Here is a 197582-nt window from a genome sequence, read left to right as displayed (position 1 = left end):
GCGGAGTGGTTTGGCACCTCGATGTCGGCCCATCGCATCCTGGGGCTGGAGCAGGTCCCAAGGGTTCGGCTGTTCGCCGATTAAAGCGGTACGCGAGCTGGGTTTAAAACGTCGTGAGACAGTTTGGTCCCTATCTGCCGTGGGCGAAGGATACTTGAGAGGAGCTGACCATAGTACGAGAGGACCTGGTTGGACGCACCTCTAGTGAGCCAGTTGTCACGCCAGTGGCACAGCTGGGTAGCTATGTGCGGAACGGATAACCGCTGAAAGCATCTAAGCGGGAAGCCGGCCTCAAGACAAGGTATCCCAGGCGCAAGCCTCTAAAGACCCCTTGTAGACTACAAGGTTGATAGGCTGGGGATGGAAGTCATGTAAATGACGGAGTCGACCAGTACTAATAGGTCGTGCGGCTTGACCATGTCTCTAAGGCAAACACTTGAGTTCGCACCCAGGATTGGGTTTGCGAAGCTCGTTTTGCTAGCACCCGTTTCGAAAAGACGATCTTTTCACTGAGCAACAGACACGCTCGGAAACGTGGACACCCACAGTTTCCGGTGGTGATCTCGAAGAGGCCACACCCGATCCCATCCCGAACTCGGAAGTTAAGCTCTTCGGAGCCGATGGTACTGCACGGGAAGCCGTGTGGGAGAGTAGGACGCCGCCGGGATTTTCTTATGAGGGCTCGAGTCGATTACGACTCGGGCCTTTCTTTTTTTGTCTTCCAGCGGCATTGCCGGCACACGGGCTCGTTGCGGTCGTTCCGCGCAAGTTCGGACCGATGCACGCTGCGTTGGCACTTGGCGCACGGGACCAAGCCCCGAACCAGCGGCGGCGGCGGAGCCGTGGCTTTTTCGAGCTCGGCGTATTCGCGCTCGAGGACCTCCCGCCGAGACGTTTCGTCGCCCGGATCGTACGCTCGGAGGATCTGTTTTCGAGCGTCTTCGATGCCGCGGCATCGGCGGCACACGAGTGAGCCATCGTCCGAAAAGAGGATCTCGCTGGACGGCACCTTGGCGGAGCACGCGGAGCACGTCGGAAGTGGCGTGTAAGGATCCCGGTACGGCATGGTTCGGTGGATGGACGATACCAAGAGGCGTTCGGTGCCGAAGGGCCTGTTTTTCTCTCGTCCATGACGGAAGCTGCCTCGACGCCACAAGACACCTCCGAAACGAGGTGACGATGAAACGTACATGGCGTGTTCGTGCTGCTGGGATGATCGCCCTTGGCGTGATTGGCTGCTCGGCGACCCACGAAGTGGACCCCAGGGTCGATGAGGGCGACGTGCAAATTCCCAACGGCGCCGTTGGCGACGCGGGCGACGCCGGGGTGGACTCTGGGCCGTCATGCGGGCCCGATCCCGGAAGCACCGATGCGGGACCTGGAAGCACCGATGCGGGGGCGAACGTCGATGCGGGATCGAGCTCGGATGCCGGGCCCGCCGATTCAGGCGTTTTCTGCCATGGGCGGGCGTTTTCGCTCGCACTGACGATTCCCATGCCCTCGAACTACGTGCTCGCGGGCTTTGCCGCAGGGGCATACGAGCCAGGTCTCGTGTTCGTGACCAACGCGAGCCCGGCACTGGCGCTCGCGCATCCGATCTCGCGGCTCGTCGCCGGCGACATGAGTTTGCCGAACTACGGCTCCCCGAAGGAGACGCTGTACAAGCCGCAGGCGAAGACCATCGGCATCGTGGGGCCGGAGGGCGCAACGTGGCTCTTTCCGTGGCGCCTCATGGAAGGGGCCAGCACCGCATCGAGCCTCCCCTATTACATGGTGAGCGGTTCGGACGGCCCGAATGTGGAAAATCGCACGAACAACTTGCCCGCGCTCGGTCCGGGGACGGTGCTTTCCGCCAGCGATGGGCGAAACGACGAGTCGCAAGCCCTGCGAAACGGTGCAGAGGTCTACGTCTGGTCCGGCTCCAGCAACACATGGACGCGGGTGGCATTGCTCGGTGCCGATTCGTCGGGCTGGAAAGGGCTCGCCATCATTCAGCCGGCTTACGGCAACTCCATCACGGGGCGTTACATCTTCACGCAGGCCAAGGTCACCGCGGGTGGTGCGGGCATCGTGGAGCAATATTGGCCCAACGCACTTCCGAGCAGCGCCGGAGCTCCCACGGTCGTCTCGCCCGTGACCGATGCGGTCCCCGTCGGCGTGCGCGCCAACGGGTGCGAACTCTACGCCATTCGCGGAACGCCCGGCGCCTTCTCGGTGCTCGTGTTCCGTCGCTGAGTCCCACAGCGATCCCGCGAGGAGTTGGAACCGACCCCGCGCATTCGATGTAGGCGCGCTCGCCCCGCCACGCGTCATGTTATGCGAAGGTTAAGCCATGGTTGCCAAGCCCGTCATCGTCGGTCGTTCGAGCTCGCACTTCACGCGTGTGGCGCGCATCTTCGCGGCGGAATTGGGGGTCGCTTGTGACCTTCGTGTGGTGCACGACCTCATGTCCGCCGATGCGGCGGACTATGGCGGCAATCCCGCATTGAAAATGCCCACGCTCGTGACGTCGCATGGAACCTGGTTCGGTGCTCTCCCGATTTGCCGTGAGCTTGCGCGTCAATCGAGCCTGCGATTGCGCATCGTGTGGCCGGAGGATCTCGACACGCCGCTGCTCTCCAATGCGCAGGAGCTCACGGTGCACGCCATGGCCATGGGCGTCTCCCTGACCTTGGGCAAGGTTTCCGGTGTACCGGTGGACAATGCCCATCGTCTCAAGATGGAACGTAGCCTTCTCAGCACGCTGTCATGGCTCGATGCGAATGTGGCCGAGGCGCGCAGTGCGCTGCCTGCAGAACGCCATCTCTGTTTTCTGGAGGTGACACTCTTCTGCCTCACGACCCATTTGAAATTTCGCGACACCGTGCCCACTGCCTCGTATTCGTCGTTGAACGCTTTTTGTGAGTCGTTTGCGGCGCGTTCGTCCGCACGCGCCACCGAGTATCGGTTCGACGCGTGAGTAGCTATTTCGTATAACACTCGCCCCATGCCTCGCTGGTTTTCATTCGTCGACGAATCGGACCGCGTCGTTCGACGTCCTCGTGGCGACGTACGCACGTCTTCGTGCGGAACGACGGGCGCGGTGTCGAAGTACGACGTGCTGCGCTGATCAGAATCGAATCGACGAGATCCGATCGCCCCAGCCAAAGTCGTGCAGGTTGGGGACGTCGCAGGTGAATCGGCGGGAGTCGCCCCTGCAGTCCTCGTGCTCGTAGACCGTAATCTCGCCGTTGCACGCGATGGATGACACGCGGTCGTTCACGTTCTCGGGCACGTTCGCACACTTTCCATCGCGTTCGGTGCGCTGTTCGCGCGTCCCGCGGAAGCTGGCGTCCGTGTACAACGTGACGGTCGTATCATCGTTGTCATCCAGGTGGATGTTGCACGCCATGGTGACGAGGGAGGCTGCGGCCAAGAAGAGACCAAGGATGCTCTTAAGGGTGAGGTTCATTTGTGCTCGGTTCACGGTGTTCGCTCCGATTTTCAGCATGTGTGCCCACGTCATGGCCGTCCGTTCAAACATTCTCGACGGGACGTGAATTGACAGGCCCAGCGGACTCGGCGTAGTTAAACGAAAGATAACGAAAGTAATCGACGTTAAACGAAAGAGCTGAGGCCGAGGAGGTTCCGATGCGCACCAGGGATGCGGCACCGTTCGTGGTTATCGTGATGAGTTCGTTCGCCTGTCAATCGCCGCCGGCCGCGGAGTCGGCGCTGGCGCATGGTGATGCTTTGACGACGACGTTGGGGGATCTCACGGCGATCGCGCGGCAGGGAAGCGCGTTCATGCTGACCGCGGGCGCCCATAAGGTGCGCGTTCGGTTTCTGCAGCCGGACGTCTTTCGCCTGGAGCTCGCGCCCGGGGGCACGTTCTCCGATCCGGTCGCGGGCAAGGTGCTGACCCGCACCGACTTTGGGGCGGTGACCGCGTCGTATTCCGATGCCGGTGCCTACTACCGCATCGAATCGGACGCGCTCGTCCTTCGCGCGTACAAGAAGCCGCTGACCTTTGCGCTCTACGAAAAGGACAACAAGACGCTCGTCTGGAAGGAGCAATCGGGCCTGACGTGGGACGAGCAGGGGACGGAGCAGCGGCTCGTTCGCGCGGCCGACGAGCAATTTTACGGCGGCGGGCTTCGTCTCGGCGCGTGGGCGTTGCGCGACCAGGTCGTGCCCATTCGGGTGTTCAACAGCTGGAAGGAATTCGAGAACGCCAGCCCGGCGCCCTTTTACATGAGCACCGCGGGCTACGGGGTCGTGCGCAACACGTGGGCGCCCGGTCGCTACGATTTCGGCTCCACGGTGGCGACGCAGCACGGCGAGAAGCGATTCGACGCCGTGTACTTCGCCGGCGGCGGCCTCAAAGAGGTTCTCGATCGGTATACCGACGTCACGGGGAAACCGTTTCTCGCCCCGATGTTCGGATTCGAGATGGGCAATGCGGATTGCTGGAGTACGTACAATACCGATCCGGAGCAAGGCCCGGTCAATCGGCCCGGGCACCTCAAGACGCCCGACGTTCTGGCCTATTCGAAGGCCGCCCGTGAGAGCGATATGCCGTCAGGCTGGTTCTTGCCCAACGACGGATACGGCTGTGGGTACGAAGATTTGGCACCCACCGTCGCGTCGCTCCACGAAAAGGGCTTTTACACGGGTCTTTGGACCAGCACGGGGCTCGCGAATGTCGACTGGGAGGTGGGCACGGTCGGCACGCGGGCCATCAAGACGGATGTCGCGTGGATCGGCGACGGGTACGAATTCGCCTTCAAGGGCGTGGAACAAGCCGTCGCGGGCATCGAAACGAACAGCGATGCGCGGCGCTTCGTCTGGACCGTGGACGGGTGGGCAGGCACGCAGCGCAACGCGGTCGTGTGGACCGGCGACACGTATGGCAATTGGAACGATATGCGCTTTCACGTGCCGGCCATCACCGGTGCCGGGTTGTCGGCACTCAATTACGCGAGCGGTGACGTCGATGGGATTTACGCGGGCAGCCCCGACACGTACAGCCGCGATCTGCAGTGGAAGGCGTTTCTTCCGGTTCTCATGAGCATGTCGGGATGGGGCGCGGTGAATCCGGAAACGGGATACCGCGACAAGCAACCGTGGCGTTTCGACGAAGCGCACAAGGCGATTCATCGCAAATACCTGAAACTGCGCGAGCGTCTGCTGCCGTACCTCTACACGATGAGCCGCGTGGCCCACGAGACCGGCGTTCCCAGCACGCGCGCGCTGGTGCTCGAGTATCCCAAGGATGCCAAGGTGCGCGACAACACGACGAGCCAGGAGTTCATGGCGGGCGACGCGTTTTTGGTCGCGCCGGTCACCGAAAATGCGACCACGCGGAGCGGGATTTACCTGCCGGCGGATACGTGGGTCGACTACTGGACGGGCGCGGTTCGCAAGGGGCCGGTGACCGTGGACAATTACCCGGCGCCGCTCGATACGTTGCCGCTCTTCGTGCGCGCTGGTTCGATCGTGCCCATGTGGCCGCAGAAACTGCACTTCCGCGAGGTGTCGACCGGGCCGTTCGCCTTCGACATTTACCCGCCCGCCCCGGGCCAGCGTTCGTCGTTCACCCTTTACGAGGACGACGGTCTGACCCGCCAATACATCGACGGCAAGTTTGCCAAGCAGCGCATCGCCGTCGACGTTTCGTCGAACGGAGGCCTCGTCGTTTCCCTGGGCGCGAGCCAAGGCGACTACACGGGAAAGCCGGAAAGCCGCCACTACGAGCTGACCCTCCACACCGCATCGCCGGCCACCCGCATCGACATGGCCGGCACGCCGCTCCCGCGCCACCGTACGAAGGCCGCCTACGACGCGGCCCCCGACGGTTGGTACTTCGACCCCGCCGATCGCGGTGGCCTCCTATCCATCAAGACCCCCGACCTGCGCCTGGACACCGCCTCGACGGTGTCCATCTCGCGCCGGTGATCACTCTTCGGACATGGACGGGTAGGGAACGGTCGTGGGGGGGACGAAGGTTTCTTTGATGGTCCGGGGGCTGGCCCAGCGCAGGAGGTTGTAGGCGCTGCCGGCTTTGTCGTTGGTGCCCGAGGCGCGGGAGCCGCCGAAGGGCTGCTGGCCGACGACGGCGCCGGTGGGCTTGTCGTTGATGTAGAAATTGCCGGCAGCCTGGCGGAGGCGGGTGGTTGCCTTGGCAACGGCGGAGCGGTCGCGGGAGAAGATGGCGCCGGTGAGGGCGTAGGGGCTCGTGCGATCGACCAGATCGAGGGCGGCCTCGAAGCCGTCGCCGGCGTCGTCGTAGACGTGGACACCGAGCACGGGGCCGAAGAGCTCCTCGGCCAAGAGGGCGTGGCCCGGATCGGAAACTTCGACCAAGGTGGGGCCGCAGAACCAGCCCTTTTCACGCGACCAGCCGTCGCCGGCGAGGATCTTCGCCTTAGGATCGCTGGCCAGGCGATCGCGCCAGCCGGAGAGGCGCGTCCACGCGCGCTCGTTGATGACCGCGCCCATCAAGTTGCGGAAGTCGGTCACGTCGCCCATGCGGATTTGCTTGATGTGATCGATGGCCAAGTCCCGCACCTTCGGCCAGATCGAACGCGGGATGTACGCGCGGGATGCGGCCGAGCACTTCTGCCCCTGGAACTCGAAGGCGCCGCGCACCAGGCCGACGGCCAGCGCTTCGACCTCGGCCGAAGGGTGCGCGAGCACGAAGTCCTTGCCGCCGGTTTCGCCGACGAGGCGCGGGTACGTGCGGTAGCGCGCCACGCTTTCTCCGACGGTGCGCCAGATGGATTGGAACACCGTGGTCGAACCGGTGAAGTGCACGCCCGCGAGCTCGGGCCGCGCGAGGCAGGTGCCGGCGATGGTGGCGCCGTTGCCGTAGACGACGTTGATGACGCCGGGCGGCAAACCGGCGGCTTCGAAAAGACGCATCGTGTGGTACGCGGCGAGGCTCTGGTTCTCGGCCGGCTTCCACACCACGACGTTGCCCATCAGCGCGCACGCGGAGGGAAGGTTCCCCGCGATGGCGCTGAAGTTGAACGGCGTGATGGCGAGCACGAAGCCCTCGAGCGGACGAAGCTCGAGCGCGTTGGAAATGCCGGGCGGCGAGATGGGCTGCTCTGCCAACCGCGAGGCGTACGCCACGTTGAAGCGCAGAAAATCGATGAGCTCGCACGCGGCGTCGATCTCGGCCTGGTACGCGGTCTTGCTCTGGCCGAGCATGGTGGCCGCGTTGAGGACCGAACGCCACGGGCCCGCGAGCAACTCGGCGGCGCGCGTGAAGATGCGGGCGCGCTCCTCGAACGAGGTGGCGGCCCATGCGGGCGCGGCGGCGAGCGCTGCGTCAATCGCCTTGGTCGCCACCGCGGCCCCGCCATCGTGGCACGTGGCGACGAGAAGGCTGTGGTCGTGCGGCGCACGAACCTCGTACACCTCGCCGTCCCGCAGCGCTTTGCCTGCGACGACATGCGGCACATCGGGGCGCTCGCTGGCCATGCTGGCCAGCCGTGCCTTCAAGGCGGCACGTTCGGCCGAGCCTGGCGCGTAGTTGAGCACCGGTTCGTTGGCGGGGAGGGGCCTCGGTAAAGACGCGTCGAACATGGTGGGACGGTAATCCGAACTTCGCCCATTGGCTACCGGAGCAAGTGCCTTCCGAGCCGGCCGCGAGCAAAACGGTAGCATTGCTCCAATAGATTGGCAGACGATCCATCGAACGAGACAGCTCCGGGCTATGCTGGGCGCACATGATGATTCCTCCGGCGCTGCGAGAGCTGCGGTTTGCGGCATATTGGTGCGGAATCGTCATCTCGCTTTCCGGCCACATGATGGGCATCGTCGTGCGCGGCTGGCTCGTCAACGAATTGACACATTCGTCCGTGTGGCTCGGCGGCGTCTACGCCATGGTCGGCCTTCCGGGGCTGGTCCTCGGGCCATTCGCGGGGGCGCTGGTCGACCGTGTGGATCGCGGCAAGGTGTTGCTCGTCACCCAAGCGCTGCACGGGCTCAACGCGTTGCTCTTGGCGATCACCATTCTCACCGGCAGCATCTCGCCGCCGCTGCTTCTCGTCTTTGCCCTGGCGGCGGGCTCCATCGGGAGCTTCGACTGGACGGTGCGCCTGGCCATCGTCCCCAAGTTGGTCCGTCCGGAATCCCTGGACAGCGCCGTTGCGCTTTCGTCGGGCGCGTGGATCCTCGCCGGCGTGCTCGGGCCGGCGGTTGCGGGCGTGCTCTTACCGCGCATCGGCGCGGCGGGGTGCTTCTTCGTCACGGCGGCGGCCTTTCTTCCCTCGGTGCTCACCGCGTTTCGCCGAACCGCGATTCCTCCCGAGCCATCGAAGCCCGGGGACTCGTGGCTGCAGAGCACCCTCCAGGGATACCGCTACATCCTCGGTCGCCGGCTTCTGCGCACCCTTCTCGTGTTGGAGGGTATTCCCGTCGTGTTCGGGTTGCCGTTCACCACGTTGTTCCCCATCCTTGCCGAACGTGCGGCCGTAGGTTCGAACGAGGAGACCCTCGGTCTTCTGCATAGCGCCGTCGGAGTCGGAGCGATCCTCGGCGCCATCTTCTCGTCCATGAGCCTGCGAACGGCGAGGCGCGGTCGAGCGCTCCTCGTTTCGGCGGGGGCCTTTGGTGCGGGGCTGATGACCTTTGCCGTCTCGAAGCCTTTTCTCGTATTGGTCGCCCTGCTCGTGGCCATTGGCGCTGTTGAATCGATCTTCTCGACGCTCAACGCCACGTTGGTTCAACGCATCACCGACGAGGCGTACCGCGGGCGCGTCATGAGCGTCTACAACTTGCCCTGGGGCATCACCCCGGTGGGCGGCCTCTCCCTCGGGTTGCTCGCCAAGGCCTTCGACCCGGGTGTTGCGATCGCCCTTCATGGGAGCTTCATCGCCCTCCTGGTGGTGGGCATCGCGGCGGCAAACCCCGAGCTGCGCCGCACACCGTAAGGCGGGAAACCCTCGTTCCCGCGATCACGGCGTCACGGTGGTCCGCCGTGAACGGCGCGCGTTTGCCGCGAGAGAATAGCGGTCCAAATCCTGCTGATGCGGCGCGCATGCGAACCTCGTTGGCGGCGTTTGTCTGCGTCATGGCACTCGGGTGTGGGGATTCGAACTCGAACCCTCCGAACGGATCCGATGCCGGCCAAGATCCATGTGTGGCCCACACCAACGATGGCCCCACCATCCAAGAGGTGATCGTCATGGGCGAGACGCCCGCGGCGCGCGGCGGCACGATCCACGAGGGCATTTACCACCTCACGGCGTACACCACGTACATCACGCGGCCGCAAAATGGCTCGCCGGACACGCTCAGCCAGACGCTGGTGATCCAGGCAGGGACGATGCGCGTCGTCGGGCGGCGGGATGGGCGGGACCAATTCTCTTCGTACGCCTACACCCTGCCGAGCGAGACGAAGCTTTCGCGCACCGATCGATGCGGAGATGCCTTCTCGGGCGACATCCGGGCCGAGTTCACCGCGACGGACGGGCAGTTTTTGCTCATCACTGGCGACCACGTCTATACGTACGATCGTCGCTGAGATCTCCTTTTGACATGCTGTCGTGGACGGCTGCCCTTATAACGGCGGAACATGCCTTCCGCATCGGCCGCTCGCCCTCAGGATGAATTTTTAGGCCACCCCAAGGGGCTCTTCGTCTGCTTCTTCACCGAGATGTGGGAGCGCTTTTCGTTCTACGGAATGAAGGCGCTGTTGCTGCTGTACCTCCTCAAGTTCCACCTTTTCGGGGACGACGCGGGGTACGACGTCCTCGGGGCTTACGGCGGCTTGGTCTACGCGGTGCCGGTGTTGGGCGGCCTCCTCGCCGACCGCTACCTGGGAATGCGCAAGGCGGTGGTCTTCGGCGGCGTCCTCCTGGTGCTCGGCCATCTGGGGATGGCCTACGAAGGTGAGCCAGCGCGCCTGGTGAACGGCGTCGTCCACCGCGATGATACGGCGCTGCAGGTGTTTTACCTGTCGCTGGCGCTCATCATCATGGGCGTCGGGTTTCTCAAACCGAACATCTCCACCATCGTTGGAAAGCTCTATTCCGACGGCGATCCGCGGCGCGATTCCGGGTTTACCGTCTTTTATGCGGGCATCAACGTCGGGGCCATGCTCTCGGCGCTCATTTGTGCCTTTCTCGGCGAGACCTACGGCTGGAAATACGGCTTTGGCGCCGCCGGCGTCGGCATGCTCGCGGGTCTATGCATGTTCCTCTGGGGGCAGAAATACCTCGAAGGCCACGCCGAACCGCGGGATCCTGCAAAGCTTCGCGAGCGCGTCGGACCGGTGAGCCGCGAATGGGCCATTTACCTTGGCGCCGGCCTGGGCGTGCTCCTCGTCTGGCAATTGATCCAGCGCACGTGGACCGTGCACGGCACGATGCACATCATCGGGGCTTTTCTCGTCGTTTGGTTCGTATGGTTCATCGCCACGAAGTGCACCAAGGTCGAACGCGAGCAAATGCTTGCACTCGCCGCGCTGCTCGTCGGCGTGTTGATCTTCTTCGTCCTGTACGAGCAGACCTACAGCTCGTGGCTCACGTTCTCCGATCGGCTCATGACGAAGGACTTCTTCACGGTGACGCGGGGCACGCCGTCCTTGCCGTGGGCCATCTTTTCGTTGGGCGCGAGCCCGCCCTTGATGGTGGCGGCCCTCGTGGCGAGCGATCGCGGTCGGCGGGGCGTGGCGAAGGGGTTGGGCGCGTTGATGGCCGTGGGCCTGGTCGTGGCGACCATGCATGACATCGTTCTCGTGGCGCAGACGGCGGGATCGCTCACCTTTTTGGGCGCGTTTTGGCTCGTGTTCTTCTCGCCGATCTTCTCCTGGCTGTGGCCGTGGCTGGAGCGTCGCGGCCTCAATCCGAGCAAGCCGGCCAAGATGGCCATCGGACTCGCGCTCGCGGGGGCCTCGTTCGTCCCGATGATGGCCGCCGTCCGCGCGGCGCAGCCCGGCCAGCCGGCCAGCGTGTGGTGGCTCGCGCTTGCGTACGCAGTGCTCGAAGTGGGCGAGCTGGCGGTCATGCCCATTGGCCTCTCCGCCGTGACGCAATTGTCCGTCGGCCGGGTGGTGGGCCTCATGATGGGGGCGTTCTGGCTCGCCACCGCGTACTCGGAGGTGCTGGCGGCACAGTTCGCGAGGCTCGCCTCCATCGAGGTACCGGCGGGCGAGGCGATGGATTGGGCGGCCGCGGCCGCGAAATACGGCGATCTGTTTCGGCTCATGGCTTGCGCGGGGGTGGCGGCCGGCGTGTTCTACCTCGTACTGACACCTTGGATTCGACGGGCCATGCACGGCGTGAAATAGGAATACCGCCTACGGAGTCTTTGCGACGAGGAGCCACGCGGCGACGACGAGCGGAACGACGAGCCAGTAGGCGGTGGCGATTCCGAGGGCATCGGCGGCGGCACCGAGGGCCAGGGGGGCGCTGAAGGCACCGACGCCCGCGGCGAGCGATGCACGCGAGGCGGCGGCATCGCTCGCACCGCGCGCGGCACCCAATGCGAGCGACAGGGCGAGCGGCCATAGGTTGGCGACGCCCACGCCGGTGAGCAGCAGCCCCGCGAGCGTGAGCGATGGGGTGGGGCCCAAGCGAAACAGGAGAAAGGCGGCGATGGTGGTGAGGAGCGCGAGCTTCTGGAGTGCGCGCGGCTTGGCGCCCACGAGCAGCAGGCGGGTGCCTGCGGCGCGCCCGACGAGCATCCCGATGAGAAAGAGGCTGGCGGCGGTCGCGGCGGAGGCTGCGGAAAAGCCGCCGGCATCGCGAAGGTAGCTCGACGCCCACGCGGCCATCGAAAATTCGATGCAGTCGACGAGGACGAGGACGGACCAGAACGTCCAGTAGGCGAGCCCGAGTGCACGCGCGTGCGGTGCACGCTCGGCATCGTTCGGCCGCGGTTCGGGAAGCTGCATGCGGCGAAGTGCGACGAACGCGACGGGGGCGATCGCGCCCACCGCCGCGGGGAGAACGAACGCGGCGCGCCAGCTCGTTGCGGTGGCGAGCCACCCCACGAGCAACGGTGCGAACGCACCCGCGGCGCTGGCCACGACGTTGGCTTCGGCGAGTGCCGCGGCTTGGTGCGCGCCGTGAACTTCGCTGAGGACCGTCGAGGTCATCGAGAGCGTGGTGCCGCCGAAGATGCCCATGGCCAGCCCACCGCCGATGGTGACGGCGGCGTGCGTGCCCGATGCAATGATCAGACCTGCGCCCGCCAGCCCGGCGATGCCCAGCCAAAATGTGACCCGGCGCCCGAGCTTCCCCATGGCGCGATCGGCCAGGCTGCCCGAGAGGATGAGACCCACCGCGAGCGCCGTGAAGTGAAGGCTGCTGACGGTGTACGAAATGGCCAGCTCGCCGCGGAGCAACGGTAGGGCAGGGCCCATCGCGCACGTCAGGTAATTGAAATAGCCGAGGCCTGCGTACATCAGCCACGTGACGGGGCCGCGTGTCACGAGCGGGGGATCCATTCGAGGACGCACGCTTCGTGGGCGCGGAGCGGCAACGTCGTGCAGGTGCCCGTGCGATCCATCGCGCTGGAGATCCGCACGATGCCAGAGGTGCCGGCTGGCAACGGCACCTCGACGGGGGCCGCCGTGGTGTTGATCGCGACCAGAAAGCGCTCGTCGTCGTGAACGCGCGAGAAGACGACGGCGCCCGGCGGGCCTTGGAGGCAGCGCAGGTTTCCGCCGCGCAGGGCAGGGCACGCACGACGAAGTGCGAGCAGGGCCTTCGTGAGGGCGAGCATCGAGCCGGGATCGTGCCGCTGGTCTTCCACGTTGATGGCCTCGAGCTCGTCTCCAACGGGAAGCCACGGCATGGCGTGCTCCGGGCAGAAGCCTGCGTTGGGGCCGCGCGTCCACCGCATCGGTGTCCGCGCCGGATCGCGACCGCCGCCCGGCAGCGCGGCCGACCATGGATCCTGGATCCGCTCGGGCGGGATGGGCACGTTGGGCATGCCGAGTTCGTCGCCGTAGTAGACGACGGGCGCGCCGCGCAACGTGAGCAGGAGCACCATGGCGGCCCGTGCTTGCGCGGCACCGAGCCGGGTGGCCGGCCTCGGCACATCGTGGTTACCGAGGACCCAATTGGGCGCGGCGCCTTCGGGGACGGCGCCGTCGTAGTCGGTGATGAAGCGCTCGAGCGCCGCCGACTGCCACGGCAGGAAGAGGAGCCAAAAGTTGAACGGCAGGTGCAGCACGTCGAGCTGCCCCGCGGTGCCGTAATATCGAACCAGCACGTCGATGGGCAAACGCGACTCCACCTCGCCGAGCAGGATGCGGGCCCCGGCGTAGCCGTCGACCACGCGGCGCAGACTGCGCATGATGTCGACCACGCCCCGCTGATTGAGTTGGTATTTGGCCAGGGGCTGGTCGTACCAGCCATTTTCGTCGAGCGGCTCGTCGCGGAGGGCTTCGTCTTTGAGCAGGTAATCGATCATGTCCACGCGGAACCCGTCGATGCCGCGGTCCAACCAAAAGCGCATGACGCCGGCCATGGCCTCGCGCACGTTGGGATTGCGCCAGTTCAGATCGGGCTGGGCCGCAAAAAAGGAGTGCAGATAGTACTGCCCGGTGCTCGCATCGAAGGTCCACGCCGAGCCACCGGTGACCGCGCGCCAGTTGTTCGGTGGGCCGCCGTCCTTGGCGGGATCGGCCCAAATGTACCAATTCCGCCTCGCCGCGCTGCGGGATGCGCGCGACGCGACGAACCACGGATGGTGCCGTGACGTGTGGTTGGGGACCAGGTCGAGGAGGACGCGCAAACCGATCTTTTTTGCGGCCGCGATGAGCGCGTCGACGTCGGCCAGGCTGCCGAAGATCGGGTCGACGCCGGTGAAGTCGGTGATGTCGTAGCCGCCGTCCTCGTGCGCGGAGGGGTAGAAGGGGGAAATCCATATGGCGTCCACGCCGAGGTCGGCCAAGTAGGGCAGGCGTGAGGTGATGCCCGGCAGGTCGCCGACGCCGTCGCCGTTCGCGTCGGCAAAGGAGCGCGGGTATACTTGGTAAATGACGGCCGAGCGCCACCAGTCATGTCCGGCGTCGAGGGGCATGGGATCTCCTTCTTGAACGTTTAAGACTTGAACGTTTAAGAGCTAGTGGGTAGTTTCGAGATCGTCAATGGACAAGAAACGCATTTCCGACAAGCGCCCCACCCTGAGGGACGTGGCCGCGGCACTGGGGGTGACCACCACCACGGTGTCCAACGCCTACAACCGGCCCGACCAGCTCTCGGCCTCGTTGCGGGAAAGCGTTCTCGCCGCCGCGGCGAAACTGGGCTACGCCGGGCCCGATCCCGCCGCCCGCAGTTTGCGGCGCGGGCGGAGTGTGGCCGTCGGCGTGGTGTACGCCGATCCCTTGTCGTACGCCTTCGCCGATCCGGCGTTCGTGCTGTTCTTGGAGGGGCTCGCCAGCGCGGTGGAGGAACTGGGCGTGAGCCTCACGTTGATGCCCGGCACCCCGCGCGACGATCCGACCACGTCGCCGGTGATGACCGCCATCGTCGATGCCTTCGTGGTCTACTCGATGGCCGACGACGATCCGCTCTTCGGCGCCGCGAAGGACCGACGTTTGCCCATGATTCGCGTGGACGCGCCCGTGCTGGACGGCCGCTTGCTCGTGTCCATCGACGATCGCGGGGGCGCCGAGGCAGCGGCCGCGCACGTGCTCGGCCTCGGGCACGAGTCCATCGGTGTGATCAGCTGCGAGTTGACCTCCCAGGTTCGTCCAGGCCCGGTCTCGGCCGCCGTGCAAGCGGAGGCCACGCACCATATTTCACGCGCGCGCCTCGCGGGCTACGCGGCCGCGTGCGGTGCACGCTGGTCCGAAGTGCCGGTGTTCGAGACCGCCCGCAACTCGGAGGCCGGCGGTGCCGAGGCCGCGCGATGGCTGCTCGATCGAAAGCCGCGCCCCACGGCCATTCTCGCCATGAGTGACCGCCTCGCCGCGGGCGCCATGGAGGTCGCCCGCGAGCGCGGCCTTCGCATTCCCGGGGATCTATCCATCGCGGGCTTCGACGACGTGCCGCTCGCATCGGCGTCCAATCCGGGGCTGACGAGCGTGCGCCAGCCTCACGCGGAGAAGGGGCGCTCGGCGGGGCAGCTCGTGATGGCGGTGCTGGCGGGGCGGCGTATCAAGCAGCCCGCGCCGCTGCCGACAGAGCTCGTGGTCCGCGGCAGCACGGCGCGGCCCCGCAAGGCGCGGTAGCGCGATTCATCGGGATGCGGCAGGTGCGCGCTCGCGCATCCACGCCTCCGACACCTGGCGTCCGCGTTCCATGTCGTCGACCACGAGGATCAGTTGATTCGCGTGATCGCTGTAGAGGATCTCGATGGTCACACCGGCGTCGGCCATACGGCGGGTGATGGCACCGAGTTGGCCGGGGACGTCTTGGGCGAGGCGTTGGACGAGGACCTCGCGATCCCACGTCACCTCGATCCCCGCCGCTTCCAACGCCGCCCGCGCTGCCGTTCCGTCCTCGACGAGGAAGTGGGCGATTCGCTGTCCATCCACGGTGAACATGCCACCGCCCTCGACGCTCACCCCGGCGCGACCAAGGGTCTCTCCGAAGAGGGCCAGGGCATCGATGCGGTTCGGAAGGCGAATGGCGAGGTCTCTCATGACTCCCAACGTAGCGTTTTTCGAGCGCGGACGCTTCGATGGCCATCGAAGCGAAACCTCACGGCGGGCACGCAGGAATACGAAATACGAACGTGTAGTTCACCGACACTGGTTTTTCCTGCAAGAAGACGGGCGTGTACCTGCGAGCCGTCAGATTCGACAGAATGCGATCCTTGAGTTCCGGCTCCCCCCGGACGAAGCGGCAATTCGACACGTGTCCGTTTTCGCCGATGGTGCATTTGGCGATCGCCAGTTGACGCTCGTCCGGCGCAGAAATGCAGATCTCGGGAGACAGATTGGCTTCCCCTTTGATCAGCTGCGGGCGAACCATGCCGAATCCCGACCATCTGCCCGGCCGACACCGTGTGCAGCCGCACGGCGATCGCGATTCGCGGATGCACGGGCTCTCCTGCGGCTCGAACACCATGGGCGTCCAGCCGTCGTGAGGGAGGCAATCGCGCCAATGGAAGTCGGCATGTTGCCCCTCGAGGCACTTCCACGTTCGGACGTCCGGCTCCTCGCCCACCGGAGCGACCGATGATGAGGACTCCTCGTCTGCGACAGAGGCGCTGACCGCGGCCTCTGGTTGGCTCGGCCTGGGGATCGACACGCGGATGCACGTGCCCCCGAGAGCGACGCCCGCAAGCAAGACGAAGAGCGCCGTCCCCGGAAGGAGCGAGCCTTTCGGCGGAGGCGCGTTCTCCTCCGGTCTCCACGGCGTGCGGTACGCGTCGCGCATGTCCGATGGACGCTCGGGGGGCCAGGCCCATTCACGGACCGCATCCGTTCGTGCCGGTGCCTCTCAGTACGGTCCCCCGCAGGGCAACCCGCCGCCCCAATCTCCAAACCCGGCCCACGCGCTCCACGTGCCGCCGGCGCGCAGCTCGTGGCGGTTGAACACGCCGCGTCCCTCGGGGCCGAGCGCGATCACTTCGAGCCGCCCGTCGGCATTTTGCCCAATGGCGGGAACGCATCCCGCCGCCGTCGGCCCGAATGCCGTATCCCAATCGCTCCAGGTGCCATTGGCGCGCTGGTAGCGTCGCGCGATATTTCCGCCGCCGGCGCCCAATACGAACACCTCGAGGCCGCCATTGGCGTTTCGGCCGGCGGCGGGGAGGCTCCCTGCGACGCCGCCGAAGTCGTGCCAATCGCTCCACGCACCGTTTGGCGCGACCTGCCACCGATGCTCCAGGTGACTCCCTCCCGGACCCAGAATGAAAAGCTCCAATCGTCCGTCGGCATTCTGCGCGACCGTTGGCGACGCGGCGGCCGGTCCCCCGAATGCCGGGTCCCATTCGCCCCATGCGCCGTTTGGAGTGACCTGCTGCCGATGCGCGATGTTCGTCCCATCGGGGCCCAAGGCGAACACGTCGAGCCGTCCGTCGGCGCTGCGGCCCACGGTGGGGGGCGCGCCTGCGGCGCCGCCGAAGATCGCCCAATCGCTCCATCCGCCGTTGGGCGCCACTTGCCATTTGTGCGCGATGGTCGATCCGCTTGGACCCAAGGCGAACACCTCGAGCCGCCCGTCGGCATTCCGTCCGATCACGGGTGCTGCGCCGGCGGGGCCGCCGAACGTCTCCCAGTCGCTCCAGCCTCCGCTCGGTTGGAGCTGCCATCGGTGCGCGATGTACGCGCCGTTGGGTCCCAGGGCGAACACTTCGAGCCGGCCGTCGGCACTTTGGCCCACGGTGGGAACCGCGCCCGCGCCGGTGCCAAAGGATTCCCAATTGCTCCAACCGCCGTTGGGCGATGTCTGCCATCGGTGGAAGATGGCATTGCCCGCCGGCTCCAGCGCGAACATCTCTTGCCGCCCATCGGCATTGCGCGCCATCGCCGGATTCTGCGCCGATTGCCAGAGATGCGGGGTCGAAGACCAATTCAGCGGGGCGAGGTAAACACCGCGCCCGTACCAGCCCGCGCCGCTGACCCAGGTCTGATCGCCATCTTGGACGATCTCGGCCGCGTGCGAGACGATGTGTCCTGCGTAATCGTCAATTTTGAAATGAAATGGATCGCGGCTTCGATAGATGTCCGTCCCTTCGTACTGGGCGCGCGGACCGATGAGCAGATACCACCAACCGTCTTTCTGAAAGACGAATGGCGACTCCGTATTCTCGAACACCGTTCCCGTCATCGGATCGCTGTAGGCAATCTGTCGATCGCTCCAATGCACGAGATCCGTGCTGGTGCGGTAGGCGACGGCGTAGTTGCCAAAGCCGCCCGTCGAGGTGGACGTGTAATAGAGCACCCAGCGATCGCCGATGCGCGCCACGAAGGGATCGCGTGACTCGGCGCCGTCGATGAAGGCGGTGCCCCGGCGCTGCCAATTGTAAAGATCCGTCGATGTTGCGTAATTGATGGCCGCCCGATCGCCGGAGCCGGCCGCGTAGAACATGTAATACGTTCCACCCGATTCGATGACGTGGGGCGCCCATACATGGGATTCGCCGTACGCGTGCGGATTCGTCAACACGTCGGCGCGTTTGGTCCAAGGCCCCGTCGGACTTGGTGCGGTGGCGTGCGCGAGCTGGTCCTCGTCGTCGGAATTGGGCCAGGGGAGCTGCTCCACACCCGTGATGCCGAAGAGGTGCCACGTGCCGTCGGGGCCGCGCACGAAGGTGTGGTCGTTGAGGTAAAGAGGGCCGGTCAACGGCCCGTAGGTCCCCACGCCCGGGTCGTACACCTTCTGGAGCGGTGGCGCGCTGGCCCAGAGAAGGTCGGGCTCCTCCTCCGGGAACGCCGCCACCGCAGGGTGCGCGGGAACGAGAACGGCAGCGAGGGGCGCCAGCATGCCCCCGAGAACCCAGGTCCATCGCGTGAGGTGGTGTTGGTTCATGGTATCGATACCATGGCCGATGGTATCGAGACCATTTGGGGAGTCAAGGCTCTTCGGTCCGCTTCGGCCGCCAAAGGTGGTGCATCGAAACCCCAGGTACGTTGCAACCGTAGGTTGACAGCATCGCCACCCGCGATGCGCGGCAACGCACGCATCTTTCCACATGGCGCGTGGGTTGCTCTTCTGGCGATGAGCAAATGGGAGGCAACCATCATGATGAATTTTCGTCATCGGCTCGCATGGCTCGTCGCATCCTCGATCTGCATCGCCGCGTGCTCCAGCGAGGCGCCGGATGCAGTCGACGAAGGTGACAGCAGCGCGACCGAGCAGGAAATCGAATCTGCGGCGGCGGCGTTCAGTTGCAGTGGTTCGGTGGGAACCAAAGTTCCCAAAGATGGCAATTACTACATTACCGCGTTCGGCTGCTGGGTCGACGCCAACGGAAAGGCGCACGGCGATTCGGGCGACAATTGCATTCCGGCGTGCCTATCCCAACTGCGAAGCAAAGGAATCTGTTCCAAAAATTGGAGCGGAAAGACCTGCGAGCAAAAGCTCACGTGGTTTACCGCCGATGCCGCCCGATACGGGTGCGGCGCCCGGGTCAAGATCACCAACAAGAAGAACGGCAAGGCGGCCGTCGCCGTGGTCATCGACCAGGGCCCCGCGTGCTGGGTCGAGCGGGGCGTCAAAAAGGCGGTTCTGGACGCCAGCGGCCGCGTGAATCGACATCTCTTCGGCGAGGACAAGGGTGCGGTGGACCGCGCGTTGGTGCACGTGGAGGTGGTGAGCAGCAAGGCCAAGCTCGGCCCCGTGAAGAAGTCGGGCCTCGTCGAAATGGAAGACGGCACCGAGGACAATCTGCGCGCCGACGAATCCGAAATGGACGCCGAGCAGGACGAAGCCATCGGGCAGCCGGTTCCGGCCGAGGCCTCTGCCCAATAGTCGTCACAGAGGTTATGAAAAATCGCTTTTCGAAATGTCGTTGGCGTAACGTTTGCGGTATTCCGCGGGGGTTACCCCGACACATCGTAAGAAGGCACGCCGCAGTCCGTTCACGTTGGTGAATCCGCACCGGTCGGCGACCTGCTTCGGGGCGCCGCTGCCGTCTTCGAGGAGGCGGCGTGCGGCGTCGACCCGCACCGAATCGACGTAGTCGGCGGGGGTGACGCCAAGCTCGGTGCGGAACATGCGCGCGAAGTGGCGAGGGCTCACCCCGGCGCGGCCGGCCAGCGAGGCCACGGAGAGATCGGCGCGGAGGTGGGAGGCGATCCATCGTTGTGACTCCTGCAATGCAGAGCGGCCGGACACTTCCGCCTGGCCGCGGCGGCTAAATGGCATTTGTCCGCCGGGGCGCTTGAAGAACATGACCAGTTCGCGGGCCACGTTCATGGCCACTTCGCGACCTACGTCCTCTTCCACGAGGGCGAGCGCGAGGTCCATTCCCGCGGTGACGCCGGCGGCCGTGCACACGCGCCCGTCGCGCACGTAGATGGCGTCGGGCTCGACCCGCAGCTTGGGAAAGGCCTCCTGCAGTGCGCTGGCCACGCTCCAATGCGTCGTTACTCGCCGCCCGTCGAGCCCCCCGGTCTGCGCCAGGAGGAATGCGCCGCTGCAGACGGAGCCATAACGGCGCGCCGTGCGAGCGCTCGCCGTGAGCCATGCCACGGTGGCCGCATCGAGAACGGTGTCCACGGCATGCGGACTGCCCGCGACGAGGAGCGTATCCACCTTCTCGCGGCGATCGTCGATGGTCGCGTCGGGCAGCAAGCGGGTGCCGGACGAGCACGTCAGGGGTCCCGCGACGTTGGCCACGATGCGAAATCGATACACCGGTTTGCGGCCCGCGCATTGCCGGTTGGCCTCGGCGAACACGTCGAGCGGCCCCGCGACGTCGAGCAACTGCACACCGGGTACGGTGAACATCGACACCAACCGTGTCTGCTTCTGGATCGATGTGTCCGTTTTTGACATAAAATATCAATAGCGGACATATGCCTCGGGGGCTAGCTTCCCCTTCGAGAGAAAAGGAGACCGAGTCCCATGAGCTCGTCGATAGCCGGTATTTCCATTCCCGATAGCAAAATTGCGCGCGCGGCGACCGAGTTGGTTCGCGATTGCGCGACCCAGCTATTGTTTCATCATTCGTCGCGTGTGTATTACTTCGGTGCGCTGACCGGGGTGAGCCAGCGACGAGCCTTCGATACGGAGTTGCTCTACGTCGGGGCGATGTTTCACGATCTGGGGCTCACCAAAACGTACTCCAGCGCGCACGATCGGTTCGAGGTCGACGGTGCCAATGCCGCGGCGAGTTTTCTGCGCGCCCACGGCATCGGGCAAGACGCCATCGACGTCGTTTGGGATGCCATTGCACTGCACACGACGCCGGGGATCCCCGAGCACAAAAAGTCCGAGGTGGCCCTGGTCTTGGCGGGCGTCGAGATGGATGTCGTGGGGCTGGGGTTCGCCAACGTGTCCGAGGATGCCCGCGCGCGGGTCGTTCAGGCCCACCCTCGTGGCCCATCCTTCAAAAAGGACATCATCGGCGCATTCTTCGAAGGCATTCGGCACAAGCCGGATACGACGTTTGGCAACATCAAGGCCGATGTTCTCGCGCGCATGGATCCCAATTACGTGCGCCGCGACTTTTGCAATGTCATCCTGGAATCGGCCTGGCCATCGTAGTTCAGTAACGGGAATCCTTCGTCGGATCGAACGTCGACTCCCGCTTCGTGTTGCGCGGTGTTCCTCCGCGGTAGGGACGCTCGACGGGCGCCGCGGCCGACGCCGATGCCGCGGGGACCGGCGCCGAGACGGCGGCCGGGGCCGGCGCGGGGGATGATGCCGCGGCGTCCGCAGCTTCGGCGCGAGGCAGCTCCGCACTCGGCGTGGGCGGTGGCGACGCGGCAGGTTCGGGCGGCGGTGAGTTTGCCGACAACGCCGAGGTGACCGCCTCCGTTTTCGTCTGCACCACGCGCGCGGCCACGATGATGGCGCCGGCGGCGAGGATGCCGACGAGGGGGACGGCTATCGCATAGGGCAGCAAAGAACGACTCGACGTGCGCGGTCGCGTGACCGCGGCCGCGTATTGCCCGGCCCAGGGCGAATCCATTTGAACCGGCGAGGGCGTGATGTTCGCCTGATTGGTATGCGCCCAAACGTGCTCGGGCGGCGGCATCGGTGCCGGAACGGCGAGCCTTTGTTCATTCGTCGCCGTCATGGTCCGTACGCCGCCGGGCCCCGAAACGAGTTGCGGTGCGGACGGCATGGCCAGTGGGGCGGCCGCCACGGTCGTCGGTTCCTCGTCGAAGGGGACTCGCCCGAATGGCGCGCGCGCACCCGAGCCAAACGGCGCGAGCAAGCGGGCCAGTTCGGCGGCATCTCCAATGCGCCGCTGCGGATCCCGCGTCATGCATCGATCGATGGCCATCTGCAGTCCGGCCGGCACGTCCCCCCGCAAGTGGGGAAGGGGGGCGGTCTGTTGATGCAGAATCGCCGAGAAGAGCTCGCGCAGGGTGGGGCCGCCGAAGGGCACGGTCCCGGCCAGCATTTCGTACAGAATGACCCCCAGCGACCAAATGTCCGTGCGATGATCCACGGACTTCGAATCCAGCAATTGCTCCGGGGACATGTAATTCGGTGTGCCGAGCAATGCTTGGGTCGCCGTCAGCCCTTGATCGCTCGTGGTCGACATGGGCTGGGTCAATTTCGAAATCCCGAAATCGAGAACTTTGACGACCTGCGATCCATTGCCCCGGCGATGAAGGAACAGATTCGACGGTTTGAGATCGCGGTGCACGATGCCGAGTCGGTGCGCCTCGGCGACGGCCTGGAGCGCGTCGATCATGATGTCGACGGCTTCCGCCACCCCGAGCCGCTTGTGCTTTTCGAGGAGGTCGGCGACGTCCGTCCCTTCGAGCAATTCCAAAATCATGAAGGGCAGGCCCTGTGGCGTGCGCCCCGCCGAATACACTCGCGCGACGTGTTCGCTCTCGATCCGCGCGGCCGCGCGACCCTCGTTGACGAATCGGGTGGCCGCCGTGCGCGAGCTCGCGATATGGGGAAGGAGAATTTTGATGGCCACCTTTCGCGCAAGGTCGCTATCGACGGCCGCATACACGGCGCCCATTCCTCCTTTGCCGACCAGCTTTTCGATTCGGTACTTGCCGAGGAAAAGCTGCCCTACCTTCAGAATGTCCTCCACGGTGTCAACCTACGTCCACTGGCGATGGACTCAAGAGCAGCAAGGTTCGAGAAGGGGTCGATTTCGATACGCCCATGTTTTGGTTCTCTCGCGCCAAAGAGATGAGGTGTGAAGCCTACATCCATCGGAAGCCATCCCTCTCCCTGCATACGGGAGGCCATCGCACATGGCTTGCCGTCCGTTGGCTCGGAGCTTGCGAAGCGCTGCGGAAAAAGGGCGAGGGAATGAGGGCGAGAAAGCATATCGGTGCGGCCGTGGTGTTGATGGGGGTGTTCTCGGCGGGCCCTGCGGGCGCGCAGCAGAGTTCAGCGTCGGCTGAAACGCTCTATCGGGAGGGACAGCGGCTTTTGGAGGCCGGCCAGACCCGCGAGGCGTGCATCAAGCTGGCGGAGAGTCAGCGCCTCGAGCCGGCGACGGGGACGTTGATCAACCTCGCGACGTGCCACGAGAAAGAGGGCAAAACGGCTTCGGCGTGGATGGAGTTCAACCAGGTCATCCAGGAGTCGGAGCGCACCAATCGAAAGGATCGGCTCAAGTTTGCGCGCGAGCATGCCTCCGCGCTCGAGCCGAGGCTTCGCCATGCGGTGATCACGCTTCGGGGGACGCAGCCCGGCCGGGTCATTTCGTTCGGGGGCAAGGAGTTTCAGCCTTCCCCAGGAACGCCGATCCCGGTGGACCCGGGCGAACATGAAATCGTGGTTTCTGCCCCAGGAAAGAAGACGTGGACGCGGAAGGTCACCTTGGCCGATGGCCCTGGCACGTCGGTCTTCGACGTCCCTCCCCTGGAGGACGCACGGGAGCAGCCGCTTGCCCCGTCGCCGATCGCGGTGGCGGTGGAAAGCCCCGCGTCGAGTCGCCAACCCGAGGCGGACCACGTCGCGGATTCGGGCGGCAATACGAAGCGAACCATCGGGTTCGTGGTGGCCGGTGCCGGAGTTCTCGCGCTGGGCGCAGGCGGCTTTTTCGGGCTGCGCGCGCTGAGCCAAAACGATGACTCGAACAAGGCGGCCGACGCCGCGCGTTCGGCATTTGCCGGCGGCGATAGGTCGGAGGCCAACCGGCAGGCCGACCAGAGCAAGAGCGATCACGATAGCGCCGCCTCGAGCCAAACCGTGGGGATCATTGCCGGTGCCACCGGCGCCGTCGCGCTCGGTGTTGGCATTTATCTCATTGTCACCGCGAAGAAGACGCCGACCACCGCCATCGTGCCAATGATTGGGCCGAACGTGGCTGGCGCCAGCGCTTCGCTTGCGTTCTAAACATGTACCGGTGCGCCGGTACGATGTACCGGTGCGCCCCCTGATTTCGGTACACTTGCCGGTACAGACGACGAGCTATTTCGCGCGCTCTGCCAGGTAGAGATCGTAGCTACCGGCTCCGCCTGCGCGGCCCGAGAAGTAATACATTCGGCAGCCATCCGGCGAGATCCAATTGGGGCCATCGTCGCCAACGTCATCGCTGAGCGCGGCGACGCGGGTGGGGGTTTGGAACTTCACCTTCACGTCCTGTCGTGTGGCCACGTAGATATCGGCGTTCGACAGGTGATCGCGCCCGGAGGCAAAGTAGACCTGAAGCCCGTCGGGGGTCAGCACGGGGAAGCTGTCGCCGGCGTCCGGAGCGTTGAGATCGTCCCTTGGGATGGCCGCCCCGAAGCCTCCACCGCCGTCCGTCGAGACGAGCTGGTAGATCTCGTCGCCGTCGCGAGAACCCATGGCCGCGGTGATGGAGCTCCAGAGTTCGATGCGGCCCTGGCTCTCGTACACGCGGGGAAACCATTTGAACTTGTCCTCTTGATGGAAGATGACCTCCGCCACGTTGCCGAAGGCTGCGCCCTTGTCGTTGCGCACCATCGAGCGGATCTGGGCTGTCGCCTCGCCGTCGTTGCTGCACTGGAAGAAGACTCGCTTTTCATCGCGGGTGACGGCCGGGAGGCCCAACGCCGCGCAGCCCGCGTCCCCCTCGATGGGCAGTGGGTGAGCGTTCTCGAAGGCCTTCGTGATCTCCGTTCGCGTCGCCGTGAAGAGCGTTCGGTTGTCGTCGTAGTAGACGGTGAGTTCGTCCGGCGAGAGGCTCGCCCCGACCTGAGCATTCGCGGTGTTCACTTTCTGAAACGGCTGGTTCGGGCTTCGTTGAAACGGCGCCTTCGGATTGCACGGAGGCGGCCCGGCGTCTGTGATCGGGGCATCCGTCCCCGTTTCGGAGCCCGCCTCGGTGGGGCCCGCCTCGTTGCCGGGTTGGCCGGGCCCGCCATCGCCAAAGTCGAAGGTCGGGGCGCTCGACACACATGCCGCCGTTCCTGTGAAAAGCACGAAGTAGAGGAACCTTCTCTTGCGCGCGGTCATCGTGGGAGGCGACCATGAGCAAGTCTCACGCCTGTGGCGGGCCGGAGTGTGCAGGAGCCGGGCGGCCGCGGGTCTGTCCCGCATTTGTGACGTTCCGCTCACACGGGACGGCTACAGGTTGGCCTCGCCTGGTTTTTTCCGACGAATGAGGTTTGCAGTGCTCGCCAGAACACGGCTGACGTGATAACAGCGCGTACCCGTTGGCGTTCCCCTAGCGAAGAGAGAGTGATTCCGTGGCTGCTCGCATCCCCCTGAACCGTATCCGTAACATTGGTATTTCGGCGCACATCGACTCCGGTAAGACGACGCTGACCGAACGCGTCCTCTTCTACACGGGTCGGATCCACAAAATCCACGAGGTGCGTGGAAAAGACGGCGTCGGCGCCAAGATGGACTCGATGGATCTCGAGCGCGAGAAGGGCATCACCATCCAGTCCGCGGCGACCTACTGTGTGTGGCCCGGATCGCAGCAGCAGCTGCAGCCGCACAACGTCAACATCATCGACACCCCCGGCCACGTCGACTTCACCATCGAGGTGGAGCGCGCGCTGCGTGTTCTCGACGGCGCCATCCTCGTGCTCGACTCGGGCAAGGGCGTCCAGAGCCAGTCGATCACCGTCGACAAGCAGATGAAGCGCTACCGCGTTCCGCGCATCGCCTTCGTCAACAAGATGGACAACCCGGGCGCCAACTACGAGCGCGTGGCCGACATGCTCAAGGAGAAGCTCGGACACCACCCGGTCAAGCTCCAGGTGCCGATCGGCGCCGAGTCGGACTTCCGCGGCATCATCGACCCGATCATCGGGAAGGCCGTCTTCTTCGACGGCCAAGACGGCGAAGTCATCCGCGAAGAAGAGATCCCGGCGGAGTTCAAGGAAGCCGCCGCGGCCGCCCGCGAGAAGATCATCCACGACGTCGCCGACGTCGACGACGAGTTGGCCGAGAAGTTCCTCTCCGAGGAGCCCATCTCGGTGGACGAGCTCCGCGCCGCCATCCGCCGCGCGACCTTGGCCCTCAAGATGACCCCGGTCATGTGCGGCTCGGCGATCAAGAACAAGGGCGTTCAGCTCCTGCTCGATGCCGTCGTGTACTACCTGCCCAACCCGACCGAGGTCCTCAACGAGGCGCACGACCAGGAAAAGGGCGAGGAGAAGGTCGTCGTGGAATCCGATTCCACGAAGCCGTTCGTCGGCCTGGCGTTCAAGCTCCAGCAGGACAAGTACGGACAGCTCACGTACTTCCGCGTCTACCAAGGCTCGGTCACGTCCGGCGACACCATCTTCAACGTGAGCAACGAGATGCGCAAGGTGCGCGTCCCCCGTATGTTCCGCATGCACTCCGACGACCGCGAGGAGATCACGACCGCCGAGGCGGGTGACATCGTCGCGTTCTACGGCGTCGAGGCCAGCTCCGGCGAGACGTTCACCGACGGCAAGGTCAATTGGACCCTCACGTCGATGCACGTGCCCGCGGCGGTCATCTCGCTGGCGGTCGCCCCGAAGGATCGCTCGTCCGAGGCGAACTTCTCCAAGGCGCTCAACCGGTTCACCAAGGAAGACCCGACCTTCCGCGTGCACCAGGACGAGGAGTCGCAGCAGACCATCATCAGCGGCATGGGCGAGCTCCACCTCGACATCTACATGGAGCGCATGAAGCGCGAGTACAACTGCGAGGTCGTTGCTGGCAAGCCGCAGGTTGCGTACCGCGAGGCGATCACCAAGCGCGCCGAGATCAACTACACCCACAAGAAGCAGACGGGTGGTTCGGGTCAGTACGCGAAGGTCATGGGCTACCTCGAGCCGCTCCCGGCGGACGCGATGGAGTCCTACGAGTTCGTCGATGACATCACCGGCGGTGCGATTCCGCGTGAGTTCATCGGCTCCTGCGACAAGGGTTTCCGCGAGGGCGTGAAGAAGGGCACCCTCATCGGCTTCCCCGTTGTCGGCGTCCGTGCGGTCATCAACGACGGTGCATCGCACGCGGTCGACTCGTCCGAAATGGCGTTCAAGACGGCCGCGCTCATGGGCTTCCGCGAGGCTTACGCGAAGTCCGGCCCGACCATCCTCGAGCCGATCATGAAGGTCGAAATCGACGCGCCCACGGAGTTCCAGGGCTCGGTCGTCGGCCAAGTCAACCAGCGCCGCGGCGTCATCCTGGAGACCGTCTCCGGCGACAGCGTCAGCGTCACCGCCGAGGTGCCGCTGAACGCGATGTTCGGTTACTCGACCGACCTTCGCTCCGCCACGCAGGGCAAGGGCACCTTCACCATGGAGTTCGCCAAGTACGCGGTCGTGCCGCGTCAGGAGCAGGACGAAATGGTCAAGAAGTACAAGGAGAAGCTCGCCGCGGAAGCGAAGAAGTAGTCGCCTCTTCTCCGTAGCGAACAAAGCACGAAACCTCGGAAGGGTTCCTCCCTTCCGGGGTTTTGTCATTCATGCTGTACGCTAAAATTCCGCTACAAGGAGATGTGGCCGCGGGCCATAAGGCGGACATGATGCGCGACGGGACCAATGCGGCGCCGTGGACGGCCCTCGAGGAGTTCACCGAGGAGCGTGTCTCGTTGTCCGTCCACGATGCCTCGCGGCTCGCGTGGAACGTCACCGTGCCCGTGCCGAAGAGCGGGCGGCTCGAGTACGAGCTCAACGTCGAGCTCGAGGTGCCCACGAACCTGGTGGGCTCGTTCGAGCCATGGGGCGCGCTGCAATCGTATGCTCGGTTGGATGGCGCGGACGAGCGCGGCACGCAGCAGCACGGAGGTCCGCTTGCGGCCGACTTTCAACGCAGCTCGCCCGAGGCTTTTCGCCGCGAAATCATGGGCGTCTCGTTCAAGCTTGCGCGGGCACGGAACGGCTTCGTTCGTCATTGCACCCTGGTTCGTTCCCGCGCGGAGGATGCCGACCATGTGCAGTCGCTCATTCTCTGGATCTCGGCCGCGTGCGGCGCCCTCGCGCAGGCGCGGGCGGGCATGCTCGCGTGCGGCTGCAAACGCGAGGAGCGCGACAACGAGCACGCCCTCGCCGACGAGTTTCTCAGCGTGCAACTCTGGAGCGTGCTGACGGACTGCGCGCGTGCGCTTTTCGACACGCAGCGCGCGCTCGTCGCCCGGTCCGAGGCGAGCGCTGCCGAACTCGACGCCGTCGAGGAGCGCCTTTCGGGGGCCCTGCAGGAGGAGATCGCGTACCGCAAGGAGGCGAAGTTCCCCCACGCGGAGCCGGCGGATGCTCTCGAGCTGGAGCGCCTCGTCTCGCGCTTGCGATGGTTGAAGAAGCACTTCGAGCGCGTGCTGTTCCTCGAGGTGGAGAGCTACCGCGTGGCCAATCGCCTGGGCAGCTGGTTCTCGGCGGCCGCGGCGATGCTCGCGTACCTCTGGTTCTTCTTTTGGCAGCTCGCGTTGGAGCGGCACCCGTTCCCGGGAGCCATTGGCTCCGGTGTGCTCGTGTTCGCGCTGCTCACGGCGGTCGTGTACGCCTCGCGCGAACGGCTCAAAGAAGCGGGCCGCAACTGGCTCGAAGGCCGCGCGCAGAGCATGTTTGCCCAGAGGGTCACCCGTTACCGCCTTCCGCCGCCGGCGGCCCGTCCGCGCGGCCCCATCGTGGGCGCGGCGCGCGAGTCGTTTTCCCAGAGCGCCGCGCGGCGCCCGGATCCGGTGAGCCCCGAGTCGGAGGCGGGGCTCGATGTCACCGTTCTGCGATTCTCGCACCGCGGCTTCGTTACGCGCCTCGAGGCGGCCGAGGGAGCCGCACAGGTGCGCCTCGTCTTTCGGCTGGATCTATCGCCGCTGTTGCCGCGGTTGCACGACGCCGTCCGCGGCTTCGCGTCCCCGAACGGCGGAACGGGGCGCATCGTCATCTTGGACGTGCCGCGCAACTACGAGCTTCCCGTGCGCGCGGACCTGCGCTTCGAGGATACCCACGAAGACATCGCGCGCTCCTTGGTGCTCAACAAGAATGGTCTCTGCCGAATCGAAGAAGCCGCTGCGTAGCGACTGATCGGTCCGTAAGGTGGAATGCGTCGAATTTGGGCCGCGAAGCTGTGCCGGTGAGGCATTCTCGCGGGATCCATGCTGGTCGACGTAGCTATTTTTCTCGCGGCTGCCGTGCTGGTGGTCCCCATTTCCAAACGGCTTGGTCTGGGCACCGTGCTCGGGTACCTGATCGCGGGCGTTCTGATCGGGCCATGCGGTCTGCGGCTGATCGCGAAGGTCGAAGCGACGCTGCATTTCGCGGAGTTCGGGGTGGTGCTGCTCCTCTTCCTCATTGGGTTGGAGCTGCAGCCGGCCCGGCTTTGGAAGATGCGCGGTACCGTGTTCGGGATCGGCGGCGCGCAGGTGTTCGCGACCGCGGCCGCCCTTGGTGCTGCGGGGCTGCTCTTTGGTCTGGGGTGGCGCACCTCACTGGTGGCGGCGCTGGCTTTGTCCATGTCCTCCACGGCCTTTGCGCTGCAGGTTCTCGGCGAGAAGAACGAGCTGGCGCGGCCCCATGGGCGGGTGGCGTTCGGCATTCTGCTCTTTCAAGACGTCGCGGCCATTCCCACGCTGGCCCTCGTTCCGATGCTCGCCGGTGGCGGGAACTCGCACAGCGCGAGCCCGGGCCTGCGCGCCCTGATGGTGGTCGGCGTGATGCTGGGCCTCGCCCTGGCCGGGCGCTACTTGCTCCGGCCGATGCTGCGCTTCATCGCTTCGGCGAAGAACCACGATCTCTCGGCGGCGGCCACGTTGCTGGTGGTCGTCGGCACCTCGTTGTTGATGCACGCCATCGATCTCTCGGAGGCGCTGGGGGCCTTCGTGGCCGGTGTGCTGTTGGCCGATTCGGAATACCGGCACGAATTGGAAGCGAACATCGAACCCTACAAAGGCCTCTTGTTGGGGTTGTTCTTCATGGCCGTGGGTATGTCGGCCGACATGAGGATTCTCCTCGGGCGCCCCATCACGGTGGCGGGGCTGGTCCTGGGCCTCACCGCGATCAAGTTCGGGGTTCTCTGGGGCGTGGGGCGGCTGGCGAAGCTGCCCCGGCGCGGGGCGACCAGTCTGGCGGTGGCCATTTCGCAGGGCGGTGAGTTCGCATTCGTCATTTTCGGAGTCGCCCAGGATGGGGCGGTGTTGGACAAGGCGATTGCCGATTTGCTGGTGGTGGTCGTCACGTTGTCGATGGCGGTGACACCGCTGTTGTTCATCGTGCGGGATCGGGTGCTCGCGCGAAAGGATGCCGGCGCGGCGCGCGATTTCGACGAGCCCGCGAACGATGGCAATCCGGTGATCATCGCCGGGTTCGGGCGGGTCGGGCAGATCATTGGCCGCGTTCTGCGTGCCAAAGGAGTTGCGTATACCGCGCTCGATGCGAGCGCGCAGCATACGGACTTCGTGAAGCGATTCGGCAACAAGATTTATTACGGCGACGCCTCGCGGCCGGATTTGCTTCGCGCGGCCGGGGCCGAGCAAGCGTCGCTGTTCGTCCTCGCGGTGGACGATATGGAGAGGTCACTGGCGGTGGCCAAGTCGGTGCTGCACCATTTCCCGCATTTGAAGATCATCGCGCGCGCCCGCAATCGCCAACACGCGTATGCGCTGCTCGGTCTGGGCATCGAGATCCTTTCCCGCGAGACGTTCGCCTCCAGCTTGGAGATGGCGTCATGGGCGCTCGAGTCGGTGGGCCTCACCACGAGCGAGGCTCGCAGCGCCGTGAAGCGATTTGCCGAATACGACGAAGCTCGAATGCGGGCGCTGTATCATCTTCGTGACGACGAGAAGGCGCTCATTGCGTCGTCGAAGGAGTATGCGGCCGAGCTGCAGCGCATTCTGGACGAAGATGCCAGCGCGGTGACGTAGGGCGGCGTTACCCTTTTTTTCGCAACCATTGCGTTCCCGTTGACGAAAGAAGAACGGTATTTCGTCGTTCGAAGGGAAAGGGAACGTACATGATCGGTTTGGGAAAAGTTTCGCTGATTGGTCTTGGTGTCGTGGCGGGCACCGTTTCGGTCATGGGGGGGCAACTCGCATCGGCGCAGTCTCGGTCGAATGCGGCCGCAGCGGCCACGCCCGTGCTAACGGCCGATACGGACATCGCGCAGCTCCAGAGCGGCTACGTCGCAGCCGGAGTATTTCAACCCATCGCCCACGGACCGTTCGTCATGACGGCCGTGGTCACGAAGCCGACGTATCGGGCTTCGGTTAGCATCGTGGTCGGGACCACGTGTCCTTCGTCCCCCGCGACGGGGAAGGTCTTGGAGGCGGAGCCCCAGGTTACGGGAATACGAATCCCCGTTCCCGCCGGTTCCGTCGCCTGCTTGTACGCGTACAACTACCCCGCCACGTGGGCCGGCTACGTTCCGTATTGAGCTCGGACAATCCCGCCGTCACGTGACGCATTCGCGTCACGTGACGGTGTCGATTTTGGCAAATAAGTATTCATTGGCTCGACAGCGTCACCTTTTCCTGGCAACTGCCGCCGCGGATGGTGGCGGTGTTTCCCGTGATGAGCACTTCCGGGGTGCCATCCCAGACGGTCACCTCGATGCGGCCTTTGCCGGACTTGTCGTAATAGCGTTGCACGGATGGTTCGAAGGCGACGACCGCTGGGGTGCCCGCCCCGCCGCAGCCAGACGTGGATGCCGTGTCCGGTTCGAGTTCTGGCGCGGCTTCGCCGGGTGGGCATTCGGCGCGCTCCTTTTCATCTTGCGGCCAATCTTGCGGCCACTCGCTCTGCGGGATGAACTCCGCCGCAGAGCTCGTAGCGTTGAACTTCCAGCCGGTGCTCGTGCGGGATCCCGAGAAATCATTGTCTTCGGTGACCAAGAATCGATTTCCGCCTAGCGGGTAGATCTCGGCCGAGAATACGCTGCAGTGCATATAACCATTGGAGATGTGCCACGGGCCCGCTCCCGCACAATTGTCTCCATCCTCGAGGGAGGCGCCCGCTCCAGAGCCGCATGGGCGGCACGCTTCCTTTCGGGCCTCCTTCTCCGTGGTCTTGGGCTCGCGTTTCTCGCCGCACATCGTCGCGGGCATGGCTTGAAGCACTTCGACCCAACCCTTATGGCCTCCCAAGGAGGGAATCCCGGTGGTCCACGTGGCGGTGCAACGCGATTGGGATCCAAGCTTGGTCGCGGCGGCTTGGTTGCCGAGGTTCGCGGCCACGGCGTAGTGGACGCGTGCCAACTCGGTTTTGCCTTCGCGCGCGTAGCCTTCGGCGTCGTTGAACCAAATCGCCGATAGGAGCGCGGGCTTCTTGGTACGGGTTTTGGCGAACGCTAGGGCCGGGTGAGCGTCGTATCCCCCGAGCAACTTGGCATAGCCTTGCTCTGCCCAGGCCGAGGCGTCGAAGGGACGACGGCGAACCGCGGATTGAAACGCGCGAATCGCGTCGTCGTAACGCTTTTCCCGAGTCGCTGCGCGCCCTTGGCCCATGGCCGCCGCGTAATCGATGCACGCCACGGGACCGGCCGGCCCTCTCCTGGGTTGATGTTGCGCGCCCGCATCGGCAACTGCGAGTGGCGCGGTGGGCGTCGGATTAGCGACGGGCGTAGAAGATGCATTGACCGGAGTGCCCTCTGCGGGCGGACGGCATGCGACCAAGGGCGCCAACGCGACAGCTGTCAGTGCGAAAACGCATTTTGTTAGCAACCATTGAGGAGGTGCGGTCGACGCGGGCGGCTTCATGGCGAATACCGTGATAGTCAGAAAATGCGGTGATTGCAATTCGTTGGGCGTAATCGCGTTTCAAGTCATAATTGGTTTGCGACGCCCTTCGCTCATTGGTCTTGGGGCCTTCCCGGCAGCCCGCGCGCCTGAAGGTTGCGCTGGTTCCCTCGACGTCAAAAAGACGACGGTGAGCGGCAACCGCGATTGTGGGGGCTGCACAACGCGAGCGACGCCAACGGGAGTACGGTCTGTCGCATTGGCCATTGCGTTCGCGTGGGCGATGAGAAGATTGGTGTCGTTGTCACGAGTGTTCGTGATACCGAAAGACGATTGTCTTTCGAATTCAAAAAAGGACAACGGACCATGATTGGTTTGGGGAAGGTTTCGCTCATTGGGTTGGGCGCGATCGCTGGCATCGTTTCGGTCATGGGCGTGCAACTCGCGTCGGCGCAGTCTCGATCAAGTGCGGTTGCAGCGGCCACGCCCGTGGTGACTGCGGACACGGATATCACGCGGCTCCGCCAAGGCCGCATTCGTGACGATAGTCTAAGGCCGCAGTTCGTCATCAACGGGCCTCTCGTCCTGACGGATCTCGATATGCCGTCGTCGGGGTTTGCGACCTTGTACATCGTATCGGCGGGCGCCAGTTGCTCGACCGTCCAGACTCCCATCCTCGACACGGACAGGAGCGCCCACGGCATGAAGCTTTCCATTCCGAGCGGCTCCGCCGCTTGCCTTACCACGTACAGCGCGACCTGGTCCGGCTACGTTCCCTACTGAGCAATGTGCCTTCTCACCCCCGCGTGGCGCGAATTGGCGTTACGTGGGGGTGTATTTTGGAACGAATATCGAAACCTCCTCCCGATCTCGCGGAAAAATCCCGCGGCGTATCGCGCCGATTCACGCACACTGTGTTGACGCATTTGATCCATGCGCTATGGCTTGGGGGCCAGCGCGGTTTGACGCGCGTGGAAGAATCTTCCGTCTCGGGAGGAGGGACCCCCTTTGTTCGTTCGTAGCAAGTGCCTCGCTTTTGGCGCGGCCGTCGTCGTGTCGGCGTTGGTTGCAGGTTGCAGCAGAGACAAGTCGGCCGGCGTGCCCCTCGTTCACAAGGGAAAGCTCGTCACCTGTACCCACGTTCCATTCGCGCCCTTCGAATTCGAGCGCGATGGAAAAATTACCGGCTTCGACATCGACGTCGTGGACTTGGTCGCCCAGAGGCTCGGCGTAAAGGTGCAGCTCGTCGACACGTCGGTCGAGAACCTCACCACGGGCTCGTTGCTCGACTCGAACCAGTGTGATCTCGAGGCGGCGGGGCTGACCATGACCGATGCGCGCCGCAAGAGCGTCGACTTCTCCGAGGGCTACTTGGACGCGTACCAAGCGCTCGTGGTCAAGCGCGGAACGGGCATGGCGAGCCTCGACGCCGTCAAGAACAGCGCGAAGCGGGTAGGGGTTCAATCCCAAACCGTCGGCGAAGATCTCGCCAAAACGAAAGAGCTCAACCTGCTTTCCTTCGAGAGCTCGGACGCCGTGTTGCTTGCCCTGCGCACGGGCCGCGTGGAGGCGGCCATCGTCGATCATCCCGCCGTGCAAACATGGATGAAGGACTCGGGCAACATCGCCTTTCAAATCGCCGCCTACGTGGATACGGGCGAGCAACTCGGTATGGCCGTCAAGAAAGGGAATACCAAACTACTCGCGATCATTAACGAAGTCATGGCGCAAGCACGTGCCGATGGCACGCACAAGCGCCTGCGCGATCAATGGTTCGGCGAATCCTTGGGCGCCGTGCCCGTGACGACGGTGGCGAGGCCTTAGCGCCCGTATTCCAACTTGGGATACCAGTTGGTGCCGCGGCCCTCGGGGGTGAAGTCGAGCATCGTCCAGAGCGGGTCCAGATCCGGTGCGCCGCGCGGATCTTGTCCGGGATCGGCCATGCCACCGCCCATCTCGCCGCTCCAGAAATGGCGAATGACCCCATCTTTGCGGGTGAAAACGCTGAAGCCGGGCATGTCCGCGTCTTCGGCGCTCACGTAGTCGCGCGTGTATTGGCCTTCGGCGTCGGAATACACCTTGAGCCTCGTCCACCCGCGGGCTCGCTTGGCGGCGCGCAATTTCTCGATGGGTGAACGTGCCACCATCGCCACGGCCACGCGCTGCTCGAGATCGGGAAGCTTGGTCTCCCAGGTGCTCATGAACGACGTGCACGAAGGACAGGGACGTTCGCGCTGCGGGCCGAACATGTAGCTGTACACGAGGAGCGTGTCCTTGTCGCCGAAGAGGCTGGCCAAGGTGACGGGGCCGTTTTCGCCTTCGAAGCGGTAGTCCGTGGTGACCTGACCGCCCGGAGGCAGCTGACGGCGCAATTCTGCGACGCGCTCGAGGTGGCGGCGCAATTCGATTTCCTCGACCAAGAGGGCGTTGCGGGCCCTTCGGTACTCTTCGCTTTCATTGGGAAAGTGGCTGCGGTTCTTCTTCACCAGCTCCGTTGCCGGGGTGAGCTCTCGATGGGCCATGCGGCGACCTCCTTGATATGTTGATATCAATGTATACATTCGACGTCAAGGATGGCCGACCTCCCGTTCGAAACCACGCTTCACGTTCGCGATCACTGCTTGTGCCTTCATGCACAGCGCGCAGCACGCGCCCTGGCCCGTCGCTTCGACGACGCGTTTCGTCCGCTCGGGCTCACCAACGGCCAATTTTCGCTGCTGATGTCCCTCAACCGCCCCGAGCCGCCGAGCCTCGGTGCCGTGGCCACGCTTCTCGCCATGGATCGAACGACGCTCACGGCCGCGCTCAAACCGCTGGCGCGGCGCGGACTCCTCGAGGTGACGGTGGACGAGGAAGACCGACGGGGCCGCCGTCTCGCGCTCACGCGGAAAGGGCGAACGCTTTTGGCGCGCGCGGTCCCCATCTGGCACGCGATGCACGCCGAGCTCGATGCGCAGCTCGACGATCCCGAGAACGTGCGCCAGGGGCTTCGCGCGTTGACGGCTACGTGAGATCGACCACGGTTCGAAACGAGATGGCCTCACTTCGATCCAGGCCGTCGCTCCGCAGAATGTACTTGGCGTGGTAATCGTTGGGCCGCGCCCCGCGGGCCACGATCCATTCCGTCTCGGCCGGCGGTAGATACACGCCGCCGCGGAGCATGACGAACCGCGTATGCCCATCGGAGAACTCGCTCTCCGTGAATTCCCAGGCATTGCCGGACAATCCCATGACGCCTTGCGGGGTGGCCGTCTCGGGAAGGGCGGCCGGCTGCAGCAAGCTCGGAAAGGTTCGCAGCTCGTTTCCCCAAGGATAGAGATGCCCAGCCCCTGCGCCCTCCGCCGTCCACTGCCATTCGGCCTCGCTCGGAAGCCGCTGGCCATGCCACGCGGCGTACGCCCTCGCATCGTCGAGGCTGACGAAGGTCACCGGCTCGTGGGCCCGATCGCCCGTGAGCGCCTCCGGCAGCGTGCCATGGTTCCGAAGGTGCTTCAGAAAATGCTCCTCGTCGTCCGGCCAGTAAAGCGCGGCATGCACGAAACCGAGAAACTCGGCATTGGTCACCGCGGTGGCGCGGATGCCGAATCGCTCGAGCGAACACGGTATCACGTGCTCCAGCATATCCTTGTAGAACCATCCCCACAGCGCATCCTCCGTTGCCCCCGCGGGATAACAGCCGCATTCGCGACGTTCGTGACGAATGCGCATGTGGAAATCGCCCGCCGGTATTTCGATGAAGTTCTCTACCTGCCGCGGCCGAGTTGCCACCGCAGGGCGAATGGGCCGCGGGGGAGGGCGGCGCTCGTCGTACCCCTCGAGGTCGACATCGGCATTTCGTGCGAGCTGCTCGAAGTGAGCGCGCGCCCGCCCGGCCTCGGCCGCGCCATCGCGCACGATGGCTTGAATGCCATTGGGTGCCACCGTGACGGTGTCTCCACCTCGGAGCTCGTGGTGTTCGCCCCAAAAAGCGAAATACGCCGCATCGCCCTCCTCGGGAAGATGGTAGGCGAGGGGCTCCTGTGTGCGATTGCGCAAGGTGAGAATGGCCCGAGCACCCAGATTCCACCGATTGGCGTCCAGCCCGGAGACGCCCGTCGGAATCAACGGCAGCCAATCCCCATGAACGAAGAGGGACCCATAATGATCCAAAATGGCGGCCGTCTCCGCGAGGAGCCGGCGGTCCTCCCGCGAATATGGATTCCACGCGCCAAAGACATTGTCCCAGAGCAAAAGACCCGTGCCGTTGAAGAAGCTGTAGGCAATATCCAACTTGCGCGACTCGTCCCATCGCCGAATCATGAATTGCCGGTGCTTCGGCAAAAGCCACGCGTGGCGGAGGACGGATGGCGTGTGTGCATCGCCGATGTCGCTCCATTGCGCCCAGGCTTGGCGGTAGCGGCCCAAGTGCGCCGTGTCCGGGCGCAGTTCGGGGGCGAACACCACCCCGCGTTTTCGCTGAGTGACCGCGCGTTCGAGGCTTTCCGGCGCGGAGGGGAGCGTGTCGAGCATGACACCGTCGGCATCTAGGCCCGCGACGATGTCCCCGAGCTCGTCGTACGTGCCCGGCGCCCAAGGATTGTAATCGAGGAAGACCCGCAGGCCGCTCCGATGAAAAACGTCGACCACGTCCGTGCGAAGTTTGGTGATGCCTCCGGGCATATCGCGATAAAAATCGAATTGATCGCGCGTGTCGAAGCCCAGCCTCGGATAGCCTTGCCACAAGAGCACGGAGTCGACGCGTCCAAATTGCCGCCGCCATCGCTCGACGAGCTCGCGCGTCCGGTAGCCGCGATCGTAAAACGACGCGTCGTACATGAAGAGGAACATTTGCCGAAACGTGGCGTCGCTCCAATCCGTCGCCGGATCGTACGCGACGTCGACCGCCTCGCGTTCGCGCAGCATGGCGCGGTACCAGGCGTTCCACGCGTCGGTGGAGGGGGCGTCCAGGCCGATGTATGCGTCGGGTGTCGTTCGAAGGTTCATGGGAGACCACACTCCGTTCGCCATTCGGGAAAGCGGTCGCGCACCGTTGCCGCCGTGGCCAGCGCCGAGCCGTTCCCCCACGTGAAAATCGTGAAGGTGCCAATGGGATCCGCGCCCGCGTGGGCCTGATTCTCCATCATGAAGCCGTATGTCTCCGGGCCGAAGAAGGGAAAGCGCTTCTCGTAGGCGCGGGCCAACGCGGCATTCTCCGGGCAATAGAGCATACTGAACGATGCGTGCAGCGCACTGATTCCGCGCTCGGTGAGCTCGCGATCGCCCGTGGCGCGTCCGAGCTCCAGGTAGAGCGGTGCGAAAAGGCTCTGGCGGGCGTCGTTCCACTCGCTGTCGGCATTCATCACGCCGAAGCCGCCATGGGCGGGGGCCGGCAAGAAGGGCGGATTCCATACCGCCTGGTACAGCGACAACTCATCGATGCAGCGGCGGGCCAGGTCGAGGTACCGCGCGTCGCGTGTGGTTTGCCAGGCCTCGAAAAATGCCGACGCACACCACGCGATGGAGAGCGTGTTCTGCTTGTACACGCCGTTGCGTGGCACGCGTTGCCCGAGGAGCTCGGGGGCGCCCCATGGGGCGCACGAGTAGTACGTCTCGAAGTCCTCCCAGCGCCCTTCGCGCGCCACCTCCTCGAGAAAGGGCAGGGTGGCCAGGGCGGCCTTTTCCCACGCGGCATCGCCCGTCGCGCGCGCGAGCTCGAGGAGCAACGCGACCGAGACGGCGGATTCGGGACCCTCCGCGAGCTCCGTGGGGCTGCGGCCGTCGGGCTCCACCCAGCCGGGAAACGCACCGCTTGGGCGCTGGAGTGCCACGAGCCTCTCGGCCAGACGAAGCACGCGGTCGCGTGCGCGCGCATCGCCCGTGAGCGCGTGCCACTCGAGAAGCATGCGGCCGGTGAACGCCGCATCCACGAGATGGCACGCCTCCTCCGACGCCGAGGGCGGCCGTCGATCGGAATGGGACCAACGCCAGGTGCCCGAGGCCTCGTCGGCGACGATCCGCGATGGAAAGAGGCCATCGCGCTGGGGCGCGGCCAGCGCGACCTCCGTCATACGCCGCGCGCGGTCTTCCAGATCGGCCGACCCGGTTTGGCGCGCGTAGCGCAAAAGGCCATTGGCGCATCGCTGCGTGGAGAACCACGCCTGGTTCCAAATGCTGCGTGGCTCCCTCCAGCGCCGCTGCTCGCGTGGGACGGAGGGATGGCGGCTCACGTCGACGATGAACACCGGTGCGGCGGTGGTGTCATCGATGCGCTGCCACACGCTTTCGGTCCAGCCATCCGGCGCGAATGCCCAGCGCACGATGTGGCGCAGCAGTGGCGTCAGGTCGGCTGGAGGCATCAGGCCCGACCGGCCCCACCGGTTCCACATCCAGCGTGCGACCATGCCATACGGGTTTGCACAATCCCGCGGATCGCAGCTGGCGAGCAGGTGCAAGCGCAGCGCAACGGTGCATCCGGCGGCGCGGGCTGGCTCGCGGACGTAAAAGACGTGCCCCTCTTCGCGGTAGGCGCCTGCGGCCATCGTCACCGTTCGCCGAGGGTGCTCGTAGTCGAGCCATACGCGGTACCCGGCGGCGCCGGCCACATCGTCCAGGTCGGGAACGAAGGCGAGTGCCAGCGCCCCGTCGGCGAGCACGATGGCCGGCGACCGAAAGATCGCGTCGCCCATGACGTAGCCTTCCGCGGGTGCGAGATGAGGGACCCACACGTGCCGGGGGTTGACGATGGGATGCTCGATCGCGAGCTCGATGGCCCCATCTTCGGCGCCGAACACGCCGAAGAGCTCGAACGCACCGTTGGCAAACGAGACCTGGCCGCACGGTGAAACCACGTCGAGCGCGCGACCATCGGGAAGTTCGAATCTCATGCACGCCTCCAGGAAAGCCACACCAATCCCCCGACCACGAGCGCGCATGCCCCGTAGGCCGATTCGAGCGGTGCGCGGAGCAGGCAGCCCAGCGCAATGCCCACTTGGATGAGAAGGAACGTCCACGCCGCGGCCGGCGGTGCATAGCGCGGCAGCCCCGCGGCCTTGGGCGCGCGCAGGCGAACCACGGCAATGGCGGCTTGAAAGGTCGCATCGGCGAAGGCGATCCCCGTGAGGAGCACATCGATGCGCGACGAGCCGACGACCACGGCGATGCAGGCGAGCGTGCCCTGCAACGCCACCGCCAAGGCCGGCCGTCCGGTGCGCGGATCGAGCCGGCCCGCGCGCTCGAAGAACACGCCGTCCTTGGCCATCGCGTAAATCACGAAGGGAAACCCCAGGCAGACCGTGTTCAAGAGGCCCGCCGCCGAGACCACGATGGTCAGCGCCAGCACTTTCCCTGCCGCAGGTCCGAGCGCTATGCCCACGGCATCCGCCGCCGGGCTCGTGCTGGCCGCCAGCCCCGCGTGCCCGAGCAGCGCCAGGTACGCGACGTTCACGCCCAGGTAGGCCACCAGCACCACCGAGATGGCCGCGATGATCCCGCGCGGGAGGGATCGCTCGGGATCGCGCACCGAGCCCGCGATGAATGTGCCGTGGTAGGCCCCGCCAAAGGTGAACAGCACGGGGATGATGCCGAACAGGAGCCACGAGGACATCGTGCCCGACGGAGGCGCCGTCTCCGGAGCCGCAAGGAAGATCCGCGACGCATGTCCCCAGCACGCCCCCACCAACGCGAGCGCCGCCAAGGCCGCAAGCTTGAGCGCGGCCATTCCGATCTGAATGCGCCCGCCCACCCGCAACCCGAGCAGGTTCGCTGCGGTGAACACGGCAATCGCCGCGCAAGCTCCTGCACTCCGCGCGATGGGGCCCACGGGGCCGGTCACGAAGGCGAGATGATCCACGAGCACGAGGGCGATGACCGCCATGGCCCCCGGCTGAACGACGAGCAGCTGCAGCCACCCGTACAGAAACGAAAGCGCTGATCCCGCAGGCTTGCCGAACCCCTCGCGCAGAAAGACATAGAGCCCCCCGGCCTGAGGCCAGCGCGCGCCGAGGTCTGCGAACACCAGGGCCCCGGCGATGGAGGCGACGCCGCCGAGCACCCAGATGCCCAGCACCCACTCCGCATTCGGCACCGCGCGCGCGAGCGTGGCGGGCGTGAAGAAGATGCCCACCCCCACCATCGCGCCAATGACCACTGCCGCCACATGCCAGGGGCCCAGCGGCCGCTCGTCTTCAGGCTCGGAACGATGCACCCGTCGACGATATACGCACTGTCCGCTTGACGGCATCATATGCATGATTATGTATATGTACCACGATGCAACTAGACGCGTTTCAGACCCTGGCCGACCCGACCCGCCGCTGCATCGTGGACGTGCTGAGCCGCGGCGAGCAGCAGGTGAACGACATCGTCGAGCAGGCAGGTATCCATCAATCGGGCGTATCCCGGCACCTGCGCATCCTTCACGAAGCCGGCTTCGTGGCGATGCGTCCGGACGGGCAGCGCCGCCTGTATTCGCTTCGACCGGAACCGTTCCGCGAGCTCGACGCGTGGCTCGCCAAGTACCGCGGCCTTTGGGAAGCGCGGCTCGACCGCTTCGGGGCGGCCCTCACGAAAGGAAAACGGACATGAGCACGCCGAAGATCGTTCTCGAACGCACCTACGAGGCCCGCATCGAGGAGCTCTGGGACCTATGGACCACGAAACAGGGTTTCGAGTCGTGGTGGGGCCCGGAGGGCTACCACGTCGAAGTGCACGCGCTGGAGGCTCGAGCGGGTGGCATGCTTCGCTACGAGATGATCGCCGATGCGCCCGAACATGTCGCGGTGCTTGCGAAGATGGGCCGCCCTCCTTCGCACGAGACCCGCGGCGCCTTCTCGGAGTTTCGGCCCTACGAGCGTCTGGCTCTCACGCACATGATCGACTTCTTTCCCGGCGTGCCCGCTTACGAAAGCACCATCACCGTGGAATTCTTCCCGCGGGGAGGTCATGTCCGCATGGTCGTCGCCTTGGACCCGATGCATGACGCGGAAATTACGAAGTTGTCCTCATTGGGCTTCACGAGCCAGCTGTCGAAGCTGGATAAGCGTTTCGGGAACCCGCAGATTTAGTGTGGATTGCAAGATCCAATTTTGACGTTCGCAGCTACCCGCTGGACAGGAGCCGCTCGTCGATTTCAATCTTGGAACCTTCGCGGAGTTGCGCGGCCCGTTCGGCGCGCACCTCTTCACGCACTGTGTCAAAGTAGTCGTTCTGGATCGATGCCTTTTCGGTCTCGAAGCTGATGACCTTCTGGACACCCTTATTGTCTTTGTACGTGTAACGGGACTTCAGATTGTCGTCATACCATTTGCGGAGGCGTACCTCCGTTTCTGGCGTCTTCATTCGCTGCGCGGCTTTGTCCGTCATGCGATCCTGGAGCCACATCCGCGTGAGCGAGGCTCGATTGGCGGCCACGGTTTCGCGGTATGCCTGGCGTTTGTCGATGCCTCGGGCCCGAGCCTCGGCCATTTTGAGGCCATCCATGAGAAGTTGCTTGAGCAGCTTCGAAACACCCTCTTGTGTCGCGGCGTTCGGGCGCTTTGCGGGCGGTAGTCCGACGTACGTTGCAAAGGCCTCCCCGACGGAGACCTTCATCTCGTTGCATTGTGCAAGCTGGTATGCCGCAATATCGGTCGGGAGGTCTTCCGATTTGCCCGAGCCATGTTGCGCAAGTGCATCTTTGAGGTGCGCATATCCCTCATTGGAGACGACCACTGTCGCTTTCTCGAACAATCGGTCCTCCAATGCAGATTGGAGCACTGCGTAATGATCTGCGGACTTGGCTTTGTCGCCCACCTCTTCCCGCGTCAAAAATTCGACGAGCAGCAGTCGGCGCGTGCTCTCCAGTGAACGAACCATGTTTTCGCGGGTATGGACGTTGCGGCGATAGGCATCTCGCAGGAAAATCAGTTCATCGACGAGCCGATCGAGCTTCTGCTTCTTGCCCGCCAGATCCAGGTTCTTGCGGTCTTCTTCGCTGACCTCGGCCTTCAGATAGGCTCGAAATTCGCTGACCGGGATCTCGATGGACGTGCCGTCCACCCGGGCCAGGACGGGATTGTCGTCCGAGACGGGGCTGAAATCGTGGAGGCGGACGAGCTCCTCGACGTCGCTGGCGGCAGCCTTTTCCCGCGGCGGGCCTGCAGCTGCCGCAGGCTGCGCGGAAACGGGACGTGGTGTGGATGCCGTGGCCGCAGGCCGATTCGGCTCGGCGGGTTGCTCGCGAGGGGCGCCGCCCGTCCCATCTGGATAGGGCAGGGCCACCGCGAAGGCTGCGCAGACAACGAGGACGTAAAGACGGCTCGCCATGAGCGCCATTGTCAGAGGCGGGGCGAGTCATGCAAGCGGAAATCGTATGACGCACCGTTTTTAAACTATGAAAAACGGAATGCGCTGAAAGCGAAAATTTGCTCGATGGAGCGAATGGATTGTGTGCGCACATGCGCACGTTCCATTGTTAGTAATCGCTGGCGCTTCGGCGGCGCGGAAACCGGTGTCAATATTTGATTGACGTCGCTCCTTCTTCGATTTACGACGTTGTGTCCCCCGCAATCGGAGCGACGACAATCGAGGAGGGTCAGATGACGCTTGTTAAGGGATTAGGCGCAGGTCTCGCCCTGGCGGCCTGCATGTTGTGTAGTCGCGAGAGTTTTGCCACAGTCATCTTCCACAATACGGGGACGACCTCGGGGTGGAGTGCCACACTTGCCGAGCACAATGGAAGCATCTCGCAAGTGACCAACATCGTGTACGACGGGACCACCGCCATCAAGGCGATGCAGGTGTACGACCCGAATTACAGCGGCCGATACCACTCGGAATTCGTACGCAACGACGTGTACAACCGCGGGGACATGGGCTTTTACGGGTTTGCCTTCCGCCTGCAGGGCGACTGGCAATTCACGAGCCAGAACTACAACATCGCGCAATTCATTGCCGACTTTTCCAACACCGGCTGCGACGACTGGATGCCCAGCACCATGGTCTGGCTCAACGGCTCCAGCCTCAATACGCGCGTGAAGACGGGTGGTATCTGCTCGCAGCGAACCACGAACTTCAACGGTGTGGCCAACGTCACCGCCGGCGTATGGCACCGCTTCGTCATGCAAGTGAATTGGCAGAGCGGCTCGAACGGCTACTTCAAGGTCTGGTACGACGGAAGCAAAGTCTTCGAGCGCCTGAACATCGCCACTACGATTTCCGACGACCGTGCATTCGACTTCCGCGTGGGCCTCTACGCCAACGGGTGGCACGACGAAGGCCGCCTGGTGGGCAACCAAGGCACGCGCCAGATTTGGTACGACAACATTGGTGCCGGCACGACGTACGCCGAGGCGGATCCCGACGGCTGGTGAGGATTACGGGGGTGGTGCCTCCCTCATCGAGGGGGGCGCCTCCTCCGGAAATTCAGCCGGGCAATGCGCATCTTTCGGAGGCATGACCCGCGTCGTTAGGTACGTTTCGATGGTTTGGCGTGCGCAGAGGCTCCGAACCGATGGAATGTGTCCGAAGTTGTCGTCTTGGAGCAGTACGGAGCCTTTCAACTGCCGGTGCACGGCCACGCCTCCATCGTGCGGTGCCAGAGGATCGTAGCGCGACGTGACCACCAGGGTGGGCGGCGCATCCGGCGCGGACAGTCGATGTTGCGGGTTGTTGACCTTGACCGGAAAGCCGAGGCAGTCGAGGATCTGAGTCCAAAATATGGTCATGCGTGTGTGGGGATACATCGCTTCGAGGATGCGGCGATAGGCATCGAACTCCTGGAAGCTGCGCATCTCGAACTTCCAATCTTGGCAGAGGATGGGTTGGTAGCCTGCCTCGAGGAGTCGCTCGTCGGCCATGCCTCGCGCAGACGCCGAGAGGGGCACACCGCTCTCCAAGCTTGCGATGCGCTCCGCGAGGCCCGGCCAGCGAGAGGGGGCGATGATCGCGACCTGAAGATTGAACCGCAGCCACGCTAGCTCGAGAGCGCCACCCGTTTTGGGGTCGATGAGCGTTCCGGCGGTGGCCTTTTCGTAGAGTTGGTCCCAGATGGCGGCGACGTCTCTCCCGTGGAGTTTGCACGTCGGCGTGCGCCCGCACCAATCGACGAATGCGAGAAAGCTCTTTTCGAGATCTTCCGTGTACATCTGCAGGTACCGGAAGGTGGACGTGACGCTGTGGTCCATATTGGATTCAATCGCCATGGCGCGAATCCGCGCCGGGAATTCCTCGGCGTACTGCTGACCGATCAGCGTGCCGTAGGAGATGCCTAGATAGTTGAGCTTCTCCTCCCCGAGCGCGTTGCGGATGGCATCCATATCGCGAACGGTGCTGAGGGTATCGACGTGGTCGAAAAGGGGCCCCGTGTGCGCCCGGCAGTTCTCCCCGAGCTTCGCGTTGAAGGCGATGCGCTCGCGGTAAGCGCGCTCCGTCGTTGGAAAGGCAAAGTCGTATTGGCCAAACAGGTCTGCGTCGCACACGACGGGGTGACTGCGGGCCACACCACGGGGATCCCAGCTCACGAGATCGAAGCGTTTTCGCAGAATGCTGGTATCGAGACTCGGTTGCCCCGTGATGTAGGCATCGATTCCCGAGCTGCCCGGTCCCCCGGGGTTGAGAAAGAGAACGCCAATGCGGTTCTCCGGTTCCAGCGCCAGCTTCCGGCCGATGGCCAACTCGAACGTCTCGCCCTCGGGGTGTGCCCAATCGATGGGGACTCGAATCGTCGCGCACTCGCCCCCCGCCGTGCCGCATGGCGTCCACGCGATATCCGACGCAGGACGCAAGACGCTGGTCGACGAGGCGTCGGTGCGTGCGCCGGACGGCCCATCGTCGGCTCCGTCCGATGCTGCGTGGGTGCACCCGACGATGGTGCATATTCCAGTCGTGAGAAAGCCGGTGAGAAGTCGTTGCGCGTTCATGCTTATCTCTGTGCTGTGAGGTCATGGGGCGCGAGGCGGCTCGACGTTGCGAGTGCCAAGCACGGGTGTTAGCGTGAATAACGATGTGGCTCTCGTGCCCTCCTCAGTACGCGGACCTGCACGTCGTGGGATCCCAGCGGTTCATACCCTCCTATTCGCCTGCCGATGGCGGCGCTCGTAGGTCACGCTCGAAAAATCGTGGAGGCTCGAATTGACCTCGTGGGAGCGGACGCCGTCTCCTGGCGCGATCCGTCCTTTGCGCAGCGGGGAGCGCGAGGATGGAGAGAACTTTCCCCATACGCCGCCATCCGCCGTTCTCGGCGTGCGCGATACCGATCCCGTCAAACGGGAGCGCTCGTTCGTGGTCCTCGCGCAGCGGTATTGGAAGCCCATCTACAAATACATCCGGCTTCGCTGGCGAACGACGGCCATCGACGCCGAGGAGTTCACACAGGAATTCTTTTTGCGTGCCATGGAGAAGAACGTCTTCGCGGGCTTCGACCCGCAGCGCGCCCGCTTTCGCACCTTCGTTCGTGTCTGCGCCGACCGTTTCGTGGCGAGCTACCAGCGGCATCGGCATGCCAAGAAGCGCGGTGGTGGCATGGCCTTCGTGTCGTTCGATTTCGGGGCGGCCGAGATCGAACTCGGTGCGGAGCGGGAGGATGCTCTCACCATCGATGCCGAAGCCCTTTTCGAAGCGGAATGGGTGAAGAGCCTCCTCCAGAGTGCGGTGGCGTGGCTGCGCGAAGATTGCGTGCGCAAAGGCAAGGGGGTGCACTTTCGCGCATTCGAGCTCTTTCACCTGACGGAGGAGTCCGAGCGGCCCTCGTACGAAGCCATTGCCGAGCAACTCGGTATTTCGCTCGGCGATGTGAACAATCGCCTGGTGTACGCACGCCGTCATTTCCGAGCAGCCATTCTCATGGCGCTTCGCGAGTGCACGGCGAGCGAGGAGGAAATGAACGACGAGGCGCGTATCGTATTGGGAGCAAGTTTTTGATGCGCGTTCCGAAAGACCTCGCACGGGTCCTTCCGTTGGACGAACAGCTGTTCGCCGGCCGATTCGTCATCGAGGCCGAGGCTGGGGTTGGTGGCATGGGCGTCGTTTACCGAGCCTTCGACCAGGTTCGCGGCGAACGGGTGGCGCTCAAGATCCTTCACCAGGCGGATCCGGCGGCGCTGCATCGGTTCGATGCCGAGGTACGCGCGCTGGCGAAGCTCCGGCACCCGGCCATCGTCGAATATGTCGCGCACGGGGTCGACGTCGAAGGGGACCCTTATTTGGCGATGGAATGGGTCGTTGGGGAAACGTTGCACGCACGGTTGCGAGAAGGCGTGTTGGCCATTGCGGATGCACTGATTCTCGGAGCTCGCCTCGCGGGGGCTTTGGAATCGGCGCATGCGGTGGGGGTTCTTCATCGGGACATCAAGCCGAGCAACGTTTTATTGCCCGCGAGGAACGTGCGCGAAGCCAAACTGGCCGATTTCGGATTGGCCCTGATTGGCGAGGGAGACGAGGCCGATTCAGGGGACGCCGTGTCGGGGGAATGCATCGTTGGGACGCCGGGCTACATGGCGCCCGAGCAAGCTCGAGGCTCGCCGGAGCTCGATGGTCGCGCCGATCTGTTCTCGTTGGGATGTCTGCTGTTTCGTTGCGTGACGGGGGTGGAGCCGTTTCCGGGGACCGCCGAGCTCTCGGCATCGGCGAAGGTGATGTTGCTCGAGCCACCGCCCCTGTCGGAGCTTCACCCGGAGGCTCCCGTTGCCCTGAGCCGGCTGGTGGCCAATCTCCTCGCGAAGAATCCCGACGAGCGTCCCGTGTCGGCTCGTGCCGTGCAGAAGGACCTGGAACGCATGGCGCGGGCGATTCGCGCCGATCTTTCGGCCCCGCCGAGCGAGGTTCGGACCCTGGAATCGGCGCCGGAGGCCTATTTCGGCAGGTATGTGCTGGAGAGCTCTCCGGCGGGGGCGGGCGATGTGTTTCTCGCCCGCGATCCGGCGCGAAATCGGCACGTTGCACTCCGAGTGTTCGGCATGGTGCGCAATCCGGAGGAGATCGCGCAGTTGCTTCGGGAGGCTCGTGTGGTCTCGGGCGTGAATCACCCGAACATCGCGCCGATTCTCGACGTGGGTGAACATGCCGGCGTTGCATTCGTGGTCAGGGAGCAGGTCACTGGCCAATGCCTTCGTCGATTCATGGGAGACGCCACGGTGACATTCGCTCAGCGTGCGCGTTGGCTTCTCCAAGTCGCGCAAGGACTCGCCGCCGCACATCGCGCGGGCGTGGCTCACGGCGACGTACGCCCGGACAACATCGTCGTTCGAGGTGGCGATATCAAACTTCTCGATTTTCGATTCGGGTTTGCCGCGGGCGACACGCGTGGTGATCAGTATGCATGGGGCGTGATCGCCTACGAGCTCCTCACGGGATGCTCTCTGGCGGACGGCATCGATTTGGATGGCATTGACCTGACCATCGCCCATGTCATCCGGAGGGCCGTTCACGAAAACCCCGAAGAGCGCTTTGCCACGATGGATGACGCGCACGATGCCTTCCAGGCCGCGATCGAACGTGATCCGGCTCGCCGCAAGGCCGGAAGAAGACACCGCGCGTGGGCGGTGGCCCTCATCGGCTTGGCGGCGCTACTTACCGGCATTTTCCTGCCCACGTGCAACCGCGAGATGGCTCCCGTTTCGAGCGCCGCGGATGCCTCCGAGGCCGTGAACGGCGAAGAATCGACTCGGAACCCCAAGGCGAGGGCTCACTTCGACGCGGCCATTCGGTATTGGCGGGGCGCATCGTCCAGGATTGCGCTGCTGACCCTCGGCGACGCGCTCGATGCCGACCCGGACTTCGCGGCGGCCCACCTGTATTCCGCCATCATGTTGGTCCAAGACGATGTCGAAGCGGTGCAACACTATCGGGCTGCTACGATTCACCGCAATCAGCTCTCGCCACGGGACCGCGCCTTGCTCGATGCGTTTGCGACGTCCGTGACCGTTCCTCGAGACTTGACGGCAACGCAGGAAGCCTTGACCGCCGCCCTGGTGCGATTTCCAGCGGATTGGCTGCTTTCGAGTGTGCTGGCAAGGGTGCATTTGGACAAGCATGAAAACCAGAAAGCCATCGATGTGAGCGACGCGGCTCTGCGGCACGACCCATCGCTGGCCTTGGCGCTGTATCAAAGAGCCGTGGCGGAGTCCGACCACGACCACGACCGCGCGAGCCGTTCGCTCGACGAATGCCTTCGCATATCGCCGCAGGCCGACAGCTGCCTCTCATGGCTCATGAAGTTCGCCAACCACGAGGGGCAATGCGTCGAGGCCGAGCAGTACGCGCGTACGCTCCTACGATTGACGAATCGGCCGGCCGGCTCCTGGCGGTGGTCCCTGGCCGGAGCGATCATCGCCCAGGGGGGCACGATCGAGAGCGCCCGAGACGCGTACGAGCGTGTTTCTTTTTCGAAGAATGACGTCGATCCGATGTTCGACGTGTTGAAAGGCTCGTTCGCCGAAGCCCAACGCACCCTGGACGACAAAGTGGCGTGGGACGAAGGAGAAACCGACGGCGGATGGCATGAATACATCGTGAGATATCAGTTCAATATGGCAAAAGAACTGAACGATGTGCCCCGCATCACGCGTTTGGCGGCGCAGCATCTGAAGAGGCTCGATGGCTGGTTGCTGGGCAATCATATGGAAGGCAACATCCTGCCGCGGCGCATGCAGTATTTCGTGGGAACGCTGTCGCGCGAAGCGTTCGAAGAACATCGGCAGCGCTGGATGAAGAACGAGATTCCGACGAAGGACTACTACGGTACGAAGGACGTGTGGTTCTATGGGTATGCGGATGCCGCGAAAACCAAAGAAGATTTCGTAGATGCCTATCGAGCCTATCGAGAATACGAGACGGCTCCCCATCGTTGGGGGATGGCCACCGTCCGCGATGATTTCGCCCTTGGTCACGTGAGTCTTCTTGCCGACGACGTGGACAGAGCCATTCCGCTTCTCCGGCGCGTGGCCAACGATTGCAACGTCGTGCAGTGGGCGATCGAACATACGTGGGCCCATCTGGACCTCGGCATGGCGCTGGAGCAAACCGGTGACGTGTCCGGGGCCTGTGCGGCCTACGACGTCGTCGTTCAGCGATGGGGGAAAGAGCCGCGTAGCGTGTCAGCAAGAACGGCGCGTGCGCGGCGGGCAGCGTTGCATTGCGCCGCTCAGAACACCCCGCGAGCCGTCAGGCCTGCCCCCGTCCCCGAGAACGACGGCACGAGCCGCACCGTCGTGCCGCGCGATTCGTAGGCTGGCCAATGAAACGCCGGTAAGGCGGCGGCCACCGTGGTGCCGAGCACGAGACCTCCGCCGATGGCGGCCCATTCGATGGGGTGCATCGAGACGGCGGAACGATCCCGCATGTGGGCGCGCGGGACGAGGATGCCGATGCCCGTTCCCACGGCGGCGCCGAGGAGAACGTCGGAGGGGAAGTGTTGACCTGCGCGAACGCGTTCGGTGGCCGTGGCACTGGCCAGGGTCATTTCGAGTCCCCAAACCACGGCACGCGCCTCCGAGTCCGAGTTGCCATAGGCAAAGAGAAGGCCGCCGCTAACCGCGGCCGCGAACGCATTCAGAGAATGACTCGAGAAGAACGAGAGGTACGCTTCGCCGCCGCGCGAGATGGCAAAGTCGCGGTTGGCCTGATCGCCGCAGTACGTGTACGGCCTCGGGCGCTGCACCGTGTACTTGGACACGGCATTGAGGAAGATGCCCAGGGAAAGGGCTTCGCCCGTGACGATGGCCTTTGGCAGCGCGTCGGGATCGCGGTTCACGAGGTTTGCGACGATGGGTGCCATGATGGTCGCCGCGAGTAGCGTGTCGCTGATGAACATGTGCGTCTTGGAGAAGGCTCCTCGCGTCGCTCCGTCGAAGGGGAGAAGCTCGCTCGTCCACCGCCGTCGTTCCACGGGGATCTGCGACACGAGCCAGTAGCCAAGGAGTGACCCTGCGATGATCGCCGTGTCGGGCCCAGGCGAAAGGTCGATCCGCGGCTCGGATTGCGCGGCGGCAGGTCGCGCAACGGCTTGCGCCAGCAGCATGACCGCCGCGGCGGCTACGCATCGTTTGCTCTGCCCGGACGGGGTCGTCATCGGCCTCCCACCTTAATGGGAAGCGCGCGATGGATGAAGCTGCTCGATGCGGTGGCCCACTTTTGGGCGAGCGGGGCGGTTTGCCGCCCGTTTACAGCATGGGCCTGCGGCGACCCAGGAGGGCGGTGAGCAGGGCGAGCGCAAGAAAGATGAAGAAGAGTGCCTTGGCGATGCCCACGGCCTCCGCCGGGCCGGCGCCGAACCCAAGAAAGGCGGCGACCGCCGCCAAGATGGAGAAGACAGCCGTCCAGTGAAGCATTGTCGTAACGACCTTTCTCCCCGACCCCGTCTGCTGCGCACGCGATTTCGCAATGCGTATGCCATTCGAGTGTTTCACACGCCATGGGAGAATGCGATGTGGCGGATTGCCTCGCGTGTGACGCGTGTTCGAGGTGCGGGCCAGGGAGGTTCCTCGGATGCGCGCACGAGCGCGGCGTGATGCGTGGGCACGGGCGTTGCTCGAGCGGCAAGCACGATGACGACGTGCGCATCTTTCTTCGAGCCGTTTTCGGGCGCCTTGATCAACGACAATCTCCGTTTGGTGCGTCCCATTGCGAAGGGTGGGATGGGCAGCGTATGGCTTGCGCGCCATACCGGGCTTGATTTGCCCGTGGCCTTGAAGTTCATGTCCCAATCCATCTTTCGGGACGAGCCGAATGCCGTGGAGCGTTTTACGCGCGAGGCGCGTGCGGCTGCGCAATTGCGCCATCCGAACGTGGTGCGCATCTTCGACTTTCGCTTTCCCACGCCCTCGGACGACCCGCCCTATATGGTGATGGAGCTGCTCGAAGGGGAAGACCTGGAGCGGTGTATCCGCCGGTGCGGCCCGCTCCACATTGGCGAGGTGGTCACGATTGTCCAGGCCATTGCCAGCGTGCTGGAGACGGCGCACGAGCGCGGTATCGTGCATCGCGATATCAAACCGGAAAATGTCTTCCTCGAGGGTCCCGAGCACACCGTGAAGGTGCTCGACTTCGGTGTGGCCATGTTGCAACAGGGGCGCGAGGACATCGCAGCCGAAGAGGAAGGGAAGATGTGCGGCACCCCTTGCTTCATGAGCCCCGAGCAATTCACCGACGCGGCGGACGTCGATCATCGGTGCGATCTCTGGGCGCTCGCCGTCGTTGCCTATGAAGCGTTGACCGGCCGTATGCCCTTCGCCGGCGCAACCGTGAGTGCGATCTTCCTCGCGGCGGCGCGCTCGAGGTACACGCCGCCCAGTCAGCTGCGCCCAGAGCTCGGGCCCGCCGTCGACGCGTGGTTCTGCAAAGCGTTCGCAACCCGAATCGAACACCGCTTCGCCTCCGCGCGCGAGCTCGCCCTCTCCTTTTCGCGGGCAGTGGCCGAGCCAACGGCCTCGCGCCCATCCCGCGGCCCCGCAGCGTGGAACCGGTGGGCCACCGTCGCCATAGGGCTCCTCGGCGGTGTGCTGGCCACCCTCGTGTTCACGGGCCATCTGCGCTTTGCCCCCGCGCCGGTTGCCGCCAGCCCCGCACCACCCCCGCCCGCGCTGGTTCCGCCCGCCGCGATGCCGCCTACCGCGCCCGCGCCGGCTGCATCGTGCGTCGCTTCGTCACCGTGGCCCTCGGCGAAGGTCGCCACACCGCCCCCCGCGCGCAGCGCGGCCAGGGCCCCCGTCGCAGCCGCGCGCCATCCCGTCACCACCGCCAACACCGTGGAGGAAGAAGAGAGCCCCACGGCCGAGGACGACGACACACTGTGACTTGGGGTGCGATCTGCGCCGCAATGGGCGGCTCACCGCACATTGGCCTCGAGCCAACGATGGATCCGCTCTTGAACGTCGTCCGAATTGTCGTCCATCATGAGCATGTGCGAATTGCCGTGAATCCCTAGTTCGGGCAAAGACAACCACGTGCTCTTTGCCCCCGCGGCCAGCAGCGCCTCGTGGTATCTCCGCGCGCCGTCGTACTGCTTCGCCCAGCTCCCCGAGGCTCGTTCCAAATCGAGGTGATCACCCCACACGAAAAGGTGCGGCACGCGCGCGGGCAGGTTGCCGCCGAGTGGTGCGCTGGACGGTTCGACGGAAATGAGCGCTTTGATGGCATCGGGATGATTCCGCGCCGCCTCCAACCCAAAGGAGCCCGCCGCACTATGCGTGAGAAGAATGCACGGGCACACTTTTGCAATCAGCGCGTCGTAAGCTTCACGTTCGGCGTCCGGGTTCATTCGAAATCGCGGCGCCGCTTGTTTGGCGAATTCGTCGAAGGCGGTCACCGGAAAGCGGCCTTGGTCGTACGATTTGCGTGCGGCATACGAGCCCTCTGGGCCGATGCGAAAGACCTCCCAGAGAAATGCCTTGGTGCGAAAGACCGGTTCGTCCGGGTTGACCTCGGGAAATCTGGCCCAGGGGGCGCGGCCGGCTTGCGACGTATCCACCGTGTAAACGGAATATCCGTCGCGCAAAAAGAGCAGCTGCCATCCGGGCCGCCCGTCGGGGGTCGTCTCGAAGGTGACCCCGGTCACCGAACCTCCCGGCCACAACAAAATGGGATATCGGCTTCGCGGCCGGGCGAGCCGCACGTATTGCACGTAAATCTGGCCCGATTCGAAATCGCCATTGGGGTCGACGGTCTCGGGCTGGGCGTCGGCGCGGCGGATGCGCGGGCGTTGGGGTAGGTCGGTCAGGTGGACCGAATGCCCACCGGCGTAGAAGCTTCCCACGTCACGGACGGCCATATCGTCGCCGGACGCGGATTCTCGTAGGGGGCGCGAATTCGCGGCGCACGAGACGCCGAGCGCGGAGAGGACGGCGAGGGGCAGCCAGGTTGCTCGTGGGATATCGAACATCAGCGCGGGACTCCCCATTCCACCTTGGGAAAGAGCGGTGTTCCGTCGGCCGAGGCTCGAAGGGCGTCCGCCACGCGCACGATGGACTGCCATGGGATGGACGGACCCGCGCCAAGGACCACGCGTGGATCCGATTCGGGGTAGCGCGCGCGGAGCTTGGCTGCACACGCGGCGAGTCCCTCGACGTCGAACACCCCTTTTCGTGATAATTCGACGGCATTGGGGCGTGGCAACTCGCAACCGGGGCCGACATAAGCACCGCGCACGCGAATCGAAGTGCCCGCGTCGCCCACCAGGACGAACAGCCCCAACGAGGCATCTTGCGCATTCGCGGCCGACGAAGGCTGCGAGACGAACTCCGTCGAGGCTCCATTTCGCCGGACGGCGAGGTGAAAGGAGGTGATCTCCGTCATGGCCGCCGTGTAGAGCGTCTCCGTGACCAGCTGGTACGGTGTTGCCGGATCGAAGGCGAAGGCGAGTTCGTGCCCATGGTCGATGGCCCTCAAAACGTCTCCCAGGGGTGCGATGTAGAAACCGTTGCGCGTTTCGCCGAAGGGAAGCGTGACGATGGGTGGCCCCGCATCGATGGAGATGGCCGACTTGGACACGACGACGATATGCCACTTCGACGACAGCGGCGTATCGGCCGAGGACGTCGCCAGCGCGCGGGTCGCATCGAGACGGGGTCCCGACGCCACGGACGACGACGCCACCGCCGTCCGCGCCTCGGGCGTGAGCGGGGGCGCGTCCGCACCCGAACGGCGACATCCGAGTAGGACGAGCGCGCAGAACGCGACGGGGGGAAGGCGGCGGATCATGAGCCTGCGATCTTTTCACGCGGACGACGAATTCGCGACGGAGAAAGCAACGATCCCATGCCGACCCTGGTAGAGTCCTCCTTTGCGATGGGAGAACGAACGGGCGACGACGAGCCGATTCTCTTCGCCCGCCCTCGACAATGGGACGCTTGGCTGGCAAAGCACCATGCGTCGTCGTCGGGCGTGTGGGTTCGATTGGCGAAAAAGGACAGCGGCATCGAATCGATCACGCGACTGCAGGCCGTGGAGGGCGCGCTCGTGTGGGGATGGATCGATGGGCAAGCCCGCCCGGAGGGCGAGACGTCGTGGTTGCAACGCTTCACACCGCGTCGTCCGCGCAGCCCGTGGTCCAAGATCAACCGCGGAAAGGCCGAAGAGCTCATCGCAAGCGGGAAAATGAAGGCCCCGGGCCTCGCCGAGGTGGAACGCGCCAAGGCCGACGGCCGTTGGGACGCCGCCTACGATTCGCCGCGCAACGCGACCGTGCCGGACGATCTCGCGCGCGCCTTGGCGGCGAATGCCCGCGCGTCGAAGTTTTTCGAGACCATCGATGCGGCGAATCGATATGCCATTTTGCACCGCATTCACGCGGCGAAGAAACCCGACACGCGCGCGGCGCGCATTGCCAAGTTCGTCGAGATGCTCGCCAAGCACGAGACGATTCATGCGCCCCGCGCCAAAAAGGCGACGAAGGCGAAGTCCCCGGGGCCCCGGACCAAACGTGGTCCCGCGTGAAATTTTGCCATAGGGTTCGGCGAAGCTCTCGGGATGCGCGCCATGGCCACGAGCTCGAGCTCAACCGTGCTGTTCGTTCTCGCGGCCTTGGCGGCGTGCACGGCGCCGCCCAGGGCCGCGCCTCGAGCGGCCGTTGCGGCGATGAATCGCAGGGCGCAGGTGACGGCCGCCGAGAAGGGCGCCTTCGCGGCGCGGATGGAGAAGAAGATCCGCCGCGCCGCCCCTCCGTGAGGCCATGCTGCACTAAAGCCGGGTGATGACGGTGATGCCGGTGCCTTGGAATCGGTCCATTTGCACGAGCGCGTCCACGGCGTCGTCCAGGCTGATTTCGCTTCCAATGAGCTTGCGCGGGGCGAGTTTGCCCACCTCGATCATGCTCAGCATGGCGTCGTAGCGGAAGGCTTGCATGCCGTGACTGCCCAGGATTTGCAATTCGTGGGCGAGGACCCGGTCCATCGGGATGCGCGGGTGCGCGTGGTCGTCGACCATGAGGCCGACTTGCAGGTGACGGCCGCGGCGGCGCAGGTTGGCGATGGAGTTGAAGCACGTGGCGGGGTGCCCGAGGGCGTCCATGGAGACGTGGGCCCCGCCGCGGGTGATCTCTTTGACGGCGCCGACGACGTCGGTGGTGGTGCGGGCGTTGACCGCGGCGTGTGCACCGATGCTGCGCGCGAACTCCAGCTTTTCGTCGGTCACATCGATGGCCACGACGTGCGCGCCCATCGCGGCGGCAATCATGATGGCCGACAGCCCGATGCCGCCGCAGCCGTGAATCGCGACCCACTCGCCGGGCAGAACGCGCGCTTGATCGACGATGGCTCGAAACGAGGTGACGAAGCGGCATCCGAGGGAGGCCGCCGTGCCGAAGTCCAGCCAATCGGGTAGGGCGACCACGTTCGTATCGGCGTAATCGATGGCGACGTACTCGGCGAAGGAGCCCCACCCGGTGAATCCGGGTTGAAATTGCTTTTCGCAAACCTGGTGGTTGCCGGTTCGGCATTCGAAGCAATCGCCGCATCCCCCGACGAAGGGCACCGTCACGCGATCGCCGACGCGCCACCGCCGCACGTCGCGTCCGACGGCCTGGATGGTGCCAGCCAGCTCGTGGCCGGGGACGTGGGGCAATACGATGTCGGCGTCGTGGCCCATCCAGCCGTGCCAATCGCTGCGGCATAGTCCCGTGGCCCCCACCTTCACGACGACGCCCCTGGGCGTCGGTGTGGGATCGGCAAGCGTCTCCAGGCGCGGCGGCTGACGGAACTGCTCGAAGTAGATGGCTCTCATGAGAGCATGGTATGCGAAGTGGTGTCCCGCAGGGCCCGCATTTGGCAGCGTATTTTCCCGTGTGCCGTGCGGGTTGGGAATGCGAACTTCAAATCTGAAGGATCCTTCGCATCTTCCTAGTCATGGTCATGGACAAGAACGACGATGAACGATGGTTGGCGGGTGCCGTGGAGATCGTGCACGGTGCCGGGGCGCGGTTGCTTTCTCATTTCGATGTTGCGCGCCGGGGTGCCTTGGACGTGCCCGGCGTTTCTTCGGCGGTGCACGCCATCGACGAGTTCGTGGCGGAGGATCTGCGTCGCGGGCTTTCCCGGCTGGTGCCAGAGGTTGGGTGGTTCGACGACCAAGAGGAGGGCGGTGATCTGCCGCCCGGCGCGTTCTGGGTCTGCGATCCCGTCAGCGGGGTCGTGAACTACGTGCAAGGCCTGATCGAATGGTGCACCAGCGCGACCTTGATCGTCGACAACGAGGCGATTCTCACGGTCGTCCATGCGCCGCTCACCAAGGAGACGTACACGGCCCAGCGCGGGCGGGGGGCGTGGTTGAATGGACGAACCATTCGTCCATCGACCCGTCGCGACCTTCGTGTGGCGATGGTCGCCACGAGCCAGGCGTATGCCGTGCAGGAAAATCCCGAGCTTGCGCAGCGCATCGGTCGCTCCCTGACCTCCGTGATGCGCAAGACGATGCTGGTGCGCTCCGGCGTTCCCGCGTCGATGCTCGTGGCGTACGTGGCCGATGGGCGGCTCGATGCCTTTTGGCTGCATGGCTCGAATCGCGCCGATCTCCTTGCCGGCGGCTTGCTCGCCCGAGAGGCCGGCGCCATCGTGAGCGACGCGGAGGGCAGCGCACCCTGGACGGGCGCGTCCAGCAGCTTCGTCGCCGCGGCGCCCGGCCTTCACGCGGCCTTCCTCGGCGCGCTCGGGGGGGCGAACGCATGAGCGCCTCTCCCGTCGTCACCATTCTCGGGGCCGGCCGCGTGGGGCGCGCCCTCGCCGAAAAGCTCGAGAAGGCCGGCCGCACCGTGATCCTCGGCTCGCGCCGCGGTCCCATCGACCCTGCGCGCGCATGCCGCGATGGGGACATCGTCATCAACGCCTTGCCCGGTGCCGTCTCCGTCGCGTCGCTCGTCCCGCTGGAAGACGTGCTCCGCGGCAAGGTCCTCGTCGACGTGGCCAACGCCAGCACGCGTGGCCCGGACGGCATGCCCAACGGGCTCGTCTACCCGGGCGGAAGCCTCGGCGAAGAGCTCCAGCGGGCGCTCCCGGAAACGCGCGTCGTCAAGACGCTCAACACGATGGTGTACACGGTCATGACCGAGCCCACCGCGCTGTCGATGCCGGTCTCCGCCTTCCTCTCGGGCGATGATGCCCCCGCCAAGGAACTCGTCGGTGCTCTCCTCGTCGATCTCGGCTGGCCGCGCGAGTGGATCCTCGACCTGGGCGGCATCGCCAGCGCCCGCGCCCCCGAGGCCTTCGTCGCGATGCTCGGCGCCGTCGCCGCGACCTTCGCGGGATCGGGACTCCCGCGTTTCGGTTTGGCCATCGCGCGCTAACATTCGCGGAATGCCACCGAATCGAAAGCCCGCGATCGCACCGCGCAAACGACCGACGCAATCGCGGGCCATCCAACTGGTGGCCGATGTGCTCGAAGCGGCCATCCGCGTCTTGAAGCGCGAGGGCGGGCACCGCTTCACCACCGTGCGCGTGGCCCAAGAGGCGGGCGTGAGCGTCGGCTCGCTCTACCAGTATTTTCCGAACAAGGAGTCGCTGCTTTTTCGCCTGCAGCAAGACGAGTGGGAGGCGACCTATGCGATGATGCACCAGCTGCTGCATGCGCCCGATCGGACGCCGGAGCAGCGACTGCGCTGCGCGGTGGTGGCCTTCTTCCGCACCGAATGGGACGAGGCGGATCTGCGCCGCGCGCTCGACGACGCGGGCGCCCTCTTTCGAAATGCGCCGCCCGCGAAGGCCTTTTACCGCAAGGCGATGCAGCGCCTCGCCCCGTTCTTCGCCGAGATGCTTCCCCGTGCATCGGCCGCCGAACGCGAGCACCTGGCCGACTTCACCTTGACCGTGCTGGCCTCCGTCGGGGAGAAGATCACGGAGCGCGGCCTGTCGCGAAAAGAAGTCGAGCGATGGGCCGAGGAGACGGCGGACATGTTGTGCGCGCATCTGGCTCGTGTGGCTCGTACGCCCGCTACCAACGTTCGCGCTTCAATTGGGCGGCGAGAAACTCCGTGAAGAGGCGCGTTTTGGCCGGTGGCGTCTGGCTCGCCGGCGACACGGCGTGGATGGGGATGGTCGGCAGCTCGTAGTCGACGAGCACCAGCTCGAGGGCACCCGCGTCGACCAACGTGCGGACCTGCCAAAGCGGGCCGAAGCCGAGACCGAGTCCGTGCACCACCGCCGCATGCGCGGCCGCGGATCCATCGACCCGAAAGCGGCCCTCGACCTTGACGGTGGTCGCCTTTCCACCGATGCGAAAACGCCATTGATGGGCATGGCGATCCACCGTGCGGATGACGCATTGATGGTGCGCGAGCTCCCGCGGATGCTTCGGCTTGCCATGTTTGGCGAAATAGCGCGGGGCACCGTAGACGACGGCGCGAAGGCTGCCGAGGCGTCGCGCCCGCAAATCCGAATCGGCCATCTCACCCATGCGGATGGCCACGTCGAAGCCTTCCTCCACCAGGTCGACGTACCTCTCGGAGAGCGCGAGCTCGACCTCGATCTTCGGGTGACGATCCATGAAGGCCGCAAGGGCGGGCACCAGGTAGATGGGGGCGAAGAGCACCGACGAGCTGACGCGCAGGACCCCGGATACTTCGTTCCGGCGGTGGATGGCGTCGATCTTGGCCGCCTGGATCTCGGCCAGGGCGGGTTTGACTCTGCGGTAGAAGGCAAGCCCCGCCTCCGTGGGATTCGATTGCCGCGTCGTGCGGTGCACCAATTCGATGCCGAGACGTCCCTCGAGGGCGGTGAGCGAGCGGCTGATCGATTGCAGCGAGCGACGCTCCGCGCGGGCGGCCGCCGTAAGGCTTCCCTTTTCCACCACCGCCAAGAAGGCTTCGAGGTCGTCGATGCGGTCCACGATGATTCTTCCGAAGTTCGGAAGACAATATCGCAAAATGCACTCATTGTATCGAAGATCGGAGAACACTAGAAAACCAGGGAACGGAACGAAGGAGAAAAACCATGTCGAATCCGATTGTCCTGGTCGTGGGGGCTGCTGGTCGATTTGCCGGGTTGTTGGTCCCCGAGCTCGTGCGCCGCGGCGCCACGGTGCGTGCGCTGGTGCGGAGCGAGGCGAATGCGGCCGTGGCACGAAAGGCCGGCGCTGCCGAGATTGCCCTCGGCGATCTGCGTGATGCCGCCAGCCTCGAGGCGGCGGCGCGCGGAGCTCGAGGCATTTTTCACATCGGTCCGGCGTTTGCGCCGGACGAATCGGAACTGGGGCTGCGCATGGTGGGCGCGGCCAAGCGGGCCGGCGTGCGAAGGTTCGTCTTCTCGAGTGTGATGCACCCGACCAATGCCCGGTTGGGCACCCATGCCATGAAGCAACCCGTCGAGGAGGCGCTCTTCGGATCGGGGCTCGCGTACACGATTTTGCAGCCGACGAACTTTTACCAGAATATCGAGCTTGCCTGGCCTGCCGTGCTCGCACACGGCGTGTTCGCCGAGCCCTTCGCGAAGACGGCCCCCGTGGCACGCGTCGACTACCGTGATGTCGCCGAGGTTGCCGCCAAAGCCCTCACCGAGGATCACCTTGCGTACGGCACGTTCGAGCTATGCGGCGAGGAGCAGCCCACCCGTGAGGACATCGTCGCCCTCATGGGCGAGGCGCTCGGCCGCCCCAAGAGCATTGCAGCCGCCGAGCCGAGCTTCGCCGAATGGCGGGCCATGGCCAATCCGCCATACGACGAACGCCAGCTCGGGTGGCTGGCAAGCATCTTTGCGTATTACAACGAGCACGGCATACGCGGAAACACCACGGTGCTGCGCACCCTCTTGGGACGCTCGCCGCGAACGCTCCGCGCGTACGTCGGCGAGCTTGCCCAGTCGAGCTAGTGCTCCGTTACTGCTTGGGCGTCAGCACGATCTCCGGCGCAGGCAGGCCTTTGAGGCTCGGCTGGGACTGGAGAAAGGCGGTGATCTGGGTAACGTTTCCGGGGGTGGCGGAAGACCAGTATTTACCGGTTTGGCCGAGCATACACGCGCTGGCTTTGTACTTGGGTGTGACCACGATGTACGGGAACGGCGGAACGCCCGCGGGCGGATCGACGCAGTGGCAGAAGACGCCGTTGGGGGTCACTTCGCATGGCTGCCCGAGGCACCAGGCCCACTTCGACGTATCCGCCTTTGCACTGGTGCATTCTTGGTAGCTGTCGACCGGGTGATATCGGGATTGCAGCGTGTTGCCGTTCTGCGGCTGGCACTGCGAACCGTATGCCGTGGCCGAAAAGCGAGAATCGAGAAAACATTTGCACAAATAGCCGCCCTTTTCCGCCTCGCACGACGCAATGGTGCAATTGGCAAAGTTCGAAGGAGGGCAATATACGAATTTGGTGCCAGCGTCGCCGGACGAGGTTGCGACTGACGATGTGCTCTCCGTCGTCGTTTGCGATGCGCCGCAAGCGACGGCCGTAACCGTGGCAACCCCTAGGAAGAGTGCTTTGCGAATCATATATCCCCTCCGGATGCTCGAGCGAAATCGCCCAGCGTAGGTTACGCGATTTCGAATCGTGCGTCCCACCGGGAAAGTCGCTTTCGAGCATCGAGGGTATTCCGCACATCCGAGCTGCTTGGCGCAGCTGCGTCGTCGCGGAATCCAGCGCAGGCCCACCAGCTGCTCAAATCCATCGCGAACGAACTGCTCGATTGCACATCGCTCGGTGCGTGCTCGCACCGAGCCGTGATCGTTGCTGCATTGCAAATGTCGGCGGGTGTCCGCGCAGGCATCCGGTTGCGCCGCATTCGGCTCAGTCTCAAGTTCAGGGCAGGATTGTACCTGGAGCGACCGACAAAATAAAAACCACGACGAATAAGAGCTATTCGTCGTGGTCGAAATTCGGGAGACGGGGACCGCCTCGCGTCACGTCAACCGGCTATCGCGCGAACCGGAACCAGTTCACGTTCACGAAGTCGCCGCCCGGGCCGGTGAAGGTGATGTACACCGCGTGCTTGCCCGTGGCGGAGGCCGAGAGATTCGCCGTCGCACTCGTCCAGCTTTGCCATCCGCCCGTGCCCGAGACCGCGGTGCTGGCGATGACCGGCCCCGTGGCGCTGTCGAGCCGGTATTGCAGCGTGCCGCTGCCGGCGCCCGACGCGAGCCTCGTGGTGACGGAGACGGCGCTCGTCGCCCCGAAGTCGACATTGGTATAAAACACGGAGTCGCCGGGGTTGATGTACCCGATGTTTTGCCCGCCGCCCGTGTCGGTCGTCGTCTCGGTCTGAATGCCGGACTGCCCGTCGAACGACTCGGCCTGAATCGTGTCGTACGCATTCCGTGCGGGCGGCGCGCCATAGGTGAGGCCGAATCCGAAGGGGTAGAGGGCGGGCTTGCCATCCCCGTCGTTGATCGGCTGTTGGCTGGCGGACTGCATCCAGGTTACCGGCAATTTGCCCGTCGGCGCGTAGTCGCCATAGAGCACGTCGGCCACGCCCGAACCCTCGGTGCCGGGCAGCCACGCGGCCACCAGGCCATTCCAATTCGGCACTTGCGATGCGATGTCCAGAGGCCGGCCCGAGACCAACACCACCACCACGGGCACTCCGCTGTTTCGCAACGTGGTGATCGTGTTCAGATCCGTGGAGTCCAGGCCCATGTCGTTGGGACGGTCGCCCGCGCCCTCGGCGTACGGCGTCTCGCCCACGACGGCAATGGCCACTTTGTACGAGTTGTCGATTCCCGAGCCGCTCTGATTGTACGTCACCGTCGTGCCGGCCCCTGCGCCGTTGCGGATCCCCTGCAGGATGGTCGTCCCGGTGGTGATGTTGCCGCTGCTGCCCTGCCAGGAGATGGTCCAACCGCCGCTCTGAAGGCCAATGTTGTCGGCGCTCTTGCCGGCGACGAAAATCTTGTTGTTCGCCTTGGCCAGCGGAAGAACGTTGCCCGCATTCTTGAGCAGCACCATCGATTCGCGCACCGCTTGGCGCGCGAGCGAACGATGCGCCGCATTGCCCACCGTGCCCGTGTAGCTGCGATCGGTCAGCGGCTTTTCGAAGAGGCCGAGCTCGAATTTTTTGGTCAGGATGCGGCGGTTCGCATCGTCGATGCGGGACATCGGAACGCGGCCGGCTTGCACCTCGCCGCGCAAGAGATTGATGAAGTCGCGCCAGGCCGTCGGCACCATGACCATGTCGATGCCGGCGTTGATGGACTGGCGCACCTCGGCGGCGGTGAAGCCAGGCTGTCCATCGATTTGATCGATGCCATTGTAGTCGGAGACGACGAATCCGCTGAATCCGAGTTCGTTCTTCAGGACGTTGGTAATCAAGTATTGCTGGCCATGCATCTTGGCCCCATTCCAGCTGCTGTAGCTGACCATGACCGAGCCCACGTTGCGCGCAATGGCTTCGCGGAAGGGCGGCAGGTGGATGGCCCGCAGATCGGCCTCACTGAGCTGCGTATTGCCCTGATCGGTGCCGTTGGTGGTGCCACCGTCGCCGACGTAATGCTTGGCCGTCGCGAGGACCGAGCCAGATGCGCTCAGCGAACTGCCTTGCAGGCCGGTGATGAGCGCGGCCAGTTGCGACGGCAATTCCGGCTTTTCGCCGAAGGATTCGTAGGTACGGCCCCAACGGTCGTTGCGCGCGACGCAGAGGCAGGGCGCGAAGTCCCAGTCGATGCCGGTGCCGGAGACTTCCTCGGCCACCGCCCGGCCGATCTGCTGCGCCAACGTCGCATTGCGCGTGGCCCCGAGGCCGATGTTGTGCGGGAAGATCGTCGCGCCAAATACGTTGTTGTGCCCGTGCACGGCGTCGACGCCGTAGATCAATGGGATGCCCAGGCGGGTCGCGACGGCGGCGTTCTGGTAGGCGTCGTACATGTTCGCCCAGCTCGAGGCCGTATTGGGCGAGGGCGCAGAGCCTCCGCCCGAGAGGACGGAACCAATGAAGAAATTGGTGACGTCTGCGTTGCTCACCGAGACGCGCTCGGGTTGGGTCATCTGACCGAGTTTCTCGTCCAGGGTCATCTTCGCGAGAATCTGATTGACCCGGGTGGCCACTGGCAGCGACGGATCCGGATAAGGGTCGTGGACGAGCAATTCCTGCGGGCCGGGCGCCGAATCTTCCGGAGCCTCGGATGGATCGTGCGCGTCCGTACTCACCGCGCAGGCCGAAGCCAACATGGTCATCCACCCTGCGAAAACGACGTTCGGTGCCGTCAGCCTCATTGGTGTCTCCAGTGTTCTTGGTGAAAAGCCGCGCGAATGATGATTGTCATCATTGTCGCCGTCAAGCAGCTTCTCGCCCGTAGGTGTATTCCGCGCTTCCGTGACGCTATAGTTGGAGGGAATGGCGACCCTCGTCACGATCCCTTTCAGTCACTTTTGCGAGAAGGCCCGGTGGGCCCTCGACTACACGGGATACGACTACGTGGAGGAGGGGCACATGCCGGTGCTGCATCGCTTTGCCGTCTGGCGTGCCACGAGCCCGCGGACTTCGGTGCCGGTGCTGGTGGCCGGTGGCCACGTTTTTGGCGACTCGACCGAGATTCTGGCCCACGCGGATGCGAGCGCGCGCCCGGAGAGGAAGCTGTACCCGGACGATGCCGCGCGTCGTGCCGAGGTGCAGTCCCTGGAGGACGATTTCGACGAGCGCCTCGGGCCGCACATTCGCCGGGTGATCTATTTTTATCTTTTGCCGAACCAGGACATGGCCCGCAAAGTCATGGATCGAGGAACGCCGTCCTGGGAACGCGCTACCGTGCGGCTGCTGTTTCCGGTGATGCGCCGGACGATGAACCGATTCATGGAGATCGACGCCCGCACTGCTGCGCAATCGCGCGACGAAGTGTTGCGCACGTTCGACGACGTCGAGCGGCGCCTGGGCGATGGGCGGCCGTTCCTCACCGGCGATCGCTTCACGGCCGCCGATCTCACGTTTGCCGCGCTCGCGGGGGTGGCGGTCTTCCCGCCGGAGTCGGAAAAGGCTTATCCCTCGATCTTCTCGTTGGGCGGGGAGGTGCCGCAGGATGCGCTCGACTTGGTGCGCGAAACGCAGGCGCGTCCCGTGGGAGACTTCGTGCGGCGCATCTACCGCGAACACCGGGGTCGCCCATGCTGATTCACCGCGGAGATATCCATTGGATCGCGCCCCAGGACGATGCGCAGGGGCCCGCCCCGAACTACGCCCACCCGTACGTGGTGGTGCAGGACGACTGGTTCAACCACTCGCGCATCACGTCCGTGGTCGTCTGCGCATTGACCTCGAACTTGCAGCGCGCGAACGAACCGGGCAACGTCCTGCTCGACCCGGGCGAGGGGAATCTGCCGAAGCAGAGCGTCGTGGTGGTATCCCAGATCGACGCCGTGGACAAATCGCGCCTGGGCGAGCGCATTGGATCCCTATCCGATGCGCGCGTGGAGCAGATTCTCGATGGGCTGCGCTTTCAGCAGGCGTCCTTCTTCGGCCGCCTCAAGGCTTGAGTTCGTACGACGTGAACGTGGCCGAGCCTTGGTAGTGTTTTCGCACGAACAAGAAGCCACCCGCCGTGTCGAACGAGAGCTTCGAGATGGCGGGGCCCATCGAAGTGCGTTCGCCGAATTCGAATTTGGCCCGCACATAGTCGATGAAGGCGGGCGTTTTGCTCGCCGTGACGCTCGCGGTCAACAGATCGCCCGATGGCGCATCGACCCACGCCGAGCCGTTCATCAAGTTTTCGGCGGGGACCTTGGCGTGGAAAAAGACGCGCAGGTGTGTGGGATCGCGCGCGTCGACGTCACCGACCCAGAAATCGTACTTGGCTTGCTCGCCGGCGAGGAAGGGCATGTGCACCTCGTCGCGGGATGAGCGAGCCTTGCGCGGCTCGCGCGCGCGCTCCGCAGCTTTTTGCTTTGCCTCCTCGGTCTTGTCCTGCCCATCCTCGATGTACTTGAGGATCTCCACCTTGGCGCGTTCCCCTTGCATCGTCACGCGGGCGGTCCCTTCTTTGTCGTCCATGTGACCCGTCACGGTGAACGAAGCCTTGCCCATCATCGCTTCGAACTGGGCCGACGTGCCGGCCAGCTTCGCGAGCAGCTCCGCGGGGACCGGGCGTGGTGCCGGTTCGTCGGCCTGAAGCTCGGCCGGCAAAGACAAAGCGAGACCGGTCAAAGTAAGGGCAAGCGCGCTCCGCATGCCCCGAGCATGCACGCCACCCGCGGCGTGTGCCACGGCCTACACACTTCTTCACACGCCTTCGACACCCTGGCGATCGAACTCGGCGACGATGTCCGCGTCCCCCGTGACGTCCGACGCGGGAATGCTTGGGGCGAGGTCTGCCGTCGTGGCAAGGCGTGCGGCGAACTGCTCGGTCATCCACGGCGGTACCTCGTCCGGCTTGTCGCAATTCAGGCGAATCTGCTCGCCGACGACCACCACGTTGTCATTGGCGCGCAGGGCGATGTCGCCGGCCGTGGTCTCTACCGAGGCATGGTGCGCAACGATGCGTGCTTCGTCGCGTGCATGCACGTCGAACCGCTCGCACTGCACCGACACGGAGTTCGCCGCGTGCAGCTCGATGTCGGCCGCTTCGAAGACGAGCTTCGGCCCTGCGTCGGTGAGGTGCACGGTGAGCTCGACCCTTCCGCTGCTTCCCACCACGCGGAGCGTCTCGTGTTCGCCCGCCCGCGTTACCTCGAGGCTGCGCCCCGACGGCAACGCGACCGTGCCCCATGTTTCCAGCGACTTGCTCAATGTGGTCTCGTTTTTCATCGTGTCCGCCACCTCACGGCATGGCGCATGCGCGAGACTTGCGCCTCCGTCAAAGGCTGCGACATCGCGTGCCGCGCCACCCACACCATCGTCAACTGCCCTTCGTCGGGGCGCACCACCACGGTGCGAAGCGAAGCCTCGCTCTCGACGACCCGCCCATCGGGAAGCTCGAACAAGACTTGCGGCACCTCCGTGGGAAGCGGAATATCGAAGCGCGGCGCCGTGGGGTGCATGCCCCAGAGCACGATGGTCTCTTGCCCCGTGAGCGGCGCGACCGCGAGCCAGGGCGATGCACCATGGTAGAATCGCTCTTGCCCCGGCGCGCCCGGGGTGAATTTGAGCACCGTATCTTCGGTGGGTTGCGCGACGAGCTCCGGAGGAATGACGCCACTGCGCACCTCGCAGAAATCCTCCGCTTTGCACGCGTGCGGCGCGCCCATGGACAGCAGAAAGGCCAAACGGGGAAACCACGACGGGTCGAACCAATCGAAGCCCGCGGGAAAAGGGGCTTTTGGCCATTGGTACAAATCGCCGGTGCAAAGCCGCGAAGGCGTCAGCCTATCCTCGGGAAACTCGAGATTCGGCAGCTCGAGCGCATCGAACGCCGCGCGCGACGGGTGCACCAGGAATCCGCGGCCCGCCGGATTGCGCGGATAGACGTACATCGACAATTCGTCGCTCGAGGACCTGGAATACTTGGCCAGCCAAATGGCCTCTTTGTCGGGATGGTCCACGGGCGACCAGAGATCCCGCCCGCCGTACGCGCGATCGTAGGTCAGGGGCATCCGCTCGAACGGCTCCGGCGGCGTGAAGACCACGTCGTTTCCCTCGCCCCGGTATTCGACACGCCGGTCACCTGTCACGCGGATTCGTCGTGCTACTTTTTCGGGCTCGCTCGTGCCCATGATGCCAACGCCGACGTCCATGAATGGGACCGGTCCATTCATGGAATGGGCCGTTCCCTGGACGACCACGTCGGTACCCGCCTTCTGATGGCAAAATACGTCTGGATCGGTCAATGGAGCCGCGTCGCTACCTTGTCCCGTCGCCTCGTAGTAGCTCGGCTCCATGTGCAAAGGCACCTGCAGGGGGGCAACGACCGGTCTATGCCCCGGCGCGAACGTGTACGTGCGCTTCGCGAAGGCGTGAAGCAAGGCGGTGCCGTTCGGTGCCTCGGTGAAGTCGATGAGCGAGAGAACTCCCTGGTCGGTCATCCGCCACCCTTCTCGTCGGGGCCAGCGATATTCCCCACGACGTTGTCGACGCCCGTCATCACGCCGCCGAAGTCGCCGAAGAAGTAGTATCCGTCCTTGATCAGATCTCCGGTGGCCTTCGTCACGAAGTCCTCCGCGAACTTCATCCCCGGGCCGAAGTCCGCCCCGCGAAATGTCGGAAAACTGGGTGGCACGTTCAAGGATCCCCGCAGGTAAACGATAGCCCTCGTCCTCCAACGGTCTGCCGTGGTCTGCAAACTTTTTGCGAGCCGATCGCGCACGGGTTTGGAGATGTTCTGAGCTTGGAGCGTCGTAAGTAGCTTTTTCTGACCACCCTCGAGAAGTTTGCCGATTCCCCAGTTCAATGCAAACGAGATCGCACAATCGATGACGGTGGTGATCACGTTGCCGAGGATGTCGGCCCAGGTCATGCCGGCCCTGACGGAGCTGGGCGCTTGCATGGATATCGTCAGGGGTAGGTCACACGGGTCCGAGCAGATCGTGGAATTGGCCACGCCGACGGATTCGCCAATCAACATGACGGCGGGGTTGTCGTCCGTGCCGGTGATGTTCGCCTTGACGGAGTAAGGGCCCCAAATTGTTTTGGTTGCGCCAAGCAGATTGAGCGGAATCCACATCACCAAATCGCAAATCGGCGTAATGACAGGTACGGGCCAGGAGCAGCAGAGGTGCGGACGCAGATAGCGCGTGTCGCTGCCACGCTTCACCAAACCCACACCTTGGCCCAGCACGTTTGAAGACTCCTGGTCGCCGATGATCCACCTGGCCGTCGATACCGAGACCCAAAGATGATACTTCTTCGGTGTAAGCAGGACCAAGGCCGGCGGCGTAAGTCCGATCGCCGTGTGGAGGTCGATGCCAATGACGACGCACGAAGGTTTTATGACTTGGTAGGTGGCCATGGTCCCTTAGCCTGATCCAATGGGAAGGTGAGCTCGTTGCAAAATGGCCACCCGTTTCTCGAAGGGCCTCAGCACGTATCGAAACGATGCGCGCAGGGAGAGTACGACCAACTGCGCGTCGACGAAGACCCAGAGTCCACTGAATTTCAGCGGGCAGGAGATGCGCTCCGCGCCGATTTCCACGCGCAGCGCGAGTTCGATGGGCGGTACGTGAAACGACGCCCGCGTCTCGCCCAAGGCGATATCCACCGGAGCGCCCGCTCGAAGCTCGGGCATGACGTTTCGCGGAGGCGCCGCGCACACGTAACATTGGGCCGATTGCCGCATGATCTCGTCGGCGTTGGGCGGCGGCCGACCGGACTTCGAGCTTTCGCCGAGCCATGATGCTATTTGCCAAAGGTGCGAATTGGCAATGGGGCTCCATGCGACGGGCAGGGGGCGGTCGTTCCAATTTCGAACGGGCGCGTTCGGATCTTCCAGGTTGGGTAGTGGGTTATCCGCGGCATGGTCGGGCGACAGATAGGCGCCGCGACCCTCGGGGTTGATGGGGTCGGGAACGGGCAGTCCTTCCTGCAACGTGGTTCCACCGAAAGCGCGCGACCAGTCCACCGGCATCGCCGTGAACGGGCGAGGATCCGAGGCTACGAGCGAGCGCCCCGATCTTTTCCAAATGCGGTCGCCCACCACGAAGATATCGTTGCCGAAGTCTCCGGCCCGCACATGCGCTTTGAGCCAGGAAACGGGCGTTTGCGAGAGAGCGGTGCCCGTCACGATCAAATCGCACCCATTCCGGCTGGGGGCATCGTCGCTGGGAAAGGTGCCGTGGGTCGTGCGGACGGGGGTGACGAAGACGGGCCACGGCTCGTCGGCCGGCACGAGCGTCCTCCGGTTTTCCAGGCGAAACGTGGCCCGCGCGGCGACCCACGCCAGGTTGACCGTTTCGCCGCCCCCGCCGAAGAAGAAGCGAGCTTGCCACGGTGTTTCGTTGATGAACTTCATACCGCCATTACGAATTGAGTTTGACCGTGGAGCCAGTCACCTTGGCCTCGCCCGATGCATTCATGTGCGCGTCGCCCGCCAGGGTGACGGTGGCGCCGCCCCCATCCAGAGACACCTTCGGCCCGGATGCGGAGATCCCGGCGGCGGAGATGGTCAGCGTGACGCCTCCCACCTTCAGCGTGATGTTCGACTCACCGTCGATGGTGATGTTGGCAGCTCGCAAGGTGAGATCGGCGCTGGTCGATGAGACGATGTTGCCGGTTGCGATCTGGGTCAAAGAGCCGGTAACCGTGGACGCATCGCTTCCCTGTACGGTCTTCGTGCGGTTGCCCGTGACGTTGATGGTTTGGTTCGCCGTGACGGAGACCGTTTGATTCGCCCCCGAGGAAATCGATTGATCGGCGCCCGAGGAGAGCGACTGTTTGGCGCCCGCAGAATGCGTTTGATCGACGGCTGCCGAGAGCGACTGGTTCGCCCCCGCGGAGTGCGATTGATCGGCCCCCGCCGAAAAGGACTGATTCGCGCCCGCGGAGTGCGTCTGATTCGCCCCGACCGTCGTCGTATCGTTGGCGCCGACGGTCGCCGTTTTGTTCGCTCCGATGGTGCTCGTCTGATTGGCCCCCACGGTGCTCGTCTTGTTCGAGCCAATGCTCTCCGTGTGCGCGTCTTGGACGGTGATGTCCATGTTCTTCTGCGCGTGGATGTAAATCTTTTCCTGGCCGGTGTGGTTGTCCTGCGTAATCTCGTTGAAGCCGCCGCCCCCGGGAACGCTCTTCGTCTTCCAGGTGCTGTTGGCCACGTCCACCGGCATCTTGTACGGCTGTGTGTCGACACCATTGTAGACGGCGCCGATGACCACGGGGCGGTCGATGTCGCCGTCGATGAAGTCCACCAGCACCTCGGAACCGACTTTGTGAGCTTGCCAAAAGCCTTCGTCGAAGTTGGCGACGGGGGTCATCATGCGAATCCAGCAGGAGCTGTTCTCGTCGTTTTTCCCGTCGCGATCCCAGTGAAACTGCACCTTGATGCGCCCGTACTCGTCGACGAATGGGTCGCCGTTGGTGGGCCCCACCACGCGCGCGCTCTCCAGACGCGAACGCGGCTTTGGCAGATGCGGCGGATGAATGGTCACATCGGCCGGCACCGCCTCGAAGGCGGTGAGCTCCTCGCTGGCCTTGCCCGCGACCGGGCCCCCGAGGCCACTCCCATGGGTGGGAAGCGAGAGAAGGCCGTGCACCTTTCCCGCGACGGATACTTGGGTAAGAAGGAGCTTGCGGTTGAACGCCCCATCGCGGTGTCCGTGCAGCGTGAACGTCTTGCCGGGGATGAACCGCAGCATCGACGCCGTGCCGGTCACGGTGAACGCGTCGGAGCGCTCCTGCGCAAGTCGCAATTGTGCGCGCCTCTCGGCGAGGTGATGCAAATCGCGAAAGCCGGCGGCGTATGCCCGGCGCTCGCGACGGGCATGCCCCGTGTTCGGATCGACTTCCGCGCGCCCCTGGAGCCGCGTCGATGGCGCGCGAAAATCGTAATCGCGGTGTTCGATGGCACCTGTTCGCACGCGCTGCGCGCGTTGGATGGTGCACACGTGCTCACCCGAGACCGCGCCGCTGTCGTGGTGGAAATCGATGTCCGCGTCGTTCGCCAGCTCGGTGAACCCATCGCGGCGATTGGTGAAGACCACCACGGTGGTGTCGGGCGTCCGATCGAAGTAGTAATGCAGCCCCTCGTGCGCCGCGAGGCGCGCGAGAAACTCGAGATCCGTCTCGTCGGCCTGCACCGTGTACTCGTGCGTGGGCAGGGGAGGGTAGACGTGCCAGGCGGTCTGGATGCCCTCGGAGCGCACGATCTCGCGGATGATTTGCTCCACGGTCATCTGCTGGAAGATGCGATAGCCCCCGGAGTAGCGCAGGCTGGCCAGGTGCGGCTCGATGACCACGGTGGTGGACGCTCGGTTGTCCCCCACGTACGCGCCGTCCGGCAGAATCTCCGTGACGATTCCGTGAACGATCAGCTCCGTCGTCCCGCCGCGCGCGACGGTGAATGACGCGTCGCGGCCCAAGGCCATCTCGAGATCCTGCACGTCCTCGCGTTCCGTGATGACGGCGATCGTGTAGGAGAACAGCGATGAGAGGCGTTCGTGCCCCTCGAACGAGGCTACGGAGAGAATCGATTCCTCGACGTCCGCAATCAGCAGTCGGCAGCGCAGGTCGTCGTAGTGTCCGGCGAGCGAGGGCATCGCAACAGTCATTGCACTCGAAGATTGCGCATGTTTTCGCGTTCGACAATGTATCTGTGCGGTACAGGGTCCCGTATCAGTGGTACGGCGCGATTGGTACATAGGATACACCGCGCTGCGGTCGTGGTAAGTTCACGCCATGATGGGCTCTTCGCGCTTATTTTTCGAATGAATCGCGCCACGGAACGAATCGAGTCGGTGGACCTTCTGCGCGGCATCGTGATGGCGATCATGACGCTCGATCACGTGCGCGACTTCTTTTCGGGCGCCCAGTTCGGTCCGATGGATCTGGACCACACGACGTCGGCGTGGTTCGCAACCCGGTGGATTACGCACTTCTGTGCACCGGTCTTCGTGTTCCTCGCTGGAACGGGTGCCTATTTGAGCCGGCGGCCCAAGCCGGAGCTGGCCAAGTTTCTCGTGACGCGCGGGCTATGGTTGGTCTTTCTCGAAATCGCGTTCATTCGCCTGTGGTGGCCGTTTTCCGGGGGCGTGGTGCTCCAGGTCATTTGGGCTCTAGGCTGGAGCATGGTGGCCATGGCGGCACTCGTCTTTCTGCCGCTGCGTGCGCTCGCCGTCTTCGCATTGGCCATGATTGGCCTGCACAACGCGCTCGATGGCGTGCACGCCGAGGCACTCGGTCCGTTCAAGGCCCTATGGATGGTGGCGCACGAGTCGGGCGCGTTCTCCATGTTCGGCGCGACCCAGATTGACGTCGGCTATCCGCTCGTACCGTGGATCGGTGTGATGGCGGCGGGGTACGCGTTCGGTGCGCTTCTTCAGGGTGAGGTTGCGGAGCGGCGGCGGCGCATCGCCTGGCTCGGTGCGGCGGTGGTGCTGCTCTTCATCGTGCTTCGCGCCGCCAACGTTTATGGCGATCCACAGCCGTGGAGCGTTCAGCCGCGTGGCGCGCTTTTTACGTTCCTCTCCTTCCTCAAATGCTCCAAGTATCCGCCGTCGTTGCTCTATTTGGCGATGACCCTCGGGCCTGCGCTGCTGGCCCTTTCGGCGCTGGATCGTCCTGGGTTGGCGCGCGCCAGTGTGGCTCGGCCCTTTCTGGTGCTCGGGCGCGTGCCACTGTTCTTTTACCTGCTCCACCTTCCACTCCTTCATGGCGCGGCACGCCTCGTCGGGCAGAATGGCTACGACCTGGGGACGCTGTACGTGGTGTGGATCGCGGTGTTGGCCTTGCTCTATGGCCCGTGCCACTGGTTCGCCGGGGTCAAGCGGCGCAATCGATCCGCGTGGCTCAGTTATCTCTGAGGCCGTAACCGCGCGCGCTGGCCCCAGGGGCAGCCGAACGTCGTGGGCTTGGTCAGCACCCAGAGCGTGGGCACCGGCGGAGGCTCTGGCGCGAAAGGTCCATCTCCATCGGTGAAGTAGACGACGCCGTCGACGTCGTGTGCGCCGAGGATCTCGGGCGCGAACACGGGGCGCAGATCGGTGCCGCCGCGCCCGGTGACTTTGTCGATGCGCCCCGCGAAGGGGTACACGCGCGCGACGGCAGCATCGCACTCCGCGACGATGACATGGGCGCGCTCGGAGAGGGCGGTCAGCTGCCGGGCGATGTCCTCCAGCTCGATTTTCGTCATGCTGAGGGACGTGTCGATGGCAATGAGCAAGTGCGGGACGTCCGAGCGGCGGAGCGACCAGCTGCGGCCGGGCACCTCGAAAATGCGATGGGGAAAGCGCCGGCTGGGACGCGACCACGTGTGCACCGGGGCCCGTGCGCGCGCGGCGAACATTTGCAGGGCCGTGCGCCAGTCGAGGGGCTCGTCCGGCATGCGCGTGGTGTCCATGAGCTCTTCGACGATGCGCGCCGGCGTTCGCCCCGCCAAAAGGAACCGGCGCGGCACATCGCGCTCTTGCTGCCGTTCTTCCTCCTCGTGCTCCACGAATTCCTCGCTCACGGCGTTCGCCACGACGATGGCCGTTTGCGCCACCCCGCCAGGCGCCGCCCGCCCGCGCGCGAGAAAGCGATGGTCGTCGACCGTCCCCGCCCCCTGTTCGCCCGCCGAGGGCCTCGGGCGGGCGCCGGTCTTCTTCGCGTACTCGACGAGGATCTCGTAGCGCTCGCGCGTGCTCTGTCCGGGGCGAATGCCCACGTTGGAGTACGCGCGGCAGGTCACCGCGGGGGGCAGCGGCTCCTCGATGTACTCGTTGGCGGACATCTCCACGGCGAGGTCCATCAGCTCGGGCTCTTCGACGTCGACGAACTTGGGGTGCGTGAGATGGCCCAGGACGACGTGGTGCACTTCATGGAGAAGCACGCCGCGCAAGAACTGGGGCTCGGCCATGAAGGATTCCACGTTGACGTGGAGGTACAGCCGGCCATCGTACAGCGAGATGGCCATGCGCTTCACGGAAGGGTCCGCGACCGGTGTGATCTTGGCCAGGATGGCTGCGTAATAGGGATACGCCTCGAGAAAGCTCGGATCGCGTACGAACCCGTCGAGCCACGCTTCGAGTTCGCTCGTGCCCGGTGTCACGTGCCGGGCCGCACCGGGGTGATGCCCACGCGCTTCAAGGTTTCCACGAGCACCAATGCGTCGCGCTCGGGCAGCTGCGTGAGCACGTGCCCGAGGCTCGTGCGCGCGACGTTGCTCTTTTTGAGCTCGGGCAGGCGTGCGGGTTGCTCCACGAAGACGCACAGGGCGGTGACCAGCAAGGAGATGCGGTGGCGTTTGACGGGATCGGCGCGCCAGGCGGCGAGCTTTTTCTCGGCGGCGCTGCCGGGGAAACGTGCCAGGAGCTCGCTGGGCTCGACGTCGATGAGGGAGGTGGCCGTTACGTTGGAGCCGATGGCCTCTTGCAGTTTCTCCCGCTGGTCGCCCGGCAGGTCGGCGAGCAGCGCCTCGAACGATGCCAAGAGCAATTGCTTCTGCGCGACCAGCACGCCGGCCTCGGGGCCCGCCAGGAGTGGCGCCAGCCGGTGCACGATTTCATCGATGCGATCGGTCTGGCCGCGATCGCGGTAGCCCGCGATTTCCCGGGCGCGGGGGGAGTCGGCCGTGTACGCGGCGAGCAGTTCGCGCACGTCGAACGAGAGCCGCGAGCCCCAGGAGCCACGCGAAGCCAAGAGCGCTTCGACCCACGGCGCCGGCAGGTACCCGCCGAGCGCATCGCGCAGCAGGGCACCATCGTGCAACTCGGCCGGCGAGAAGGCCCGCAGAAGCTCCGAGGCGTACGCCCACGTGCGCGGTGGAACGTCATCGAGGATGCGCTCGTGCCCATGGGCCAGCGCCACGATGCCGGGGTGCAGGTCGTTCGTCTGCGCCCATGCGAGCCACGCACCGCGGTCCGCGCGCACGTTGACCTGGAGAAAGCGCGCGCGCAGGGCCTTGTCGAGCGCGGTCACGTGGTACTCCGCGGTCTGCGGGTTGACGGTGGCCACGCAGATCCAACCCGGCGGAAGCTCGTACTCGTGCAGGCGCCGCGCGGACAGCAACTGCAGTGCCGGCTGTTGGATGTACCGCTCGGCGCGATTGAGCTCTTCGAGAAGCAGGATCCCGGCGCCCTCGCGCGGCAGCACCGAGGGCAGCGCGTAGTGGGTGCGCCCATCGTCCCGCACCACGGGCAGCCCCACCAGATCGGGCGGCTCGAGCAGGCTCAAGTCGAGCACGGTGGTGGCGACGCCGAGCTTTTCGGCCACGCTCCGAACGATCTCGCTCTTGCCGATGCCCGTCGGCCCTTCGAGCAAGACAGCCCGCCGCGCCCGATAGGCCACGTCGAGCACGCGCTCCAACCTAGGCCCTACGGGGACTGCAAGTGGACGCAACGCTTCGTTCGATGCTGCCGCTTTCGCCGATGCCACGGCTCTTCACTAGCAGACATCGCGAAAGGCCACACGCGCCGGTCGCGGGGAGGGCGCCTGTCGGCGCGTGGGGAGAAGGATTTGGTCGAGCGAAAATTTCGAGGTGGTTAGGCGGCCCCCGCGAGGGGGTCTCCCTCCTTCGGCATGTCGTCGCTCTCGGCCCGATGGGGGGCCTTGCCGTGGTTCCGGCGGTAGGAGTGGTAGCGTTGCTCGAGGGCATGCCAGTCGACCACGACCGAGCCGCCCTGGGTGCGGTGCTGCTTCTCCCAGTTGGTGAGGAACTCCAAGGTCGCATGATCGACGTGGTCGAGTTCGTCGAAGTGGATGTGCAGCTCCCGGCCCGGCGGAACGCGGTCCACCGTTTCGGCGATGTCGGCCAGCCGGAAGAACGTGGCCGTTCCACGGAGACGGAGGATGGCCCGAGCCTGCTCGGGGATGTCCTCGAGGTGAATCTCCATGCGGGACATGCGGTAGAGGAGCTTGGCGATGGCCAGGCCGAGGCCCACCATGACGCCCTTGAGCAAGTCCGTGGCGACGATGGCCAGGACCGTGACGGCGTAGATGGCCACCTCGCTCTTTCCGAACTTGGAGAGCTCCTTCATCATCTTGACGTCGACCAGCTTGTAGCCGGTGAAGACCAGGATCGCCGCCAAGCTGGCGACCGGCACGAGGCGCAACACCTGGGGCAGCGCCATGACGAGCACGAGGATCCACGCGCCGTGCAGAAAGGCGGAGAGACGGCTGCGTGCACCGGCTTGGACGTTGGCCGACGAGCGGACGATGACGCCCGTCATGGGCAGCGCGCCGACGAGGCCGCAGAGCATGTTGCCCACGCCCTGCGCGAACAGCTCGCGGTTGTAGTTCGTGCGCGGTCCGGTGTGCATGCGGTCGACCGCGCCGGCGCAGAGCAAGGTCTCGGCGCTGGCGACGACCGCCAAGGCCACCGCCGTGCCCCACACCGCCGGGTTTGTCAGCAAGTGCAACGAGTCCGACGTCGGTAGCGAGATGGACGCGGTGAGGTCACTCGGCACGTTGACGTGGGCGATCGAGAAGCCGAAGACGTTGGCCACGACCGTTCCCACGACGACCCCGACGAGGGGGCCGGGCACCAAGCGCAAACGCGCCGGTACGCGCGTCCAGAGCAACAGGGTCGCGATGCTGACCACGCCGACCAAGGCCGCCTGCTGGTGATGGATGTTTTCCTCGGGGAAGATCGCCTTCCACACCGCCATCGGAATGCTGACGAGGTTCAACAAGCCGCTGCTCTTCGGCTTGTCGTCCACCATGACGTGGAACTGACCGGCGAAGATCAGCACGCCGATGCCCGCGAGCATGCCGTGGATGACCGACGGCGGAACCGCGCGGAACCAGCGGCCGCCCTTGACGAGTGCGGCCGCGGCTTGGATGGCGCCCGCGAGGAGCACCATGATGCCCAGCGCGCCGAGGCCATGGTGTTGAATGAGCTGCCAGACGATGACGGTCAACCCCGCCGCAGGACCGCTGACCTGCAGAGGAGAGCCTTGGATGACGCCGACCACGAGCCCGCCGATGATGCCGGTCATCAGACCCGCAGCGGGCGGCGCGCCGGATGCGATGGCGATTCCCATGCACAGCGGAAGTGCCACCAGGAAGACGACGACGGACGCTAGGAGGTCCTGGGAGTAGGTACGACTGCTGGTATGGGATTTCGGTTCCATCGGACGAGGCTCAGATAGATTGGAAGTGGGTTACGGGGGTGGGAGCGGCCGGCAGACGCGCCTCCGCGACGGGCAAGAATTGCCGTTGCTCCGGATCGAATGCGTACACTTCGCCGGTCTCGATCTTGTAGACCCAGCCGTGCAGACGAAGCGTTCCTCCGGCGATGCCTGCTGCAACCATCGGCTGCGTCCGCAAATGTTCGAGCTGCACGAGCACGTTCTCTTGAACGGTCGCCGTGATGCGCGCCTCTCCTTCGAGGTGCCGGTAATGTTCGCGGATGATTTGCTGCGTCGCCGCCGCATGCGCCAACCAGCTGGCCACGCGCGGGAGCTCCGTGACTTCCTCCGGGCGCACGACGGCTTTCATGGCCCCACAACGCGTATGGCCGCAGATGATGATATCCTTCACCTTGAGCGCGGCAATCGCGTACTCGATGGTGGCCGCCTCACCACCGACGTGCATGCTGTGCGGCGGAACGATGTTTCCGGCGTTTCGAATGATGAACAATTCGCCCGGCTGCGTCTGCGTGATGAGGTTGGGATTGATGCGCGAGTCCGAGCAGGTGATGAAGAGCGTCTCCGGGTTCTGACCGGTCGCCAGCTTCTCGAACAATTCTCGCTGCGGGCGAAAAATGCTGCGTTGAAACTCGTGAATCCCTTGAATCAGCTTTTGCATGTTGGCTCCGTGACAATTCAGGTGACGGCCATGGCTCGACTCGACGCCGAGATCCATCGCTGCTCCGTCTACCCTTCAAAAACTCGTCTAAATTCGAACGGTCGATCCGCTAAATTTAAATTTAGGATGACCCTTCACACGTGAAGCATGGCGAAGAGGTGTGCCTTCTTCCCATGGACGCTGGTGGCAACCTGGTGGCGCACGGATTTGTTTCTCGATTTTAATTTTAAATCATCGATCGGTAATCCGATTTGCGCTCGAAGCTGCCAGACGACGTCGCGCATGGCCTGTCCTGCTTTCCCTGCGAGGTTCTTGGCGGGATCGTTCATGGTCATGGGGTTCTTCTCGAGAGAAAAGAGAAGCTGGCGGTTCTTCGGCTCCTACCGCGGTGCGCTGTAAACGATATGACGCGTCAATGTGCGAGGTGCAAGTGGCGTTTTGGTGATGGCTCGAAATGGTCACTACGTTGCGTATTAGACAGATCGATACATCGCATTTCGGTAATGCCGAATGCCAATCAATGACCTCGCCGTGGCAATGAGGCGTTCCCAGTTGCCAATCACGAAATCGAACTATCGAGCCGCGCGCCGTGACGGTGGACGAGCCAGATGGGTCGTTCGACGTTCATCGGATGAACCGCACCGCAGGGGACCTCGGCCACGGCACCCGGGAGCGAAACCGCAAACGCTTGCGGCGCGAATCCCTTCACCGTCCAGCCAACGGGGGACCCTTCGAGCGGTCGGCGACCAGCCTTGCCATCCATGGCGGGCGCGCCGTCGCGCAGGCGTACACTAGGCTCGTGGAGGCGGCCTGGGGCACTCGACGTCGACGTCGCTCACGGGCCGCTCGATGGCGACCCGCTCCCAGCCTTTTAGATCCTTGCCGTGTTGCGAGGTGTCGATCACCCGCTCGAACTTCGCCACCGGCTCATCGTGCCGGTGCTCTTCTTCTTCCTCGGGAGGAAAGGCCAGCGAGGCACTTCCGCCTTCGCTGTCGCGCTCGTCATGCTCGCTGTCCACCGCCGCGACCTGCTGCATCGGCGCGGTTGCGGACGCGACGGAAAGCGTCGCCCAAGCCGCAAACGACGAACCCACCGGCACCCAGCAAAAAGCGAGCGCCATGAGGCCGCAAAGTACGGCGAGCAGGGCAGAGCGGCGGGTGGAAACGCGATTCACGGGCCTCGTAACCGTAAGGGATTCAGAGACGCTCTTCAACCCTTTCTTCGGATCAAAGTGTTGGGAATAACTTCATTTCTAGTGCTTCGTACAGCCATGCCGAACAAGTAAGGCGTTGGTTTACGCGCTTCGTGTCGAGACGGTTTCGATGCAGCAAACCTTGGCGCAAGTGTTGTGAACGCGACTTCTCCACGTCGGGGCGTCTGCAAGTACGTACTTCCATCCAGCTAAGTCGCTATCGAGCCACGCCATCCTGAACGCGCCTTCCGCACGATACGGCGGCATTGCACTTATCTACGGCGCAACACGGAAGAGCGACCCTCGGTACGGCGTCCGCCGCCATACGCGTGTCTGGAGACGGCCGGGGAGCGACACCAAAGGGCGCGCTCCGCCGCCGTCAAATGAAGCTACTCAAGGATTGTGACTCACCGTAAGTGGAAATTGGAGCAAGGCGGCGATCACTTGCCCCGGGCTCCCGACGGGCGCCAGTTCGACCGGCTCTTGGAGCTGGTACACGGAGCCTTGCGGCGGGAAGACGCGGAGCTCATTGTTGACGATCCTCGCCGTCTTCGTGTTCGAAAGCACCAGCGGTGGACCGCCTCCCGGCGGCTTCTCGACCGTGACCGTGAAGTCGAGAAACATCGTATTCCGATAGACCGGCGGCAGGTTCGAGATGAGCTCGAGTAGACTGAGCGGCGTGGTGTCCACGTCCGCCTGGCTGATGGTGACCTTCCCCAGCACCGGCGAGTCGGCCGACCACTCGCAGCCGACGAATTTCAGCTTCACACCCCCCAAGCCCGCGCCGAGGTTCGCTTCGACGCGCGTCCTCCAGCCTCCCTTGAAGTCGAGCGTGACGATCCCCAAAACGTCCACCTTGAGCGGTACGTTGGCGGCGTAGCTCGAGCAAGGGATCTCCACGCCAATGGGCGGCAGTAGTCCTGACAATGACATAATGCCATCTTCCTTTCCGAGGATGGGCACTCCCCCTCAGGACGCCATCATTTCCAACTACGACGACGTCCGTCAATGGACGGCTCGAACAACGAGGAGATCTCAGCCGGCCGAATACGGCTTACGTGCCAAGATATAGCCACGCTGCGTGGGGTGCTCGATCTCGGTGTGCGGGGCGCGCTCGAGGTACGCTTCGATGCGAAATCCCGCGGCCACGAAGGCTCCCTCGACGGTGGCGCGCTCGAAGCATACGAAGTCCAAATTCACGGGTTTGCCGAATAGCTCGTTGCGGTGCACGACTTCGTTGCCCAAGTGAAAGGAGGCGAGGGCGAGCCCCGAGGGGCGCAGCACACGGAAGAATTCGCGGCACGCCTGGGTGAGCTCCTCGCGGTTGAAGTGCACGATGGCGTAGAACGCGACGAGGCCCGCGTACGAAGCCGGAGCGTCGTCGAGCGCGAGCATCGAGCCCACGCGAAAGGGGATATCCGGCAATCGCCGTTTCGCCTCGGCGATCATCTCTGGTGCGAGATCGAGGCCGGTCACGTCGATGCCGCGCTCACGAAGGGCGCGCGCGCTTTGCCCCGGTCCGCAACCCACGTCGAGCACCGGCCCGCCCATCCCATCGCTTCGTGGGCGCACTTGATCGGCAAAGACGTCGAGCAGCGCACGGTCGAACGGCTTGTGCCGAAGCTCGTCGAAGAAGTGCTCCGCGTACGATCCTGCAATGTGACTGTAGCTCGCCTCGATGTCCCGCAGTTTGCCGGTCATCGCGCCAACATAGCACTAGGACTTGCAAGCGAGTGCGTGCATCCGCCGCCCGGCCTCGAGGGCGGTCACGGAGCGCGGCGTCGCATGCCCCCATCGATCGACGACGAAACGGTAGGCGGTGCAGGCCGCGGCGGATTCGCCGAGCTTCTCCTTGGCCATGCCCAGCCAGAGGTGCGCGCGCACATTCAGGAAGGGGTATTCGATGCTCTGGCAGGCGCGGGTCCCGCTCTCCAGCAAGGGCAGCGCCCGGGCCGGGTCTCCCGCCTGCAGGTAAATGTGGCCCGCGTAGGCGTCCAGCACCCCGACGTGCCACGCCACGTGGAAGTGCCGCGCGGCCTCCCGCGGCTCGATCGAAGGGGCGTTGCCCAAGGCGCCCCCGCTGAGGGCCCATCGCTCGAATGCATTGAGCGAGCTCGCGTTCGCGTGTTCCCATGCGCGCGCCGCGTCGCGCCACTGCGCCAGCGTGCGGCGTCCGCCGCGGAATGCCGCCCCGAGCAGCCACGCCTCCGTCGGTGCGACCGACACCGCGATGGTCTGATCCGGCGTCCACGCGTCTTTGCGGAGCAACGCCTGCTCCGCGACTTGCGAGGCGCGTGCCGTATCCCCCATTTCGAACAGGGACTCCGCAGCGAGCATTGCCCTGGCCCAATGCGACTCGCGCGATGCGGAGTTCGCGAGGTGCCGCTCGAGCCGCTCGGTGCTGGCGAGTGCCGCGTCGAATTGCCCGAGCCAAGCCTCCAACTGCGCGCGGTCCAAGAGACGCTCGCCTTCGCGCGCGTCGTCCGGCAAGCGGCCGTAGCGCTGCTGCAGCACTTCTTCGATGGCCTCCTTCGGTGCCTGCGTGGAGGCGAGCGCTTCGGCGAGGCTGCGGTAGGCGGTCGGCTCTTCGGGATCCCACGACGAGCGACGCCGGGCGAGGGCCACCGCCTCGTCGCACTTTCCTTCGCGGCTCAAGGCGAAGACGCGGTCTTTCATGCAATCGACGGAGCCCGGCGACATGGCCACGCATTGCTGCAGCGCTCCGACCACCTCGCCGTCGCGTCCCAGGTGCTCGAGAAGGCGCGCCTGCGTTTGCCATGCGTCGGAATACGTGGGATCCAGCTCCGCCGCCCGCCGGACGAGCGCGAGCGCGGCTTCGAAGTCTTCCCGGCCTCTGGCGACGTTCATGCGCTCGCCCGCGGCGCGAAAGAGCAGCTCCGCGTCCATGGGGAAGCGGCGCACGCCTTCGTCGAGCAGCCGCACCGCCTCTTCCCGGCGAGGCACGTCCTCGGTGACGACCATCGCGAAGGCGTCGAGCACCAAGCGATCGCGCTCGCTCAAGGCATCGCGCAGTCGCAGGACGTTCCGCAGGTACTCGCGCCGGGTCGAGATGGGCACGAGCTGCTCGCGGCTGATGAGAAATCGGCGCAGGAGCGCCTGCGGGCACCCGGGATCGGCTTGCGCCGCGAGGTCGAAATCGCGGGCGGAACGGTCCCATCGGCCTTCGTGCAGCGCCTGCAGGCCCTGTTGGTACGCCGCCACCGCGCGCGCGTTGCACGAAGGTGCCGCAGGAAACGCCGTGAGCGCCGTGGGCGCCGGTGCAGGGGCGGCCTGCGCGGGCGGCGCGGGGGCCTGCCGCCACGGGCGAAACGCGACCCCGATGGTCGCGCCCACCACGGCCACCGCGATGGCCGCGCGCATCCACACCGGTCGCTGCGCGCGCGTTTTCGGCGCCGGCTCCGCACCCTTGACGACGGGCTCCTTGACCGAGTTGGGGGATACGTACACGAGCCGGTGCGACGTCAGCGTTTCCCCGAGGAGGCCTTGGGCGATGCGGGCCAGGATCCGTTCCACCTCGGCGGCGGACGAAGGCCGCCTCTCGCGGTCCTTGGAGAGCAGCTGCATCACCAGCGCATCGAGCTCGGGCGGCACGTCCGGGCGAACGTCACCCAGCCTCTGCGGATGCTGCGTGAGCAGCAGCGAAAGCACCGCGACGGGATCGGGTCCACCGAAGGCGTCGCGGTTGGTGAGGCAGCGAAAGAGCACGCAACCCAGCGAGAAAAGGTCCGCGCGCCCGTCGAGCCGCTCCTCCCCGCGTGCTTGCTCGGGGGCCATGTAGCCCACGGTTCCGAGCACGGTTCCCGCCGTGGTGACGTGTTCTGCGGTCGACGCACGCACGATGCCGAAGTCGGCGAGCTTGGGCCTCCGCAGGTTGCCACCGACGAGCAAGATGTTGCTCGGCTTGACGTCACGATGAACGATGCCGACGGCATGCGCGGCGGCGAGTGCGCTGGCGAGGCGCTGGCCCAGCTCGAGCACGTCGTCCAGAGGGAGCCGCTCCTGCCGCTCGCTTGCGCGCCCGAGTCGCGCATGAAGGTTTTCGCCCTCGATCCATTCGATGGCCAGGTAGGGCGAGCCATCCTCGGCGACGCCGTGCGCGAGGTAACGCACGATGTCCGCGTGATCCAGCTTGCCCAGTGCGTCGGCCTCGGTGGCGAACCGTCGGACGGCCGTTGCATCGGTTTTGCGCAACACCTTGAGCGCGACCGCACGCTCGGTTGCGCGATCGAAGGCGCGGTAGACGATCCCCATGCCGCCTCGGCCGGCTTCCCTCTCGACGAGGAAGCGACCTGCGAAAAGGGTATCGGTGTCAACGCCCCGATGGGCGTCCCGCGACGGGTCGTCCAATGCAGCGCGAATGGTACCGTGTCGTCAACGTGGGCGCAATTGACCGCGGAGCCGCCGCAACAGAACGAGGCCCGATGCCGTGAGCAACACGGGGAAGGGAGACGGCCACCGCCATGGCTCGTTCGACGAGCCGGGGGAGCTGTTTTTCCACGTGTTCGCGGGCGCGACCGCGCATCCGCCGCCGCCTTCGACGGAGGTCGTGTCCTCGCAGGTGCTGACGTATCCGTGCCGCGGGGTGGGATCGCATGTATCGGCCGGGATCGTTCCGTCGGCCGTAGGGCGCGTGTGATCCGGTGGGTACACGGCGCATATGCCCGTCGTGTCGTCGGGTGCCAGATCCCGCATGGTGAGGGCTCGGTACGACGCGTACATCGTGGCTTCGGTGTCGATCGAGTGCGCGAAGCCGATGAAGTGACCCGCCTCGTGCGTGGCGATGCTGAGAAGATCGAGTGCGCCGGGCGGAAGGTTGTCGGTGGCGGAAAGCGGGCTCGGTTGGGCGGCATTGATCTCCATGTCCGAGCCGAAGATCTCGCCGCTGTCGGCGTCGTAGCGCACGGTGGTCAGGGCCAGCGTGTTGGTGGGATCGCGGTGCGGCCACGTCGAGTCGCGGAACACGATGACGTTCTGGTTGGGCCCTTCGCTGTTGTATCGGACCTCGCCGCATTCGACGGGTCCGAGGTAGCGCATGTCGAGGCTGACCCGCGAGGAGCTGCCGCTCCCGCAGGAGACGCTCGTCCACGTTTGAAATGCCTTGGCGAACACCCGCTCGGCATCGTTCAACGAGATTTGCCGGCTGGAGGCGCGCTGCAAGCTGTAGCCGACGCACGCGTTTTTCCAGAAGAGCGGCTTGCCGTAGGGACAGCAGGCCTTCCGCGTCTGCTCGTTCCAACCGTCGCACCGGTTCGTCGAGGACGGGTCCCCGGGTTCGCGTCCGGTCATGGTGCGGCAGAAGCCGTGGGCGCTCGAGGAGATTGCGGAGATCGCCGTGATCGCGCCGACCATCGCCAACAGAACCAACGGGGAAAAAGCCGCGGAGCGTTTCATGTGGTGCGCGCCGCGAGCATACCTGAGCGATCACGCTCTGGCGCGCAGAATCTCGGCCGCGGCGCGTTCGCCGGAATCGACCGCGCCTTCCATGTAGCCTTGCGCGCTCCCGGTGTGTTCGCCGGCGAAGTGCACATTGCCTGCCTGGAGTCGTTCCGCACCGGCAAATCCGGTCCAGTCGCCGGGGGCGTAACACATGTAGCTTCCCTCGAAGTGGCGCGCCGTGCCCCATACCATGCGCACGGCTTTTCCGTCGTAGGCCGCGCGGCTGCCCGGAAAAGCGCGTTCGAGGTGCGTGACGAAGTGCTCCGCCCGAGAGCGTACGTCGCGCTCGCCCACGGCAAGACCGAGATGGCCACCGGTGAACGAGACCATCGCGGCGCCTTGGGTGGGAAAGCCCTGCGAGGCGTCGTAGCTGAGATGGTAGACGTCGTCGGAGAGGGAGTCGCCGCTGGCGCCATCGGCAACCCAGGGGCGCGACGACATGCCCACGACGACTTTGCTGTTGGTGCCATAACGCGCCGTCTCGATGGCGCGCCGTTGTGGCATCGAGATGGGGAGGCCGTCGAGATCGCATTTGCGAAGTTGGGTGAAGGGAATGGCCAGCACGATTTCGTCGGCGGAGACGTGGGTGGTTCGCCCATTCGCGTCGAAGATGGCGTCGAGGCGGCCGTCGGCGCGCAAGCGCACGCTCTGCAGCCGGTGTTCGAGGTGGACCTTGTTCGGGAGCCGCTCTTCGAGGCGTCTGGCGATGGCGTCGCTGCCTTCTTTGACCACGAATCGTTCGCCGTCGGCGAGATCGTTGCCGGACATTTCGTAAAGCAAATTGAGGTAACTCTGTTCCGAGGGCTCGCAGCCGAATTCGGAGAGGCAGGAGAGTTCGAGCAGGGTGCGGGCGGGGCCGTCGAAGCCGTTGCGGTGGCACCATTCGGAGATGCTCAAGTGATCCAACTCGCGGTGCACCGGATTGTTCGAGGCATACGACGCCGCTCCGGCGCCATGCGCCACGCGGTCCGCCTCGATCCGTTGGGTGATGGGGCCGAACATCTCTCGAACGCGGGCCCCGGACCAGCGTTCGCCGCCAAGCAAATAGCGCTCGTCGTCGAGCTGGGCCGCGGCGGCCTCACGGTCGACGAGGTTCAATCCGAGTTCGCCCACGAGCTTTCGAATGGCGAAATGTTGGGTGTCGATGAACTCGCCGCCCAATTCCACTTTGGTGGCGAAGTGGTTGTGCAGGGTGTACACGCGCCCGCCGGTGCGGTGGTTGGCCTCGTAGATATCCACCGACCGCCCGCGCTGGGCGAGGCGGTAGGCGGCAGTGAGGCCGGCCAGGCCCGCTCCCACCACGACGACGTGCGGTCCGTGCGTGGTGTGCGTGCGGCCTCGGCACGCGGCAAACGCGGAAGAAAGTGCCAAGGCCCCCGCGGAGAGGCCGAGCCCGCGCAGCAGCTGGCGGCGGCCGAGCACGTAGGACGCCGGGCGGGCAGTCTGCGGCTCGGAGGGGCGGGAGGCTCGAAGGGCTCGTTGGATCTGCTGAAAAAGGCGTGTCCGCGGCATGCGTGTACCAGGTCCCTATCGATGGGACGCCGCGAGCGCGCAAGTGGCGCACGAAAAAATATGGTTGCGTTTGCTTTGAGCGCCTCATGGAGAGGTGGAGGTTACGAATTGACAAAAATGGTAACGATTGTCAATTATGTGGGCATGGACGAATCGATGGATATTCCGAATCAATACGGAAAGCTGGCCGTGGTAACCGGGGCGAACAGTGGAATCGGTTTGGAAACGGCGCGCCGTTTGGCGGGCGCTGGGGCGGAGGTCGTCCTCGCCGTGCGGGATCTGGCCAAGGGGCGGGTGGCGGCGGAGGCTATTTCAGCCGAGCACCCCGCGGCGGTGCTGCACGTCGCGCAGCTGGATCTTGCGAGCCTTGCGTCGGTGGAGGCCTTTGCCGACGATTGGCTCGCACGGGGGCGGCCGATCGACATTTTGGTCAACAATGCGGGCATCATGGCGGTGCCTCGTCGGAGGGTGACGTCCGATGGCTTCGAGCTGCAACTGGGCACGAATTACCTGGGGCATTTTGCGCTCACGGCGCGTCTGCTTCCCTTGCTCTGCGCCGCGAAAGGGGCGCGCGTGGTCACATTGAGCAGTTTGACGCATCGCTATGGGAAGATTGCCTTCGACGATTCGCAGTCGGAGCGCTGCTACAGCGCGGGCCGGGCCTACGCGCAGTCCAAGCTCGCGACGCTCATGTTCGCGGACGAGTTGCAGCGGCGGAGCACCCACGCCGGATGGGGCATCACGAGCCTGTCGGCGCATCCTGGCGCCACGCGAACGAATTTGCAGATCACCGGGCCGAATTTCGGGACGGCTCGCACCCGCCCGAGCCCGGGCATGCGCGTCATGATGCAAATCATGCCGTGGCAGGATCCACCACAAGGCGCCATGCCCACGCTTTACGCCGCCACGGCCCCCCAGGCGCGCGGCGGCGAGTACTACGGCCCGAGCGGCTTTGCAGAGCTGACCGGCAACCCCGCCACAGCGAAGAAATCCCGCCGCGCCCTGGACGAATCCGCCGCCTCGCGCCTGTGGTCCGAGTCCACGCGCCTTACCGGAGTTGATTTCGCCGCCTGATCGCGTTCGGCCATTTGTGAGAAACATTGCGCGCATAATTCGTATTTGTGCGCGGTCACGCATCGCGACGACGTGGGATACCTGGGGCATGCGCCTATCCACATCGCTTAGAGGCACCCTTGCATTTGGCGCGCTGACCGCCCTGGTGAGCGCGTGCTCCTCGGAGACAGCTACCGAATCGTCGATCGGTGAGACCACATTGGCCGCCGTTCCCGCCGCCTCCGACGACATCCTCGCCGATCTCCGGAACACCCCGGGCGTCGGCAACGTGCAAGAACTGACCTCGCCCATCCCGGACACGCGATATTTTCTCGGCACCTTCGAGCAGCCCATCGATCATCGCGATCCCGACGGCCCCAAGTTCACCCAGCGATTCACCTTCTTGTACCGCTCGCGGCAGCGTCCCACGGTGCTCGCCCCGGAGGGATACGGCATTGCGCTCAATCCGTACTTCTTGGACGAACCGACGTACCTCTTGGCGGCCAACCGCCTCCAAATCGAGCATCGATTCTTCGGCCCCTCGACGCCGCCCGCGTTGGATTGGACCAAGCTCGATGTCTATCAAGCGGCCGCAGACCAACACCGTCTCGTGCAGGCCATTCGCCCCCTCGTCCCTCGGAAATGGCTCTCGACGGGCGGCAGCAAGGGCGGCGTAACCGCGACATTCCACCGATACTTCTACCCCGACGACGTTTGGGCCACCATCGCCTACGTCGCGCCGACCAGCTACGGCCGTGCCGATCCTGCGTACATCGACTTTCTCGAACACGTGGGCGATGCCGCATGCCGCGACAAACTCAAGGCATTTCAAACCGAGCTTCTGCGCCGCCGGCCCGAGATCGAGACGCGCATGGCCGACGAAGCCGCCGCCGCGGGCGATGGTTACCAGCGCCTCGGGATCCACAAAGCACTCGACTTCACGGTGACCGAAGCGCCGTTCATCTTTTGGCAGTATCTGCCCAATGGGAATTGCGTCAACGTGCCGGCCGCCACCGCCTCGACCGATGAACTGTATGCCTTTCTGAGCAAAATCTACGGACAAGTCTACGACGAATACGGCGACGCCTCCCTCGACTATTACGCAGCCTATTATTACCAAGCTGCCACGGAGCTCGGTGCCCCCGGCTACGACTATTCGCATATGCGCGGGCTCTTGACTCCGCACTTCCGCGACGCCCCGCAGGACATCCCGCCGCTCGATATCGAGAAGCGCTTCCACCCGGCCACCGTACCCGTGCTGGCGCACTGGGTTCGCGCCCGCGGCGAGCGCATGCTCTACCTCTATGGCGGAAACGACCCCTGGTCCTCGCGGCCCTTCGAGGTGCGAGCCCGCAACGATAGCTACCGCTACATCGTACCCAACGGGAACCACCGCTCGCTGATTTCGTACCTTCCCGAGGACGAAAAACGCGCCGCGTTCCAAACCCTGTCGCGGTGGATGGACACGCCCATCACGCCCCTGCCATTCCCCACGAGCCTCGATGCCACCGGCGGCGATGCCACCGGCGGCCTGCCCGTCGAGTCGCCGGCGATGTGGCGGCGCTACCACCCGCGAGGCCATTAGTCCTTCGCGCGGCGCGGTTCCAGCTTCGGGGGGCGGGTTCCGCGCCGCGTGGCGCCCAGCACGGGGATGTACGGCAGCTCCGTGCCGGATTGCACGCAGCGAAGCATCAATCCACCACGGCTCATGTCGCCCCGGCCGACGAAGTCCTTGGGAAAGAGAAGCCGATCGCCCAAAACCTCCAGCAACGGGTCGACGTATTTGACGCTGGCGACGCTGCCCAAGAGCACGATTTCATCGTCGGGGCCGAGGGTGTCGAGGATCATCTTGGCATCGCGCACCAGCGGCTTACGAAACGATTCGTGCTTATGGTGAATATCGATTTGGGAGAACTCGTCCAGGTGCTCGAGGCAGACACGCATGGCCGCGGGAACCAATCCGCGGCTCGGCGTGATCACGAGCACGCCCGCCCCCAGGGCCGGGTTCTCCCCCCGAGGGCGCGCAAAGCGCTCCGCGTATGCCAGCTTGCCCCGAAAATAGAGCCCCGACAGGAAGCGGTACACGTGACCGATGGGCATCCCTTCCGGCGTGCGCAGTCCCGCCGCCATGGGAAACGTCGCTCCCGGGTTGAAAAGGAGCGCGCCACGTTTTCCGTCGAGCCGAGCAGGCGAGAGAAGAAAAATGCGCGCGGAAGCCATCGTCGCCACGAAGGATGCCGCCTACGCCGCCACGAGGCCAGTCCTGGCACCGATTCGGCACCACAGCGGCCCGCCGAGTGGGTAAGATTTCGCGCCCTGTATGAAGCATCGACGTTTCCTTCTCGCCGCCTTTACCGTCGTGGCCGTTCCCTCCGCGTGCGCCCTCGACGGGTGCAACGATTTTCGAACCGACGGCGGCCCCACGGGGGTGGAGGCGGGCAAGGACACCCAGGCGGCCGAGGCATCGCCGGGCATCGACGCCGCCATGGACGGCACCGCGGACGCGCACGATGGCTCGCCGACGGACGACAGCCCCCTGGATTTCGAGTGCCCGCGGTGGACCAAAGAGCCGCGCGATCCGGATTGTGCGCCTCGCCGCACCTTCGTATTGGAGAAGAACACGGCCATCGATAGCTCGACCTTGCGGGTGGCCGTCGGCGCGCCGGATCGTATCGCCATTGCCTACAATGCAATGCAGAGCGCCGACGAAGGGCACATTCACGTCTTTCGATTCGTTGGCGATGCCGTATCGACCCAGCCTTTGGTCATTTCGGAAACGCAATTCGACAATGTCGGGTTCTCGCTCGACATCGTCGCTGGTCCCGATTCGGAATTCAGCCTGGCGTACCAGACGGCGCCGAGCAACGAGATCGTCTACCGCACGGTGGCGCAGTCCGGACCGCCGTCGCCGACGCAGCTCGTCGTCGGCGGCATGGCCGATCCGGCAAGCATGGCCCTCACCGTGGCTCCGAGCGGCGAGGTGCGCGCAACGTATTCGTCACCCGGACAGAGAAGCATTTTTTCGAAGGCCAAACCGCGCGGCGGAACGTGGGGGGCGGCCACCCTCGTCGCCTCGTACCGGGACGACGACGATGGGGGCGGCTCCACCAGCGTTCCGGGAGCCTGGCACGTGAGCGCGGTATCCGACGAAAGCGGCAGCACGCACGCGGCGTTTCATGCGCCCCGCGCGAAAGTCTATTCGGAGCCGCGCTACACGCAATTCACGGGAACGGCGTGGAACGACAGCAAAGTATTGGACAATAGCGTGGGCACGAGCACGGCAGGTTTTTCCATCGCATTGGGGCTGGTCGGCACGTTGCACCACGCCGTCTTCTACCACCGCGCGCTATCCGCGACGGTGGCCGACCTGCGGCTCGCCTCATGGACCGGGGGGGATTCCCTCCCCACGATCCAAATATTGGATCAGAACATCCCATCGGCCAACGCGAATGCCCCGCGCTACCGCGTGGCGATGGCCATCGATCGCTGGGGGCTCGTCCATCTCGTGGTGGCGCGCCCGTCCCCCACCGGGGCAGGTGGCGAGATCGAATACCTTCGGCAATCCCGCCGGGGCGGGCAGGTGAGCTGGCTGAGCGATATCATCGACGACGACATCTTGTCGGACGTCTCGGGGGCTCCCCTGGTGGCCATTGCCATCGGTCCCAATGGACGTCCGCACATTGCGTATTACCGCGCGAGCGACAATTCGATGGTGTACGCCACGCGCACCGACCGGCAAAACTAGTCCAAAACGCGGGAGAATCGTCGGCGTCGATGATTGGATGTTGGCTCGTGCCATGGGGAGTCTGGTCGGTCATGGCACGATGAGCTCTACCGAGCGTCGCCCGCGTGCGGGGGGCGGAAACGCTCCACGATTGGAGACGTTTCGTCACTCGAGGGGCGAATTGCCGCACACGCGAGAACTCAAATCGATGTCCTTTCGGGGACATGCCAAAGCGACCTGCGAAGCACGGTTATTGCTGGAATCCCATCATCGCTTTCGCAATGAAGGCGATACACGACACAAGGGGGGAATACCATGGACCTGATTGGCTCGATTCTGGACCTTCTCAAGCAACTTCTCGGAGGGCTTCTGGGGTAAGCTTCAACAAAGCTGAACCGAACAATCGCCGGGAACGCCGATGAAGATCGGCCAACCCAGCGAAGACGAGAACGTACATGGATTGAGCTGGCGGCGACCTGCGTTTTGGTGGGTTTGCCGCCATGCTTTTATTTGGGTACTTTGATATGCGATTTGCGATGGGGTGTCGTATCGACGCGGTCGCTTTGGGGCCATCTCGCTTGAGATGGGCCGCTCCAGCTCACGCGCTTTCGGGACGGACTGCGCAACGGGTTGGCTCGGTGGGTATCATTTTGCGCAATGCCTCCTGGTGGTGAAAACTGGGACGATGGACCCTTTTCGGAATGAGCAGGAAGCCGCTCACGAGCGCATAGCGCAACTCGAGCGCGAAAAGGAAGAACTCGAGCTTCGCAACCGCGAGCTCGCATCCCAACTGAAGCAAAAGCGTGCCGCCGCGGATCCGCTTCGTGTGGCGCGGCTTGCGATCTTGATGGCGGTGGCCATCGGCTGCGTCACCTCCACCGCACTTTTCCTGGGCACGTTGCGCCGCGCGTGCCTCGAGGGGAGGGACGACCCGTCGTCCTTCCGCGGGATCGTGGTCGTGCCGCATCCGGCCCTTTCGCACTCGGGCCATTCGCCGCTTCTCGACAAGATGCCGCCGCCCTTCGAGCCGCCGAAGCCCGCCCTCGACGCCTCTGCCTGCATCTGCGCCAAGGGCGATCCGTTGTGCGACTGCCTGTAGCCTTTACAACCGCGTCTCTTTGACGATGCGCGACGAAACCATGCGGGCCGCGCGCACGCCCGCATTTTCGGGGCTGCATCCGCCACCGATCCCGGCGAGCGAAATGGCGGCGCTGCATACTTTTCCGCGGTAGCCCGCCACGGGCCCCGCGGGGGTCATACCGACTTTGCCGCCGAGGTCCTTCGGGGAGGTGCCATCCGGGAATTGCTCTTTGGCCTCCACCTCGACGACCACGTGAAGCCCCTTGGCGCCGGGCGGAATGCGCACGCGTTTGCGTGCGAGGTGCGAATGAATGGCTTGTACGATGCCATTCCATCCTTCGAAATCGGTATTCGCGGAGAGCAACACGACGTGCATGCTCCCATCGGCATTCACCGCGATGTCGAAGGAGGCCTTGCCGGTGGTCGGTGCATCGGTGGTGCGTGCGGCCGCTTCGACGGCCAGCTTCACGGGGCCGCCGCGGCCGAATCCGCGCGCGGCATCTGCGGCATCGAGGGCTTCGGTGAGCCCACCCGTGCGTGACGGGCGTTCGTCCGCGGGAGGCTCCGCGCTGGCCATGGGGCCGGGCGCGAAGACGGCCGGCCCGCGTGCGGTACCCAGGCCGAGATCGATGGGCTTGCCCCCCGTCGGTGGAAGGCTCCACCCTTCGCCCGGCGCTGGGGCCGCCGAACCAGACGACGCGGGCGCGGGTGCAGGCGCCTCCGATGGAGCGGCCGAGGGCCTGCCGGAATCGTGCGCGCGGGCGAGCGGGGTCGCCGGCTCTGCGCTGTGCGGTGCGGGGGCTTCGACCTCCGCGGGGGGAGGCTCGATCTCCCACTCCTCGACCACGTCGGGTGTCGCGGCGGCTTCGGGCGGTAGTCGGACCGCAGCATGCTTCCAGGTCACCGCGAGAAACATGGCGTGGACACCGCATGCGGCTGCAAGCGAGGCGAGCGTGCGACGTGAAGGCTGCTCGTGCACGATGGCCCGTAAAGCCTTGCGGACACGGCTTTATTCCCGGAATGGACGGGCTTCAGTTCCCGCCGGTCGAGGGCTCGTCGTTCGATTCGCCGAGGTGCGCGGCGAGCTCGAATTTCGTATCGGGATCGCGCAACTTGGCACGGGCCTCCTCGAGCAGACGCTCGTACATCGGATCGATGAGCTTGGGAAGCAGGATGGGCTCCAACGTGCCTTCCAGCTCCTGCAGCAAACGCCGTCCCGCGAGGTCCTTCGTGTTGTCGTGGGCGGCGTTGTTGTTGAATCGCAGAAGCCAATCGAAGAGCACCAACGCCTCGCTCTCCGGCAGCTCGATGGTGACCGTGCCCGACAAAAGCGACGCCAGAGATGCCAGGGGCTTGCGGCACGGCGGCTCCGGCTCGAACGGCGCGGAGGGCAGGAGCCGGCCATCGTTGCCACGCTCTGCCGGTGCGGGGCCCACCATGCGGAGGGCGTGCTCGATGGGATCGTACAACCCGAAGACGACGGGGCCGATCTTCAGCATGTCGCTGCCATGCCACACGGTTTGCGCGCCCGGCTCCAGGGTGCGGTTGCCGAGATGAACGAGGGACGTGTGCGTATTGGTCACGCGAATGACGTCCGACTCCACCGCGAGTGCCACGTGTTCATCGGCCACGCCGTCGCCGACGACGTGAATCTCGCAGATGCGGCTCTTGCCCAGGCGGTACGGCTTGGGCGGCGTGCGTGGCTTCAGCTCGATCGTGCTGAAAAAGGTCTGATTCCGCCGTACGACGTCCGGCGGTGCTTCGACGGGAATGACCCGAGCGTAGCCCCAGCGCGTGCGATCGTGCCGCTCGCGCTCGATCTCGGCGCGCGCGATATCCAGCTCGTCGCGCGAGAGGTAGCGCTTGATGGGCGACAGACTCGGCTGCCGGGCCACGATGCGCGTGGCCCCCATCTGAAGGATGCATTCGGGAAGTAGCGTCCGCGTGATGCCCGGGGTGAGCGGGATGCCGCCCACGCGCAAGAGGTCCGTGCTATCGAGCGCGCGAATGACGTAATCGGTGCCATCCCACGCGATCTCCGCGTGGTAGCCGTCGACGGTGAGCTCCGGAACGGCGACGTCGTTTGCACCGAGCCGCTCTCCCTTGCCGAGATAGAACTTCGGCTGCTGACGCGTGCACGCCGTTTGGCCGCTTGCGCGAAAGATCGATAATTCGATGATCCGGGGAGGAAGATGCATGCCGGGGTCGGAGAAACTCTAACCCCGCTTCGCGCATTCGGGGCACGTTTCCCAACACGAGTCCGCTCCCGCAACCGTTGCCTTCGAAACTTTTCGATGCCTATTGAATGTGAGACGTCGAGAACACACCGTCGGTGTGCATTCGCGGGACGGATCGGCCAGTTCACGTGTGCGCACACGTACCGCGTAATCGCACGGCTTTCGTGCCGCTATTCGGTAATGACCGTCCGCGTCGAGCAAGCTGGCCGCGCACTGGAATGCTGGACCATGTTCGTACCATCCCTTCGGGCACGCCGAATGGTTACGTTGAATCGCGATGATGGAGGCGAATCCGAAGATTTGGCAATCCGCCAGGAAGCCGGCCGACATCCATGTGCAGGGCGGCGAGATCGTCGCGGGGGGCACGGCCGGTGGCTACCGCGAGCCGGGTCGGACGCTTCGGGCGCCGCTGAAGATGACCCGATGGAGCCCCGATCGCCGTGGGAAGCTTCTGCTCGTCTTTGCGTGCGGCTGGGACGGATGCATGCTGCTTTTGCTGAAGATGGGAGCGTGGACCCCTTGGCTCACGCTTCACATCCTCGCCGGAATCCTGATCACCTACATCGCCGTGACCGCGTTTCTCTGCCGGCTCACCGTGGTGGTCACCGCGCAAAGCCTCTCCGTGCGGCAAACGCTGTTCTCGCCCAGGAGGACGGTGGCTCGCGATCTACCAGTGGAGTCGGTCACCGGCCTTTACATCGAAGAAACGAATCGCCTCGAAGGCTCGGTGAACGACACGGAAATTTGGCGTCCGATTTACCACGTCATGGTCGTTCTGACGTCGGGCGCAAACGAACGCCTCCTCTCGGACCTGGATGACTCGCCCCATGCCCATTTCTTGAAAGAGGCCATTGAGGAGTATTGGGGCAAGAAGGGGTGAGTCCATCGCCCAAATTCGCGCGAGCGGGGAGGCTGGAATCCCCGTCCGCGCAGAGGGCTCAGCGAATCACACCGTTGCGCGTGCCTCGACCTCGATGTCCGGCTCGGCGAAGCGCGGCATGTCGCGGTCCGGATCGAAGTCCTCCTGGTACGAGCTGATTTCGGCGTCCATCTTGATTTCGACGAGAGACGGGGTGGTCCAGTGCATGATGTCGTCCTTTTCGTGAAGCTATTTGTCGCGTATTCTTAGCGTCGAAACTTTCCAGCGAGCCACACGGTGGATGGCTCCCACCCTCCGTAGAAGCCGCCGGGCTGCTGCCACGATTGGGCCGGGGCGAAGCCCGTTCCCGTGGACGTTCGCACCACGATGTCGTTCAGGTTGCCCTTGTTCCAGACGGCGGCAATATCGGCTTTGCCGTCGGCGTTGAAATCGCCCGCCACCATTTTGACGTCGTTGCCCCATCCGCCGTCGGGATTGCCCGTGTAGACCAACTGGAACTGCGTTCCCGTCGACCGGTAGATGCGAAAGACGGCGCTGTCGCCGCTCTTTTCGGCCGACGCAATGTCGGAGAGACCGTCGCCGTCGAAATCTCCGGCGAACCATTTCGTGTTGGGCGCGTACGTGCCCGTGGGCACGATCCAGTGCCAGTTTGCCTCGAAGGCCGAGCGAAGGGAGCGACGCACGGTGATCCGGTTCGCACCGTTGTCGTTCCAAATGGCGGCGATGTCGGAAAGACCGTCGCCGTCGAAGTCGCCGGATACCCAGTTGATGTTCGGCGGATCGATCCAGCCGGCGTCGCGCCACGACCAGAGGAAGCTGTGCTCGAAACGGATGCCATTGCTCGCAGCGCGGAACACGGAAAGCGAAGGCGAATTGGTCCCGTCATTCGAAATGGTCACCACGTCGGTGCGGCCGTCCCCGTCGTAGTCTCCCGATAGCCATTGGGCCGTGGGGTTCCATGTTCCGTCGCCCCCGCGGTTCCACGTCCACTGTGTGGGGTTGGTATTCGGTATGGCCGATAGCGTTCCCGCCCATTGGCTCGTCGTCTCGTAGGGCGCAGACGCATTTCCGGTGGAGCGGCGCATGGCAAGGCCGTTCAACACGGTGGGGCCAACGAAGCCGTTCGGCCATGCGTTGACGACGTCGGAGATCCCATCGCCGTCGTAATCTCCGGCCATCCAGTTGGTGGGATTCCAGCCGCCATCCTTGGTGGCCCAGGCGAAGTGTGGCGCGAACGATGCCGCGGTGGGGCCATTGGAGCGGTACATCGCGAACGATGCGGAGTTGCTCTCCGGCCATACGGCCATGAGGTCGTCCGCGCGTCGGGCGGGCGCCGGCGACGACTTCAGACCGTAGAATTGCACTTCGTTGTTTCCGGTGGCCACGATCACTTTGCCGTGCGCAATCGTCGGGGAGGTGAACTTGGAATACCGCCGAATGAGATTATTCGGCGTTTTCCCTGCCGGCACCCGCTTGTCGCCCCAGAGAAGAGGAAGCAAGCCTCGCCCGTTGTCGTCGGCGGCGAATGCGTACAGGCGACCCTGCACGTAGCCTTGTGTGGCATCGCAATACTCGACGAACGTATCGGAATTTGGTCCCACCATGCAGCCGCCGCACGCTTCGCCGGTCGCCAATCCCGGACCACATCGCGCTGCGGGATTGTGATCGTGTTGGTCGTCCGCGCTCGTCTTCGTGGGGTAAGGCTCTTCCACGATGCCCCACACGATTCCATTGGTTGCCCCATTCGCGGAGAGCGAAAGGAAACCTCCGGGCATCGAACGGAACTGGCTCATCACCTCACCGTGGGGCGAGGGGACGGGGTTCGCGGGCGTCGCATCGCGCGTGTCCGTGAAGAGTCCTTGGCGGACTTCGAACCGCTTGAGCGAATCCTTCTCGCTCCAAGCGTACACGTAGGTGCCGGCGCCGCCACCGCGTGAGCTCACATCCCACGCCAGGGGGGCACCGTGAATGTTCGGCCCGGAATAATAGGGCTGCTGGTACGAATACATCGACGAGTAGCTCGCGTCCGTTCCGAGGCCGTTGTCGCCATCGACGAAGGCCTGGAACGACTGCCGATGGGCCATATCGGCGGCGTTGAGCAAATAGAGGCGGCCGTCTTTTCCGCCGCCGATGACGCGACCGCCGAGGAGCAGCGTTCCACCCGAGCCCAAATCGGCATCGGCCCGCTCGCGGCCCCAGTAGATGGTGTGATCGAAGCCGTTGTTGCGCAGTCGGTAGGTCGGAGGATTGGGCGGCTGGTTCGGCGGGGGCGGATTGGATGGCTGCAACTCCGCCGTCCGGCGCTGATCGGTGTAGGCCTGGACCGGCGTCGTCGAACCCGCATTGAAATACGAAAGTGGCAATTTGACGAAGCTGTCCGCATAGTCGCCCGGTTTCGGGCCTTCGGGGACGCTCGTATCGGGGTTCTTGATGTCCCCGTTGATGAACTGGTAGGCGCCATTCCCCGTCATGAGGTAAATCGCCGAGCCATCCGAGGCGAGGCCGCCTCCCGATTGCCAGATTCCGCCGCCGATGCTGTTCGGCGTGGAGCAGAAAACCCTGGCAAGCGGTGTGGGGCGCGAGGGATCGCTCACGTCGAAGCCGATGACGAATCCGTGATACGGCACCTCGTCGTCCTCGCCGCGCGTGCTACCAAATCCGAGAAAGAGCTTGTTCTGAACGAGTGCCAGACCGGGGCGGTTGTTGTGATAGGCGGGCTGGAACGCCAAGTTGTTGCAGCCATTCGTCCCATCGGACTTCACCTCGGCGCGGCCGACGAGGGCGCCCGTGCGCGTGTCGATGGAGTTGACGAAGAAGTGCGTCGCCGGCGTCGGGCTCCCGCTGAATTCGCGGGTGACCGCGTACATGATGCTCTTTGCCAAGTCGACGACGGGCGTGCTGACGATTCCGACGGTGACCGCGCCAGGGCCCTCGCGTTGCTCCGGGTTGAAGCCCAGAAGCGGGTCGCCATTTTCTCCACAACCCAGGGTGGGGGTCTTCCAGCAGATCGCCTGGCTCTGGACGTCAATCGCGTAAACGATGTTGTCCAGGGTGGCCACGTAGGCGATGTTCGCGTTCTTGACGGCGGCGCCTCCGCACGACACCGCCGCATTCTCGACGTAGAGAGGCTGCGCGTAAATTTTCCCCGAGACCGGAACGGATCCCAGATAGCCGAAGCCGCTCTTTACGTTGCTGGGGGTGAGGATGTTTTCGTGCGTCGACGCGCCCGTGCGCGCGAGGTCGTTGTGTTGCGTAAGGACATCATACTGGACGTTGGTCGCGTCGTTCTGGAAGATGGCGGCCTGGTCGCCGTACGACTGCAAGGGCCCTGGCGCCGGGGCGGGGGCGCATGCCGCGGCTTCCGCCGAGGCCGTCTGTGGGAGCTCGGCTCGTTCCGCGGAGGCCGAAGAACATGCCGAAAGAAGCGCGAGCAAGGAAACGAATCCTGTGCCGGTACGTAACCGCGTCGTCATCGAAGGGTTGCCTTTCTGGGCGAGAGCTCGCCATTCCCTTCGGTCTCGTTTCGCGCGCGGTTGTCGAAAATCGTTTCCCTTGGTCGATTCGGCCTACGGCATGATCGAAGCGCGCTGCTGGACGATGTACGCGACGCGCGCGTCGGCGGCGGCGGGATCGGCGGGTGCCTTGTTCAAGGCCGGTCCATCGTAGCGGTCGTAGGTCGGATGTTCGGTCGAGAAGGTCACCTGCTCGACGGATTGCAGGGCACCGGGGACGGTGGCGCCGAACCAATTCTCATCCTCTGCGCTCTTCCACGCCACGAGCGAAAGCACGGCGCCCTGCGGATACGTGGTTTGCCCCGCACGGGCGGCCTGGGCGGCCGAATCATTGCCGAAGAGCATGTACGTCGTACCGTGGCTTCGATCGGTGAAGGAGGTGATGACCTTCCAGCCGTGGGTATCGAACAGCGGCGTCTTGGGCAGCGATGCGGCCTTGTTGACCAAATCCGACTTCGACGGAGCCCCCAGCGGGCCGGCGGAGAAGTCGATGCCGTTGGTGAAGACGAAGTCACTGTCGTGCATGGGCGCGTGGCAATTCACGCACTCCGTCGCAAAGGAGGCATCTTTGTAAGGTTGCTCCAACTTCGTCCCGTTCCACTTCGCATAGCCCCAGCCTTGGGTCTTCGAGTACTTCTTGCTGTCCTTGACCATGAAGCCTACTTGCTTGAACACGCCATTGTGGACCGTTCCGTTCGCGTCGGCGGAAGCCTCGTATTGCAGTTTGGCGAGGATGGCCCCGTCCGGCCACGGATTGGTCTTGTGTTCGCGCACCGCCTTGATGGCGATATCGTTGCCCGTGATGATCTTCATGGTCCCGGTGTCGGGCCGGTCGGAGCTGCTGATGGTCTCCCAGTTTTTGTAATCCGCAATGTAGTCGATGCCGTTGGGAGAAGGTTGCACATCGTTGGCCGCGGCGCCGTGCGTCCATGTGGCGAATTGATTGTCCGCGGTGGCAGCTCTCTGCGGTGTGGGCTCGGTCTTCGGGATCTGCGTGGCCAGGTACTCCTTCAACACCGCGATGTCCTGCGCCGTCAGCTTGGCCGATGGATGCAGCGCGGTGTACTGCGCCGGCGGCATCGTTCCGAAGGTGGCCTGGTTCAATGACTCGAACAGTTTCGCCTTCTGCTGGTCCTTGGAAAGCTTGTCCCAATTCGAGAAATTCATCGCTCCGCGCGCGTGCTGCACGTCGGACGCGACCAACCAGATGCCCGGCGAGATGTGGTCGAACCACTTCAGACGGGTCTCGTTGGAGTGGCAATCGTAGCAAGCCTTCTGCAAGATCTCTTTGACGGGCGCCGGCGCCGTCAGATCGCCGGTGACGGGCGGGTTCTCCACCGTGGGGCGAAAGAACTGGAGTCCTCCGAAAGCGAGTACGCAAATCCCGACAGGGACAATCCATTTTTTCTGGTGAAGAAGAGTCATGCTGCGACTACGCCGTCGTTCTCGTTGGGTTTCGTTTTAATTCAGTAGCCGTCGACTTCGAGAACCGCGTTGGCGAAGGCTTGCGGTGCTTCCTGCGGCAAATTGTGTCCAGCGCCCTTCACGATGCGGTGCGTGCGTTTGCCCTTGAATTTCGCGGCCTGGCCGCTGCCATCGGTCGCGGACACGACACCGTCGGAGTCACCATCGAGTGTGATCGTGGGGACGGAAATGACGGGACCAGCTGCGAGCTTTCTTTCCAACTCGTCGTACTTCGGCTCACCAGGGGCCATGCTCAAACGCCAACGATAATTGTGAATCACGATGTCCACGTGATCCGGATTGTCGAAGCTCGCCGCCGAGCGGTCGTACGTCGGGCCGTCGAAGTTCCACTTGGGCGAATTCACGGTCCACACGAGGTTGTTGAACTCGCGCACATTGGCCTTGTAGCCGGCCCGCCCCCGTTCGGTGGCGAAGTAAAACTGGTACCACCACCCGCGCTCCGCCTTGGGCGGTAGGGGCCGTTTGTTGCGCTCGAGGTCGTTGATCAAATATCCATTCACCGACACCAAGGCCTTGCAGCGCTCCGGCCAGAGTGCCGCGACGATGTCGGCGCTTCGGGCGCCCCAATCGTAACCCGCCAAAATGGCTTTTTTGATCTTGAGGGCGTCCATCAAGGCGATGAGGTCCAACGCCACCACCGACTGCTGCCCGTTGCGGAACGTGTCGTTCGAGAGAAAACGCGTGGTGCCGTGGCCGCGCAGGTGCGGGACGATGACCCGGTATCCGGCCGACGCCAGGATCGGGGCGACGTCCACGTAGCTATGAATGTCGTACGGCCAGCCATGCAGCAGAAAGACCGGGGGCCCATCGGGCGGCCCGGCCTCGGCGTAGCCGACGTTCAACAGGCCCGCGTTGATCTGCTTGAGCGGTCCGAACGTCGTGTTCGTGCCGGGGACGTACTTGCTGGCCTGGGCTTTCGCACAGCGGAGGAGCCCGAAGGAGGTCGCCGCGAGGCCAAAGGCCGCCGCGCCAAGCAGGCTGCGGCGTGAGTGGTCGACGTTTTCGTCGCGGGAATCTGTAAATCGCATGCGATTCATTCGTGTGCGACTTCTATGGTTCGGCCTCGCGTCGATGTCAAGCATCCGATTGGTTCGTATGCGATACAATAGGTCGAGAGGCCCCTGATGAGTCCCGTGGATCCGAAAGACCCGAAAAGTCCCAAACTCGCGGATTTCCTATGTTTTGCCATCTACTCGACGAACTTGGCGTACGGCCGCGCGTACAAGCCCATCCTGGAGAAGCTCGGTCTGACCTACCCGCAGTACATCGCCATCGTCTCGCTCTGGGAGAACGACGGCCAGACGGTAAGCGAGCTGGGCGAGAAGCTGTTCCTGGAGTCCAACACCCTGACGCCCATCCTGAAAAAGCTCGAGGGCATGGGGTACCTGCGCCGCCAACGCGATCCGGCCGACGAGCGTCACGTCATCGTCACCCTGACGGACGCCGGCCGCCGCCTGCGTGAGAAAGGGCTGACCATGAACCTGGTCAAAGCCTCCGGCCTCACCCCCGAGGAGTTCCGCAAGATGCAAAAGGGCGTGGTCACCCTGCGGGACAACCTGATCGAGCACGCGAAGAAGAATGACCGTTAGCGACGAGGCGTGTCCGAAAGTGTCGCGTTTTCGACATGGCGACGGGGGCGTGTCGATGGCTGATTCGAGGCATGACCCAAGTGACGTTCCTTCGAGCCACCGCCCTCGGCTTCATGCTGACGCTGGCATCCGCATCGTGCCACGACGACAAGATCGAGAACCGACCGCCCACGGCCAACCGACTCTCCTACCGCGTATTCGTCAACGACCCCGTTCCCTTCAAGGACAACGAGAGAACGCCCACCGGTGAGCTGCACGTGTTCCAACCCATCGCCAGCACGCTGATCACGGGCGAGCACGATGCCGTATTGGTCGATCCGCCCATGACCACGGACCAGTCGGAACGGGTGGCCCAATGGGTCGAGGCCAGCGGCAAGCGACTGATCGCCATTGCCACCACCCATGGCCATGGCGATCACTGGTTTGGGACGTCCGTGCTGCTTCGGCATTTCCCTGACGCCAAGCCGTATGCCACGGAGGGGACCATCGAGGTCATGCGCATCCATGCCGATCCGACGTTTCGCGCATCGGCATGGGAGTCCAATTTTCCAGGGCAGATCCCCGATTCGCCGGTGGTGGCCACGGCGCCGTCCGGAAACGTCTTTCAATTGGAGGGCAACGAGGTGCGCTTCGTTGAGGTCGGACATGCCGATACCGACAAATCGAGCGTCGTGCACGTTCCCGCCATCGGATTGGTCGTTGCCGGCGATGTCGTTTACAACGGCTATCATCAGTATTTGATGGAATCGGGCAACGGCGGCCTTCGCGCATGGATGAGCGCATTGGACACCGTGTCGTCGCTCAAACCGACGCATGTCGTGGCGAGCCACAAGAACAAAGACCTCGAGGACGACCCCAAGGCCGTCGAGGAGACGCGCCGTTACTTGGAGGACGTCGAGCGCACCCTTCCGAAAAGCCACAATGCGCGCGAGTTCTACGATGCGATGATCAAGCTGTACCCCGAACGAAAGAACCCGAGCGCGCTCTGGTGGTGGGGCGCGAAGGCGTTGTTCAAGGATTCGCCCTGATACGGACCAGACTGCGGTTCACGAATGGGCGCCAATTCGGCCGTACAATGGACGCCTAACTGGCGCGCTGCATGGTCGCGTCAACGGAACGTTTACACTCGGATAAAGTTGCGACGGCGGCAGATTGAGTACTTGTCATTCGCGCATGGCGTACTAAATGACGAGACACTTCCTCGACGTTTCGAGGTTGCCGCTTATTGACCAATTCATTGGAGAATACTGATGAAATCAGCGTTCATTGCTTCGCTGTTCGCGGTCGCGCTTTGTGCGTCGGCTTCTGGATGTGCCGCTCCGACGGACGCCGAGCCGGAAATCGACTCGAAAGAGACGAACTCCGAGCTGGCCTCCGATCAGGTGCGACGCTTCATCAACCTTGGCACGTCGCAGTGCATGGATAGCAACGGTGCTGGAAGCGCCTATACGCTCGGCTGCAATGGTGGCAATTATCAGATATGGAACATTCACGAGTGGCTGGACCATACCTACGAATTCAAGAATATCGCGACCGGGCGCTGCCTCTCGACCCACGGTGGCGGCGGTTTCGACAACGATGCCTACACGGCACCGTGCGACAAGAACGATCAATCGCAAAGTTGGTTCATCAAGGGCTATTCCGACGGCACGCGCCGATTCGCCAATCAGGCCACCGGCAAGTGCCTCGATACGCACGGTGGCGACCTTTACACGCGGCCCTGCAATGACGGGGAGTACGAGCGGTGGATTTGGAATTGAGTCGTCGCCGTTCGACGTCCTCGACGAATGGATGATGTCCCGCCGGCGAGCACCCTTGGCATCTTCGATGGCGGGGGGGCTCGCCGTGCCGGCGTGGCGCAGGCGTCGCTCTTTGGACACGGCTCAGGCGATGATGGGGACATCGAGAGCGCGCTTGTGTCGCCGAGTCGGTGCTAAGGCAACCAATGGTGGCGTCGAGCGGACATCTTTCCGGGAGACAAGCCCCTAGGACCTCGCGTTACCATGGTCGTTTCCGCGCGCACCTAAGCGCCGGTCAGGAGGGGTTATGCCGACAATCACCGTGGAGATGGTCCGGGAGATGAACAAGCGCCTCGAGGCGCGAGGCAGTGCGGTGTTCATTGCAGAGCGCGAGTTCGAGGGGGCGAACTACGACAAGCAGATGATCGCCCACCCCCCGGATTCGACGGTGGCACCCCTGTTGATCGACGAGATCGTCTACAGCAATTGCTCGACGCTGCCCCAGGACGTCAAGGCCAGCGTGGACAAGACGATCACCAACCAAGTCAAATGGTACGTGAAGGCGGGCACAAAAATAGGCTGGAAGGTCGGCTTTGCGGTCAATGCGTTGTTCGTGAAAGCCTCGAGCGAATTCAATTTCGAAATATCGCTGGAGGGAGGCAAAGAGGGCACGGAAACGGAGGCCATTTCCTACAAGTTCGAGACGCCGCTGCGCATTCCTTCCATGAAGAAGGTCATCTTCCAGGCCATCTTGCAGCAGGAGAAGGTGCAGGACGTGCCGTTTACGCTGCACGTGTTCTTGCTGGGGGGCCAGGTTGGGGTGGTGCCCCGCGGTCTCAAGAAATTGAGACGTTATTGGAATGGAAACGAGCATTTCTTCACCATCAACGAGGAGCACCCGGAGGACGGCGGCTACAGCGAAGAGGGATCGCCCGGATACATTTTCGAGACGCAGCAGCCTGGCACCGTGCCTCTCTACCGCTACTGGGACGGTGGCGACCATTTTTACACCACCAACTACGGCGAGCTCGGTGACGGGCGCGGAGGCTATACCAAAGAGGGCATTGCGGGATACGTCTATGCAACGCCGGAGAACGGTGCGGTTCCCTTGTATCGTTATTACAACGGCAAGGACCACCACTACACCTCGGAGTACAACGAATTGGGCGAGGGTCGTTGGGATTACGTCAAAGAAGGCATTGCCTGTTACGTGATACCCCAGGCCGTCGCGGAAGCGGGGGCTCTGCGCGACATTGCGTCGTTGCTGCCTTCGTTGAGCGATAGGACGTTTACCCTCACCGGCAACTTCCGCGGCGAATCCACCGTTCGCAATGCCAGCATCCTCACCTTCGAAAAGGAGCTCTCCGCCGAGCAGTGTGCCATTCTCGGAGGAAGCCTTCAGACCTTCGCCCCGGCACCGAACGGCGAGGCCGCGACGGCGCAGCTCGCGCCGGGTTTCTACATGCAGCGCACCAATGAGTCCAACCGCGCGAGCACCGAGATGCTTACCGCGGGCCAGCCGGGGGTCCGCACCGTCGAGGTGTCTGCCTCCGCCGTCTCCCCCCCGGTGCCCATGGCTCCGCCCGTACCCGCGCCGGGCCCGCGACCGAGTCGGGCAGGGCGCCTGTAACGTCCTCGATCTCCGTGTGCCGTTGGCGGGGATGCATCCTTTTGCAATCCCCGCCATCGGACCGGACGGTTGAGCTACAGCGTTTAGGCCCTTGATTGCGCCTGCGCGGCGACCAAGCGGCGGACGTTTGCGGTCAGCAGGCGCAGGGCGGGAAGCCGCCCCCCACGCTTTTCTTCCAGCCATGCGATGCCCTGATCGATGGTGAGGAAGGTGGACTCGTCCCAGTTGGGACGGCCACGCACCCAGCGAAGGGCGGTGGTGATGCCCGGTTGGCGGGGATCGCGATTGACGCAGGCGATATACGGATTGTAGTGCGGGTGGTCCTGCACCTCGCACAGCTGCCGGCGGCGAAGGGCATTGGGCATGGGCTCCGTGCCCGTGACGAGCAGCACGGAAGGCCGGAAAGGCATGCCTTGACTGCGCGCGCAAAGCTCCCTGCGGTGCGCGAAGGTTTCCTCCCATTCCTCGTCGCTCACCACACCGGCGTACCACCACACGGCTACACCGTGCTGCCAGTCACTCCGGGCGATGTACATGGAACCGTGGGCAGTGATAGCACAAGCTTCACCGAAATGTCCTGAAAGCATCGAGGAAAAACGTTTCCGTTCGTCGTGCCTTTCCGTTGCGGCGATGGAGCCGAACCCAGCTTGCCACCGCGCACGCCATCCCGGCGCCGCGTTTCGCGCGTTGGAGCTGACGACCGGTCTTCCTGCGCAGTCCACCCAGAATGTGCCCAGGCCAGCTCACAGAAGAAGGAGGTGACAGAAGGACGTTCCCCGCGTCACCGGGCGCAAACGCGAAGGGGTGGCCATTCGCGATCTTTCTTCCTATTTACGAATTGAAATCATGGACAGCATGATATCTCGTTTAAAGTGGACGAACGGTGTCGGAGTCCGTCGAGCTTCGACCGCGATGAGGAGGCTGTTCGATGAGGGCTAGTCCGTTGGCTTTGTGGCGTGTGTTGCTTTCCGCGGCGCTGCTGCTCGTGTGCCTGTCGCCCGGGGTCGCTCGTGCCGACTCGGTCGCACGGGGGCGGGTGCTGGTTCGCAACGCCGAAGTGGTGATCACCATGGATCCCAGGCTGGGGAAGGGGCCTCTGGGGATCATCGACAAGGGGGACGTGCTCTTCGAAGACGAGCGCATCGTGGAGGTGGGAAAGGGAATTTCCCCCCGGGGCGCGCGGGTGCTCGATGCCACCGGCAAGATCGTCATGCCGGGGTTCGTGGATACGCATACCCACTTGTGGCAGTCGATGATCCGAGGCTGTGGAACCGATACGGATCTCAATGGGTGGCTGACGCAATGCATGTTGGCCGTCGGCCAGAAGATGAACGCGGAGCAAACCTACAACGCCGTGCGTTTGAGTACGGCCGACGTGATCAGCACGGGTGTTACCACCGTGACCGACTGGTCTCACAGCTTCAATACCAACTTCGTCGACGGCAACATTCGTGCACTCATCGATTCGGGGCTTCGTTTCGTCTACGCGTATGCCTTCGATTTCAACCGCGAGACGGACATTCGCCGGGTGAAGCGCGAGATCATCGACCGCAATCCGCGGGCGCGTCTCCAGCTTGCCAGCCACCCCGTTCCCGAGAACGTGCCGGCGATGCAGCGAATGGTGCAAGTGGCCGATGAATTGCACGTGGACATCAACACGCACCTCCTCGAAAACATCGCCGATCGGCAAGCCGACCAGATTCGCTCCCTGGAGCAGGCGGGCGCGCTCAAGTCGACGTTGATGGTGAACCATGCCATCCACCTGACCGATTCCGAGATTGCCTTGCTCGCCCGCCGCGGGGTGCGCATCGCCCACTGCCCGCTGAGCAACATGCGCCTCGCCTCGGGGATCATCCGCATGCCCGAGTTGGTGAACGCCCACATCAAGATTGGCCTCGGGCTCGACGGCGGCACCAACGACACGAGCGACATGTTCAACTTGATGCGCGCCGCGGTGGGCCTTCAGCGCGCCAAGTTCTTGAAGGCCACGGCGACCCCGACGGTGGCCGAAGTCCTTCGTCTCGCCACGATGGGCGGTGCCGAGGTTCTCGGGATGCAAAACGAGATTGGCTCGCTCACGCCCGGCAAGAAGGCGGACCTGATCGTCATCGACCCGCACCAGATCAACTTTGCCCCCAAGGTCGACTGGCTCGCCCAAATCGTGTTCAACGGTCAGCCGCGCAACGTGGAGTACGTGGTCGTTCACGGGCGCTTCCTCAAGGCGCAGGGCCGCTTGGTCAACGTGTGGGAGGACGGGCTCGTCCATGCCGCCGAGAAGAGCCGGGAGGAGTTGAACTAGCCGCAGATGGTGCCAATCACGTGGCGCGCATTGTCCGCGAGCACGGGATTGGTGGTGCGATAGTACGGTAGTTGAATGAGCGCGATCGACAATGCCCACCCGCGGCCCCGCGCCCAGGTGGCATCGTCGATCGCGAGGGCGGCGCGGAAGCTCTCCCGCGCGCCCGGGGGCAATAGGTTCCAGGCGGCGATCGCGTCCACCGCAGGGTCGCCTACGCCGAGGGTTCCGAAGTCGAGCACCGCAGCAAGGCGCCCGTTGGAGACGAGCACATTGCCCGGCGAAAGATCCGCATGGATCCACACGGGGGGACCCGTCCAGGCAGGCACCAGCAGCGCGTCTTTCCACGCGGCGGTGGCGGCCTCCGTGTCGATGATCCCGTGCAGCGCGGCGATCGCGGTGCGCGTGGCGGTGTCGCGGGCGGCGAGCGGTACGCCTCGGTACGATGGCGGTCCATTCTTCGCCTCGACGCGATGGAGGGCGCGGACGAAATCGCCCAAGTCTTTCGCGAGTCGGAGTGGATCGGTGAGTCGGCCGACCACGGGATTGTCACCGCGAAGCCATCGTGTGACCGACCAAGGCCAGGGATAGCCGTCCGCCGGCTCGCCTTTGGCGAGCGGTACGGGGATCGGCACCGGCAGCACGCGGGCCAGGCGCGGCAGCCAGCGCCACTCTTTCTCCACGTCATTGAGCGCTTCTTCGATGCGGGGAAGCCGCACGGCCATGTCGGTGCCAAGACGGTAAACGGTATTCACCGTTCCAGCGGATTCGACGGGCGCCAGGGGCAGATTGGCCCAGAGCGGAAACTGGGTCGAGATCAAGCGCTGCACGAGGCGAACATCGATGTCCACCTCGTGGTCATGCATCCGAGCGGCGCACATTCCTCCGTTCTATCGCGGAATCAGGTGGAAACACCCCAAAGTCTGCGTACCTCTTCCGCGATGAGTTCAGGGAACTCTTCCGGAAAGAACAATTTGGCTCCGGGGACCCGGCGGACGCCTTGGGAGCGGGCGAGGGTGCGATCGAGGTAGTCGGGGCTCGCGGGTGAGAACAAATCGTCGCTGGTGCCCCATACAATGCGGGTGGGAATGTCGACGCGTTTCAGCGCGGGTTCGATGCCCGCCAGCGGATTGGGATCGAGTGCGAGGTGGAAGCCCTCGTATTGCGTCCGCTTCAAGGGCGAGCTGACAAGGGGCGAAAAGTAGTACTCGATGGCATCGTCGGTGAGCTGGCTCGGGTCGCGAAACACGGCCTTCCCGAATGTCGAGCGCGCCAGCGACTTGTTGGCGAGCCATTCGTCCATGCCTCGATGGAGGGTTCCGGCGCGCGCTTGCTCGATGATGGGCATGATCTTGGGCGGCGGGCTGTCCGGCTCCACGTCGCAATTGGTGAGGAGTACGGTGCGCACGCGATCGGGGTAGCGAACCATGAACCATTGCGCGACGGCGCCGCCGCTGTCGCTGGCGATGAGGTCGACCTTGGAGACACCGAGCGCATCGAGCAGCGACGCCAGCATCGCCACTTGATCTTTGGCCGCCAGGCCTTGGCGCGCGGGGACCTGCGAATAGCCCAGGCCCATGAAGTCGGGGGCGATGCACCGCCGGTACGCCGAAAGCCGATCGATCGCGCCACGCCATTGGAAGCCGTTGAGCGGTGCCCCATGCAGAAAGAGCGCGGCGTCCCCCGAGCCGCGCTCCACATAGGCGATCTTGCCAAATGGAATCTCGGCGAAGCGCCTGGCCGCGCGAAACTCTGCCGCGTTCAGCGAGGGCAGCGGGCCTGGGCTGGCAGGGGCCACGTGCGACGCGCAGGCCTCGGCGGCTTCGGCTACGGCGATGCCAAGGGCAAGCTCCACGAATTGGCGACGATTCAGGCTGAAAGGGCGAGAAATCATGCCGAAGATGCTGTCACGCGCGGAATGACGCTGCGCACACGGCCGGCTGGCGCCGGATACATTCGGATGATCTTCGGAGCCGTATTACACTTCGTGCCATGCTCGACGGCTTTCCGCGTCCTCCCTGCTACCCGGCTCCGGCGGCGCCCAACGCGGGCGGAAATCGTTCGGTACTCCTCGACGTGCTCACGTCGCCCGTTCCCGAGGGGCTTTTCCAGTCGCCGGTGGACGCGCGCCACGTGCTCTGTCTTCACCTGGGCCAGCCGGTGCCGGTGGCGTACGGCACGACGAATCGCCCGCGCCAAGGCGTTCGGCTCCACGGTCAATTCTGCGTCGTGCCCGCGGGGTCGAGCACGCGCTGGATTGTCTCGTCGCCCGCGACATCCCTGCTCTTGCGCCTTTCGCCGTCGCTCGTGTCAGAGACCGCACACGCGATGGGCGTCGGTGCGGCCGATTCGGATCTTGCATCGTCGATTCACATTCGCGATCCGCAAATCGAGCGTATCGGCTGGATGATGCAGGCCGAAGATCACGACGCCTATCCGGGCGGCCGCCTCTTCACGGACAGCTTGGCCTCCGCGCTCGCGGCGCGTCTTCTTGCTTTGCAATCGCGCTATGCCAGTGCGGCGGTCAAGCCCGGGCGCGCCCTGCCGGCCTGGCGTCTGCGCAATGTGATCGAATACATCGAAGCGCACCTCGACGAGGACTTGACCCTCGCCGAATTGGCCGGGGTGGCCGGATACAGCTTATCGCACTTCAAACCGCTCTTCCGGCAAGCCGCGGGAAAGCCGGTGCATGCCTTCGTCCTCGAGCGCCGCGTCGAGCGCGCGCGGGCGCTGCTTCTGGAAGGCGGAAAGAGCATCGTCGACGTGGCCCTCGAGACAGGCTTCGCCAATCCCAGCCACATGGCCCGCTGCATGCGGCGTGCGCTGGGGGTTAGTCCTTCACGAATTGCCAAATCGTGAGTCGCGACGCGAATGCATCACGTTGGCGGTGACCAATCCCAGGCCACCACGGCCCATTCTTCGTGGGCGTCTCGGTAGGTCTTCACGAGCTTGAACCCGACCCGCTCGTGGACGCGCATCGAGCGCGTGTTGCGGGTGGCAATCTCGGTGACGCATAGCTCGAACCGTGAGGCGTAACGGGCGCGGTGCTCATGGTACATCGCATCGACGACGCCCCGCCCGCGGTGGGTACGGGCCACGCAGATCTGGCCCATGACGTAGTAACGCAGGGCGGCGAGGGGTTTGCCGTGCCATTCGAGCACCTCGAATTGCCGGAACATGGGAGCGAGGATGGGCACGAGGGTGCGTGCCTCCACGGGCATCACCAGGGCGTAGCCCGCCAGCTCGGCGCCTTCGCGGGCGATGACGCTTGGCGCGATGGAGTGCATGCCCTCGAGCGCATCCAGGGTGTGCGCGACCGTGACGAAACCCTCGCGCCGCGCGTCCTCCTCCTGAACGACATCGCGATGGTTTTCGCGCTGCAACGTCAGGATGTCTTCGAGGTCCGCGCGGCTGGTGACGAGCGAGGTTTCGATCATGGTGTGATGTATAGGTCGCCAGCGTCCGTGTGGCTAGCGTCCTGCGCCGACCACGAAGGCAAAGGCGGTGGGAACCCGCATCGCCCAATACTTGCCGTTGTGCTCTTTGCCGGGTTCGATGACCGGCGTGACCTGGGTCATGAGGTTCGTGCCCTCGACATAACCGGCGTCGGCGTACGCCTGGAAGAGGTCCTTGTTGGTCACAATCATCATGTCCTTGATCTCGGTGTCGGGGTAAACCTCGCCGCCGCCGATGTCCGCATAGGCTCGCAAGGTCTGCTTGGGCCCGGTTTTCGCTTCGCGGATCATGCGCGCGGCAATGCGGTTGTCCCAAAACGCGGACGATGACATTGCGACAATGCCTCCGAAGATGTCGCCACGCGTCACCCCGGCGTAGACGGACATGAGCCCTCCGAGCGACGCTCCACCGATGAAGGTGGTCTCGCGACCGGGCTTCGTTCGCAGTTCGGAGTCGACCAGCGGTTTTAGCTCATCCACCAACATGGAGAGGAACTTGGGGCCGTCGCCGCTCTTTTTGACACTTCCCGTCGGGTCGGCGGCCTTCGTCGGGGTAAGTTCCAGATTGCGCGCCTCCATGGGGTCCGAAAGATTGAGCGAGACGGGGCTGAGGATGCCCACGACAATCGCTTCCGCGATGGTGCCCGCTTCGGCGGCGGCGTCCAATTGCTCGTCGACCTTCATATCGCCCATCAGCGCGGTGCCCAAGATGGAATTCCCGAAGACGATTTGGCTATCCATCATGTAGATGACCGGAAATCGCGCCGTGGTGTTTTCCTTGTAGCTCGGCGGGAGGTACACCTCGATGGGGCGCCCCCTTCCAAAGGGTTGCGGGTGCACGTTCGATTTGAAGTTGCGCCATCGCGTGCTCACCGAACCTTTTTGGTCGAAGAAGTGCGGATAGATGTCCACGGTCTGTCCGGCCCTCGCCGTGTAATTCGGACCGCGCGCGGGCACGCTGTCGAGCACGGGTTTCACACTCAAGGTGGAGGCCACGTCGTCGAAGGTGAATTCCCACGTGTCGTCCCCGACGTTTTGCGCGGAGACGGGCCCATGCTCCGCGGTGAGGGAGAGAGCTCGCGCCCCCACCGGATAGTGGACCCGCACCGTCGCTCGCGACGCCGCGACTTCCCCCAGTGCGGTCTGCGCCGGACCCGCGGAGTATGCGTCATCGGCCGCGAATGAACAGCCGACGAGGCCAACGAGGGCGGAAAAAAGCGCGGCCGGCAACAATCGATTGAAACGCATCATGATGACTCCATTCGTGCGTCATGAGGTTGGTATACGTTGCGTATACCATGCGATGGCCGGCCGCCATCGAAATTGGGCGTGATGCGCAAAATGAGCGCTAATTGAGCGTCATATGCATTATTTATGTAATGATGGCGCAATGGCGACCATTGGCGCTCCGATGCCATTCGGTCAACGTTGCCGTGACGTAACCCGCCTCGCCGCCGACGCCAAGCGATGGTGGGATCCCCATCTTCGAGCTCGATCGGTGGAAGCCGGCGAAGTTCGAATGGACATCCCCGACGCGCGGCAAGGTGCGCGTGGAGATCTACCATCGCCAGGAGGGATTCCTGGAGCCCGAACGCGGCATCCGGTGCGACTTCCCGGCGAGCGCGAAGCAAGGCACGATTCCGCTTCGCATTCTGCGCCTCGTGAATCAGAAGCAAGCCTGGATTCAGGTGCGCGGTGCCGAGGAGACCACGGTGCGCGCGGGGGACTACGACGTTCGCGTGATGGCCGCGGGTGAGGGGAAGAGTCCCGAGGGGTATCTCTTTCCGCGCGACTTCAATTGGCGATAACCGCATTTTGCGCTGGTGGCGGACTTCCGCTAGGTTCGCCGGACCCATATGGCACGACTAGCGGACAAGGTGGCCCTGATCACGGGGGCCGCACGAGGAATCGGTGAAGGAATCGCGCGCGCTTTTCATCGCGAGGGCGCGCGCGTCATCTTGAGCGACATCAAGGACGATTTGGGCGAAGAGGTCGCACGGGAGCTCGGGGAGCGCGCCAGCTACGTGCATCTGGACGTGCGGATCGAGGCGGACTGGGAACGGGTGATGGGCGAGGTGCTCGAGGCGCACGCGCGGCTCGACGTGCTCGTGAACAATGCGGGCGTCACCGGCTTCGAGGAGGCCTTCGAGCCGCACGATCCGGAGCATGTTTCCATCGAGAATTGGCGCGCCGTGCATGCGACGAACCTCGAAGGCGTGCTTTTCGGATGCAAGCACGGCATCCGCGCGATGCGGCGGACCGGTGCGGGATCCATCGTCAACATGGGCTCGCGCTCGGGCGTGGTGGGGATACCTGCGGCCAGCTCGTATGCATCGAGCAAGGGTGCGGTTCGCAATCACACCAAATCGGTGGCGCTGTATTGCGCCGAACAGGGTTTGCGCGTTCGGTGCAATGTCATCCAGCCCGCCGCCATCCTCACGCCGATGTGGGAAGCGATCCTCGGGCAGGGGCCCGAGCGCGAGGCGCGCATGAAGGAATTCACCAAGGACACGCCGCTCCGTCGCTGGGGATCCGTCGAAGAGGTGGCGGCACTCGCCGTGTACCTTGGCTCGGACGAATCCGCATACACGACGGGCACCGAATTCAATATCGACGGTGGCATCCTCGCCGGAACGGCCGCGCCCCCGCGCCCCGCGGAGATGTGACGGCAGCCTATCCAAAGGATGGCGCCGCGGCCACTGGCCGTGCACCAATTCGAGAAAACCGAAATTCGATGTTACAGATCGGATCCCTCGCTGCGTCTCCATCGGTAAACGCATTTGCAAAGAGGGAGAACGTACATGAAACATCTGAAGCTCGCCGTTGTTGCCTCGACCGCCGCGGGCGCCGCCCTGCTGGCGTGTGGGGGGCTTTCTGATCCATCACGTCAGGAAGGTTCACTCTCACTTTCCGGCTCGCTCAGCGGCACGGCCCTGCCGAATGGGGCGCACGTGGCGCTGGTATGGCGGAGCGGGGCCAGTGGGAATGTGACCATCGCGGCGGATGCCCCCGTGGTGAATGGGCAGTATTCGCTCACCGTGGAAACGCCACCCGACGGATATTTCTTCACCGACGACGACGACGGGACTGATGCGGGCCCGCCCCCGACCGGGTCCTCGCCGGGCGATCTCGGGCTCGGCACGCAGGGTGAATCGGTGGGCGGGCAAGTGACCGATCCGCTATCGCGTGCGGTGGCGGGGTTTCTCGTCTATGTCGACAAGAATGGGGATGATGAACTGGATGCCGACGATACCATCCTTGGTGGCGATCGCGAGTTGTCACTGACGTATTTCCGAGGCGGCGCATCGCTCTCGTACGAAAAGCTGCGCGACAAGACGGGGGCCTTGCCGCATGCGGGTTTCAACCTCGGTTGGACCGAGGGATGGCTGCAATTCGACAATGCCGACTTGACCCTGTCGAGCAAAGCGGAACTTCCGGGCATCGTTTGTGGTGGTGGCCTCGGGCCAAGGCCGTTTCCCGATGCAGGGACCTTTGATTCCGGCACGGGGACCTTCGATGCCGGGAGATTCGATTCCGGCACGGGCGGCCAGGATTCCGGCGGAGGGACCGGATCGGGTTACCCGGACCCCAACGATCCACGTTTGCATTGCAGGGCCGATGGGCGAAGCTACTCCTACGATCCCATCTGTCAGACTGTGCCGCGGACACTTTGTTCGCTGCATCCTGCCGCACAGTGTGAGGGGGTATATGGTAGCGGGATTCCTACTGGTTTCCCTATCCCCGTCGGATGGCCTTGTCCCATCCCTGGGGAAGACGCTGGAGCGCCACCTCAAGGCGGGGGCTCGGGGGCGCCGTAGGTCCACACCCGACGTGTTCCTTCGCGGCCTCTCCGCCAACGAGATCCGCGCTGTTCATCAGCGCTACGGTGCGCTTCTCGCGCGTCGATGCCGCCTTTTGCTTCGCGACCGAGCGCTGGCCGAAGACGCCATGCAGGAGTTGCTGTCCACGTTGCTCCGGCGTGGGGAAGGCCTGCGCTCCGCGAACGTCCCTTACCGCTGGCTGTGTCGGGCCGTCGATCGCACATGCATCGACCTGCTCCGGCGCGGCCGGCGGGTTCGGGGCGCGGTGGCGCTCGAGGACCTCGCGGAGATGGACCCCATCGGACCTGCGCCCGGGGTCGATGCCGAGGCGCGGTACGCGGTGCTCGAATCGCTCGAGCGGCTGCCGGAGGAGCAGCAGATGCTCGCCATTCTCTTGTTCGTCGATGGCCTCAGCCAAGGAGAGGCCGCCGACGAACTCGGTGTATCGCGCGCCACCGTGAACCGTCGCGCACGGGAGATTCGCGCGCACTTTCGCCGCAGTGTTTCGCCCTCGGAGGACCGATATGACGCACCCGAATAGCCTCGATCTCGAAGCTTTCGCGTGCGGTGATTCCGTGGCCGGTGTCGCTGCGCACGTCGAGGCCTGTGCGGAGTGCCGCGCCTTCGTGGACCGTGTGCAGCGATTCAAGATATCGGACGAGCTACGTCCCATGCCTCGGCGCACCACGTCCCGACGCTTCGTCTGGCTGTTGGCGGCGGCCATCCCGCTGGTGGCTGCACTGCTTCTTTTCGTGCGCGCGCCGGAGTCGGAAACGACCTTCAAAGGTGACACGCGGCTCGCCGTCATTCGAGAACGCGATGGCGCGCAAGTTTGGTTTACCTCGTCGGTGCGCGTGCAACCAGGTGACCACCTTCGGCTCGAGGTGGCGCTCGATCGCGAGCAGTCGGTTCTCGGCGCCATCGTCGGGGACGACGAGAGCTACCTCGAGTTGCTCTCCTCGCAGGTCCGCCCCGCAGGTACGCATCTCTCCGAGCTCTCGGCGCGCGTCGACGAGACGCCCTTGGATGCCACCATCGTCGTCGGCTCGGACGCGGCGGTGGAGCGGGCACGGAGACTGCACCGCTTCGACGACGTGATCCACGTGCGCGTTCGATGGGAGGCCACACCATGAGGACCCTCGTGGTCGTGCTGGCGGCCCTCGCGGTGTGGCTGCACGCGCCGAGTGCATTTGCCGAGCCGGTGCGCATCCTCGTGGCCGTGGCAAGTACCGTCGGCCTCGAGGCCGAGCGCCCACTCCGGTTCCCCGTGAACGATGCCGGGCGCGTGCGTGACGTCATGGTGACCCTCGGGGGCGTGCGGCCGGAGCACGCGTTCGTCATGAACGAACCGACGCGCGGACAACTCCTTGCGGGCATCGCGCGCGCGAAGCTGGAGGCCGAGAAGCACCGCGCCGACGAGGTGACCTTGGTCTTCTACTTCAGCGGGCACGGTGATCGCGATGCGCTTCACCTCGGCGGTGAGCGCATCCTCCTGGGCGATCTCTCGCGCAGGCTGGCGGAGGTTCCTGCGGGGCTGCGTCTTGCCGTGACCGACGCCTGTCGCGCTACCCGCGACAAGGGCTTCACCGCGGAGGAGCCATTCTCGGTGACGTCGGTCCATGTCGCGCAGGCCACGGGGCAGGTGTGGCTGCATGCCTCCAGCGATGGTGAGGCCGCGCAGGAGTCCGACGAGCTGCAGGGCGCGATCTTCACGCACGCATGGCTCAATGGTTTGCGCGGGGCCGCCGATAGCAACGGCGATGCACGCGTGACCCTCGAGGAGAGCTTTGCATTTGCGCACGCGCAGACGCTGCTTCGCTCGGCCAAGAGCAGCGGTGTTCTGCAGAAGCCGGAGGCCATCGTCACGTTGCGCGAGACGGCGCCCATCGTCCTCACACGCCCCTTGACGCGCGGGGCGACGTTGAGCTTCCCGCGGGCGAGGGACGCGCACTTCCTCGTGTACTTGGCCGATGCGAAGAGCGTCCTGTCGGAGATGTGGAGCTCGCGCGAGCGCCGCATCGGCCTGCGCGTTCCGGCCGGGCATTACGTCGTCCAGCGGCGCGCCGGTGGCGGCTCGAGCACTGCGATGCTGGCCCTGACGGAGGGCGAGGCGCGCGATCTCGAGGAGCGCGATTTCGTCAGCTCGCCGCACGGGCGGATCGCGCGCAAAGGGGAGGAGCGGGAGCGGGCCCACGAGCTTTCCGCCGGCTACGAGAGCGGTTGGAACGCGCGCACGGGCCTCGTGCACGGGCCGCAAGCCACGTATGCGTACGCATGGTCGTTCCTTGCGCTGGCCCTTGGCGGCGGGGTCGACTTCTCCGGCCGCACGCTCGATCGAACCGAGGAGCGCCTCGTCTCCGGCTATGGGCGCGCGAGCCTCGAGCTACGGGCGCGGATGAACGGCGTCACTCTGCGCTTCGGGGGCGGTGCCCGTGGGGGCGTCGTTTCGCAGAGCGTCGAACCTACGCAAGGGTCGTGGCCTGCGGCGAAGCACGACAGAGCCTCGTTCATCGGGCCGGAAGCGTTCGTCGCGGGGCGCATCGCCGTCGGTGCACCGTGGTTCGTCGATCTCGCGGCGACGGGGCGGCTGCTCTTCTTTCGCGAAGAATCGCAGATGCGCGCCGTCCTCGGTCTGACCGCCGGCATGTCACTGGGCGTGCGCTTTTGAACCACGCGCGAACGCCGCTTTGTAGGCTCCCGGGGTCACGCCCATGGTCCGCCGGAACGAGCGCGTCAAGTGTGCCTGGTCGGCAAACCCCGATGCGTTCGCGACGTCGCGGATGGCGCGGCCTTCCCGCAGCCACTGCGCGGCCAATCGAATGCGCGCTTGCCGCTGGTAGGCATGCGGCGACATGCCCATCGCCCGCTCGAACGCGCGATAAAGTCGAAAAGGCGGCAAGGCTGCGGCGGCCGCGATGTCGTCGAGCCGCACCCGCTGATCGATTCGCTGTTCGAGGTATTCGCGTGCCAAGCGAATCGACCTGGGCTCGTGTCTCGGAGGCGCGATGCGCGGCGGCGCGCGCGTATGCCTCGCGAGCAGCCGGGCGATGAATTCCAAATAGCGTTCCTCCCGCTCGAGCGGCGGGCCCTCCATTTCGGATTGGCGATGGATTTCCGTAAACCACTTCACGAGCATGGCATCGCGAAGGATGGGCCCCGCCAGTGACACGCGGGGCCCCTCCCCACCGATCATCGCCTTCAACCGCTCGGTGTCGACGTGGATCGTTCGCAGACTCCAGCCCCCTGGATCCACCGGCCAGCCTGCGTGCGGCTTCTCGGCGTCGATGGCGTAGAGATCTCCCGCGCGCGCCACGAGGTCGTGCCCCTGCGTGCGGATGCGAATGGCTCCCTTGGTGACCAATGCGAAACACGCCGTGCCGTGCGAATGCACGTCGAACGTGTAATCGACGAAGCTGCCGCGCAAAAGCTCGGCCCCGCCCAGATCGGCCGCGTACCAGAGCTCAGTTCCAACGTTGTGCCATCGAGCCATGGCCCTGCCTAGCACGGTAGCAGCGCGTCGTTTTGAACGCCATTGCAGTCCGTCGCATGCCAACTTGCACGACCCCGAGATGCTGCTTCGATTGCCCCCCATGGGTGACCTCTTTCGTCACGTCGCAGCGGTATTGCCCGGCTTTGCGCTGGCCTGCCTTGCCCTCGCCCTGCTTCCGGGCCCGGCCACGGCGTTGGTTCTTCAGCGCAGTCTGCGCGATGGTCGCGGCGCGGGTCTCGCGTCTGTGGCAGGTAACGAACTGGGCCTTTTCGGGTGGGCGCTGGCCAGCGGCGCGGGGCTCACGGCCCTTCTGCAGGCGCATCGTGTGCTGTTCGAGTCCATGCGCTGGGTCGGTGCCGGAATGCTGGTATGGCTCGGGATCTCCGCGTGGCGCGCCGCCGGACGCGCGGGGGCCGATCCCACGCCGATGCCCGGCCTGCGCCATGCGTCGAAGGGCGCGGCATTCCGTGCATCGTTGCTATCCGTCGCCGCGAATCCGAAGGCCGCGGTGTTCTCCTTTTCGTTCTTTCCGCAGTTTCTTCCCCCGCGAGGTTCGGTCTTTCTCTGCACCGTGCTGCTCGCCACGATTTGGATTCTCATCGACGGCGCCTGGTGTGCCTGTGTGGCCATGGCCGCGACGCGTGCGCGAAGCTGGCTCGCACGGGGCCCCGTGCGGCGCTGGATGGAGCGCGCCATGGGGGCGATTCTCGTAGCCCTCGGCCTCGAGCTCGCGACCGATTCACGCTGAATCAATCGACGGGGCGAAACGACGTCGTGACGTGTTGCGTCCGTGGGTCGACGTCCACGGCGAGAAAATGTCGGCCGATGCCGTCGAGGCGTTCGGGAATGGCCCCGCCGCCGCCCGAGATGAAGGCGGGGATGCCTCCGTTGGAGAAGGCGTAGTACGAGTGCACGTGGCCGTAGATCGTCAGATCGACGCGCCCCTCGGCCAAGCGCGCGATGAGCTTGTTGGCCTCCGCCCGGCTGCCGAACGAGCCATTGCGCTCACCGACGGGGTCGAGCGGCGGGATGTGCATCGTCACCACATGGAGGTCGTTGCGACCTTGTCGAAGCCAGCCATCGAGCCACGAGTACACCAAAGGATCGATGGTGGCGCTGGCGGAGTCCAGCAGGGTGAAGCGCACGCCGCGAAAGGCAAAGCTGAAATTGCAACGGCCGTAGAACGATTGAAACGCGTCGTCGCGCGTTCCCAGCTCGTGGTTGCCGAGGGTCGCATACATCGGTACGCGGAGCACGCCGAGCTTTTGCTGAAAGAGCAGCAGGTCCTCGTCGCTGCCTCGCTCGGTGAGATCGCCGTTGAACACGACGAAACGGATCGCCGCATCTTCGTTCATGACGCGGTAAATGTCCTCGACCCGATCGAGTGCATTCTGCACATCGGCCAGCGCGGCGAAGCGCCAGGGCTCGAGCGACGATGCATCGGGCGGTGCCAAGGAGAAGGCGATGCGCGCGCCCGCCGGAAGATCGCCGGTGACACGGAGCTCGGTCGGGATGGGGCGGGACGTGGCCAGCGAAAGGGCGGCGCCGTCGGGAAGGGACGCGCGCACGTCGGCATCGGGCAGCACATTTCGGAGGCGCAGCGTCCAACTTCGCGCGGTATCACCAGGGGTCACCAGCTCGAAGCGAAGCGCCGGCGCTTCCGTCCAGAGCTCCGCGGTGCCGGGCGAAAATGCGCGCACGGCGGCGAGTCCCTCGTCGACGTGGATCTCGGCCCCCTGCGCGGCGGCGTGGCCGACGGTGCGATCGCGCTCGGCGCGGTCTTGCGCCACACTCAAGCACGCCGTCGCGAGGCATGCTCCCAGGAGATAGCTCTTTTTCATCGCGTTACCCCATGGCGAAAGAGGAGGGAGGCCCCGCCGACGAAGGCCGAGCCAATCTGCGCGTCGGCCGTGATGCCCCAGTCGTCGGTGAAGAAATACGTGCCGCGCGCGCCCATGTGGCCGGGCACTCCGCTGCCGACTGCGCCCAGACCGCCCAGTTTCATTCCCGCGGCGAAGTCATCATGGCGGTGGTCGTAATACACCATGACCTCGTTGCCGGAACCGATGTAGAAGCCCCACGCGAACCAGCCCAGCAAAAGGGTATTCGCCTCGTCGGTGAATCCGAAGTACCGATACGACTGCAGGCCGAAGCCCCCGCCCAATTCGGTGAACGAGCCACGCAGCGTGCGCCCGAGGAGCGCCATGTCGAGCCTCCCTTTGACCAGGACCTCGCCGCCGGTCATGGAAAACCGTTCGGTGCCGTAACGATGGTGGAGTAGGCCGACATCGATATCGAAATAGGAGCCGTCGCTCGCACGCCGATCGGGGCGCGGGCCGACGAAGCGGTATCCCACGTTGGCCATGAGCCGCGCATTGTCATCGTTCAGCGCGAACCATGCCGTGGGGGCGATTTTGAATCCGCGAAGGCGATAATCGACGCCCTGGACGAGAAAGCTTCGATATTCGAAATTGGGATCGTACACGTAGCGCAGGCCCAATTCGGTCCGAATGAACGGCGCCGTGCGCAGCGGCTCTCCACGCGCGCCCTCGGGGGCCAAGACGCCATAGAGGTCCGTCAAGGCGGAGACGAGAAAAAGGCCCGCTCCCGCGATGGTGAGCAGGCCGAACGCCCCTGCAAAGCGCCGCGACGCGCCCGTGACGGCCAGGCCCGCCAACCCGCCCACGAGCCCCGCCGCACCAACGCCCTCCATGGCCAGCAAGCGATGGCCGGTGGCCGTCTCCCCGAGCACATAGTGCCCCGCTCCGTGCACGACCAAGCCGGGAACCACCGCGGCCCCTGCCGCCAGGGGCCGCCGCGCATAGGATGGCGGCGCCTCGTCCGCGCGAGCGACTTCGCTCCCCGAGAGCGCGATCGCCAGCGCGGCCATGCCCAGTGCTCTCATGCCGGCCGGAGCCGACCATCAAACCCGGGCCTTGTCAAATGCGTCAGTTGCAGGTGCCGGTCCCGCCGTTGTCGCGGATGTCGACCGCACCGAGGTAGCCGCCGGCCTGAAGGCGTTCCGCGACCTTGGCCGGCTGGCACGTGGGCAAGGCCGCGTTGTACCTGACGGTAAAGTTATCCCCGAGCTGCGTGAGATCCGAGAGACCATCGAACGTGGTGAGGGTCGCGTTGCTCTCAATCCAGAGCCGCCCCCCAATCGACTGCAGCGCTTCGAGTCCACTCAGAAGGAAGCGTGCAGCGACATTTGTGCGCCGGCATTCGGGAGCGGAGAAACCTGGAGCGATGCCGCGGGCGCCTTCTTTTTGTCGTAACGAAATGGAAGCAGCAAGGCCACGGCGATGGCGGTTGCGCCCCCGATCAGGGTGCCGGTGCTCACCCAGGCGAAGGTGCGTGCACGATTGGCGCGGTCGATCCCGTCGGGGTCAACGCAGTAATTGCGATCGGCCACGCACGTCTCTTCGGACTTGGAGTGCAGGCTCAAGGCCATGATGCCCGTGACCGCGCTGGTGGCCAGCGAGGCGAGGCCGATGCCTCCCACGACGTAAAAGGCGGTGGAGCGTTTTCCGTGCGGCATCGGTTCGACCGGAACATCGGCCCAAACGGACTTCGGTGGCTCCGGCGCGCCTTCTTGCGCGGGCGCGGGGGCGGGACTGATGATGACCGCGGGCGGCGTCGACGTATCGACATTGTCGACGGTGATGTCTTGTGTTTCCCCTTCGCGCAAGACGACGGAGCGGTTCCACGTGGGCAGCCCGGGGCGGCCAACCACGATTTCATGCGGGCCGGGATCCACCGGCGTGGCCACGTCCCACGCTTCCCGCGCGAGGGGGACGCCGTCGATGCGAACCTCGACCCCGGGGGCCGCCGCGGCGGGGACGTGCATGGCCAGACGCGGAAGGTTCGGCGCGATCGCTTGAATCCGCTCCGAGGCAAGGGCCTCGCGGTCTTTGCGGCCATCGCGCCGCGCAAAGGATAGCGCGTCGTGAAGCTCACCCCATGCGGTTGCGAGCCGGCCTTGTTTCTCATGGCAGACGGCGAGGTTGAGCAGCGTGCCCCCGCCCGGATCGATGCGCTGGCTCTGTTCGAACTTCGCGCATGCCTCGGGGTAGCGGCCTGCCTGCATCAAGGTTCGCCCCTGATCGAAGAGCTCCTGCGCCGTGGCGCGATCTGCGCCAGAGGGCCCCGTCTGGCCGACGGCGGTGGGTGCCATCGCAAGAATGGACGTGAATGCGGAGATCCCTAGGAAGCGGCGCACGGCGGACATGTTGCTCGAAGAAGGTCTCACGGGATTAAAAACTTCGCGACATTCGATGGCGAGGCGGCTCCTTATCATGGAACTTTGGTCATTTGCGATCGAGCAAGCCGCTATGATTGGTATCGTTCGTCGGGGGTTGTGCGGCGGCTTCCGCGGAGGGGGCAGGGCGCTTTGGCGTTTTGGCCGGCGCGCGATGCGATGGCGGCTCGGGTGGACGGTGCGCCGGCCCTGCATCCACCGCGTTCGCCGTATTCGCGGCTGGCACGACGTCGGCCGTGTGCGGCGTTTCGGCCGGCGCGGTCCGTGTCTCTTGCACGACGGGGACCGCAGGGGGCGGAAGCGCCTCGGCCTTGGGCCGGCTCGTCATGAACGCCCACGCTCCGACCCCGAGAAGAACGGCGGCCCCCGTCACGAGCGCCGCACTCCGCGGGGCGTGGCGTTTGGGCGGCGCGACCGGCTGCGTGCCGCTGAAGGCATCGCGGGTCGACGCCGTCGTCGAAATGATGGACACCCGGTGTGGCGCGGCGTCGGCGTGGACGATGCCGCCCTGCACCAGGCGAACGATGCGATCCACGGAGACACGGGCCGATGCTGCCGCTGGGCCCGTGCGCACGAAAGGGGACAACGCCTCGGAGAGCTCCGCGACATTGGAAAAACGCCTCGCGGGCTCTTTTTCGAGGCACCGCAAGATGATGGCCTCCAGCGAATGCGAAGCATCCGGCCTGGCGGCGCGAATCTTGGGGGCCGCGTGCGACACGATGAGGGTCGAAAGCCCGACGGCCGAATCGCTGTCGAATGGAGGACTCCCCGTGAGGAGCTCGTGGAGGATCACCCCGAGTGCCCAAATGTCCGTGCGCGCGTCGACGTCGCGCGGGGCCATGATCTGCTCGGGCGACATGTACCGCGGGGAGCCCATCATCACTTCGCCCGAGGTGAGCTGCGGCGAGCCCGCGCCTCCGTCCTTCGAGATGCCGAAGTCGAGCACTTTCACCAGTGGCGAGCCGTCGGGGCGCGCACTCAGGAACAGATTGGCCGGCTTGAGATCGCGATGAACGATGCCCAGTGCATGCGCCTCCGCCACGGCCTCGCAGGCTTGCAGGACATAATGGATCGCTTCCTCGATGGCCAGCCTTCCGCGCTCGGCGAGCAGGGCCGCGAAGTCGAGTCCCTGGAGGAACTCCATGACGATGTACGGCATGCCGCTGTCGAGCGTTCCCACGTCCATGACGCGCGCGACGTGTTCTCCCTGAATGCGCGCGGCCGCGCGCCCTTCGCGAAGGAAGCGCACGACGCGGGAGGACGCCTCCATCGCCCCGGCGTGGAGAAACTTGAGCGCCACCTTGTGGCCAAGGTGCACGTGCGTGGCGGCCACCACGACGCCCATGCCTCCGTGGCCAAGCACACGCTCGACCCGGTATTTTCCCGCGATGAGCTCCCCCTCGGCCACGGGCGCTGCCCGCGCATCCCGACGAGGTCGCGCAAACGCCACATCGCGCACGTCGCCTGTCGCGTTGGTCGCGTTGGTCGCGTTGGTCGCGTTGCGCTCGTTGGTGGAGCCCAATCCTCGGGCCAGCGTGGAGACCAGCTCGCGGCATTCGGTGCAACGGGCGAGGTGCGCCTCCGCCGCCTCGAAATCGGGCGTCGCCAGATCGCCCTGGACGAAATCCAGGATCGCACTTTCCTCCAAACAACCTGGGCCAATCGTCACGACGCCGGCCCTGGTATACTTGGAGCGTGCCCTCCGAGCATCCTCTTTCCGGTGCTTTTCTCGCCGCCGCGGCGCCGCCCCTCCAGGCGGAAGTGACCTCGGCTCCCTGGACGTCCGTTCTCTTGGAGAAAACCTTGGCGGAAATTTCCGCACGCGCCCGTGATGCGTATCCGGAGTTGCAGCTCGAACCGGAGGCTTTTCTGACCCATGCCGGCGCCCGGGTGTCGTCCGCCGCCGAGCTTCAGCAGCTGCGCCCGGGCGATCTCTACCTCGCCTGCGCCTCATTGCACCGCGATCGCGCCGCACTTCGCATCCTGGAAGAGCGCTTTTTTTCCCGGCTCGATCCCGTGCTGGGCCGGTTGCGCCTGACGCCGGAGCGGGTGGCCGACGTCAAACAGTCGCTGCGCGACCAGCTGCTCGTGGGAACGCCGGCGGCGCCGCCGCGCCTTTCGGCCTTCAACGGCCGGGGCGACCTTCACGGATGGTTGCGGGTGACCGCCGTGCGGGCGGCGCTCCGGCTCGCGCGCAAAGGAAAGCGTGAGCTACCGCTGGAGGATGACGCCCTGTTGGCCCTGCACACCTCGAACGAGGATCCCGAGCTGGCCTACGTCAAAGAGGTTTACCGCGCGCAATTCCGCGAGGCGTTCCAGTCTGCGCTCGATTCGCTCTCCGATCGCGAGAAGAATCTCCTTCGCCAGAACATCGTCGACGGCCTCGGAATCGACGACCTTTCAGGCCTCTACCGTGCCCATCGCGCCACCGTGGCACGCTGGCTCGCCTCCGCGCGCGAGCTTCTGCTCCGCCGCACGCGCGAGCGCTTCATTCGCGGCGCGCGCATCAGCGTCGAGGAGTGCGACAGCATCATGCGGCTGGTCCATAGCCAGCTCGATGGCACGGTGCGCCGGCGGCTTCAGGAAGTCGCGCCGCGCTGATTCAATTGCATCGCGTGGTTTTCTGCTGGTCGCTGCTGCACGTGACGATGGCCTTCGTGCACGACGTGACCTCCTTTTCGTAGGTCGGGCACGCCGCGGCCGTGCATTTGCACGTCGAATAGTCGGTGGCGCAGCAATGGTATCCCGGCGCTTTTTTCTCGCACGTGTTCTTGTTGCCGCTGCCCGAACCGCTGCATTCGCAGCCCGAGGTCGTGTCTTTGCAGGCAAATCGACGGCAGCTGCACGATAGATCGCGATCGGGCCACCCGATCCCTTGGCAACACACGGCATTGTCCACCGTGGTGTCATCGCAAATCTCGGCGTTGACGAGGGTCGTATCGTCATAACAACTGCAGGAGTCCGCCGATCCGGAGCACCAGACACCGGGATGGAGCGGCGAGCGCCCGCTTCCGCCCCCGTCACCACCACCCACGGCATTGCATGCGCTGGCGCAGGAGCCGGAGACGCAGGCGCCGAGCTTTTGCATGGCCGTGGTCGGGGTTCCGTACCCATAGGATTGCAGCAGCGCGCAATCGAGCCCGCCGTTTTGCGCGCAGCCATCGAGGGTCGATAGGGAATTTTTGCAGCTCGAATCGCCGCAGCAACCGTTGACCGCGGTCTGGCAGCTTCGGGCGATGCATTTCCCGCAGGTACTGGATTCACCCTCGAAATGGCAGGTTGGCCCGAGCTCGGAGCCGTCCTTGCTCACGATCAAGATGCACCCCGTGAGGATGCTCGTTGCAAAAACGCTAAGAAAGGAAGTCCAGCGCCCGGGGGTGATCATTCGTCCGGCCGCACGCTATATCAAAAGACGAGACCCGTCGGCGAGAGAGAGAGTTTCCCCGGCCGCGGCGAATGGCGCGCCAGCGTTTCGCCCGACGCGGTGCTGACATCGGTCCCGCTGGTGGCGAGCATGACGATGCCGACGACGAGAAAGGGCGCACCGCTCACCAGCCCAATGAGGCCGATGTCTCGAAACGTCGTCTTTCGCTCGTCTTTCCCCGTATTTACATCGTAGCTCGTCGCGGGGCTGATGGCGTCCATGATGAGGAAGGAGGCCCCGCCCACCACCAACGCCGTGCCGACGTAGGTGGAGGCCCACCCCCACCATCGCTTGCTCGACGAACCGGCGTGCACGCGCAAATCCGCATGGGTGTGGCCGGGAAGGCGGAAGGTGCTCGAGGGCGTGATGCCTTCCCCCGCAATGCGATAAATCCCGTTTGGATCCGCCGAGGTCGTGCACGGTGCGGTGCACAAGGGCTCGTAGCTTTCGAACGCCACGGCGACGTTGTAGCCACCCACCGAACCGAATCCCGTTCCAGCCCTGGAAAGGCGAAGGAGCGTGGTGTTCTCGCGATCGCTCGTCACGCGGACTTCGGCCGCGGGGGGTGATGGCGCAGGGGCAGCGGCGGCGTCGTCGGCTGCAGCATGGGGCGCCACCGTGAGGATGGCTGCCAGGGTCGGCAAAGCAAGCAAGAGCGACGAGGAAGAAAAAAGCTTCGCGTTCATGCCCTCCTAGAGACCGTGCGCGGCGAGGGGTCGCAAGAAAAATGAGGGCATCACGCGGGCCCGTCCAGATCGTGAAGATTGCGCACCACCCGCTGCAAGAGCGCGATGAGCGTCGCGCGCTCGCCCGCACTGAAGCCGGCGAGCGCGCGCTCCGCCCCATCGATCAGGCGTTCTCGGGCCACGGGAACTCGCCCTTTCGCAACGGCGGTGAGCGACACCAGGCTGGCGCGCCGGTCGCCCGGGTGCGGCTCGCGCGCAATGAGCCCGTCGCGCTCCATGCGCGCGAGGAGCGCGGCCATCGTGGGCTGCTCCACGTGCGCCCGATCGGCCAGATCCTTCTGCAAGAGCGGCCCGTTCTCTTCGAGGGCGATCGCCACGGGCAGGTACGCCATGCCGAAACCGAGCGGCCGAAGACTCTGCTCGAAAAGCCGCATGAGCAATCGGGATGCGTGGTTGATCCAGAAGGTGGGGGCCGATTCGGGATCCCAGCGGGGGCCCTTCTTGACTTTCATAGCATGCTAACTAATATACATAGCATGCTATACAAAAGGCCCAACATGGAGGATCCGAAATGAGTGCACCGGCAACGAGCGAGGACTTCGACCGCGCCTACCAAAAGCCATTCACGTTGTGGGGCGACGTTCGCATTCCCGACGAAGTCAAAGCTTTGGCAAGTGGCGGACGTCCCGCGCGCGTTTTGGAGCTGGGATGCGGCGTGGGGCGATTTTCACGCTACCTTGCGGGGCAAGGGCAGCGGGTTACCGCGGTGGACTTTTCGCCGGTGGCCATCGGCAAGGCCAAGCAGGCGGCGCTCCAGGAAGGTCTGCAGGTCGAATATCGGGTGGGCGACGTGACCCGTTTGGACGCGCTCGACGGTCCATTCGACATGTCGTTCGACGTGGGGTGCTTTCACTGCCTCGATGCGCCGGCGCAACGCGCCTACGTGTCCGAGGTCTTCCGGCTTCTCGAGCCCGGCGGAACCCATCTGATCTGGGCATTGGACGCGTCGCCGAGCGACATGGCGCTCTCCCCCCGGGTCATGGAAGCTACGTTCTCTCCCGGCTTCGAGCTCCAAGGTGCGCGTGCGAGCCGCCGGCGGCTGGTGCGCTCGCACTGGTATTGGCTCGTGCGGGAAGGATGATACCTTCCGTGGCATGCTTTCGCGGGACTACCGGCTCATCAGCCTTGCCCACGTGAACGATCCGGCCACGTCGAGCGTGTTTCCGGGCGATCCGCCCTTTCAGCTGACCACCGTGGCCACCATCGAGCGCGATGGCTTCTACCTGCAATACGTGCAGCAGGGCGAGCACACGGGGACCCATTGGGGGGCGCCGGTGCACTTTCACGCGAACGAAGCCGCGGCCGACGAATTGGATCCGGAGGATCTCTTCCTCCCCGCGATCAAATTGGATTTTCGCGCACAATCCGCAGCCCATGCCGATGCAGCGGTGACCGTCGCGGATCTGGACGCGTGGGTCGCGCGCCACGGTCCGATGCCGCAGGAGGCCGCGGTCATTCTCTGGACCGGTTGGGAATCGCGATGGGGCAGCCCCGGCTTCGCCCATGCGGATGCCGAGGGGGGGATGCACCACCCGGGTTTCAGCGTGGCCGCCGTGGAAGCGTTGCTCGCGAGGGGTGTGCTCGGGCGCCGCGGTGCGTTGGGCACGGACACCTTCAGTCCGGACGTGGGGACCGATGCCACGTATTCCGTCTCGAAGTTGCTCTATCGCGAGCACAGAATCAGCCTCGAGGTTCTGGCCAACTTGGAAAACCTGCCTGCGCAGGGCGCCTACGTTCTCGCCGGTGGGCCCATCCATCGCCGGGGCTCGGGGTCGACGGCCACCGTCTTCGCGTTCGTGCCCAAAGCCAATCGCTGACGATGGCGCATATAGGACGGTTTTGACGTCAATGGCCTATTGCCATCGTGACGGCCCATCGTGATACGACGCTATTCATGATGAAATGGCAGCTCCCTGTTTGCATATTGCTTTCCGCAATTTCGTGCGCGGCATTGCCGGCATGTCGCCACGATGACGATGGGGCAGGGGGCGCCGGGGTCACGTGGACGCCCTGTCCGCTCGTCCCCGGCGGTACGACGAACGATGCCGAGTGCACCACCCTCCCGCTGCCTTTGGCTTGGGATCACCCCGGCGGGTCGACCATTCCCATCTTCGTGAAGCACGTACCCGCCGCGCAGCCTTCGGGGCGCCAGGTTTGGTTGCTCGCGGGCGGGCCGGGCGGCTCCGGTGACGATATGGTCGCTTCCGCGCAGACGGTCCAGGCGCAGGATCCGACCCTGGACATCTACCTTCCCGACCATCGGGGCACCGGGCAATCGAAGGTGCTGTTCTGCCCCGAGCACCAGGCGCCCGGCAGCGACGTACCCGGAGCCATCGAGATCTGGTCGCGGTGCCTCACCGCGCTGAAGGCCGAGTGGGGCGACGGATTGCGCGAGCTGACCATCACCAATGCGGCCCGCGATCTCGGCGCGCTGATTTGGCGCATGCGGCATTCCGGCGACGAAGTGCACGTGATGGGGGTCTCCTACGGCACGTTCTGGGCGCAGCGCTATTTGCAGCTCTTTCCCAGGCAGCCCACCTCCGTGACCCTCGACAGTGTGGGCAGCACGGAGGAGACGAGCATTTTCGGCTCCGATGCGCTGTTCGACGACATCGTTCGCAAGCTCATGGCCGCGTGCGGCCAGGATCCATTCTGCAGCGGAAAGCTGGGGCCGGATCCCATGGCGCGCACGAAAGAGTTGTTCGACGCCCTCGACACCAAGACGGTCTGTGCACCGTTGGTGGAGATGGGACTCGACCGCAGGAGGATGCGGCGGATGCTCGCGCTCTTCGCGAGCGTGCGCTTGCGTGTCGGCCTTCCCGCGATGGTGTACCGCGCCCAACGCTGCGCGCCGGGGGACGTGGTGGCCTTCCAAGGGATGCTCTCGCGGTTCGAGTGGCACCCGGACGATCCCCCCTCCTCGGAGTTCGGCTTCAGCGACGCGCTGTATCCGCACATCATTCTCAGCGAGGATCCGTACGGCCCGAGGCCGCCGAGTCTGGATTCGCTTCTGGAGGCGCAACGCAATGCCTACGCCTCCATCGACGAATCGACGCTTCTGCGCCGCCTCTGGGACATCTGGCCGCGCTACCCGCGCGAGGCGCTCTCGGACCAATATCCGAACACGCACGTACCGGTGTTCCTAATCAATGGAGACTTGGATCCTCAGACGCGCATCGAGGGCGCGCGGCGCATCGCCGAGCATTACACGCGGCCGTACCAGACATTCGTCGAAGTGCCCAATGCGGGGCACATCGCACTGTCCACCAGCCAAGTGGACAATTCGACGGTGACGTGCGGCAATCAGATGTGGATCGCCTTCATGCACGACCCCGAGGCTCCCATCGATACATCGTGCCTCGCGCACCTGCGAAACCTGCCCTTCGAAGGGGATGCACGCACCGCGCGGGTGCTCTTCCGGACCACGGACCTCTGGGAGAATCCTTAGCGGTACTCAGGCGGTTCGCGAAGCTCGGTACAATGCCAGGGTACCGAACACGGTCATCTGGTGGTGCACCTCGGCGACGGAGGTGAATCCCGCTTCCGCGATGAAGTCGGGCAGGCGACCGCGGACATTGTCCGTGGTCGTCTCGAAGCCGTCGAAAAGCTGCACCGCCAAAAAGGCGCCGCGCATCAGGCGATTCTGCGCGCGGCCCCAATCCACGATATGGAGTTCGCCCCCGGGCTTCAGCAGCGCATGCGCCGCGCGCAGTGCGCGGAGCTTGTTTTCCCGCGTCAGGTGGTGAAACACGAGGCTCGACACCACGCGATCGAACGTGCTCGGCTCGAACGGCGGTGCGACGGCACTCCCGCGGCGAAACTCGATGTCGAGATTCGACGCCATCGCCTTCTTCTCGGCGATGGCCAAAATGGCCGGATCGACATCGAGGCCCACGATCTCCGCCCCGGGCTGCGCCTTCTTGAGCATGATGGTCAGCGTGCCTGTGCCACTTCCGAGGTCCAACACGCGGTGCCCCGGTGCGAGGCGTGCCTCGCGGATCAATCGACTCTTGAAGCCCTCCTCGTCGAGCGCCATGCGGGACAGCCGATCGTAGAAGGGGGTGAGGGCCGAGAAGCCCATCGCGGGGATGAATTTGGTTTCGGATTGGCTCATGGTTGGCTATCCGTCATTATGTGAGCCATTGCTCATGTTAACCACTCGCATTGACGAGGGCAGGCGATGGCCAAGAAGCTCAGCGTGACCCCGAGAAAACAAGCCCTGCAGGCGCGCTCACGCGAAACGGTGGACGTGATACTCGAAGCGACCGCTCGCATTCTCGTGAAGGAAGGGTACGACCGGACGAGCACCAACAAGATCGCTCGGGCGGCGGGGGTGAGCATCGGTTCGCTGTACCAGTACTTCCCGGGCAAGGAGGCGCTCGTCGCGGCGGTCATCACCAAGCACACGGACGAGCTGCTGGAGCTGATTGCCGGGACCGCGCTTCGTGTCGCGCAGCTGCCCCTGGCCGTGGCCACGCGTGAGCTGGTCCGCGTGATGATCGAGGCGCATGCCATTGCACCGAAGCTTCATCGCGTCCTCACCGAGCAGACCCCGCGTGTTGGCCGATTGGCCTACATGGAGAAGATCGACGACGAGGCCATTCGCCTGGTCCGTGCTTATTTGGAAATGCATCGCGACGAGCTCTGCGTGGAAGATCTCGATCTCGCCTCGTTCATGGCGGTAACCACCGTCGAAGCATTGACCCATGCCGCGGTTCTCCGTCAGCCCGAGCTTCTCGCGCAGCCGCACTTCGTTGACGAAGTGACGACAATGGTCTTGCGCTATTTATCATTGCCGGACGGCAAACCGCGAAAGCGTGCACGATTGTCAGCTTGAGCACGCTGCGGCTGCGCACGAGGCTGGCAACGATGGGCACTGGTCGAATCGCACGAAGAACCTAGTCTTCTTAACGTGGTGTTAGCTGCTTGGCTGGCGGCGCGAGCTACAGTGCGAAGTCGACGGCCGACCCTATATGGGTTTTACACCGCCGGAGGACTTCATGATCGATCGCATTAGCCTGGCCTCGAGCCACCCATTTCGATTCGCCGTCATGGCGACGACGATTGCTGTTTGCCAATTGGGGTGCAGCACGGCACCTCCGCCGGATGCGACGACGGCCAAAGCAAACCCGACGTGGGTTCCCATCGACGAAGCCGTGCATCGACTCGCCGCCGAGCGATGCAATCGAGAGTCGAGCTGCACGGGGGCGGGTGGGGACCACAAATACGCGAACGGCGATGCGTGCATCCACGAGATTTATCAAAGTACGAAGGCCGAATACGCGTCCACTCCGTGTTCTTTGGCCATCGAGAATCGGAGGCTCGAGGATTGCATCGATGCGGTGCACGACAAGGGATGCTCGAATACCCTCGAGAAGGTCACCCGCATTCCCGCCTGCCGCGCGGAGAGCCTCTGCGTGCAACTCTCGCGTGGATCGATGGGGGGCTAGGTCGTAGTCTGGGGGGATGAGCGACGATCCCCAAGATGCTTGGAAGCACGATGGCGTGCGCGTCATCCCTGGCAACCAGCTCGACCCCAACACTGCGCAAACCCCTGGCATGGACCGAAGGGCGGCGATCAACTTCGCCCGTGTGGGCGCACAGAAGCTGTGGGCGGGCACGGTGACCATTCACCCCAACGCCAAGACGGGCGCGCACCACCACGGGCACCTGGAAAGCGTGATTTACATCGTGAAGGGCCGGGCGCGGATGCGTTGGGGCGAGCGCTTGGAGTTCACGGCCGAGGCGGGGCCGGGCGATTTCATCTACGTCCCGCCTTACGTGCCGCATCAGGAGATCAACGCGAGCCCCACCGAGGCGCTCGAGTGTGTGCTTTGCCGCAGCGACGGAGAGGCCGTCGCCGTCAACTTGGACATAGAGCCGGCCGAAGCACCCGAGCAGGTATTATGGGTGGATCCCACACACCCAGAAGGCGCCGTGTGACGGCGCGCCGCGTCGTGGTTTTTGTGCCCTTGCATTCGTTAGGAAAGTTTCCTAATTAAATCTCCCTCGCGCTGCTCCTGAACCCGAGAGGAGGATCGACATGAATCTTCGAGCCCGAAGGCCTCGCCGAAACCGATGGTTTTTGATCGGAATGCTACCGGTTACCTATATCACGATGTGGTTGTCGCCTCAAGCCCGCGCCCAATCCGCCGACGATGTGGGGACGGACGCAACGTTCGTCCTCGCCGCGGCGGGCGACATCGCGGAGCAGTGCACCGCCAGCGACTCGAACTGCGTGCACCCCAAGACGGCCGCCTTGGTCCAGCAGATGAACCCCTCCCTCGTGATCACCATGGGGGACAATCAGTACGACGATGCGCGTTACAACGATTTCAAGAATTATTTCGATAAATCGTGGGGGCGTTTCAAGAGTATCTTGCGGCCGGTCCCCGGCAACCACGAGACGTACGACGAGCCGCCGCTGGCCGGCTACAAGAGGTATTTCGGAACCACCGCGATGCCCAAGGGCAAGACGTATTACAGCTGGGACAAGGGCAATTGGCACTTCATCGCCCTCGATTCGAACGAATTTTCCGGCGAATACAATTTTGCCGAGGATGCCGAAACGGCGGATGGCGAGTTGGCCGCGGATCCCCCGCAGCTGAAGTGGCTCAAGAGCGATCTTGCGAATACCTCCAAGGGGTGTGTCGCCGTCTACTATCACCACCCGCGATTTAGCTCGGGTCCGCACGGTGACAACAAGGCTGTTGCGGCGGTGTGGTCGACGCTGGTCACCAACAAGGTCGATCTCGTGCTCAATGGGCACGATCACCTCTACGAACGTTTTGCGCCGCAAGATGCCAATGGAAAGCGTAGCTCGAAAGGGCCGGTGCAAATCACCGTTGGGAGTGCGGGCAGGAGGCTCAGTAACCCCAAGGCCGAGCACGAGACGACGGAGGCGCTGCTCAAGAAGTACGGTGTGCTCAAGTTGACGATGACCGACAGCACCTTCTCTTCCACGCTCATCGGGCTCGATGGCGAGGAGCTCGATCGCAGCCCCACCTACAAGTGCCACTAGCACCATGTACCTCGCCAGCCGGAGCGGCTCGGGTGTGGCCGCGGTTTCGAAATCGGTCGGCGCGCTTCGCGCGACGACGAGCAATGTCGTGGCGTTGGGCCTGGTCAGCCTGGTCACTGACATCTCTTCGGAAATGGTCACGGCCGTGTGGCCGCTCTATCTGGTGATGGGACTCGGTTTGAGTCCGTTGCAGTTCGGCGCGCTCGAAGGCGTCTCCGGCGCGACGACCGCATTGGTGCGATTGCTCGGTGGGCACTTCGCCGATCGGTGGCGACAGCTCAAAACGACGGCGATCGTGGGCTATGCGCTTTCGGCGGCGAGCAAGCTCGCGTGCCTCTGCGCCGGCTCGTCGACGGCGGCGCTGGGCGCGGCGCTGGCGGTCGATCGTGCGGGCAAAGGGATCCGTACGGCACCGCGCGATGCGCTGATCTCGTTGAGCAGCACGCCGGATGCGCTGGGGCGCGCGTTCGGTGTGCATCGTGCGATGGATACCGTCGGTGCCTTTCTGGGGCCGCTCGTGGCCATGGGGATTTTGTGGGCGAGCCTCAATAGCTTCGAGGCCGTGTTCGTCGCGAGTTTCTGCATTGCGGTGGTGGGCGTGCTGCTGATGATGTCGCAGGTCCGCGATCGGAAGGCGCCACCGGCCAAGGCGCAATCGCTGGGGGCCATGTTGGCGCTCTTGCGATTGAAGCCCTTTCGCCGGGTCGTAGGATGGGCCAGCCTGCTCGGGCTGGTCACCATGAGTGACGCTTTCGTGTACTTGATTCTTCAGCGGCGCTGGAGCGTGGACGCCGTTTGGTTTCCATTGATGCCGCTCGGGAGCGCGGCCGCGTACCTGCTGCTGGCCATTCCACTAGGATATCTCGCGGATCGGATCGGGCGGTGGGCGGTGTTCCTCGGTGGGCATTGCGCTTTGCTCGGGGCGTTGCTGGTGCTGCTCGGACCCGCGCATCGCCTGGCCTTCGCCGCGGTTGCGCTCGTTCTGCATGGTGTCTTTTACGCGGCCACCGATGGTGTTCTGATGGCGGCGGCCGGCGCGCTGCTTCCGGAGCACGCTCAGGCCCGTGGTATGAGCTTGATTCAAACTGGCCAAGCGACCGCGCGCACGTTGTCGTCCGTGGCGTTCGGCTGGCTCTGGACGTGTTGGGATTCGCGTGCCGCCGTGATGGTGATGGCGTCCGCGTTGGCCGTGGTGGTGCTGGCGGCCGCGATCGCGCGGCCGCTGCATACGGAGGATGCGCAATGAGCGGGCGATGGCTTGCTGTTTTCGTGGGGATGATGGTGGTGATCGGCGCCGGCTACACGTGGCATGCCCGCCAACGCCACGCGCGTGCTGCGGTGCCGGTTGCTCCAGGGCCGGCGATTTCCTTGCGCACGCCGGGGCAGTTGTTCTTTCGCAACACGGAACCCGGGCCCCATTTTGGACGCGTGGCGGCGGTGCCGATCGAGCAGCTCGGTCAGGTGACGCCCCCGCGGCGCGTATTCGATGCCGAGTGCGACCGATTCGCGGTCGCTGCGGGCGTGGGCCTGTGCGTGGCGCAGCAACCCGGGGTGCTGCCACCAATGAGCGATGTGCGGATCCTCGACCAGGATTTGCACGTCGTTCGGCAGCGCGCGCTGCCCGGAACGGTGAGCCGGGCCAAGCTGTCGTCCGATGGGAAGCTCGCGGTCTGGACCTTGTTCGTGATGGGCGATGACTATTCGGAGGACCGGTTTTCCACGCGCGCGGGGATCTGGGATCTCACGACGGACGAGTTTACCAAGACGCTCGAGGACATGCCCGTCAGCGTCGGCGGCAAACGGTATTTCTCGTCCGACGTGAATTTCTGGGGTATCACGTTCGCCGGGGACGATACGCGCTTCTACGCGACCATGGCCAGCAAAGGGCGGACGCACCTGGTGCAAGGCGACTACCGTCTCTTCCGAGCACGCGCCCTGGAGGAGAATGTGGAGTGCCCTTCGCTGTCGCCGGACGGCAAACGCATTGCCTTCAAACGACGTGAGTCGCCCAATGCGACCACCTGGCGGTTGTCCGTGATGGACTTGGCCACGCGCGCGATTACGGCGCTCGCGGAAACGCACAGCGTGGACGATCAGGCCGCGTGGCTCGACGAGCGGACGGTGATGTATGGCCTATCGCGCGAGCGCCGCGAATCGGATGTATGGGCCGTCCCGGCCGATGGATCGGGGGCGCCGCGACTTTTGGTGGCAGGGGCGGCGTCCCCGGCCCTGGTGTATCCGTGAGCTATTGCCCTTTGGGATAGAGCAGTTTGAGGTCCACCGCGTTGGCCATGGCCTGCATGCCAATGCGGTTCGGATGGAGATGATCGCCGCAATCGTACTTTGGATGCATGGCCGCCGGATTGGACGGATCGCGCGTGGCGGCGTCGAAGTCGACCACGCCGTCGAACGCACCGCTGGTGCGAATCCATTGGTTTCCGGCTTGGCGAATGGCTTCGCGGGCGTCGTTGTAATAGCCGGCGCCCTTGAACGGCAGCATGGTGCCGCCGAGGATGCGCACCCCGGCACGGTGGGCCTGGTCGATCAACGCCTTGTAGCCGTTGATGAGGTCCTGCGCGGTCAGCGGCCCGCCGTTCGGGCCTGCGTCGTTGCCGATGTCGTTGATGCCCTCCATGAGAATGACGGTGCGAACACCGGGCTGCTCGAGGGCGTCGTGTGCGAAGCGCTTCAGCGCGGCGATGCCTAGATTGTTCGGCGCGTCGGTGAGCACTTTGTTGCCCCCGATGCCGGCGTCGACGACGCCCATGGGGTGGCGGTCTTCGGCAAGGCGCCGCGCCAACGCATCGGGCCAGCGTTGGTAGGCGCTGGTGGGCGTGCTGTAGCCGTCCGTGATGGAGTCGCCGAAGGCCACGACGGTGCCCCGAGCCTCGGAGGGGACGACGTCCACCCCGGCGAGGTAGTACCAGGATGTCGTCGATTGGGCGTAGTTGCCATTGCCGACGTCGCCCGTATGGTCCCCGGTCGTGGACAGCCAGGTTCGGTCGAAAGCGTCCGAATGCCAACAGGGGGAGCGGCTGCCCTGCGGCAGGTACACGCTCACGAGCACATTTTGCTCGGCCGCGACGGACATGGGAATGGGATCGCTCACCACGTCGGCGCCGGCGGGAATCGAAAGGGTTTTGGCCTGCGAGAAGGTGACCGTGCGCAAGGTACCCGGCACGGGGGTCGCGCCATCGGATTGTGCGGCAATGCTGACGGCGCCCACCGCGAGGGGCGTGGTGCCGCGCAAATTGGACAATCGAATGCGCAGCTGCGACCCCGCCGCATTGGCGTGGGCCACCATGCGAATCGTTTGCTGGCCGAGTGTCGGGCCGCCGCCCATGCTCAAACTGGTCCCCCAAACGGTCACCCGGTTTCCCGAGGGTGCGCCCGATGCGGCGGATGCGCCTGATGCCGAGGTGACACCGGTATCCAGTCCGATTGCAACAATCAACAAAGACAGCCCAATGGCTTTTCTCGTGATCACGGTTTCGTTCGTAGCACGAATGTTCGAATCGCCGTTATGATCCTTTTCGAACCATTCGTGCATTCGCACATTCGGGATAGGCCGCCGTGGAGATCGGCATGACGCGGGAATACGCGAACGATTGGTCGAAGAAAAAACGTTGTCTGCGCACAATCGAATCGTGACAGTCTTCCCGCTCGCGTTCAGGGAGCGATCGCCAATGAGAGATACGCGGAGAGGTCTAACCTTGCTGTCGTTCGGTTTGCTCGCCGCCTGCGCGGCGCAGGCGCCAACCGATGAGTCGCGGCAGGATTCGAATGCAGTGTCCATTTCGAGTGGGGTGAGCGCGACGTCGGGCACGGGGCCTGTCATGGGCTGGAGCACCGCGGGCTTTCTCGGGCGCAATCCGAGCGAGGCCGGGATCAAGGCCCAGGCGCGCGTCCTGGCGAATCGATTGAAGTCGCACGGCTACGACACCGTTCTCTTGGACGACTTTTGGTACGAGAATCCGTCCACGACGGTGGACGCCTTCGGGCGTTGGACCGCCGACCCATCGCGCTTCCCCAATGGGCTGGCGGCGCTGGCCGATCATCTCCATGGCCTGGGGCTGAAGGTGGGCTTCTACGTGACGCCGGGCATCCCCGTCGCCGCCGTCGAACAGAATACGCCGATCGAAGGGACGTCGCTCCACGCGAAGGACATCGCCGATCCGGGACGGTACGAGACGAATTACAACTTCGGCACCCGTGTGATGCACGGCATCGACTACGGCAAGCCGGGTGCGCAGGAATACGTGCAATCGCGGGCCAACCAATTGGCTGCTTGGGGGGCCGACTTCGTCAAGTTGGATGGGGTGGGCAATGGCAATGTCGCGGATGTGCAAGCGTGGTCGCAGGCACTCCGGCAGAGCGGGCGCGCCATTCATTTCAATGTGGCCAACTCGCTCGATGCCAACAATGGCAATACCTGGAAGCAATATGCGAATTCATGGCGCATCGATGCCGATGTCGCGTGTTACTGCGCGACGCAGGTCACGTGGAACACGGTCGTCAGCCGCTTTGCCGATGTGCCCAAGTGGGTACCCTTTGCCGGGGCCAATGGCTGGAACGATCTGGACGCGTTGAACGTGGCCAATGGCACGCTCGATGGCCTGACCAACGACGAGCGACGAACGGCCATGACCTTGTGGGCCGTTTCGGCTGCGCCGCTCTACGCGGGGGATGACTTGACCCGCATCGATGGCTACGGCCTGTCGCTGCTTACCAACGACGAGGTCATCGCCATCGACCAAGCGGGCCACCCGGCACATCCCGTTTCGCAGGCGACGAACCAGCAAGTGTGGGTCGCGAACAACGGCGACGGTACGTACACCGTGGCCCTGTTCAATCTCGCGAGCGCCGCGGTGAACGTCACCGCGAATTGGAACGATCTGGGCTTCAGCGGCTCGGCGTCGGTGCGCGACGTGTGGGACCATCGCGAACTCGGCTCCTTCGCGGGGAGCTACGGGGCGACGCTCGACGGGCACGCGTCGCGGCTGCTCAAGGTGACGCCGGGGACCGGAGCGACGCCGGGTCGCCGCTACGAGGCAGAGTCCTCCGCGAATACGCTCGGTGGAAGCGCCGTGCTGTCGGGCTGCGTCGGATGCTCGGGAGGCCAGAAGATCGGCTACCTCGGCTACGGCGGTACCTTGCAGTTCAATGGCGTCGAGGCTCCGGCCGCGGGCACCTACGTGCTCGGCGTGGACTATACGGTGGGCGACAGCGGACGCTCGATTCAGGTGAGCGTCAACGGCGGCGCGCCGTTGGAGCTGCCGTTCACGGGCACCGACGATGGGGCTTGGGGCAATGTTCAGAGCTTCGACGTGCCTGTGGCCTTGCAGGCGGGAAGCAACGCGGTCACCTTCGCGAATCCGTCGGGATGGGCACCGGACATCGATCGCATCACGGTGGCCGGCACGGGTTCCGTGGCGGTGGTCAACCGCAGCAGCGGCAAGTACCTCGACGTCAGCGGGGCCTCCACCGCCGATCGCGCCACCCTCGAACAGAGCGCAGGTCGCGGCCGTGCGAGCCAGCAATGGACCTTGGCGGATGCGGGGGAAGGCCATTTCAAAGTGGCCAACCGCAACAGCGGCAAATGGGTGGCCATTCCAGGGCCGACCACGACCCAAGGGACGCAGCTGATTCAATCGGGCGACGATGGCGGCGAGAACGCGCAATGGGCGCTCGCACCCGCTCGCGGTGGCTATTACCGGGTGGTGAGCCGCTACGACGGTCAAAATGTGGATATACGGCAAGGCTCCTCCGCCGTGGTTCAGTGGGCGGACCACGGAGGGAGCTCCCAGCAGTGGAGTTTCGTGGCATTCTGACCGGCCGGAGGCCCTGATGCTGCGAAACGCCTTGTCGCTGTTCACGATCGCCACGGCGGCTGCCCTCGTCTCGACGGCGCCGCCGGCGTCGGCCAGCCCGCCGGGGACGCGGGACGTGGGCGTGCACCTTTTCGAGTGGACGTGGGCCGCCGTGGGGCGGGAATGCCGCGATGTGCTCGGCCCGAAGGGCTACGGATCGGTGCAGATTTCGCCTCCGCAGGAGCACGTGGTGCTTCCGGGCCAGGGCTATCCCTGGTGGCAGGATTATCAACCGGTGAGTTACCGCCTGGACAACACGCGCCGGGGCGATCGGGCGGCATTCGCGAACATGGTCTCGATGTGCCATGCCGCGGGGGTGAAGGTCTACGCGGACGCCGTGATCAACCATATGACCTTGAGCGCCAGCTCGGGGCCGGGCAGTGCGGGGTCGTCGTATTCGCACTACAATTATCCCGGGATTTACCAGGTACAGGATTTTCACCACTGCGGGCGCAACGGCAACGACGATATCGTCAACTACGGCGACCGCTACGAGGTGCAAAACTGCGAGCTGAACGACCTCGCCGATCTGGCGACCGAAACGGACTATGTCCGCGGCCGCATTGCCGGGTATTTGAACGACCTCATTTCGCTCGGCGTCGACGGCTTCCGCCTCGACGCGAGCAAGCATATGCCGGCCGCCGACATCGCGGCGATCAAGGCGAGGTTGAACGCCCCGGTGTACCTCTATCAGGAGGTCATTTACGGTGGCGGTGAGCCCATCACGCCGGAGGAGTATACGGGCAACGGTGACGTGCTCGAGTTTCGGTATGGCAGTGATCTGGCCAAGATCTTCAACCACGAGAAGCTTGCGTACCTGCGCACGTTCGCCTCGCCGCTGGCCTCCGACAAGGCCGTCGTCTTCACGGACAACCACGATACGCAACGCGGCAGCGGCGTGCTCACGTTCCGGGACAATGGCCGATACGCTTTGGCCAATGCCTTCATGCTGGCATGGACGTACGGCGCGCCCATGCTCATGTCGAGCTACGAGTTCAATTCCACCGATCAAGGGCCGCCCTCCGGTGCCAATGGCCGCACCGCCGATGCCACCTGTTTCAGCAATGGCTGGCGCTGCGAGCACCGGTGGCGGGTGATCGCGAACATGGTCGGCTTTCACAACGCCGTGCGCGGGACCGCCGTGGTCAATTGGTGGGACAATGGCAACGATGCGATTGCCTTCGGTCGCGGCAACAAAGGATATCTCGTCATCAACGACGAGGGCTTTGCGGTGACGGGGCGTTCGTTTCAAACCGCGTTGCCCGCCGGCGTCTATTGCGATGTCGTCCACGGTGATTTCGCCAATGGCGCCTGCACCGGCCCGACGTATGCGGTGGATTCCAACGGCTGGTTCCGCGCCGATGTCGCGGCCCAGGATGGCGTCGCACTTCACGCGGGTGCGAAGCTCTAAACGCGTCGTTGTGCGATGAACCTCACCGCCGCCGAAACGATATTTTGATATCCATAGTTGCCTATAGGCAACGCCGTCTCGCGCGCTTTCATCCATCGAAGAGAGGGCGCGATGAAACGATGGACGAAAGCCGTGTTTGCTACATCGCTGGGTTTTCTGGCCACGGCGCCGGCGTGCACGTCGCGCGCGCGCGTGGACTTGTCCATCGATGCAGCGTCGCCGTTTCTCGCGCCCGGCGAAACCGGTGCGATGACCTTGCGGGTGGGCAATCGAGGCCGCGACCCGGCGCACGGAGCCGAGGTGACGGTGGTGACACCGTTCTTCGTCAACTTTGCACGCCCGGTGCCGCCGGATTGCCAACTGCGCTATGAGAATCCCGATCCGTTCCTTCCGGAGGTGCTGATCTGCCAGTTGAATGGGACGATCGCTCCGGGTGAGGAGCAAAGCCTCGCGGTGCCGGTGACGTTGGCTCCCGGCGGTCCGCCCGGCCGAAACAGCGGCACGGTACTGGTGCTGCCTGCGGCGGGATCACGGGATACGGAAACCGCGCTTTCGGACAACCAGACCCAGGCATCCGTCCTTCGGTTGCGCCAGGCGGGTGAGGCGCCGCCGGTGGGCAACCCCGTGGGAATCTATTTGGCGGGCGACGAGTTGCCCATCAGCGTGGGAAGTCATTCGGTGACCACGTTGACCGTCGGCAATGCGGGACCAAATGCCACGAGCGTGCCCGTCCGTGTGATTTACCGGACTCCATTCTTCACGAACATCGATGCCGATACGCCCTTGCCGGCGGGTTGCAAAATGCAATTGACGGATACGGCGCCCAACGTTCCCGAAATCGTGGAATGCGCCGTTCCGGCCGACCTGAAGGCCGGCGAGGAGCAACGGATTCGGATCCCGCTGGCGCTGGTCGCCGACGGCCCGACGGGGCGACAGCTCGGGTGGGGCCTCGCGGCCTCCAGTGCTCCTGCCGACGCCGATCCGTTCGCTGGAGACAACGTGCACTCGATCGGGGTGCTCATGCTGACGGGGCCCTCGGCAAGCTCACTCGGTCCCGACACGAAGGGGGCCTCGTTGGCGGGACCGCCGGTGCGATGGACGGCGGAGGCGCCTCCGGTGCCTTCGAATGGGGTCGACTTGGCCGTGAGCTCCGACAATGTGACGGTGACCCCGGGCAGCACGGCGAGCGCCTCCTTTCGCGTGATCAACCGCGGCAACGTGGCCACGCGGGCCCCGGCGCGTTTGGCGGTGGTGACGCCGTTCTATGCGAACGCGGAGCGCGAAGGACTTCCCCCGGACTGCAAGGTGGTGGTGAGCAATCCCCAGCCGAACATTCCCGAGGTCGTGGAGTGCAGCATCCCGGCCGGCGTCGCGCCGGGCCAAACGGTGAGCCTCGATTTGCCGCTGGAGGTGCTGCCCGGCGGTCCCGTCGGGCTTGGCGCCGGGGCGATGTTCGTCGCGGCGGGGCAGGGGGACGTCGAGCTTTCCATGCTCGACAACGCGTCACGATTCAGTGTCCAGCGCTCGGCGTCCCCGATCGAGCCGCTGAAGGATGGCGTGGACCTTTGGGTGAGCAACGATCAGCCGGTCATCGGGCTGAACCAGCCGCGGAGCGTGACCCTGCGGTATGGCAACATCGGCCGGCTGCCCACACATGCTTCGAGCGAATTGGTGTACGTGACTCCATTTTACGTGAACGTCGATCGCTCGGCTCCTTTGCCTGGAGGCTGCCGGGTGCAGGCGGAGCATCGCGATCCTCTGATTCCTGAAACGGTGGTCTGCGCGATTCCGGCCGGTCTCATACCGGGCGAGGAGCGTCAGCTGACGCTCCCCCTCTCGCAGGTGCCGGGTGGGCCGGCGGGCTCGCTCGCTGGGAAGGTGAGCTTCGTGCCTGGTGCCGGCGATACCGAAGTTTATGGGCACGACAACATGCATGACGTCAACGTCATTGTCGTTGGGAACTGAGGGCGTGCAAGGGAGGAAGGCGCCTTTCCGGAGGAGGAAGGAATGGTTCCTCGTCGTGCACGCAGGAGCGCACTCTTACCGCGACACTGTTGGTGAGACGCCGTGAAGGCATGGCGCGCGGGTTGCTGTACGCGGCAGCATGAAGACCAAAGCGCTCTTGGGCCTCGCCGTGCTCGCGTTCGTCGCTCCCGCTTGCAGCAGTTCGAGCGAGGATTCGCCTGCGTCTACGGGCGGCGATGCTCTGGTGGTGGAGGCTTCGATCGCGACGCGTTCCGCGATTGGCGTCGCGACGTGGGGGATCCAGACGGGCAAAGGGACGACGACGGTGGTGCGCGGATACGATGCGGCGCATGCGCCCATCGTCGAATTCGAGCAGAATGTGGCCCAGGGGGTCGTGCGGAGGTTCCAGGCGAGCTTGCGGGCGAATGGCCATCTCGCGACGATGAAGCTCGAGCTGGCGTCTAGGGCGTTGAAGGCGATCGAGAATACGTTCACCAACGATGCCGCGGCGCACGCGGTGCTGGCCCGCATCGTGGATGATTTGAAGTCGCAGCCGGTGCGCGAGCAGGTTCAGACTGCGAAGGGGGAGCTTCACACGGCGGGGCTCGTCGAGAATCCCAGTACGACGTTGCTTTCCAAGTGCTCGTCGGCGCTGCTGGGGTCGGCCTCGAACGGGGCCAACACCGCCGACGCGTGCAGCTCGGGCGAGGGCTCCAGCGATTGTGTGACCAGCGCCGGTAAGATGCCGCAAACGCAGGGGCAGGTCGATCAAGGTTGCTCGTGTGATGGGGCTTCGCAGGATACTTCGCAATTGCCCAGCTGCGATCCGGGGCGTGCCAAGTGCGCGGTGCCGCCGATGCACCGTGCATTGCTCGATACGATTGCCTTCACGGAGGGGACCGCCGGTTCATGCGGCACGGATGGCTACAGTACGGGCTTCGGGTACAATTGCTTCGATGGTTGCGCGCAGCACCCGCACACGCAATGGGGACAGTCGACCGCGGCGGGGCGATACCAGTTTCTCGATTTTACGTGGGACGAACTTGGCAAGAGTGACTTTGGGCCTGCGAATCAGGATATTGCCGCCATCGAGAAGATTCGTCAGCGGGGGGTGGATCTTCCGACGGACCGACCTTTGACGGATGCCGAATTCGAGTCTGCGATGCACAAGCTGTCGCTCGAATGGGCGTCGTTGCCTTATTCGCCTTATGGGCAGCCGACCAAGACGCTGGAGGAGACGCGGGCTCGCTATTGCGACGCGGCCGGCGGCTGCTGATTGCGCGTGGCGCCGATCGCTGCATCGCGAAGCGGCCTTGCCCCCCCCCACCCATTCCGCTGCCACCCGAATTTCTCTCCTGGGTTGCGGAGAAAGGCGCAAAATTTAGAGAATTTTGTGTGGTGTGCAAATTGCTTCTGTGTAGGGCGGTCGAGCGGGCTTTTGTATTGGAACCACGTCGTGGCCCGGCCGGCACACCCGGATTTTACGTATCGTCCGAACTGCCAATGGCGAACGACATTCACTGGCCCGCCGCTGACGTCGCACACAACTTCGACATGGTGAGAAGTCCATTGGGCCGTCGAAGACACAATCTCATGACATTCGGCATCTTCAATGGATTTCGCGGCCGTGGCTCGATTGCGCCAAGACCCGTCCAATGACGACGCTGTACGAGAATTCCGTGTGACCCATTGTCGGCCCACATCTCCGCGAGGCTCGTCTTTTGGGCTCGCTGGTCGAAATCGGTAGGTCATTTGCACATCTTATTCGAATCACCATTTCACCGACGACACGACGGGCACGGCGCTCTTAGGATTGTGCTGCCATGCCCCGTCCTTTTGCATTTTTATCCATCTTGCTCGCGGCGCTTGCCGCGGGTTGCAGTGCACCGGAGTCGCGTGAGGTGGATGCTCAATCGAGCACCGAATCCGCACTCGACACGCTCACGCCCGCACAGCGTGCGGGCCAGCGCATTATCTATTCGTACCCAGGTCTAACGCCACCGGCGGCGCTGTTCGATCGTATTCGCGCCGGCGAAGCGGCCGGTGTGCACTTCTGGAGCGACAATGTTTCGAATCCGTCCCAGATTCGTGACGTGATTGCTCGGCTCGTGCGCGCACAAGAAGAAAGTCCCATACATGCGCCCCTCCTCTTCATTACCGATCAGGAAGGCGGAACCGTTCGCGGCTTGCCCGGCGAACCCGTGATCTCGGCAAAACAAATTGGTCAATCACCCGACGCCGTCGCCCTCGCGTGGCAGGCTGGCAGCGACGCAGGGCGGAACCTGCACGACGTGGGGATGAACGTAAACCTCGCACCGGTGCTCGACGTGTTTCGCGAGCCCGGCAATTTCATCGACGGCGCGGAGCGTTCGTATAGCCAGGACCCCCACGTCGTCGGACGCCTCGGCGCATCGTTCATCGGTGCGGAGCAGCGGTTCGGTGTCGCCGCCGGAGTAAAGCACTTTCCGGGGCTCGGGTCGGCCACGGCGAGCCAGAATACCGACTTGGCACCGGTGACACTGGACGTGCCGCGCGCCGACCTGCGCCGCGTCGACGAGGGGCCCTATACGGCCGCCATCGCGGCGGGTGCGAAACTGGTCATGCTCTCGTGGGCCACATATCCAAGTTTGGATGCGCAGCGCCCGGCGGGGCTCTCGTCCGTTGTCGTGCAACAGGAATTGCGTAAGCGACTTGGCTTCAAAGGGGTGACCATTAGCGAGACGCTCATTGCGGGGGCCCTGCAGCCATTCGGCTCCGTCGGCCAGCGCAGTGTTCTGGCGGCCGATGCTGGTCTCGACCTCATCCTGTGCTCCTTCGGCGACGTCTCCCAGGGTGACGAAGCAAAGAGTGCCTTGGCGGGAGCGCTTCAAAGCGGTCAGCTCGACAAGGCCGCGTTCAATGCTTCCGTCCGTCGCATTGTGGCCCTGCGCAACGGCTTGAAATAGCGCACGAGGGAGAGGGCCCTCGACCGCGGCACACCTCGCGCGCTCCGAAGGGGAGGGGGGGTGGTGCCGCGGTATGACTTTGGTGCCGAGGCGCTTCATGCATCAATGATGAATGGGGTTCGCATCGACGCGCCGCTCCGTAGTCAGCAGGGGCGTCCGCACGAGATTGTCGGTCACACCGATATGGATCGAGCAATCCCACGACTTCGTGGGCGCGAGTGCCTCACGGAATCAAATCGCGCTCGCTCAGTGCGCACTCTGCAATCGCGCAGGCTATTTCGTATTCACGGGCGGTTGCTCAGCAACTATCGAGCCGATCGAAGGTGCCCGGCCATGCCCAGTTGACGACCTTCGTCTGGTTGGGATCGATGGAAAAGCAGTCGGAATCGGGGCCCGTGCGGATGATGACCTTGACCCTCTGCCGATTCCCGCAGTTGTTGTGAACATACAGACTACGCTGGGCCAACATGGTCCTTTCGACGCAGGCCGGCGCGCCCGCCAGTGGGGCGGCCTCGGCGGTGTCTTCGGACGGATTGGCGCTGTGTTCGCTGCCGGTGGTCCCCTGTTCGGCTACCGCGATGCCTTGCTCGGCGACGGCTTCGTTGGTCGTCTCGCCTTGTTCGGCGGTGCATCCCGCAATGATCGAGGCCCATGCCCCGATAGCGATACCGAGAATTCTACGATTCGTGGTCATTCTTCCTCCTGTCGGTGCCCGCGCGAGGGCCCTTTGCTCGCTACTCTACGTGCCCGATCTGCGGCTCATTTGGTGGAGGCTGCATTTCCGTGCGCGATGACACTGGGCGCGCGGAGAAGCGAATTACGCCGATCCGTTCCTCGTCACGCGCCAAGTGCGTCGGAGACCTTCTTTCGCGGTGCTCTCCCCGATTCGACGGTGCCGAACACCCATGACGTCCAGCTCGTGGTTCAGATCCGTGAAGAGGTCAATGAAACTGCGAATTGCTGATTCAAATTGAATCCAGGCATTCAGCGTAGAGGCCTCGTGGCCCATTGCGGGCGAAACGGTTCGCGTGGGCCGAATCCAGAGTGGTTCGTAGCTATCGAGGCATCGAGTGTGGATCGGCATTCGGCGCGCGTGCGGGCGGATAGGGCAGGTCCATCACGTTTGCCTGTCGCGCGCGCTATCGCCATCGCGGAGGCATCTCGCGGTGCTGCCATGGCGCATGCCGGCATGTGGCGGCGAGGAGCGCGGGGCGCAACCCAGGTACGCTGCGTACTTGGGACGCACCCGATCGCGTCACGGGCATCAACCCAGGAGAGGACGGCGTGGTAGATCCTTCGCGCATGCCGGTCGTGACGATGCGGGATGGTCGTGGGCTCCATGTGCGGGTCGTCGGGAAGGGAATGCCCGTGCTGCTATTGCCGGGGTTGGGCATGAGCAGCATGCTCTGGCTACCGTTCGTGTGGCCGTTCGCTCACCGGTACCGGTTCATTCTCCCCGACTTCCGTGGCTTCGGCCGCTCGTCGCACTTGGCCATCGAGCGGGACGACGTGTTCGAGAGCCATGCCATGGACGTGCGCGACGTCATCGCGCACCTCGGCTTGCGCGATTTTTTGCTGGGGGGCATCTCGCTCGGCGGCACAACCGCCCTGCACATGAACCACCGTGCAGGGCTTGATGGCGTCCGCGCTTACCTCCATGTGGAGCAATCGCCGTGCGTCGGAAATCGCCTGGGTTGGCGATATGGCCTCTTCGGCGAGCGCCAAGACACGTGTTTCGACGAATTTCGAGTCTTTGCGGGCCTCCTCGGGCAGTACCCGGAGGCGCGCGAGCTCACCGACCTGCCGCCCTCCGAGCGCGCCCGCGCCGCGGAGTCCTTGGCCCGGATCGCAGCATGGACATTCGGGACGCCCCGCCTCGAGGCGCCCCTCCGACGATTCTTCTTGCTCCCTACCTTTCTCGCCGGCCGGTTTCCTCTTTCACTGCGCGATGCGCGCACGTACATCGCAGCGTATCTCGCCGGTGGCCACGACTACCGGTCCTCGTTGAGGAACCTCGCCATGCCCGTCACGCTCATGATTGGCATGAAATCGACTCCGTACCCATATCCGGGGCAAATGGCCATTGCCGAGAGTGCGCCAAATGTTCGGGTCGTGCGCTTCGAGCGGTCCGGGCACCTCCCGCTTTTCGAAGAACCGGCCAAGTTCGTGCGGGAGCTCGGTCGATTTCTGGAGCACGGCTCACGCGCATCGTCGCGAACTACGAATGGGCTACCTTGACCGAGTACGCGCCCGTACCACCGACTTCGTTGAAGTGACGAACCTGAACGAAGTATCGGCCTCGCGCCAGGGTCGTGATGATCCGGGCGTTGAAACCGACGCCGCTATCATCGTCTTCGGTGATGAGGGCCGTTTGGCTATCGGGGCCGAAGAGCTTCATCACCAAATCGGTCGGGCCTGCCGTCTCGATGATGTAACGCCCCTTCTTCTTAGCGGTGAATTGATAGAGGTCCTCCTCGCCCGGCGCACCGATGGAGGCCGATTTGGCGGGGCCGTTGACCTGGAGTTCCGTGGGTTGTGTCGAGGTGGTCGGGTATGCCGCTGCACTTGCGATGAACGACTTGTCCAAAGCGGATAGTGTCTCGTTGGCTTTGGTGCCCACGCCATTCTTGGTCCAGCTGGCGGGGAAGAAATAGAGCATGATGGAGTCGGGATCGAAATGGGTCCCCCGGATTTGGTCGGTGGCATACTTTTGGAGTACGTTGAAGTGCACCTGTTCCGGGGTCCAGTTGTTCGGCGGGCCGCCGAGTTCGCGGATGACTACGTCTTCGTTCCACTCGATTCCGCCGGCCGGGTTCTGATGCTCGTGGCCCAGACCGATGGCGTGCCCAAATTCATGAGCTGCGGTGCCCCCATCGAGAAACCCGAGGTTCATCGTCGCTTCGTTCTGCGGGATTTTCTTGCAGTCCGTACCAACCCAGGACCACGCGCCGTCGCTCGGATCGAAGGAAATGCGAATTTCGGCATCTGGAGCGTTGCCGAAGACGAACTTGAGATTCGCGTGGCGGGTCCACCATTGCGCTTGCTCACGGGCAATCGCCCGCTGGCTTTCCGTTCCGTCCAGGAAACGCACCCGGAGAGTCGACCCGTTGACCCACAGCTTGCGAAATTCCAGGACGGCCCTCAGCGAGCCGCTGCGGACAGCCAGCGTGCGCTGAGGCCTCGCGAGCTCCTGCGGCAGTACCCTGTCGTGACATATCTTCGACGTCGTGTTGCCCATGGTCGACCTACCTTCTTCGTCATAGGAAGAACAAGTTGCATACCGCCCCGCGCAATGCGGAAATGCCGCGCAGGCGATAGGCTCGCTGTTGCAACCATGCAACGGGCGACGTTGCATGTCGCAACCCGGGAGGTGCGCGCACTCCTCGTACATCGAATCTCGTCACGCGGGACGGGGTTGCAATCCCCCGAATGGATTACACGCCGTTGAGCTGGACGCAGCGTTCTACCTCCATGGGAACGGCGACTGCCGCGTCGGAAGGCGTACTTCCGTGAGACCTCTCCTGGGTTGCTGTTCGAGATCGAGGAATTTCGCTGGAGTCTCGGCATTGGTGCCGACGGGCCGAAGCCTGTCGGGGGGGGCGGCATGGGCCGTGCGTTCAGCACGCTCATGTCTCGACGACGGGCGTTTCTTCTCAGCGTAGGTTTCCTGAGTTGCCTATCGATTGCCCATACGGCGTGGGCCGCACGAAAGGCGCTGGCGAGCCAGGGGTTGTCACAGGCGACCATTCAGCAGACGGTGCGTGCAAAATTTCCGGAGTTGCGACAGTGCTATGAGGATATGGACGACCAGCCGCCCATGCGTGTCGAAATGCACTTCACCATCGGTCCGGATGGTAAGGTCACGACTGGCCACGTCGAATCCGACGTGCGTCCAGTGATCGTCCCATGCATAACGCGCACGATGTTCTCGTTGGTCTTCCCCCGGCCCGTGGGTGGCGACATCAGCGTAGTGTATTCGGTCAACTTCGCTCCGTAGCGCGACAGGCCGTTCAAGCCGCACCGGGGTTGATACGCCCGGCGCGAGTGTGCAGCTGTTCCGGAGTTGATATCGCCGTACCGGTGGGCATGGGCGAGAAGCCGGCGACCGCGCCTTGAAGAAAGGTGGGTGGCCGGGTCACCTAGCCGACTGTCCGGGACAGGTGGCGTGGCGAAGAAATGCCGGTAAATGACGCGATCGCTGACTGGTATCGAACATGCTCCAGCAAGCGTTCGTGACACTTGCGCGACAAGTAATAGCTGGGCGGACCTTTTTGCTCACTCGCCGCTGTACGCAGCGGCAGTATTTGCTGCGTCCCGATCGGACCGTCGAGGAGGTGTACGAGTACTGTCTGGGCGAAGCGGCCGAACGCTTTGGCATCACCGTTCATGGCTGGACGGCGATGAGCAACCACCAACATTTGATTGCAACCGACAATCGAGCGAATCTGCCGGAGTTCCTTGCCCACTTTCACAAAATGACTGCCAAAGTGATGAACACTCACCGCGGTCGATGGGAAAACCTTTGGGCGACCGAGCAGCCCAACGTCGTTCACTTGCTTACTCCTGAGGATGCTTTCGAGAAGCTCGTCTATGTGCTTGCAAATCCAGTGTTGGACGATTTGGTGGATCGCGTCGCCGACTGGCCAGGCGCGTCGTCGCATCGTCTCCACCTTGGGAGCCGAACGAAGACTGTGAAACGGCCGCGTATCTTCTTTCGCGCGGACGGGACGATGCCCGAGCAGGTCACACTCAGACCCGCAAGATTGCCGGGCTACGAAGGCCTAAGTGAAGATGTATGGCGAGACAAGATCGCCAAAGCGGTGCGGGCAGAGGAGGAACGAGCAAGAAGAAGGCGGTCGATGCGTGGTTCTGGTGTGCTGGGGCGTAAAAACGTCTTGAAGATGTCTCCGACGGACTCTCCGACCACGGTCGAGCCCCGCCGCAATCTAAGACCCTCTGTCGCGTGCCGCGATCGCGAGCGCCGCATGCGTGAACTCATGGCATTGCGATCATTTCGGATAGCGTACCGTGACGCGCGATTGCACTTCCAACGTGGCGAGCGTGGGGTTGAATTTCCGATAGGTACCTATTGGATGCTACGGTTTCGTTCGCACTTCGTAATGGAATCGGCGCCCGAGATGGCCCTAGTCAATAGTGTAGGGGGCCACTGAGTCTGCACATTGAGATGCCGCCAACCACCGGGAGGAGTAGCCTCCGCATATCGCTATCAAGCGGGAGCCGAGTGGGGCGAGCAATGTGCATCGACCCACGCCGTGAGCTTTTCAAGATTGCATGCCTCGATGTCCGGAACGGGGGCGCCGTGGGGCAGCGAGAGGCCGACCCGATTGTGCCAAAATGTTGGGAGGCCCACAGCCGCCGTCCCGAATAGGTCGTAGCCGGAACCTGCGACGAAGAGCGCACTCGTCGGATGTGCACCGAGCTTTTCCAGAGCGAGCTTGTACGGTCGAGGGTGCGGTTTGTAGTACCCCGCTTCCTCGGCTGTCATGATGACGTGCCAGTTCACTGGAATGCGTTGTGCGGCGACTCGTCCCAGTCGCGCCGAGCAATTTGTGACAATGCCAACGCGATGCCTTGCCGCGATTGCTCGAACGGCATCCGCCGCCCCGCTCCACGGTTGGAGTGCCGACCAGCCCAATTCGAGCCGATCGGCGGCTCCTGGGTTGAGGCCAACGTCAACCGCCGCCTGCCGGACCAGATCCTCATAGGGGCGGTAGGGGCCGCAGCCGTAGGTAAGTTCGAGGTAACGCGAGCGCCATTGGCGGCCTGCGGTTTCGCCGTGGGCGGCGTGACACCACGCGGTCCACGAGTCGAGTAGCGCCGTGAGCAGATCGAACAGCACGACCTGGGTTGCGTGCCGAGTCACTTTGCGTCCCCATAAACCGTAGCGCGGGATACGCCCATGTGCGTGGCGGCGATGTTGGCGCCGCGCCGAATCTCCAGGAGGCCTTCCTTCTTCAGCTCTTGGACCAATTGCTTTCGGTCCGCTGCGTTCAGCGAGCGAGCGGTGGTGGCTCTCGACGCCGCAAATTCGTCGATTCGCGCGTGGATGCGCTCTGCCGGCGTTCGCTCCAGGTCTTCATGCACACGGCCGTCTTCGATTCGTGTGAACTGCGAGATGGCTCCCTGGAAGCTTTGAAAGAGCGTCAAATCGACATTGAGGCAGAGGGCGGCGACGTACTCTCCGTTCTCGTCCTTGATTCCGATCGATGTGCTTTTTACCTTTCGACCATCGGGGAACGTGTTCGCGTAGTTCGAAAGGCGTGGTGGAAACTCCGGATCTCGAATGCGCGCCAAACCTAGCTCCGTGGCTGGGTCTCCGATGTGGCGCCCGCTCAGATTGTTGTAGATGCCATGAATGGCATTTTTCGGATTTCGCAAATCGTGAACCACGACCTCGCAGAAGGGCGAAAGCGTCTCGCCCAGCCCCTCGGCGATGTTCTGCAGCATGTCCAACAGCGGCTTGTTCCCCTTTTTTTTCATGTGCTCACCAGCCGTGCAGGCGACTCCACCGCGTGAGTCCGCGCTCGTCCAACGCATGGTACTCAGGGAATTGCGCGCCCGTTGCACAGGCGTGATTCGGCAGAATGCGAAGGCGGGAGCCCAGTGGAAACCGCGCAGCAATATCCGAGTCACGCTCCCCTTCGCGCCACACGATCCCATGCTCCTGATTCGCGCCGCGCACGGCATACCCCTCTTGCACCGTTCCGTCCAAGCTGCAGACTTGCCCGTATCCGAAGTCGCGCCTTTGCTTCTCGGTACCTCGGTCGCGGCTCATGGCCATCCAGCCTGCATCGACGATGGCCCATCCCTTGTCGATCTGGTGCCCAATTACCGTGGTCAGCACACTCATCGCAATATCGTTCATCGTGCAGACACCGACGTTGTGCATCACCAAATCGAAGAAAACGTAGACGCCGGCGCGCACCTCCGTCACTCGGTCGAGGCCCACGGCCGACAGTGCCGTTGGGGTCGAACCGACGCTCACGACCGGACACGGAAGCCCGTTCGCGCGCAGGCGCTCGGCTGCCAGTACGCACCCGGCGCGTTCCTGTTCGGCCATGGCAGCAAGCTCCTCGGGCGTGTCGAGATCGTAACTCGATCCCGCGTGCGCCATCACCCCACCCAGCCGCGTGCTGTTGCCATGCAGGGTGCGTGCGACCTCGAGTAGAGCAGCTCCGTCTGGCTCGACGCCCGAGCGATGTCCGTCGGTATCGACCTCGATCCACACCTCGAACACTTCGCGCTGGGCCCGTCCAAATTCGGCAATCGCCGATGCCGAAGCGACGCTATCGGCAATGATCTTCAAATCGCACCCGCGCCGGCGCAACGCCAGGACCTGCGGCAGCTTGCTGGGAACGATGCCGACGGCATACAGAATGTCCCCGATGCCATCCGCGTGAAACTGCGTGGCCTCTTTGAGCGTGGATACGGTGATGCCGCGCCCCCCCGCAGCAAGTTGCGCGCGTACGATGGGGGTGCACTTGGTTGTCTTGACATGCGGTCGGAAGCGAACGCCGAAACCATCCGTGCAACGCTGCATCCGTTCGATGTTCCGTTGCATGCGTTGGACATCGACGATGGCCGCGGGCGTATCGAGCTCGGTGAGATGCGCATCGAATTTCGTCATGGGTATGTCCAATTCACCAGGGCCACGCGATGACGGTGCCCGTGTTCGTTGCCGTGGCGTGCTCGTACACGGCGCGCGCCACGGTGAGATCCTGCAAGGCGAGCCCCGTCATGTCGAACAACGTGATGTCCTCGGGCTTGCGGCGAAACGCGTCCTTTCTGGTGAGCAGATCGCCGAATTCCATGCACGGAGTGCTGCTCGCCCACTGCGTCTCACCGATCTGCTGCGCCTGCACACGATCGTCCACGGATAGACGAACGCGCTGCAGGGTGCCCTCGGGGAGCTCGCGCTTGCCCTTCGTGTCGGCTCCGACGCAGTTGAAATGCGTGCCCGGGCGTATGGCCGCGGTCTCGAACAGGGGGCCTCGTCCCGGAGTTGCGGTGATCACAATGTCGCTATCTGCAACGGCCGCACTACCGTCGCCAGCCATCGCGATGTCGCAGCGCCCCGAAAAATGCGTCTCGAAGGCTCCGTCGCGCTCCGCGTCCGCGCGCACGTACCGAATGCGCTGCAGCGAAGGGCACGAGCGCAGGGCGAAATCCACTTGAATGCGCGCCTGCGTTCCCGTGCCGAAGACGCAGAGCCGCGTACTTTCACGTGGCGCGAGTTCCTGAAGGGCGAGGGCTCCGGCCGCTCCCGTGCGCATCGTGGTGATGGCGTTGCCGTCGATGATGCAGAGAGGCCGGCCGGTAGCCGGATCGATCAGCACGATGGTGGCCTGGTGCGGTTCTCCTTCGCGTGCGCGATTGCTCGGCCAAAAGCCAGCGGCCTTGAATCCGAGCAGTCCCTGCGCGGGGACGTCTCCTGACTTGATTCCGAAGACCCCGCCCGTGGCGAGCGCCTCGCGTACCACCGGAAAAACGCGCCCCTCTTTGCGACCGTGCAGGACGAAGGCCTCGCGCACCGCCTGCAGTGCGTCCTCGTGTGAAAGCAACGCTCGGACTTGCTCTGCGTCGAGCATTCGTAGGGAGCGGTGCTTTGGCGGCGCGCTGGACTGCATTTGTTCATATTGTATAATATTGTATAAAATGTCAAATGGGGCGCCGTCTGCTCCTGGGTTGACGGTCTGGAGGTCGCGTGTCAGATTCAGCCGCGGTTCGTCGATCGGAAAACGACAAGCCGGTAACGGTGAGGCCGGCTAGCCCGCGGTGGGCTTCGGTATCCTCGGTTTTCTCGAGGAACCCGCGATTGGATTGTCCGCAAGGCATGCGTGCGCGCTGCGCGGACTCCGGAGGTCGCGATGCGCGGGAGTTTCACCGTATTTTACGAAGCGCCGTTCTGGGTTGGCGTTGCCGAGAGCGAGGATGACGGAGGGCTGGCCGTGGCTCGCGTGGTCTTCGGCGCCGAGCCGACGGGTGCCGAACTGCGCGAATGGGCGCTTTATGGCTACCGGCGGATGCAGTTTGGACACGGTGCCGGCCCGTCCGAGGTGGCCAACAAGCAACCCAGGAATCCGAAGAGAGCCCAGCGTGAGGCTGCCCGCGCCAGCGCCGAGCGCGGGATCTCGACGCGCGCCCAGGACGCGTTGAAGGCCGCCTTCGAGGCGAATGCGGTCGAGCGCGAAGTGCTCTCGCGCGAAGCGCGCCTCCGGGAGGCCGAGCGCCGCTGGGAACTCCGCGTCGCTCGGCGCAAAGAGAAGCATCGCGGGCATTGAGCTTGCTGTCCGAAGACGTGCGGGCTCGAGCCCCCGTTTCACCAAGTCGCCGTCCAAACCACGGATGGAAACATCAACCCAGGTAAGTCAGCCACGCCGCGTCGCGCGCGGCCAGTGCGGCGCCACGCCCCGCGGATGCGCGCCATCCCGTTGGCGAGCCAAATTTCGTCCTGCCTTGGTCGAAAGGGCGCAACCACTCGGCCAGGTTGCCGACGTCCCTCTCACGGTGCTCGCTCTCCTGCACATCGAGGTAGCGCGCTGTACACCCCAACGGCACAACCCCTTCGCGGTCCCCCGCCACTCTCCCAAGTCCCGCACCGACGAGGAACGCGGAGGTGGCGGCTCGAGGCAAGCCATCGGCCGCTTCGATCGATTCGCAGAATGGAAACGTGGCCCTTCGTCGTCGCGCGCAAGATGTTACTTGCATGATGATAGTCTAAATGATACTCAACCGCATATGCAGCGGATGTCCTTTGCGGAGATGGAATGCCCAATCGCTCGGGCCGTCGATGAGATCGGTGAAGGGTGGTGCCTGCTCGTTTTGCGTGAGGCCTTCAAAGGAGCGCGTTGCTTTGCCGAGTTCGAGGAACGACTCGGAATCCCACCGAGCACGCTGACGCGGCGTCTCGGGGGCCTTTGCGATCGCGGGATCTTGCAACGGCGAAGCTATCAAAGCCGGCCTCCGCGCGACGAATACGAACTTACCGAGAAAGGGGCGGAGCTTTTGCCCGTGCTTCTCTTGCTCGGCGAATGGGGCAATCGTTGGCTCGCGCCGGACGGTGCACTCATCGTGCCGGTCGAGCCGAGAACCGGAGCCCGTCTCGAGCCCGTGCTGGTCGATCGGGCGACATCGAAGCCCATTCGTGCCGGAACCGTGGGCCTTCGCGCAGGGCCGGGCGCGAGCAAGCAACTCCGGACGTCCCTCCGCGCGCCACTTCGGCTGGCCCATGCGCCGGGGGCGACTTCAGCGCCCGCCTCGGACCTGGAGCCATAGGAAACCATCATGGGAAATTCTTCACGCGAGCGTGTCGTCGTGACGGGGATGGGGGCTGTCACGCCACTCGGACACGACGTGGCGTCGACGTGGTCGTCCCTCGTTGCCGGGTGCAGTGGCGCGGCGCCCATCGCGCTTTTCGACGCATCGTCCTTCGGGATTCGCTTCGCGTGCGAGGTGAAGGCCTGGGATCCGACGCCGTTCATCGCGCGAAAGAAGCTCAAAGAACTGGACCGCTTTACCGAGTTTGCCCTGGCCGCTGCGGCGATGGCCATCGAGGACGCATCCCTGTCGCTCGCCGCCCACGAAGAAGAGCGCGCTGGCTGCTTCATCGGAGTCGGCCTGGGCGGGCTCGCCTCGCTCGAAACCGCTGCGAAGACCCTCTTCGAGAAAGGGCCGTCGAAGCTTAGTCCGTATACGATACCGCGCATCATTGCCAATCTCGCCGCCGGACAAGTTTCCATTGCACATGGCTTGCGCGGGCCAAGCTTTGCCACCACGAGCGCCTGCGCAACCGGGGCGCACGCCATCGGAGAGGCCGCCGAATGGATCCGCCGCGGATCCGCCGACGTGATGGTTGCCGGCGGGGCGGAATCCACCATTACGCCCATCGGCATTGGTGGTTTTCAAGCCATGCACGCGCTCTCACGGCGCAACGACGCACCCGAGCGCGCGAGCCGCCCGTTCGATTGCGCACGCGATGGGTTCGTCTGCGGTGAAGGCGGCGGTGTCGTGGTGCTCGAATCGCTCACGCGTGCACGTCGGCGCGGCGCCCGCATTTACGCCGAGCTCTCCGGGTATGGGGCGTCCAGCGACGCGTTTCACATCACTGGCCCTGCCCCGGAAGGCGAGGGCTGCCAGCGCGCCATGCGTATGGCCCTCGACGACGCCGGCCTCTCACCGGATGCGATCGATCATCTCAATGCGCACGCTACCTCCACCTCTGTGGGCGACAAGGCCGAGAGCGACGGCATTCTTCACGTGTTCGGCGCGCATGCCCGCGATGGAAAGCTTGCCGTCAGTGCCACGAAGAGCATGACGGGGCATCTCTTGGGCGCCGCGGGCGCCGTCGAAGCGATCTTCACGGTGCTTGCGATCCGCGAAGGCGTGATGCCGCCGACCATCAATGTCGAAGAGCAGGATCCCGAATGCCCCCTCGACATCGTGCCCAACGTTGCCCGCGCAGGCGTCGTACGGCATGCCATGTCGAACGGTTTCGGCTTCGGCGGGACGAACGCGACGTTGGTATTTTCGCGCCTTTGAAAGGGAGCTCCCGTGTCCCCGTGTGGGTGACACGATTCGCGCAGGACGTTCCAGTTGACGCGCTGAAGCGCGCTTTGGCTCGCCTATGCGCGTGCTGCATGCTAATGATAGGACCGCGGCCGTCAGCGGCTGCCGACATGGCCCACTCCTCCTGATTCCACACCCCGTGTTTGCGCCCCTGCGAGGCCTTTCGTGGCCTGCATGCGGCGCCGGTTTTTCCCCGCCCGCGTGAGTGTGGCGGGGCCGGATCAGGAGGATCTCATGGCTCGCGAGCAAATTTCTCTCGCGGTGGCGCACGCGTCGTTCGCGTTTGCGACACCTATTTTGACCGATGTGACGCTAACGCTCGGCCCAGCGTGGCATGGGCTGGTCGGTGCGAACGGTGCCGGGAAGACGACGTTTCTCAGGCTGATTCTCGGTGAGCTCGAGCCGGAGGGAGGCTCGTTGCGATGGGCGCCGGAGCGCGCGCGTATCGTGCTCTGTCCGCAGCGGGTCGATGTGGCCGGCGACGATGTGCTCCACTTCGCCGGCGACGATGGTGCCCATGCACGGCGCCTGCGCGCTCGCCTTGCGCTCGACGGGGCAGGGCTCGCGCGTTGGGCCATGCTGTCGCCGGGCGAGCGGAAGCGCTGGCAAATTGGGGCGGCTCTTCGCGAGGACCCCGACGTGCTGCTCCTCGATGAGCCAACGAATCATATCGATGCATCGGCGCGCACGCTGCTCGTGGAGGCGCTGCGCGCCTTTCGCGGGCTCGGGGTGGTGGTGTCGCACGATCGCGCGCTGCTCGAGACGCTCACGTCGGTGACGTTGCGTCTGGATCGGCGGACGCTGCGCGCGTATCCCGGGAATTTCACGGCCGCCAAAGCACAATGGGAGCTCGAGGAGCGCCGTGCGATGGGCGAGCATGATGAGGCTCGCGAGCTGGCGCGTGCCGCCAAGAGGCATCTGGTCGACGTGCGTCGCGAGCACGAGGCGGCGGACCGAAGCCGCTCGATGCGTGCGAAGAGCCGTGACAAGAATGACCACGACGCGCGGAGTTTCGGGCGCAAGATCCGGATCGGCTGGGCGGAGGATCGGCTCGGGCGGAGGGGGGAGGTCGCGCGGCGGGCCGCGGAGAAGGCTGCCGACGCGGTGCCGGAGGTCGAGCGCATGAAGTCCATGGGGCGGTCGATCTTCATGGGGTATGAGCGTGCGCACTCTCCGCAGCTTGCCGCGATCACGGGCGGCGTGACGTTGCATGCGGGGGTGCGGGAGCTCCTGCGCGACGTTTCGGTGGTGGTCCGCCGCGAGGATCGCATTGCGATTCGCGGCGACAACGGGGCGGGCAAGAGCACGCTGTTGCGTGCGTTGCTGGCGTCGAGCACCGTGCCGCGCGAGCGGCTTTTCTATCTGCCGCAGGATCTCGACGAGGGGCAGGGGAGTGCGCTTCTCGCGGAGACGATGCGGCTCGAGCCGGCTGAACGCGGGCGGGTCCTTTCGTTGGTGGCGGCGCTTGGCGTGGATCCCGAGCGGCTTCTCGCGTCGCGTGCGCCGTCTCCGGGCGAAGCGCGCAAGGTTGCCATCGCATGGGGGCTCGGTCGCCATGCATGGGGCGCTCTGCTCGACGAGCCGACGAACCACCTCGATCTGCCGTCCATCGAGCGACTCGAGAAAGCGCTGGCCGCCTACCCAGGCACGCTGGTGCTCGTGACCCACGACCAGGACCTGGCCCGCGCCTGCACCCACACCACCTGGCACATCGAGAATCGGCACATATCGACCCACTGAGCCGCGAGCCGTCCCCCTCCCAAATGCCGAATCCGTTCCTGGGTTGCTTGCCTCAGAGCCAATTTAGAGCGCTACGGCGGCGGGGAGCTCTGCAATGAGGAAATCGGCGAACGCACGGACGAAGGCGAGATCGCTGCGGCGGGGTGGCATGAGTAGGGTCAATGTGGCAGTGCCCGCGGTCCACTCGGGGAGGACTCGGAGCAAGGTTCGGCGCGCCAGCTCAGCCCGACAAAAGTAACCCGGGAGAGCAACGACGCCCATTCCCGCTTCAGCTGACCGCTTCAACGTGGCCACGCTGTCCGAGTGCAAGCGCGGCAGAAAGACCTGGCGCGCTTCGCCCAACGACGGATGCTCCAGCGTCCAAACCACCTCGCGATCGGGCGCGACGCGTCCGTGCGCAAGCCGCGCATGACCCCGTAGCTCGTCGGGGTTCGTCGGTGTACCTGCCCGCTCCAAATACGCCGGACTCGCGAACAGTGCCCAATGCACCGTTGCCAATGGCCGCTGCACCAGGCTCGAGTCCGGCAATGGATCGATATGCGCGCGCACCGCCACATCGAATCGCCCCTGCACCAGGTCCACCCGCCGATCCGACGCATGCACCACCATATCGATCCGCGGAAACGCCGCCATGAACCGCGGCAACCGCTCCGCCATCACGAACTCGGCGAGTGCCGTCGCGCACGAAAACCGAATCGTCCCCGCCGGCTCGGAAATCCGCTGCTTGGCAATGAGCTCGGCCGCCTCTACCTCCGCCAGCATCGACTGGGCACGCAGGTAAATCTCCCGCCCCACATCGGTCACCTCGAAACTCCGCGAAGTCCGCTGGATCAGCCGCACCCCCAACGCCGCCTCGAGTTCGCCGATGGCCCGACTCAGGCTCGACTTCGGCACCCCCAGCGCCCGTGCCGTCGCCGAATACCCCTTTCGATCCACCACCTGCACGAAATAGTAAAACGCATTCAGCTCGATCATCGTCGTTCGGGCCACCGCCCTCGGCCCATCGTTTCACAGGTCGCGCGGCGCGTTCAAAGCGAGAATCTCTCCCGCGGCCGTTTCCCCCACATGAGCCCTCAGCCCCGTCTGCCCCCGGGCTACATGGGCTGCGAGCCCATGCCCGTCGGGATAGTCCCCGCCGTTCTGCCGCCGGAAGGGAATGGGCGCGTCCGCGAACAGCCCCTCGAGACGAGCTTGCCAACCCGCCTTCGCCTCCTCCACACCCGCCGCCGTCATCCGCGCGCTCCCGTAAACGGCATGCGTCGGCAGCACCTCCATCCCGGGAAAGAACAGCGTCCCGTGCGTGATGGGAAACAGCAGCTCCTCGAGCGGCCCATTGATACCGCGCGGCGCATAGTCCTTTTCGGGTCCCCCGACCATGACCGACAACAGAGCCCTCTTGCCCTTCAAGCCACCGTCGCCATACCGATACCGATTGCCTTCGCCTTTGTAGCCATAGGCCAACCCATACGCGAACACCCGGTCCACCCAGCCCTTGAGGATGGCGGGCATACCGAACCACCAAAGCGGAAACTGCAAGATCAACGCATCCGCCGCGAGCAGCTTCTCCTGCTCGGATGCCACATCCGCCGTCTGCTGCCCGGTGGAATAGGCATGCCCCGACTCCTCGATGAACGATAGCCGCCCCGGATCCACGCGCGCCGGAAAGTCGCGTTCATCGAATACCGCCTTCCAGTGCATGCCATACAAATCCGACGACATGACCCCGTGCCCTTGCGCCTCCAGCGTCTGCTTCGTCGTTTCGACGAGCTGGCGGGTCAACGAGGTGGGTTCGGGGTGCGCATGAACGATCAGCACATTCTTTTTCACGGTCTTGTCCATCCTCCAAGAGAACATCGCCCTGTCTGACTCGAGGAAAGTCTGGGGCCGCGCCAGCTATATGTGAAACAGAAGAACTTCTTGGCTACTATCCACCCGGTGGATACCAAGCAACTCGATCTGAACCTGCTCGTCACCCTCGAGGCGTTGCTCGTGGAGCAAAATGTGACGAAGGCGGCCGCCCGCCTCCATCTCAGTCAACCCGCGGTCAGTGCTCAATTGAGTCGCCTGAGGGACGTTTTCGACGACCCGTTGCTCCTTCCCGCCCATCGCGGAATGACCCCTACCGCCAAAGGGCTCGAACTGCTGGCCCCCCTGCGCCATGCGCTCGATCAGGTGCGCGGCGTCGTCGCCACGGAACGGACCTTCCACCCGGCCAAGGCCAAGTTGACGGTCACCATTGCGTGCACGGACTACCTGCAGGCCGCCGTGGTGATGCCCCTGGTCATCGACCTTCGACGAAAGGCTCCGGGGGTGCGTGTGGCCGTGCGCCACTTGGACTTGGGCCAGCTGGAAGCGCAAATGGCACGGGGGGACGTCGATCTGGCGCTCATGACGCCCCAAGTCGCCCCGCCCAACCTTCGCACCCGCCACCTGTTCGACGAGCGGTACGTCCTCATCGGCCGCCGGAATCATCCTCGGCTGCGCCAGGCCATCACGCTCGACGAATTCGTCCAGTTGGAGCACGTGATCGTGTCCGTCCGCGGCGGCGATTTCGTCACGCCCGTCGACGACATGTTGACGTCCTTGGGGCGGCGCCGCCACGTGGTCCTCTCCGCCGCATCCTTCCTCGTCGTTCCAGAGCTCATCTCCCAATCGGACTTCGTGGCCCTGGTGCCGGAGCGGCTCGTACGCGATCGCACGGACAAGCTAAAGCTCGTCGAGTTTCCTCCGGCCGAAGGGTTCGCCGTGGGCCTAGTGTGGCACGAGCGCAATCATGGACACACCGGCCAACGTTGGATCCGCGACGCCGTCGTCGCCGCGGTCGATGCCCCGACCCAAACCCGCCGCCCCCGCACCCGAGCGCGCTAAACATGGCCTTCACGCCCCTCAATGCCCTGAACTCCTTTCTCGCCGTGGCGCGCAGGCGCAGCTTTGCCGCGGCCGCCCGAGAGCTCGGCGTGTCGACGTCCGCCCTCAGCCAATCCGTCCGGCAACTCGAGGTCCGCGTCGGAGTCGCCCTCCTCACTCGGACCTCGCGAAACGTCGCGCTCACCGACGCGGGGCAGCGTTTGCTGGAGAACGCAGGTCCGGCGGTGGAGCAGGCGCTGGACTCGCTCAAGACGGTATCCTCGCGCCCCGGTGAGGTCACGGGTCGGGTCCGCCTCTCGGTGCCGACGTCCGCGGTGACGCTCGTTCTCGCGCGCCTGCTTCCGCGTTTCGTGGAGCGGCACCCGAAGGTCGAGGTCGACGTGTGCGTCGACGATCGCCTCGTCAACATCGTTGCGGATGGCTTCGATGCCGGCATCCGCCTCGTGGAGTCCATCGACCGTGATATGATCCACGTGCGGCTCTCGGGTCCGTGCCGCATCGTCGTTGCGGCCGCCCCGTCGTACATCAAGCGGCGCGGCATTCCGCAGAAGCCGAAGGACCTGTTGCAACACGAGTGCATCTGCATGCGGTGGAGAAGAACGGGGGAGCCATGGGCGTGGGAACTCGAGCGCGGAAAGAAGACTTGGCGCCTGCCCGTCCGCGGGCCCGTCACGACGAACAACCAAGTGCTCGTGCGTTCCCTTGCCGTCAGCGGGGTGGGCTTGCTCTACACGCTCGAACCCCACATCACCGAGGAGCTGGCCCACGGACGCCTGCGCATCGTCCTCGAACCGTATGCCCCGAAGGTGCCCGGGTTGTTCCTCTACTACCCGAGCCGAGCGCAAATTTCCCCATCGTTGCGCGCCTTCGTCGACGTCGCCCGCGAAGCGGCATCGTGAAGTTTTTCTAAACGCCCCTTGCAGTTCATGCACCTTCTGCAAGGCGTGCGGGAGCCTATCTTCTTGCTCACTGCACTCAGGGAGAACGATATGCAAAAGCGAACACTGGGAAATAACGGCCTCGAGGTTTCCGCCATCGGGCTCGGTTGCATGGGAATGAGCTTTGGCTTGGGCCCGCCGGCCGACAAACAAGAAATGATCTCCCTCCTTCGCGCGGCCGTGGAGCGCGGGGTGACGTTCTTCGACACGGCCGAAGTCTACGGCCCGTTCACCAACGAAGAGCTCGTGGGCGAAGCGCTCGCGCCGTTCCGAGGCCGGGTGACCGTTGCCACCAAGTTCGGATTCGCACCCGCACCCGACGGGGGGGCTCGCTGGACGGGCCTGGACAGCCGTCCCGAGCACATTCGAGAGGTCGCCGAGGCCTCGCTCCGCAGGCTCAAGGTGGACGCCATCGACCTCTTCTACCAACACCGGGTCGATCCGCAGGTGCCCATCGAGGATGTTGCCGGCGCCGTGAAGGACCTGATTCGGCAAGGCAAGGTAAAACACTTCGGCCTTTCGGAGGCCGGCGCGCAGACGATCCGCCGCGCACACGCGGTCCAGCCCGTGGCCGCCCTTCAGAGCGAATACTCGCTATGGACCCGGGAGCCGGAATCGGAGGTGCTTCCCACGCTCGAAGAACTGGGGATCGGCTTCGTTCCTTTTTCACCGCTCGGCCGAGGCTTCCTCACCGGCGCGCTGAACCAAACGGCGACGTTCGACAGCAACGACATTCGCAACGGGCTTCCGCGCTTTACGCCCGAAGCGCTTCGGGCGAACCAGGCCCTGGTCGATCGACTGGGCCAGATCGCCCAGCGGATGAACGCCACGGCGGCGCAAATCGCATTGGCGTGGCTCCTTGCGCAGAAGCCCTGGATCGTGCCGATTCCGGGCACCACCAAATTGTCGCGCCTGACCGAAAACCTCGGAGCCGCCGCCGTCGAGCTCACGCCGAGCGATCTGCGCGACATCCACACCGCACTCGACGACATCGCGGTGCAAGGCGCGCGCTACCCCGAGCACCTTCAACGGCTCGTCGGTCGCTGAGCCATCTCCCGGTGCGCGCACCAGTCGCGCCAGTCGCCCGACGCGATGAGCGGAAATCCCGCGGCCACGTCGGGCGCAAGGAGGTACGTCTCGGCGCACAGCCCATCGTCGAGCACGATGCGTTCGCGATGGTACTCGTCGCCCTCGAAGGCATCGAGCACGGCCAAGGTGCGCGCACCCACCTCGTACACCTCGCCGATCACCGCCGTGCTGCCGCCTGCCACGAGCCCCGGGTACGCTCCCAGATCATGCAGCCGAAAGCCCGGCTCCGTACGCGCCTGCCCGATGAAGCGCGCGCCGCGAAGCCAGCGGGCATTCGGCTGCCCCGAGAGCAACGTTCCGTAGACCAGTAGCCTGTTCATCGCGTGTTCGCTCGTCTTCCTTGAATCGGAACGCGATGGAAGTCCAGGTATGGCACATGGTGGCGCAGCCACGCCTGGTCAAAACAGCGAAAACGAGGGAAATGAACCGAATATCGCCCTGGAACGATCCATGCTCCCTCGCCCGCCATGCCCGTCCTCACCCGGTTGCTCCCCGTGGTTGCCAGCGTCCTTCTCGCCGCGTGCTCAGGTTCGTCCGATGTCGACATCGACAACGGGGCGCCTTCTCCCGCGCCGAAGGAAGGGACGTCGACGAACGTCGCGGTGGACGATGCCGTGACCCGCGTGGGCTTGGAGCGCGCGTGGCTGGGAGCCGTCGGCTTCGATGTGAAGTGCAACAGCGCCCATGCGAAGATGACGTACGATCGCACCACGCATGAGGCCACGTGGCACGTATGCCAGCAGGACGCGTACGTCGACCGCGCACGGACGCTCACCAGCGATGAAGTGGCCCGGTTGGAGTCGATGCTGGCGGCCATCACCTATCAGCCGAATCCGCCCTGCGACGGGTACGATGGCTTGTTCATCACCATGACGGCATCCCGGGCCGACGCCACGTCCCGGACGTACGCGAAGGAAAACCTCAATTGCTACGGGTATCCCAAGGCCCCGGGGATCGGCGCGCCCTTCGATTACCTGCTTGGCAAGTTGTAATTCCGTTCAGAATTCCGCGCATCATGCCCTGCGGCTCGGATCGGTGGCCGGTAGTTCGAGCAAGAAATGATCGATGCACGTCCGGACTGCCGCGGTCATCGCGCGATGGGCGCGATAAAGTAGATACACGCCGCCCGTCTCCCCCTCGTACCCGGGAAGGACGCGAACGAGTCGCTTGGCGCGGACGTCTTCGACACAAAGTACCTCGGGAACCATCGCAATGCCGACCCCGGCCAGTGCCGCGCGGTGGGCGGCGGAGAACTCGCTGACGTACAAGCGCGGTGCGAAGGTGATCCTTCGTTTGTGGCGCCCTCGGCCGAGCGTCCACGTGGAGAAGCCATCGCGCGCGCGGGTTGCGATGCAATCGTGCCGCCCGAGGTCTTTCGTGCGTCGCGGTTTGCCGTGCACCTCCAGGTAACGCGGGCTCGCGTAAAGGAGTTTGCGCGTCGAGCGCCATAGCTCGCGCGCGACGAAGTCGGTGCTGTCGACCTTTCCGGTGACCATCGCAATGTCGAACCCCTCGGCGAGCAGGTCGACCCGCCGATCGTCGAGCTCGAGGTCGAGCGAGACGCCGGGATACTTTGCAAGGTACATGTAAATGACCTTCGAAACCGCCGCGCCGAGGATGAGGGGCGCGAGGATCCGGACGCGACCCCGCGGCTCCTTGCGCAGCTCCCGGACGAAATCGGTTCCTTGCCAAACGTCGTCGACGGCCCGTTCGGCATGGGCGAAGTAGGCACGCCCTGCATCGGTGAGGTGAAGGCTGCGCGTCGTGCGCTCGAGAAGCCGAATCCCCAGCACCGACTCAAGTCGCGCGATGCGCCGGCTCACCGTCGAGCCGGGGACCCCGCGTTCGCGCGCGGCGGCGGCGAAGCTGCGCATTTGAACGACGCGCACGAACAACGCCACGTCGTTGAGGTCCAAATTGATTCGTGCATCCATGCTATGAATCGCTTTCCAAATAGCGTACTAGTGCACCCTGCTGAGCGGCGCTACCCATCGGTGCATGCAAAACATCGTCGTCACGGGTGCTACGGGAAACATTGGCAGCCGCATCGTGCTCGAGCTCGTCGCGCGGAAGCGCGCAGACGTGATCGCATTCGTGCGTGACCCACTCAAGGCCTCATCGCTGGCCGCCGCCGGAGCGGTTCTTCGGCGCGGCACGCTGGAGGATAGCGCGTCCCTGCGGGCTGGTTTTGCCGGTGCGGACACGGTGGTCCTCATCACCGCCGGCGGCACGTTGGCCGAGCAAGCGAAAGCAGCCATCGAGGCGGCGCGCGCCGCCGGGGTCCGCAAGATCGTTCGCGTATCGTCGTTGAAGGCGAGCCTCGACGGTCCGACGGACTCCTGCCGTCAGGACGCTCGCGCCGAAGCCCACCTCCGCGCGAGCGGCCTCACCCACGTCATCCTTCGTGGACACTGCTTCATGCAGAACACCCTCAAGGGGATTCGAAGCATCCGCGAAGAGGGCAACGTCTACTTCGGCAGCGGCTCCGGAAAGATCGGCATGATCGACGCGCGCGACATCGCCGACGCCGCGGTCGCCGCCGTGGAACGCGATGCGTGGGATGGCCAAATTCTGGAGCTCACCGGGCCCGTCGCCATCGACTTCGCCACCGTCGCCGCGGCCTTCACGGCGGAACTCGGTCTCAACATTGCCTACGTCCCCATCGCCCCCGAAGCCGCCGGCGAAGCGGCCCGCAAGTTCGGCGCCGACCCATGGACCGCCACGGTCCTCACCGAGTACTGCACGGCCTACGCCAAAGGCTGGGGCGACTTCACGACCCAGCACGTCGCCGAGCTCACGGGCCACGCGCCGCGTTCGATCGCCGACTTCGCCCGCGAGGTGCTCGCCCCGGCCTTCTCGTTGCGACCTTGATGGATCTCGACGTCGCGAAATGGCGCCCTATTCCACCGAGGCTGCAGAGGCGGGCGCCGAGACGGCGACGGTGCGGACGACGGGGGCGACCTCGACGACGAGCGGGGCGCCGAAGCGGATGATCAAGGTGGGAACGAGTCCCAATTCGACGCTCATGCCACGCGGGGCCATTCCCGCAAATTGAATATTGTTTTGCAGACGCTGCGCCCGTGAAAGGCATTTGACCAGAACGACGGCCAATTTGTTCTCGGCATTCGCCGCAAGGAGCTCTTGAGTGGCCTCCTCGCTCATCGGATGCGCAGCGTCGAAGTCGGCATGGACCTGCGGTGGCAGACCCAAGGTGACCGACACACCCTCGAGCGTGTAACCTGCTTTGCGAACGATGGGCAGCGCGGCATTGAAATCGCGCAGCGTATCTTTCACCTTGGTCATGGCGCCTTCCAGAAGCTCCATGCCCTTTTGGGTCGCCGAATCCTTCAACGCCGTCGCCTTGGCCGACGCGTGCTCTTTGAGCTCACCGGCCTTCGCGGCCACGTCGTTCTTTACCTCGGCGGCTTTCATGCTGGCCGAACTCGTGGCTTCCTTCGCCTTGTCGAAGATTCCCATGACGTGCCTCCCCCTGCATCGCTCCCGATGTGCAGCTCTCGATGCTTCGCCAGCGTACACCTCGGCAACGTCGTGCACGAGGTTGCGTTCGCCTGAGCCGCCCCTATCGCTTCAACATGGCAAAGGAGAGTTGCGCGGTACCGAGGTGGCGCGTGCGCGCTCGAGAAGCGAGGGATCGTGCGCGCTGACGAGCATCACCTCGGGATCGCTTCGATGCAATTCCGCGAGGCGCTCGTGGTTTCGCCGGACGCGTGCCCAGTCGTGGGCGACGAACCACTCTTGCACCGTTAAAATGAGGGGTTCGCGCCCGATGCCCGTGACGATGCTTTGGTCGTAGAAGGCGTCGCCGGCGTGGAAGATCCAACGGTGGCCCGCGTCGATGGCCACGGCGGCGTGGCCCCGCGTGTGCCCGGGCAGCGGAATGAGGACGACCCCGTCGTCGATCTCCGTGAGGCACGTGGCCGAGGGGAAACCGCGCCAGGTATCTCCGCCGGCGCCGTGCGGCACGAGCTTCGGACCATGCGTCCATTGTGCAGGACGGTAGCGCGCGCGTTCCAACTGCGACCCTCGCTGGGAGGCGGCGGTCCACTCGTCGGCCGTGGTGTGGACGCGGGCCCATGGGAAGTCCGAGAGACCACCGACGTGGTCGGCATCGAAGTGCGTCAGCACGATGTCGCGCACATCGGCGGGATCGAAGCCGCGCCCTCGCACCTGCGCGATGGCCGTCTCCTCGGGATCGAGCCGCGGGCGCGTCACATGGCGATAGGAGCCGATGCGCCCTCCAGGATCGGCAATGTCCGCCGAACCGAACCCCGTGTCGACGAGCGCAAGGCCGTGGTGCGTCTCCAGAAGCAGCACATGGCACACGAGCGGCGCACCGGGCATTCGCATCGAGCCGCAATTGAGGTGATGAACGCGCATGCTTCTACAGCAGCCTCGGATCGGGTTCTCGGGTCATGGCGGCCAGCCCGCGCAGTGTCCGTACGAGCTTGGGCCAGTTGCGCGGATCCTTGAGGCTCGAGCCGCGGAGCAGTTGCTTCAGCATCGTCAAGCTGTCGAAGTAGACGCGCTCGCAGACCAGCGTTTCGTTCGCATCGAAGAGGAAGAACGCCGTCATCCTCACGCGGAAGCGTTGCCCCGTCGGCGGAATGCCCCCGAGCGGCCCCTGGTGGGTTCCCATCAGCCAGAACTCCACGATGACCGCGTCGGCACTGTGGCGCAACGCGATGATCTCGTGGTGCTGATCGGGGAAGGCGGTGCGCGTATCTCGATAATAGCGGCGCACATCGTCGTCGCCGTCGTGCACGGTCAACGTGGCGATGAGTTCGTAGTGCGGGTGAGGGAAGGTGGAGAGAACCTCGTCCCACCGCTGTGCAACCTCGCCGTGGAAATGATCGAGGACGAGCTTTTCGCGGGCGCGGAGCACCTCGACGCTGGGGATGTCGAACGGTTCTTTCATCAATTAATCCACACCGTGGGTTTTTCCAAATTTACCCACAGTGTGGATTTTTGCAAGCGCCAATGCATCATGCGCCCATGACCAAGCCGCCCCGCCGAGGCCGACCGCCGAAAGGTGCCGAACCGCTTTCCCGCGAAGCGATCTTGAAGGCCGCCTTGACGGTGATCGACGCCGAAGGCATCGAGGCGGTGAGCATGCGAAGCGTGGCGCGGGAAATGGGGGTCGACCCGAAGAGCCTCTACCACCACGTCGACGGCAAGGATGGACTGCTCGATGCGGTCGCGGAGCACGTTCTGGCGGGCATTCGCATCCCCAAGCCCACCGGCTCGGTGGCCGACGATCTGCGGGCGATCGCGCGCGCGTTCCGGCGTGCGACGCTGGCCCATCGGCAGGCGGCGCCGTTGGTGCTCACGCGCCAGCTCGCGTCGTTGGAGGCGCTTCGGCCGGTGGAGGCGGTCATGTCCGTGCTGCTCCGCGCGGGGCATTCGCCCGAAGCGTCCGTGCATCTCCTGCGGGCGCTGCTGGCGACCGTGATTGGCACCCTGTTGCGCGAGGTCCATGCGGGGCCCACGTTTGGCGTGAGCGATCTCGAGGGCATCGCGCGCCGTCGCACGATGCTGGAGAACGCGGGCCTACCCGCGCTCGCCGAGAGCGCACCGTTTCTCGCTCGGTGCGATCACGATGCGGAGTTCGACTTCGCCGTCGACCTGATGATCCAGGCCGTCACCACCAGGTGATGTGGTAGATGCAGCGATCGTCTCCTCCGTGCCCAGACAAGAAGATGCTGCGTGGAGCGCACCTACGTCAAGCCACGTGGCACACGCCCGGCGGGGTCAACCACGAATCAATCCATGCTGGACAAAATGGCATATATCGTTTATGGAATAAGACTCGACAGTGCGCGATTCGCGACGGCGCGAAAATAGGGAATAGTTGCCGCCGTGCCCGATTTCCTGTGAGCTGGCAGCGGCATGAACGTCCTGCTCTCCAGCATCGGCACCCGTGGCGAAGTACAACCCGTTCTCGCGTTGGCGCTCGAACTCCGTGCGCTGGGGCATCACGCGAGTTTGTGCGTGCCTCCGAATGACGAACATTGGGTGGAGTCCTTCGGACTGCGGTGCTTTCCGATAGGTCCCGATCTCGAGAAAGGCTTGCGGGGGGCGGGCGGCGATCCTGCGAAGCCGTTCAAGCCCACGCCGGAACAGAGACGGCAGCTTGGCGTGGCCACGGTTCGTCACCAGTTCCAGGTGTTGGGCGAGGCCGCCCGTGGGTGCGATCTCGTCGTCGGTGCGGGGGCGCTGCAGATTGCGGCGCGCTCGGTGGCCGAGGCGCTCGGGATACCGTATGTCTTCGCGGCCTACTGTCCGGTGACCTTTCCCTCACCGGAATATCCGCCGCTGAAGATGGGGATCCCCCATCCGCAATGGTTGCCGGCGATCGGTCGAGTTCGACGAAGCCCCTCGCGAGAGCGGCGGCGTTTTCGCCTTCTGTGGAAGGATGAAGCGCGAAGTTTCAACGAAGCGTTCCTCGTTACATTGAACGAGGAGCGCGCCAAACTGGGCCTTACCGCCGTCGACAGCGTCAAGCCGCATATCTTCACCGAGCGTCCGTGGTTATGTGCCGATCCCGTACTGGCCCCCGACGCGTCCGGCGCCGGTGTCCAGATCGTGCAGGCCGGTGCCTGGTTTCTGCCCGATCCGAGCGCACTCCCGGACGACCTCGAGCGCTTTCTCGCGAACGGTGAGCCGCCCGTCTATTTCGGTTTTGGCAGCATGCGGGGCTCGCAACGAACCGGGCGCGTGCTGCTCGAGGCTGCGCGAGCCGTAGGCTTGCGCGCGATCTTCTCGCGCGGATGGGGAAACCTCGAGGCGGCCGACGCTGGCAGCGATTGCATCTCCATTGGCGACGTCAATCACGAGCGATTGTTCGTGCGTGTCGCGGGCGTGGTGCACCATGGCGGCGCGGGAACCACGACCGCCGCCGCGAGGGCCGGCCAGCCGCAGATCATCGCGCCGCACATGTATGACCAATTCTACTTCGCACGCCGCGTGCAAACGTTGGGGGTGGGCGTCTACGCTCCCCGCCGTGAGCACCTGACCGTGAACACGATGATCTCGGCCTTGCGCAAATGTTCGAGCGCCGACATGAAAGCGCGCGCCCGCGCATTGGCGAACCGAATCATCCCGAATGGAGCAACAATCGCCGCGGAACGATTGGCCAGGGAATTTGGCGGACGCTCATGAGCCCTCCGGTGGCAGAAGAAGGCGGAACGTCATCCGTCGTCAGTGTTCAATCTGCTCGATGGACTCCTGCTCGGGGATCATCCAGTGCACCCACATCGCCACGCGTTCGCCTGATGGCGTGCGCACCGTCGGTCGCCCGTTCGGCATGCCGTGAACGAACCGATGCAGTGTCGCTCCCGCCTCGCCGGTAGCCGTGTAATGGCGCGGCCTTCCAAGAGATCGCTCGTCCGGCACGAGGTTCGGTGGCGGAGGGACGTCGGTGGGCCATGCCTCGTCGGGGCCGGAGCCGCTCATCTCCGCGTCCCAAAACTCAACGCGGAATTCGGTTGGAACGTACGGGTGCACATCCCGCAACGGGAGATGATGCAGCGCTTGATGGATCTCTAGAAAATGCGGTGGCGGCTCGCCCCCCTTCGCCTGGATGTGGCCATCCGGATGCACTCCTAGGACTCGAACGGAGCGCCACTGCTCTCCGGTGCGGCAACTCAGCGTTACGGTCGGCTGGTCCGTGCTCCCCGCGACGTTCGTGTACAGTGGGTAGTTCGCAAATCCGCGTTCCTCGACCCAGCGAACCCACTCGAGCGGATGTTCGACCTGGCCAACCATGGCGTCGACGTCGCCGCGATCGCCGACAAACTCGGCCGTGATGGCCAATCCGTCTTCATAAACCGTGAGCGACGGAAGCCCTTCGGGCGAGTCGGTCCACGCGTCGCTGTCGCGTAAAACCAGCAGGGGGCGGTGGGGTGTTTGCTGCAGCAGCAACGCCGTAGAAATGGCCTCCGCCGCAATTCGCTTCTCCGGAGTGGGGCGGCACGACGCGCGACCGCACGCCATCGAACACAAAGCCAGAAGCCAGGCAGCCGATCGCCATTTCATCCGACGGAGCCATTGTGATGGAGAACCATTGCCCATTCGTCGATTGGACCCGCGCCATTCTGAAGCCTTGGGGGCGTCGTGCCCTCTCGAGCATGAATGGCTCAACGAGCGACATTCCGCACTTCGTTCCGCCCAAAACGTGAAGCTACCGTCGGAAACGAAAGTGCAGTTATCATGGCTATTTCCATGCCGGACGCCAACGCCACCCCCGATCGCGAAGCACCCCCCGAGGCACCTCCTGTCAAAGGGCGCGTGCTCCGGCTCGACCTAATGGCCGCACTGCGTTCGAGGACTGAGCGCGTTACGTGGTGGCGACCAACAGCTCTTCGGAGCTCGCAGGCCGCAGGCCGTCGGCTCTGTCCGCGAAATAGCGCTGAATGTGATGGGCCGCCGACACGTGGTGGGCGTCTCGAAAACCGCATTCGCGGGCGAGGGCGACGATTTCCTCCGGCGCGAAAAAGCTGATGAACGGTGTACCGTTGGCGCGAGCGCCGTTCTCCGAGATGAGGCGCGCGGGCCGCTCTTCGGGGTCAACCAGGTCGACAGGCAGGATGTACGTCATGGCCAAGGTGGAACCCGGTGCCAGCGCGGCAACTTGGCGCAACGTCGTGGTGATGGCGTCCTTGGTGAGGTACATGCTGACGCCCGTGGAGGCCACCACCGCCGGCTGCCGTGCATCGAAGCCGGCCTGCGCGAGCGCATTCCACCAGGAGCCGCCCGCCTCGAAGTCGACGGACACGAGCCGCAACCACTCCGGAATACCGAAACCGAGTTCGGTGAGGCGTTGGCGCTTCCAGGCCTGGGTCTCGGGCTGATCGACCTCGAAGACGCGAAGGCGTGAGGCGATATCCGGCCTGCGTTGCGCGAAGGAGTCGAGACCGGCACCGAGGAGGACGTACTGCGTGACGCCGAGCCCCGCTCGTTCCTCCACCAGGTCTTCGATGAAGCGCGCGCGCGCCACGATGGAGGCGCGAAAGACGCGCGTGAAGTTCGCATCCATGTCCGGGCGCTGACGCCAATCTTCGGCCGGTGCCGCCAACCGCAGGCCCACCTCGTCTTCGAGAACGTGCGGCGCCGCATCGACCTGAACGTGCAACGCCCGCCAAAGAGCCACCCGCACCGCGGTGTGATCGGGAACTTTAGCAACCACGGAGCTTCTCCTCCGTCGGGGGCAGCGGGGCGTGCACGCTGATGTGCCGGCCGTCGGGGTCGGCGACCACCATTTCAAGCACCGGCCAATGCTGCCGCTCGAAGGGACTCACCACGACCCCGGCGCTCGGCGGGGAGAACTTTGCCGCATCGCGCACGCCAATCGCCATTTGTACTTGCAGCACATGGCCCTGCGGACGCTCGGCGACGAAGATGTATGGCCCGCCCCGCGGATGGCGAAGCTGCCCCGAATGATGATCCGTCTCGAACTCGAGCTCGTAGCCGAGCGCCTTCCAAAAGGCGACCGTCTTGCCCCAGTTGTGCGTCTCGATGAGCAAACCTTCGATGCCCTCAGTCTCCATGTTTCCTCCGTTTGCGACGCGGCTCGTCCAAGTAGGCACGCAGCGCGGCCGCGACGATGGCCGACAGGGATTGCTCCGTTTCAACGGCATGGTGCTTGACCTCCCGAATGAGTTCGGTCGGCAGGTACACGTTGAATTGCTTCACGTCGTCGGCCATCTGCAAGGAATCTAGGATGCTAGCATTCTAGCGTCAAGGGACGCCCAGGCGGGCACGGCGGCGGCGTTTACGGGAGGCGGGGGCCGCCGACCGCGATGGCGTAGAGGTACCAGGTGGAGTGCGGCAGCCATTGTTCCAGCCAGCGCCAATCCGTATTCGGCCCCGTGCTGGCCTGTCCTGGGTCCCAATGGAGTCCGCGCCCGTCGTCGCTTTTGCCGGTCACGCCGTTGACGATGCCGCCCGCCGAGCGCAGCCAGCGCCACGAGCCCGCCGCGTCCGCGTATTCCAAATAGAGCGCCGCGGCCCGGCCGGGGCCTTCCATCATGCAGGTATTGAATGGATTGCGTCCGAGGATCCAATCGATCTGGTTTTGCGCATAGTCGCCGAGTCGGAGCGCGAACGCCGCATCCGTGTCCACCGTGCCGTCGGAAAACACGCGTGCGGCGTGCCGGGCCGCGGCCGCGAGGGATGCGATGCGCGCATTCTCGCCCTGCCACCAATTGAAGTCTCCTGGGCGCGAGACATCGTGCGGCATGAAGAATCCGCTGTATCGGTTGCCGGCGCGTCCTTGAATGAGCTGCCGCGCATAGCCGAACGGGTTTGGCACCTCGCGGGTGATGGCGAGCTCGAATTCGAGCGAACGTCGCACCACCGCCGCAATACTTCCCCGCATCTCCGCCGGCGCAATATCGAAGTATGCGAGCAGACTCACCACGGGCAATCCAGCGTCCGACGGATGAAAGAAGGGCCGATCCGCGGAATCGGCGCGCCAATAGTCGCGGTAATTTCTCCACGACGCGAGCCGGTCCAGCAAACTGGCCGCCCGGGCATCCGCCGCGCGCAGGTATTGCGTGTCACCGGTCGCTTTTGCCAATTCGGTCGCCGCCAAAAGGGCATTGTAGTCGTCTTGGATATTCTCTTTGCCGTCGTTGGTGAGCGCCACGTTGTTGGCTTGCAAGAAGGCAAAGGCATCGACGGCCGCCGCGAGGTACTCCGCGGGTTGGTATTCGCCCGAGATTCCGTAGGTGCTTGCCCTGGCCAGCGCCGCAATGGCCACTCCGCCGCCCTCGCGGAAATTCATCTGCTCCGCATCCATGGTGCGCTTCGTGGGATCGATGCTCAGATCGTCGGCCTCCGGCTGATGGATCGAGCCGTAGAAGGACTTTCCGGATTCGTGCATGCGCGTGAGAAAGTCCGCGCCGTAGAAGCCTTCATCGAGCAACCACGACAGCGCGGAGGCGAAGTTCGCATCCTTGCGGCGCAGCAGGTTTTCGTGTGCAGCGAACAACACCCACGCGGTGAGTGGAATCGACAGCGTGTTGAAATAGGACAGCTTCGAGAGCTGCGTGAAGTGCTTACCCCAATCGGCTGCCGCGTCGTACCAGCCTCCATGTGCGTCCCAGAACCGCGACGTTCCGGGAATGGCGAGCCGCCGGTCGGCTTTGTCGTACTGTCCGTCCGAGCGGGAGTCGCGGAAATAGTGGATGACTTGTGAGAGCGTGTAACGCTCGAGCGCATTCTGCTCGATGCGAAATGGCCACGATGTGCCCTTGCACCCCGGTCCCGTCGCCTCGACCGTGTATTCCCCTGGAACGTTCACCGCCGTGAAGTCCGCAATCCAATGGTGATCGGGCCCGGCCGGAAACCGGTCGCGCTGCCAATCGTCGACCACGCCAGCCGGCGTCGTTCGACCGCGATGCACCGTGCGCCCTGCACGGTCGATGACCGCGAAAAACAGCGGCACCTTCCGCGGATCCCACGCAGCAATGATGGCCCGCTTCGGGCCCACCGCCTCGTACCCCACCTGATTGACGAGGACTTCGTACACATCGTGTGCGGCGTCTTCCTCCTGGGCCGAGGCCACCGCAGGCAACGCCACCGCGCCCGCGATACCCGCCGAGCCCACCAGGAAACTACGCCGCGCAACGCGTTCATCGGATTTCATGGTGTCATTGTTAGGAAAGAATCTTTACGAAATCAACGAAGCACGGTGGACGCCGCGCGCTTTCGCTCGCCCGTGCGCTCTGAAAGCACAACAGCTTCATGGCCGCAGTTCCGGCCGCGGCAACGGAGGTGGGCGGACGGCGGCGCGGCGCGGGTAGAAAACGGAATCCGAATTCCGGCATAACTCCTCGCGCTCGACACCACCCCTCCGGCGGGCAGGCCCCGCATTCGTGATTTCAGCTCACAACTACTGTTCCAATGCGCAACCTGGTCACCGGGCTGCGGGGCGAGCATGTAGAGGCTTGCTCTCGGCACTTCGTCGAGAGGGAGAACGCGTTCATGCCCCTGGCCCTCCATGCGCTTGCCGTCGGTGCCTTCGGAATCGGTGTGACCGAGTTCGTCATGACGGGGCTGCTCGTCCCCATTGGAGCTGACCTCGGTGTCTCGATTGCCGCGGCCGGCCTGCTCGTGTCGGGGTATGCGTTCGGCGCAGCGGCGGGGGCTCCCGTGCTCACGGTGCTCTGTCGCCGCGTTCCACGGAAGGTGGTTCTCGCGACGCTGATGCTGATCTTCACCGTCGGCAATGCGGCCTGCGCGCTCGCTCCGTCGTATGCGCTTCTCATGGCGGCTCGCGTCGTCACGTCGTTGGCCCATGGCACGTACCTCGGTGTCGGGTCGGTGGTGGCCACCCATGTGGTGCCACCGCACAAGAGCGCGTCCGCCGTGGCGGCCATGTTCGCGGGGCTCACATTGGCCAATGTTCTCGGCGTCCCCGGCGGGACATGGCTAGCCGCTGCCCTTGGCTGGCGCGCGACCTTTTGGGCCATCGCGGCGATCGGCGTGATCGCCATGTTGGTGATGGGCCTCGTCGTTCCGGCGACGGCGCAGGCACCGGAGCGCGGAACTGTGCGCGACGACCTTGCCATGCTCGGCCGCCGTCCGGTCCTTCTCGGGCTGCTCACCACCGTGCTCGGTTGGGCGGGGCTGTCCGTGATGCTCACCTACCTTGCGCCCCTGCTCACGCGAATGGCGGGATTTTCCGAAGCCACCGTATCCCCGATTCTCGTCGTGCTGGGCCTAGGAATGGTCTTCGGAAACATCGTAGGCGGGCGGATGGCCGACCGGCATGCGATGCCGGCGTTGTTCGGCACCCTCCTATCCTTGGCGGTGGTCCTCGCGGCCATGACATGGGCCGTGCATCGGCGAATGGCCATGATGCCCTTCGTGGCGTTGCTCGGCGCGGCGGGATTCGCCATCGCTCCCCCACTGCAAATGCAGGTACTCAAGGCCTCCGAAGGGCAGAGCCTCGCGTCGAGCTTCAACATCGCGGCGTTCAATCTGGGCAGGGCCATCGGAGCGTGGCTCGGCGCCATGGTGATCGAGCACGGGCCGGGCCTTTCGGCCATCCCGTGGATTGCCGCGCTGCTCCCCATGGCCGCGCTCGCGACCTCCTTCTCGAACGAATCTCTCGCATCCGAAAGGAACAGGAATATGACGACGGATCCCCATGCATCGATGACCATTCCCCCACGTTGGATCGAGGCGCTCGCGCGCGAATTTGCCGAGCGGCAGGGCGATGGACGCGTGGGGCAGGTCTTGCTCTCCGAGACGAAACGCGTGCGGGTATGGGCCATTCGTTTGAAACCCGGTGAGCGCATGCCGTTTCACCGCCACGTGCTCGACTATTTTTGGACGGCGGTCACCGCCGGAGAGGGCCTCGCGCGGTACCACGACGGCCGGGAGATGCGCGTGACCTACCGGGCAGGGGACACGAAGCACGTCTCGTTCGCCAAAGGCGAATTCATGGTCCACGACCTCGAGAACGTGGGCCAAACCGAATTGGTGTTCACCACCGTCGAGTTCCTCGATAGTGCGAATGCGCCGCTCGTCGTTTCGACATCTCCGGCAGAGTAGCTCGCCAACTCCGAGTTGCGCGATTGTCATCCGTTCGGGGGAATCGCGGAGGGAGTGCGCCGCTCTTAGGTAAGGGCGAGAGTAGGCTTTCCAGCGCTGCCCCTACGGCGGCGCAGCCCATGCTCGAAGGGAGATGAGCGCTATGGGTATACGTCATATCGTTGTGCATTTGGGGCTTGCGGTCACGATGGCCAGCGCCGTCGCGTGTGTTTCCGCCACCGATGCGGAAGATGTCGATTCCACCGAACAAGCCCTGGTGATGAGTCTCAATCCGAGTGCGGATACGTGGGTGCAAAGGACGTCCAGCGGTTTCGTCGATTACGGGAAGAGCTGCGAATTGCGGGTGAACGACATCCACACATCGTCCGTACCCGATCTCGTTCTATTGAAGTTTCCCGTGCCCCTTTCCACCGTTTGCTCGACGCTCTCGAGTGCCACCTTGAGGCTCTTGGCGGATCAAGCGTACGGCATGCCCGTCGCCACCCATTGGGTCTCGGGTCCGTGGGCACCCGGCGGCAGTGGTTACTATGGCAACGGATGCTCGACCTGCAACGTCGCATCGGCCAACCCCGCACCGTTTGCCATGCCCGGTTTCGGCCCCATCGTGACGACCACCGTGGTGGACCATGGGTGCGCTTGGTACAAATGGGATGTCACTGCCATCGCCAAACGTTGGTGCACCAGCGGCGCGAACAACGGTCTTTTGCTGACCGGCGAGCGCAACGCCGAAATCGCCTCGTTCCATTCGATGGAAGCGCCTGCGGGGACGCGTCCCGTGCTCGAAATCGCCTATTGACGCATTCTCACTCGCGGCGCCACTGGAGATGGCCTGGCGAACTCCCGTCGAACCGCGAGTGACATCGGTGGCGAAATACGGACGTCTCACGGTATTCATGAGCCGTGGATCCGACGCGTTTACGCTATTTCCAAGCCATTGCACGGCACGGCAACCTGACCGCCGCGGCGCGGGAACTTCGCGTGAGCCAACCAACCTTGACCGTGGCCGTGCGCAGCTTGGAGGAGCACCTCAAGACGACATTGCTCTTTCGCGATCGCGATGGCGTTCGGCTGACCACCACCGGCAAGGAGCTGCTCGATTACGCCGGAGAGATCCTCGCGCTCATCGAGCAGGCCGAACACCGAATTGGCCATGCCGAAACCGAGGAACGCGGGCACTACGTGATTGGCGCTTCCACCCTGGGGACGTATTTCCTGCCTCGATTCATGCGCGGATTCCTTCGGAAGGCGCCCGGCATCGAGCTGACCTTGTGGTACGGATCACCCGAGGAGATCGCACGCGCCGTGGTGGATCGTACGGTTCATTTCGGCCTCCTCGCGTTGCCGTTGAAGCATCCCGAGCTCGTGCTGGTCGAGCTCTTCGCCGACTCGACGGAGCTGTTCGTGGCGCCCAGGAAAGGCGCCAAACCGGTGACCGCGGCGGCGGCGCACGAACGGGTGAAACAGGGGCCGCTGATGTACCTCGCAGCGCTGCCCACGAGCACGGTGCTTCTTGCGCAGTTGCACGAGCGCAACCTCACGCCGGCGCGCCGTCTTCCGTGCGGGACGCTCCATCTGGTCAAGAGCCTGGCCCAGGAGGACGTGGGCGTCGCCATTCTCCCGCGACGCGTCGCCACGAAGGTCGGTGAGGATCCGTTGGTCGCGCTGCACGAGAGTTTGCCCTTCACACGCGATCGCATCCACCTGGCCTATCGCTCCGACCTGCACCGCACACGCGCCGCCCTTCTCATCAAGGACGAACTCATCGCGTACGGCAAACGACTGAAACCGCTCCCTCGCGATTAGAAACGCGGGTTCTTTCCGTCGAAGAGCATTTCCGTGCCCGCCAAGAGCTCGCGGTGTGGAATGGCATGGCGATCGAGCAAGGCGAAGAACGGTTTGGCATTCTCGTAGTGCATGGGGACGACGAGTCGGGACTTCGTCACCATGGCCGCGCGTGCCGCCATGTTGGGCTCCATGCCGTAGTGTCCGGCAATGTTGACCAAGGCAATGTCGGGCGGGAACTCTTCGCCGATGATGTCCATATCGCGATAAAAGGCCGTGTCGCCCGTGTGATAAATGGTCGGCCCATTTTTGATGCGAACGATGAACGTGAGCGGCGAGCCGCCGTACGCGTTTGGCTTGCTCGGATCTGCCTGTTGGAAAATGTGCGAGTGAAGGGCTGGCATGAAGTTGACGATGACCTCACCGTTCGCGAGGACCCGTTCACCGCCGACGTCCCCCACGGTTTCGTCCGTAGCCTGGGCAGCGGGAAATCCCATGAGGTTGATCATGTTCCTCGCCAAGTCGGCGTTGGCCACGAGTTTCGCGCCGGTGTTCTTGGCGATGGCCACGGCGTCCCCGATGTGATCGAGGTGACCGTGCGTGACCAAGATGTAGTCGGCGCGCTTGACCGCCGCCACGGGATCGGTGCCATTTCCCCGCGGGTTTGCCGGGTTGTTCAGCCACGGATCGAGGAACAATACCTTCCCCGTTGGCGTCGTGACCTCGAACGCGAAGCGACCGTGCGACTTTATCCGCGTGGTTGCCGCCTCCGCCGACCGAAAAGGGCACAACATGACCACAATCGTGATGGCGAGGACCGCCACCCATAGGTTCGTTCGCATACCCGATCGTCTAATGGCTCGGGCCGGCGCAGGGCACTAAATTGCGCGTATTCATGCCATAGGAATTGGCTATCGCTGGCCCGCGAACGACACTTCGATGAACATCGAAGCGTTTGCCACGCATCGACCCTAAGGTACGGTGCGTGAGGACGAATGCACGCGGTTTGCTCTGGACGGTCACGGCGACGAGTTTCAGCTTCGTGGTGGCGCAGCTCGATGTCACCATCGTCAATGTCGCGTTGCCGAGCATCGCTTCGGATCTCGGGGCAGGGGTATCGGCGTTGCAATGGGTGGTCGATGGCTACACGCTCGCCTTTGCCGTGCTCTTGCTTTCGGCCGGCGTGCTCGGGGATCGGTATGGCTCGAAGCGCGCGTACCAGTCGGGCTTTCTACTCTTTGGCGCGGCGTCCGCGGCCTGCGGCCTTGCGCCCGGGCCGGCATCGCTCGTCGTGGCGCGTGCCGTACAAGGGGCGGGCGCTGCGCTGCTCGTGCCCAACTCGCTCGCGCTGCTGAACCACGCCACGGGGCATGCGCCGGACGTGCGTGCGCGGGCCGTGGGGCAGTGGACGGCCGCGGGGGCCATCTCCATTGCGGCGGGGCCGGTGCTCGGCAGCTTGCTGCTCACGGCCTTCGGTTGGCGCAGCATCTTCCTCGTGAACCTGCCGCTCTGCGCCATCGGGATGTGGCTCGCGGCGGCGCACGTGCCGCCGGCACCCAAGAGCACCGGCGCGCGCGATCTCGATGTGGCCGGGCAGATCTTCGCGGTGCTCGCCCTCACCGGCATGACCGGCGCCGTCATCGAATGGCGTCCGCTGGGCGCGTCGCACCCCGTGGTGGCCGGTGGGTTGCTCCTCGCGATCGCCGCCGGCGCGGCCTTCGTGTGGACCGAGTCCCGGGCGCGCGCGCCCATGCTGCCGCTGCGCTTCTTTCGCAAGCCCAACTTTTCGCCCGCCGTCGCCTTCGGCGTGCTGGTGAACTTCACGTACTACGGCATGATCTTCGTGCTGAGCCTCTATTTGCAGCAGGCCCTCGGCTACAGCGCCTTTCGCGCGGGCCTCGCGTACCTGCCGCTCACGGGCAGCTTCTTCGTCTCGAACCTGCTCAGCGGGCGTGTGGCCGCCCGCGTGGGCTCGCGCTTGCCCATGACCATCGGCGCCTTCGTGGCCGCGTTGGGGTACGCGCTGCTGGTTCGCCTCGACGCTGCGAGCAGCTACGGGGCCATGCTCCCGGCGTTTCTCCTCATCCCCGCCGGCATGGGCTTCGCGGTTCCCGCGATGACCACCGCCACCCTGGCCAGCGTCGACCGCGAATGGTCCGGCACCGCGTCCGCCGTGTTGAACGCCGCGCGCCAAGCCGGCGCCGCCATCGGCGTGGCCCTCTTCGGCGCCCTGGCCACGGGTGGCCCCGAGCACATCGTCTCCGGCGTCGGACGCGCCGCACTCATCTCGACGGCGATGCTCCTGCTCGGAAGCGCACTCGCGTGGACCTCGATCCGCACTGCGCGGTGATCCAGCATGAAATAGTTGTAAATCGCTTCCGGAAAAGTTGTTTCTCGGTCGTGCGAGGGCACCTTACGCTCGAACGCGGTGAACCGATGAGCGAGCCGGAACGCAGCCTCGGGACGAGCCGCATCGTTTTTCTCGTGCTCGCGGCGGCGACGCCGCTCGGTGCGGTCGTCGGATCCATGGCGCTGGGCTTTGCGCTGGGCAGCGGTCCGGGCATGCCGGGCGCATACCTGATCAGTGGACTCGTGCTTCTCTGCTTCGCGGCGGGGTATGCCGCGATGAGTCAGCACGTGACCCGAGGCGGTGCGTTCTACGCGTACATCACGCGCGGTCTTGGTCGGCCCGCCGGACTCGCCGCCGCCTTCATCGCGCTGCTCGCGTACAACGCGATTTTCTGCTCCGTGCTGGGGGCGGCCTCGTTCTTCATCGGCAAAATCGTCGAGGAGACGGTGGGCTGGAGCGCACCCTGGCAAATGTGGGCGCTCGCACTTCTCGTGGCGGTGGGCGTGTTGGGGCGGCGCGAGGTGGACTTCAATGCGAAGATCCTGGGGACGCTCCTGGGCCTCGAGGTGGCCATCCTCGTCCTGATGGACATCGGCATCGTCGCACACCGCGGCTTCGCGGCCTTCTCGCTCCGTTGCTTCGAGCCGTCCACGTTGTTCTCGGGTGCGGCCGGTGCGGGGCTCGTGTTTGCGTTCAATTGCTACATCGGTTTCGAGGCGACGGCCATCTTCGGTGAAGAGGCGAAAGATCCCGCGCGTACCGTGCCGCGGGCCACGTACGTGTCGGTGTGCATCATCGGGATCTTCTATGCCCTCACCGCATGGTCGCTGGTGACGGCCTACGGCCTCGAGCATGTGCACGACGTGGCGGCCAAGGATCCGGGCATGTTCGTGCTGAACGCAGCGGGGACGTTCGTGGGAGCGCCCGCGACGATGGCCATGGGCCTCTTTTTGATCACCAGCCTTTTCGCGGCCCTTCTGGCCACGCATTCGGCTACCGCGCGTTACTTTTTCGTGCTCGGACGCGAGGGCCTCTTGCCGCGCGCCCTCGGGCGCACGCACCCGCGATGGGGGTCGCCGCACACGGCGAGCACCGTGCAAATCGCGCTGACCGCCATCGTCGTTCTGCCCTTTGCTCTCAGCGGAGCCGATCCGCTGCTGACGTTGAGCACGAGCACCGGCGGGCTTGGCACACTCGGCATCATTGCGCTGCAGGCGGCGGCCGCCTTCTCCGTGGTCGCCTTTTTCCGTCGGCGGCGCGACGTTCGCTGGTTCGTCACCATGGTGGCGCCCACGGTGGGCGGCGTGGGGCTCACCGCGGCGATGGTCCTCATCGTGAACAACTACAGCGTGCTCACGGGCTCGACGTCACGCATGGTCAATGACTTGCCGTGGCTTCTCGTGTTCGCAGGCCTGGCGGGTTTGGGCTACGCCGTGTGGCTTCGCCGCGCCCACCCCGAGGTGTACCTCGCCGCGACCGATGGTCCGTAGCCCGCCCACGCCACCGCCGCCAGGTAGAGAAGCTGCTCGAGCAACCGCGGGAGCAGGGGAGTGGCGGGGTCGTTCCCAAAGGTGACTTGGTGGGTCGCGGCGTAGACGTTGGCTGGAAGCACCGCGAGCAGTAGCAGCAAGAGACCTGCGGCGGCCGCGCGGCGTGTTGCGGGAAGGAGGATGCCGATGGCCCCCGCGAGTTCCGCGATGCCCGTGACGGTGACCCAGAAGCCGGGATCGCCGAAAACGGGGGGCACCATCTTCATGAGCTCCGCGCGCAGGCCGACGAAATGAACCGTGCCGGTGAGCACGAACAGGGCAGCCACGCCGGCACGAAGCGCGCCGGACAACGTGCTGAATCGCTCGCCGCCGAAGCGGCGCCATCCCGCGAGCCGGGCGAGCAATGTGACGAGGATGAGGGTGATGAGCGGCATGTTGACGCTGTCAACATAACTCCAATGTTGTCAGTGTCAACTCTGCCCCTCGAAAACGCGGATCGCAGGCCATGAACATTCGCAGCGCGGTCGGGCACCTTGGTGCATGCCCCTTCGTTCTCGACTGCCTTATCTCCTTTTGTCCTTCGCAGGCGTCACCGCCCTCGGGTGCTCGGACGACGCGCGCGAAGCCCCGGCACGTTTCGACGAGATGGCCCTTCGCACGGAGCTGGAAAGCGTTCGCCGGAGCGCGGACATCGTCGGCGTGCTCTCGGAGGTGGTCACCCCGGAAGGCGCCATCCGTGCGCGCGCCGGCGTGGCCACCCTTGGAAAAGAGGATCCCGTGCCATGGGACGCACAGTTTCGCGTAGCCAGCGTCACGAAGACCTTCGTGGCCACGGTCGTCTTGCAGCTCGTTGGCGAGGGCAAGCTCTCGCTCGAGGATACGGTCGAGAGGTGGCTACCCGGCGTGGTGGCGGGGCAGGCGTACGACGGCAACGCCATCACGGTGCGCCAATTGCTTCAACATACCAGTGGAATCTACGATTACGTTCGAGACGACGATCTACAGAAATACTTGGCCGAGGACTTCGCGCGGGCCCTATACGACCAGACATCGCCCGAAGCCCTCGTCGCCATCGCCATGAAGCATCCGCCGAATTTCGAGCCGGGCCAAGGCTGGGGATATTCGAATACTAACTATTTGCTCGCGGGCATGATCATCAAGGTCACCACCGGCCACGATTGGTCCAACGAGGTCCTGCAACGCATCGTGGAACCGCTCGAACTGAAACACACCTTCGTAACAAGCTCCGATCCCGCGCTCCCCATGCCCCACGCCCGCGTGTACATGCGTGTGAACGAGGGCGCGGCCCCCATCGATACGACCGAAAATACCCTCGAGCATACGGCCGATTCGGCCATCATCAGCACCACGACGGACCTGAATCGGTTTTACCGCGCGCTCGTGACGGGAAAGCTGCTTCGCGACCAAGAGCTCGCGCAAATGCAACGAACGGTTCCCATGCCAGAGAGCGAAGGCCCTGCCGGCACCCGCGCCGGCCTTGGCATCTTCTGGACTCCAACTGTGTGCGGCGGTTATTGGCACCATGCGGGCGACAGCCCCGTTGCGCCGCACACACGCACCGGTATCACAGCCAATGGCGCCCGCAGCATCGTGATTTCGATGAGCAGCACCATCGACGAGTCGGCGACCAACGCCGCCGCGTTTCAGTTGGCCGAGCGCGCGCTCTGCGATTTACCTCGGCGCTGAACGGCGGCGGAGCGTCAAGGAGTTACCTCTCGCTATCGAGCATCGCCATGTGGGACTCTGCATAGCGCGTTCCGGCGACGCGACCGGCGGGGACCGCGGCCTCGAGGGCGCCGACCTCCCATGGGTCGAGCCGAACCTCGAGGCTCGACAGCGCGTCCCGGATCTGGTTGCGCGTGCGAGCGCCCATGAGTGGGACGATGGTCACATTTTGAGCCGTGGCCTTGGCGCGGACCCACGCGATGGCGAGTTGCGCGGGGGACACGCCTTTTTCCGAGGCGACGCGAGCGAGTGCCTCGACGAGTGGTCCGTTGCGTTCGGAGTTGCCCGCCGCGAAGCGCGGCATGTTCGCGCGCACGTCGCCGGCGCCCGCGGGCTTCGCGCCGGTGAGCAGCCCGCGAGAGAGCACCCCGTACGCGGTCATCGCGATTCCCAGCTCGCGTAGGACCGGGATGATGCGAGCTTCCACACTGCGACTCAGCAGACCGTATTCGATTTGCAGATCACAGATCGGATGCACCTTGGCCGCGCGCCGAATCGTGTCCACGCCGACCTCGGACAGGCCAATGTGGCGAACGTAGCCCGCCTTCACCATGTCGGCGATGGCCCCCACGGTATCTTCGATGGGGACGGCGGGGTCGAGGCGCGCGGGCCTGTAGATGTCGATGCAGTCGACGCCAAGGCGAGACAGGCTATGCGCAATGGCATTCTTCGTCGCGGCCGGACGCGTGTCGTACCCGAGGAGGGTGCCGTCGGGTGCCCGGAGCGTTCCGAATTTCACGCTGAGGAGCACCTTGTCGCGCCGGCCTTGCAACGCCTTACCGACGAGGAGCTCGTTCTTTCCCATGCCGTAGAAATCGCCGGTGTCGATGACGTTCACGCCACGCTCGATGGCCTCGTGGATGGTCGCGATGCTTTCCGCCTCGTCGCTTGGCCCATACCAGCTTCCGCGGCCCATGCTCATGCACCCAAGGGCGATGGGAAACATCGAGGGGCGCGTCACGTCGCTCCTTCGAAATAGCGGCCGTGCTCGAGATCGGCCAGGAGCCCGGGGTGCTGGGGACTCCATCCCAGCTGCTCCCGCGTTTGCGCACTCGAGCTCGGGTTGTCGAGGCCGAAGAAGCGCGCGAGCCAGCCAAAGTGCGCGGCCGCGTCCTCGGGCGATTTCGAGATGACGGGCACGTTCAATCGCCGGCCGATGACCTCGGCGATCTCCCGCGTCGGTACGCCCTCGTCGGCGACGCCGTGAAAGGTCGATCCTGGCGCCCCCTTCTCCAGCGCCAGCCGGTAAAGACGGACGGCGTCGCGCCGGTGCACGGCCGGCCACCGGTTGCGTCCCTCGCCGATGTACGCCGAGACTCCCTTTTCGCGGGCGATGCGAATGAGCGCGGGAACGAAGCCGTAATCCCCGTCATCGTGGACCGATGGCGATAGGCGCACCAGCGACACCCGCACGTTGCGCGAAGCCAAGGCGAGCGTAGCCCGATCCGAGGCAAGGCGGTGCGCGCCCGCGGCGGGTTGGAGAAGCGGGGTGTCGCGTTCCGTTGCGACACGCCCCTGCGCGACGAGCGCCGTCGCGGAGGTGACGACGAATGGGCGCTCCGAGCCCGCCAATGTCGCACCCATGGCCTCGATCGCGAGCTTGTCCGTCACGCCGGCCGCCGCGATGTTGGAGAAGTCATGAATGAACGCCGTGTGGATGACGCCATCCGCCGCTGCGGCGCCCTGTTTTAGGCTCTCGAGGTCCTCGAGATCCCCCCGATGCACCTCGGCGCCGGCCGCCGCGAGCAAGCTGGCGCCTTTCTCCGAGCGGGCGAGGCCGAGCACGCGATGGCCCGCGCCGATGAGTTCTTGAACGAGCGCCGAGCCCACGAAGCCCGTCGCGCCGGTAACGAAAACACGCATGGTTCAATCCTCTTGTCGAAATGAGTCTGCCGCGTTGCGGCGGGCTGAGATGCGAGATGCGTAGATGAGAATGCGGTTTCCTCGAGCCTTCCGCACGTGCATATTGGGAAGGCTAAGCATGATTAAAAGTAGGTCTCGCGGATTCGACAGGCACGCGCTGGAGGGGCTCGGCATCCTCCGCGCGGTGGTGGAGGCCGGAAGCTTCGTTCGCGCAGGGGAGGCACTCGGCCTGACGCAATCCGCCGTGAGCCGTGCGGTGGCGCGCGTCGAGGAGCGTGTCGGCGTACGCATGTTCCGTCGCACGGCACGGTCCATTTCGCTCACCGACGAAGGTCTTCGCTTCTACGAATCGGTCGCGCCCCACTTGCTCGCCATCGAGGATGCGACGGTCGAGGCGGGGGATTCTTCGACCAACGTTCGCGGCCGCCTGCGTGTGAACATCGACGAAGGCATTGGCCAATACGTGCTGACGCCCCGCCTCGGGCCGTTCCTCGAGCAGCACCCGAACCTCTCCGTCGAGCTGGCCGTGCGCGATCGCATGGGCGATCTGGTTCGTGAAGGCTTCGACGTAGCCATCCGGTTTGGTCTCCCCGAGCCATCGGCATTGAAATCGCGTTTGCTCTTGCGCACGCGTGTGCTCACCTGCGCATCTCCGGCCTACATTGCGCGGTACGGAATGCCTCGGCGGCCCCGCGACATCGAGAAGCATCGGTGCGTGCAGATGCGAAATCCGTCCACCGGAAGCCCTTTCGAATGGGAGTTCGTGCGCGGGAAGAAGGTCATTCCCGTGAATGCCTCGGGACAGCTCATGGTGAACGGGAGCGGTCCGCTGGTGGCGGCGTGCCTCGCGGGGCAAGGGATCACGCAGCTCATCGAGCTCTACACGCGCCAATTCCTCGACGACGGACGCCTCGTGCAAGTGCTCCCGGATTGGGCCGAGGAAACGTATCCCCTTTACGCGTACCATCATTCTGCACAACTCATGTCGGCCAAGGTTCGCGCCTTCCTGGAATTCGTCGTGGCGCTGACACGCGAGTAGCCATTGACAGCTTGCGCGGCATCGCCCGCATCCGATGCCACTCTGGCACGATCCGGACGCTCCCATCGTTGGATCCTCGACATTGCTGCGCGGTACGAGCGTTGCAGTGCCCGCGACCTCATGGAAGGTCAATTGGAAGAGCAAGCGGAGACGAGCCCGATGGCGCGTCTCCTTCATCGATGGTTCGTCGAATACAATCCATTTTATCTGTGCAGCGCCACGCTCGTTCTCGTTGGAACGATGATCTGGTCGCGGGGGCTTGCGCAGGAGGGGAATCTCTACGGGTCGCTCGGCGTTGCCGCGGTGGCCGAGCTCTATGCCGTGGCGCTCCTCGGCGGTGCTGCGCTTTTGGTGCGCATTGGTCAGCGCCGGCCCGCCGTTCTCTTGGCGCTGCTCACGGTCGTCTATCAGGGAGATCTCACGCTCCACACCGAGACGTGCGCGTACCTCGGTACCGCCGGCGGCGTGGCATCCGCGATCTGGCTCGTCGTGTTCGTGGCCAAGCTGCGAGCCCTCGCGTGGGTCTTCCAGATACGCCCCTCGGCGCGCTCGATGGCCACGGCCATCGTGGGCGCGCTCGGATTGGCGCTCATTCCGCGGTTGCTCCACGTCCTCGAACCGAACCAGCTCGGCGCGTGCATCGGCATATGGCTCTTCGCGATGCTCACGCTCCACGAAGGCCAGGGCGCGGTGAGCCTCGTGCCGCTCGATGCCTGGGGCACCACCGTTCTGCGGCGTGTGCTCCGCGCCACCTGGCTCATTTGGCTGGGGCTCGCCGTGGGACACGTCACCATGTGGTCGACGGCGCAGACGCTGCACCTTGCACCGATGCTGCCGGCGGCGGCCCTGCTGGCCGTGCGCTGGATCCGGCGTGAGTCGCGCATCTGGCTCCTCGTCGGTGCGGTGCTCGTCTTGGCGGCGTGCTTCCTTCCTGACACGTTCGCCCTGCACGCGGTCGTTGCGGCGATGGCGCTCGGCGCGCGCGCTTGGCCCCGATTGGGGGCCGACGCGGCCGCGACGGCGTCACCGTCCCCGTACCGCACGGTGGAGGCATCGCCGCCCCGCGGGCCCGACGCCGCGGTGGTCGTGGCCCTCGGCGATGCCGCGCGCATGCGGCTCTTCGTTGCTGCGATCGCCGCGTCCTACCTTGCCGTTTGGACCCTTGGCTGGTCCGGCGGTCCATGGCCGGCGCACGCTTTCGCGCTCGATCTGGCCATGATCCTCGCCATGGTGCTCGTCGCATGGCGTGCGCGCACACGGATCCCTGCCGTGCCGCCCGTCATGTCCCTCGTGCATGGCGTCCTTGCGGCGGGGCTCGTTCCGATGCCGCACTCACTCGTGGCGTGGGGCTCGACGATCATCGCGATGGGCTTCGCGCTGCTCGTTGCGTCCCTCGCCACCAGCTACGGCTTGCGCAACGCCTCGATCACACGCCCGCCCACGGGTTGACGAAACCTCGCCGTGTCGCGCTTGGTGCCAGAATTGGCCAGCGCGACGGCGATGGCATCTTCGAGGCGCGACACGCCATTTTGCACGAAATGATTGAACAGAATGGAAAACACCAAGGGCTCGCCCGCCGCATTGGCGACGTAGCCCGACAGCGACGAGACGGCGTCCAGACTGCCGGTTTTGGCATGAACGTTCCCCGCGGCCGCGGTATTTTTCATGCGGGATCGCAGCGTACCCCCGACCAACCTTTGCGGAGCCCCGGCAATGGGCAATGCTTCGTAGAAATTCGAGAACCACGGCTTGCCGCGAACGGCCAGCAACAGCGCGGCGAGGTGTTCGGCGGAGATCAGATTGTGCCGCGAAAGACCGGAGCCATCGCTAATCTGGAGCGTATTCGCGTTCACCCCGTTCGCGGAAAGGAAGTCCGAGATAACCTGAATTCCGGCGTCCCAGCTCCCTTCGCCGTGGACGGCCTTCCCCATCGCCTTGGTCAAAATCTCCGCGTGCCCATTGTTGCTCAACTTGAGAAAGAGCGGGAGCAACTCCGAAAGGGGCGGGGAACTCCGCCCGGCCAGCCGCGTCGCCGACACGGGGGTCGCCCCGAAGCGCGTCGCAGACGCGAGCACGCGAATGCCATGCGTCTCCAGCGCCGCACGAAAAATGGCCGCGGCATAGCCCGTGGGCTCGGCCACGCTGTTGTAGCTGCGGTCCGTACCGGCATCCAGGGGCATCGTGCCCGTGACGAGAAACGTATTCGTCCCGTGCTGGCGCTCGACCGAGAGCGTGTTCGGCGAGCCGGCCTCCGTGGTGACCGCGCGATTGTCCACCTTGACGTAATCGGTATTCGGCAAAAATGCGATTCGCGGGGCCTGCCCCGCCGCGGTGCCGGGGGTCACGTCGGCGATGATGTTGCCCGCGTCGAAGTCGCCATCCGGCGAAACGGTGAGGGCCGACACCTGCGCGGCGTAGTAATAGGGCTCGTCCTCCCACTCCCATCCGCTGCCGAGCCGCACGCTGTCGAACCACGTATCGTCGGCCCAAAGCTCCCCTTGAACCAGGGTCAGCCCCGACTCGGCCAGCTTGGCCGCCAGCGCGTCGTAATCCTGCGCCAGCATGCTCGGATCGCCCGTGCCCTTCAAATAGAGATTGCCCTGAAGAACGGGGCCGAGCCGCTTCCCATCGCTCCACACACTGGTCTCGAAGCGGTGCTCCGTGCCCAGCACCTCGAGCGCGGCCGCCGCCGTAAGCAACTTGGCATTCGACGCCGGAGCGAGTCGCTCGTTGCCTCGATGCGAATAGAGCGTTTCCCCCGTCTCCGCATGGCGCACGACGACACTCGCCAATGCCCCCTCGAGCACGGGGCTCGCCAAAATGCCATCGAGCTCCTGGGCGAGCCCGGTGGGCGCCGGGGCCATGAGCCCTTCGTCGCGAAGCGGCCCGTCGCCGCTTTGATCCGTCGCACAGCCACCGGCCAACGGAAGCAAACCAAGGAGCAGACCCGCGCTCCACGTTGCGAGACGATGCCGTGCCAACGAAATAGCTCTCATGGGTGCCTCCTTGAAGAGGGGCCAAAGTACATAACTTTGCCGCTCGGCGGGGAGCCCTATTGGCCTTTGTCGCACACTGGTATCTTTTTGGCGCCGGGCGGGGGGACGTGCCCCTAACGGGGGGATTGGGCCGCGCGCCAGGCGCTCTCTCGGCCGCGACAAAACTCGACGAAACGATTCTCATTTCCAGCCGGAGATGATGTTCACCTGGTGACTGGAAGTGCGCGTGCCGGTTCAATGGGTCTTGCTCGCAATGATGATATTTATCATTATCGCCCCATGCGAACCTTCTTGGCGAAGTGGGAGACGCGCGGATGTCTCTCCTTGGCAGTGCTCATCGGTATTTGGGCGAGCGCGTGCAGCAGCTCCGGAAGTGGTGACGAAGGTGAGGGCAACGGCGAGAACGGAACGCCGAACCCGGAAGTGTCGGTCGCGCCGCCCGGTACGATGGTGCTCCCCATCGAGGTGCTGGGCACCGGTTCGCCGTCGGCGCCGGCCATCGCCGAGTCCAATTTGGGTATCGACGCGGCCAATGTGGCCAAGGCCGCCAAGGTCTACTTCGTATGCAGCCGGTGCGGCTTTTATGGCGCTCCGGAATTCGAGGCCACGACGGCCGCGCCCACCAAGGTCAAAGCGAGCTTTCGGCTGATCGGTGGTGGCGACGCCGCCCGCGATGCATCGGTTCCATGGGTCGATATCACCGACGCGAACGTCGAACTCGCCGATCCCGAGAGGGTCAGCGGCGGGGTGAACGGCGGCTTCTTCACCACGCGCATCACCGTGGAGCTGGACGCCGCCACCCGCGCGAGGTTGGTCGCACTTCCGTCGTACAATCGGATTCAATTCCGATTCAACGGAACCGACGGCGAGTCGAACGGCTTCCGCATCCTCGACGTGCGGGTGCAAGATGGTGCCGCGGCGGACATTGGCAAGACGACCATCCAGCGAACCGACCCAAAGGTGGAGAAAGAGGCAGGCAAGAATGCGTCCCCCGATGCCGAGGCGGGGAAGAAGCTGTGGTACGGCGCGGACGTTCTTTCGAAGTCGGCCATCGTGAATCGGAAGATCCACGCGAGTTGCTCGTCGTGCCATGCGGAGAACGCGCGCGATCTGCAGTATTTCAATTATTCGAACAACGCCATCGTGCAACGCAGCCGCTACCATGGGCTGACGGAGCAGCAGGGCAAACAAATCGCGGCCTTCGTTCGCTACGCGCAGCGCGATGTTCCGCACGTGCCGCAGGCGTCGCCGTGGGCCCCGCCATACCAGCCGGCGGCCGGCCTCGATGCCAAGCCCGTGGTCGAGTGGGCTGCGGGCGGCGGCCTCGATGCCGTGCTCTCCAGCGCATCGGCGACCGTGAATGCCATTTTTGGAAAGCCGCTGGACGGCTCGCCCGCCGCGATCACCCAGGCCGACGTCGACAGGGTGATGAACCCCGCCGCGACGATGAATGCGCGTGAGATGCCCGTGCCGTTGCAGTACCCGGACTGGAATGCCTGGCTCCCCACCACGCACCCGTCCGACGTGTGGCCGAACGAGAATCGCGCCGAGGGGTCGTTCGAGGCCGGTGGCCAGTTCGCCGATGGTGCGCGCCCGTCGCCGTTGGCGAGCTACCAGAAGCTCGATTCGTGGCTTGCTGCGCATGTGAATCCGAATGGCAAGTACGGCGACTGGAGCCACCTCACCCCCAACGATCGGGCCGCGCTCCAGGGCCTGTTGAAGAACTTCGGTTGGGACATGTACCGCTTCATGGGCGGCGGGCGCGGCAATCATATCTACGCGGGCTCGGGCCTCTATGGTTTGCAATACGGCGCCAGGAACCTGAAAGCGCACGCTTCGCCCGGCACCACCGCGGGCGCTCCGGCCGCGTTCACCGACGCGGCGTTCATCGAGCGCGCGATGTCGAGCGGGATGCACTGGGTGACCACGAAAATGTGGGAGCTCGAGCACAAATACGGTTTGGAAGGGAACCAGGCCTGGTTCATGGGCGAAAAAGACGCCTCTGGGGCGTGGAAAGGCCGCGGCGAGTCGCGCGGATCGCCCTTCAACACGGCGGGCGCGTTTTTTCTGGCACCGCACATGCTCTACCAGGAAGAGCAGACGGCCAGCGGCAAGCGCGAGTGGTATTTCGCCTGGGAGACCGATCGCAAAGTTGCATCGTACTACCGCACGAATCAATGGTACGCCATGCAGGTCAGCCTGAATCCCGGCGGGCAGGGAGATTGGGTGAACTTTCCCATCGACTGGCCGTACCTGACGCGGTTCGATCAGGTCTTGGCCGACGCCATCGGCACGTCGACCCCCGCCCACGCCGAAATGCGCAACGCGCAGTATTTCCGCCTCCTGCACGATCGCATCAAGTCCGCACAGTACGTGAACAACGCGATTCCGTTGAATCAACCCGATCCCAAAGAGCCGGAGAATTTGCTCAACAACCGGGGGCGCTACGGGCGCGGTCAGGTGCTCAAGCACCTGGTGCCGACCAACTTCCTCGATTGGGGGCCCAATACCAATCAGCGTCACCCGAACCGCGCACTGGACCAGTTGGCCCCCGGCTTGTTCCTCAAGGTGGTCAACGGCGCAATCTCGCAATACAACGCGCTCTTCGTGGGCACGAACCCGGCGGATTGGCGCCGTTGCGATCCGAACAACACCTCGCTCGGCGACAACGCGGGCGGTGAGCCGCTGGCAGGCTTCCGATTCTGCCTGGACCGAGCGCGCACCCCCGTCCTGAAGGACGACAAGGGGCGCTATTACATCAAAAACGACGTGACCCAGACCACGACGGACCAGACCAATCAATATGGCATCATCGCCGCGACCGATCTTGGCGCCGACCCCCAGAGGGTCAAAGCATGGTCCGATTGGATCGACCGGGCGTGGCCGAAATGACCCGACCGGACCATGCGTTGCCGTTGGCTACCAGCCGATGCCGATGGTCAATAGGCTCGGCGGGTTCGAGTTCGGTAGAATCTTCACCGTGCTCTGATCGTTGATGTCGTCGTACGCGAAGCCGTAGGCACGCTGGTCGATGCCTACGGCGTGGAAGAACTGGGCGTAGTCGTTCTTCGGATTGGCCGCGTAATAGGCGGAGCGGTTGTACCATTGGCTCGTGTTCAGCGCGACGCCGCGGTTGAAGGCCGCACAGAACTCCGCGCCCAGCTCCAGCTCCACGGTGCTCATCCCCGCCGATGCCAGTGCGCCGGAGCATTCGACGACGTCCTTCGTCGTCGGCTTGTTCAAAAAGAACGGCCCCACGCCGTCCTTGGTGAATTGCAGCCGGCCATTCACCACGCGCCCAGAGAAGGTCTGGTTCAACCGTGTCAGCTGGAAGGGATTGTTCGTATAGAACGTCCAGGCCTGGTCGATGATCGGCTGCAGGTAGTTCGCCTGGCTGCCGCCCGGCGCGAACGACGCCGACGAGCGCGGGGCGATGATTCGAAAATTGTTGGCGAGCGGCCGAAATGCCGGGCCCACGGTGGAGTTGTACTGCGCCAGCGTTTGATCGCGGGTCAGCGTGATGCCGACCGATTGATCGTAGCCAATCGCGGACTGCTGCAGCCGTGCCGTCATCGGAAAACCGAATATGTCCACCTGCGTGGTATTTCCACCGAATGGAATCGCACCGAATGCGTAGGTAAATTCGTACCAATCGAAGTACACGTCGGCATTGGGGTCGCCGGAATTGTGCAGATCGGGGCCGCCCCACCCGCGATCGTCGGGCGAAATTGGAATGAACATGGGTGAACCGAGCGAAATGTACATTCGTCCGCCCTCGACCCGGGTTGGGATGGTCACCGTGGACGCTTGAAGCAGTGAGAACGACATGTTCGCGTAGTTGCGGCCGTTCTTGGTCAAGTGGCCCGGGGCGCTTTCCTCGAGGTGATTGATGTGCGTGAGCGTGCCGTTCGGCTTCAGGTATGACCATTCGCCGGGGGTCGCCATGCCGAGGACCGTCACGAAGATTTGACCGTTGGTCCACCTTCCGCGGGTGTTGTTCTGGAATGCGACGGGAAAGGTGCCGTTTCCGCCGCCGCCACCACCACCACCCCCGCCATGGGTGTACGTGAAATGGGACGTATCGTAGAGCGGTCCGCCTTTTTCGTAGGTGAACCAATAGGTAATGACCGACCCGGCGGTAAGGGAGGCCACGGTTTGCTGCCACGTGCCCCCATTGTTGGCCATTCGGAAATTCTGCTGATTGGCCCCGTCCTTCAAATAGTGCACATCGACCAGCGCCGATGGCGTAGTGGGGCGGAACCCTATCCGCGCTTCGGTTGCGCCGAGTGGATCGACGCCTTGCGTGTAATCGGCAGATTGTGCGTGCGCCATGGGCCCAGCGACGGCAAAGATCGCAAAAGACCAGAAAAGCGCGAACGAACGAAGCCACGATGCTGCCTTCGAATGCATCTCGTGCACGACCGACATGGCCACATCCCCTTGCTCCCCTCGCCGGTGCCCGAGTGTGCGTCACCCACAGTGGCAACGGGCTCGTGCAGCCGATTCGCACGAGAGGCGCGCGGCAATACTCCGGCTCCTTCCTCACAAGTCAATGTCGAATGTCGCGCGCATTTGCCCGCGTTTCGATGATGACCATTCGCGTTTTCTCGGGTGCAGAACGACCGTGCGGTGGGGCTTTGGGGCCGCGCGTTCGTTTGTTTCCGCATCGTCACTGCGCGTAGTCTCCTTTGGTGACCGCCGTCATCCTCCTCGGTGCCGCGATGCTTGCGGCCCCGCTTTGCATTCCCGCGGAAGCCGTCGCCGCGCGAACGCTTGCGGGTTACTCCGTCGCCGCTTGCCTCCTTCGCGTCATCGACATTGCGCGTGCACCCGAGACCTTTGGTCCGGCGCAACGCATGGTCATCCTTCTATTCCCGCTGGTCGATCCGCGGCGCGTGAGCCGGATGCGCGAGCGTCGATTTCCGCGGAGCCTTGCGTTTGCGGGGATGCTCCTCGGCGCTGCGAGCATGGCGCTCTTCTTCATGGCCCATCGCTTTTTCGCAGCCGAGGTTCCATTCGGCTCCGCGCGTCAGCTCGCGCGCAGCATGACGGCGGCCCTGGCCGTGTTGGCCGCGGGTGAGAGCCTGGACCGGCTCGTTCGCACCGCCGGCGCCGCCGCGGGATTCGAGATCCCACCGCTCTATCGAGCTCCGGCTCTATCGCGCACACTCGTGGAATTCTGGGGCCAGCGATGGAACCTCCCGGTGAGCACCTGGCTGCGCGAGCACATTCACGCGCCCCTCGCGCGCGCGGGCTTTCGTCGTATGGGGACGCTCCTCGCATTCACCGTGAGCGGTCTCGTTCACGTCTACCCCACGTTCATCGGTGCAGGGCTCGGGCCCGCCGCGGCGATGGGCTCTTTCTTCCTCGTGCACGGCGCACTGGTTGCCGTCGAGTCACGTCTGCCGGTGCGGCGCTGGCCCCGCGCCCTTGGCATCGCCTACGTCGCCGCCATCTTTGCCCTGACCATGCCGCTCTTCAGCGAAGCGCTGCTTCGATCCATGGGACTCTGATGGCATGGAATGCCGCGAGGGCACCACGGACGCCATGCGTGGTACCCTCGCGGGGTTCAATCGAAACGATGAATCACTGACGGATCATCGGCAGTGTGCTCTTCAGTGCACCCTGGACGACGGTGATGAGATCCGTAATCACTTTGGCCTGATCCAAGCTGACCCCCAGAGCGGTAAGCTCCGGAATCTTCAGATCGAGCCCGCGTGCGAAGGACGTGAACGCGTCGATGACGCTTTGCAATGTTGCATCGAGGTTGCCGGACAACACGTCTTTCAGGTCGATCTTGGCCACCGCATTGAGGGCCGCCTTCAGCGTCGCATCGAGCCGCCCGTTCAAGATGCTCGACGTGTCGAGCAGCCCATCGAGCGTCGCTTGAACGTTACCGGTGAGGTTCGCCAGGAGCGAGCCCACACCACCGGAAAGGCTGCCGGTGATGGCGCTTGCGAAGTCGGTGCGAGCCTTCGCAATATCGCCCGCATTGGTCGCGGCCGAGATCGACGCCGTCAGCTTCGTGGTGGCCTCGATCGCCGCGTCCAGCGCGTTGCTACCCTTGAGAATGTCGGCGATGGCATTGGTGACTTGGGTCGCCTCCACCGATGCGGCCGACTTGAGCGCCGCGAAGGGGATGGCCTGGGTCAGCGGTATCCCGAGGAGCGACGCCTCGAGCGAGCTGTGGAACGTGAGGTTCGCCGCGGCATGGGCCAGCGCAGCCACCTCGGCGGAGAGAGAGCCCGTGGCCGCGGCTTTCAGGGCCGCGTCCAGATCGGCGGAGAACTGCGCCGCGGCATTGGCCGCCGCATTCGCCGAGACCTTCGCGTCGAGCACCCCATTGAGGGCCAGCGCGGCCTTCGCCTCGAGATCGGCGAACGCGTTCGCATCGAGCTTCGCGCCGCTGTTGGTGATGGCCAGGGCCTGCGTGTGCGCGGCGACGACGGTGGCCTTGGCCAGCGCGTGCACGATGGCCTGGGCGTCGGCACCGGCCGAGATGGCGGCCGTGATGGCACCCGTCAGATTGGCATCGACGAGTGAGCGAAGCGTGGCGGCAAGGCTGGCGTTGAGCGAGCCATTGGCAGAGATTGCACCGGTGACCGAGCCCGCAATGTCGAGGAGTGCCTGCGCTTCAATCGACGACTCGGTCGAAATTGGCGTGGCAAGCGTCACTTGACCTGCAACTTTACTGGCTGCTTCCAAAATCGAAGAGCCGACGATGTGACCGGAGGCGTCGAGCGCCTGCACGATGAGCAGCTTTGCATCGATGGGGATCTTCGCCGAGAAGAAGCCGGTCGCATCGAGCGTCGTTTCGACAATCGCGGTCAGTTGGCCGGTGGCCCCGAGCGCGGAGATGGTGACCGTCTTTGCGAGGTCGATCGCCGCCGATCCGGCGAACCCCAGCTCGGCCTTGCCCGAGCCTTGAGCCGTGACGTGTCCATTCACGGTCGAAAGCGCGGAGGAGC

General features: G+C 64.6%; 180 protein-coding genes and 2 rRNA genes (2 of these 182 only partly in view). 90 read left to right on the top strand and 92 right to left on the bottom strand.

The features are described from left to right. Both LVJ94_28200 and rrf read left to right on the top strand, forming a co-directional pair. Nucleotides 1-419: ribosomal RNA gene (locus LVJ94_28200) — 23S ribosomal RNA — on the top strand (it extends 2541 nt beyond the left edge of the window). Between the two features lie 131 nt (nucleotides 420-550). Beyond that, nucleotides 551-667, top strand: a 5S ribosomal RNA gene (rrf, locus tag LVJ94_28195). 24 nt (nucleotides 668-691) lie between these two features. Here the strand turns inward: rrf and LVJ94_28190 are convergent. After that, nucleotides 692-1066, bottom strand: a complete 375-nt coding sequence (locus LVJ94_28190; GenBank protein WXB00794.1) for a hypothetical protein — start codon at nucleotides 1064-1066, stop codon at nucleotides 692-694. 113 nt (nucleotides 1067-1179) lie between these two features. On the opposite strand from LVJ94_28190, the gene LVJ94_28185 reads away from it, so the two are divergent. Then, nucleotides 1180-2235 (top strand): hypothetical protein, encoded by a 1056-nt coding sequence (locus tag LVJ94_28185; GenBank protein ID WXB00793.1) that lies wholly within the window; start codon nucleotides 1180-1182, stop codon nucleotides 2233-2235. A 97-nt stretch (nucleotides 2236-2332) separates the two neighbouring features. Then, nucleotides 2333-2959 (top strand): glutathione S-transferase domain-containing protein, encoded by a 627-nt coding sequence (locus LVJ94_28180; protein ID WXB00792.1) that lies wholly within the window; start codon nucleotides 2333-2335, stop codon nucleotides 2957-2959. A 150-nt stretch (nucleotides 2960-3109) separates the two neighbouring features. On the opposite strand, the gene LVJ94_28175 is transcribed toward LVJ94_28180, so the two are convergent. Then, complete coding sequence (locus LVJ94_28175; GenBank protein ID WXB00791.1) at nucleotides 3110-3451, bottom strand: beta/gamma crystallin-related protein; 342 nt, start codon at nucleotides 3449-3451, stop codon at nucleotides 3110-3112. Nucleotides 3452-3630: 179 nt separating this feature from the next. On the opposite strand from LVJ94_28175, the gene LVJ94_28170 reads away from it, so the two are divergent. Continuing rightward, nucleotides 3631-5937, top strand: coding sequence for a DUF5110 domain-containing protein (locus LVJ94_28170; GenBank protein ID WXB00790.1), 2307 nt, complete (start codon nucleotides 3631-3633; stop codon nucleotides 5935-5937). Here the strand turns inward: LVJ94_28170 and pruA are convergent, their stop codons facing one another. Then, nucleotides 5938-7572, bottom strand: coding sequence for an L-glutamate gamma-semialdehyde dehydrogenase (gene pruA, locus LVJ94_28165; GenBank protein ID WXB00789.1), 1635 nt, complete (start codon nucleotides 7570-7572; stop codon nucleotides 5938-5940). Nucleotides 7573-7715: 143 nt separating this feature from the next. Between pruA and LVJ94_28160 the strand changes: the two genes are divergently transcribed. From LVJ94_28160 to LVJ94_28150, 3 genes are all read left to right on the top strand, one after another. Beyond that, nucleotides 7716-8921 (top strand): MFS transporter, encoded by a 1206-nt coding sequence (locus LVJ94_28160; GenBank protein WXB00788.1) that lies wholly within the window; start codon nucleotides 7716-7718, stop codon nucleotides 8919-8921. A gap of 107 nt (nucleotides 8922-9028) precedes the next feature. After that, nucleotides 9029-9514 (top strand): hypothetical protein, encoded by a 486-nt coding sequence (locus LVJ94_28155; protein WXB00787.1) that lies wholly within the window; start codon nucleotides 9029-9031, stop codon nucleotides 9512-9514. 51 nt (nucleotides 9515-9565) lie between these two features. After that, complete coding sequence (locus LVJ94_28150) at nucleotides 9566-11281, top strand: oligopeptide:H+ symporter (protein ID WXB00786.1); 1716 nt, start codon at nucleotides 9566-9568, stop codon at nucleotides 11279-11281. Between the two features lie 9 nt (nucleotides 11282-11290). On the opposite strand, the gene LVJ94_28145 is transcribed toward LVJ94_28150, so the two are convergent. Beyond that, nucleotides 11291-12442 carry an MFS transporter gene (locus tag LVJ94_28145; GenBank protein ID WXB00785.1) on the bottom strand — a complete coding sequence of 384 codons (1152 nt, stop codon included), beginning with the start codon at nucleotides 12440-12442 and terminating at the stop codon, nucleotides 11291-11293. Beyond that, nucleotides 12424-14025: a DUF3459 domain-containing protein gene (locus tag LVJ94_28140; GenBank protein WXB00784.1), complete on the bottom strand. Its 1602-nt coding sequence runs from the start codon at nucleotides 14023-14025 to the stop codon at nucleotides 12424-12426. Before LVJ94_28140 ends, LVJ94_28145 begins: the two co-directional genes overlap by 19 nt. Before the next feature lie 67 nt (nucleotides 14026-14092). On the opposite strand from LVJ94_28140, the gene LVJ94_28135 reads away from it, so the two are divergent. Then, nucleotides 14093-15178 (top strand): LacI family DNA-binding transcriptional regulator, encoded by a 1086-nt coding sequence (locus LVJ94_28135; GenBank protein WXB00783.1) that lies wholly within the window; start codon nucleotides 14093-14095, stop codon nucleotides 15176-15178. Nucleotides 15179-15184: 6 nt separating this feature from the next. Here the strand turns inward: LVJ94_28135 and LVJ94_28130 are convergent, their stop codons facing one another. From LVJ94_28130 to LVJ94_28120, 3 genes are all read right to left on the bottom strand, one after another. Continuing rightward, complete coding sequence (locus tag LVJ94_28130; GenBank protein ID WXB00782.1) at nucleotides 15185-15592, bottom strand: amino acid-binding protein; 408 nt, start codon at nucleotides 15590-15592, stop codon at nucleotides 15185-15187. A gap of 58 nt (nucleotides 15593-15650) precedes the next feature. Beyond that, nucleotides 15651-16331 (bottom strand): hypothetical protein, encoded by a 681-nt coding sequence (locus LVJ94_28125; protein ID WXB00781.1) that lies wholly within the window; start codon nucleotides 16329-16331, stop codon nucleotides 15651-15653. Nucleotides 16332-16394: 63 nt separating this feature from the next. Then, nucleotides 16395-18428 carry a hypothetical protein gene (locus LVJ94_28120; GenBank protein WXB00780.1) on the bottom strand — a complete coding sequence of 678 codons (2034 nt, stop codon included), beginning with the start codon at nucleotides 18426-18428 and terminating at the stop codon, nucleotides 16395-16397. Nucleotides 18429-18641: 213 nt separating this feature from the next. Here LVJ94_28120 and LVJ94_28115 point away from each other — a divergent pair, with 213 nt between their 5' ends. Continuing rightward, the gene (locus tag LVJ94_28115; protein ID WXB00779.1) at nucleotides 18642-19370 is read left to right on the top strand and encodes a septal ring lytic transglycosylase RlpA family protein; all 729 of its coding nucleotides are present in this window, start codon (nucleotides 18642-18644) and stop codon (nucleotides 19368-19370) included. A 12-nt stretch (nucleotides 19371-19382) separates the two neighbouring features. Here LVJ94_28115 and LVJ94_28110 read toward each other — a convergent pair whose 3' ends face one another. Further along, on the bottom strand, nucleotides 19383-20351 hold the full coding sequence (locus LVJ94_28110; GenBank protein WXB00778.1) for a DJ-1/PfpI family protein: 969 nt from the start codon (nucleotides 20349-20351) through the stop codon (nucleotides 19383-19385). A gap of 117 nt (nucleotides 20352-20468) precedes the next feature. On the opposite strand from LVJ94_28110, the gene LVJ94_28105 reads away from it, so the two are divergent. Further along, complete coding sequence (locus tag LVJ94_28105; protein WXB00777.1) at nucleotides 20469-21110, top strand: HD domain-containing protein; 642 nt, start codon at nucleotides 20469-20471, stop codon at nucleotides 21108-21110. A 1-nt stretch (nucleotide 21111) separates the two neighbouring features. Here the strand turns inward: LVJ94_28105 and LVJ94_28100 are convergent, their stop codons facing one another. Beyond that, on the bottom strand, nucleotides 21112-22629 hold the full coding sequence (locus LVJ94_28100; protein WXB00776.1) for a protein kinase: 1518 nt from the start codon (nucleotides 22627-22629) through the stop codon (nucleotides 21112-21114). 224 nt (nucleotides 22630-22853) lie between these two features. Between LVJ94_28100 and LVJ94_28095 the strand changes: the two genes are divergently transcribed. Further along, entirely contained in the window at nucleotides 22854-23888 is a 1035-nt protein-coding gene (locus tag LVJ94_28095) for a hypothetical protein (GenBank protein ID WXB00775.1), read from the top strand. A 75-nt stretch (nucleotides 23889-23963) separates the two neighbouring features. Here LVJ94_28095 and LVJ94_28090 read toward each other — a convergent pair whose 3' ends face one another. After that, a complete protein-coding gene (locus LVJ94_28090) occupies nucleotides 23964-24971 on the bottom strand; it encodes a hypothetical protein (protein ID WXB00774.1) in 1008 nt (335 codons plus the stop codon). A 233-nt stretch (nucleotides 24972-25204) separates the two neighbouring features. On the opposite strand from LVJ94_28090, the gene fusA reads away from it, so the two are divergent. The 4 genes from fusA to LVJ94_28070 all read left to right on the top strand — a co-directional run bounded on the left by fusA (nucleotide 25205) and on the right by LVJ94_28070 (nucleotide 31304). Continuing rightward, nucleotides 25205-27334 carry an elongation factor G gene (fusA, locus tag LVJ94_28085; protein WXB00773.1) on the top strand — a complete coding sequence of 710 codons (2130 nt, stop codon included), beginning with the start codon at nucleotides 25205-25207 and terminating at the stop codon, nucleotides 27332-27334. 104 nt (nucleotides 27335-27438) lie between these two features. Continuing rightward, nucleotides 27439-28953 (top strand): hypothetical protein, encoded by a 1515-nt coding sequence (locus LVJ94_28080; protein ID WXB00772.1) that lies wholly within the window; start codon nucleotides 27439-27441, stop codon nucleotides 28951-28953. A 78-nt stretch (nucleotides 28954-29031) separates the two neighbouring features. Then, complete coding sequence (locus LVJ94_28075) at nucleotides 29032-30795, top strand: monovalent cation:proton antiporter-2 (CPA2) family protein (protein WXB00771.1); 1764 nt, start codon at nucleotides 29032-29034, stop codon at nucleotides 30793-30795. An 89-nt stretch (nucleotides 30796-30884) separates the two neighbouring features. Further along, on the top strand, nucleotides 30885-31304 hold the full coding sequence (locus LVJ94_28070) for a hypothetical protein (protein WXB00770.1): 420 nt from the start codon (nucleotides 30885-30887) through the stop codon (nucleotides 31302-31304). A gap of 70 nt (nucleotides 31305-31374) precedes the next feature. Here LVJ94_28070 and LVJ94_28065 read toward each other — a convergent pair whose 3' ends face one another. Further along, complete coding sequence (locus LVJ94_28065) at nucleotides 31375-32400, bottom strand: hypothetical protein (GenBank protein WXB00769.1); 1026 nt, start codon at nucleotides 32398-32400, stop codon at nucleotides 31375-31377. Between the two features lie 570 nt (nucleotides 32401-32970). Between LVJ94_28065 and LVJ94_28060 the strand changes: the two genes are divergently transcribed. Then, nucleotides 32971-33387 carry a hypothetical protein gene (locus LVJ94_28060; protein ID WXB00768.1) on the top strand — a complete coding sequence of 139 codons (417 nt, stop codon included), beginning with the start codon at nucleotides 32971-32973 and terminating at the stop codon, nucleotides 33385-33387. Between the two features lie 225 nt (nucleotides 33388-33612). After that, nucleotides 33613-34428 carry an ABC transporter substrate-binding protein gene (locus tag LVJ94_28055; protein WXB00767.1) on the top strand — a complete coding sequence of 272 codons (816 nt, stop codon included), beginning with the start codon at nucleotides 33613-33615 and terminating at the stop codon, nucleotides 34426-34428. Here the strand turns inward: LVJ94_28055 and LVJ94_28050 are convergent. Continuing rightward, entirely contained in the window at nucleotides 34425-35126 is a 702-nt protein-coding gene (locus LVJ94_28050; protein WXB00766.1) for a DUF899 family protein, read from the bottom strand. The genes LVJ94_28055 and LVJ94_28050 overlap by 4 nt on opposite strands. 51 nt (nucleotides 35127-35177) lie before the next feature. On the opposite strand from LVJ94_28050, the gene LVJ94_28045 reads away from it, so the two are divergent. After that, nucleotides 35178-35615: a MarR family transcriptional regulator gene (locus tag LVJ94_28045; protein WXB00765.1), complete on the top strand. Its 438-nt coding sequence runs from the start codon at nucleotides 35178-35180 to the stop codon at nucleotides 35613-35615. Here LVJ94_28045 and LVJ94_28040 read toward each other — a convergent pair. From LVJ94_28040 to LVJ94_28030, 3 genes are read right to left on the bottom strand one after another with little or no spacing between them, the layout of a single operon-like run. After that, nucleotides 35608-37587 carry a formylglycine-generating enzyme family protein gene (locus tag LVJ94_28040; GenBank protein ID WXB00764.1) on the bottom strand — a complete coding sequence of 660 codons (1980 nt, stop codon included), beginning with the start codon at nucleotides 37585-37587 and terminating at the stop codon, nucleotides 35608-35610. The two genes, LVJ94_28045 and LVJ94_28040, sit on opposite strands and share 8 nt — an antisense overlap. Beyond that, on the bottom strand, nucleotides 37584-39467 hold the full coding sequence (locus LVJ94_28035) for a hypothetical protein (protein ID WXB00763.1): 1884 nt from the start codon (nucleotides 39465-39467) through the stop codon (nucleotides 37584-37586). Before LVJ94_28035 ends, LVJ94_28040 begins: the two co-directional genes overlap by 4 nt. Next, entirely contained in the window at nucleotides 39464-40786 is a 1323-nt protein-coding gene (locus tag LVJ94_28030; GenBank protein WXB00762.1) for an amino acid permease, read from the bottom strand. Before LVJ94_28030 ends, LVJ94_28035 begins: the two co-directional genes overlap by 4 nt. Nucleotides 40787-40851: 65 nt before the next feature. Between LVJ94_28030 and LVJ94_28025 the strand changes: the two genes are divergently transcribed. After that, nucleotides 40852-41166: a metalloregulator ArsR/SmtB family transcription factor gene (locus LVJ94_28025; GenBank protein WXB00761.1), complete on the top strand. Its 315-nt coding sequence runs from the start codon at nucleotides 40852-40854 to the stop codon at nucleotides 41164-41166. Further along, a complete protein-coding gene (locus tag LVJ94_28020; GenBank protein ID WXB00760.1) occupies nucleotides 41163-41645 on the top strand; it encodes an SRPBCC domain-containing protein in 483 nt (160 codons plus the stop codon). Before LVJ94_28025 ends, LVJ94_28020 begins: the two co-directional genes overlap by 4 nt. Before the next feature lie 34 nt (nucleotides 41646-41679). Here LVJ94_28020 and LVJ94_28015 read toward each other — a convergent pair whose 3' ends face one another. Then, nucleotides 41680-42885 carry a hypothetical protein gene (locus LVJ94_28015; GenBank protein ID WXB00759.1) on the bottom strand — a complete coding sequence of 402 codons (1206 nt, stop codon included), beginning with the start codon at nucleotides 42883-42885 and terminating at the stop codon, nucleotides 41680-41682. A gap of 320 nt (nucleotides 42886-43205) precedes the next feature. Here LVJ94_28015 and LVJ94_28010 point away from each other — a divergent pair, with 320 nt between their 5' ends. Further along, nucleotides 43206-43931, top strand: a complete 726-nt coding sequence (locus tag LVJ94_28010) for a polysaccharide lyase (GenBank protein WXB00758.1) — start codon at nucleotides 43206-43208, stop codon at nucleotides 43929-43931. A gap of 3 nt (nucleotides 43932-43934) precedes the next feature. On the opposite strand, the gene LVJ94_28005 is transcribed toward LVJ94_28010, so the two are convergent. Then, entirely contained in the window at nucleotides 43935-45479 is a 1545-nt protein-coding gene (locus LVJ94_28005) for an alpha/beta hydrolase (protein WXB00757.1), read from the bottom strand. Nucleotides 45480-45690: 211 nt separating this feature from the next. Here LVJ94_28005 and LVJ94_28000 point away from each other — a divergent pair, with 211 nt between their 5' ends. Both LVJ94_28000 and LVJ94_27995 read left to right on the top strand, forming a co-directional pair. Further along, nucleotides 45691-46479 (top strand): sigma-70 family RNA polymerase sigma factor, encoded by a 789-nt coding sequence (locus tag LVJ94_28000; protein WXB00756.1) that lies wholly within the window; start codon nucleotides 45691-45693, stop codon nucleotides 46477-46479. After that, entirely contained in the window at nucleotides 46479-49784 is a 3306-nt protein-coding gene (locus LVJ94_27995) for a protein kinase (protein ID WXB00755.1), read from the top strand. Before LVJ94_28000 ends, LVJ94_27995 begins: the two co-directional genes overlap by 1 nt. On the opposite strand, the gene LVJ94_27990 is transcribed toward LVJ94_27995, so the two are convergent. Both LVJ94_27990 and LVJ94_27985 read right to left on the bottom strand, forming a co-directional pair. Further along, nucleotides 49700-50626 (bottom strand): phosphatase PAP2 family protein, encoded by a 927-nt coding sequence (locus LVJ94_27990; protein ID WXB00754.1) that lies wholly within the window; start codon nucleotides 50624-50626, stop codon nucleotides 49700-49702. The two genes, LVJ94_27995 and LVJ94_27990, sit on opposite strands and share 85 nt — an antisense overlap. Before the next feature lie 91 nt (nucleotides 50627-50717). Continuing rightward, entirely contained in the window at nucleotides 50718-50885 is a 168-nt protein-coding gene (locus LVJ94_27985; protein ID WXB00753.1) for a DUF1328 domain-containing protein, read from the bottom strand. Between the two features lie 216 nt (nucleotides 50886-51101). Here LVJ94_27985 and LVJ94_27980 point away from each other — a divergent pair, with 216 nt between their 5' ends. Continuing rightward, a complete protein-coding gene (locus LVJ94_27980; GenBank protein ID WXB00752.1) occupies nucleotides 51102-52349 on the top strand; it encodes a serine/threonine protein kinase in 1248 nt (415 codons plus the stop codon). A gap of 32 nt (nucleotides 52350-52381) precedes the next feature. Here LVJ94_27980 and LVJ94_27975 read toward each other — a convergent pair whose 3' ends face one another. Further along, nucleotides 52382-53452 (bottom strand): hypothetical protein, encoded by a 1071-nt coding sequence (locus LVJ94_27975; protein WXB00751.1) that lies wholly within the window; start codon nucleotides 53450-53452, stop codon nucleotides 52382-52384. Then, a complete protein-coding gene (locus tag LVJ94_27970; protein ID WXB00750.1) occupies nucleotides 53434-54252 on the bottom strand; it encodes a hypothetical protein in 819 nt (272 codons plus the stop codon). Before LVJ94_27970 ends, LVJ94_27975 begins: the two co-directional genes overlap by 19 nt. A gap of 57 nt (nucleotides 54253-54309) precedes the next feature. Here LVJ94_27970 and LVJ94_27965 point away from each other — a divergent pair, with 57 nt between their 5' ends. Next, nucleotides 54310-54987: a YdeI/OmpD-associated family protein gene (locus LVJ94_27965; GenBank protein ID WXB00749.1), complete on the top strand. Its 678-nt coding sequence runs from the start codon at nucleotides 54310-54312 to the stop codon at nucleotides 54985-54987. A 42-nt stretch (nucleotides 54988-55029) separates the two neighbouring features. Then, nucleotides 55030-55218, top strand: a complete 189-nt coding sequence (locus LVJ94_27960; GenBank protein WXB00748.1) for a hypothetical protein — start codon at nucleotides 55030-55032, stop codon at nucleotides 55216-55218. A gap of 12 nt (nucleotides 55219-55230) precedes the next feature. Here the strand turns inward: LVJ94_27960 and LVJ94_27955 are convergent, their stop codons facing one another. Next, nucleotides 55231-56271: a zinc-dependent alcohol dehydrogenase family protein gene (locus LVJ94_27955; GenBank protein ID WXB00747.1), complete on the bottom strand. Its 1041-nt coding sequence runs from the start codon at nucleotides 56269-56271 to the stop codon at nucleotides 55231-55233. A 122-nt stretch (nucleotides 56272-56393) separates the two neighbouring features. On the opposite strand from LVJ94_27955, the gene LVJ94_27950 reads away from it, so the two are divergent. The 3 genes from LVJ94_27950 to LVJ94_27940 are packed head-to-tail and all read left to right on the top strand — an operon-like array spanning nucleotide 56394 to nucleotide 58514. After that, nucleotides 56394-57212 carry an inositol monophosphatase gene (locus LVJ94_27950; protein ID WXB00746.1) on the top strand — a complete coding sequence of 273 codons (819 nt, stop codon included), beginning with the start codon at nucleotides 56394-56396 and terminating at the stop codon, nucleotides 57210-57212. After that, entirely contained in the window at nucleotides 57209-57826 is a 618-nt protein-coding gene (locus LVJ94_27945; GenBank protein ID WXB00745.1) for an NADP oxidoreductase, read from the top strand. Before LVJ94_27950 ends, LVJ94_27945 begins: the two co-directional genes overlap by 4 nt. A 10-nt stretch (nucleotides 57827-57836) precedes the next feature. Beyond that, nucleotides 57837-58514: a TetR family transcriptional regulator gene (locus tag LVJ94_27940; GenBank protein ID WXB00744.1), complete on the top strand. Its 678-nt coding sequence runs from the start codon at nucleotides 57837-57839 to the stop codon at nucleotides 58512-58514. Here the strand turns inward: LVJ94_27940 and LVJ94_27935 are convergent. Further along, a complete protein-coding gene (locus LVJ94_27935) occupies nucleotides 58471-59364 on the bottom strand; it encodes a LysR family transcriptional regulator (GenBank protein ID WXB00743.1) in 894 nt (297 codons plus the stop codon). The two genes, LVJ94_27940 and LVJ94_27935, sit on opposite strands and share 44 nt — an antisense overlap. A 104-nt stretch (nucleotides 59365-59468) precedes the next feature. On the opposite strand from LVJ94_27935, the gene LVJ94_27930 reads away from it, so the two are divergent. Then, nucleotides 59469-60341 carry an NmrA family NAD(P)-binding protein gene (locus LVJ94_27930; GenBank protein WXB00742.1) on the top strand — a complete coding sequence of 291 codons (873 nt, stop codon included), beginning with the start codon at nucleotides 59469-59471 and terminating at the stop codon, nucleotides 60339-60341. A gap of 7 nt (nucleotides 60342-60348) precedes the next feature. Here the strand turns inward: LVJ94_27930 and LVJ94_27925 are convergent, their stop codons facing one another. After that, entirely contained in the window at nucleotides 60349-60957 is a 609-nt protein-coding gene (locus LVJ94_27925) for a hypothetical protein (GenBank protein ID WXB00741.1), read from the bottom strand. A 421-nt stretch (nucleotides 60958-61378) separates the two neighbouring features. Then, complete coding sequence (locus tag LVJ94_27920; protein ID WXB00740.1) at nucleotides 61379-63670, bottom strand: glycoside hydrolase family 3 C-terminal domain-containing protein; 2292 nt, start codon at nucleotides 63668-63670, stop codon at nucleotides 61379-61381. Nucleotides 63671-63791: 121 nt separating this feature from the next. Between LVJ94_27920 and LVJ94_27915 the strand changes: the two genes are divergently transcribed. After that, nucleotides 63792-64562, top strand: coding sequence for a glutathione S-transferase family protein (locus LVJ94_27915; protein WXB00739.1), 771 nt, complete (start codon nucleotides 63792-63794; stop codon nucleotides 64560-64562). Next, nucleotides 64556-64924: a type II toxin-antitoxin system PemK/MazF family toxin gene (locus LVJ94_27910; GenBank protein WXB00738.1), complete on the top strand. Its 369-nt coding sequence runs from the start codon at nucleotides 64556-64558 to the stop codon at nucleotides 64922-64924. Before LVJ94_27915 ends, LVJ94_27910 begins: the two co-directional genes overlap by 7 nt. Here the strand turns inward: LVJ94_27910 and LVJ94_27905 are convergent. From LVJ94_27905 to vgrG, 6 genes are read right to left on the bottom strand one after another with little or no spacing between them, the layout of a single operon-like run. Then, nucleotides 64914-65615, bottom strand: a complete 702-nt coding sequence (locus tag LVJ94_27905) for a hypothetical protein (GenBank protein WXB00737.1) — start codon at nucleotides 65613-65615, stop codon at nucleotides 64914-64916. The two genes, LVJ94_27910 and LVJ94_27905, sit on opposite strands and share 11 nt — an antisense overlap. Nucleotides 65616-65666: 51 nt before the next feature. Then, complete coding sequence (locus LVJ94_27900) at nucleotides 65667-66191, bottom strand: hypothetical protein (GenBank protein ID WXB00736.1); 525 nt, start codon at nucleotides 66189-66191, stop codon at nucleotides 65667-65669. Then, nucleotides 66188-67405 (bottom strand): DUF2169 domain-containing protein, encoded by a 1218-nt coding sequence (locus LVJ94_27895; GenBank protein WXB00735.1) that lies wholly within the window; start codon nucleotides 67403-67405, stop codon nucleotides 66188-66190. The genes LVJ94_27900 and LVJ94_27895 overlap by 4 nt, the downstream gene beginning before the upstream one ends. Beyond that, nucleotides 67402-68328: a hypothetical protein gene (locus tag LVJ94_27890; protein WXB00734.1), complete on the bottom strand. Its 927-nt coding sequence runs from the start codon at nucleotides 68326-68328 to the stop codon at nucleotides 67402-67404. The genes LVJ94_27895 and LVJ94_27890 overlap by 4 nt, the downstream gene beginning before the upstream one ends. 6 nt (nucleotides 68329-68334) lie before the next feature. Continuing rightward, the gene (locus LVJ94_27885; protein WXB00733.1) at nucleotides 68335-69327 is read right to left on the bottom strand and encodes a DUF2169 domain-containing protein; all 993 of its coding nucleotides are present in this window, start codon (nucleotides 69325-69327) and stop codon (nucleotides 68335-68337) included. A 7-nt stretch (nucleotides 69328-69334) separates the two neighbouring features. Next, nucleotides 69335-71566: a type VI secretion system tip protein VgrG gene (gene vgrG / locus LVJ94_27880; protein ID WXB00732.1), complete on the bottom strand. Its 2232-nt coding sequence runs from the start codon at nucleotides 71564-71566 to the stop codon at nucleotides 69335-69337. 168 nt (nucleotides 71567-71734) lie between these two features. On the opposite strand from vgrG, the gene LVJ94_27875 reads away from it, so the two are divergent. Beyond that, the gene (locus LVJ94_27875; protein WXB00731.1) at nucleotides 71735-72829 is read left to right on the top strand and encodes a heparan-alpha-glucosaminide N-acetyltransferase domain-containing protein; all 1095 of its coding nucleotides are present in this window, start codon (nucleotides 71735-71737) and stop codon (nucleotides 72827-72829) included. On the opposite strand, the gene LVJ94_27870 is transcribed toward LVJ94_27875, so the two are convergent. From LVJ94_27870 to LVJ94_27820, 11 genes are all read right to left on the bottom strand, one after another. Then, on the bottom strand, nucleotides 72820-74055 hold the full coding sequence (locus tag LVJ94_27870; protein WXB00730.1) for a VWA-like domain-containing protein: 1236 nt from the start codon (nucleotides 74053-74055) through the stop codon (nucleotides 72820-72822). The two genes, LVJ94_27875 and LVJ94_27870, sit on opposite strands and share 10 nt — an antisense overlap. Then, complete coding sequence (locus LVJ94_27865; GenBank protein WXB00729.1) at nucleotides 74052-75380, bottom strand: MoxR family ATPase; 1329 nt, start codon at nucleotides 75378-75380, stop codon at nucleotides 74052-74054. The genes LVJ94_27870 and LVJ94_27865 overlap by 4 nt, the downstream gene beginning before the upstream one ends. A 107-nt stretch (nucleotides 75381-75487) precedes the next feature. Beyond that, on the bottom strand, nucleotides 75488-77077 hold the full coding sequence (locus LVJ94_27860; GenBank protein WXB00728.1) for a SulP family inorganic anion transporter: 1590 nt from the start codon (nucleotides 77075-77077) through the stop codon (nucleotides 75488-75490). A gap of 10 nt (nucleotides 77078-77087) precedes the next feature. Then, nucleotides 77088-77753, bottom strand: a complete 666-nt coding sequence (locus LVJ94_27855; protein ID WXB00727.1) for a carbonic anhydrase — start codon at nucleotides 77751-77753, stop codon at nucleotides 77088-77090. Between the two features lie 134 nt (nucleotides 77754-77887). Beyond that, nucleotides 77888-78088: a hypothetical protein gene (locus tag LVJ94_27850; GenBank protein WXB00726.1), complete on the bottom strand. Its 201-nt coding sequence runs from the start codon at nucleotides 78086-78088 to the stop codon at nucleotides 77888-77890. 456 nt (nucleotides 78089-78544) lie between these two features. Then, nucleotides 78545-78928, bottom strand: coding sequence for a hypothetical protein (locus LVJ94_27845; protein ID WXB00725.1), 384 nt, complete (start codon nucleotides 78926-78928; stop codon nucleotides 78545-78547). A 411-nt stretch (nucleotides 78929-79339) separates the two neighbouring features. Beyond that, entirely contained in the window at nucleotides 79340-79879 is a 540-nt protein-coding gene (locus LVJ94_27840; protein ID WXB00724.1) for a hypothetical protein, read from the bottom strand. Between the two features lie 102 nt (nucleotides 79880-79981). After that, nucleotides 79982-80647 carry a class I SAM-dependent methyltransferase gene (locus LVJ94_27835; GenBank protein WXB00723.1) on the bottom strand — a complete coding sequence of 222 codons (666 nt, stop codon included), beginning with the start codon at nucleotides 80645-80647 and terminating at the stop codon, nucleotides 79982-79984. A gap of 15 nt (nucleotides 80648-80662) precedes the next feature. Continuing rightward, nucleotides 80663-83218, bottom strand: a complete 2556-nt coding sequence (locus tag LVJ94_27830; GenBank protein WXB00722.1) for a protein kinase — start codon at nucleotides 83216-83218, stop codon at nucleotides 80663-80665. 120 nt (nucleotides 83219-83338) lie between these two features. Continuing rightward, entirely contained in the window at nucleotides 83339-84253 is a 915-nt protein-coding gene (locus LVJ94_27825) for a matrixin family metalloprotease (protein WXB00721.1), read from the bottom strand. A gap of 135 nt (nucleotides 84254-84388) precedes the next feature. Further along, a complete protein-coding gene (locus LVJ94_27820; GenBank protein WXB00720.1) occupies nucleotides 84389-85915 on the bottom strand; it encodes an FAD-dependent oxidoreductase in 1527 nt (508 codons plus the stop codon). 117 nt (nucleotides 85916-86032) lie between these two features. Between LVJ94_27820 and LVJ94_27815 the strand changes: the two genes are divergently transcribed. Together LVJ94_27815 and LVJ94_27810 are read left to right on the top strand one after the other, a co-directional pair. Next, entirely contained in the window at nucleotides 86033-86989 is a 957-nt protein-coding gene (locus tag LVJ94_27815; protein WXB00719.1) for an SDR family oxidoreductase, read from the top strand. A gap of 88 nt (nucleotides 86990-87077) precedes the next feature. Further along, nucleotides 87078-88553, top strand: coding sequence for a hypothetical protein (locus LVJ94_27810; GenBank protein WXB00718.1), 1476 nt, complete (start codon nucleotides 87078-87080; stop codon nucleotides 88551-88553). On the opposite strand, the gene LVJ94_27805 is transcribed toward LVJ94_27810, so the two are convergent. After that, nucleotides 88550-89188 carry a hypothetical protein gene (locus LVJ94_27805; GenBank protein WXB10756.1) on the bottom strand — a complete coding sequence of 213 codons (639 nt, stop codon included), beginning with the start codon at nucleotides 89186-89188 and terminating at the stop codon, nucleotides 88550-88552. The two genes, LVJ94_27810 and LVJ94_27805, sit on opposite strands and share 4 nt — an antisense overlap. A 100-nt stretch (nucleotides 89189-89288) precedes the next feature. On the opposite strand from LVJ94_27805, the gene LVJ94_27800 reads away from it, so the two are divergent. Beyond that, nucleotides 89289-90713 carry a hypothetical protein gene (locus LVJ94_27800; GenBank protein WXB00717.1) on the top strand — a complete coding sequence of 475 codons (1425 nt, stop codon included), beginning with the start codon at nucleotides 89289-89291 and terminating at the stop codon, nucleotides 90711-90713. Nucleotides 90714-91377: 664 nt separating this feature from the next. Continuing rightward, nucleotides 91378-91791, top strand: a complete 414-nt coding sequence (locus LVJ94_27795) for a hypothetical protein (GenBank protein ID WXB00716.1) — start codon at nucleotides 91378-91380, stop codon at nucleotides 91789-91791. A 3-nt stretch (nucleotides 91792-91794) separates the two neighbouring features. Here the strand turns inward: LVJ94_27795 and LVJ94_27790 are convergent, their stop codons facing one another. Next, nucleotides 91795-92751: a hypothetical protein gene (locus LVJ94_27790; GenBank protein WXB00715.1), complete on the bottom strand. Its 957-nt coding sequence runs from the start codon at nucleotides 92749-92751 to the stop codon at nucleotides 91795-91797. 52 nt (nucleotides 92752-92803) lie between these two features. Then, nucleotides 92804-93970: a hypothetical protein gene (locus LVJ94_27785; protein ID WXB00714.1), complete on the bottom strand. Its 1167-nt coding sequence runs from the start codon at nucleotides 93968-93970 to the stop codon at nucleotides 92804-92806. A 316-nt stretch (nucleotides 93971-94286) separates the two neighbouring features. Between LVJ94_27785 and LVJ94_27780 the strand changes: the two genes are divergently transcribed. Next, entirely contained in the window at nucleotides 94287-94889 is a 603-nt protein-coding gene (locus LVJ94_27780; GenBank protein ID WXB00713.1) for a hypothetical protein, read from the top strand. Nucleotides 94890-94955: 66 nt separating this feature from the next. Here LVJ94_27780 and LVJ94_27775 read toward each other — a convergent pair whose 3' ends face one another. From LVJ94_27775 to LVJ94_27760, 4 genes are all read right to left on the bottom strand, one after another. Then, on the bottom strand, nucleotides 94956-95096 hold the full coding sequence (locus tag LVJ94_27775; protein ID WXB00712.1) for a hypothetical protein: 141 nt from the start codon (nucleotides 95094-95096) through the stop codon (nucleotides 94956-94958). Nucleotides 95097-95134: 38 nt separating this feature from the next. Further along, on the bottom strand, nucleotides 95135-98362 hold the full coding sequence (locus LVJ94_27770; protein WXB00711.1) for a VCBS repeat-containing protein: 3228 nt from the start codon (nucleotides 98360-98362) through the stop codon (nucleotides 95135-95137). A gap of 93 nt (nucleotides 98363-98455) precedes the next feature. Then, entirely contained in the window at nucleotides 98456-99739 is a 1284-nt protein-coding gene (locus LVJ94_27765) for a heme-binding domain-containing protein (GenBank protein ID WXB00710.1), read from the bottom strand. A gap of 128 nt (nucleotides 99740-99867) precedes the next feature. Then, nucleotides 99868-100914, bottom strand: a complete 1047-nt coding sequence (locus tag LVJ94_27760) for an alpha/beta hydrolase (GenBank protein WXB00709.1) — start codon at nucleotides 100912-100914, stop codon at nucleotides 99868-99870. A 96-nt stretch (nucleotides 100915-101010) separates the two neighbouring features. Here LVJ94_27760 and LVJ94_27755 point away from each other — a divergent pair, with 96 nt between their 5' ends. The 4 genes from LVJ94_27755 (at nucleotide 101011) to LVJ94_27740 (ending at nucleotide 104844) form a co-directional block, all read left to right on the top strand. Further along, nucleotides 101011-101475: a MarR family transcriptional regulator gene (locus tag LVJ94_27755; GenBank protein WXB00708.1), complete on the top strand. Its 465-nt coding sequence runs from the start codon at nucleotides 101011-101013 to the stop codon at nucleotides 101473-101475. A gap of 80 nt (nucleotides 101476-101555) precedes the next feature. Then, nucleotides 101556-102503 carry an MBL fold metallo-hydrolase gene (locus LVJ94_27750; protein ID WXB00707.1) on the top strand — a complete coding sequence of 316 codons (948 nt, stop codon included), beginning with the start codon at nucleotides 101556-101558 and terminating at the stop codon, nucleotides 102501-102503. Between the two features lie 222 nt (nucleotides 102504-102725). Beyond that, nucleotides 102726-103235 (top strand): RICIN domain-containing protein, encoded by a 510-nt coding sequence (locus LVJ94_27745; protein ID WXB00706.1) that lies wholly within the window; start codon nucleotides 102726-102728, stop codon nucleotides 103233-103235. 286 nt (nucleotides 103236-103521) lie between these two features. After that, nucleotides 103522-104844, top strand: coding sequence for a hypothetical protein (locus LVJ94_27740; protein ID WXB00705.1), 1323 nt, complete (start codon nucleotides 103522-103524; stop codon nucleotides 104842-104844). 83 nt (nucleotides 104845-104927) lie between these two features. Here LVJ94_27740 and LVJ94_27735 read toward each other — a convergent pair whose 3' ends face one another. Next, nucleotides 104928-105380, bottom strand: coding sequence for a hypothetical protein (locus LVJ94_27735; GenBank protein WXB00704.1), 453 nt, complete (start codon nucleotides 105378-105380; stop codon nucleotides 104928-104930). A gap of 392 nt (nucleotides 105381-105772) precedes the next feature. Here LVJ94_27735 and LVJ94_27730 point away from each other — a divergent pair, with 392 nt between their 5' ends. Continuing rightward, a complete protein-coding gene (locus LVJ94_27730) occupies nucleotides 105773-107143 on the top strand; it encodes an amidohydrolase family protein (protein ID WXB00703.1) in 1371 nt (456 codons plus the stop codon). Here LVJ94_27730 and LVJ94_27725 read toward each other — a convergent pair. Both LVJ94_27725 and LVJ94_27720 read right to left on the bottom strand, forming a co-directional pair. Further along, a complete protein-coding gene (locus LVJ94_27725) occupies nucleotides 107140-108006 on the bottom strand; it encodes an aminoglycoside phosphotransferase family protein (protein WXB00702.1) in 867 nt (288 codons plus the stop codon). The genes LVJ94_27730 and LVJ94_27725 overlap by 4 nt on opposite strands. Before the next feature lie 35 nt (nucleotides 108007-108041). Beyond that, entirely contained in the window at nucleotides 108042-109034 is a 993-nt protein-coding gene (locus LVJ94_27720) for an alpha/beta hydrolase (GenBank protein ID WXB00701.1), read from the bottom strand. Between the two features lie 98 nt (nucleotides 109035-109132). On the opposite strand from LVJ94_27720, the gene LVJ94_27715 reads away from it, so the two are divergent. Then, nucleotides 109133-109999 carry an AraC family transcriptional regulator gene (locus LVJ94_27715; GenBank protein WXB00700.1) on the top strand — a complete coding sequence of 289 codons (867 nt, stop codon included), beginning with the start codon at nucleotides 109133-109135 and terminating at the stop codon, nucleotides 109997-109999. Nucleotides 110000-110016: 17 nt separating this feature from the next. On the opposite strand, the gene LVJ94_27710 is transcribed toward LVJ94_27715, so the two are convergent. Together LVJ94_27710 and LVJ94_27705 are read right to left on the bottom strand one after the other, a co-directional pair. Continuing rightward, nucleotides 110017-110577: a GNAT family N-acetyltransferase gene (locus LVJ94_27710; protein WXB00699.1), complete on the bottom strand. Its 561-nt coding sequence runs from the start codon at nucleotides 110575-110577 to the stop codon at nucleotides 110017-110019. Nucleotides 110578-110610: 33 nt separating this feature from the next. Further along, complete coding sequence (locus LVJ94_27705) at nucleotides 110611-111846, bottom strand: hypothetical protein (protein ID WXB00698.1); 1236 nt, start codon at nucleotides 111844-111846, stop codon at nucleotides 110611-110613. Nucleotides 111847-112145: 299 nt separating this feature from the next. On the opposite strand from LVJ94_27705, the gene LVJ94_27700 reads away from it, so the two are divergent. The 6 genes from LVJ94_27700 to LVJ94_27675 all read left to right on the top strand — a co-directional run bounded on the left by LVJ94_27700 (nucleotide 112146) and on the right by LVJ94_27675 (nucleotide 117084). Further along, entirely contained in the window at nucleotides 112146-112403 is a 258-nt protein-coding gene (locus tag LVJ94_27700) for a hypothetical protein (protein ID WXB00697.1), read from the top strand. Nucleotides 112404-112451: 48 nt separating this feature from the next. Next, nucleotides 112452-113261 (top strand): glucose 1-dehydrogenase, encoded by an 810-nt coding sequence (locus tag LVJ94_27695; GenBank protein ID WXB00696.1) that lies wholly within the window; start codon nucleotides 112452-112454, stop codon nucleotides 113259-113261. A 135-nt stretch (nucleotides 113262-113396) separates the two neighbouring features. Further along, nucleotides 113397-114413 carry a hypothetical protein gene (locus LVJ94_27690; protein ID WXB00695.1) on the top strand — a complete coding sequence of 339 codons (1017 nt, stop codon included), beginning with the start codon at nucleotides 113397-113399 and terminating at the stop codon, nucleotides 114411-114413. A gap of 13 nt (nucleotides 114414-114426) precedes the next feature. Then, nucleotides 114427-114957, top strand: coding sequence for a sigma-70 family RNA polymerase sigma factor (locus tag LVJ94_27685; protein ID WXB00694.1), 531 nt, complete (start codon nucleotides 114427-114429; stop codon nucleotides 114955-114957). Then, entirely contained in the window at nucleotides 114941-115549 is a 609-nt protein-coding gene (locus LVJ94_27680) for a hypothetical protein (GenBank protein WXB00693.1), read from the top strand. Before LVJ94_27685 ends, LVJ94_27680 begins: the two co-directional genes overlap by 17 nt. Beyond that, nucleotides 115546-117084: a caspase family protein gene (locus tag LVJ94_27675; GenBank protein WXB00692.1), complete on the top strand. Its 1539-nt coding sequence runs from the start codon at nucleotides 115546-115548 to the stop codon at nucleotides 117082-117084. The genes LVJ94_27680 and LVJ94_27675 overlap by 4 nt, the downstream gene beginning before the upstream one ends. On the opposite strand, the gene LVJ94_27670 is transcribed toward LVJ94_27675, so the two are convergent. Beyond that, a complete protein-coding gene (locus LVJ94_27670; protein WXB00691.1) occupies nucleotides 117064-117906 on the bottom strand; it encodes an AraC family transcriptional regulator in 843 nt (280 codons plus the stop codon). The genes LVJ94_27675 and LVJ94_27670 overlap by 21 nt on opposite strands. A gap of 100 nt (nucleotides 117907-118006) precedes the next feature. Between LVJ94_27670 and LVJ94_27665 the strand changes: the two genes are divergently transcribed. Next, a complete protein-coding gene (locus LVJ94_27665) occupies nucleotides 118007-118654 on the top strand; it encodes a LysE family translocator (protein ID WXB00690.1) in 648 nt (215 codons plus the stop codon). Nucleotide 118655: 1 nt separating this feature from the next. Here the strand turns inward: LVJ94_27665 and LVJ94_27660 are convergent, their stop codons facing one another. The 4 genes from LVJ94_27660 to LVJ94_27645 form a co-directional block, all read right to left on the bottom strand. Then, nucleotides 118656-119747: a metallophosphoesterase gene (locus LVJ94_27660; protein WXB00689.1), complete on the bottom strand. Its 1092-nt coding sequence runs from the start codon at nucleotides 119745-119747 to the stop codon at nucleotides 118656-118658. Further along, on the bottom strand, nucleotides 119744-120796 hold the full coding sequence (locus LVJ94_27655) for a hypothetical protein (protein ID WXB00688.1): 1053 nt from the start codon (nucleotides 120794-120796) through the stop codon (nucleotides 119744-119746). Before LVJ94_27655 ends, LVJ94_27660 begins: the two co-directional genes overlap by 4 nt. 294 nt (nucleotides 120797-121090) lie before the next feature. Then, a complete protein-coding gene (locus LVJ94_27650) occupies nucleotides 121091-122155 on the bottom strand; it encodes a hypothetical protein (GenBank protein ID WXB00687.1) in 1065 nt (354 codons plus the stop codon). Nucleotides 122156-122213: 58 nt separating this feature from the next. Continuing rightward, a complete protein-coding gene (locus LVJ94_27645) occupies nucleotides 122214-123833 on the bottom strand; it encodes a protein kinase (protein WXB00686.1) in 1620 nt (539 codons plus the stop codon). A 26-nt stretch (nucleotides 123834-123859) separates the two neighbouring features. Here LVJ94_27645 and LVJ94_27640 point away from each other — a divergent pair, with 26 nt between their 5' ends. Continuing rightward, nucleotides 123860-124765 carry a hypothetical protein gene (locus LVJ94_27640; GenBank protein ID WXB00685.1) on the top strand — a complete coding sequence of 302 codons (906 nt, stop codon included), beginning with the start codon at nucleotides 123860-123862 and terminating at the stop codon, nucleotides 124763-124765. Nucleotide 124766: 1 nt separating this feature from the next. On the opposite strand, the gene LVJ94_27635 is transcribed toward LVJ94_27640, so the two are convergent. The 3 genes from LVJ94_27635 to LVJ94_27625 all read right to left on the bottom strand — a co-directional run bounded on the left by LVJ94_27635 (nucleotide 124767) and on the right by LVJ94_27625 (nucleotide 126786). Continuing rightward, complete coding sequence (locus tag LVJ94_27635) at nucleotides 124767-125474, bottom strand: hypothetical protein (GenBank protein WXB00684.1); 708 nt, start codon at nucleotides 125472-125474, stop codon at nucleotides 124767-124769. A gap of 95 nt (nucleotides 125475-125569) precedes the next feature. Then, nucleotides 125570-126274, bottom strand: a complete 705-nt coding sequence (locus LVJ94_27630) for a hypothetical protein (GenBank protein ID WXB00683.1) — start codon at nucleotides 126272-126274, stop codon at nucleotides 125570-125572. 50 nt (nucleotides 126275-126324) lie between these two features. Continuing rightward, nucleotides 126325-126786: a MarR family transcriptional regulator gene (locus tag LVJ94_27625; protein WXB00682.1), complete on the bottom strand. Its 462-nt coding sequence runs from the start codon at nucleotides 126784-126786 to the stop codon at nucleotides 126325-126327. Between the two features lie 59 nt (nucleotides 126787-126845). Here LVJ94_27625 and LVJ94_27620 point away from each other — a divergent pair, with 59 nt between their 5' ends. The 3 genes from LVJ94_27620 (at nucleotide 126846) to LVJ94_27610 (ending at nucleotide 129782) form a co-directional block, all read left to right on the top strand. Further along, a complete protein-coding gene (locus LVJ94_27620) occupies nucleotides 126846-127415 on the top strand; it encodes a class I SAM-dependent methyltransferase (protein ID WXB00681.1) in 570 nt (189 codons plus the stop codon). A gap of 13 nt (nucleotides 127416-127428) precedes the next feature. Further along, nucleotides 127429-128151 (top strand): cyclase family protein, encoded by a 723-nt coding sequence (locus LVJ94_27615; GenBank protein WXB00680.1) that lies wholly within the window; start codon nucleotides 127429-127431, stop codon nucleotides 128149-128151. Between the two features lie 134 nt (nucleotides 128152-128285). Next, the gene (locus LVJ94_27610; GenBank protein ID WXB00679.1) at nucleotides 128286-129782 is read left to right on the top strand and encodes an alpha/beta hydrolase; all 1497 of its coding nucleotides are present in this window, start codon (nucleotides 128286-128288) and stop codon (nucleotides 129780-129782) included. Nucleotides 129783-129788: 6 nt separating this feature from the next. Here LVJ94_27610 and LVJ94_27605 read toward each other — a convergent pair whose 3' ends face one another. Next, nucleotides 129789-130448, bottom strand: a complete 660-nt coding sequence (locus LVJ94_27605) for a methyltransferase domain-containing protein (GenBank protein ID WXB00678.1) — start codon at nucleotides 130446-130448, stop codon at nucleotides 129789-129791. Between the two features lie 66 nt (nucleotides 130449-130514). On the opposite strand from LVJ94_27605, the gene LVJ94_27600 reads away from it, so the two are divergent. From LVJ94_27600 to LVJ94_27575, 6 genes are all read left to right on the top strand, one after another. Continuing rightward, nucleotides 130515-131171, top strand: coding sequence for a TetR/AcrR family transcriptional regulator (locus LVJ94_27600; GenBank protein WXB00677.1), 657 nt, complete (start codon nucleotides 130515-130517; stop codon nucleotides 131169-131171). A 163-nt stretch (nucleotides 131172-131334) separates the two neighbouring features. Further along, on the top strand, nucleotides 131335-131784 hold the full coding sequence (locus tag LVJ94_27595) for a DUF6184 family natural product biosynthesis lipoprotein (GenBank protein WXB00676.1): 450 nt from the start codon (nucleotides 131335-131337) through the stop codon (nucleotides 131782-131784). 16 nt (nucleotides 131785-131800) lie between these two features. Further along, entirely contained in the window at nucleotides 131801-132277 is a 477-nt protein-coding gene (locus LVJ94_27590) for a cupin domain-containing protein (GenBank protein ID WXB00675.1), read from the top strand. Between the two features lie 175 nt (nucleotides 132278-132452). Continuing rightward, nucleotides 132453-133355 carry a metallophosphoesterase gene (locus LVJ94_27585; GenBank protein ID WXB00674.1) on the top strand — a complete coding sequence of 301 codons (903 nt, stop codon included), beginning with the start codon at nucleotides 132453-132455 and terminating at the stop codon, nucleotides 133353-133355. A 4-nt stretch (nucleotides 133356-133359) separates the two neighbouring features. After that, nucleotides 133360-134601 (top strand): MFS transporter, encoded by a 1242-nt coding sequence (locus LVJ94_27580; protein ID WXB00673.1) that lies wholly within the window; start codon nucleotides 133360-133362, stop codon nucleotides 134599-134601. Then, the gene (locus tag LVJ94_27575) at nucleotides 134598-135599 is read left to right on the top strand and encodes a hypothetical protein (GenBank protein ID WXB00672.1); all 1002 of its coding nucleotides are present in this window, start codon (nucleotides 134598-134600) and stop codon (nucleotides 135597-135599) included. Before LVJ94_27580 ends, LVJ94_27575 begins: the two co-directional genes overlap by 4 nt. Nucleotide 135600: 1 nt before the next feature. Here LVJ94_27575 and LVJ94_27570 read toward each other — a convergent pair whose 3' ends face one another. Further along, the gene (locus tag LVJ94_27570) at nucleotides 135601-136842 is read right to left on the bottom strand and encodes an SGNH/GDSL hydrolase family protein (GenBank protein ID WXB00671.1); all 1242 of its coding nucleotides are present in this window, start codon (nucleotides 136840-136842) and stop codon (nucleotides 135601-135603) included. A 226-nt stretch (nucleotides 136843-137068) separates the two neighbouring features. On the opposite strand from LVJ94_27570, the gene LVJ94_27565 reads away from it, so the two are divergent. The 5 genes from LVJ94_27565 (at nucleotide 137069) to LVJ94_27545 (ending at nucleotide 145546) form a co-directional block, all read left to right on the top strand. After that, entirely contained in the window at nucleotides 137069-139186 is a 2118-nt protein-coding gene (locus tag LVJ94_27565; protein WXB00670.1) for an RICIN domain-containing protein, read from the top strand. A 16-nt stretch (nucleotides 139187-139202) separates the two neighbouring features. Continuing rightward, complete coding sequence (locus tag LVJ94_27560; protein ID WXB00669.1) at nucleotides 139203-140636, top strand: alpha-amylase family protein; 1434 nt, start codon at nucleotides 139203-139205, stop codon at nucleotides 140634-140636. 111 nt (nucleotides 140637-140747) lie between these two features. Then, nucleotides 140748-142601 carry a hypothetical protein gene (locus LVJ94_27555; protein WXB00668.1) on the top strand — a complete coding sequence of 618 codons (1854 nt, stop codon included), beginning with the start codon at nucleotides 140748-140750 and terminating at the stop codon, nucleotides 142599-142601. Between the two features lie 139 nt (nucleotides 142602-142740). After that, nucleotides 142741-143877: a glycoside hydrolase family 104 protein gene (locus LVJ94_27550; protein WXB00667.1), complete on the top strand. Its 1137-nt coding sequence runs from the start codon at nucleotides 142741-142743 to the stop codon at nucleotides 143875-143877. A gap of 547 nt (nucleotides 143878-144424) precedes the next feature. Then, nucleotides 144425-145546: a hypothetical protein gene (locus LVJ94_27545; GenBank protein WXB00666.1), complete on the top strand. Its 1122-nt coding sequence runs from the start codon at nucleotides 144425-144427 to the stop codon at nucleotides 145544-145546. Between the two features lie 298 nt (nucleotides 145547-145844). Here the strand turns inward: LVJ94_27545 and LVJ94_27540 are convergent, their stop codons facing one another. Next, nucleotides 145845-146240, bottom strand: coding sequence for a hypothetical protein (locus LVJ94_27540; GenBank protein ID WXB00665.1), 396 nt, complete (start codon nucleotides 146238-146240; stop codon nucleotides 145845-145847). A 590-nt stretch (nucleotides 146241-146830) separates the two neighbouring features. On the opposite strand from LVJ94_27540, the gene LVJ94_27535 reads away from it, so the two are divergent. Next, nucleotides 146831-147784 (top strand): alpha/beta hydrolase, encoded by a 954-nt coding sequence (locus tag LVJ94_27535; protein WXB00664.1) that lies wholly within the window; start codon nucleotides 146831-146833, stop codon nucleotides 147782-147784. On the opposite strand, the gene LVJ94_27530 is transcribed toward LVJ94_27535, so the two are convergent. Continuing rightward, nucleotides 147765-148784, bottom strand: a complete 1020-nt coding sequence (locus LVJ94_27530) for a M12 family metallopeptidase (GenBank protein ID WXB00663.1) — start codon at nucleotides 148782-148784, stop codon at nucleotides 147765-147767. The two genes, LVJ94_27535 and LVJ94_27530, sit on opposite strands and share 20 nt — an antisense overlap. A 288-nt stretch (nucleotides 148785-149072) precedes the next feature. Here LVJ94_27530 and LVJ94_27525 point away from each other — a divergent pair, with 288 nt between their 5' ends. After that, on the top strand, nucleotides 149073-149543 hold the full coding sequence (locus LVJ94_27525; GenBank protein ID WXB00662.1) for an AgmX/PglI C-terminal domain-containing protein: 471 nt from the start codon (nucleotides 149073-149075) through the stop codon (nucleotides 149541-149543). Nucleotides 149544-149685: 142 nt separating this feature from the next. On the opposite strand, the gene LVJ94_27520 is transcribed toward LVJ94_27525, so the two are convergent. The 5 genes from LVJ94_27520 to LVJ94_27500 form a co-directional block, all read right to left on the bottom strand. Further along, a complete protein-coding gene (locus LVJ94_27520) occupies nucleotides 149686-150207 on the bottom strand; it encodes a hypothetical protein (GenBank protein ID WXB00661.1) in 522 nt (173 codons plus the stop codon). 566 nt (nucleotides 150208-150773) lie between these two features. Then, entirely contained in the window at nucleotides 150774-151430 is a 657-nt protein-coding gene (locus LVJ94_27515) for an HAD-IA family hydrolase (protein ID WXB00660.1), read from the bottom strand. Continuing rightward, entirely contained in the window at nucleotides 151427-152047 is a 621-nt protein-coding gene (locus LVJ94_27510) for a PAS domain-containing protein (GenBank protein ID WXB00659.1), read from the bottom strand. Before LVJ94_27510 ends, LVJ94_27515 begins: the two co-directional genes overlap by 4 nt. A 4-nt stretch (nucleotides 152048-152051) precedes the next feature. Next, complete coding sequence (locus tag LVJ94_27505; GenBank protein WXB00658.1) at nucleotides 152052-153194, bottom strand: DSD1 family PLP-dependent enzyme; 1143 nt, start codon at nucleotides 153192-153194, stop codon at nucleotides 152052-152054. Between the two features lie 13 nt (nucleotides 153195-153207). Continuing rightward, entirely contained in the window at nucleotides 153208-154155 is a 948-nt protein-coding gene (locus LVJ94_27500) for an ornithine cyclodeaminase family protein (GenBank protein WXB00657.1), read from the bottom strand. A 279-nt stretch (nucleotides 154156-154434) separates the two neighbouring features. On the opposite strand from LVJ94_27500, the gene LVJ94_27495 reads away from it, so the two are divergent. Further along, nucleotides 154435-154848, top strand: coding sequence for a YjdF family protein (locus LVJ94_27495; GenBank protein WXB00656.1), 414 nt, complete (start codon nucleotides 154435-154437; stop codon nucleotides 154846-154848). Between the two features lie 73 nt (nucleotides 154849-154921). Here LVJ94_27495 and LVJ94_27490 read toward each other — a convergent pair whose 3' ends face one another. After that, on the bottom strand, nucleotides 154922-155119 hold the full coding sequence (locus LVJ94_27490; protein WXB00655.1) for a hypothetical protein: 198 nt from the start codon (nucleotides 155117-155119) through the stop codon (nucleotides 154922-154924). Between the two features lie 210 nt (nucleotides 155120-155329). Between LVJ94_27490 and LVJ94_27485 the strand changes: the two genes are divergently transcribed. From LVJ94_27485 to LVJ94_27475, 3 genes are all read left to right on the top strand, one after another. Then, nucleotides 155330-155842 carry a helix-turn-helix transcriptional regulator gene (locus LVJ94_27485; GenBank protein WXB00654.1) on the top strand — a complete coding sequence of 171 codons (513 nt, stop codon included), beginning with the start codon at nucleotides 155330-155332 and terminating at the stop codon, nucleotides 155840-155842. Nucleotides 155843-155851: 9 nt separating this feature from the next. Beyond that, nucleotides 155852-157105, top strand: coding sequence for a beta-ketoacyl-ACP synthase II (fabF, locus tag LVJ94_27480; protein ID WXB00653.1), 1254 nt, complete (start codon nucleotides 155852-155854; stop codon nucleotides 157103-157105). 261 nt (nucleotides 157106-157366) lie between these two features. After that, the gene (locus LVJ94_27475; protein WXB00652.1) at nucleotides 157367-158872 is read left to right on the top strand and encodes an ATP-binding cassette domain-containing protein; all 1506 of its coding nucleotides are present in this window, start codon (nucleotides 157367-157369) and stop codon (nucleotides 158870-158872) included. Nucleotides 158873-158935: 63 nt separating this feature from the next. Here the strand turns inward: LVJ94_27475 and LVJ94_27470 are convergent, their stop codons facing one another. Beyond that, entirely contained in the window at nucleotides 158936-159847 is a 912-nt protein-coding gene (locus LVJ94_27470; protein ID WXB00651.1) for a LysR substrate-binding domain-containing protein, read from the bottom strand. Nucleotides 159848-159880: 33 nt separating this feature from the next. Continuing rightward, nucleotides 159881-160699, bottom strand: coding sequence for an NAD(P)H-dependent oxidoreductase (locus LVJ94_27465; GenBank protein WXB00650.1), 819 nt, complete (start codon nucleotides 160697-160699; stop codon nucleotides 159881-159883). 108 nt (nucleotides 160700-160807) lie between these two features. Between LVJ94_27465 and LVJ94_27460 the strand changes: the two genes are divergently transcribed. The 3 genes from LVJ94_27460 (at nucleotide 160808) to LVJ94_27450 (ending at nucleotide 163725) form a co-directional block, all read left to right on the top strand. Further along, the gene (locus tag LVJ94_27460; GenBank protein WXB00649.1) at nucleotides 160808-161740 is read left to right on the top strand and encodes a LysR substrate-binding domain-containing protein; all 933 of its coding nucleotides are present in this window, start codon (nucleotides 160808-160810) and stop codon (nucleotides 161738-161740) included. A 2-nt stretch (nucleotides 161741-161742) separates the two neighbouring features. Further along, nucleotides 161743-162639, top strand: coding sequence for a LysR substrate-binding domain-containing protein (locus LVJ94_27455; GenBank protein ID WXB00648.1), 897 nt, complete (start codon nucleotides 161743-161745; stop codon nucleotides 162637-162639). Between the two features lie 90 nt (nucleotides 162640-162729). After that, nucleotides 162730-163725, top strand: a complete 996-nt coding sequence (locus LVJ94_27450; GenBank protein WXB00647.1) for an aldo/keto reductase — start codon at nucleotides 162730-162732, stop codon at nucleotides 163723-163725. Here the strand turns inward: LVJ94_27450 and LVJ94_27445 are convergent. Then, a complete protein-coding gene (locus tag LVJ94_27445) occupies nucleotides 163704-164087 on the bottom strand; it encodes a gamma-glutamylcyclotransferase (GenBank protein ID WXB00646.1) in 384 nt (127 codons plus the stop codon). The genes LVJ94_27450 and LVJ94_27445 overlap by 22 nt on opposite strands. Nucleotides 164088-164234: 147 nt before the next feature. Here LVJ94_27445 and LVJ94_27440 point away from each other — a divergent pair, with 147 nt between their 5' ends. Beyond that, a complete protein-coding gene (locus LVJ94_27440; GenBank protein ID WXB00645.1) occupies nucleotides 164235-164759 on the top strand; it encodes a hypothetical protein in 525 nt (174 codons plus the stop codon). Nucleotides 164760-164780: 21 nt separating this feature from the next. Here the strand turns inward: LVJ94_27440 and LVJ94_27435 are convergent, their stop codons facing one another. Next, nucleotides 164781-165701, bottom strand: a complete 921-nt coding sequence (locus LVJ94_27435; protein ID WXB00644.1) for a LysR family transcriptional regulator — start codon at nucleotides 165699-165701, stop codon at nucleotides 164781-164783. Nucleotides 165702-165765: 64 nt separating this feature from the next. Here LVJ94_27435 and LVJ94_27430 point away from each other — a divergent pair, with 64 nt between their 5' ends. Then, complete coding sequence (locus LVJ94_27430) at nucleotides 165766-166638, top strand: NAD(P)H-binding protein (GenBank protein ID WXB00643.1); 873 nt, start codon at nucleotides 165766-165768, stop codon at nucleotides 166636-166638. 27 nt (nucleotides 166639-166665) lie between these two features. Here LVJ94_27430 and LVJ94_27425 read toward each other — a convergent pair whose 3' ends face one another. The 3 genes from LVJ94_27425 to LVJ94_27415 all read right to left on the bottom strand — a co-directional run bounded on the left by LVJ94_27425 (nucleotide 166666) and on the right by LVJ94_27415 (nucleotide 168703). Then, nucleotides 166666-167244: a hypothetical protein gene (locus LVJ94_27425; protein ID WXB00642.1), complete on the bottom strand. Its 579-nt coding sequence runs from the start codon at nucleotides 167242-167244 to the stop codon at nucleotides 166666-166668. Nucleotides 167245-167355: 111 nt separating this feature from the next. Beyond that, nucleotides 167356-168165 carry an MBL fold metallo-hydrolase gene (locus LVJ94_27420; protein WXB00641.1) on the bottom strand — a complete coding sequence of 270 codons (810 nt, stop codon included), beginning with the start codon at nucleotides 168163-168165 and terminating at the stop codon, nucleotides 167356-167358. Between the two features lie 4 nt (nucleotides 168166-168169). Continuing rightward, nucleotides 168170-168703: an ester cyclase gene (locus tag LVJ94_27415; GenBank protein ID WXB00640.1), complete on the bottom strand. Its 534-nt coding sequence runs from the start codon at nucleotides 168701-168703 to the stop codon at nucleotides 168170-168172. Between the two features lie 77 nt (nucleotides 168704-168780). Here LVJ94_27415 and LVJ94_27410 point away from each other — a divergent pair, with 77 nt between their 5' ends. Both LVJ94_27410 and LVJ94_27405 read left to right on the top strand, forming a co-directional pair. Further along, nucleotides 168781-169440, top strand: a complete 660-nt coding sequence (locus tag LVJ94_27410; GenBank protein WXB00639.1) for a TetR/AcrR family transcriptional regulator C-terminal domain-containing protein — start codon at nucleotides 168781-168783, stop codon at nucleotides 169438-169440. A 234-nt stretch (nucleotides 169441-169674) separates the two neighbouring features. Continuing rightward, nucleotides 169675-170946, top strand: a complete 1272-nt coding sequence (locus LVJ94_27405; protein ID WXB00638.1) for a glycosyltransferase — start codon at nucleotides 169675-169677, stop codon at nucleotides 170944-170946. Between the two features lie 39 nt (nucleotides 170947-170985). Here the strand turns inward: LVJ94_27405 and LVJ94_27400 are convergent, their stop codons facing one another. The 5 genes from LVJ94_27400 to LVJ94_27380 all read right to left on the bottom strand — a co-directional run bounded on the left by LVJ94_27400 (nucleotide 170986) and on the right by LVJ94_27380 (nucleotide 175435). Beyond that, nucleotides 170986-171822: a hypothetical protein gene (locus tag LVJ94_27400; protein WXB00637.1), complete on the bottom strand. Its 837-nt coding sequence runs from the start codon at nucleotides 171820-171822 to the stop codon at nucleotides 170986-170988. A 301-nt stretch (nucleotides 171823-172123) separates the two neighbouring features. After that, nucleotides 172124-172972: a class I SAM-dependent methyltransferase gene (locus tag LVJ94_27395; GenBank protein WXB00636.1), complete on the bottom strand. Its 849-nt coding sequence runs from the start codon at nucleotides 172970-172972 to the stop codon at nucleotides 172124-172126. After that, nucleotides 172962-173333 (bottom strand): hypothetical protein, encoded by a 372-nt coding sequence (locus LVJ94_27390; protein ID WXB00635.1) that lies wholly within the window; start codon nucleotides 173331-173333, stop codon nucleotides 172962-172964. The genes LVJ94_27395 and LVJ94_27390 overlap by 11 nt, the downstream gene beginning before the upstream one ends. Beyond that, complete coding sequence (locus LVJ94_27385; protein WXB00634.1) at nucleotides 173323-173490, bottom strand: ribbon-helix-helix protein, CopG family; 168 nt, start codon at nucleotides 173488-173490, stop codon at nucleotides 173323-173325. The genes LVJ94_27390 and LVJ94_27385 overlap by 11 nt, the downstream gene beginning before the upstream one ends. A 67-nt stretch (nucleotides 173491-173557) precedes the next feature. Beyond that, complete coding sequence (locus tag LVJ94_27380; protein WXB00633.1) at nucleotides 173558-175435, bottom strand: glycoside hydrolase family 9 protein; 1878 nt, start codon at nucleotides 175433-175435, stop codon at nucleotides 173558-173560. Nucleotides 175436-175692: 257 nt separating this feature from the next. On the opposite strand from LVJ94_27380, the gene LVJ94_27375 reads away from it, so the two are divergent. From LVJ94_27375 to LVJ94_27365, 3 genes are all read left to right on the top strand, one after another. Beyond that, nucleotides 175693-177348, top strand: a complete 1656-nt coding sequence (locus LVJ94_27375; protein ID WXB00632.1) for an MFS transporter — start codon at nucleotides 175693-175695, stop codon at nucleotides 177346-177348. 142 nt (nucleotides 177349-177490) lie between these two features. Next, nucleotides 177491-178144 (top strand): DNRLRE domain-containing protein, encoded by a 654-nt coding sequence (locus LVJ94_27370; protein ID WXB00631.1) that lies wholly within the window; start codon nucleotides 177491-177493, stop codon nucleotides 178142-178144. 104 nt (nucleotides 178145-178248) lie between these two features. After that, nucleotides 178249-179151 (top strand): LysR family transcriptional regulator, encoded by a 903-nt coding sequence (locus LVJ94_27365; protein ID WXB00630.1) that lies wholly within the window; start codon nucleotides 178249-178251, stop codon nucleotides 179149-179151. On the opposite strand, the gene LVJ94_27360 is transcribed toward LVJ94_27365, so the two are convergent. Beyond that, a complete protein-coding gene (locus LVJ94_27360) occupies nucleotides 179148-179972 on the bottom strand; it encodes a metal-dependent hydrolase (protein ID WXB00629.1) in 825 nt (274 codons plus the stop codon). The genes LVJ94_27365 and LVJ94_27360 overlap by 4 nt on opposite strands. 143 nt (nucleotides 179973-180115) lie before the next feature. Between LVJ94_27360 and LVJ94_27355 the strand changes: the two genes are divergently transcribed. Then, nucleotides 180116-181480: an MFS transporter gene (locus LVJ94_27355; protein WXB00628.1), complete on the top strand. Its 1365-nt coding sequence runs from the start codon at nucleotides 180116-180118 to the stop codon at nucleotides 181478-181480. Nucleotides 181481-181566: 86 nt separating this feature from the next. Then, nucleotides 181567-182970, top strand: coding sequence for an APC family permease (locus tag LVJ94_27350; protein ID WXB00627.1), 1404 nt, complete (start codon nucleotides 181567-181569; stop codon nucleotides 182968-182970). On the opposite strand, the gene LVJ94_27345 is transcribed toward LVJ94_27350, so the two are convergent. Further along, complete coding sequence (locus tag LVJ94_27345; GenBank protein ID WXB00626.1) at nucleotides 182907-183404, bottom strand: DoxX family protein; 498 nt, start codon at nucleotides 183402-183404, stop codon at nucleotides 182907-182909. The two genes, LVJ94_27350 and LVJ94_27345, sit on opposite strands and share 64 nt — an antisense overlap. Before the next feature lie 106 nt (nucleotides 183405-183510). Here LVJ94_27345 and LVJ94_27340 point away from each other — a divergent pair, with 106 nt between their 5' ends. Beyond that, the gene (locus LVJ94_27340) at nucleotides 183511-184677 is read left to right on the top strand and encodes a beta-lactamase family protein (protein WXB00625.1); all 1167 of its coding nucleotides are present in this window, start codon (nucleotides 183511-183513) and stop codon (nucleotides 184675-184677) included. Between the two features lie 22 nt (nucleotides 184678-184699). On the opposite strand, the gene LVJ94_27335 is transcribed toward LVJ94_27340, so the two are convergent. Both LVJ94_27335 and LVJ94_27330 read right to left on the bottom strand, forming a co-directional pair. Further along, nucleotides 184700-185662: an aldo/keto reductase gene (locus LVJ94_27335; GenBank protein WXB10755.1), complete on the bottom strand. Its 963-nt coding sequence runs from the start codon at nucleotides 185660-185662 to the stop codon at nucleotides 184700-184702. 11 nt (nucleotides 185663-185673) lie between these two features. Next, nucleotides 185674-186579, bottom strand: a complete 906-nt coding sequence (locus LVJ94_27330) for an SDR family oxidoreductase (protein ID WXB00624.1) — start codon at nucleotides 186577-186579, stop codon at nucleotides 185674-185676. Between the two features lie 118 nt (nucleotides 186580-186697). Between LVJ94_27330 and LVJ94_27325 the strand changes: the two genes are divergently transcribed. Both LVJ94_27325 and LVJ94_27320 read left to right on the top strand, forming a co-directional pair. Continuing rightward, the gene (locus tag LVJ94_27325; GenBank protein ID WXB00623.1) at nucleotides 186698-187618 is read left to right on the top strand and encodes a LysR substrate-binding domain-containing protein; all 921 of its coding nucleotides are present in this window, start codon (nucleotides 186698-186700) and stop codon (nucleotides 187616-187618) included. Nucleotides 187619-187738: 120 nt separating this feature from the next. Continuing rightward, nucleotides 187739-189067: a hypothetical protein gene (locus tag LVJ94_27320; protein WXB00622.1), complete on the top strand. Its 1329-nt coding sequence runs from the start codon at nucleotides 187739-187741 to the stop codon at nucleotides 189065-189067. Here LVJ94_27320 and dacB read toward each other — a convergent pair. Then, entirely contained in the window at nucleotides 189022-190614 is a 1593-nt protein-coding gene (dacB, locus tag LVJ94_27315) for a D-alanyl-D-alanine carboxypeptidase/D-alanyl-D-alanine-endopeptidase (GenBank protein ID WXB00621.1), read from the bottom strand. The genes LVJ94_27320 and dacB overlap by 46 nt on opposite strands. Before the next feature lie 279 nt (nucleotides 190615-190893). On the opposite strand from dacB, the gene LVJ94_27310 reads away from it, so the two are divergent. After that, nucleotides 190894-193506, top strand: a complete 2613-nt coding sequence (locus LVJ94_27310) for a hypothetical protein (protein ID WXB00620.1) — start codon at nucleotides 190894-190896, stop codon at nucleotides 193504-193506. A 27-nt stretch (nucleotides 193507-193533) separates the two neighbouring features. On the opposite strand, the gene LVJ94_27305 is transcribed toward LVJ94_27310, so the two are convergent. Next, the gene (locus LVJ94_27305; protein WXB00619.1) at nucleotides 193534-195042 is read right to left on the bottom strand and encodes a glycoside hydrolase family 64 protein; all 1509 of its coding nucleotides are present in this window, start codon (nucleotides 195040-195042) and stop codon (nucleotides 193534-193536) included. A 263-nt stretch (nucleotides 195043-195305) separates the two neighbouring features. On the opposite strand from LVJ94_27305, the gene LVJ94_27300 reads away from it, so the two are divergent. Beyond that, entirely contained in the window at nucleotides 195306-196127 is an 822-nt protein-coding gene (locus tag LVJ94_27300) for a membrane bound O-acyl transferase family-domain-containing protein (protein WXB00618.1), read from the top strand. Between the two features lie 73 nt (nucleotides 196128-196200). Here LVJ94_27300 and LVJ94_27295 read toward each other — a convergent pair whose 3' ends face one another. Beyond that, nucleotides 196201-197582, bottom strand: the 3' portion of a protein-coding gene (locus LVJ94_27295; GenBank protein WXB00617.1) for a hypothetical protein. Its footprint extends 121 nt past the window's final position; 1382 of the gene's 1503 nt are visible here — the last part of the coding sequence; the start codon falls outside the window, past its right edge; its stop codon occupies nucleotides 196201-196203.

This window comes from Sorangiineae bacterium MSr11367 (assembly GCA_037157805.1).
Taxonomy (GTDB): Bacteria; Myxococcota_A; Polyangia; order Polyangiales; family Polyangiaceae; genus Pendulispora; species Pendulispora rubella.
Note: the sequence above shows the minus strand (reverse complement) of the source record. Positions and strands in the feature narration are given on the sequence as shown.

Bases quoted from the DNA above. Each gene is read 5' to 3' on its own strand.
- LVJ94_28190 (WXB00794.1), bottom strand. From the start codon at position 1,066: ATGCCGTACCGGGATCCTTACACGCCACTTCCGACGTGCTCCGCGTGC.
- LVJ94_28185 (WXB00793.1), top strand. From the start codon at position 1,180: ATGAAACGTACATGGCGTGTTCGTGCTGCTGGGATGATCGCCCTTGGC.
- LVJ94_28180 (WXB00792.1), top strand. From the start codon at position 2,333: ATGGTTGCCAAGCCCGTCATCGTCGGTCGTTCGAGCTCGCACTTCACG.
- LVJ94_28175 (WXB00791.1), bottom strand. From the start codon at position 3,451: ATGAACCTCACCCTTAAGAGCATCCTTGGTCTCTTCTTGGCCGCAGCC.
- LVJ94_28170 (WXB00790.1), top strand. From the start codon at position 3,631: ATGCGCACCAGGGATGCGGCACCGTTCGTGGTTATCGTGATGAGTTCG.
- pruA (WXB00789.1), bottom strand. From the start codon at position 7,572: ATGTTCGACGCGTCTTTACCGAGGCCCCTCCCCGCCAACGAACCGGTG.
- LVJ94_28160 (WXB00788.1), top strand. From the start codon at position 7,716: ATGATGATTCCTCCGGCGCTGCGAGAGCTGCGGTTTGCGGCATATTGG.
- LVJ94_28155 (WXB00787.1), top strand. From the start codon at position 9,029: ATGCGAACCTCGTTGGCGGCGTTTGTCTGCGTCATGGCACTCGGGTGT.
- LVJ94_28150 (WXB00786.1), top strand. From the start codon at position 9,566: ATGCCTTCCGCATCGGCCGCTCGCCCTCAGGATGAATTTTTAGGCCAC.
- LVJ94_28145 (WXB00785.1), bottom strand. From the start codon at position 12,442: ATGGATCCCCCGCTCGTGACACGCGGCCCCGTCACGTGGCTGATGTAC.
- LVJ94_28140 (WXB00784.1), bottom strand. From the start codon at position 14,025: ATGCCCCTCGACGCCGGACATGACTGGTGGCGCTCGGCCGTCATTTAC.
- LVJ94_28135 (WXB00783.1), top strand. From the start codon at position 14,093: ATGGACAAGAAACGCATTTCCGACAAGCGCCCCACCCTGAGGGACGTG.
- LVJ94_28130 (WXB00782.1), bottom strand. From the start codon at position 15,592: ATGAGAGACCTCGCCATTCGCCTTCCGAACCGCATCGATGCCCTGGCC.
- LVJ94_28125 (WXB00781.1), bottom strand. From the start codon at position 16,331: ATGCGCGACGCGTACCGCACGCCGTGGAGACCGGAGGAGAACGCGCCT.
- LVJ94_28120 (WXB00780.1), bottom strand. From the start codon at position 18,428: ATGAACCAACACCACCTCACGCGATGGACCTGGGTTCTCGGGGGCATG.
- LVJ94_28115 (WXB00779.1), top strand. From the start codon at position 18,642: ATGATGAATTTTCGTCATCGGCTCGCATGGCTCGTCGCATCCTCGATC.
- LVJ94_28110 (WXB00778.1), bottom strand. From the start codon at position 20,351: ATGTTCACCGTACCCGGTGTGCAGTTGCTCGACGTCGCGGGGCCGCTC.
- LVJ94_28105 (WXB00777.1), top strand. From the start codon at position 20,469: ATGAGCTCGTCGATAGCCGGTATTTCCATTCCCGATAGCAAAATTGCG.
- LVJ94_28095 (WXB00775.1), top strand. From the start codon at position 22,854: ATGAGGGCGAGAAAGCATATCGGTGCGGCCGTGGTGTTGATGGGGGTG.
- LVJ94_28090 (WXB00774.1), bottom strand. From the start codon at position 24,971: ATGACCGCGCGCAAGAGAAGGTTCCTCTACTTCGTGCTTTTCACAGGA.
- LVJ94_28075 (WXB00771.1), top strand. From the start codon at position 29,032: ATGCTGGTCGACGTAGCTATTTTTCTCGCGGCTGCCGTGCTGGTGGTC.
- LVJ94_28070 (WXB00770.1), top strand. From the start codon at position 30,885: ATGATCGGTTTGGGAAAAGTTTCGCTGATTGGTCTTGGTGTCGTGGCG.
- LVJ94_28060 (WXB00768.1), top strand. From the start codon at position 32,971: ATGATTGGTTTGGGGAAGGTTTCGCTCATTGGGTTGGGCGCGATCGCT.
- LVJ94_28050 (WXB00766.1), bottom strand. From the start codon at position 35,126: ATGGCCCATCGAGAGCTCACCCCGGCAACGGAGCTGGTGAAGAAGAAC.
- LVJ94_28045 (WXB00765.1), top strand. From the start codon at position 35,178: ATGGCCGACCTCCCGTTCGAAACCACGCTTCACGTTCGCGATCACTGC.
- LVJ94_28040 (WXB00764.1), bottom strand. From the start codon at position 37,587: ATGAACCTTCGAACGACACCCGACGCATACATCGGCCTGGACGCCCCC.
- LVJ94_28035 (WXB00763.1), bottom strand. From the start codon at position 39,467: ATGAGATTCGAACTTCCCGATGGTCGCGCGCTCGACGTGGTTTCACCG.
- LVJ94_28025 (WXB00761.1), top strand. From the start codon at position 40,852: ATGCAACTAGACGCGTTTCAGACCCTGGCCGACCCGACCCGCCGCTGC.
- LVJ94_28020 (WXB00760.1), top strand. From the start codon at position 41,163: ATGAGCACGCCGAAGATCGTTCTCGAACGCACCTACGAGGCCCGCATC.
- LVJ94_28015 (WXB00759.1), bottom strand. From the start codon at position 42,885: ATGGCGAGCCGTCTTTACGTCCTCGTTGTCTGCGCAGCCTTCGCGGTG.
- LVJ94_28010 (WXB00758.1), top strand. From the start codon at position 43,206: ATGTTGTGTAGTCGCGAGAGTTTTGCCACAGTCATCTTCCACAATACG.
- LVJ94_28005 (WXB00757.1), bottom strand. From the start codon at position 45,479: ATGAACGCGCAACGACTTCTCACCGGCTTTCTCACGACTGGAATATGC.
- LVJ94_27995 (WXB00755.1), top strand. From the start codon at position 46,479: ATGCGCGTTCCGAAAGACCTCGCACGGGTCCTTCCGTTGGACGAACAG.
- LVJ94_27990 (WXB00754.1), bottom strand. From the start codon at position 50,626: ATGACGACCCCGTCCGGGCAGAGCAAACGATGCGTAGCCGCCGCGGCG.
- LVJ94_27985 (WXB00753.1), bottom strand. From the start codon at position 50,885: ATGCTTCACTGGACGGCTGTCTTCTCCATCTTGGCGGCGGTCGCCGCC.
- LVJ94_27980 (WXB00752.1), top strand. From the start codon at position 51,102: ATGACGACGTGCGCATCTTTCTTCGAGCCGTTTTCGGGCGCCTTGATC.
- LVJ94_27975 (WXB00751.1), bottom strand. From the start codon at position 53,452: ATGGGGAGTCCCGCGCTGATGTTCGATATCCCACGAGCAACCTGGCTG.
- LVJ94_27970 (WXB00750.1), bottom strand. From the start codon at position 54,252: ATGATCCGCCGCCTTCCCCCCGTCGCGTTCTGCGCGCTCGTCCTACTC.
- LVJ94_27965 (WXB00749.1), top strand. From the start codon at position 54,310: ATGCCGACCCTGGTAGAGTCCTCCTTTGCGATGGGAGAACGAACGGGC.
- LVJ94_27960 (WXB00748.1), top strand. From the start codon at position 55,030: ATGGCCACGAGCTCGAGCTCAACCGTGCTGTTCGTTCTCGCGGCCTTG.
- LVJ94_27955 (WXB00747.1), bottom strand. From the start codon at position 56,271: ATGAGAGCCATCTACTTCGAGCAGTTCCGTCAGCCGCCGCGCCTGGAG.
- LVJ94_27950 (WXB00746.1), top strand. From the start codon at position 56,394: ATGGTCATGGACAAGAACGACGATGAACGATGGTTGGCGGGTGCCGTG.
- LVJ94_27945 (WXB00745.1), top strand. From the start codon at position 57,209: ATGAGCGCCTCTCCCGTCGTCACCATTCTCGGGGCCGGCCGCGTGGGG.
- LVJ94_27940 (WXB00744.1), top strand. From the start codon at position 57,837: ATGCCACCGAATCGAAAGCCCGCGATCGCACCGCGCAAACGACCGACG.
- LVJ94_27930 (WXB00742.1), top strand. From the start codon at position 59,469: ATGTCGAATCCGATTGTCCTGGTCGTGGGGGCTGCTGGTCGATTTGCC.
- LVJ94_27925 (WXB00741.1), bottom strand. From the start codon at position 60,957: ATGATTCGCAAAGCACTCTTCCTAGGGGTTGCCACGGTTACGGCCGTC.
- LVJ94_27920 (WXB00740.1), bottom strand. From the start codon at position 63,670: ATGAGGCTGACGGCACCGAACGTCGTTTTCGCAGGGTGGATGACCATG.
- LVJ94_27915 (WXB00739.1), top strand. From the start codon at position 63,792: ATGGCGACCCTCGTCACGATCCCTTTCAGTCACTTTTGCGAGAAGGCC.
- LVJ94_27910 (WXB00738.1), top strand. From the start codon at position 64,556: ATGCTGATTCACCGCGGAGATATCCATTGGATCGCGCCCCAGGACGAT.
- LVJ94_27905 (WXB00737.1), bottom strand. From the start codon at position 65,615: ATGCGGAGCGCGCTTGCCCTTACTTTGACCGGTCTCGCTTTGTCTTTG.
- LVJ94_27900 (WXB00736.1), bottom strand. From the start codon at position 66,191: ATGAAAAACGAGACCACATTGAGCAAGTCGCTGGAAACATGGGGCACG.
- LVJ94_27895 (WXB00735.1), bottom strand. From the start codon at position 67,405: ATGACCGACCAGGGAGTTCTCTCGCTCATCGACTTCACCGAGGCACCG.
- LVJ94_27890 (WXB00734.1), bottom strand. From the start codon at position 68,328: ATGGCCACCTACCAAGTCATAAAACCTTCGTGCGTCGTCATTGGCATC.
- LVJ94_27885 (WXB00733.1), bottom strand. From the start codon at position 69,327: ATGAAGTTCATCAACGAAACACCGTGGCAAGCTCGCTTCTTCTTCGGC.
- vgrG (WXB00732.1), bottom strand. From the start codon at position 71,566: ATGCCCTCGCTCGCCGGACACTACGACGACCTGCGCTGCCGACTGCTG.
- LVJ94_27875 (WXB00731.1), top strand. From the start codon at position 71,735: ATGAATCGCGCCACGGAACGAATCGAGTCGGTGGACCTTCTGCGCGGC.
- LVJ94_27860 (WXB00728.1), bottom strand. From the start codon at position 77,077: ATGGAACCGAAATCCCATACCAGCAGTCGTACCTACTCCCAGGACCTC.
- LVJ94_27855 (WXB00727.1), bottom strand. From the start codon at position 77,753: ATGCAAAAGCTGATTCAAGGGATTCACGAGTTTCAACGCAGCATTTTT.
- LVJ94_27850 (WXB00726.1), bottom strand. From the start codon at position 78,088: ATGACCATGAACGATCCCGCCAAGAACCTCGCAGGGAAAGCAGGACAG.
- LVJ94_27840 (WXB00724.1), bottom strand. From the start codon at position 79,879: ATGTCATTGTCAGGACTACTGCCGCCCATTGGCGTGGAGATCCCTTGC.
- LVJ94_27835 (WXB00723.1), bottom strand. From the start codon at position 80,647: ATGACCGGCAAACTGCGGGACATCGAGGCGAGCTACAGTCACATTGCA.
- LVJ94_27830 (WXB00722.1), bottom strand. From the start codon at position 83,218: ATGGGGATCGTCTACCGCGCCTTCGATCGCGCAACCGAGCGTGCGGTC.
- LVJ94_27825 (WXB00721.1), bottom strand. From the start codon at position 84,253: ATGACCGGACGCGAACCCGGGGACCCGTCCTCGACGAACCGGTGCGAC.
- LVJ94_27820 (WXB00720.1), bottom strand. From the start codon at position 85,915: ATGCCGCGGACACGCCTTTTTCAGCAGATCCAACGAGCCCTTCGAGCC.
- LVJ94_27815 (WXB00719.1), top strand. From the start codon at position 86,033: ATGGTAACGATTGTCAATTATGTGGGCATGGACGAATCGATGGATATT.
- LVJ94_27810 (WXB00718.1), top strand. From the start codon at position 87,078: ATGCGCCTATCCACATCGCTTAGAGGCACCCTTGCATTTGGCGCGCTG.
- LVJ94_27805 (WXB10756.1), bottom strand. From the start codon at position 89,188: ATGGCTTCCGCGCGCATTTTTCTTCTCTCGCCTGCTCGGCTCGACGGA.
- LVJ94_27800 (WXB00717.1), top strand. From the start codon at position 89,289: ATGAAGCATCGACGTTTCCTTCTCGCCGCCTTTACCGTCGTGGCCGTT.
- LVJ94_27795 (WXB00716.1), top strand. From the start codon at position 91,378: ATGGACCCTTTTCGGAATGAGCAGGAAGCCGCTCACGAGCGCATAGCG.
- LVJ94_27785 (WXB00714.1), bottom strand. From the start codon at position 93,970: ATGCATCTTCCTCCCCGGATCATCGAATTATCGATCTTTCGCGCAAGC.
- LVJ94_27780 (WXB00713.1), top strand. From the start codon at position 94,287: ATGATGGAGGCGAATCCGAAGATTTGGCAATCCGCCAGGAAGCCGGCC.
- LVJ94_27775 (WXB00712.1), bottom strand. From the start codon at position 95,096: ATGCACTGGACCACCCCGTCTCTCGTCGAAATCAAGATGGACGCCGAA.
- LVJ94_27770 (WXB00711.1), bottom strand. From the start codon at position 98,362: ATGACGACGCGGTTACGTACCGGCACAGGATTCGTTTCCTTGCTCGCG.
- LVJ94_27760 (WXB00709.1), bottom strand. From the start codon at position 100,914: ATGCGATTTACAGATTCCCGCGACGAAAACGTCGACCACTCACGCCGC.
- LVJ94_27755 (WXB00708.1), top strand. From the start codon at position 101,011: ATGAGTCCCGTGGATCCGAAAGACCCGAAAAGTCCCAAACTCGCGGAT.
- LVJ94_27745 (WXB00706.1), top strand. From the start codon at position 102,726: ATGAAATCAGCGTTCATTGCTTCGCTGTTCGCGGTCGCGCTTTGTGCG.
- LVJ94_27740 (WXB00705.1), top strand. From the start codon at position 103,522: ATGCCGACAATCACCGTGGAGATGGTCCGGGAGATGAACAAGCGCCTC.
- LVJ94_27735 (WXB00704.1), bottom strand. From the start codon at position 105,380: ATGTACATCGCCCGGAGTGACTGGCAGCACGGTGTAGCCGTGTGGTGG.
- LVJ94_27730 (WXB00703.1), top strand. From the start codon at position 105,773: ATGAGGGCTAGTCCGTTGGCTTTGTGGCGTGTGTTGCTTTCCGCGGCG.
- LVJ94_27725 (WXB00702.1), bottom strand. From the start codon at position 108,006: ATGCATGACCACGAGGTGGACATCGATGTTCGCCTCGTGCAGCGCTTG.
- LVJ94_27720 (WXB00701.1), bottom strand. From the start codon at position 109,034: ATGATTTCTCGCCCTTTCAGCCTGAATCGTCGCCAATTCGTGGAGCTT.
- LVJ94_27715 (WXB00700.1), top strand. From the start codon at position 109,133: ATGCTCGACGGCTTTCCGCGTCCTCCCTGCTACCCGGCTCCGGCGGCG.
- LVJ94_27710 (WXB00699.1), bottom strand. From the start codon at position 110,577: ATGATCGAAACCTCGCTCGTCACCAGCCGCGCGGACCTCGAAGACATC.
- LVJ94_27705 (WXB00698.1), bottom strand. From the start codon at position 111,846: ATGATGCGTTTCAATCGATTGTTGCCGGCCGCGCTTTTTTCCGCCCTC.
- LVJ94_27695 (WXB00696.1), top strand. From the start codon at position 112,452: ATGGCACGACTAGCGGACAAGGTGGCCCTGATCACGGGGGCCGCACGA.
- LVJ94_27690 (WXB00695.1), top strand. From the start codon at position 113,397: ATGAAACATCTGAAGCTCGCCGTTGTTGCCTCGACCGCCGCGGGCGCC.
- LVJ94_27680 (WXB00693.1), top strand. From the start codon at position 114,941: ATGACGCACCCGAATAGCCTCGATCTCGAAGCTTTCGCGTGCGGTGAT.
- LVJ94_27675 (WXB00692.1), top strand. From the start codon at position 115,546: ATGAGGACCCTCGTGGTCGTGCTGGCGGCCCTCGCGGTGTGGCTGCAC.
- LVJ94_27670 (WXB00691.1), bottom strand. From the start codon at position 117,906: ATGGCTCGATGGCACAACGTTGGAACTGAGCTCTGGTACGCGGCCGAT.
- LVJ94_27665 (WXB00690.1), top strand. From the start codon at position 118,007: ATGGGTGACCTCTTTCGTCACGTCGCAGCGGTATTGCCCGGCTTTGCG.
- LVJ94_27660 (WXB00689.1), bottom strand. From the start codon at position 119,747: ATGAAAAAGAGCTATCTCCTGGGAGCATGCCTCGCGACGGCGTGCTTG.
- LVJ94_27655 (WXB00688.1), bottom strand. From the start codon at position 120,796: ATGGCCGCGCTGGCGATCGCGCTCTCGGGGAGCGAAGTCGCTCGCGCG.
- LVJ94_27630 (WXB00683.1), bottom strand. From the start codon at position 126,274: ATGAACGCGAAGCTTTTTTCTTCCTCGTCGCTCTTGCTTGCTTTGCCG.
- LVJ94_27625 (WXB00682.1), bottom strand. From the start codon at position 126,786: ATGAAAGTCAAGAAGGGCCCCCGCTGGGATCCCGAATCGGCCCCCACC.
- LVJ94_27620 (WXB00681.1), top strand. From the start codon at position 126,846: ATGAGTGCACCGGCAACGAGCGAGGACTTCGACCGCGCCTACCAAAAG.
- LVJ94_27615 (WXB00680.1), top strand. From the start codon at position 127,429: ATGCTTTCGCGGGACTACCGGCTCATCAGCCTTGCCCACGTGAACGAT.
- LVJ94_27605 (WXB00678.1), bottom strand. From the start codon at position 130,448: ATGAGCCAATCCGAAACCAAATTCATCCCCGCGATGGGCTTCTCGGCC.
- LVJ94_27600 (WXB00677.1), top strand. From the start codon at position 130,515: ATGGCCAAGAAGCTCAGCGTGACCCCGAGAAAACAAGCCCTGCAGGCG.
- LVJ94_27595 (WXB00676.1), top strand. From the start codon at position 131,335: ATGATCGATCGCATTAGCCTGGCCTCGAGCCACCCATTTCGATTCGCC.
- LVJ94_27590 (WXB00675.1), top strand. From the start codon at position 131,801: ATGAGCGACGATCCCCAAGATGCTTGGAAGCACGATGGCGTGCGCGTC.
- LVJ94_27585 (WXB00674.1), top strand. From the start codon at position 132,453: ATGTGGTTGTCGCCTCAAGCCCGCGCCCAATCCGCCGACGATGTGGGG.
- LVJ94_27580 (WXB00673.1), top strand. From the start codon at position 133,360: ATGTACCTCGCCAGCCGGAGCGGCTCGGGTGTGGCCGCGGTTTCGAAA.
- LVJ94_27575 (WXB00672.1), top strand. From the start codon at position 134,598: ATGAGCGGGCGATGGCTTGCTGTTTTCGTGGGGATGATGGTGGTGATC.
- LVJ94_27560 (WXB00669.1), top strand. From the start codon at position 139,203: ATGCTGCGAAACGCCTTGTCGCTGTTCACGATCGCCACGGCGGCTGCC.
- LVJ94_27555 (WXB00668.1), top strand. From the start codon at position 140,748: ATGAAACGATGGACGAAAGCCGTGTTTGCTACATCGCTGGGTTTTCTG.
- LVJ94_27550 (WXB00667.1), top strand. From the start codon at position 142,741: ATGAAGACCAAAGCGCTCTTGGGCCTCGCCGTGCTCGCGTTCGTCGCT.
- LVJ94_27545 (WXB00666.1), top strand. From the start codon at position 144,425: ATGCCCCGTCCTTTTGCATTTTTATCCATCTTGCTCGCGGCGCTTGCC.
- LVJ94_27540 (WXB00665.1), bottom strand. From the start codon at position 146,240: ATGACCACGAATCGTAGAATTCTCGGTATCGCTATCGGGGCATGGGCC.
- LVJ94_27530 (WXB00663.1), bottom strand. From the start codon at position 148,784: ATGGGCAACACGACGTCGAAGATATGTCACGACAGGGTACTGCCGCAG.
- LVJ94_27520 (WXB00661.1), bottom strand. From the start codon at position 150,207: ATGCGACGACGCGCCTGGCCAGTCGGCGACGCGATCCACCAAATCGTC.
- LVJ94_27510 (WXB00659.1), bottom strand. From the start codon at position 152,047: ATGAAAAAAAAGGGGAACAAGCCGCTGTTGGACATGCTGCAGAACATC.
- LVJ94_27505 (WXB00658.1), bottom strand. From the start codon at position 153,194: ATGACGAAATTCGATGCGCATCTCACCGAGCTCGATACGCCCGCGGCC.
- LVJ94_27500 (WXB00657.1), bottom strand. From the start codon at position 154,155: ATGCTCGACGCAGAGCAAGTCCGAGCGTTGCTTTCACACGAGGACGCA.
- LVJ94_27495 (WXB00656.1), top strand. From the start codon at position 154,435: ATGCGCGGGAGTTTCACCGTATTTTACGAAGCGCCGTTCTGGGTTGGC.
- LVJ94_27485 (WXB00654.1), top strand. From the start codon at position 155,330: ATGGAATGCCCAATCGCTCGGGCCGTCGATGAGATCGGTGAAGGGTGG.
- fabF (WXB00653.1), top strand. From the start codon at position 155,852: ATGGGAAATTCTTCACGCGAGCGTGTCGTCGTGACGGGGATGGGGGCT.
- LVJ94_27475 (WXB00652.1), top strand. From the start codon at position 157,367: ATGGCTCGCGAGCAAATTTCTCTCGCGGTGGCGCACGCGTCGTTCGCG.
- LVJ94_27470 (WXB00651.1), bottom strand. From the start codon at position 159,847: ATGATCGAGCTGAATGCGTTTTACTATTTCGTGCAGGTGGTGGATCGA.
- LVJ94_27455 (WXB00648.1), top strand. From the start codon at position 161,743: ATGGCCTTCACGCCCCTCAATGCCCTGAACTCCTTTCTCGCCGTGGCG.
- LVJ94_27450 (WXB00647.1), top strand. From the start codon at position 162,730: ATGCAAAAGCGAACACTGGGAAATAACGGCCTCGAGGTTTCCGCCATC.
- LVJ94_27445 (WXB00646.1), bottom strand. From the start codon at position 164,087: ATGAACAGGCTACTGGTCTACGGAACGTTGCTCTCGGGGCAGCCGAAT.
- LVJ94_27440 (WXB00645.1), top strand. From the start codon at position 164,235: ATGCCCGTCCTCACCCGGTTGCTCCCCGTGGTTGCCAGCGTCCTTCTC.
- LVJ94_27435 (WXB00644.1), bottom strand. From the start codon at position 165,701: ATGGATGCACGAATCAATTTGGACCTCAACGACGTGGCGTTGTTCGTG.
- LVJ94_27430 (WXB00643.1), top strand. From the start codon at position 165,766: ATGCAAAACATCGTCGTCACGGGTGCTACGGGAAACATTGGCAGCCGC.
- LVJ94_27425 (WXB00642.1), bottom strand. From the start codon at position 167,244: ATGGGAATCTTCGACAAGGCGAAGGAAGCCACGAGTTCGGCCAGCATG.
- LVJ94_27420 (WXB00641.1), bottom strand. From the start codon at position 168,165: ATGCGCGTTCATCACCTCAATTGCGGCTCGATGCGAATGCCCGGTGCG.
- LVJ94_27415 (WXB00640.1), bottom strand. From the start codon at position 168,703: ATGAAAGAACCGTTCGACATCCCCAGCGTCGAGGTGCTCCGCGCCCGC.
- LVJ94_27410 (WXB00639.1), top strand. From the start codon at position 168,781: ATGACCAAGCCGCCCCGCCGAGGCCGACCGCCGAAAGGTGCCGAACCG.
- LVJ94_27405 (WXB00638.1), top strand. From the start codon at position 169,675: ATGAACGTCCTGCTCTCCAGCATCGGCACCCGTGGCGAAGTACAACCC.
- LVJ94_27400 (WXB00637.1), bottom strand. From the start codon at position 171,822: ATGAAATGGCGATCGGCTGCCTGGCTTCTGGCTTTGTGTTCGATGGCG.
- LVJ94_27390 (WXB00635.1), bottom strand. From the start codon at position 173,333: ATGGAGACTGAGGGCATCGAAGGTTTGCTCATCGAGACGCACAACTGG.
- LVJ94_27385 (WXB00634.1), bottom strand. From the start codon at position 173,490: ATGGCCGACGACGTGAAGCAATTCAACGTGTACCTGCCGACCGAACTC.
- LVJ94_27380 (WXB00633.1), bottom strand. From the start codon at position 175,435: ATGAAATCCGATGAACGCGTTGCGCGGCGTAGTTTCCTGGTGGGCTCG.
- LVJ94_27375 (WXB00632.1), top strand. From the start codon at position 175,693: ATGCGCAACCTGGTCACCGGGCTGCGGGGCGAGCATGTAGAGGCTTGC.
- LVJ94_27370 (WXB00631.1), top strand. From the start codon at position 177,491: ATGGGTATACGTCATATCGTTGTGCATTTGGGGCTTGCGGTCACGATG.
- LVJ94_27360 (WXB00629.1), bottom strand. From the start codon at position 179,972: ATGCGAACGAACCTATGGGTGGCGGTCCTCGCCATCACGATTGTGGTC.
- LVJ94_27350 (WXB00627.1), top strand. From the start codon at position 181,567: ATGAGCGAGCCGGAACGCAGCCTCGGGACGAGCCGCATCGTTTTTCTC.
- LVJ94_27345 (WXB00626.1), bottom strand. From the start codon at position 183,404: ATGCCGCTCATCACCCTCATCCTCGTCACATTGCTCGCCCGGCTCGCG.
- LVJ94_27340 (WXB00625.1), top strand. From the start codon at position 183,511: ATGCCCCTTCGTTCTCGACTGCCTTATCTCCTTTTGTCCTTCGCAGGC.
- LVJ94_27335 (WXB10755.1), bottom strand. From the start codon at position 185,662: ATGTTTCCCATCGCCCTTGGGTGCATGAGCATGGGCCGCGGAAGCTGG.
- LVJ94_27330 (WXB00624.1), bottom strand. From the start codon at position 186,579: ATGCGTGTTTTCGTTACCGGCGCGACGGGCTTCGTGGGCTCGGCGCTC.
- LVJ94_27325 (WXB00623.1), top strand. From the start codon at position 186,698: ATGATTAAAAGTAGGTCTCGCGGATTCGACAGGCACGCGCTGGAGGGG.
- LVJ94_27320 (WXB00622.1), top strand. From the start codon at position 187,739: ATGGAAGGTCAATTGGAAGAGCAAGCGGAGACGAGCCCGATGGCGCGT.
- dacB (WXB00621.1), bottom strand. From the start codon at position 190,614: ATGAGAGCTATTTCGTTGGCACGGCATCGTCTCGCAACGTGGAGCGCG.
- LVJ94_27310 (WXB00620.1), top strand. From the start codon at position 190,894: ATGCGAACCTTCTTGGCGAAGTGGGAGACGCGCGGATGTCTCTCCTTG.
- LVJ94_27305 (WXB00619.1), bottom strand. From the start codon at position 195,042: ATGTCGGTCGTGCACGAGATGCATTCGAAGGCAGCATCGTGGCTTCGT.